Source organism: Klebsiella pneumoniae complex sp. WS1778, assembly GCF_049472055.1.
GTDB lineage: Bacteria > Pseudomonadota > Gammaproteobacteria > Enterobacterales > Enterobacteriaceae > Klebsiella > Klebsiella quasipneumoniae.
The window spans coordinates 334,821-556,534 of sequence record NZ_JBKGTJ010000001.1; the positions used below are offsets into that span (position 1 = coordinate 334,821).

Here is a 221,714-nt window from a genome sequence, read left to right on the forward strand (position 1 = left end):
ATCCGCTATGCCCTGGCTAACAGATTGCCTGCATGGCTGACGTACCGGAGTTATATCTCTACGGATTTAGCAGCGCCTGCGGCAGTGCCGTATACGCTGAAAATCAAGTCGGGCTCCTGGACGGCGACAGAGGTTCAGATCACTGCGGGCTACATGAATATCCTCGATACCGCCTGGCCGCGTTACCGCTACACGCTCCCTGTCTTCCCAGGACTGCGTTATATCAGCTAAGGAATCCATCATGTTTGCACCTGATAAATACCGTTCAGTCACCTGGCTGAAGGGCGGGCGAGTATACCCGCAGCTCGACTGCTTCGGCATTGTGAACGAGATACGCCGCGATCTGAATTTACCCGTCTGGCCCGATTTTGCAGGGGTAACCAAAGACGACGGCGGCCTCGACCGGGAAGCACGCCGGATGATGCTTACCCTTGAGCGCTGCGAACCCTGCGAAGGGGCCGGGGTGGCCTGTTATTCCGGGTCGACTGTCACCCACGTAGGGATCGTGGTCAGTATCGATGGTCTGTTGCATGTGGCGGAATGCAACCCGGGTACGAACGTAACCTTTCTGCCGTTGCCGCGGTTTAAGCGGCGATTTGTCAAAGTGGAGTTCTGGCAATGACCATTCGTTTTTACCCGTCCCGGCTTCCCGGTGAACCACTCGAAACGCATGAGCATGGTGTAACCAGTATTCGCAGCTGGCTGGTGGCAAATGTTGAAGGCTACGAGGATCGGGATGTCCCACCGCTAACCGTTGAGGTTGAGGGGCTGTTAATTCCGCCAGGCGAGTGGGCTAAGTGTGTGATTCGCCCTGATAGTGATGTCAGGCTTTATCCGGTTCCCTTCGGGCTGGAGGCCGCCACAATCGCGTGGATCGGCGTCGGTATCTCCGTTGCCGCTGCAGCCTATTCGCTTTTTATGATGAGCACCATCGATACGGGCGGCTATACCTCATCCACAGGGCGCAGTCTCGACCTGAACCCGGCGCGGGCCAACACCGCAAAACTCGGTGATGCCATTCGTGAGGTGTTTGGCCGGGTGCGTATCTACCCGGATTATGTGGTCCAGCCCGTTACCAGGTTCGATGCCGCCGATCCTACGAAAATGCGCGTCCAGATGCTGCTGTGTCTCGGTGTCGGTGAACTGATTTATACCACTGGCGATATCCGGGTAGGCAGCACTCCTGCATCGACGCTGCCTGGTTTCAGCAGCACCCATTACCCGCCAGGCGCGGACGTTTCCGGTGATGAGCGCAGTGAAAACTGGGTCAACAGTACGGAGGTCGGAGGGACATCATCCGGCACCGGGCTGGATATGGCCCAGACGTCGCCGGACGCAGATGACATTATCGCAGACAGCATGACCGTATCCGGTTCGAGCGTAACGTTTACCGGGCTGGACACGGATGACGGCGATGACGACGACGAGAACGAAAACGCGCTACCGCCCAGCTGGGTCGCTGGCGCAGTGGTCGAACTGAAAGCCCCGGCGAACTACCAGATCACCACGGCGGCCGGATACAGCGTTATCGCCAGCCCGCTGCTGACGGAGATCGCGCCGGTAGTAGGTATGCCGGTGACGCTGGGGTTTAACTCTGTCGAATACGATCTGTTTATCGCGTCATATACCCCCGGTCAGGCTGCAGTGCCCGGCACCGGGGGGCGTGCGGCAAAAGTCCAGGCCAGTGCGGCCCCGACCACCTACGATTTTTCGACCAGCTCCAGCACGTTCACGATCACCTGGCAGGGGGTTACCTACCCGGTGTCGCTGGTGGCTAACTACGTCTCGATGTCGGGACTGCTGGCGGCCATCACCGAGGGACTCACCGGCTCCGGCCTGGTTGCGCAGGACAACGGCGGAACTGTACTGATAACCGAGTCGGCCAGTCCGTTCGCGGGTGGGGCGATCACCTCCTCTTCACTGCCAGCAGCTGTTTTCGGTGATGCCCCGGTTTACACCTCCGGCACGGCATCAACCGGCGGCAGCCCGGCGGTAACGGCGAATGTGACACTCGCCTATAACTCTGCCACGGGAACGGCCTTTTCCGGCATGCCGGAGGGGGTACAACGGCTTTCACTTGCTCACCGCGGGAATGAGTACCGCATTGTCTCTGCCGACGGCACGACGGCGACGGTGGCGCGCCTGGTTTCCGGTGCCGTTGATGAGTCATGGCCGGGATTCTCCGCCCGGACGATGATCGACTATGAGGCCACTGGCCTTAACGACACGCTGAGCTGGCTGGGGCCGTTCCTGGTTTGCCCTGAAAATGAGACCGTCGATATGTTCGAGGTGAATTTCTCTTTCCCGAACGGTATTTGCGGCTTTGACAGTAAGGGCAAAAAACGGATCCGCCACGTTGAGTGGGAGATACAGTATCGCGTCTACGGTTCCGGATCGGGGTGGGTGAGTCACCCGGGAGAGTATGCGCTTAAAAACGTCAACGGGCTGGGATTCACTGAGCGGATCACCCTCAGCTCACCAGGGCTGGTAGAGGTTCGCTGTCGCCGGCGAAATGAGCAGGGCTCAAACAACGCCAGGGATTCGATGTACTGGCAGGCACTGCGCGGGCGACTACTGACGCGCCCTTCATCCTATCCCGGCGTGTCGCTGATGGCGGTGACCGTTGAGACGGGGGGCAAATTGGCGGCGCAGTCGGACCGCCGCGTAAACGTTGTGGCCACGCGGGCCTACGACTCAGGAACCGCCAGAACCATTTCGGGAGCGCTGCTGCATGTCGGGAACTCGCTGGGGCTGGAGATGGATGTCGACACCATCAACGCGCTGGAGTCCGCGTACTGGACGCCACGGGGCGAGTATTTCGATTACGCTACCGGCGACAGTATCTCAGCGCTGGAAATGCTGCAGAAGATTACCACAGCGGGGAAATCGTATTTTCTGCTGAGTGATGGGCTCGCATCCGTAGGCAGGGAAGGGGTTAAAAACTGGTCGGGGATCATCAGCCCGCATGAAATGACCGAAGAACTGCAGACTAGTTTTACGGCACCGTCTGCTGATGATTACGATGGCGTTGATGTGACATATATCAACGGCATCACCTGGGCAGAGGAGACTGTGAAATGCCGAACACCCGACAATCCCACGCCGGTGAAAATCGAGAACTACAAACTCGATGGGGTACTCAATCAGGACCACGCTTACCAGATAGGTATGCGGCGTCTGATGAAATATTTGCATCAGCGGCTGGGCCATAATACGACGACTGAGCTGGATGCACTGGTATATGAGTACGGTGATCGCATCCTGCTGACAGATGATATTCCGGGGAATAAAACCGTTAGTTGTCTGGTCGTGGATATGGCCACAACGGGTATCGAAACGGTATTTACCGTTTCCGAACAGCTGGACTGGACCTTTGAAAACCCGCGCGCAATTTTGCGCTACCAGGATGGCTCTGCCTCGGGGCTGCTGGAGGCCACTTTCGTCGGGGATTATCAGTTGTCTGTTCCATGGCAAGCCGCTTTCGATGAAATCATGCTGAACGATCCGAGCATTGAACCGCCGCGACTGGTGTTCTGTAGCTCAACGCGGGGTATCTATGACGCCATATTTGAGGAAATAGCGCCGCAGGCAGACGGAACCTGCCAGGTGACTGCAAGACAGTACAGCGACATTTTCTACCAGTACGACGACGCTACATACCCCGGCGACGTCGCTTAATACCCCATAACAACCCCTAATTAACTCTTTTCGCTCAAACCCTCGTTTGCGCGAAGCCTCTTTTTTGGAGCAAAAAACATGGCCTTTGATCCGCCACTTGGGAGCACGTCGCCCGCGGTGCTGCTCGATAACGCCACTCGCCTGGATAATTTGCTGAATGGCCTGGCACTGGTCTTCCCTGACCGCTCCGGGGCTGATCTGGATACCTGGCGAGGTATCATGTCGCGAATTTCGAATACGCTGGACGATATCCGGCGCAACCTGGTTCCGTTGAGCCGTCAGTATATGACCCTCCCGGAAGCGCAGGCGGATATCGCGAACATTCCGCCCGGCTCTGCGACGTTCGTTCGTAGCACAGCCGACGATGCTCTCGCAGATGAATACATCAATATCAGCGGCACACTCACCGCGACCGTCAGGCGTATGCCCTCCGATATTGTGGTCAGTAAATTGATCCCCCTGGTTGCGCTGTCTGAAACCACGACGTTCAGGACGATGACAGAATTAAACGATGAATACGATTCTGTTGTGGTGGACAGCGAATACAACATTCTGATCGCGCTGAAAAACGGCTTATTTGATTTCTGTGGCCTGTCAGTTAACGGGAAGAGTATTAATCCTGCTGGTATCCTGGGAACGATGGATAAAACAAACCTCGAAGTGCTCAGCGGCACAACGGAATTCAGCTCCGCATCGGGTGAGTATGAGCTGAACCCCGCGAGATATGTCATCCTGGACGAAGATAAAAACATTCAGTTTGATCTGGATGAGTACATACAGCGATCCATCGGATGGCAACAGGCTTATCTGTTTTCTTTACAACCGCCAAAAGTTAACCCCTACGCACCATTCACGCAGATCGACGCCAGCGGGAAATCACAGGTTCGCGTTTATGATACTGAGAATAAGAAAGAAATCGCCGTAACGTCAGGGAGCAGCAACGAAACGAATCCCAGGCCGGATATTCTGGACCGGATCGTATGGACGTCAGACAGAGCCGACAATGCCCCCGGCGGGTTGTTTTATGCCGAGGGCCCAGGCTTTAAAGAATATCCCTATATCGCCAGGCCAAAACTGGTTGGATGGGGTCACAGCTTCATGGAGAACGGCCGCTTTCTTTCACGGCTCGCCCAACTGACAAGCCTTTATACCTACAACTTTGGCAAGTCCGGTCTGACATCTGAAGGTATCGCCAGCCGCCAGGGAGCTGCCCGAACGTTTTACACTCCTGCTGGCGGTGTCATCCCCGCATCTGGTGCAGTGACGTTAAGCCCCGCCAAACCCGGCCCAAATCGCATTTTTGGTAATGCTGCCGCCACCAGTATTGCCTGCTCCTTTGCGGGTATTGACGGGATGTTTGGCTGGGACGGGACGAATGCGACGTTTACCAGGACTGCTGCTGGCGCTGCGGTGACAGTCAGTGTGCCCACTCCGGTGATCGTTTATCCGATAACAGGGTTTTCAGTAACAAACGGCGCGCCGGGCGGAACCCGGTACGATCAGCATGATGAGTGTATTAATATTTTCTGGCTGGGTCGAAATAATATTTCTGAGATTGATTTGATAATCAGTAATGCGCAAGCGATGGTGTCATGGCTTAAATCGGTAGGAAAACGCTTTGTGATATTGCCTGATTTTCCAGGTGGGACTGAGCCAACGGGTTCAACCAATAATAATTACGTGCGTATTTTAAATAACTTATATAAGCAGAATTTTCCAGACAATTATTGCCAGATTAATGGTATCGATCTGCTGCAAAACTTTATGAATCATTATAATCCGACGTCACCAGGAGATGTCGAAGATATCAATAATGGCGTAACACCGAGATCGTTACGTTACGACAATTTGCACCCCAGCCAGAGTATATCTGGTTCAGTCACACCAGAATATGCGCTGTATGCCGGAGCAGATGTTAATGCCGAGTTCGTTTACAACTTTATGAAATTAAAAGGGTGGGTATTGTAATGAGCGGAAGAATTGAGGTGTTAAAGGGAGTAGTTAACGATACCGGGAAGAAATTTTATCGCGATAAAAGCATTAACAAAGGTACCCGTAGCGTATTTGATATGGCTGTCGATGCAATGGGAGGAGGTAAAGATTTAGCTGCTGGAGCGATAATCCACGATCTAACCTATAACGATCACACGGGGGCGTTTTCCCTGGCTAAAACCTACAGCGCAGCAAACAAAGGCATGGTGTTTGCTGGCGTAAAAAACGACGGGTTTGATCTGGATGCCGCCAGCTGCATGAAAGTCAGCGATACGCACTGGCTGTTTATGGCCTGGGTAAAAGTTACGAAAGCCGGGTCCCTGTCCACTTTCAACAACCAGCTCCTGCATTTTTCCACGACCGAGACAAACGGCTATGCGAATGCGCTTTTATCAGTTGTGCCGACGACCGATGCAACCGGACAACCGACTAAAATAGAGCTGGCCGTACGTGGTAAAAACTACGTAGTGACCAGCAATCTGCTCCCCCTGTTTGATGGAGGACGGCATCAGTTCGCCGTTGAATGTGAGTTCAGCGCGGATGGCACGCAGCATACTGTTCGCGCCTATATCGATAAGGTGGTGGTGTTCACCTCAACATCTGCGCTGGCGGCGACACCACCGGGAGAGCCCACGACGCGACGGGTTGGAACGAGCAATCCGTTTCCGTTGTCCTGGACTGGTATGATGTATCGCGCACGGGTTGATGATGTCGGTACATCCGGCCTGACGGCCACCGATATACTGACTGCCGATTACAACCTGTGCGCCTCCAGATTCAGTTAATTACGGCGGGCTGTTCAATTTCCCCCGGTATTCACCGGGGATCATCGCCCTGGCTGGCCTTCATGGTTCTCTTCGAGAGTCCAGATTTACGCTATAGATAAAATCCCTTCATAGCTCTGAGTAACGAGGTCTACCATATCCATTTTTTCGGCCAGAGAGAGTATTCCGCCCGCCCACACCCCTGTCATTGCAATATCCACGGCGCCTAAAAAATCTGACGTGATATAGGAGTAGCCAGCATAAATCGACTTATTCGGAACAGGGATTGCGCGGGCGGTAACAGCGACCTGTTCAGTCGATAACAGCTCACTGTTCGTCATTTTATGAAGCTGAACCATAGAGTTATTCACATCGAGGAAAACCAGATGGAATTTACTGGTGTCCAGTGGAGTCGCGAGGGTGGCGGTTGCTGTCCCGCTTGACCGCCCCACAATCCCCCTGATTTGAGGAATGGCCGGTTCAAAAACAAACGTATCCCCCTGCGGTTGTACAGCAGAGCCGAGATAGTTACCCATGCCCAGCGCTCTGGTAGTGCTTTTAGGCCGGAGTAACACCATCATGGTTTTAACCGGGTTATCCGTGACTTTCAGATCATACCCCCCCGCACCAACACCACCCGTAAACCAGTGCGTGTTGATGACAGGTGCCCCCACTATGGTTGGCTCTTCCCCAAAAATAGCCCCAAAGTTCTGACTGCCAAATGTGGCAATGCTCGCGATAGATGGCTGCGGATAACTCGATCCGATAATGCAGTCATCATCCCAGACAGCATCAACATTAATAGATAAACCCTGATTAGACATAATTACCTCACAACGTGATTTCAAACATGACGCAATAGTTATCCATGCGGATAACCTCGCCATTAAGGGTAAAACTGATGATGTCGCCCTGGCTGTCACGCAGACAGCCGCGCGGCCCGGTCAGGCGGCCAGGTGACTGGCCGGTGGTGCTGCCGTGAAAGGCATACTGAAGAATGGCCCCGGCAGGGATATCCGCTGCCGTTGAGACAGTCACCGCGTCATAACGGATATTGAGGCTGGTCAGCGGGATTATCGCACGTGTGTCAGGGTGCAGCAGCCGGAAACCATAATTACCCGGATCAGAAACAATGCTGGTATCAAAGCTCAGCCGACCCACCGGATTCAGCCACACAGTAGCGGCGCGGCCCTGGCGTTGATGACTAACCGGCATCAGAGGTTTTGCCGCTTTGCCGTCAATCAGCGCCCGCTTTTCCATCACTGAAATATACAGCCCCTGAATATAGGAGCTGCGGGCGGTGAGATGAGCCCCATCCGTGTAGTCGTGAATGTACATCGGGTTAGTGAGGTACACATTTTCGCGTGTCTGCGCCAGCTCCAGCAGCGCCATCGGAATGGTGGGATAGGCTGTGTTCGGCGTCCGGTTTATCCAGCTGCTGAACTGATAGACAAAAATAGGTACATGGACTTCTTCGCCGCAAACAGCCGAGGCGTGGGAATCGATCCGCTGTTGCATGGTGTCGAAAATAGCCTGATAGTCTGCTTTGGTGGTGCCTTTCGTCTGGTCTGCTTCGCCCTGCATCCAGTACATCGCCACAGGCCGGTAGGTTTTCCCGAGCTCCTGAGCGCGGGCGTAACCATAACTGATATCATCGAAAACTCGCTGCATGTACTTTCCGGGATACGCCGCCAGCACATCAATGGGTTGACCGCCCTCCGCCGGAACAGAACCCAGAATGATCAGATCATCCGGGTTAAAGCCATAGTTCTCGGCAATCATCAGTTCGTACCAGCCGCGAATGCTGGCCCCCATTGGGGTTTCCCATGCCTGGCCGTTATCGGTGTTTTTATACGTCTCGACGTAGGGAACCAGCTGAGCATGGTTTTCTGCCGAAGTGCCGGAGCCATCCTGCGCCCGTGCCCCACCGATAAAACGCAATGCGGTATACAGCGCGGCTATCGTAATCAGGGCCTGAGTATTTACGCCAGCGGCAAGCGATTGTCCGTAACCGATTTTATGGGCAATATCCGGCAGGCGTGAGTAAATGGACTGATTAAAATAGCGCAGAAATTCAGGGGAAATAATCGCTTTAACTTCCAGAGTTTCGGCTTTCAGCGATTTTACCTCTCCATGATTCGCTTCAATTTTCCCCGCAGCAAATGCCCCGTTTTTTTTGATACCCACAGCCGGACGATTTAACGTATCACGCCACGCCATAACGAAATCGCGGAATGTCGCAGTAGAAATGCTGGCGTTGGCTGGTAACCCTAAGATACTGGCAATCGTAAGATTGTTGATCTCAGCCTTCCCTGATTTCAGTACCCCTTTTTTATTAATGGCAAAACAAAGCCGTTTAAGGGTGTCATAAACTGAAACAGCGTTACCGTCAGCCACTACTGATAAAGCAGAATTCCCGATATTCAGACGTGATGACGAGATGATCGACGAAATAAATTCATCCGCTGAGAGCTTTTTTAATTCTGCTTTATTCGCCTTAATCCACCCGGCAAGCAACCGGCCCGCCTCATCCAGCCCTACCGAATAATTTTTCCGTTCATCCATAAAGGCAAGAGACATACCCGCTGGCGCATTCTGGCTGAACGTTGCTCTGATCAAATCAGTCATGATATTGACCAGCTCCTGAGATGGCATTTTTCGCCCGGTAGGTTGCAGCGTCCCGCCGTTATTCATGTACTCGTCCGCCAGCGCCCAGACGTCCTGGCTGCGAACATAGGTCGTGGAGCCAACGGGGATATTCGCGATATCTGCCTGCGCTGCCGCCTCATTCATATACTGCTTGCTGAGTGGGATCAGGTTCTGCCTGACCTCATCGTTTTTCGCCATCATCTGGCGCCAGGTATCGAGCGGTTCACCTGCGCGGTCGTTAATCGTTCCGGCCGGACCGTTCACCAGTTCGTCAGCGCGCTTGACGTTATCCAGGAAGATTTCAGGCGTCGTCGTTCCCAACGGCGGGTTAAGTTCGGCCATGTTTTTGCTCCAAAAAAGGTGTTCGCCCAAACGAGGGTTTGAGCGAAAGAGCGGAGCTTTTTACAATCAGCTATTTCAACGGGTTACAACATGCTGATTGGCTATGCACGGGTCTCTACAGGGGATCAAAACCTCGATTTGCAGAAAACAGCACTGTTTCGCGCAGAATGTGAACAGATATTTGAAGACACCGCGAGCGGGAAAAATGCTCGGCGGCCAGGGTTAAAGCGCGCCTTACGCAGGCTTAAGCCCGGCGATGTGCTGGTGGTCTGGAAACTGGACCGACTTGGCCGCAGCGTGCGCGATCTGATTACGCTCGTGTCGGAGCTGCAGGCTCGCGGGGTAAATTTCCGCAGTCTGACCGACAGCATCGATACCAGTACGCCAGCAGGCCGCTTTTTCTTCCACGTCATGAGCGCCCTGGCAGAAATGGAGCGCGAGCTGATCGTCGAGCGTACCCGAGCCGGGTTAGCCGCAGCGAGGGAGCAGGGGAGAGTCGGCGGCCGCCGCCGGGTAATGACTGAAGATGTGGTGGAACGGTGCCGCAGAATGCTGGAGAACGGCGCTACCCGGCACCAGATCGCAGATGTGATAGGGGTGGGAGTGAAGACGATTTACAAATATTTGCCAGTACAATATGGCGATAAAAAATCCCCTTGAGCAGGCACACTCAAGGGGAAAATACTACATAACATCATTGCTGTGTGCGTCTTCGCACACGCCTATCTTCTAAGAAGGCTCCAAAAGCTTCCAGATATTTCTGGTCTGAGTTGTTTCATCATGGAGGCGGTGTCGATGTGATAGGTTAAGAGCGAAGACGGTCTGTAAGTACCTTCCGAAGTCGAGGAACAAGGACCATGAATTTGGGTCTATACCATCCCAATTCATACATTCTTTGTAAGCCTATGAAATATTGAGCAGAGTATTCTGTGCGAAATGAACCATATGGAATAGCCAAAGGCTAAAATGCCCAGCGTAAAAACAACAATCAGCAAGTCCGTCTGTGACATCTTATATCCATTTCGCAGTAGCAGGTTTCGAGAAAAGATAGTTCAAAGCGGGCATAAAGACAACATAATCACTAAGTGAAACCAATATCAGGGGCTCAAAGGTGACTGGTTTTCCCCTCTGTGTTCCTGATTGATAGTTGAAACCTCTATTGATCAGATTAGCGAATAAAACTACTGTATATAAAAACAGTATTTTGTGAGCGAGTTTATTATGCAGTTCTACACGCCCGTTGAGTTACGCCAGATCATGCTGCTCCCGTTGTTCAGTGACCTTGTGCAGTGCGGCTTTCCTAGTCCTGCACAGGATTACGTTGAGCAACGTATCGATCTGAACGAGTTGCTCGTTAACCACCCCAGTGCGACGTATTTTGTCAAAGCCGCCGGCGACAGCATGAAAGACGCCGGCATAGGGGAAGGGGATCTTCTGGTTGTGGATAGCTCAAGGACAGCAGTTCATGGCGACATCGTTATTGCTGCTGTGGATGGGGAATTCACCGTTAAGAAGCTGCAGCTGCATCCGCGGGTTCAGCTTAACCCAATGAACCCTGCATATTCGCCAATAGTCGTCGGTAGTGAGGACACTCTCGACGTGTTCGGGGTGGTTACGTACATCATTAAATCAGCTGGCTAAGATGTTTGCGCTTTGTGATGTGAATTCATTTTATGCATCGTGCGAGACCGTATTTCGTCCTGACCTCAAAGGGCGTCCGGTGGTCGTCCTGTCAAACAACGACGGCTGTGTGATCGCTCGCTCGCCAGAGGCCAAGCCCTTCGTCAAAATGGGAGAGCCATATTTCAAGCAAAAAGATATATTCCGCCGGCACGGCATTATCGCGTTTAGCAGCAACTATGAGCTTTATGCCGATATGTCCAATCGAGTCATGACAACGCTGGAGGAACTCTCTCCACGCTGCGAAATTTACAGTATTGATGAGGCATTTTGCGATCTTACTGGTGTGCGTAACTGTCGCGATCTTACCGAATTTGGCAGGGAAATTCGCGAGACGGTTCTGCGCAGGACGCACCTCACGGTCGGCGTCGGCATAGCCCAGACCAAAACCCTGGCAAAGCTGGCCAATCACGCTGCGAAACAGTGGCAGCGACAGACCGGAGGAGTGGTGGATCTGTCTAATCTTGAAAGGCAGAGGAAGTTGATGGCTTTGCTTCCAGTGGATGAGGTCTGGGGCGTCGGGCGCCGCATCAGTAAAAAACTGGAGGCCATGGGGATTAAAACGGTTCTTCAACTGGCGGATACCGATATCCGTTTTATCCGGAAGCATTTTAATGTTGTTCTGGAGCGAACCGTGCGGGAGCTGCGTGGCGAACCATGCCTCGGGCTGGAGGAGTTCGCGCCAGTAAAGCAGGAAATCGTGTGCAGCCGATCGTTCGGTGGCCGTATCACTGAATACCATGAGATGAGGCAGGCGATCTGCAGCTACGCCTCACGTGCAGCGGAGAAACTCCGTGGTGAGCACCAATATTGCCGATTTATCTCCGCATTTGTCAAAACGAGTCCTTTCGCGCTGAACGAGCCGTATTACGGAAACAGTGCATCAGTAAAGCTTCTTACACCGACCCAGGACAGCAGGGACATCATCACCGCGGCGACAAAATGTCTCGATGTAATCTGGCGAGACGGGCATCGTTACCAGAAAGCAGGAGTAATGCTGGGAGATTTCTACAGCCAGGGCGTAGCGCAGCTCAACCTGTTTGATGACAACTCGCCACGGAAGAACAGTGAAAAGCTTATGGAAGTTCTCGACCATCTCAACGCGAAGGACGGAAGGGGAACGCTGTATTTTGCAGGGCAGGGGATCCAGACTGCCTGGCAGATGAAGAGAGAAATGCTTTCACCTCGCTATACAACCAGATATAGTGACTTATTGCATGTGAGATGATTAATTCAAAATGATTATTATTTTCAATTTCAATAAATTAAAGAAAGTGGCAGGAAATGGAACTAAGAATTTATAATCGTATTATTTTGATGGTTTCTTTGGTTCTGTTATTTTTGTCTGTGTTTGTTATTTGTTATGCAATAAAGTTCAATGGTGTAAAAATCGAACTTGGCAGTTTTTCTGATTGGGTAAGCTCTCTAAGCACTTTTGGAACTCTAATAGTTGCTTTCATGGCTTATAAGAAAGCTCCAGAGTGGATAAATCAAAAAATGAACGAGGATGCATTTTCAATCGCAAAAAGAATAATGCTTGATGATTATCTATTGCTTAAGCGAAAGATAGATCGGGCAGGCGCATGGGTTGGTTATAATTATGCACAGTTAGAGATGATTGGTGATGAATTTAAATTTTTTATTAGCGTTGATGATTGCAAGAAGGCATTGTCTGTCTTTCATGAATTACAACATACACCATCAGAAATTAAGAATAATCTAGAGTCTCTGTCTAAGCTTGGATGGAGCATTAAGCCTGAAGTTTTAACCATACATGAACAACTGGATGTTCATTATAAGGCGATGCAGAAAAATTACGTTATGGCTTATACCGCCATAAACACAATTATTGCAAATCCAGATCGAGCTTTCGCGGTGGAGTATTCTAAAGCTGTAGAAAGGAATTTTAAAAATTTCGTTAGGCATGAAGAGCAGTTTGATATTCACTATGAAAAGCTAAGAGGCATGCATAGAAGTATACTTGAATACTTCTATGTGAAAAGGCAGTGAATATAATAGTTCATCCATTTGGGAGCATTTTTGTCTTATTACATTGGGATTGTAAAGTGGGTATGAGCGTGGAATTAAGGTATTACTTGGTTACTTTTTCTATCAGTTCAGCCCCTTGATTTTTGACATTACCCACGGCACGCCTCACGGCGTGCCAGATAAACTTGTCGGCGGGCACTGCTCCGTCGGCTGCTATCCCTTCCACTTATTTCCCGACTATATCCTGACGCATCCATCCGCGTGCTGCTACGGTCTTAGAACTCGCGGCATAGGTGGTCAAAGTCAATCAGGCGTTTATTGGTCTTAAACTCAACGTCCGTTAAACGCCTTAAAATTCATCACCACTTTCTAATATTCCTAAGTCTCCACAGGGTCCGGCCAACTTACAAATGGTAAGCCATCATTTGAGTAGCCTGAAAAAAGGGGACCCTGGAAGTAAGCGATACCTGCTGACTCCAGCCACATCCATTCTTCAGCTTTCTCGATTCCTGTAGCGCATATTCTGATCTCAAGCATATCACAGCAATTGATTATACTTTGAACTACAGCTTGTTTCGCGCCATCCCTGTGAATATTTCTTATTAGCTCACTATGAATTTTAATTTTTTCCGGCTGGAATTTTGTTAAGAGGAGTAGGCCTGCATGTCCAGACCCAAATTCATTTATAGCAACGCTTATTCCAGCACTTTTAAGTGATCGTAGCGCATGTAAAAATTCATCAATATTGGCGAACAGATCTTTTTCTAAAAATTCGATGATAATTTGTTCAGGGATAAGACCGCTTTGCTCAATATACTTAAGCAGCGTACAAGGGGCATCACTAATCTTGATTATAGTCAATGGTAATAGGCTAATTGAAACCCTTTGTCCAGATTGAAGGAAACTACCAGCTTCAAGAAGAGCAACACGTTTTGATTCCAGATCATGCTGTAACAAGCCCATTCCATACAAACCAGTCGTTACGGGATTACTGAACTGGATCGAATGGACCTTTCTCGCGAGAGGGTCTACCACTGGATTTATAATTAAGGAGCTAGAAAAATAAGGGTTTTCAGGGATTAAAGACTCCCTGGAAAACTGCCATTCAGTAGCGGGCGGCAATTCATAGTATTTTTCTTGTTGTATGGACTCTATGAACGTTCTAAAAAAACGCAATGCTCTATCATTATAAAGAAGTTGGTGTTTTGCTGTTCCACGGTTCAGAATTGTTCTTAAGCAGTCTTCATGACTGTGTAAATCTATATCAATTAGTTCCATCCCGGCATTACCAAATCGTCGGAAAGGTGCAACGTCATTTAAGAGTTCAACAATATTAAAGTGACGAGTATCACTACAGATCCTGGTGTAAATTTCGTTAACCTGAGCCTCAGGGCCTTCCAGCAGTTGTAGAAAGTGAGTTCCATTAAAAATCAATATTCCAGTGACATCACTTTTAACATTACGTGCATTTGCGAGCTCAATCATTTCAATGATTGAGGATCTTGAAATGCTACTATGGGCATGACTACGGTAAATGATAGTTGTAAGCATCTCAGTTCTCGCTATGGTGTTTAAACGAGATTAGCAGACTTATGATCTAAAATTCGAGGAAATTTTCAAAATTCTTGAGCTTGTTACTAATCATAAGATGTCTGAAGGTTTCACGTAGGATTTGGTGGCAAGTCATCAGCACAGACTGATTATTTTACATCACAAGGAAATAATTTCTTGACATTTTAAAATGGAATGAGTGGGGCTAACGTTTAGTTTTGCTCACTTACACCATTCATCAGTGCAGCAAGCCATGTTGCCATAAAGGTCTATACATCCGACTTGTCGCGGAGGTTTCAACATGGGCTTATATGAGCACCGGTTTTTCTCTTAACCCCTGCACATAGTGTCGTGAACGACGTTGGATGTGGCTCTTCATTACGTGCGCTCAGGAGCAAAACTTTAGTCCCTGGCGCCACGTTGTATTGGCCGATTGGTTCTGGATCATAGGCGATATCCCGCTCAGCTTCTTCGGCAAGATAAGCCGGGTATTCTTCGCATGTCTGTGATTGGGCAAATCGTCCGCACATGGTTACCTCCAGTCTTCAGACTGAAAGTATTGAAGTTGTGGAGGAAACGTAGGAAGAGAACTCCGACAGCCATCTAACTGATGACTGTCGGAGATGACGTCAAAAACAATGTGTACAAAATTGTGTATTAAAATCAGAAAAATCGCACAATTTGAAAATCTAACTCATTGTTTTTAATTGACAAAAATATTTATTTTGTAGGTGCTATCGTAGGGCATACCATTCCTTATGTTTCAGTGGGTTAGCCATGGCACCGAGAATATCGGAAATCACGTTGACAATAATCACCAGCGCGCCAATCACCATTACTCCGGCGGAGATCGCCGCGTAGTCCTGCTGACGAATGGCGTTGATCAGCCAGCGGCCCAGTCCGGGCCAGCTGAACACCATCTCGGTGATCATCGCCAGGGTGAGCATGGTGGAAAACTGCAGGCCGAGGCGCGGGATCACCGGCGGCAGGGCGTTGTGCAGCACGTGGCGCAGTAGAATTTTGCGTCGCGACACGCCGCGGGTGGCGGCCGCCTTGACGTAGTTGGTGTCATAGACCTCGCTGGTGCTAATGCGCATCAGGCGGATCACTTCGGTAGTAGGGGCTACCGCCAGGGTCAGCACCGGCAGTACCATATGCCGGGCGGCGCTGACGATCATCTCATGGCGCCACGGCGAGTCCGAAAGCCAGGCGTCGATCAGCGCGAAACCGGTGACGTTTTTCACCTCATACAGCAGGTCGAAGCGGCCGGAGACCGGAAGCCAGCCGAGGGTCAGGGAGAAGAAGAGGGTCAGGAGCAGCGCGAGCCAGAAGACCGGGATCGAAAAACCGACCAGCGCAACGGCGCTGATCAGGGTATCGGGCCATTTGTTGCGCATCACACCGGCAATCATCCCCACCGGAATGCCAATCAGCAGGGCAAAGCCGAAGGCGAGGATGCACAGCTCCATGGTCGCCGGGAACACTTCGCGCAACTGCTCGGAAATCAGCTGGCCGTTGATGCTGGAGACGCCAAAATCCCAGTGTAGTACCCCTTCAAACCAGAACAGCCACGCATTCCACAGGGTCGCGCCCTGCAGCGGGGCATGTGGGGTGAAGTAGCTCAGGCTGAAGCCGACAAAGGTCAGAAAAAAGAGGGTGACCAACAGCAGCAGCAGACGGCGCAGGGTAAAAATAATCATGGTTTTTTCACCTCTTCGTTTTTCTCCCGCGATACGCCAGCAAAGGAAGCGTTACCGAAGGGGCTAAGCACCAGGCCTTTCATATCATAGCGATAGGCCTGCAACCGCAGCGACGAGGCCAGCGGCAGGACCGGCAGTTCACGGGCGAGGATGCGCTGGGCCTCTTTGTAAGCGTCCATCCGCGAGGAGAGCTGTTGCGAGAGCAGCGCTTTTTGCAGCACGTCATCAAATTCCCGGTTACACCAGTGGGCAAAGTTGGTTTGCGAGGCAATCGCCGCGCAGCTCAGCAGCGGCCGGAAGAAGCTGTCCGGATCGTTACTGTCCGTCGCCCAGCCGGAGAGCGTCAGGTCATGGTTCATGTCCATCAGCCGCGCCTCCTGGAAGCGCCCCTCCACCGGCATGATGATTACTTTGACGCCAATCTGCGCCATATCTGCCTGGATAAGCTCGGCTGTTTTCAACGGGCTGGGGTTCCACGCCTGCGAGCTGGTGGGAACCCACAGCTTGAGGGTGAGATTTTCCAGCCCCAGCGCCTTCAGACGAGCACGGGCCTCCTGGGGATTATATTCGGTAATCTTAGCGTCGTTATCGTAGGCCCAGGAGGCGCGCGGCAGCATCGACGCCGCCGTCTCCGCGGTGCCGTAGTAGATGGATTGCATCAGGCGCTGGTTGTTGATGGCCAGCGCCAGCGCGTGGCGTACCTCCGGGTTGTCCAGCGGCGGCTTGGCGGTGTTGAAGGCCAGCCAGGCAATGTTCATCCCCGGACGCAGCGTCAGGCGCAGGCGCGGGTCGTCACGCAGGATCGTCAACTGGCTGGCGGCCGGCCAGGCCAGCACGTCGCATTCGCCGGTCAGCAGTTTTGACAGGCGGCCGGTACCGCCGGAGCCGAGGTCGACCACCACCTGCGGCATCAACGGTTTGCCGCGCCAGTACCCGGGGTGGCGCTGAAGGCGAACATACTGTCCGGAGCGGTACTCGGACAACTGGAACGGGCCGGTGCCCACCGGCTGGCGATCGAGCTGTTCCTGACGATCGTCCTGCGTTAAGCGGGCGGCATATTCGGCGGAGGTAATCGACGCATAGTGGGTGGCAAGATGCCAGAGGAATGAGGCGTCCGGCCGCTTGAGGCGAAATTCCACGGTCTGATTATCGAGCTTGCGGACGCTTTCCACGCTGTCGGCAAACTGCAGGCTGTCGAAGTAGGGGAAGCTGCTGCCGTTGACGTTGTGCCAAGGGTGATCGCGGTTAAAGATGCGGCCAAAGGTAAAGATCACGTCATCGGCGTTGAAATCCCGCGTCGGGGAGAACCATGCCGTGCGTTGAAACGGGACGTGGCGACGCAGGTGAAAACGGTAGGTGGCGCCGTTATCAAGGACTTCCCAGCTCTCCGCCAGCTCGGGGACCAGCCGATAGGTATAAGGGTCGACGTCAAGCAGGCGATCGTAGATCTGCGCAGCCAGCGTATCGACGATCAGTCCGCTGCTCACTTTCTGCGGATTAAAGGTATTCACCTGGCCGCTGACGCAATAGACGAAACCGCTGTCGCGAATATCGGCGCGGTCGGGGAGCGCAGGGGCGGCAAAAGCCTGCCCACACAGCAGGGAAACCGCTGCCAGGAGAGATGACAATTTCAGGCGCATATTTTCTGTTTGATTATAGAGTTGAACTCTATCTTATTAAGATTCATAGACATTCACCACCGCCTTCAACAAGCCTGAGGGATAATGCGGTTACCGGGGGCGTATAGTATTCAGTCAATTGATTAAAATAGTCGCGGAACCGAGTCTGTATAATGAAACATGGTAACTTTTTATCGCCGATATCGCCAGTCAGCTCTGTTTGGCCGCGGTTGACCGGACGGTGGAAGCGACGCTAACGCCGAGGATAAATTCAGTATAGCGGGGAGAAAGCAGATGGTCCGACGGGCGGCTAACCCTACCCGTCGGATGTAATAAAGGAGCGGAACGTCTTTGCTTATTGTGACAACGTCACTTTTTGGTAATCCATATTCCGTAAGTCCTCCAGCAGCCCGGGGCCGACCGGCTGCCACTGCAATCGCTCGCGGGTCCATGCCGAGCTGGCGCGCAGCTCAAGGGCGGTAAAGGGGGCAAACCAGCCGAACCAGGCGTCGGCCTGCGTCTCATCCAACTGGGTCAGCGGCAGATTTAAACCCCGGGCGATGACTGCGGCGATCTCTCGTAACGCGATCCCCTCTTCAGCCACCGCATGGTAGCGTTCGCCCGCAGCGCCCTGCAGCAGGGCGCTGACGTACAGGCGCGCGACGTCATCGACATGGGCGGCGGACCAGCGGTTGTTCCCCTCGCCGCGCAAGGCCACCGCGCCGCTGGTGACCGCGCGCTCGATATAGCAGGTCAGCAGCCCCTGGCGCACGGTGTCATGCACCTGCGGCAGGCGAACCACCCGGACGTCCACTCCCGCCTCCAGCAGCTGCTGGCCGGCGAGCTCTGAAGCGGTGCGCGGGCTGGGGTGCGCTGCGTTAAAGCACGACTCGCGGGCCGGGGCGCCGCTCCCGTCGTCGCCCATCAGCGTGCCGGAGGTGATGACCAGCGGCCGCTCGCTGCCGCGCAGCGCCTGGCCCATGGTCAGGATCGCCTGGCGGTCTTTCTCGCAGTTGGCGGCAAAGCGGCTGAAGTCGTGGTCGAAAGCGGTATGGATCACCGCGTCGGCGCGCTCGACGCCCGCCAGCAGCGAATCGGGGGCATCCAGCGTGCCGCGATGCACCTCGACGCCTGCCGCTTCCAGGGCCTGCGCCGTAGCGTCGCTGCGCGCGAGGCCGATAACCTGATGACCCGACGCCTGCAGCGCCGGAAGAATACGCGAGCCGATAAATCCGCTCGCGCCGGTAAGAAATATACGCATCATGAACCTCCTGAACGGGTTTTCAGGCGTATCCTACCCACGATGTCATACTATAAAAGTAGAGACATTATCGGGGTATAAATTCTAACATGCAGACTCACAGGCAGATGATGAACACTTTTGACAATCATGCTTTAGGTGATTTTCTCCGCGCCAGGCGTCAGCGTCTCGACCCGGCGACGTTTGGCTTCCCGGCGGGACGCCGGCGCACGCCGGGCCTGCGTCGTGAAGAGGTCGCCCAGCTGGCCAGCATCAGCCCGACCTGGTATACCTGGCTTGAACAGGGCCGCGGCGGGGCGCCTTCCCGCGAGGTGCTGGAGCGGATCGCCCGCGGTCTGCGGCTGACCACCCCGGAGCGCGAACATCTGTTTATTCTCGCCTTCGGCCATCCGCCGCAGACCCGTTTGACGGTCACGGATGATATGACGCCGCGGCTGCAGCGGGTGCTTGACGCCTTCACCATTCCGGCGATTATCCGTACCGCCAGCTGGGACGTGATCGCCTGGAACACGGCGGCGGCCAGGGTGCTGACCGACTACGGCCAGCTGCCGCTGGCGGAGCGCAACGTGCTGCGCCGCCTGTTTACCCGGCCTGAGGCCCGCTGCACCCTGGAGGACTGGCAGACGGTTGGGCAGCTTATCGTTAACGCCTTTCGCGCCGACGTCACGCGAATGGGCGCCACGAAAGAAACTGACCAACTGATCGCGGAGCTCAGCCAGCAAAGCGTCGAGTTCGCCCGTTTCTGGCAAAGCCATGACGTCGCCGGCCACGGCGAAGGCTATAAGCGCATTAACCACCCGCAGATGGGCCCGCTCGATCTGGAGTTCACCTCTTTTGCCGTGGAAGGCCGTCCCGATCTGTCGCTGCTGGTTTTCAATTCGGCGACGACGGAGAGCCAGCGCAAAATTCACGGTTTGCTTCAGGCGTCAGGATCCTCGCCGGGGGAGAGCTGAGGGGTAAATTCGTACAGCGCCAGTGCGTTGCTCTCCAGCGAGTCGACCCGCAGCCAGTGGCCATCGAGCCGGGCCTCCTCCACGCTGAGCGCCGGACGAGCCTGATGCATCAGCCACTGATAATCTTCGGCGTCGGGGCCGCTGCGGCTGCGAAAGGCGTCCACCAGCGGGAACAGCGCGCCGTGGTGCTGATCGAACAGGTGCTGTTTGACGCGCCAGCGGCCCTTGAGCCCCTGCAGCCGCACACTGTACGGCTGGCTGAAGCGTTGAATAAAAGCCGCTTCGCTGGAGAGCCATGGGTTGTAGACCACCGTATTGCGCAGCAGTAGCTGGTAGTGCCCCTGATGATGGAGCAGCAGCAGGTTTTTGTCGTGGAACAGGATCTCGCCGCGCAGCCGTCGCCAGAGCCACAGCACCCAGTAAACCGGGCGCGGCAGCCCGTGCAGATAGTGCAGCGCCAGGCTTGAGGTATCCAGCTTGCCGTTGGCGCGGGCTTCGCCCTGAAGGCCGGAATTTAACCAGAAGCCCGCCAGCCAGACCTGGTCAGCGACCCCCAGCAGATTATCCATCAACAGCGCGCCGCGAAAAAAGCGCCCGTTAGTGTCCCGCGTATCGCCGGTCAGCGTATTCCACGAGAGCAGCCATAGCGGCAGGTTGAGCTGCCGTTGACGCAGGGCGCTGTGGATCTGCCGCAGCTTATGCGCCGGATAGTGCTCGCTGGAGGCCAGACTGCTGCTGTCCGCCTGGGCCAGATCGAGCTGTTCGTTGGCATCCGCCTGGCAGGCGAGAAAATCGGCTTCCGCCAGCAGCGGCGAGTGGAACAGGGGATCGTCCCCGGGCGCGCTGGCGGCAAAGCGGTGCCAGATCCCCAGCTGCGGCTGGGGCAGAAGACGGTGAAGAACCTCGCGCTGCTGCCGCCAGGCGGCCTGGCGGGCCGCTTCGCTCGCCTGCGGCGACCAGTGCCAGACAAAGCGCCAACTGCTGAGCGTCGCCGGCGGAAAATGGTTGGCAGCGAGTTGCAGGAAGCGCTGCAGCAGGTCGCTGCGAGTGGTGACCCCGGTATGCAGGATCACCTGCCAGCCCATCACCGCCAGCCAGCTGAAGATCTGCTGCAGGTTGTACCAGCAGGCGTAGCCAGCCATCTGCGGATCGTCCCAGCCGGTGCCGAACAGGCGGCTGCTGAGAAAGGCGTCGTTGATATCGATGGCATACACAGGCAGGACGCGGTGCAACTGCTCCAGCTCGCGGCGCACGTCCTCCCGCAGCAGATCGTCCAGCTCGCGCACGGTCACCACCATCCGGGTATGGCGCAGCACTGCGGCGCGTGCCGGTCGCTGGTGCAGGTTGATCTCCCGGGTTTGCGGCGGATTGATCAGCAGCGGCTGGCTCTCCCTGTCGGGTGGTTCGGGCTCATTAAGGCGGGCGTAGAGCCGGTCCACGGCCACCGGCTGCCAGCGATCGTCCTGCGAGGGGCGCGGTCGGCCAGGCTCCCGGGGGGACTGCTCGCGATACTGGCGCGGCGTCACGCCATGGTGGCGCTTAAACAGATCGCTCATCATTCGCGTGCTGGCGAACCCCTGTTCGCGGGCAATTTGCTGAACGGGTTTGCGGGTGGTTAACAGCTGGTCGGCGGCGTGGCGCAGGCGCAGCGCGGTGAGGTACTGAACAAAACTGACCCCAACCTCCTTGTGAAACAGGCGTGACAGCCAGGCCTCGGAGACAAACTCTGCGGCCGCCACCTCCTGTAAAGAGAGACGGCGCTGATAGTTGGCGTCGATCCGCGCCACCACGCTGGCTATCCTCCGGCTCCATTTTTCTGAATCGCGCCGCGGCGTGGAGACGATGGGCTGGCTGAAGCGCGTGGCCAGCAGCAGCGCTATCTCGCTCAACCAGCGGTTGGCCTCCAGCCGGTAATGGCCGGGATGATTGACCAGACCGCTCACCAGCAGCTGGCGCATCAGGCGGCGCAGGCCGTCATCGGCATCCCGGGTGCGCGGCGATATCTGGTAGTCGACGGCAAAAAAAGTGGTGTCGAGGCGGGCCAGCCAGCTGGCGGCGAGGGTCAGGATCATCACCGCGTTGCCCCCGGCGCTGCGCAGGCTCCAGCGACGGTTGCGGTTAACGATCGCCAGCTCGTCGACGGCAAGCTGCTGCGGCGCACCTTCCGCCTCCGTTAGATTTACGCTCCCTTCCAGCACCCACAGCAGCGTCAGCAGATCGCTTTCCGGCTGGCTCAGCTGACGCACATCGCGCACGGTGACGCTAAAGTCGCCTGAATGCTGCTCCACATGGCTCTCCTCTGTCGACAAAAAGCAACCGGTTGTTTTTTGTCATAACCGATATGTATGAAAAACACTCATTGATTTCTCGTCAATATAAAACAAAAAACCGCGCCTGAAAGCTGTTTCACCCGCATAAACTCGAAAGTGTCGTGCAAACACAACACAGGAATAAAAAAAATGACACATCCGTTGCTTGAAGCCTTGCAGGTCAACGAGGCGCAATTTATTGCCTTACGTCGCCGGTTCCACCAGCAGCCGGAGATCGGCTTTGAAGAGCATCAGACCAGCAGCGAGGTCGCCCGACTGCTTGGCGAGTGGGGATACGAGGTTCACCGCGGCCTGGCGGGCACCGGAGTGGTGGGCACGCTGCGCGTCGGCCACGGAAAAAAACGCCTCGGCCTGCGGGCCGATATGGATGCGCTGCCGATGCAGGAGCGGAGCGGGAAGCCGTGGGCAAGCCAGGTCGAAGGGCGCTTTCACGGCTGCGGCCATGACGGGCACACCACTACGCTGCTCTACGCGGCTGAATATCTGGCGCGCACACGCCAGTTTAACGGGACGCTGCAGCTGATTTTCCAGCCCGCGGAAGAGTTACTGTACGGTGGGCGGGTAATGGTCGAGGACGGTCTGTTTGACCAGTTTCCCTGCGACGCCATCTTCGGCCTGCACAATATGCCGGGTCAGCCGCTGGGTAAAATCGGCCTGCGCGACGGGGCGATGATGGCCTCCTCCGATACGCTGCATATTGAAGTGAAGGGCGTTGGCGGCCACGGCGCGGTGCCGGAGCATACGGTGGATGCCACGCTGGTGGCCTGCCATATTACCCTCGCGCTGCAGTCCATCGTCTCGCGCAATATCACCCCGTTTGAGCCGGCGGTGGTGACCGTCGGCAGCATCCAGGCCGGACATGCGCCCAATATCATTAACGATCACGTGCTGATGAAGCTCACGGTGCGCACCCTCAATGAGCAGGTACGTGAAACCGTGCTGCAGCGGATCCATGACATTGCCGTGGCCCAGGCGGAGAGCTTCAACGCCACGGCCACGCTGACCCACGTCAACGGCAGCCCGGTATTGCGTAACGATCCGGCGGCAAACGCTATGGTGCGGGAGGTGGCGACAGCGCTGTTTGGCGCAGAGCAGGTGGGCGAGGTGAAGCCGTTTATGGGCAGTGAAGATTTCGCTTTCATGCTGGAGCAGCACCCCCACGGCAGTTATTTCACTATCGGCGCTGGCGACGAGCCGGATCGCTGCATGGTGCATAACCCGGGCTATGACTTCAACGACGCGCTGTTGCTGACCGGCGCGGCGCTGTGGTGCGGCCTGACGGAACACTATCTGCGTTAATCACCGGAAACGGGAGGGCCATGCAATGAGCACTGTCACCGTAAGCGACACCCCCTTTGTCGGCAGCGATCGTTTGCTGGTAGGGATTGTGCTGAGCGTTTTAACCTTCTGGCTGTTTGCCCAGTCGGTGATTAACGTCGTGCCGGCGATGAAAAGCAGTCTTGATATTTCCCTTGAGACCCTAACCCTGGCCGTCAGCCTCAGCGCGCTGTTCAGCGGCTGTTTCGTGGTGGCCAGCGGCGGTCTGGCGGACAAGTTTGGCCGCATGCGGATGACCACCCTCGGACTGGGGCTGAGCATCATCGGCAGCGCCATGCTGGTACTGGCCCAGGGGCCGGGGCTGTTCCTCGCCGGCCGGGTGCTGCAGGGACTGTCGGCGGCGTGCATTATGCCGGCGACGCTGGCGCTGATTAAAACCTGGTACCAGGGACGCGCGCGTCAGCGGGCGGTCAGCTTCTGGGTCATCGGCTCGTGGGGCGGCAGCGGCCTGTGCTCTTTCGTTGGCGGAGCTATCGCCACCGGCCTGGGCTGGCGCTGGATCTTCGTCTTCTCCATTGCCGTCGCTCTGCTGGCGCTGTTTTTGCTGCGCGGCACGCCGGAGAGCCGCAGCGCCAGCGCCAGCCAGCATAAGCTGGACGTCGGTGGCCTGCTGAGCCTGATCGTCGGGCTGGTGCTGGTGAACCTGTTTATCAGCAAAGGCCACGGCTGGGGTTGGGCCAGTCCGCTGTCGTTGAGCATGCTGGCGGGGGCGCTGATCGCTGGCGCGGTGTTTATTCGCAGCGGGCTGCGCAAAGGCGAGGCGGCGCTGATCGATTTTGCGCTGTTTCGCAACCGGGCCTACGGTGCGGCGGTACTATCGAACTTTCTGCTCAACGGGGCGATTGGCACCATGATGATCGCCAGCATCTGGCTACAGCAAGGGCACCACCTGACGCCGCTGGAGAGCGGAATGATGACCCTCGGCTATCTGGTCACCGTCCTGGCGATGATCCGGGTCGGCGAGAAGCTGCTGCAGCGCTATGGCGCCCGGCTGCCGATGATGGCCGGCCCGGTGCTGACCGCCATCGCTATCGGCCTGATATCCTGCACCTTCCTCGATAAGGCGCTGTATATCGGCGTGGTATTCGCCAGCAACGTGCTGTTCGGCCTCGGCCTGGGCTGCTACGCCACGCCGTCAACGGATACGGCGGTGGCCAACGCGCCGGAGAACAAAATTGGCGTCGCCTCGGGGATCTACAAGATGGGCAGCTCGCTGGGCGGGGCGATGGGCATTGCCGTGACGGCGTCACTTTTCGCGCTGTTTTTGCCGCTGGGCATGGCCCATGCCGCCCAGTATGCCCTGTGGTTCAACGCCGCCTTATGCCTGGGGGCGATGGCGGTGAGCGCGCTGCTGCTGCCGCGCACTTCTCACAGCTGATGCTTTTTCAGCAGCGCGCGGAGCTGGTGATAGGTTAACCCCAGCAGCTCCGCCGCCTGCTTCTGATGATACTTCGCCTGCTGCAGACTCCGCTGCAGCAGGCGTTTTTCCTGCTGTAGCTGAAAATCGCGCAGATCCAGCGGCAGGGCGGGCAGCTCGTCCCCGGACACGGTCTCCGGCTCGGAGGCGGCGGTCTGACGGAAAGGGTTGAGGATAATGGCGTCCAGCTCGTGCTCGCTGTCGCCGTGGCGATAGACCGAGCGCTCGACGACGTTCTTCAGTTCACGAATATTCCCCGGCCAGCGGTAGCCGAGCAGCGTGGCGGTGGCACGTTCGCTGAAGCCGGGAAACAGCGGCAGGCCGAGCTCGCGGCACATCTGAATGGCAAACTGGTTGGCGAGCAGCATGATATCGCTCTGCCGTTCGCGCAGCGGCGGGAGCTGCACCACGTCGAAGGCGAGACGGTCGAGCAGGTCGGCGCGGAAATGGCCTTCCTCCACCATCCGCGGCAGGTCAGCGTTGGTGGCGCACACCAACCGGACGTTAACCTGCAGCGGCTGGCTGCCGCCCACGCGCTCCAGCTCGCCATATTCAATCACTCTTAACAGCTTCTCCTGCACCAGCATCGGGGCTGTCGCCAGCTCATCGAGAAACAGCGTCCCGCCGTCGGCGCGCTCGAAGCGCCCGGGATGGCGCTTGCTGGCGCCGGTGAAGGCCCCGGCTTCGTGGCCAAACAGCTCCGAATCGAGCAGGTTATCATTCAGCGCCGCGCAGTTCAGCGAGATAAACGGCCCCTGCCAGCGGGCGGAGAGGTAGTGCAGACGGTTGGCGATAAGCTCTTTCCCGGTACCGCGCTCGCCGATGACCAGCACCGGCTTATCCAGCGGAGCCAGTCGGGAAACCTGTTCCAGCACCTCGAGAAAGCTGTTGGCCTCGCCCAGCAGATTATCCTTGTACTGCGCCATGATGAATTTCGCCATTAAATAGTGGGATTAACCAGGTGACTGTAGCAATGCCCTGCGCAATTCGCAACCACTCTGTTTAAAATCAATAAGATAAAAAGTTGGCACGCCATTTGTATTAGCTAACCCACAGGTGAATGCCTGCAACCAGAACTATGAGGACTGAAATTATGGGTATTTTTTCTCGTTTTGCCGACATCGTGAACGCCAACATCAACTCCCTGCTGGAGAAAGCGGAGGACCCGCAAAAGCTGGTGCGTCTGATGATCCAGGAGATGGAAGACACGCTGGTTGAGGTACGTTCCACGTCGGCCCGCGCGCTGGCCGAAAAGAAACAGCTGACCCGTCGTATTGAGCAGGCGGTCGCCCAGCAGGCGGAATGGCAGGAAAAGGCCGAGCTGGCCCTGCGCAAAGAGAAAGAGGATCTGGCCCGGGCGGCGCTGATCGAAAAACAGAAGCTGACCGACCTTATTGCTCAGCTGGACCACGAAGTGCAGCTGGTGGATGAAACGCTGGCGCGGATGAAGAAAGAGATTGGCGAGCTGGAGAACAAACTCAGCGAAACCCGCGCTCGTCAGCAGGCGCTGGCGCTGCGTCATCAGGCGGCGAGTTCGTCGCGCGATGTGCGTCGCCAGCTGGACAGCGGTAAACTGGATGAGGCGATGGCCCGCTTTGAATCCTTTGAGCGTCGCATCGATCAGATGGAAGCGGAAGCGGAGAGCCACCGCTTTGGCAAGCAGCAGACGCTGGATCAGCAGTTTGCCGAACTGAAAGCGGACGATGAAATCAGCGAGCAGCTGGCGGCGTTGAAAGCCAAAATGAATCAGTCCAACCAGTAAGTACGATTGCGCGGCGCGGCGTTGCGCCGCGGCTCACCCCCTGTAAGGAGTACACATGAGCATGCTTTTTCTCGCCATTCCGCTGACGCTGTTTGTGCTGTTTGTTCTGCCGGTCTGGCTGTGGCTGCACTACAACAATCGCGGCGCCAACGGCAGTCTGACGCAAAATGAGCAGCAACGGCTGCTGCAGTTGACCGATGACGCGAAGCGGATGCGCGAGCGCATTCAGGCGCTGGAAGCGATCCTGGATGCCGAACATCCGAACTGGAGAGACAAATAATGGCTGGACTGGATCTGAATAAAAAACTGTGGCGTATTCCGCAGCGCGGGATGGTGAAGGGCGTCTGCGCGGGCATTGCTCAGCATCTTGACGTCCCGGTGAAGCTGGTGCGCCTGATTACCGTGCTGGCGATGATTTTTGGCCTCTTTTTCTTCGTCCTGGTGGCCTACATCATTCTGACCTTCGCCCTGGACCCGATGCCGGACAGTGAGCTGTACGGCCATAAAGCGCCGAGCAATGGCGATCTGTTGGCCGCCGTGGATGCCGAACTGGCCTCCGGCGAACAGCGTCTGCGTGAGATGGAACGGTACGTCACCTCCGACACCTTTACGCTGCGCAGCCGCTTTCGTCAGCTGTAAACCCTGTTGTTAACGAGTGAGGCAACGCATGAATAGCAAATGGCAACGCGCCGGGCAGCAGGTGAAGCCCGGTCTGAAAATCGTCGGTAAGCTGGCGCTGCTGACCGCGCTGCGTTATGGCCCGGCGGGCGTTGCCGGCTGGGCGGTCAAATCGGTCGCGCGGCGGCCGCTGAAAATGCTGCTGGCGGTGGCGCTGGAGCCGCTGCTCAGCCGGCTGGCCAACCGCGTCACGCGCGGGATGAAATAACGCCGCCGTGGGGAAGGCGCAAAAGGATTAACGTTGTCCTGCTTATTCCCGGCGGATAGCTTATGATGACGAGACACACCTTCAGGGCATAACGGACTGGCGATGAAGCGACTGAAAACTGAACTGAATGCGCTGGTCAACCGCGGGGTTGACCGGCATTTACGCCTGGCGGTGACCGGCCTGAGCCGCAGCGGCAAAACGGCGTTTATCACCGCGCTGGTCAACCAACTGCTAAATATTCACACCGGCGCCCGCCTGCCGCTGCTGAGCGCCGCGCGCGAAGAGCGACTGCTTGGGGTCAAGCGCGTGCCGCAGCGGGACTTCGGCATTCCGCGATTCACCTACGATGAAGGGCTGGCCCAGCTGTACGGCCAGCCGCCCATGTGGCCAACCCCGACGCGCGGCGTGAGCGAGATCCGTCTCGCGCTGCGCTACCGTTCCAATGACTCCCTGCTGCGCCACTTTAAAGACACCTCCACGCTGTATCTGGAGATTGTCGACTATCCGGGGGAGTGGCTGCTCGATTTACCGATGCTGGCGCAGGATTATCTGAGCTGGTCGCGGCAGATGACCGGACTCCTGCAGGGACAGCGTGCAGAGTGGTCGGCCCGCTGGCGGCAGCTATGCGCCGGGCTGGATCCGCTGGCTCCTGCCGACGAGGCCCGTCTGGCCGACATCGCCGCCGCCTGGACGGACTATCTGCACGCCTGTAAGCGCGAAGGGTTGCACTTTATCCAGCCCGGGCGCTTTGTCCTGCCCGGCGAAATGGCCGGCGCGCCGGCGCTACAGTTCTTCCCATGGCCAGACGTCGACGCCGTCGGCGAAGCCAAGCTGGCGCAAGCTGATAAACACAGCAACGCCGGCATGCTGCGCGAACGCTATAAGTACTACTGCGAAAAGGTAGTGAAGGGGTTCTACAAAGAGCACTTCCTGCGCTTCGACCGGCAGATTGTGCTGGTGGACTGCCTGCAGCCGCTCAACAGCGGGCCGCAGGCGTTTAACGATATGCGCCTGGCGCTGACCCAGCTGATGCAAAGTTTCCATTACGGGCAGCGCACCTTATTTCGCCGGCTGTTTTCGCCGGTCATCGACAAGCTGCTGTTCGCTGCCACCAAAGCCGACCACGTCACGGTGGATCAGCACAGCAATATGGTGTCGCTCCTGCAGCAGTTGATCCAGGATGCGTGGCAGAATGCCGCCTTCGAGGGGATCAGTATGGATTGCCTGGGGCTGGCGTCCATTCAGGCGACCCAGAGCGGGCTGATTGAGCTGAACGGCGAGAAAATTCCCGCCCTGCGCGGCAATCGGCTGAGCGACGGCCAGCCGTTGACCATCTATCCCGGCGAGGTGCCGGCGCGCCTGCCGGGCCAGGCCTTCTGGCAGCAGCAGGGCTTTCAGTTTGAAAACTTTCGTCCGCAGGTCATGGATGTCGATCGGCCCTTGCCGCACATTCGCCTCGACGCGGCGCTGGAATTTTTGATTGGAGATAAACTGCGATGAGCGAACCGTTAAAACCGCGGATTGATTTTGATGGCCCGCTGCAGGCGGAAAAAACGCCGCCGCTGAAAAGCGCTCGCGCCTTCGACCGACTGGAAGCCGATAACTTCGCGCCGGCGCGTCTGGTGACCGGCGAAGAGGAAGAGGGGGCGGCAGAGGCGGTGGTGGAGTCAGTGCTGCGGCCGAAACGCAGTCTGTGGCGGCGGATGGTCAGCGCTGGCCTGGCGATCTTCGGCGTCAGCGTCGTGGCGCAAGGGGTGCAGTGGACCGCCAACGCCTGGCAGACCCAGGACTGGATTGCGCTGGGCGGCTGCGTCGCCGGGGCGCTGATCGTCGGCGCCGGCGTCGGATCGGTGGCCACCGAGTGGCGCCGCCTGTGGCGACTGCGCCAGCGCGCCCACGAACGCGATGAAGCCCGCGATATGCTGCACAGTCACGCGGTCGGTAAAGCGAAAGCCTTTTGTGAGAAGCTGGCGCAGCAGGCCGGGCTGGATCAGTCGCATCCGGCGCTGCAGCGCTGGTATGCCGCCATCCACGAAACGCAAAGCGACCGGGAAGTGGTCAGCCTCTATGCCCAACTGGTGCAGCCGGTGCTTGATGCTCAGGCGCGGCGGGAAATCAGCCGTTCGGCGGCGGAGTCGACGCTGATGATCGCCGTCAGCCCGCTGGCGCTGGTGGATATGGCGTTTATCGCCTGGCGCAATCTGCGGTTGATCAACCGGATTGCCACCCTGTACGGCATTGAGCTCGGGTATTACAGCCGCCTGCGCCTGTTTCGCCTGGTGCTGCTGAATATCGCTTTCGCCGGCGCCAGCGAACTGGTGCGCGAGGTGGGCATGGACTGGATGTCGCAGGATCTGGCGGCCCGGTTGTCGGCGCGCGCTGCGCAGGGCATCGGCGCCGGCCTGCTCACCGCCCGCCTCGGGATCAAGGCGATGGAGCTGTGCCGCCCACTGCCGTGGCTCGCCGATGATAAACCGCGGCTCGGCGATTTTCGTCGCGAGCTGATTGGCCAGCTGAAAGAAACCCTGCAGAAAAGCAAAACCAGTCCGGAGAAGTAACCTCCGCTCAGAGACATTGCCGGGCGGCGGCTTCGCCTTGCCCGGCCTTGAGGTTATGTTGAATCCCGACTCGCCCTGGCGTCAATTTCACCACTGACCGCCTGACTTTACGGCGCAACGCCCATTTTTCCGCCATGCTGTCAATAATTGTTGACAGTTAGCTTCCCGAAAGTCCATTCCTGGCCTATTATTCTCCGGTCATTGGCACTTTTAGGGTGAACACTCCCATGCGTCTTGAAGTCTTTTGTGAAGACCGCCTCGGTCTGACTCGTGAATTGCTCGATTTGCTGGTGCTGCGCGGCATTGATCTGCGTGGTATCGATATTGACCCTATTGGCCGTATCTACCTCAATTTTGCCGAACTGGAGTTCGCCACCTTCAGCAGCCTGATGGCGGAGATCCGCCGTATCGCCGGCGTGACAGACGTGCGCACCGTGCCGTGGATGCCATCTGAGCGTGAACATCTTGCGCTCAGCGCGCTGTTGGTGGCGATGCCGGAGCCGGTGCTGTCGCTGGATACCAAAGGCAGGGTCGAACTGGCCAACCCCGCCAGCTGCCTGCTGTTTGGCCAAAGCCAGGCGAAGCTGCGCAACCATCCGGTGGCCCAGCTGATCGCCGATTTCAACGTCCAGCGCTGGCTGGAAAGTAGCCCGCAGGAGACGCATGCGGAGCATGTGGTGGTGAACGGGCAGAACTACCTGCTGGAAGTGACCCCGGTCTATCTTGAAGGGGAGCATAACGAGCGAGTGCTGACCGGCGCCGTGGCGATGCTGCGCTCAACCGTGCGCATGGGACGCCAACTGCAGACCATGACCAGCCAGGACACCAGCGCCTTCAGTCAGATCCTCGCGGTGGGGCCGAAAATGCGCCACGTGGTGGAGCAAGCGCGCAAGCTGGCGATGCTCAGCGCGCCGCTGTTGATTGTCGGCGATACGGGCACCGGCAAAGATCTGCTGGCGCATGCCTGCCATCTGGCCAGCCCGCGGGCGGGCAAACCCTATCTGGCGCTTAACTGTGGCTCCATTCCCGAGGACGCGGTCGAGAGCGAACTGTTCGGCGACGCCCTGCAGGGCAAAAAAGGCTTCTTCGAGCAGGCCAACGGCGGTTCGGTGCTGCTGGATGAAATTGGCGAGATGTCGCCGCGAATGCAGACCAAGCTGCTGCGCTTTCTCAACGACGGCACCTTCCGCCGCGTCGGCGAGGATCATGAAGTACACGTCGATGTGCGGGTGATCTGCGCGACGCAGAAAAACCTGGTCGAGCTGGTGCAGAAAGGGCTGTTCCGCGAAGATCTCTACTATCGCCTCAACGTCCTGACCCTGTATCTGCCGCCGCTGCGCGACTGCCCGCAGGACATTATGCCGCTGACGGAGCTGTTTGTTGCCCGCTTTGCTGATGAGCAGGGGATCCCGCGGCCGAAGCTCTCCGCCGACCTGAGTACGGTGCTTACCCGCTACAGCTGGCCCGGCAACGTTCGTCAGCTGAAAAATGCTGTCTATCGCGCGCTAACCCAGCTGGAAGGATTCGAACTGCGTCCGCAGGACATTCTGCTGCCGGACCACGACGTCGCCTCGCTGCCGGTGGGCGAGGAGGTCATGGAAGGGTCGCTGGACGACATTACCCGCCGTTTTGAGCGCTCGGTGCTAACCCAGCTCTATCGCAGCTACCCCAGCACCCGTAAGCTGGCGAAGCGGCTGGGGGTGTCGCATACCGCCATCGCTAATAAGCTGCGTGAATATGGTCTGAGTCAGAAAAAGGGCGACGAATAATCCCGCCAGGCCGGCGACCTATGTCGCCGGCATTCGGCCTGCAAAGCGGGCCAAACCTGTATATACTGGTTTTTTAATTCTTTTTCCGGGGTGGTGCATCTTGGCGTCGCGTCGCGCGATCGGGCAGTGGCTGATATTGCTGCTGCTCTCCGTTCTCTTTTCCTCGCTGCTGTTACGCCTTCATTTGCCGGCAGCGCTGCTGCTGGGGCCGCTGATCGCCGGTCTCATTTTGAGCCTGCGCGGGGTGAAGCTGAGCATCCCTCGCCCCTGTTATCTGGCGGCGCAGGCCATTGTTGGCTGCATGATCGCCAGGGCGATTAATCCCTCTGTTTTTGGCGTACTGTTCGCTAACTGGGCGCTGGTGCTGGCGATCCTGTTGACCACCCTGGCGATCAGTGGTCTCACCGGCTGGCTGTTGGTTCGCTATAGCGCGCTGCCGGGCGCCACCGGCGCCTGGGGAAGCTCTCCCGGCGGGGCGTCGGCAATGGTAGTGATGGCCCAGGAGTACGGGGCAGATGTGCGGCTGGTGGCGCTGATGCAGTATCTACGGGTGCTGTTTGTCGTCGGCGCTGCGGCGCTGGTGGTGCGCTATGCCCTGGGCAACGAGGCGCAGGCAATGAGCCAGGCCATCGTCTGGTTTGCGCCGTTGACCCTCAATTTTCCTATCACGCTGTTGCTGACGGCGGCGGCCTGTTGGCTGGGCGCCCGGCTGCGTATCCCTTCCGGAGCCATGCTGCTGCCGATGCTGTTCGGCGCGCTGGTCCAGGGCGGCGGCTGGGTGATGCTGGAGCTGCCGGAGTGGTTGCTGGCGATGGCCTACGCGGTGCTGGGCTGGACGGTGGGCCTGCAGTTTAACAAAGCGGTTTTTCTACTGGCCCTGAAGACGCTGCCGCAGATTATCGCCTCCATCCTCGGGCTGATCCTGATGTGCGCCCTGATGGCCCTTGCCCTGACTCATATTTTGCCGATGGACTTTATGACCGCCTATCTGGCCACCAGCCCCGGCGGGCTGGACACCGTGGCGATTATCGCCGCCGGTACCCGGGCGGATATGTCGTTCATCATGGCGCTGCAGACGCTGCGGCTGTTTACCATTTTGCTGACCGGTCCGGCGATGGCGCGGACGATTTCCCGCTATGCGCCGCGGCAATAAAAAGCCCCCGCAGAGCGGGGGCTGAGCAAAGCGAATGTCCGCAGGCGCGATGCGCCAGGGCAGTCTGTTATCAGGCTTTCAGGGCGGCCAGCGCGGCGTCGTAGTCTGGCTCTTCGGTGATTTCGTTCACCAGCTGGCTGTAGACGACCTGATCGTTTTCATCGATAACGACCACGGCGCGAGCGGCCAGGCCAGCCAGCGGACCGGCAGAGATGGCGACGCCGTAGTCAGCGAGGAACGATGCGCCGCGCAGCGTGGAAAGGGTCACCACGTTGCTCAGGCCTTCGGCGCCGCAGAAGCGAGACTGGGCGAACGGCAGGTCAGCGGAAATGCACAGCACCACGGTGTTGTCCAGTTCAGCGGCCAGCTGGTTGAATTTACGCACTGATGCGGCGCACACGCCGGTATCAATGCTCGGGAAAATATTCAGTACTTTACGTTTGCCGGCGTACTGGCTCAGCGCGACGTCAGAGAGATCTTTGGCGACCAGCGTAAACGGCTGCGCTTTAGCGCCTGCCTGCGGAATGGTGCCCTGAACAGAAACGGGGTTGCCCTGGAAATGCACGGTTTGTGACATGGTTATCTTCCTGTTTACATATAGTTAACGTCGCGAGTAGTGTATGACATCCGCCAGCTACACGGCAAACCCTATTTAACATTGACCAGAGAGGACAAGGGAATGCGTAACGTGCGAGTGTATGAGGAAGCCTGGCCGCTCCACACCCCCTTTGTGATCGCCCGCGGCAGCCGCAGCGAAGCAAAAGTGGTGGTGGTGGAACTGGAAGAGGACGGTGTGAAAGGCGTGGGCGAATGCACGCCTTATCCACGCTATGGCGAAAGCATCGCGTCGGTCATGGCCCAGGTAATGGCTATCGGCGAGCAGCTGGAGGCGGGACTTACCCGCGAACAGCTGCAGCGGCTGCTGCCTGCAGGCGCCGCGCGCAATGCCATTGACTGCGCCCTGTGGGATCTGCAGGCGCGGCGCGAAGGCAAAACCTTGCCCCAACTGCTGGGAGTGACGTTGCCCGAGCGGGTGATCACCGCCCAGACGGTGGTCATTGGCACGGCGGATCAGATGGCGGCCAGCGCCGCGGCGCTGTGGCAGAAGGGTGCTCAACTGTTGAAGGTGAAGCTCGACGACCGGCTTATCAGCGAGCGGTTAATCGCTATTCGCCAGGCGGCGCCGCAGGCCACGTTGATTGTCGATGCCAATGAATCCTGGCACAGCGAGGGGCTGGCGGCGCGCTGCCAGCTGCTGGCGGACCTCGGCGTGGCGATGCTTGAGCAGCCGCTCCCCGCCGACGCCGATGCGGCGCTGGAAAACTTCGTTCATCCGTTACCGATTTGCGCCGACGAGAGCTGCCATACCCGGGAGAGCCTGCCGAGGCTGCGCGGGCGCTATGAGATGATCAATATCAAACTGGACAAAACCGGCGGCCTGACCGAAGCGCTGGCCCTGGCCGGGGAGGCGGAACGGCAGGGCTTTGAACGGATGCTGGGCTGTATGCTCTGCACCTCGCGCGGGATCGCCGCCGCGCTCCCCCTGGCGCCGCTGGCGCGCTTCGCCGACCTCGACGGCCCGACATGGCTGGCGGTGGACGTTGAGCCGGCGCTGCGGTTCAGCACCGGCGTGCTTCATCTTTAAGTTTAAGCCTGCCAGCGCAGCAGGTCGGTCATCGCCGGCAGGTAACGCTCCGTTGCCTCGTCGGCGGAGACCGGCGGAAACTCGGCGGTGATGCAGGGGAGCCCGATATCGGCGCACCAGCTGCCAAAGGAACCTGGGGTGTCGTAGCCCACGCTGCCCACCAGCGGCAGTGAGAAGGCGTCCGCCAGCCAGTGTCCCAGCGGGCTGTGTCCCGGGTCTTCGATGCAGGCCAGCGGATCGTGAAAGGAGACCACCCACGCCGGATGGATCTGATGGATCAACTGACACAGGGCCTGGGTCTCCCGCTCCGAACCAGGCTGCTCGCCGGTCAACAGCACCACGTCTCGTTCCGCCGCCGCGCTGTTCCAGCGGTACACTGTTTCCCCTTGTCTCCAGTTAGCGGCCGGAAAGTTACGGTTGAGGTCCACGCCGCGGGCGTTGGCGCGCAGCCCGAGCTGACAGCCGTCAGGATTGACCGTCAGGACCACGTGGTGGCGGCGTAGCTCCGCCTTCAGGGTGCGCAGGGCGCAGGAGAGGGTCACAATCGACGAATTCTCATCGCCGTGGGTGCCGGCAATAATCAGGCCGCTGCGGCTGTCGGCCATCGGCGCAGGAAACCACAGCAGCGGCGCGCCCAGTTCCGAGCTGCCGTACTGCCGGGTTCCCGGCGGAAAGTCGCCGCGCTGCGGGCGAGGACGTGAAATAGACATAGGGCTTCCTGTGTGTCGTTATTATTCAGTGTTGGCGAAAAGCGTGTTGGAATCAAACCCATTCCCGGAGGCGTGAAATCCGACGGCACATCAATTTTCTATCATATGTTGTTTGCAATTTCAGGTGATGAAACAAATAATTATCGCTCTGTTGGCGGTGTTTTTTCTCATTTTAAAGGGGATCTTATGAAGTATCCTGTCGCTTTGACATGCGGCGCGCTGTGGTTAGCCAGCGTATCTTCTCTGGCCTGGGCGGCGGACGTACCGCCGGGCACGGTACTGGCGGAAAAACAGCAGTTGGTGCGCCATATCAAAGATGAACCCGCCTCGTTAGATCCCGCCAAAGCGGTGGGCCTGCCGGAAATCCAGGTGATCCGCGATCTGTTTGAAGGTTTAGTCAATCAGGATGCGAAAGGCAACCTGGTGCCGGGGGTGGCGACCCGCTGGCAGAGCAATGATAACCGCGTCTGGACCTTTACCCTGCGCGATAACGCCCGCTGGTCCGACGGTACGCCGGTCACCGCCGAGGATTTCGTCTATAGCTGGCGGCGTCTGGTGGATCCGAAAACCACTTCGCCGTTCGCCTGGTTCGCGGCGCTGGCGGGGATCGCCAACGCGCAGAACATCATCGACGGCAAAGCCGCGCCGGAGACCCTGGGGGTCACCGCCGTCGACGCCCACACCCTGCGGGTGCAGCTGGATAAGCCGCTGCCATGGTTCAGCAACCTGACCGCCAGCTTTGCCTTCTATCCGGTGCAAAAAGCCAATGTCGACAGCGGCGCGAACTGGACGCGGCCCGGCAGCCTGGTGGGCAACGGCGCCTATGTTCTGAAAGATCGCGTCGTGAATGAAAAGCTGGTGCTGGTGCCGAACAACCACTACTGGGATAACGCCAAAACGGTGATCCAGCAGGTCACCTTTGTGCCGATCAACCAGGAGTCCGCCGCCACCAAGCGCTATCTGGCCGGCGATATCGATATCACCGAATCTTTCCCGAAAAATATGTACCAGAAGCTGCTGAAGGATATTCCTGGACAGGTGTATACCCCGCCGCAGCTGGGCACCTACTATTACGCCTTTAATACCCAAAAAGGGCCGACAGCGGACGAGCGGGTGCGACTGGCGCTGAGTATGACCATCGATCGCCGGGTGATGGCGGAGAAAGTGCTAGGGACCGGGGAAAAACCGGCCTGGCGTTTCACACCGGACGTAACGGCGGGCTTCACGCCGCAGCCGTCGCAGTTTGAGAGCATGAGTCAGGCCGAGCTTAACGCCCAGGCGAAAGCCCTGCTGGCCGCCGCCGGCTATGGCCCGAATCGCCCGCTGAAGCTGACGCTGCTGTATAATACCTCTGAGAACCATCAGAAGATTGCCATCGCAGTGGCGTCGATGTGGAAAAAGAACCTCGGCGTGGATGTGAAACTGCAGAATCAGGAGTGGAAAACCTATATCGACAGCCGCAACACCGGCAATTTCGATGTGATCCGCGCCTCCTGGGTAGGGGATTACAACGAGCCGTCCACTTTCCTGTCGCTACTGACTTCCACCCACAGCGGAAATATTTCCCGCTTTAACGATCCGGCGTACGACAAAATCCTCGCCCAGGCGGCGGTGGAGAATTCGGCCAAAGCGCGTAACGACGATTACAACGCGGCGGAGAAGATCATTATGGCCAAAGCGCCAATTGCGCCGATCTACCAGTACACCAACGGTCGGCTGATTAAGCCGTGGCTGAAAGGCTACCCGATCACCAACCCGGAAGATGTGGCCTACAGCCGTACCATGTACATTGTGAAGCACTAATCGGTACTGGTTTCCTGATTACGCCACGTAACCACGTATAAACCCAGAACTGGCGCGGCTTGCGGCGCCAGTTATTTATTAATAAGTAAATCAGCCAATTGAGAATTTGGTGCTTTAAGCTTTGCCAGATCTTAAAAATTAATATCGTCACTTCCTATAATGATGAATCAGAACTAAATAATATTCCATGTTCGAAATATATAAAAAAGCTGTCCTTTGCATATTAACTGTTTAGTAACTGGTCGCACCGAAGAACGACTTAAGTGAAAATACCAGTTTTCTGTAATCCTGAATTACTAACAATGTACATTGATTTCATATGTCCGGTATGTTCGGTAGCACCATAGAATAGACGAGGGGAAACTATTTCTGTTATAACTGTCTGCAATATTATTTGTTAAAGAAGGAAATTAATGATGGCAAATATACTTCGCTCAATACCTATGCTATTAGTGATTGGTTTTAATCTATTGCTGGCCATCCTGTTTAGTTTGATCTATGCCAGGAAGCATCCGGAAACTGATCTATTCATCATCATAATATTTACTGGTATGTTATTAATTTCTACATATATTATAAATTTCTACTCTGTTCCGACCTTTGCAACTAGTGAGAAAAAGAAAATAAAAGGTGTCTTTCCCGGACGAAGAGGTAAGCTAAAAAGAATTATTACAGACTCGATGGTACTAATCCTGGTTTTTTTTGTATCAGGCTCAATAGTATTTTCAGGGAGTGATTTGAATTATGGTCTTACTCTCGTAGCCATTTCAACAGGCTATTTTACTTTCTTGTTTGTTAATTATTATTTTCTGTGTATGTCAAGAGTAAAAGAAAAGATAGTCAAAATAATAAATAAAATCCTTTTTATTGTGTTCTCGATTATATTGTTTTTTTCTAAGATGATTGCAAATGGTTTTGTTAAAGAGTTTTTTGATGTTGATATCGCTAAAGTTCCTTATATTAGTTGGTCATTCTCGATTCTGTTTGCCATTCCATTTTTTTTGATTACTTCCCACGTGGGGGGGATGATTTTAGAAGGTACAACAGATTTATTCCGGATAAGAAAAATTAAAGTGCCTTCGATGATCCATTATTCGATATTATGTTTATCTTGCGTTTTTTTTAGCATTAGTTATATTTCTTATTTGGGTAGCGCAGGTTGGTTATTTAATGCTGTGACGAAAAAGGTTTATTCTTATGATACCAGGAGCTCTTTTCAATGCAATAATAAGTACTGGACGATTCCAGAGTTAGGGAAGGATGCGAGGTATCTCGCTGAAACATCTGATAGTTACCGTGTTATCTATATTAGAGGAAATAAAATTAATGTGGAAGTTGTAAAATGTGAAAAAAAAGAAGGATATATCCGTTTTCCCATTGAAAATGCTAACGATATATTAAAAAAGCCGGTTCCACAGGGAGGCTGACTCACGTAAGGCTGCGAATATTGAGTCTTGATTTAGTGCGGATAGAGGTACATTTTGCCACAGTTCTAAACACGATCCAGGCATCCTCTACTACATTCGCAATGTATCAATGACCGCTCTCAGCGCGGGCGATACATTGCGGTGCGGGTAATAGAGAAATGAACCTTCCAGACGCTGGCTATAACGCTGGAGCACCCGGATAAGCGTGCCCTGCGCTAGATCGTCGGTAATCAGTTCTTCCGGGACATAGGCCAGCCCCAGACCGAGCCTGGCCGCTTTGGCTTCCATATAGCTATCGGCGAAAGCCCACTGTCCCTGCGGCGGATGAGTGATTTTTTTGCCATCCACGTTAAGTTCCCAGGCGTAAAGGCTGCCGTCGCCGAACTGATAGGCGATGCAGGGATGACCGGTTAAATCGGCAGGGGTTTGCGGAAAGCCGTAGCGACGAAAATGCTCCGGGGTTCCGACAACCGCCATCTCCATATCGGGCGAAATACGTACCGCAATCATGCCACTCCCCACTTCCGGGCCCAGACGCACGCCCGCATCGAAACGCTCCGCAATAATATCGACGAACCGGCTTTCGGTGATCAGTTCCAGGCGGATATCGGGATAGCGTTGTTTAAATATCGCCAGCTTAGGCAGCAGAACTTTATCAATAGCGTGCTGGCTGGCATTGATGCGAACCGTACCGGACGGTGTTTGCCGATAATGGGCCAGCGTGGCGAGTCCCATATCTAAGGCGTCGAAACCGGATTCGACATTGTGATAGAGCTGCTCACCCGCCTGAGTGAGCGACAACCGGCGGGTGGTGCGCACCAGAAGCTGAACGCCCAGCCGCTCTTCGAGTTCGCGAACCGCACGGCTGATCCCGGACTGCGCCAGACCCAGTCGTTGCGCTGCGGCGGTAAAACTGCCTTCCCGCACCACCTGCATAAACAGGTAGAGGTCATTATAGTTTTCCCGTTTCGCCATCTTCCGCCTCGTAACAATCGCGCTATTTAGAACTAAATGGTATTAATCTTAGCATTTTTTAGCCTCTAATAAGCACTTTTATTGCTAGCTACAATAAGCGCATGACAACAAAGTCCAGCAGCGTTGTCCTCTGGAGACTGGTTTTTACACGTTTACTTAGGGGGATTTAATGACGGTTTTCAGCAAAAAAATGACAGCCACGATACCCGCCATGCTGCTATGCGCCTTATTAAGTGGAGCCACAACGATGAGTTATGCTGATACAACTAACCCGAACGCACCTGTTTCATTGATTGAACAATGGGATAAAACATTCCCGGAGAGCGCAAAAGTGGATCACCGTAAGGTGACCTTTCAGAACCGCTACGGGATTACCTTAGTTGGAGATCTCTACCTGCCGAAGGATCGCGGTGAACGCAAACTGGCAGCTATTGCCGTGAGCGGTCCCTTCGGCGCGGTAAAAGAGCAGTCCAGCGGCCTGTATGCCCAGACGCTGGCCGAACAGGGGTTTGTCACCCTGGCGTTTGACCCATCCTATACGGGCGAAAGCGGTGGCTACCCACGCAACGTGGCCTCACCGGATATCAATACCGAGGATTTCAGTGCCGCGGTGGACTTTCTGGGCCTGCAAAAAGAGGTGGATCGCAACCGTATCGGTTTGCTCGGCATTTGCGGCTGGGGGGGTATGGCCCTAAACGACGCGGCGATGGATACACGCGTCAAAGCGGTGGCGACCAGCGTCATGTATGACATGAGCCGCGCGATGGGTCATGGGGTAGGCGATGGCAAAGACCGCTACACGACAGCCGACCGCCGAGCGGTACTGCAGTACTTGAACGCGCAGCGCTGGAAGGATGCGGCAAACGGCACTTTCGCCCCAGGTGGGCATGACATATATGTTGATGATAAAGGCAACGTCAGCGCTGCCGCTCGTATTTTGCCGGAAACCTTGCCCGCCAACCCCAACCCGGTGCTGAAAGAGTTCTTCGATTATTACCGTATGCCGCGAGGTTTCCATGCGCGTTCGGTTAATTCAACCGGGGCATGGAATGCGACGATGCCGCTGTCGTTTATGAATATGCCGCTGCTGAGTTACGCCAGCGAAGTGACTATTCCGACGCTTATTGTGACCGGCGAACAAGCCCATTCACGCTATTTTGCCGAAGATGCTTTCAAGGCGATCGGCAGCAAAGAGAAAACGCTGGTGATTGTCCCTGGGGCAAACCATGTCGATCTCTATGACAACGCCGCGGGCAAAATTCCCTTTGCGACGTTCGCGCAGTTTTTCGAAACCAACCTGTAATCGCTCTCCTGTGCCGGAGACATCCCCAAAGCCGCCTGCTGGCGGCTTTGTTTTGTCGGAGATAAATAATGTCTGGATTACATAACACCCGCGCATACTGGAGCGGCGTCCTGGCGATGACGCTCTGCGTATTTGTGCTCATTGCCTCAGAGTTTATGCCGGTCAGTCTGTTGACACCCATCGCGGGTGATTTACACATTACCGAGGGATTAGCAGGCCAGGGGATCGCGCTTTCTGGCGCGCTGGCGGTACTGACCAGCCTGACGATTTCCCCTCTTACCGGGTCGCTGGACCGTAAATGGCTGCTGCTGGGGCTCACGGCGCTGATGGCGGCCTCAGGATTGATGATTGCCCAGGCGTCCAGTTTTCCGGTTTATATGCTGGGCAGGGCGCTCATCGGGATCGTCATCGGCGGATTCTGGTCATTGTCGGCAGCAACGGCCATTCGGCTGGTGCCGCAACGCCAGGTTCCCCGCGCGCTGGCCATTTTTAACGGTGGTAACGCATTGGCCACGGTCGTCGCGGCCCCGCTGGGCAGCTACCTGGGGGCCACCGTCGGCTGGCGCGGCGCCTTTTTATGTCTCGTCCCGCTGGCGATGGTAGCCTTCATCTGGCAATGCGTTAGCCTGCCATCGATGAAAAGTCAGCGCGCACCAGAGCGGCAGGGAACCGTGCTGCGTCTGTTCCGTCGCTCGACGGTATCCCTTGGATTGCTGGCCTGCGGGCTGTTCTTTATGGGGCAGTTTACCTTATTTACCTATGTGCGACCGTTTCTGGAGATAGTGACTCGAGTCAAGCCTTCTGGCCTCTCCCTGATATTACTGGCGATTGGCGCCGCCGGTTTTGTCGGCACGCTGCTTATTACGACCGTTCTGAACGCCCGGTTTTATCCGACACTGGTGGCTATCCCTTTGTTAATGGCCGCGATTGCCGGAACGCTTCTGCTGGCCGGGCACCACACAGGTTCAGTCGCCGTACTGTTAAGCCTGTGGGGCCTGCTGGCGACGGCAGCGCCCACCGGCTGGTGGACATGGATTGCGCGGACGCTGCCCGAGGATGCGGAGGCGGGCGGCGGTCTGATGGTCGCCGTGATCCAACTATCGATTGCCCTCGGGTCAACGGCAGGAGGCCTGGTGTTTGATAGTCTGGGATGGCGCAGCACTTTTGCTCTGAGCGGTCTGTTACTTTTGGGCGCGGCAGGGGGGAGCTTCCTGCTTTCTGTCAAACACAGGAGATATCAGCGCACTGCGATTAATGAGCTGGATGCATAAGTCAAATCACAAATGACGGGGTAATCGCGGCGATGTTTCTGGTCTATCATGAAATTTTTAACAAACTGAGACTGCACCGTGGAATATTGTGTATTAAGTAACAACCGTAAAATGCCGATGCTGGGTTTTGGCGTTTTTAAGGTGACCGATAAAGCAGAGTGTAAGCGGGCGGTACTGAACGCTATTCGTGCCGGCTATCGCCTTATCGATACCGCTGCCGTCTACGATAATGAAGATGCGGTGGGGGAGGCCGTTCGCGAAGCCATCGCCGAAGGTCTGTGTACCCGCGAGGCGCTATTTATCACCTCCAAACTGTGGGTTCAGGACATGGCCAACGCCGGGATGGCGAAAGCCGGTATCGCCGCGTCCTTAAAAAAATCCGGGCTGGAATACTTCGATCTTTATCTGTTGCATCAGGCGATGGGCGATTATTTCAGCGCCTGGCGCGCGCTGGAGGAGGCTTATGAGGCCGGTATCCTGAAAGCGATTGGCGTGTCCAATTTCTACGCCCATGTGTTAGCGAACTTCTGCGAAACCGTCAGAATTAAGCCGATGGTGAACCAGGTCGAACTGCATCCTTATTTCGCCCAGCCCGCGGCGCTGGAAACCATGAAGCACTATCACGTTCAGCCGGAGGCCTGGGCGCCGTTAGGCGGCGGCAGACATAACCCGTATGAAGAGGCAACGCTGCAGGAGATTGCCGATGCCCATCATAAAACCATTGCGCAGGTTATCCTGCGCTGGAACGTGCAGCGTGGCGTCACGGTCATTCCAAAATCCACCCGCCAGGAGCGTATTGAAGAGAACTTTGCCATCTGGGATTTCTCGCTCACCGTGCGCGAAATGGCGCAAATCAGCGCTCTGGATTTAGGCTATGTCGGCGAAGCGGTAAAACACTTTAACCCTGAATTCGTTCGCGGTTGTCTGGGGGTGAAAATCCACGACTGATCGCGGCTCAGCGGGAAGCCTCCTTCATTTCGCTGCCTGAGCCGCGGCGACGGGTTCGCTATGTTGGTTAGCCCCCACGCGTTTGCCGCGACGGTTGTCAATACGGTAGACGATCGTCACGGGCTGCTGGCCGGCGGGGGTGACGGTCAGCTCCCTGACCATCTGGCCGGCGTCGGGCGGCAGGGTCCGCGTGGTTTCCCCCTGGGTCAGTATCCGACCATTTTGCCTGACCTGCCAGGTCAGGCGGCAATCCTCGCAGGCCGTCCAGGTATCGTTAATCGCCCACAGGCGCACCGTCGCCGGGCTACCCTGACGCCAGCTGGCGGTCACCGGCTCGATGGACGGCAGGATCGGCTGATAGGCGCGCTGCAGGGCATAGTAACCCGCCTTTGGCTGGCGCAGATAATCCACCACCCCCCAGTTGATGGAGGGCCATGTCTCGACAAACATAAACTGGAACAGGGCGGTCACCGGCTGATAACGCTGGCGACGATAGCTCTCCGCCGCCAGGGCCACCAGCCTGGCCTGATACGCCTGGGTGTTTTCAATCATCTCCTGAATATTGTTGCCTCGCGGAATCCCGGCGAATTTAAAGGTCTGGAAAGGCTGAAAATTATGGTACTTCCATCGCACCCAGCCGGGATCGTCGGCGGCGGTGGTTTTCGGCCACAGCAGACGGGCCGGGATAATGGTCTTCAGGGTGGAGAGGCGGGGCAGCGCCTGGGCGCCAAACTCGGTAATAATCCCGGTTTTCGCCGGGGCGAGCAGGTCGCGCAGGGTGCCGAAATACCACCCTGCCCAGTAGTGCTCTTCGACAGCGGAAAAGCGATGCACGATGCGGGAGGTGTCTTCCGCCAGCGCATCGCCCACCCGCTGCGTCAGGGTCTGGTTTAAGGTTTTACGCCAGTCGGGGAAGCGTTTCTCCATCCACGGCGAGTTCCACGGCGGCTCGTTGTGACCGCCCCAGACAATAATCGCCGGCGAATTGCCGAACTGGTCCATCATCGCCCGGGTCTGGCGCACGGCGTTATCGGCGAAGGCGGCGCTATCATCATAACCCCACTGCAGCGGGACATCCTGCCAAATCATGAGTCCCATCTCATCGGCCACCTCATACAGCGCGCGGCCCGCCACGTGGCCGTGTACACGGATGGCGTTGGCGTTCATCGCCGTGACCAGTCTGAAATCCCGACGATACTTTTTCCGCGTCATGGTGCTCAGCCACGGCGAGCCAATATAGTTGCTGCCCTTGATGAACAGCCGTCTGTCATTGATGCGCCAGCCCTGATTATCCGCCAGCGCTTCCACCTTACGTAATCCGGTGCGGGTGACGGCGGTATCCATGATCCCCCGCTTATCCACGAGGGTGGCGCGCACGCGGTACAGGTTCGGTTTACCTGTGCCCACCGGCCACCAGAGCTTTGCCGAGGGCATGGGCAGCGAGACGCGCAGAGTGCCTGCGGTATTCTCCAGGGTGACCGCAAAGGCCTGCTGAAAAGGCGGGCCGGAAAAATTGTCCGGGGTGGCCGTCAGGCGCAGCGTGACGGGGCCGGGCGTCACGGCCCGATAGCGGATTTCGGCACGCAGCATGGGCTTCTCCAGCCCCTGTCGCCAGTCCGGGCGCAGGATCACCTCGTCGATAGTGACGCCGCGGCTCAGATGGAGCTTCACCGGCGCCCAGATCCCCCCGGAGTTGGCATCCTGCCCCTGAACCGACCAGGCGCCGCCCGGACGGGTATCGTGCTGATTGAGGATCCCTTTCATCAGCGTCTTGTGCAGTGGCCAGATCTTTTGCGGGTCTTCATAGGGGCTGTCGACCCGCACGGCGAGCTGATTATGGCGGCGAACGGCCCCGGTGATGTCTACCGGGAAGCGCTGAAAATAGCCTTCGTGCCGGGTCAGCGTCTTGCCGTTGAGCGCCACCTCGGCAAAGTAATCGACGCCGTCAAACACCAGCGTAGCCATGGCGTCCGGCGTCAGGCCATGCAGGGTAAATTGATGGCGATACCACAGGGCGCCCTGATGATCGTATCCGGCGCTGTACCAGTTTGCCGGTACCCGCAGCGTGCGCCAGTCGCCGTCCGAAGCCTGCGTGCCGGCGAAGGCGCTGTCGTTGGCGTCATGCACCCGCCATTGTCCGGCCAGTGACCAGGTCACCGGCGCAGAACCGGCGTGCGCCAGCGGCAGGCAAATGACCAGCAGCAGAAGACGTCTAGCGATCACGGGGAACCTCCTGCGTTCTGCGGCGCAGCCACATGTGGCAGCCCGCGATCGCCTCGGTCAGCGCGTCGCGCAGGTCGCCCGGCACGCTTTGGTCTGGCGAGGCCGCCTGGCTCTCCAGCCGCTGGAGCACACTGGCAAGGCGTTGAAAACCTAGGGTGGCCGCCTCGCCGCGCAGTTTGTGGGCGGCGCGGCGCCATGTCTCCCGGTCATTGGCGTCAATGGCGTGGTTGAGGGCGGCGGCCGCAGCATTAAGTCCTGCAGCGAAGAGTCCCAGCAACTCCTCGACAAGCTCAGGATCGTCGGCGCACTGTTTCAGCAGGCGGGCTTCGTCCGGCAGGCCTTCCTCTTCCTCCGGCGCGCTATCTTCCGCCGCGCCGACGCGGGCGATGGCTTCCCGTAGCGCCTCCTGGCTCACCGGCTTGGCGATATAGCCGTCAAAACCCATCGCCAGACAGCGTTCTCTATCGCCCTGCATAGCGTGGGCGGTCATGGCAATCGTGGGCTGATGTTGTCTGCCCTGCGCCTGGGTCTCTTCCCGCAGCAGGCGGATGGCGGTTTCACCGTCCATCTCCGGCATTTGCAGATCGATCAGCAGAAGATCCCAGCAGGCTGCGCGCCAGCGCTCCAGCGCTTCCCGACCGTTGTTCACCACCTCGCAGCGGTGACCCAACTGCTCCAGCAGCCGTCTGGCGACCTTCTGGTTTACCAGGTTGTCCTCGGCGAGCAGGATATTTAGCCCGGTCTGGTCCCTGACCGGTTGCGCAACGGGGGCAGGCGTTGTCGTCACCACCGGCGTGGGCACCAGAATGCCGGCGATAACCTGATGCAGTTCGCGCTGTGCCACCGGTTTATGCAGATAGTGGGCAATGCCGATGCGCTTAAGCATATTGGCGTCAAAATGACGGCTCATGGAGCTGAGCATAATAATCTGGCTTTGCCGGGCTTCAGGCAAAGCGGAGAGCTCCAGCGCCAGGGATACGCCGTCCATATCCGGCATCTGCGCGTCCAGCAGGATCAGCGGCCATGGCGGGCCTTCGGCGGCCCGGCGTAGCGCCTCGCCAGCGTTGTTCACGCAGGTTGGCATCAGTCCCATCTGGCGAAGCATGGCGTCAAGCAGGCGCAGGTTGGTGCTGTTGTCGTCAACCACCAGCACCCGCTGGTGATTGAAGCGGCTCAGCGGGGCGCTACCGGAGGCCGCGGCGTTCAGGCCTTCCAGCGGCAGGGTGAAGGCAAATTCGCTGCCTGCCCCAGGCTGGCTCTCCACCGTCAGCTCACCGCCCATCAGGCTGACCAGGCGGGCCGAAATGGTTAACCCCAGTCCGGTGCCGCCGTAGCGACGGGTGGTAGAGCTATCGGCCTGGCTGAAGGCCTCGAAGATCGCCTTTTGCTTCTCCGGGGCAATGCCGATGCCGGTATCGCGAATGCGAAAGCACCAGCGGTTGTCGTCCTCGGCCGGCGCTATCGCCAGCAGGACCTCCCCCTGATGAGTGAACTTCAGGGCATTACCCAGCAGGTTGGTCAGGATTTGCCGCAGCCGGGGGCCATCGACGATCAGCACCTCAGGCACCGCAGGGGAGATATCCACCAGCAGCTCAATGCCCTTTTCGCTGGCGGCAGGCATATGCGGGCGGATCAGCGACTGAACAAAAGGGCGGATCTCCAGCGGCTCTACGTCCACCTGCATCTTGCCCGACTCAATGCGTGAAAAATCAAGAATGTCATTGATAATGTGCAGCAGCGACTGGGCTGAGCTCATCACCAGCGAAAGGTACTCCCGCTGCTCCGCGGTCAGCGGCGTGTCGAGGCAGAGCTGCGTCATGCCGAGAATGCCGTTCATCGGGGTGCGGATTTCGTGGCTCATATTGGCGAGGAAAGCGCTTTTCGCTTCGTTCGCCTCACGGGCCTCCTTCGCCGCCTCAATGGCCAGCAGCTCTGCGGCTTTGCGCCGGGTAATATCCTGCAAGGTGCCGATCACCCGCTCTGCCTGCTGCTGCATGTTGAGGGTGACGATCTGCCCCGAGAGCAGCATCCAGCGCCAGCCCTGCGTCGGGTGCTGGACGCGAAGCTCACATTCAAAAACCGGCATGTGCTCGTTTTGCGAGGCGATCATCGCCTGCTGCAGAGTGGCGCGATCGTCCTCGTGGACCAGGTTGAGCATAAAGCGCAGCGGAAAGCGCCACTGCGCCCGCGACTGGCCGACCATCGCCAGCAGGGTGTCATTCACCTGCAGGCTGTCGCCGGAGACCTGCCAGTCCCAGATGCCGATCTGGATCGACTCCGCGGTGAATAAAAAGTCATCATGCAGTTGATGACGCGAACGCCGGGCCTCGTCAAGCTCGGTGATGTCGGTATGCAGGCTGACAATCCCGCCATCCGCCAGCCGCTGATGCTGAACGTAAATCCGGCGGTTGCCCGACTGGCGGACCTCGCAGTGGTTCGTCTGGCGGCAGTTGCGGATAATCGCCTCGCGCAGCGTCTGTTGCCGGCCTGGGTCGATGTTATATCCGGCATCGATAAACTTCTCCGCCAGGCTCTCAAGAGAGGCGCCGACGGCGAGCCAGGGCGCGATCGTTGGATAAAACAGCGCCACCTTATCATTCCAGGCCTGCAGTCGTTCGCGCTCATCGTAGATCATCACCGCCGAGGGCAGGAGGTTAAGGTCGTTACGGTTAGCGGCATGCATGATTACTGGCCAACAGTTTGATAGTGCAGCTCCGCCTGGCGGCGCAGATACTCGAGCCCAGGGGCGATGGCCATTGCCCATGCGGTGAGGATCTCCTCATCGCACAGCGGATCGCAGGCGCGGACGGTTTTGAGCATCGCTTCCCGCCAGAGGGCAAAAAACCGCGGCGGTAGACGCAGGCCTTCCTCGCTCTGCGCTCGCGCCAGCCGTTCCAGAAAATCGGGTACAAAGAGGTCGCCGTTGACCGCCAGCATGGCGAAAAAGCTCTTAAAGATCATCTGCTGGCCTTCCTCACCGGAGCGTTGGGAGAAGTGTTGCTCGGTTTCCGGTGACATATGGATAAAGGTGCTGTAGAAGGCCTGGAAGAAGCGCTGTTTGTCGTGCTCTGGTACGACGCGATTCAGGCTGGCTTCAAAGAGATCGCGATAAAACTTCATGGTGCGCTCCTCATGACCCGTTCGCCCGGCAGGCAGCGGCGGGGCGGGTTAAATTCGTCCGTCGCGCGGTGGGCAAAGTAGCTGTTGTCATCCGCGAGGCCGTTTTTGAACAACGGCCCGGCGTTGTGTTTGTAAAACAGCGCCTCCAGCACCATGGCGTTGGTGGAGAGGGTGAGGGTGGCATTGACGTCGCCGGTGGCCTCGACCCGTCCTTCAAACCAGCCGCGCTGCGGGTCGTTAAGATGGGTAGTGACCGCCATCAGCGCATCGGTATACTCGGTTTCCCACAGCGTCCACAGGACAAAGACCGCTTTGGTGGTCACCTGCGCCAGCCGGGGGTAGTACTTCCCGTCGTCCCCGAGCGTATTCCAGGCGTAGCCATTCCCCCAGACGGTGTCTTCCACGTGCCAGGGCGCCTGGGTAAGCGAAAAATCGGCCCGGGCGGTAAGCACCTTATCCTGCGTCCAGCGCGTTTTCTGGCTGAGCCATATCCCTTCCGCCCGCTCGCGCATGGCTTTTTGCGCCATCTCCGGCACGCCGGGCGGCCGCCAGCCGAACTCCAGTCCAGGCAGCATGGCGGGCAGTGTAGAGAGCACCACGGGTTGCCAGGTGGTTCGCGGGTCGCGGTCGTCAACGGCGAGGCGGCGCTGATAAATAATCACATGGCGCGCCGGGGGGGAGAGGGCCTTGCCGGCCGGAAATCCCCACAGGCGAAACGCGCTGGCGGCGTATTCACTGTCTCCCAGCCGGAGCTCCTCGCGGATCGTCCGCTGACCGTTCTGCAGTGAGGCGGACCACAGCTCCCCGTCTTTATCGATAACCGGACAGAAGTTCCAGCGCAGGACAATTTTATCAATGTATTCACCATACTGCGGCGCGCGTTCGGCGGTGAGCCGCAGGGCGAGCATCAGTCGGGCCATATCTTTTGCTGACCAGCCGCTGGCCGCCGGTTTGCCGCTGAAGTCGACAGGGGTCGCCGTCTGAGTGGAGTATAGCCTGCCCGGCGAACCGCCGTCGGTCAGCGTCAGGCGATTGAGGGTGCCGAGCAGGGGCGTCAGGCGGGCGTCGAATTCCGCTTCCTTTACCAACCCCAGCTCTCTGGCGGCGAGCAGGGCGATAAGGGTGTCGCCCATCTGCCATAGCGTTGCGCGGGGCTGTTTGTCGCTGCCGTTGACCAGGCCGGTTTGCGGCTGGGTATTGTTCTCGACGTACCGCCAGGCGATCTGCGCCCACGTGCGCTCCTGCGGCGTCAGGCTGCTGATACGGGCAGTGGTGTGCCAGCCGCCTTTGGTCAGCCAGCGCCACCCCGCGCCTTCGTGACCAAACAGCGCCAGGGCGATAAGAAAAAGGACGACGGCGATGGCCAGCCAGCGGGCTATGGTTTTAAGCATTGCGCGGTCACCGGCGGAAGTTTAACGGGCTCGTCAGCCTTGCAGGCGGCACACTGGCAGGCCTGGCAGGCGGGTTTGGTGCGCTGCGTGGTCCCGGTCTGCTCGCACCATGTTTTGACGGCGGGGGTGTTGCTCAGGAACGGGCGATTGCGCGGGCCGTTATTGGGTTCAAAGAGATCCACCAGCTTCTTGTCCCACAGCGACGGGGCGAAATCGCGGTTTTTCGGATTGTCGCTGGAAAACTGCAGCAGTTTTCCCTCCTTTTTAAATAGCAGTGCTTCCAGCATGATGCCGTTGTTGTTGGCGGTAAACTCATTGATTGGCCCGTCGCCGTTCTCATACAACCCCTCGTAATAGCCTTTTCCCGCTTCGTTCGCGTTTTCAATGGCGTCCAGCAGACGATCGGTATAGGGCGAGTTCCACAGCACCCACATCCCCATCGCCGCTTTGAGCGACACGGCGGCGCTATTCGGTACGAACTGGCCTTTGTCGGTTATGGTGTTCCAGTTAAACCCGTCGCTGAACACGGTGTCATAGACAAAGTACGGGGATTTATCGAGCTGATGCTCGGAGCGGGCGGTGAGGATCCCGGTGATGGCGTAGCGATTCTCCTGGGCCTGGTAGACCCGGTCAGCGAAGTTTTTCATCCAGGGATGGGAGTACTCGCGCGGGCTGTTGTTCCGGTCACCAGGGTTATCAAAGCCAAACTCCATGCCATACAGCACGTAGGATTCACTGACCACATAGTTATGCTGGCTGGTTTGCCGTGGGTCGCGCGAATCATAGGGGACCAGCACGCAGTAAATCTCCGCCAGCTCGTAGGGCTGCGGCCGGCTGGCCTGACAGGTGTTAAATCCCCACAGCTGAAAGCCTGCCGCGCCGTACTCCTCGTATCCCAGACGGCCTTCCTGAACGTATTTGGGCTGGCCGTTTTCCAGATACGCCCCGTACAGCGTGCCGCAGGGATCGACCACATGGCTAAAATCCCACCCCAGCACCACATTATCGATGCTGTTGCTGTATTCCGGATAGCGCTCCTTGATCACCTTCAGCCAGATCAGCATTCTGCCGATATCCAGCGCCGAAAAGCCGATTTCACCCGGCTTGTTCTGGTAGTTAACCTTTTGTCCGCTTATCGTGTTATAGGCTTTGTTGGGTAGTTCGTTACGGAATAAATCGAGCTTATTCAACGTGGCGAGAAACTTCAGCATCCGACGGTCAAACTCCGCCTTATCAATAATCCCCAACTCACGGGCTGCGGTCATCGCGGCCAGATAGGAGGCGCTGTCCCACATGGTGGTGGAGGGGTATTTGTTTACCGCATTCACCAGCCCGGTGGTGGGCTGAAAGTTGGCGACGAAGTATTGCCAGGCGTTTCTGGCGATAGTCATCTCCCTCGGCGTCAGCTCCCCGCTGCGCGGGGCGTATTCCGCAGCCGGCAGACCGGTCGCGGCCTGCGCGCCGGAGAGCGAGAGCCACAGCGCCATGAGTCCGGCCAGCAGGGGAAAACGGGAAAAATAGGTCAGCTTCATGGCGTTGCTCCTGCTGAGGACGAGGATAGAGGGGCAGGGCTCAGGCAGGCCAGACACAGCATCTGCCCCCGGGAAATGTAGGCCAGGCTTTCCAGCACGATCGCGTTGGTATCGCCGTCAATAACGTCGTTGACGCTGCGGTTGAGATTTAACCCTCGCTGCCAGCCCTTGCCCGGGACCTGCAGCGTCTGCACCTGCTGGCGCAGCGCCTCGCTCCAGCTATTACGGAACAGGGCGTACCAGGCAAAGGCGGTGCGGGTGGAGGTGATCGCCGTTTGCTCCGGGGCGGCGCTGCGTGGGGCGAAGGCGCTCTGCGGCTGCCGGTCCGCCAGCGCGCTGGCATAATCCGGCGCGGGCTCGGCGTAGTCAGTGCTGATCGGCGGCTTGCTGACCCTCAGGCTATGACGGCGCTGCTGGATTTGCATGATGCGCCAGGCGATCTCCGCACTCTGCGCGTCAAAGCCCAGCTCAAGTCCGGTGAGCAGGTACGGCAGGCTGATCAGCGAAGGCTGCCGACCCCAGGGCGTGCGCAGCCCCTCATCGGGCACCATGATGCCGTCGATATCGATCATCTGCTGCCCCTGCGGCGGGTTGGTCACCGCCAGCCCCGCCGCGCTGTCGATCAACCGCAGCGTATGGCTGGCGTACAGCCGGTAGCCAAAGCTGTCCCGCGGTTCATCCGCCGCCAGCGCCCAGTGGTGCAGCGGCGCCGCGGCCTGGCTGGCGGGGCTGTTGCTGATGAGCGCGCCGACCCGCCACTGATTAAACAGATCCCGCACCGCGGCGGCGTGCTGAGGATAGCGCCAGAGCAGGGTTTGCAGGGCGGTGAGCAGGCGTCCCATACCGATGGCGGAGGAGTCCGGGTTGCCGAGGATCTGCAGCGTGTCGGCATGGTACTGAGCGGCGGGCAATCCCTGGGCGTTGAGGGGCAGTTGACCGAGGGTAAACAGGGCGGCGGCAATGCGCTCATCACCTTCGGCGGCGGTCACAATATGCAGCTGCTCTGCGGCGACCACGGCGAAAAGATAGCTGCCGACGCTCCACAGGCTGAGCCAGGGGTCGCCATCGTGCGCGTTGGCCAGGCCGTTTGGCTGGGTATTGTTGACATAATACTGCCAGGCCACCCGCGCCCAGATCGCCTCGTCAAAGGTCAGCTCGCGCGGGGGAGGGAGCGGCGGAAAATCCTGGCTCAACGTCATCCCGCCGCTGCTCTCGACGCGCGCGGGCATTTGTTTTTCCACCCACACGACAATCGCAAAACCCAGCAGGAAGCCAATGAGGATAGTGAGATAGCTGCGCGCGGATAGCAGGGCGTCGCGGATCCTCATCGGCTCGCCTCCTGCTCTTCGGGGGGCGTCCACATGGCGGCGAAGATCAGTGGCAGCATGGCGGCAATATTCACCGCGCCCCAGAAAATGTTGATGACGTACCCGGAGGGGTCGTCAACCTGACCGCGCGCCACCTGAATACCGCCCCATATCAGCCCCGTCAGGGTGAGCAAAACGATGGCAATTTGCGGCTTGACGAGATAGAGAAAACGGCCCGTCTGTCGCTCTTTCGGCGTAACGTGAAATTTGATCTGCTCCCCGCGCAAAACGGTGTCCAGCGCCCGCAGATTCATCGAGAAAAAGGAGAGGTAAGAGGCCCGGCCGTCCCAGGCAGAAATGCCCCAGGTGCCGAACATAAAGGCCAGTTCGGAGACAATAAAAAAGGGTAAAAAGTGCAGATAGAAAGGGGTAGACCACGCCGACACCGGCGGAATGCCGGTGAAGAGATAGATAACAGGCGAGATCAGGAACACGGTGTTCCACACGCAGGCCAGATACGACCAGAAGGTGGTCGCGTACATCAGCGTTTGCGGCAGCGAGAGTTTAAAGCGGCGTCGGTTGAAGATGTTGTCATGGAACAGGATATCCAGCGATCCGGCGGCGTACTTAAAGCGCTGGATCATCCACGTCAGCATATCCTGCGGAGAGAGCATTTTCGACTCGATCCGCGGGTGCATTACCGAGCGCCAGCGGCGGGCAGCGTCGCCGTGCAGCAGGATGGAGGTGTAAATATCTTCCGAGACGTGGAACTTATAGGGCGTCAGTTCAGTATCGAAGGCAACGTGGGGGCGCATGGCGTCCTGCAGCGCTTCCCGCGTTGCCGGGTCGCGAATATCCCGCGTATGACGCGCGATTTCGGCGTCAACGCTCCAGACGTAGCTGCGCAGCGCCGCCTGCATCACCGCTTCCCGTCGGTGAACGGAGGCGGCGCCACAGCAGAACGCGGCGTTAGCCCAGTTGCGGCGCCGTAAAATCACGTCGTAAAACATGCGCGGATCGTTGAAAAAAGGATCGCGACCAATAGTCACCGGACCGACGATTTTCTGCGCCAGCCAGCCCACGCCATAGCCTGCACCGCCTGCTTTACGCCGCAGCCAGCTCGCCAGATCCTCTCCTTCCGGGAGATCGAAAAACCATTGTGGGGTCTGCACCCAGGCGACGTCCGGATCGCGAAAATAGCCGAGCGTGTGGCTCAGCAGGGTCGGGAAAACGCGGGTATCGGCATCACAGATGATGAGAAAGTCGCCATCGGTATGTTCCAGCCCGTTGCGCAGGTTACCGGCCTTGTAGCCGATATTGCTCTGACGGGTGATATAGTTCGCCCCCTCCTGCTCGCAGACCGCCTTCATCTCCGGGCGACGCCCGTCGTCAAGGACATGCACTTTATAATCGAGCGGACCAGGATAGGTCATCTGCATGGCGTCACGGATCGACAGCCTGACCAGCTCCACGTCTTCGGAATAGGTGGCGATAAACAGATCGACTTTAATCGGCCTCGACTCCACCGCTTCATCCGCGCGCAGACAGTCGTTGATCTCCGTCGGGGGGACCCCTGGCGGAGGATCTTTTTCCTGCCATAAATTAATGGTGAACAGAACTGTGCCAATCCACGCCAGGGTTTCCGCCAGCACCAGAGGGATCGCATACCACAGGGCGTCCGTGTTTAAGGACGCGGTCCAGCGCCAGTAAATATAATTAGCGCCAAGCACCAGGGCGGCCACAGCTAATACCTGCCAAATCATTCTCACCCAGCGCGGGGTGCTGAGCGGTTCAGGCGGTCGGCGATGTTCAAAACGGGAAAAATAAAAATCCATAGCAAGGATATCCTGATTCCGCGCTGGGTTTGAATGACAGGTCTGTTATCGATTGGGGGCGTTCTGCAAAACGCACAGGGGCTTATAAATAACAGTAAAGTGAGTGTAGATGGTGGCGCAAAAATTTCAACAGCGCGAACTGATAGTCACCGGGATGACTTAACATAGTGTGATGCACGCCGGCGGAATTTATAAAACGAGCATTGCAAGATAGCCCATTCTACACTATCTAAATAATTTGTAATAAATGTTGCAGGGTAGACGGCAGGATCCCTAATGAGCCAGGTTGCTTCAGCGATTTCGCAAAAAGAAACTCATAAATCAATGCCCTGGCGTTACTCTCTGACCGGGGATCGCGACCTGCGTATCGACTTTATGCGCGGTATTGCTCTTGTGATGATGGTGGTGGCGCATACCGAAGTGATGTCGATATTTAATATTTTCAGCTGGGAACGATTTGGTTTGACCACCGGTGCCGAGGGCTTTGTGATCCTGTCCGGCTTCATGTTAGGGATGCTAAATCGTGTCAGATTACAAAAGGCAGTATTACTGACGGTGAGCTGGGGGCTTTATCTTCGCGCATGGAAAATATATCAGGTTAATATTATTATTATTGTCTCTTTTCTTTTGCTGAGATATTTGCCTTATATTAATGTCTATGAAGTCACTCATTTTACCGACCGCTTTTCCGGGACCAGTTGGTCGCTCTATCCGCTCACCCCGCAAATAAAAGAGACGTGGTTTAACATTATCCTTTATCTGCAGATTGGCCCGCATCAGACGCAGATCCTCGGACTCTATATTTTTTTGTTATTGCTCAGCCCGCTGTTTCTGGGAATGTTGCAAAAGGGTCACGTCTACCCATTACTGGGCGCCTCGCTGCTGATCTACGGCTGCTGGCAACGCTGGCCGGTACGGGTCACGCCCTGCGAATTTGAATTCGCCTTTCCCCTGCTGGCCTGGCAATTTATCTTTGTGCTGGGCATGTGCTGCGGCTGGTACAAAGCGGAACTGATCTCTTTCGCCCGCACGCCGCCCGGCAAAGTTGCCGTGGCGGCGCTGGTGTTCATCGCGCTTATCCTTGCGTTTGTCGCCCAGAACCATACCAATCCTTTTATGCCGCCCGCGCTGCTGATGCACGTAATCCCGCCGGCGGATTTTAACGCCTTTTACCATACCTGGGCGGCGAAAAACGGCCTCGGTCCGGTACGGATCCTCAATGATATCAGTCTGATGGTCACCATTTATCTGCTATTGACCTGGTGCTGGCGCCCCCTTAACCGGCTGGCAGGCTGGTTCCTGATCCCGCTCGGGCAGCGTTCGCTCTACACCTTTATTTTGCATGTTTACATCGTGCTCGCCGTAAGCCAGCTGGTCACCTTCGATCTGTGGCGCCAGGCGTGGATAGTGAACACCTTGATCCATGCCGCTGCGCTGGGCGTTCTGTGGCTGATGGCCAAATACCGCGTCGCCGCACGCTGGATACCTAACTAAGGAAGGGCAAATGCGGGAGAAATATATGCTGGCCTGCGCGCTATGGTGCGCCATCGCAGGTGCGGAAGGCGCAGAGAAGAACGACGCACAACCGCTGCGTGATAAAAATGGTGAACCGGTGCAGGCCGGCGTGTTTACCAGCCGCTGGGGACGGCTTTTTTCCGGGAATGACAAGGTGTTTTCGGGAGCGCTGAGCTTTAGTTCGGGTTTAAAAGAGCAGTGGATGACCGTCCCCAACAGCTCAGACAGCGCAGAACAGAAGAAAAAATATAATCAGACTCTGAATCTTAGCCTGCAATACTCGCCCTACAGCTTCTGGTTCGCCAACGTGACATCCCGTTTACCGGTGACTGACACCAGCCGCTATACCGCCGATTTTCGCTATAGTTTTGGCTACGACGACTGGCATGCCAACACCTTCAGCCTGGTTTACAGTAACTATGGCGATAACCACTTCTGGACCTCGGGCAGCAAGCGTCACACCTATTTTGAGCAGGGGGCGATTACCCTGGCGTATAAATTTTCGCTGCCGAAGCCCATGGAGCATGCGCTGTTGATTAACAAAGGCGACGCCATTATCTGCCAGGCAGGCTACAGCTGGGTGCCGCGTTATTACGATCTGGAGAGTAACGATATCCGCAAAAACAAAAATGTGCTGCTTGGGGGGTGTGGATATACCTTTAAACAGCATTTTTTTGTGCGCGCCACCGCGTTCTGGTATCCGGACAGTAGTCAGCAGCAGCCGTGGAATGGCGATTATAGTTACAGTTTTGGCTACGCGGGCTATACGCCGGGATCGTTCTCTGTGCAGTATGCCAACTATGCCGGTACCCGCTACCCGGGGCATGACAGCGGCAGCGGCAAGTTTCGTGAAGGCACGATCAGCCTTATCTGGTTCTTGCCGATTTAGGAGGCGCGATGTCGGCACAGCACGTCCTGATTGTTGAAGATTCGCTGGTTTATCGTCGGCTGCTAAGCCGGATGTTGACGCAGTGGGGCTATATCGTCAGTGAGGCGGAAAACGGCGTCGACGCGCTGGCGATCCTCGAAAACCAGCCTGTCAGCCTGGTGATAAGCGACTGGGAGATGCCGGAGATGAATGGCCTGACGCTATGCCGGGAAATTCGCCGTCGCCAGTTTGGTCGCTATGTTTATCTGATATTGCTCACCGCCCGCGAAGACCCTGGCGATTTAACGCAGGGGTTTGAGGCCGGGGCCGATGATTTTCTCAGCAAACCGGTAGAGCAGAGCGAGCTGCGGGCGCGGCTGCACGCCGGGGCGCGGATCCTCTCCCTCGAGGCTGACCTCGCCGCGCGCAATGCGCGGCTGAGCGAAGCGCTGCGACAGATTGAACAGGATCTGGAGCTGGCGGCGCGCATTCAACAGTCGGTTCTCCCGGCTCATCAGCTGCGCCATCAGGGATTTTTCTCCGACTGGATTTTCCTGCCCTCGGCCTGGGTGTCGGGGGATATTTTTAACGTCTTCCCGCTGGGCGATCGTCTCGGATTTTACTGCGTGGATGTCTCCGGACACGGCGTGGGGGCGGCGATGATGTCGCTCGCCGTCGCCCGCCAGTTTTTGCATGGCAGGGCCGTTGAGCGCTTTCTTTTTACGGCAGACAACCAGCCGGCGTCGCCGGCCGAGGTAGTGGCGATCCTCAATGGTCGTTTTTGCAGTGACGAAACAGAGATCGTCAGCTATTTCACGTTGATCTATGGCGTGATCGACCTGCAGACCGGTGCGGGCAAACTCTGTCAGGCCGGGCATCCCACGCCTTTTATCGTTAGCCCGGACGCTACCGTCCGCCCGGTCGGCAGCGGCGGGGCGCCGGTGGGGTTGATAGACCATCTCTCGTGGGCAGATGTCAGTTTTTCGCTGGCGCCGGGAGAGCGGCTGTGCCTGTTCAGCGACGGTATCACCGAATGTGAAAACCGGAGCGGTGAACAGTTTGGCGAGGCGCGCTTGCAAGCGTGGCTGCAGGACAGCGTGACGCAGCCGCTGCCCGCGCTGCTGCCGCGTTTTGCCCGGCACCTGATCCGCTGGCGCAGCGGCGACGCGCAGGAGACCCAGGCGATGGCCGATGATGTTTCACTCTTGATTATTGAACGTACAGGGGACAGTGATGAAAATTGAAACTGAACGGCAGGCCTCGGTGACGATCCTGACGCCGGCGGTGCGTCGGCTGGATGCTTCCGTCGCGGTAGCCTTTAAGGCGGCAATCGCCCAGGAGATAGGCGAAGATAGCACCGATCTGATTGTTGATTTCAGTAAAATCGATTTTATCGACAGCAGCGGTTTGGGAACGCTGGTTTCCCTGATGAAAATGATGAACGGTAAAGGAGAAATGACACTGTGCGCGCTGAACCCCGGCATTCGCAATATGTTTACCCTGACCAGGATGGATCGTATTTTTCGTATTTGCGAGGATCGCACTTCAGCCCTTGCGCAGTTCAATCCGTGACGCGCCCGTGAATAACGTCATGAATTTTCCTGCCCAACTCAGCTCGCTATCACCGCTGGCGGCGTGGCTGGCTCAACAAATGGCGCCGCTGTCCGTCGGGGAGGAGTGGCGCTTCGCGCTCGATCTTGCCGTCTGTGAGACGGCCACCAATATCATTCGCTATGCGTTGCATGAGGATCGGCAACGTGTTTTTCGTGTCGAATTTATCGCAACGGAAGACCGGGTGACGCTGCGCTTTATTGATGCGGGAGAGGTCTTTCCGGCCGAGCGCCTGGCGCTGGCGCGTGGCGATGAGCGCTTCGATGTCGATCCGTTAGCGGAAAGCGGCAGAGGTTTGCGGCTTATTCTGCGCGCGGTGGACTATTTTAATGTGGAAACCCGCGCCGGGGAGAATGTGACGACCCTGATAAAAGCGTTGCCGGATGCCGTTCTTCGCCATTCCACCGACGATCGCGTCAGGTGAAGGAACAGAGCTTGCCCCCAGGTGAATCCCCGGGGGAATTTTCCCGCCCGCGTTCACCGTCTTCATCCGTCTTATGGCTGTGCCTGAGCGGTGGACAGCGCGCCCAGGTGATAAGGGCGAAGAGTATCTAACGTCATCATGGCCGATTTGCAGAAAATGCATTTCGCACCAAAGGGATTTTTTTCCGTCACGTCAAACTGGGACGTTCTGTACTGGGAGCCATGGCAGCATGGGCATCTAAAATGGATATGTTCAATCATAATGTAAACCTTGTATGGGTAATGTTCTGTTGAAAAGACAATGGTCGTTTTCAGGGAAATTAACGCGGCTGATTTTTGTTAGGAGTAAGCCGGGTATTGGGTCAGTCGGAGGGCTTGTTTAACGAGCCAACAGGGGGCTGACAGGGCCTGTTTACAGAAAAAGCAAAATACTAACGGGACTGCTCAAAGGAAGGTGGTATCAGGGATAACGCCTGGAGATGAGAACACGTACTTAGATAATAACTTTTCGTCTGGTAAATCGACTTAACGATTAACGCACGAGCCGCAAATAATAGCAAACATTATTTTAGCCTTGCGGATGCCTGCTGCGCCAGGGGGCCTTCATCAGCGCCGTCACCCAGTCGATAAATACCTGTACCCGGGCAGAGAGCTGCCGGCTGCTGGGATAGAGCAGGGAGAGCGGCAGGGGGCAGGGCGAAAATCAGCCAGCACCTCCGTTAACACACCGGATGCCAGATCGCGCGGGTTAAAGCTCAGGGCTCGCGGGCGATCGCGCTGCCCTTCAGCGCCGGCGAAACCGACACCTTTGACGGGTTTGTCAGCGCCTTTCAGGAGGCGCTGACGGCGCTGGGGGCCGATCGGTTTCATTACCTGGTTAATAATGCCGGCAATGCCAGCGGCATGGGGTTTCTGAATGCTACCGAAGCGGAGTTCGATGCGCTTTATCGCATCCATGTGAAGGGGGTTTTTTTCCTCAGCCAAAAATTATTGCCGCTGCTGGCGGATGGCGGGCGAATTGTGAATATCTCGTCCGGACTGACCCGTATCGTGATGGCGAACCGGGCGCCCTATGCGATCATGAAATCTGCGGTGGAAACCCTGACCCGTTATATGGCGTTTGAGCTGGGCGGCCGCGGGATCACGGTGAACTGCGTAGCGCCGGGCGCCATCGCCACGGATTTCAGCGGCGGGGTGGTGCGGGATAACCCGCAGGTCGCTCAGGCGGTGGCGAACATGACGGCGCTTGGCCGACCGGGGGTGCCAGAAGATATCGGGCCGATGATCGCCTCGCTGTTATCCGATGATCATCGCTGGGTTAATGCTCAGCGCATTGAAGTTTCCGGGGGAATGCGCATCTAAGCCGAGGAGATAACCCGGCCAGCGTATCGCTGAGCTGGTCAGGTTTGACTGTAGCGGAAACGGCCGCTCGAAAACCGCCGGCCGGTAAGCAAGAGAGCACCTGCGCGGCGATAGTCTATTTGTCTGGTCAGAGAAAATGCGTTACTCCGCCAGCAGGGCGGCGAATTTCGCCAGCCACTGCGGGTGGGCCGGCCAGGCGGGAGCAGTGACCAGATTGCCGTCAACATGCGCCTGATCGATACCGATATCGGCATAATGCCCGCCGCTCAGACGCACCTCCGGGGCGCAGGCCGGATAGGCGCTGCAGGTCCGCCCCTGCAGAATACCGGCGGCGGCCAGCAGCTGTGGTCCATGGCAGACGGCGGCGATAGGTTTACGCGCGGCGTCGAACGCCTGTACCAGTTCAATCACCTGCTCGTTCAGACGCAGATACTCCGGCGCCCGGCCGCCGGGGATCACTAGCGCGTCGTAATCCTCGGCCTTCACCGCGGCAAAATCGGCGTTCAGGGTGAAGCGGTGCCCCGGCTTTTCGCTGTAGGTTTGGGCTCCGTCAAAATCATGGATCGCCGTCATCACATAGTCGCCGGTGGCTTTATCCGGACAGACCGCATCAACCTGGTGGCCAATCATCTGCAGAGCCTGAAAAGGGACCATCGTTTCGTAATCTTCGGCGTAATCGCCGACCAGCATCAGGATCTTCTTGCTCATTATTTTTACTCGTTGTGGGAGAAAGGTGTCATAGATATAGCCTGGCGATCCGCAGAATGCGACCTCCTCAGGATACTGAAGACGGTGGCGTGCGCATCTTGTAACCGGGTTCATGTTTTTTTGGTAACGGCAACTTTTTCGCCAATGCTGATGTCTGTTACCACAGAAAAGCGTCCTGTTCAGGGGCAAACCACGCTGCAGGAAAAACGGCGAGCGCCGCGGCAATATCGTGCCGCAGCAGCTGTGGGATGGCGTGGAAAAGGGGTTTTAATTCTGATCCTTGAGGCACCCGGCGGCGCGGTGGCGCGAGAGGTTTGTTATCTAAGTCTGGCGCTGGGGACGGATCCGCAAAGCGCACCAGTCCCCCGAGGCGAGACTGATCCTCACCGAAGATCGTATTTTATGGCGATCGACAGCCTGGCCTGATGAATCCAGTGGCCATGACGTCAGGACAGCGGCGTGGCAGCGCGCGCGCCGCCGCCGCGGATCATCAGGCGCCAAACGCTCCGTCGATGGTGTGCATGGCGCCTGTGACAAACGACGCCTCCGGACCGGCCAGCCAGGCTACCATGCCCGCCACCTCTTCCGGTCGGCCATGGCGCTTAATGGCCATAAAGCTGTGCATCAGCTCTTTCATCGGGCCGTTCTCCGGGTTGGCGTCGGTATCAATTGGGCCGGGCTGGACGACGTTGACCGTGATGCCGCGCGGGCCAAAATCCCGTGCCAGACCGCGCGCCAGCCCCTGCAGGGCTGACTTGCTGAGCGCATAGGCCGCCATTCCCGGCACCGGCATGCGATCGCCATTGACCGAACCGATGACAATAATGCGCCCGCCTTCCGGCATCCGGCGCGCTGCTTCCACGGAGGCATGGTAGGGGGCATGAATATTGATGCGGAACAGGCGATCGATGGCATCGCTGTCCTGCTCCAGGGCATCGCCAAAAATGGCGATCCCGGCATTGACCACTAACACGTCCAGCGGGCCGCTGTCTCGGACCAGGCTTATCACCGCATCGCGATCGGCGCTGTCCGCCTGCACCGCCGTGCTGCCGGTCTCCGCCGCCAGCCGCTCGGCCGCCTCCGGCGAACCGGAATAGCTGAACCTGACCGACGCGCCGTCGGCGACAAAGCGCCTGACGATCGCCGCGCCAATTCCCCGACTTCCACCTAAAACCAGCACTGATTTGTTGTGAAACGCTGTCATATCCCGCACCTCATGATATTGTAGTGATGATTACAATATGCTGCGGCAAAACAGGCTGTCAAGGATTAATATAGTGACCACTACAAAACAAGGGCGTACCCCGGGGCGCCCCCGTCAGTTCAATGCGGAACAGGCTATTGAAACGGCTCAGCGCCTCTTTCACGCGCGAGGCTACGACGCGGTGAGCGTGGCCGATCTGACCCAGGCTTTCGGCATTAACCCCCCAAGCTTTTATGCCGCTTTCGGCAGCAAGCTCGGCCTGTATACCCGCGTCCTGCAGCGCTACAGCCAGACCGGGGCCATCCCCATAGAGACGCTGTTGCAGGACGACCAGCCGGTGGCGGCGTCGCTCATCGCCGTGCTGCAGGAGGCGGCTCGACGCTATGTAGCCGATCCGGCCGCCGCCGGCTGCCTGGTGCTGGAGGGGGGACATTGTCAGGATGCCGACGCTCGGGTGGCGGCAGGCGAATGGCATGCTGCGGCGAGGGCCAAAATCCAGCAGTATATCGCCCGCCATCACCCGCAGGATGCGCTGCGGGTGACTGACTATATGGATACGCTGATGCTTGGTCTGTCGGCGAAAGCGCGGGAGGGGGATAGCCTCCCGCGTCTTCTGGAGACCGTGCGGCTGGCAGGCGTGGCGCTGGAGCGTATCCTGCCGGCCTGAGTGGTCAGATAGTCTGTCCGCCCGAGACTTCGATCCGCTGGGCGGTTACCCAGCGGTTATCGTCACGCAGCAGGCTGGCGATCATCGGCCCAATATCCTCGGGAACGCCCACCCGTCCCAGCGCCGTCATCGCGGCAAACTGCGCGTTAACCCCCGCGTCGTCCCGCACCAGCCCGCCGCCAAAATCGGTGGCGATAGCCCCGGGGGCGATGGTATTGACGGTGATGCCGCGCCCGCCCAGCTCGCGGGCCATGTACACGCTCAGCATCTCCACGGCCGCTTTGGCCACAGCGTAGGCGGAGAAGCCAGGATATGAGACGCGAGTCAGTCCGGAAGAGAAGTTAACGATCCGTCCACCGTCAGCCAGCAGCGGTAGCAGGGTTTGAACGAGGAAAAACACCCCCTTGACGTGGACGTTAAACAGCCCGTCGAACTGGGCCTCGCGCGTTTCGGCCAGCGGGGCAAATTCGCCGTGTCCCGCGTTATTGATCAGATGATCGAAGGTGTTCCGTCCCCAGACGCTGGCCAGCGCAGCGCTCAGGCTGTCGGCGAAGGCCGGAAAGCGGGTGGTCTGCGCCATATCCAGCGGCAGGGCGATGGCCTTGCGGCCGAGAGCGTGAATGTCGGCCACCACCGCTTCCGCCTGTTCAATATTGCCGCGGTAGGTGACGATGACGTCCCCGCCCTGGCGGGCGATATCCAGTGCGGTCTGACGGCCAAGGCCGCGGTTGGCGCCGGTGATAAGTGCAATCTTAGTCATGTTCGATCCTCTCTGGTATGTGGAGTCCTTACAATAGGGGGGGCCTACCAGACCGGGTTGCCCAATCCTTGTTATTTTTTGCCCATTCCTCTCCATACACTCCCCTCTGGCGGGAAATAGCGCATACTCAGGCTTTAAAACTTGCCTGAAAGGATCTTATGCGCGACGAACTCTTCGCTCTCTGCCGCCGGTATGCCGATGCTCATGTCGATAGCAGCGGGGTGTCGGTCACCCCGGTTCCCGGCATCACCCTGGTGCGGGCCCTGCACCCCGGCGATCTGCAGGCGGCCATCGCCAGGCCGTTGGTGGCTATGCTGCTGCAGGGGCGCAAAAGCGTGACCACCGGCCTGGCAAGCTTTGACTACGGTCCGGGGGAGGCGATGGTGATCGCCGCCGATGTCCCCACCACCAGCCAGATCACCGAGGCCAGTCAGCGCTTTCCCTATTACGCGCTGGTGCTGGAGCTGGACCTGGCTATCCTGCGCGAGCTGCAGGAGGCCGGCCCATCTGGTCCGGATGAGGCGCCCCGCGTCGGTATCGAACCGATGAATGCTGACGTGACGGACGCCGCTTATCGGCTGGCAAGGCTGTTTGATCAACCGGGGGCGCTGGCGGTGTTAGGCGAAGGGCTGCGGCGGGAGCTGCATTACTGGCTGTTGCAGAGTGTTCACGGGCCAGCCATCCGGGCGCTGGGCGCTGTAGACAGCCATTCGGCGCGGATCCGCCGGGCGGTGGCGATGCTGCGCCGGGATTTTATGCAGCCAGTCAGCGTCGACGCGCTGGCCGACGCCGCCGGCATGAGCGTCTCTGTCTTTCACCGTCATTTCCGCGCCATGACCACCTTGTCGCCCCTGCAGTTTCAGAAGCAGTTGCGCCTGATCCACGCCCGCCGCCTGATGCTGGCGGAAGGGATGAGCATTGCCCAGGCGGCCGGCGAGGTGGGCTATATCAGCGTGTCGCAGTTCACCCGGGAATACGCTCGCCTGTACGGTGCGCCGCCGGGCCGCGATCGCCGACGGGAAAAAATGAGCGCCTGACCTGGCGCGCGGGATGGCGGCGGCTCCTCCCTGAGCCGGGTAGCGGTGGTTCAGTTGTCGAGTGTCGCCGTAATATGCACTTTGTTGCCCATTCGCGCCTCAATGATCCGATAGGCGGTTGCGCCCTCGCGGGCGGCCTGCTGGCGAATTTTGCTCTCCGCGTTGTCCAGGGTATCGCCGGTGACGGTGATGGTTCTGGCGTTGACCGCCAGCGGCAGCAGACAACTCAATACGATCAGTGGAAGCAACTTGTTCATCGTCATTCTGTCCTGTGAGAGAAAATCAGCGCGCGGCCTGCAGCCAGCCGGCAATGTCCTGGGTCGGTAGCGCGTGGCGGGCATTCCAGGTGTCGCCCATCGGCCACCACACGCCATCCCCCCGGGCGAAGGCAGCGCGATAGCGCAGCATGGCGTTATCCGGGTCCGTCCGCAGCTGGTCCAGCAGGGCGGGCAGGGTGTGAACGGCTTTGCTGAACGTCTGCTGCGTCACGCGCTCCACGGTTTCCGCCAGCTGGCGATAAGAGGTCGTTTCGCCGGCAACAAACACCACCTCGTTGACGATCCGCGGCTGATGCAGATAAATCGCGGTGGTCAGGCGGCCGATATCCGCCGGCGAGGTGACGGTCACCTGGGTGTCCCAGCCGCCAAGGGCGTGAAGGGTTCGGGTGGATAAATTCACCACATCGAAGTCTGGCTCGAAGAGAAAGCTGGTAAACATGCCGGTGGAGACAATGACCCACTCCGTGGCCTGCTGCGCGCGCAGCAGGGTCCGGACATCATACTGCTCGTCCCACACCGGCTGGCCGCTGCCTTTGCCGACCACATCGTAATTGACGCCAAACTGCCAGGGAAAATAGCGGGGCACTCCGGCGGCCAGCACCGCGCGGGTAATTTTTAGCTGCGTCCCCGGACCGGCGACAAACCCCATGCAGTTAATCACGGTGGTGAATCCGCTAAACTGACCAGCCAGCGTCTCCATGTCGCTACCGGCAATGTCGACGGCGAGAAAGGTGGCCCCGGCGTCGGCCAGCGCCCGGTGGTTTGCCGACCGCAGCTGGCCGGCTTCATCCCAGGCCGCCGGCGAGACGATAACCGAGACCGCGCCCTGGCGCTGGATCACCGCAGGTACCAGCGCATCCAGTACGGCGGCGCCCAGTTGTCCCGCTCCCAGCACCAATACCTTTTCCTCGTGGTTAAGATTATCAGATTTCATTTTAACTCCTTACTCAGTTAAGCCTTGTATTGACTGGCTACAGGCTCAGTGTAGGGGGGTGGGCATCATTCGATAAGAACAGGATTTCGGATTAGACTGTTCGTCTTAATGGGATAATAACCGCCAGTGGAGAACGAAATGGACAGACTGGATGCCATGCAGTTGTATGTTGCGGTTGTGGATGCCCACAGCTTCGCCCGGGCGGCGGAGGTGCTGGGGCAGCCGCGCTCAACGGTGTCGCGGGTAGTGAAGGAGCTGGAGGCCTGGCTGGGGGCGCAGCTTCTTCAGCGCACCACCCGCAAGCTCAGCGTGACGGCCGAGGGACGCCGGTATTACGCGGAGTGTAAACGGCTGCTGGCCGAGATGGCGGCGATGGAAGCCTCCTTTCCCGGCCGCTCGGCCCAGCCCGTCGGGCGGTTCAAGGTGGGGATGCCGCAATCTCTTGCCCGGCACTGCGTATTGCCAAGGATCGGCGAGTTTCTGCAGCAGTATCCTGACCTGGAGATGATCCTCTGCTCAAGCGACAACGTGGAAGATATTATCCAGGAGGGATTCGACTGCGTGATCCGTAGCGGACAAATCGAAGATTCCACCACCCTGGTGGCGCGTCCTCTGGCCCGCTACCGCTGGATGGTCCTCGCCTCGCCGGCCTGGCTCGCGGCCCACGGCCGGCCGCAGAGCATCGACGATCTGCACCAGCACCGGGCGGTGGGCTACCTGAACCACCGTACCGGGCGGACCATCGACTGGCTTTTCTCCCTCGATGACGGCGATTGCGCGATCCGCATGCAGGAGACGCTGGTGGTCGACGATACCGATGCCTATATCCAGGCCGGCGTTCAGGGACTGGGCCTGATCCGCGTCGCCAGCTATCTGGCGCAACCTTATCTGCAGAGCGGCGCGCTGGTCGCCTGTCTGGAGCAGGCCGCTTCTGATCTTCCCCTGTCGCTGGTCTATCCGCAAAACCGCTATCTGCCGCCGGCGGTACGCGCATTTTATGACTGGAGCAGACGTGTTCTGCAACCCCCGCTCAGCGAGGCCTGATGTCGGTGGTATTCGCTCCCGCTATGGTCCGCGCATGGCCTGTTTTATCCTCGTTATCAGCCAGTTCAGCGCCGGATCCTGCGCCCGGCGTTTGTGACGCAGTATACACAGGGTAAATTCCGGGTAGGCCACCGGCGGGGCGTCCGTGCGCAGGGCATACTGCGCCTGCCAGCGCTGCGCCAGACCCTGGGGGACGGTGGCGAAGAGCGGCAGGGTGGTCAGCAGCAGGGGAAAGGTGGAGAAATTCTGCGTGGCAAAGCGCACGCGCCGCGCGAGTCCCTGACTGGCGAGCTGGCGGTCTATTTCCCCGTGGCCGGTTTCGCGATAGGCCACCATCACATGTTCCCAGGCGACGAAATCGCCCACCGACAACGGCCCGCGGCAGGGGATCTGCTGCGGCGACCAGAGAGTGGTCACCCCCATGGTCATCACCGGTTCACTGACGATCTCCCCGCGGCTCTGTTTGTTGAGGGATACCGCGACATCAATGCGATCCTCCTCCAACAGCTGGCGTACCTGGAAGGGGTCGGCGGCTAGTGTCTGGAGCGACACTCCGGGCGCCTCCTGCATCAGTCCGGGTAACAGCTGGGGCATCAGCCAGTGTTCGCTCCAGTCGCTGAGGCCGACGCGGAAAAGCTGCTGGGCGCTGGCGGGGGAAAACTCCCCGGCGCCAAACATTGCCGAATGCAGGTGTTCCATCAGCGGCTGCAGCTCGGTCATCAGCGCTTGCGCCCGCGGCGTCGGCAGCATGCCTCTGGCGCTGCGCACGAACAGTGGATCGTCAAACATCTCGCGCAGCCGTTTCAGCGCCCCGCTGATGGCCGGCTGGCCAAGATGCAGCGCCTCTGCGGTGCGGGTGACGCTGGCTTCGCGGTACAGCACCATCAAGACCGTCAACAGATTCAGATCGATACGACTAAAATCATTTTCAATGATTTTCTTCATTATGATAATCAATTTGAATGTGGGTTATCCCGGCAGCATAGTGAATATCACCCCGATAAATCAACCAGCGCAATGCGCGCGGAGGGAGTGATGCAAACTTACCAGACAGGCGACAGCCTGATATTCAAAGTTCCGGAGCGCGAGATTAGCCTGCAGCCGGCGGCGCTCTATCCCGCAGCGTTCCCTGCGACGGAGGCGGACGCCGATAATCAGCCAATCGCGCTGTCGATCCACAGCTGGGTGGTACAGACTCCCCACGATCTGATTGTTATCGATACCGCCACCGGCAACGGTCGGGAGCGCGGCGGCAATCCGCTCTATCATCAACTTAACACGCCCTATCTGGAGAATCTCCGCGCCGCAGGAGTGAACCCGGAGGAGGTGACCCTGGTACTACTGACTCACCTGCATACTGACCATGTCGGATGGAATACCGTCTGGCAGGACGATCGCTGGGCGCCGCTGTTTCCCAACGCGCGCTATCTGTGTTCGGCAAAAGAGCTGACGCGGGTGAAGAACAGCGAACGCTACCGGGCGCTGTGGCTCGACAGCCTGCTGCCGGTGATCGAGGCCGGCCAGCTGGAGACCGTGGATGTGGCGGCCAGGCCGCAGGTCGGCGGGCGGATCGCCTTTGTGCCCACCCCCGGCCACAGTCCGGACCATGCCGCGCTGATCCTCGCCGCCGGAGATGATTACGCCTGTTTCTCCGGCGATCTTCTTCATTCCCCGCGCCAGTTTACCCATCCGCACTGGAACTCGGCGTTCTGCGGCGATCCCCGGCAGGCGGAAGCCTCCCGACGGGAGATGATGGCGTGGGGAGCCAGCCATCATGCTCAATGGTTCACCGGGCATTTTGCCGGGTCTTCCTGCGGCTGGCTGGAGGAGGATAAGCAAGGTGACTATCGCTGGCGAGAGGCCGGGCAACAAGCTGCAGATAAGGGGAAACAGTGATGAATAATACGCAAAGCGTGTTGGTTTTTGGCGCCACCGGTCAGCAGGGCGGCTCGGTGGCGGGGGCGCTGCTGCACCGCGGCTGGCGGGTACGAGCGCTGGTCAGGGATCCTTTCTCCGCCGGGGCCGTCGCGCTGGCGGCGCGGGGAGCCGAGCTGGTCGTGGGCACCTTTGAAGACCGGGCGACAATGCGGGCGGCGATGGCCGGGGTCGACGGCGTCTTCAGCGTCCAGCCCAGTTCGCCGGGAGGGACGGTGACCGATGAGCAGGAGGTACGCTACGGGATAACCATCGCCGACCTCGCCGTCGAGTGCGGGGTGAAGCATCTGGTGTACAGCTCCGGCAGCGCGGCGGGGGAGACGCCCACCGGCGTAGCGCATTATGACACCAAAGCGGAAATTGAACGGCATATCCGCCGCCTGCCGCTGGCGGCGACCATCGTGCGTCCCGCCACCTTTATGGAGCTGTTGGTGATGCCCGGTTTTGGCCTTGATGAAGGTCATTTTCACTTTTTTATGCTGCCAGAGGGGAGGATGCAGGTGCTGGCGGTGGAGGATATCGGCCATCTAGTCGCGGCAGTTTTTGCCGCGCCAGCGCGGTTTGCCGGCAAGACGTTCGAGATCGCCAGCGACAGCGTGACCGGCCGTCAACTGGAGGCGTTATTCTCCGCGGCGGCGGGACGGCCGATCCCCTATTCGCGATTTTCCGATGAGGTGCTGGCCGCCAGCCCTTTTCTGCACAAGCTGACCGGGCTGGTGGACGACGGGCGGCTGGCCGGGCACGCCGACCTCGACGCCATGCGCCAGCTGCATCCGCAGCTGCACACCTTCGCCGGCTGGCTGGCGGGCCCCGGCCGTCCCGCCTTTGAGCGGGCGCTGACCAGCGGGGCCAGCTGGGCGTTTAATCGTTAAAGGCGATACCTCCTCTGCGCCGGCGTCTCGGTGTTTGGCCCGGCGTGACGACCTGCGCAGGGAGGGCCTACAGGTCGTTAAGACAACTCACGAGGAGTCCGAGTGGAAAATTTTAAGCGGTTTTCACGCACAACGATAGGTAAAAGCGAACATCCGGAATTTTCAGCCGCTTACAATGGAGGAAACACTCTGGGATCGCCTGAATAATGACAATTTACCGATGGGCTTCGGCCTGCCTGTTAAGCATGACCTGCGCCGCTACGGCGGCGGAATTTAAAACCATCGAGGCCGATCTGCTGGCCTCCAACCGGCTGTTCTGTATGACCGGCTATGATCATAAGCCGATCGGCGTGGCGTGGGAGAGCGTCAAATATAGCCGCTATCAGCCGCAGTCGGATGGCGACCGTATTTTCAGCGACACCGTCTCCCGGCGCTTTCTGGAAGAGGAGAATAAGACCGCCTTTTACAATGGCGCCAAATATCGCGTACTGGGTAAACCCGCCAGCGCCTGCTATGACTATTCCGCCGCGCGTATTCAACGCATGGCGGGCTACCTGAAGGTGTAACGGCCCCGCGAGGCGGGCGCTAAAACAGCGCCAGCCGGGCGAGACGGTCCAGCGCGTTGCTCAGCGCGTCGTCCCCAGCCGTCAGACTGATGCGGATAAACCCTTCGCCCCCTTCGCCAAAACCAGTGCCTGGCGCCACCAGAATATGCGCCTCCTGCAGCAGCAGGCGGGCAAACTCTTGTGAACGGTACCCGGGCGGCACGCTCAGCCAGAGGAAGAACGTGCCTTGTGCGGTACGAACCGGCCAGCGCAGCGCGGCCAGTCGACGCAGAACCCACTCCCGGCGCTGATGATACGCCGCCGTCAGCTGCGCAATCCGTTCTGCCGGCAGGCTGAGCGCGGCGATCGCCGCATCCTGAATCGCGCCAAACACCGTGCTGTAGCTGTGGGTGTGCAGCTTTTTAAATGCCCGAATAATCGAGGCGTTGCCGACCGCGAAGCCGAAGCGCCAGCCGGCCATATTAAAGGTCTTGGAGAAGGTGTAGGTTTCCACTCCCCACGCCTTCGCGCCGGGCTGAGAGAAAAGGCTCAGCGGCGCGTCACTGGCCGCGCTGCCGATGGCCGCATAGGCAAAATCGTGCAGGATCGGCACCTGGTGACGGTGGGCAAACTGCAGGGCGCTGGCGAACAGCGCCGGCGTGGCGAGGGCGCCGGTGGGGTTATGCGGATAGTTAAGCACCACCAGCCCGGCCTTGTCAGCCACCTCCCGGGGAAGGTCGTTAAAATCCGGCAGGAAATGGTTCTCAGCCCTGAGCGGCAGGCCATAAAACGTCGCCTGGGACTGCAGCGCCGCTGAGCGATAAATGGGATAGCAGGGATCGGTGGAGATGAGGTATTGCCCGGGACGGAGCAGCGCCCGCGGGATGCCGCCAATACCGATATGCGAGCCCTGAAATACCGCGACTTCGCTGTGCGGATCGAATTCCACATCATACTGGCGACGATAAAAATGGGCGATCGCTTCGCGGACCTGCGGCTTGCCCCAGAATGAGGGGTAGCCATGGTTTTCACGACGATGAATGGCGCTCTGCAGCGCGTCAATCACTTCCGGCGGGGTGGGTTGATCCGGACTGCCGCTGGAGAGGTCGATCAACGGCAGCATGTCGGTGTTGACCTCCGCGGCCAGGTTTTCCAGCAGGCTGAACAGATTCTCTTCCAGGGCGTCCACCAGCGGTGAAGCAGCAAAATCAGGCATAATTTTCCCGGTTTACGTCATCAATAATCTGCCATCTTTAAGGGATTTATGGCGCCTGGTTAAATAACAATATCTGCAAAGGATGATTATTTTTAGGATATGTCGGGATGGCAAAAGGTTATGAGGAATAAGCAAAAGGAAATCCGGCGTTCTGGCTTACAACCCTCTTGCGGCTGTGATTTAATCGCTCAATATCGCCAACCTTCCAGGAAAATACCTTATGAACAAGTCAGTTGCGCTCGGGATGACGCTTGCCCTGTTATCCGCTACCTCTTTTTACGCCACCGCAGATCAAATTATTCGTATCGGCTTCAATCCCGGGCCGTATAAAGAGCAATTTGAAAAAGGGGTCGCCCCCTATTTATTGAGTAAAGGGTATAAAATCGAATATAAAGATTTTAGCGACGGTATTCAGGTCAATGACGCGGTAGCCCGCGGCGATATCGAAGCGAATATTATGCAGCATCCGGTATACCTGAAAGCGATCAATGAGCGGCTGGGGACCGATAACGTGGGCATTGTGCAGGTACCCACACCGCCGATGGGCCTGTATGGCGGCAAACTGACCACCCTGGGCACCCCGGCAGCCGGCACGGTGGTGTCGGTGCCAAACCAGCCGTCGAACGAATATCGCGCGGTGCTGGTGCTGGAAAGTCTGGGCTGGGTGAAGATTAAACCGGACAGCGATCCCGCCACCTTTTCCCAGCGCAATATCGTTGCTAACCCCTATAAAATCGTGCTTAAGGAGATGGACAATGCCCAGCAGGTTCGCGCGCTGCCGGACGTCGACTATGGCCTGATTCAGGGCAATTTCGCCGTCTCCAGCGGCATGGCGCTCACCTCGGCATTAAAGCTGGAGGCCGCCACCAGCCATTTTATTAACGTCGTAACCGTTGCCGGTAAAAATCAGAAGGCGCAGTTTGCCAAAGATATTATCGACGGCTATCACTCTGCCGATTTCAAAAAATATATTCTCAGCCATCCGCAGTATGATGGTTACCTGCTGCCTGATTATTTAAAATGAATAACGCGATGATAGAATTTCGCCATGTCAGTAAAACCTTTTCCAGAAAAGGGCATCCGGTTCTGGCCCTGCAGGATATTAATCTCAGTATCGACCGGGGCGATATTTTCGGCATTATTGGCTACAGCGGCGCAGGAAAAAGCACCTTATTGCGGCTGATTAATCGGCTGGAAACGCCGGGCGAGGGCGAGGTGGTGTTGAATGGTGAGCCGCTACAGGACTGCAGCGGCCAGCGACTGCAGGCGATCAAAAAAGATATCGGCATGATCTTTCAGAATTTTAATCTGCTGAATTCGAAAACGGTATTTCATAACATCGCTATCCCGCTTATTTTGCAGGGCCGCGACAAGGCCTTTATCCAGGCGCGGGTTGCGGAGCTGCTGGCGTTTGTCGACCTGAGCGACAAAATGCACAGCTACCCTAATGAGCTGTCGGGAGGGCAAAAGCAGCGGGTCGGTATCGCCCGGGCGTTGGCCACCAACCCGTCGGTGCTGCTGTGCGATGAAGCCACCTCGGCGCTCGACCCCCACACCACGGTACAGATCTTACTGCTGCTGCAGGAGATTAATCGCCGCTATGGCATCACCATTGTACTGATTACTCATGAAATGTCAGTGATCCAGAAAATCTGTCACAAGGTGGCGGTGATGCAGGCCGGGCGCATTGTTGAGCAGGGGACGGTGTTCGATCTCTTTGCCCAGCCGCAGCATCCGGTCACCGCCAGTTTCGTGCAGTCGGTGGTGCACGATCGCCTGCCGCAGCGGGTGGCGTCGCTCCTGCAGCGCGATAACGGCGCCCGGGCTTTACGCCTCGAATTTATCGGCGCGACGGCCCGGCAGCCGATCATTAACCACCTGATCCGCGAGTATGCTGTCGAGGTGAATATCCTGTTTGCCAGCATGTCCGAAGTTCAGGGCCGGATACTGGGATTTATGATTGTGCAACTCCTCGGCGAGCCTGACGAAACCGAACGCGCTATCACCCATCTGGCCGACGCAGGAGTGAAAATCACCCATGTTTGATCTGATTGATACCGCCATTACCGGCGAGCAGTTTCTGCTGGCGCTGCATGATACCCTGATTATGGTCGCCATCTCACTGGGCTTTGGCGCGCTGATCGGCGTCCCGCTGGGAATTGTGCTGGTGGTTTGTCGTCCCGGCGGCATCGTGGCCAACCCGGTGGTGCATCAGGCGCTGAATCCGCTGATTAACGTGCTGCGCTCGCTGCCGTTTATCATTTTGCTGATTGTGATCCTGCCCTTCACCAGGCTGCTGGTGGGCACGACTATCGGCACCGCGGGGGCCATCGTGCCGCTGATCGTTTTTGTCGCCCCCTATATTGCCCGGCTGGTGGAGAGCTCGCTGCTGGATGTGGATGAGGGGATCCTTGAGGCCGCAGACGCCATGGGCGCTACCCCTCTGCAGACCGTCTGGCACTTTATGCTGCCGGAGGCGGCGGCGTCGCTGATTCTGGCCCTTACCACCGCGACCATCGGTCTGCTTGGCGCGACCGCCATGGCGGGAACGGTGGGCGGCGGCGGGATCGGCGATCTGGCGATCACCTACGGCTATCAGCGCTTCGACGCCTTTGCCACCCTCACCACCGCCCTGGTGCTGATTGTTATTGTCCAGCTTATTCAGACGCTGGGTACCCGCCTGGCTCGCCGGCTGCGTCGCGAATAACCGCTAATCCGCGCCGGGGTTGCCCCGGCTAGCGTGCGCAGACCGCGGCGAAGGCGCTGGCTACCCGCGCAATATTGCCGTGGTTGAGCCCGGCCACACAGACCCGACCGCTGGCGATCAGATAGATGCCGTGCACTTCGCGCAGAACGTCTACCTGATCGGCGCTAAAGCCGGTGTAACTGAACATGCCGCGCTGGGTCAGCAGATAGGAAAAATCCTCCGCCGGCAGGGCTGTCTGCAGGGATTTCACCAGCGCGACGCGCATGGCGCTGATGCGGGTGCGCATGGCCTCCACTTCTTCCTGCCACAGGGCATTCAGCTCGGGATCGTTGAGCACCTGCGACACCACCTGGGCGCCAAACCCCGGCGGGCTGGAGTAGTTGCGGCGCACGGTGGCTTTCAACTGGCCCAGCACGCGCCCGGCGGCATCGGCATTGTCACAGACCACCGACAGGCCGCCGACACGCTCGCCGTACAGCGAAAAAATCTTCGAGAACGAGTTACTAACCAGCGCCGTCAGCCCGGCGCTGGCGATGGCGCGGATGGCATAGGCATCTTCATCCAGCCCACGGCCAAAGCCCTGGTAGGCAATATCGAGGAACGGGATCAGCTCCCGGGCGATCAACACTTCAATCACCCGATCCCACTGCTCGGGGGTGAGATCGGCCCCCGTCGGATTATGGCAGCAAGGATGGAGCAGCACGATGCTGCGCGACGGGAGCTGCTGGAGGGCGGCAAGCATGGCGGGGAAATTGACCCCGCGAGTGGCGCTGTCGAACCAGGGATAGGTATGCACCTCGAAGCCCGCCCCGGCAAAGATGGCCACATGGTTCTCCCAGGTCGGATCGCTGACCCAGACCGCGGAGTCGGGGAAGTAGCGCTTGAGAAAATCCGCGCCCACCTTCAGCGCGCCGGAGCCGCCCAGCGTCTGGATGGTGGCGATGCGTCCGGCACGCAACGCCGGATGATGTTCGCCAAACAGCAGCGTCTGGACCGCGCGGCGATAGGGCGCCAGTCCCTCCATCGGCAGATAGAGGCTGGCCTTTTGCAACTGGCTCTGTAGCCGGTCAGCGGCCTGGCGGACCGCCTCCAGCTGAGGGATGATGGCCTGCTCGTTATAGTACAGCCCGATGCTGAGGTTAACTTTGTCTGCCCGGGGATCCTGTTGAAAGGCTTCCATCAGCGACAGGATAGGATCGCCCGCGTAGGCGTCGACGTTCTGGAACACAGTGGTTACTCCTGAAATGACCGTTAAAGGTGAAGCCATTACACCGCATAGCGTCCGGGGCGGTGGTTCATGGCGATAATCGAATTCAAAATCACGGCGCCGAGGACAGAGACCAGCAGCATCGGCAGGCTAACCACCCACAGGGAGGCGGTGACGATGCAGGCGTCCACTACCATCTGGAATTTACCGGCGCGGATGCCGCTTTTATCCTGCAGATAGAGGGCCAGAATATTGACGCCGCCGAGGCTCGCTTTATGGCGGAACAGCACCACAAAGCCGATACCGACCATGATGTTGCCGAAGAGGGTGGCGTAATAGGGGTTCAGGCGATCGACATGGATAAAGTAGCCGTGCAGGTCGGAGAACAGCGACACCAGTCCGACCGCGCAGAAGGTTTTCAGCGTGAAGGCGGCGCCCATCCGCCGGACGGAGAGCCAGTAGAAGGGCAGATTAATGGCGAAGAAAACCACGCCGAACGGCAGGTGGGTGGCGTAGTGGATCAGAAAGGCCATGCCTGCCGTCCCGCCGGTCAGGGCACCGGCCTGACGAAACAGGATAATACCAAAGGAGATCATTAGCGTGCCGAACAGCAGCGCCAGGGCATCCTCCAGCCAGGTGTGGGTCAGTTTTTCAGGGGAAAGGACGTTATCCATAAATAAGCACTATCTTTTCGTTAACAAGGATAAGCGCTTGTTTGCAAAAATCGCACCAGCGGAGAGTGCCCGGGCGATCGTTTGCGGAAAAAACAGCCGTGGTAAAGCCTAACCTGTTGTTCTGACAGGAAGAGAAGATTGCACGTATCGTGCGTTTTATGGTTGCCTAATGCGTGAATTGTGCGAATTTGCCGCTTGTCGCGCATTGTCTGGCCCCGCGTCTGCACCAGCGCAGGGCACTGTGCCCCGGTTCAGCGCAGCGGGGGCGTGCCCGGCATCAGCTGGCCGTTCTCTTTCAGGCGGTTGAGCACAACGGCAGTTTTCAGATGGGCCACCCCTTTGTTTTGCGCCAGAATATGGCTGATCAAATGGCTCAGACCGGGCAGGTCCGGGACCGTTACCCGCAGCAGATAATCGGCGTCGCCGGTGGTTTTCCAGGCGTCCAGAATGGCGTCCACTTCACTGAGCATCTGATGAAAGCTCTCCACGCATTGCGGGGTGTGATTCAGCAGACGCACCTCAATCAGGCCAAGCATCTCCTGCCCGGCGGCATCCGGCGCCAGACGCGCATGGTAGCCGAGGATAAGCTGCGCCTGTTCAAGGGCGATACGCCGGCGCGAACACTGGGAAGCGGACAGTCCGATAAGCTCGCTCAGTTCCTGATTGGTTAAACGGCCATTGGCCTGCAGCAGGGTAAGAATTTTCAGATCATAGTCGTCGATGTTGTACATAGTGGCCACTAGCGGAACGTAAAAGTGGCTAACAGCCTAACAGTTTTTTGCCTGGCGTGAAGCCTGGGCGGACGGCGGCAAAGCGGATGCACCAAAACGGGTCAGGTTCATGCATTAAGTCGCTCTTTTTCTCATGATCTGTGCGTAATCTGGCCAGTTTTCGCGTGTGATGCGCCAGGTCAGCGCCGCGATGAGCAGCTACCGGAACTGATGTGAAAACAATAATTCAATATAATTCAATGAATTAATTTTTGTCTGCCGCTGCGCGGCGATCCGCTGGCCTGAAAGTTGCTACCGGCGAAAGTGACTTTTTACAGACAGGGGCAGGTCAGAGATGACAACGCAGCAAGAGCATCAGTTAAAACGCGGGTTAAAAAACCGCCACATCCAGTTGATTGCCCTCGGGGGGGCGGTCGGCACTGGACTGTTTTTAGGTATTGCGCAAACGATCCGTATGGCAGGCCCTTCGGTCCTGCTGGGGTACGCCATCGCCGGGGTTATCGCCTTCTTTATCATGCGTCAGCTAGGCGAAATGGTGGTAGAGGAGCCAGTGGCGGGTTCGTTCAGCCATTTCGCCAACCGCTACTGGGGGCCCTTCGCCGGGTTTATGTCAGGCTGGAATTACTGGGTGTTGTACGTGCTGGTAAGCATGGCGGAGCTGACGGCGGTGGGGATCTATATTCAGTACTGGTGGCCGGAGGTACCCACCTGGCTGTCGGCGGCGATCTTCTTCGTGGCGATCAATGCCATCAACCTGACGCACGTCAAAGTGTATGGCGAGCTGGAGTTCTGGTTCTCGATTGTCAAAGTGGCCGCCATCATCAGCATGATCGCCTTTGGCTGCTATCTGTTATTTAGCGGTCACGGCGGCCCGGCGGCGACGGTGGCCAACCTATGGCAGGACGGGGGATTTTTCCCTAACGGCATCACGGGCTTGGTGATGGCTATGGCGGTGATCATGTTCTCCTTCGGCGGGCTTGAGCTGGTGGGGATCACCGCGGCGGAAGCCGATGAGCCGCATAAAACCATTCCCAAAGCCACCAACCAGGTGATCTACCGGATTCTGCTGTTTTACGTGGGGTCGCTGGCGGTCCTGCTGTCACTCTACCCGTGGCGGAACGTCGTGGAAGGGGGAAGCCCTTTTGTGCTGATCTTTCACGCCATTGACAGCAATATTGTGGCCAACGCCCTCAATCTGGTGGTGCTCACCGCCGCGCTGTCGGTCTACAACAGCTGCGTCTACTGCAACAGCCGGATGCTGTTCGGCCTGGCTCAGCAGGGCAACGCCCCGCGTGCGCTGCTGCGAGTGAACCACCGCGGGATCCCATTGACCGCCCTGGCGGTATCCGCCGTCGCCACGGCGCTTTGCGTGGTGATTAACTATGTGATGCCCGGGAAAGCCTTTGCCCTGCTGATGGCCCTGGTGGTGGCCGCCCTGGTCATCAACTGGGCGATGATCTGCATCACTCATCTTAAGTTCCGCCGCGCGATGCAGCGGGCCGGGAAGGTAACGGCTTTCCAGAGTTTCGCCTATCCCCTGACAAACTGGCTGTGTCTGCTGTTTCTCGCCGGGATCCTCGGAGTGATGTATCTGACCCCGGACATCCGCATCTCCGTCTGCCTGATCCCGGTATGGCTGCTGATCCTTGCCGCAGGCTATCTGCTGCGCAGGAAAAGCGCGCTGGAGCCGGTGGCGGCGCTGGAGGAGCGTTAATCTGCGATGCCCTGCGTGGCGGCAGGGCGATATTGTTGCGCTGAAAACATATAGCGCCAATATATAGGATGGTTTATATAATTACGATAAATGATAACTAACAATATCACGCTGAATATAAATGAGAATGTGAGGTGACCGCGCGCTTTTTATTGATCTTGCGTACCGCTTTGCTACTATCCAGCCGGCATTGAGTCTTTATTTTATAATGCCTGGAAATGGAATGGTAAAATACATAATGGAGTAGGGTATGAAGCATGTGCACAAGCTGGCCTGGATTGGCCTGTTCGTCAATATTATTATCTGTTTTGTCGCGCGTAATTTATTACTCGATGAAGGACAACTGAATTTCCATAGTCGGGTGGACAGCATGTGGTCCTGGCTGGTTCTTGCCCTGTTTATCGCCGTGGTGGTTCAGGCGCTCAGCATTATGCTGTCTGGCCGCTATCCTTATATGGCCATTGTGCTAGCCTTTATTGGCGGTATCGTGATGATACCCATCAGCATGATCTTTCTGGTCGGCAGCCTGTTCAGCTTTCAAACGCGGATTAACGCCGGTTTTACCCCGTGGCGGTCAACAACCGGGGCGATGAGCCGCGACGATAATCACCAGCTATTAACCTTTAATGCATCCGCTTTTTATCCGCAGGGAGCGCTGGCGCTCATCGCCGGGATAATTATCTTAATGATTGGCATGGGTATTGGCGGCGTATTTATTGCCGCCGGTATTCTGGCGTTGTGCAACGGCTATCGTCTGCAGAATCGGGTGGTGATTGGCGTCAGCGGCGAGTCGATGATATTTACGCCGGGTCTCTATGCCGACACCTACATTATTCCTTTGCGCGAGGTAGTTCTCGCTGAGCGCGGCAGTCATGATGCGAAAGTCCGGCTGCTCATCCCGTCGACAGGCAGAAGTATCACCTTGCGCAAAAAAATGCTCGCCGGCGATAACGTCAGCGACACCTTCGCCGCGATCCTTGCAAAACTGACCACCGTTTAGCGCCGGCAGGAAGAAAAGCCGCCAGCGACAACGAGGGCCCTGGCGGCGGAAGGGGAAACATCAACGGCAGGCGCGTCGGCCTGGCCTTTGGTATACAGCAACAGGCTGCCTGTTAATCCACGTTAGTAAAATAATCGCGCGCGGCGGTCTCGACGCGCTTCGCGTCCAGCCCGGTCTTCTCAGTGATCTGCTCGATAAACGGTTTAAATTTTTCGTCCATCACGTTCCCTCCTTCCCAGTGGGCGACGTAAAATTTGCACTGATAGCGATAAAAATGGAGAGTGGTATCTCCTAACGTGTAGTACATGAGCTTCTCCTGTCCGGTATTGCGGTCACCGCGTCCACAGCGTCAGCAACCTTTTTCTCATCACGATCGATCTGTTCTCTATCCTCCTCCCAATTGGCTGAAATTTCCAGCGGTGCTTTACGCAAAAAGGCAGGATAAAGAAAGGATAATCTGCTGACAGGCAGTGATTATTTCTGGAGTCAGGGCGGTGACCCGGTTACCTGCGGGCCGCGCAGATAACCGGAGTAGCGACAGGCTTAGCGCAGCGCGTTGCGCTCGTCGGCGGTCAGGTCGAGGGTTTGCGCCACGCCGCTTTCCGCGGAACGCACCGCCGCTTCCAGAACGGCCATTACCGCCAGCGCTTCAACCGGCGGCACCGGATTGGCGATCTGGCCCTTCAGCGCGTCGCGGATCTGCATATAGTACTGGCGCTGATCGCCCGACGGGGTAGGCTGAGTTTGGGTCTGCAGCGAGGCGTCATAGATCACCAGCTTGTCATCATCCTGACCCCAGCCGGCGCTCCCCGGTACCACACCCGCCAGCAGCTGGCTCTCCTGCTGGTCGGCCCGCGCTTTGACAACGCTGCCTTTATCGCCATGCACCGTGAAGCGCGAGGAGCCCCCCGCGACCAGCATGCTGCAGTGGAGGATCGCTTTATGCGCCGGGTAGTTTAACACCACGTGCGCCCAGTCGTTGATCTCCGCGCCGTCGCGCAGGGTGGCAATGTTGCCCTGTACCGACTGCGGCAGACCAAACAGCTGCAGCGCCTGATCGATCAGGTGCGGGCCCAAATCGAACCATAAGCCGCTGCCGGGAACGTTCTGCTCGCGCCAGCGGACGCGGACTTCCGGGCGGAAACGGTCGAAATGGGACTCAAAATGTTTCACCGTGCCGATGGCGCCCTGCTCAATAACCTGACGGATCCCGAGATAGTCGCTGTCCCAGCGGCGGTTATGGAAGACGGAGAGCAGGCGCTGTTTCTCCTGCGCCAGGGCGATCAGCTCCCGGGCCTCCTGCATATCAAGGGTAAAGGGTTTGTCCACCACCACATGCTTGCCGGCGTTCAGCGCCAGGCGGGCCAGCGGCGCGTGCGTGGCGTTGGGGGAGGCGATGACCACCAGATCGACATCCGGATGCTGGACCGCCGCTTCCGGGGAGGCGATCACCGTGACGTCCGGCAGGTCGCGTTTGACTTTTTCTTCATCACGCGAGGCGACGAAGGCTAGGTTCAGGCCCGGCACCGAACGGATAAGCGGCGCGTGGAAGGTCTTACCGACGAAGCCATAGCCAATCAGGGCGATATTTATCGTGTTGTTACTCATCAGGTTCTCCGCGTTGTTAAGCGTCAGCAATATGTACAGAGAGGGCAGGGTCATCCCCCAGCTCAGGCCAGGGACGATCGAGGAAAAGATGGTGAATGTCGCTGAGACCGGCCACCAGCCAGGGTTCGCAATGGTTGACTTTGGTATGGTCCGCCACCAGCCAGTGTTCCGCGCTGGCGGCGAGCATGGCGCGTTTTACGTCGGCATCGGCCTCCTGGCTGGCGCTCAGGCCCAGTTCGGCATGCAACGCGCAGGCGCCGAGAATCGCGATATCGGCGCGGTAGCGCGACACCAGCGACAGCGTGGCGCTGCCGGCGAACAGCCGCTGCTCACTGTCCCACTGGCCGCCAAGCAGGATGAGCTGGATATCGGCGCGGTCGCTAAACAGCTGGGCGATATCCAGCGACGCGGTGATCACGGTCATGGGGCCTTTCAACTGGGTAGCGACGGCCAGCAGGGTACTCCCGGCGTCAAGAAACAGCGTCGAGCCGGAGGGGATGCGCGCGGCGACCTGCTGGCCGAGACGCTGCTTGGTTCCGGGGAGCAGGGCGTTTCTTCCCTTGCGCGTCATCGCCGGGACGTTAAGCGCGATGGCGCCGCCGTGGCTTTTCTGCAGTACGCCCTGGTTTTCCAGCTCGCTGAGATCCCGGCGTATGGTATCGGCCGACACCTGCAGCGCATCAACCAGTTCGCTGATGCTCAGCTGACCGGTTTCACTCAGCCGGTCGAGGATGTGTTTTTGTCGGGCGAGCTTATGCATGACGAGAGACTCCGCAAGTTGACGCAATAAGCGGCATAATACAGCATAAAGTCGCAAAATAAACCGCAAAAAGTCGCACTGAGGCGCGCAAAACCTGAAGAACTTGATTTCACTACACTTTAACGTTAAATGAGGAAGGTGGGCGCGGCCCGGGGGAAAGCGCTTTTTAATGAAGCGATTAGCCCCTTTCACCGGGCAATAAACAGCGAAAAAGCGCGCTTTCGCGTACCTTATACAGAGTGCGTGAAATGTGACAGGCATGGATTAACGGAGGTTGAGTGGACGCGATTAAAGGCTCGGAGTTGCAGATACCGGACGCGATCTTCGCGTGGGTGCTCGACGGGCAGGGGGGCGTGAAGCCGCTCGCCGATAACGATATTATCGACAAAGAGAAGCCCTGCTGGCTGCATCTCAACTATACCCATAGCGACAGCGCCGACTGGCTGGCGGCCACCCCGCTACTGCCCAATAACGTGCGCGATGCCCTGGCAGGCGAGAGCACCCGACCACGGGTAACGCGGATCGGCGACGGGGCGCTGATCACCCTGCGCTGCATCAACGGCAGCACCGATGAACGCCCAGACCAGCTGGTGGCGATGCGTCTCTATATGGATGAGCGGCTGATCGTCTCCACTCGTCAGCGCAAAGTGCTGGCGCTCGACGATGTGCTGGGTGACCTGAAGGAGGGCAATGGGCCGACGGACTGCGGCAGCTGGCTGGTGGAAGTCTGCGACGCGCTGACCGATCATGCCAGTGAGTTTATTGAACAACTGCACGACCGAATAATCGACCTCGAAGACGACCTGCTCGATCAGCAGGTGCCGCCGCGCGGTTTCCTTGCCCTGCTGCGTAAACAGCTGATCGTGATGCGCCGGTATATGGCGCCGCAGCGCGATGTTTACGCCCGGCTGGCCAGCGAGCGCCTGCCGTGGATGAGCGACGATCAGCGGCGGCGGATGCAGGATATCGCCGAGCGGCTGGGGCGCGGGCTGGATGAGATCGACAGCTGCATCGCCCGCACGGCGATCATGAGCGATGAGATCGCCCAGATTATGCAGGAGTCGCTGGCGCGGCGGACCTATACGATGTCCTTGATGGCGATGGTGTTTCTGCCCAGCACCTTTTTAACTGGCCTGTTCGGCGTCAACCTCGGCGGGATCCCTGGCAACAGCTGGCATCTGGGGTTTAGCCTCTTCTGCCTGATGTTAGTCGTTGTCATCGGTGGTGTTGCATGGTGGTTACATCGCAGTAAATGGTTGTAAAGAATCGCCTTTTAGCAGCGACGATGCCGGGAAAACCCGGCAATGTTTGAGCGAAATCAATAAACCCTCTACCCATTCAGGGCAATATCTCTCTCGCAGGTGAATGCAACGTCAAGCGATGGGCGTTGCGCTCCATATTGTCTTACTTCCTTTTTTGAATTACTGCATAGCACAATTGATTCGTACGACGCCGACTTTGTTGAGTCGGCTTTTTTTTGCGCTCTCCTGACCAGCTTCTACGCTTACTAAGACACCCGACGGTCTTCAGGCCGTTTACGCCTGCGGGTACGCCCGTATCACTTTCCGGGAGGCCACTATGCATTACGCTTCAGGGCTGACAGCCCAGTCTATCCCCATCTCGCCCGAGCCGAACGATCCGGTTCCTTTACCCGATCCACGACCGCGTCCGCAGCCGCAGCCCGATCCGCCGCCTGATGAAGAGCCGATTAAATTGTCGCATCAGGCGCGGAGATCTGCGAGGATACGCGCCTGCAGATCGTCTGTCCTTTAATACGAGAATACATTGTGACCGCTTTTTCTACCCTGACTGTTTTACCTGCCGCCCAATTAGCCAACCTTAACGAGCTGGGTTATCTGTCGATGACGCCGGTTCAGGCCGCCGCCCTGCCGGCGATCCTCGCGGGGAAAGATGTGCGCGTGCAGGCAAAAACCGGCAGCGGAAAAACGGCCGCCTTCGGGCTGGGTCTGCTGCAGCATATCGATCCGTCGCGCTTTGAGACCCAGTCGCTGGTGCTGTGTCCGACCCGCGAACTGGCCGATCAGGTTGCCGGCGAGCTGCGCCGTCTGGCGCGCTGCCTGCCGAACATCAAGATTTTGATGCTCTGCGGCGGGCAGCCGTTTGGCGCCCAGCGCGATTCACTGCAGCACGCCCCGCATATTATCGTCGCCACTCCGGGCCGTCTGCTCGATCATCTGCAGAAGGGGACGGTCTCTCTCGACGTGCTGCAGACCCTGGTGATGGATGAAGCGGACCGCATGCTCGACATGGGCTTCAGCGACGCCATCGACGAGGTGATCCGCTTCGCGCCGGCTGACCGGCAGACGCTGCTGTTTTCCGCCACCTGGCCTGCGGCAATCGCGGCGATCAGCGGCCGGGTGCAGCGTCATCCGGAAACGATTGAGATTGACAGCGTCGATGCGTTACCGGCTATCGAACAGCAGTTCTTTGAAGTTTCCCGCCACGGCAAGATTGCGCTGCTCCAGCGTCTGCTCAGCCAGCATCAGCCGGCGTCCTGCGTGGTGTTCTGCAATACCAAGCGCGATTGCCAGGCGGTCTGCGATGCGCTCAACGCCGCCGGGCAGAGCGCATTATCGCTGCACGGTGACCTCGAGCAGCGCGACCGCGATCAAACGCTGGTGCGCTTCGCGAACGGCAGCGTCCGGGTTCTGGTGGCGACCGATGTCGCTGCCCGCGGCCTGGACATCAAATCTCTCGCGCTGGTGGTGAACTTCGAGCTGGCCTGGGATCCGGAAGTGCATGTGCACCGCATCGGCCGTACCGCCCGCGCCGGCGAACAAGGCCTGGCTATCAGCTTCTGCGCGCCGGAAGAGGCGCAGCGCGCCACCATTCTGGCCGACATGCTGCAGTTATCCCTCAACTGGCTGCCGGCGCCGGCGGGCAACGCTATCACGCCGCTGACGGCGGAGATGGCGACGCTGTGCATCGACGGTGGAAAAAAGGCGAAAATGCGCCCGGGGGATGTGCTGGGGGCGTTGACCGGTGATATGGGATTTGATGGCGCCGATATCGGCAAAATTACCGTCCACCCGGCCCACGTCTATGTGGCGATCCGCCAGAATATGGCGCAGAAGGCGTATAAGCAGTTACAAAACGGCAAGATCAAAGGCAAAGCCTGCCGCGTACGACTGCTGAAGTAAGGGCAGAATAGCGCGTCTCAGGCGGCGGCCTGAGACGCTTGCGGGTTACTTCACTTCCACTACGTTCAGACGCAGCTCATCCAACCGGGCGTCCTCTTCCTCCGGCTGCCAGCCGGCGGGCTGCAGGGGAATCTCTTCCCTGTCAAACGCTAAATCGCCGCCGTCCACCACCTCGGAGCCGTGGGTGATGCCTTTAAAATCAAACAGATTAACGTCGCTCAAGTGCGAAGGCACCACGTTCTGCATTGCGCTAAACATGGTTTCAATGCGTCCCGGATAACGCTTATCCCAGTCGCGAAGCATATCGGCGATCACCTGGCGCTGCAGGTTAGGCTGCGAACCGCACAGGTTGCAAGGAATGATCGGGAAGCCCTTGGCCTGGGAGAAGCGCTCGATGTCCTTTTCGCGGCAGTAGGCCAGCGGGCGGATGACGATGTGTTTGCCGTCATCGCTCATCAGCTTCGGCGGCATCCCTTTCATTTTGCCGCCGTAGAACATATTCAGGAACAGCGTCTGCAGGATGTCGTCGCGATGATGGCCGAGGGCAATCTTGGTGGCGCCGAGTTCGCTGGCGGTACGGTAGAGAATGCCGCGACGCAGGCGAGAGCAGAGCGAGCAGGTGGTTTTTCCTTCCGGGATCTTCTCTTTGACGATGCCGTAGGTATTCTCTTCGACAATCTTGTATTCAACGCCCAGCTGCTCAAGATACGCCGGCAGAATATGCTCCGGGAACCCGGGCTGTTTCTGGTCGAGGTTCACCGCCACCAGCGAGAAGGAGATGGGCGCGCTTTTCTGCAGGTTACGCAGGATCTCCAGCATGGTATAGCTGTCCTTGCCGCCTGACAGACAAACCATAATGCGGTCGCCCTCTTCAATCATATTGAAGTCGGCGATCGCCTCACCGACGTTGCGGCGCAGACGTTTCTGCAGCTTATCGATGTTGTATTTCTCTTTCTTTGTAAGTTCTTGATTTTCTTGCATTGTTAACATTCTCAAAATCTAAAAGGGGCATATAGGGGGCAAAACGTGTTAAAGCCCAAGCCGGGAATTCAACATAGAAACCTGGTCGCCGTTCATTTCTTCTATCCATGTACTATAAACGTCGTACACCATTTGCGCGTTTTCATGCCCCATCTGATTGGCTATAAAAGACGGGTTTGCGCCAGCCGTCAGGAGCCAGCAGGCAAAAGTATGCCGCGTATGGTACGGATTCCTGCGGCGAATGCCAGCGCGTTTTACTGCAGCTTCCCATCTGCTGCCTATGCTGCTGTGCGAGTAGCAGGGTTTTTGCTCGCCTTTCCGTCTCCGCGGCATGAAAACAAGTCGCAAATTCTGTTCCTCGCTTGAGCCGTATTCCCTGTGGTGAAACGTGATAGTGGCGACCGGATGTCCAGCTGTCAGTTCATGCTGCGCTTTGAGCGCGTCCAGGGCAGGGCCGAGCAATTGTATCGTCCGGTTTCCTGCTGCTAATGCCATACCGAGGCCTTTTGCTGAGGCGCTGGTGAGAGGTAACTCGCCGGAGATGTGCCGGGCGTGAGAAACCGTAAAAGCACCTGGGAAGCAATAAAATACCCGGCAATCAGTGCCGGGTTTTGGGTCTCACATAAGATTGGAAATCTGGCTGTAAGAGAGGTGTTTACTTAACTTGACCCTAAATGATAAGTCGAAACTCCTCATTTTTTAATGGAATATAGGTGAATGGAAGCGTTATAGGGAAGGAGTAGCCCTGCGGAAGAATGGCGATGCCTCAATCCCCCGCAGAACGCAAAGCGCGCAGCTAACCCGGCTGTGATATATAATCCCCTCCATACCAGCGGGGATGTAGAAGTGGAGCCGCATTCTCCGGCGTTGCATGAAAAAGGCGTATTAGAGATCTATAGACATAAGGAAAACAACAATTGGTATCCGTTATGAAAAAAACATTACTTCTGGTTTGCGCTGTTCTTATATCAAACTTGGCACTTGCTGCAGAAAATAAAGAAGAAGTGGTGCCTGTGCGGATAAGTTGCCCTAATCCTTATTATCCAGTTTCTGCCATGGCTAATCGGATTAGTGGCACTGTAAATTACGCTGCCTCAGTAAATGAAAAAGGGGAAGTAACTTCTGTTGAGACAACTGGTGCTGAGATCTTTTTTAGAGAAACAAGATCAGCAATGAGAAAATGCAAGTATGAGCCCGGAAAGCCAGGCATTGCGCGTGGAACAATAAGATTTCGTCCATCTCAACCGTAAATACTGCTAGCCTACCTGGATTTTGTGTACTGAGAGATCTAGCAGCCTGATGCTCTTGCAATGGGAGTCGAGCCAAGTGATGTTATGTTGGCAAGCTCTAGAGATTTACCTGGCAAAATCACTGGTTAAGGGGAGCAGGTTAGTCATGGTTGGCTGAAAAAAAACTGGAGACGAGTTAGGCTCTCCTGTTCCCAGTGTGATTGCTGAAAAATTTCGTGGCTGTGAGTTTTCGAACTTTCATTCATTCGGAGAGCTTTCAGGAAGGCGGTTTCTGATACCACTGAGCTAACTGAGCGGTTTGACAAGCTAGCTTAGGGGGTATCAAGTAAGAAACATGGTCGTTCATTCGTAAAATGAGCATGTCGGGGGAAGGCTTAAACATGAATTAGAACACGCAAAAGCTATTAAAATACCGGTGATGTGTATGGTATTGAGAACTGGCGAGTTATGATGCACAAAAAGCCATGTCGAAGTTCACTAAGCAATGGTGGTAAATGATGGACAATAAAAAAAGCATTTCTGATTACACTGAATCTGAGTTTTTAGCTTTTGTGAAAAAGATATTTAATCCGGATAATACAACCGAAGATGAAGATGTGCAAAATGTTTTAGAGTTTGAACGTATCACTGAACACCCTGATGGTTCTGATGTAATTTTCTATCCTCCAAAGGGCCGAGAGGATAGTCCGGAAAGGGTTGTTAAGGAAGTGAAAGAATGGCGGGCCAGGAATGGCAAGCCTGGTTTCAAAGAGTAGCTGATCGGTACAGTTGCGTTATCTTAACTATCTTAACGTGATAATAGATGACTTCTGATTGAAACTCGCGCCGGCGGTTTTTTATTACGTTGAATTTATTATCGATGAAAGTAGCTCACAATTTTGATTTTTTATCAACCAGCCCTAAAGATGTCCTCGGAGCCTGAGCAACTTCCTTAACTTATGCGCTTTGAGGGCATTCCCGAAGCAAAAGGCAAGCAGAACACCAAGGTCTGCTTTCAGCATAGTGCGGGTATTATCAGGTTATTGGATTTTAATAGCCTCAATCAATTACGCCCCCTGATTCCTAACGTTGTCCACCGCTCGGAAAACGGGGTGCCATGTGAAATGATCAGCAGGTACCGCACCATCTGCAATTATCTCATTCACCTCTTTTCCTCGAATAGCCTGCCTCATTCATTCCCGGGTGGATTCAGGTACCAGGACCAGCGGCCGGCGCTGTGGGGGCTGGCTGTATGTAAATATAAAATAAATTCAGTTGGTTGGAGGGGGCACAACTTATTGGTGTTGTACATTTTTACTGATTTCTTGATTTTGCAGCATGTAATAGTGGCTCAATTCATAGTGTGGCATCAGAAGAGCACGCGTTCTGCCAGCCGCTGGACAACGTGGCGCTGGCGCGTAGCAATTAATGAGGTCTGACAGACAACCGTGGCGTGTATGGTACGGATTCAGGGGCGGAATGTCAGCATCTTTCCGGCACTTTCCGCTGCGGGCAGGGGCAGAAGTAAAAATAAAAAGCCCGCCGGGCGGCGGGCTGAGGCGTTAGCGAACGACCAGCACCGAGCACTCGGCGTGGCGGACCACCGCGGCGGCGTTGGAGCCCAGCAGATAGGTGGTAATATCCGGCCGGTGCGAAGCAATGATCACCAGGTCGGCGGGTAGCGACTTGGCGAGGGCCAGGATCTTATCTTTTGGCGATCCTTCGGCAACGTGAAAATGTTTCCGATCTTCCGGGATAGAGAACTGTTTCGCGAGTTCTTTAAGCTGCGTTTCCGTTCCTTCACGCAGCTCATCCATACCAGGCAGTTCGGCGGTATAGGCCATTCCCAGTGAGGCATAATAAGGCAGGGAAGGGATAACGGAGAGGAAATGGACCTCAGCGTCGTCAATCCGCGCTTCCGATTCAACGTGACTGATAATGCGTTCAGTAAATTCTTTATCAGAGATATCGATGGGGACAAGAATCATTCTGCTCATAAAACCTCCTGTTTAAGTATCCCCTCATATTGTACGGCATTATGGCACGTTTTGTATCATGACCGCAGTCACACTTTGACATTAACGTGACTTGTGTTCGGGAAATTTTCCCTTTATCACGCCGTCATAAAAGCGACCCTTTGACACCACCTGTAAAAAGTCACGAAAAATACGCGGTGGAACGCCGGTATATTGCAACGGCGGCTGGTGATAAAAACAAATTTCCAGCGTGGCGGAAGCGTCATCATAGGCGACAGAGATAATTCGGGAAGATTTTACCGGGTGATGATGCATGATGGACGTCCTCGGGCAGGCACTGACTGAGCACGACTATATCACTAAATGGACGGCTATTTTAAGCGGTGGGATATATTGTTTTGTTTTAGCTGGTGCGATGCAAAGAGAGAGAAAGCCCGCCGGAACCGGCGGGCTGGCGCATCAGAACTGGTAAACCAGGCCCAACGCGACGATGTTGTCGGTAGAGATACCGTTGTCTTTGTAGAAGCTGTCGTTGTCATCCAGCAGATTGATTTTGTAATCAACGTAGGTGGACATATTACGGTTGAAGTAATAGGTGGCGCCGACGTCCATATATTTGACCAGATCTTTATCGGCGTAGCTGCCGGTGTTATAGAAATCTTTGCCTTTGGACTGCAGATAGGAGATAGCCGGACGCAGACCAAAGTCGAACTGATACTGAGCGGTGACTTCGAAGTTTTGCGTTTTGTTGGCCACGCCGTCGTTGCCGTAAGGGGTCATGTTGCGGGTTTCAGAGTACATGGTCGCCAGGTAGATATTGTTGGCGTCGTACTTCAGGCCAGCGGTCCAGGCTTCAGCTTTATCGCCACGGGCGTTGGTCTGGGTCATCTGGTCGTTGGTACGGTCAGATGAGGTGTAGGCCGCTGCCGCGCTGATGCCCATGCCGAAGTTATAGGAGGTAGAGAGACCGAAACCGTCGCCGTTGTCAAAGCGAACATCGCTGTCGCTGCTGCGGTTGTTGGTGCCGACGTTGATGTCCTGGGCGTTCTGGCCTTCGTTTTTACCCTGATACTGCAGGGCGAAGTTCAGACCGTCTACCAGACCGAAGAAGTCGCTGTTACGGTAGGTCGCGACGCCGTTGGCGCGGCCTGCCATAAAGTTATCCGCATAGGTGTAAGAGTCGCCGCCGAACTCCGGCAGCATATCGGTCCAGCCTTCGACGTCGTACAGCACGCCGTAGTTACGACCGTAGTCGAAGGAACCGTAATCGCCCACTTTGATACCGGCGAAGGCCAGACGGGTCCACGCCTGATCGCCGGCGCTTTCGGTATTGTTGGCCTGAACGTTGTATTCCCACTGGCCGTAACCGGTGAGCATATCGTTGATCTGGGTTTCGCCTTTAAAGCCAAAGCGAACGTAAGTTTGGTCGCCGTCTTTTTTCGAGTCGCTGGAGAAATAGTGCAGACCGTCTACCTTGCCATAGACATCTAATTTATTTCCGTCTTTATTATAAATTTCCGCCGCATGTGCGGCGCCAGCGGCTAATAAAGCCGGAATAACGAGGGCCAGTACTTTTCTTTTCATGAAGAAATTCCTTTAACTGTTTTTATGTTTTAGCTTCCGGGAAGGAAGTGAACTCATGCTAAAGGAGCGGTCTGAGATATGGTAAGACTCAATTGTTACGATATAAGTAAATTCTAAATAAAATAATACTGAAGTAATGGTGATAATTATGATGAATACATCTTCAACTAATATACAAAATAAAAATTATACATGGTCAGTTTGATCGCGTATTATTCGAGCGTTATATGCCTTTATTGTCATGCCAAGCATTTTTATTTGCCGTCTCATTCTGCGGAATGATTTTGTTATCGGTAAAACGACAAGCCCGAACTTCATGTTCGGGCTTTTTTTATGGCTGCGGGATGGAAAATAACCTTAGCTCTCGCTCGTTGATTTCTCCGCTTTGCCAGCCAGCTGGGCGAGGAAGTCGTAGCGCTTCTGCAGGTCGGCGGCAGCATCTTTCCACAGCTGCTCCGCCACTTCCGGCTGCTGCGCATTCAGGCGACGGAAGCGTTGCTCATTGAGCAGCGTCTCAGCCAGGGCGTCTGACGGTGGGCGAGAGTCCAGCGCCAGCGGGATCTTGCCTTCTTCCGCCCGACGTGGGTCGAAGCGGTAGAGCGGCCAGAAGCCGGTGGCGGTCAGCTGACGCATTTGATCGTGGCTGAGCGCCAGATCGTAGCCATGCTCTTCGCAAGGACTGTAGGCGATGATCAGCGACGGCCCCGGATAGGCTTCCGCTTCCTGAATCGCTTTCACCGTCTGGTTCAGCTGCGCGCCCAGCGAAATCTGCGCCACATAGACATGACCATACATCATCATGCTGACGCCAAGATCTTTGCGTGCCTTGCGTTTACCGTGCTCGCCAAACTTAGTGACCGCCCCCAGCGGGGTGGCTTTTGACGCCTGGCCGCCGGTGTTGGAGTAACACTGGGTATCCAGCACCAGAATGTTGACGTTTTCCGTCAGGCTCAGCACATGATCCAGGCCGCCGAAGCCGATATCGTAGGCCCAGCCGTCGCCGCCGATCAGCCAGACGGATTTCTCCACCAGCGCGTCGGCATCGGTCAGCAGCTCTTCAGCGCCTTGCACGCCGGTCAGCGCCTGGCGCAGGGCCGCCACCTGTTCACGGCGCGCTTCCGGCGTCGCCTCGGCATGCAGCGCCGCGTTCAGCTCTGCCGGCAGCTGGTCGGCGAATTCGCTCAGCAGGCGCATCACGCGCTGACGATGTTGATCGACGGTTAAGCGGAAGCCGAGCCCGAATTCAGCGTTATCCTCAAACAGCGAGTTGGCCCACGCCGGGCCGCGGCCGTTGGCGTCGGTCGTGTACGGGGTCGAGGGCAGGTTGCCGCCGTAAATGGATGAGCAGCCGGTGGCATTGGCAATCAGCATCCGGTCGCCATACAACTGGGTCAGCAGTTTGATATACGGCGTTTCGCCACAGCCGGAGCAGGCGCCGGAGTATTCAAACAGCGGGCTGATCAGCTGCGAAGTGCGGATATCAATACGCTCCAGTTTGCTGCGGTCGATTTCCGGCAGGTTGAGGAAGTAATCGTAATTCACTTTCTCCTCTTCCACATGCTCCAGGCGGGACATCATATTGATGGCCTTGATCTCCGGATTCTGGCGATCTTTTGCCGGGCACACTTCCACGCACAGGTTGCAGCCGGTGCAGTCTTCCGGGGCGACCTGCAGTACGTATTTCTGCCCGCGCATATCGCGGGACTTGACGTCCAGCGAGTGCAGACTGGCAGGGGCGTTCTCCATCTCTTCCGGTGCGACCACTTTGGCGCGGATCGCCGAGTGCGGGCAGGCGGCGACGCAGTGGTTGCACTGGGTACATAGCGCTTCCTTCCAGATGGGGATCTCTTCGGCGATGTTGCGTTTCTCCCAGCGCGTGGTGCCCATGGGCCAGGTGCCGTCCGGCGGCAGGGCGGAGACCGGCAGCGCATCGCCGAGACCGGCCAGCATCGCGGCGGTGACCGTTTTGACGAAATCCGGCGCGGCGTCGGAGACCACCGGCGGGCGGTTCGGACTGTTGGCATTCACCGGCTGCAGCGGCACTTCCGCCAGCGATTCGCGGGCCAGGGCCAGCGCCTGCCAGTTGCGTTCCACCAGCTCCTGGCCTTTGCTGCTGTAGCTTTTGGCGATGGCCGCCTGCAGTTCCGCCAGCGCGCTGTCGCCAGGCAGGATGTGAGTCAGATGGAAGAACGCCATCTGCATCACGGTATTAATGCGCGCCCCGAGGCTACATTCGCGGGCGATCTTCGCCGCGTTGACCACGTAAAAACGCGCTTTTTTCTGATTCAGGGTGGCCTGCACTTCCTGCGGCAGGCGGGACCAGACTTCATCGGCGCTGTACGGCGTGTTGAGCAGGAAAATGCCGCCGGGCTTCAGCCGCTCGGCCATCTGGTATTTATCGATAAACTGCAGCTGGTGGCAGCCAACGAAATCGGCCTGCGAAATCAGATACGAAGAACGAATCGGCTTTTCGCTGACCCGCAGATGGGAGACGGTCAGGCCGCCCGCCTTCTTCGAGTCATAGACAAAGTACCCCTGGGAGAACCACGGGGTGGAATTGCCGATGATTTTGATATTGTTTTTGGTGGCCGACACGCTGCCGTCGCTGCCGAGGCCGTAGAACAGCGCTTCGAGCTTGGCCTCTGATGGCAGAGTATTTTCGCCCAGCGGCAGCGACAGGTTGGTCACGTCGTCATAGATGCCGACGGTAAAGCGCGGCTTCGGCTGGGCGGCCTGCAGCTCATGGAATATCGCCAGCACGCATTCCGGACCGAACTCCTTGGAAGAGAGACCGTAGCGGCCGCCGATGGTCCGCGGCAGCGTCTCGCGCTCGCCGCGGTTAAAGGCTTCCGCCAGGGCGGTCATCACGTCGAGATACAGTGGCTCCGCGTGCGCGCCAGGTTCTTTGGTGCGATCCAGCACCGCCACCGCCCGGGCGCTCTCCGGCAGCGCTGCCAGCAGGTGGGCGGCGGAGAATGGGCGATAGAGGCGCACTTTCAGGACGCCGACTTTCTCGCCGCGGCTCAGCAGTTCATCGACCACCTCTTCGCAGGTGCCGATGGCCGAGCCCATAATGACGATCACGCGTTCCGCCTGCGGATGGCCGTAAAACTCAAACGGTTTGTACTGGCGGCCGGTGGCGGCGGCGAAGTCATCCATCGCTTTCTCGACATGATCATAAACCGCGTCGTACCACGGGTTGGTGGCCTCCCGCGACTGGAAGTAGGTGTCAGGGTTAGCGGAGGTCCCGCGGATCACCGGGTGTTCCGGATTGAGCGCGCGCTGGCGATGCTCAGCGATTTTCTCCTGCGGCAGCAGGGCGCGAATCGTGTCATCCGCCAGCGGGGCGATTTTGTTGATTTCGTGCGAAGTGCGGAAACCATCAAAGAAATGAATAAACGGCACCCGGCTTTGCAGGGTGGCGATATGTGAGATCAGCGCGAAATCCTGCGCTTCCTGAACGCTGCTGGCGCACAGCATTGCGCACCCGGTCTGACGGACCGCCATCACATCGGAATGGTCGCCGAAGATCGACAGCGCGTGGGTGGCGACAGTGCGGGCGGCGACGTGCAGGACAAACGGCATCAGCTGGCCGGCCAGTTTGTACAGCGTGGGGATCATCAGCAGCAGGCCCTGCGATGAGGTAAAGGACGTGGAGAGGGCGCCAGTCTGCAGCGCGCCATGTACGGCGCCAATGGCGCCTGCCTCCGACTGCATTTCGACCACGCGGGGCACATCGCCCCAGACGTTTTTCAGCCCATTGCCGGCCCAGGCGTCAGCCTGTTCCGCCATCGTTGAACTGGGCGTGATCGGGTAGATGGCGATAACTTCACTGGTGCGAAACGCGACGGAAGCGACCGCGCCATTACCATCAATCGTAATCATATGAAGACACCCTTACATTGCGCAAAAGAATGGACGCGTGAAACCGCGACGCGCCCTGTAATTATATAAGAGCTAGTTTAGCAAACCGTTGGCGCCGCCATTTTTGCATTTGTGTCCTCAATACGACGGCTACCCGTGACCAGATCAATATTTTGCGCGGTTCGCGGAGAAAGTAGCTTTTCTGGACGTGAAGGCGAGCCATCGCCCGGTGAGTATCCCTGTGCAGATCAACCTTTACGCAGAAATTTGCTAGAAAATGTTAATGAGACGCATAAATACGTACTTCCCCTCTCGACGCCGCGCGCCACGCTGCCTATTATTCTTGGGTTTGCTATTTAAGACGTTTCCGAGGGGAGAGAAAATGCGAGCTGCGATGTTAGTGGGATGTGCGGCGCTGTTGCTGTCGGCGTGCAGTAGTGAACCCGTTCAGCAGGCCACGGCGGCGCACGTCACGCCAGGAATGCGGGCGGCGATGAGCGACGCCGGTCAGGCCAACTGCGCCATGATAGGCGGCTCGTTATCGGTGGCTCGTCAGCTCGATGGTTCAGCGATTGGCATGTGCGCGCTGCCGAACGGTAAACGCTGCAGCGAGCAGGCGCTGGCGGGCGGAAGCTGCGGCTATTAATGGCAGCCCCGCAGCGGGCTCAAAACGCCGGCTAGTGCATCAGGTCGGCGAGCTTATAGACCAGCGTCTGGTCGGCGGTCGCCAGCGTCAACTGGTTTTCCGTCAGATCGACCTGCGCGCCCTCGCGCAGCATCTTACCAATGGTCGCATCAAGGGTATTAAGCTGGGCATCGTGGCACAGCATCCGGGTCATCGCCAGCGATTTGACCTTCAGCTCGCCGTCCGACACCTTACCTTCCCCGCTGAAGCCGTTGCACATATTGCCCGAAACATACATATTGCCGGTAATAGCCATCTTCTCGCCGAAGCTCAGCTCCAGCGGCCGGTCGCCAGCGTTTACCGCCTGGCCGTTGACGCTGGTCAGCACGAAACGATGATGCTGTAGCTGTTCCGCGCCGGTGGACACCTTACTGTTATAGACACAGCCGGACAGCAGCAACCCTGCCGCCAGTAATGCCGCAAATTTGTTCATTTTCACTCCAAAACATTCACATTACTAATAAAACAAAGCCAGTGTAACGGTATCGCAGCGGGGATCTGTGGGGATTATCTGAATGTGCTCCCCCCGGGGAGAGGAGCACAAAAGGGAAAGGAATCAGACGATAGCGTTTGGGCAGGTTTCACCGTTGGCGACCTGCTGCAGATTGCCCAGGGTGGTCTCCGAAATGCTGATCAGCGCCTCGGCGGTGAGGAACGCCTGATGGCCGGTGAACAGCACGTTGTGGCAGGCGGAGAGGCGACGGAAGACGTCATCCTGGATCACGTCGTTGGATTTGTCTTCGAAGAACAGATCGCGTTCGTTCTCATAAACGTCCAGCCCCAGCGCGCCAATTTTTTGGTGCTTCAGGGCATCGATGGCCGCCTGGGAGTCGATCAGCGCGCCGCGGCTGGTGTTAATCACCATCACTCCGTCCTTCATCTGATCGAAAGCCCCGCGATTGAGCAGATGGTAGTTTTCGTCGGTCAGCGGGCAGTGCAGGGAGATCACGTCCGACTCCTTGTACAGCGTGGCGAGGTCGACATATTCCACCCCCAACTCCAGCGCGGCGGCGCTTGGGTACGGGTCGAACGCCAGCAGACGCATGCCAAAACCTTTGAGGATCCGCAGCATCGCCACGCCAATTTTCCCGGTGCCAATCACCCCGGCGGTTTTGCCATACATGGTGAAACCGGTGAGTCCTTCCAGGGAGAAATTAGCATCACGGGTACGCTGGTAGGCGCGGTGGATGCGGCGGTTAAGCGACATCATCATGCCGATCGCATGCTCAGCCACCGCTTCCGGCGAGTAGGCTGGGACGCGCACGACGCGCAGGCCAAGCTCTTTCGCCGCCTCGAGGTCGACGTTGTTAAACCCGGCGCAGCGCAGGGCGATATACTTCACGCCGTGGGCCTTCAGCTCCTCCAGCACCGGACGGCTGCCGTCGTCATTGACGAAGATGCATACCGCTTCGCAACCGTTGGCGGTTTTGGCGGTTTTCTCTGTCAGCAGGAAGTCGAAGAATTCCAGTTCAAAGCCGTAGGTATCATTCACGTGCTGCAGGTACTTTTTATCGTACTGCTTCGTACTGTAAACCGCGATTTTCATAAGACTTTTCTCCAGTGATTATAACGTCACGGTAGCATATTTAAAATAATCGTACAATTATTAAAAAATAGTTTAAATGGCAGGTGCTTATCCTAATTCTAGAGCATATCGCGGATTTGAGGAATCTCTTTGAAAGACAAAGTTTTTTTTACCACAAACTCAGGCTTAAAGCGCCGGGGGAGAGCAGCAGAAACGGCCACAGCAGACCGGAGCTGACGTTAGCCAGCTGAAACGACCACAGCGGCAGGCCGCTGGCGCCGCTGACCAGGGGCAGGGTGGCGCGCAGGGGAGAGAGAAAGCGGCTGAAAAAGACCGCCCACAGCCCGCGGCGCTGAAAAAAGAGTCGGCTGCGGGCCAGCCGCTCGGCGGTCAGCCAGCGTAACTGCGTAAGGCGGTGACGATAGCGAACGCCCAACCACCACGAGAGCCAGAATCCGCCGATGGCGCCGAGGCTGGCGCTGGACCACATTAGCAGGAAATGACCGAGGCTGGCGGAAGCGAATGTCCCAAGCAGCAGCAGGCCGGAGGTGCCCGGGATGGCCAGCGACACCAGCGCGCAGGATTTAGTGAAAGTGAGCAAGAAAACCATCAGTAATACCAATGGATAGTGGCCCTGTGCGCTCTCAATGAGCGAGATAATTAACGACACCGTCTCTCCCGCAAGCAATACCTATCTTTCTGGAGTGTGGCAGGGGGTGCTTAAACAAAAGTTAAATGGTGACGGCCGATCGCCGCGCCGCGATACCGGCTGGCAACTATGCTTTAACAGGTCGCAAACTTTCACTCACTGGTCGAACGTGTCACAATGGGCGCCTTTCGGCTTTTACTTATGTTGAATCAGGATATTAACTGCCCATGAAGGGTAAATATAAAGCCGCCATCGCGCTGGTGTTAGCGCTGGTGTTACTGCCGCTAACCCTGCTGTTGACGCTGACCCACTGGGTGCCGACGCTGGCGGGCATCTGGCTGCCCGTGGGCACTCATATCGCTATGCAGGAGAGCCCGCGTCTTACGCGTTCCGCCCTGCTGATCCCCGATCTGCGCTATCTGGTGGGCGAGTGTGAACTCGCCAGGGTGACCGATGCCCGTCTCTCGCGCCCCAGCCGCTGGCGGCTGCATATTGGCCAACTTGACATCAACAGCGCCTGCCTGAGCAAACTGCCGGCCAGCGATCCCACGCCCGGATCGCCGCGCACCCTTGCCGAATGGCAATCGATGCTGCCCTACAGCTGGTTAACTATTGATAACCTGCGGCTGTCGCCGTGGGAAAAATGGCAGGGGCGGCTGGTGATGTCACTGACCCCTGCGCAGCAGGATATCGGCTTTGCCGGTAACGATTTGAGCCTGCAGGCGCGCTTGCGCGGCCAGGCGCTTACCGTCAGCCAGTTCAGCGCCCGGCTGGCTGACGATCAGCCGCCGGTGAAGCTGGTGGGGACCTTCCATCTGCCGCTGGTGCCGGATGGCCTGCCGGTCGATGGCCAGATGCAGGGCACCTTCGAATTCCCGCAGACTGCGGAATGGATCGATGCCGAGCTGACGTGGCAGCATAATCGCGGCCAGCTGCTGGTCACCCCACGCGGCGAGGTGGAGCCCATTCTCGACCTGCCGTGGGAGATCACTCCGGAGCGGATCACCATCAGCGACGGCCGCTGGCGCACCCGCTACGAGGCGTATCCGCTGAGCGGCCGCGTGGCGCTGTCGGTGGGTAACTGGCAGCAGGGCACGGAACAGATGATCGTCAGCGGTCGCTTGAATGTTCTCACCGAGGGGCATGCCGGAAAAGGCAACGCGGTGCTGAATATCGGCCCGGGCAAGCTGAGCATGGATAACAGCGACCTGCCGCTGCGACTCACCGGCGAGGCCAAGCTGGGGGAGATGATCTTTTACGCCGCGCTGCCGGCCCAGCTCAGCGGGTCGCTGGTCAGCCCGCAGCTGGCGTTTCACCCCGGGGCGCTGCTGCGGTCGCGCGGGCGGGTGATCGACGCGCTGAACATTGACGAAATTCGCTGGCCGCTGGCCGGGGTAAAGGTCACGCAGCAGGGCGTCGATGGCCGCCTGCAGGCGATCCTCCGCGCCCATGAGCAGCAGATGGGCGATTTTACGTTGCATCTGGACGGTCTGGCGAACGATTTTCTGCCCGACAGCGGCCGCTGGCAGTGGCGCTACTGGGGCGAGGGGCATTTCACGCCTATGCAGGCGCGCTGGGATGTGAAGGGCAGCGGTGAGTGGCGGGACAATGCCATTACGCTGAGCAGCCTCTCCACGGGTTTCGACAAGCTCGAGTACGGCACGATGCGGGTCAGCACGCCGCGTCTGACCCTCGAGCAGCCGATCCGCTGGCTGCGCGATGCTGAGCATCCGCGGCTGACCGGCGCGCTGTCGCTGGATGCGGCAAAAACTACCTTCACCGGCGGCAGCTATCTTCCGGCATCGACGCTGAAATTCGCCCTCGACGGCCGGGACCCGACGTGGTTCCAGTTCACCGGCGCGCTGCACGCCGATACCATTGGCCCGGTGCGGTTGACCGGGCGCTGGGATGGCGAACGGCTGCGCGGCCAGGCGTGGTGGCCAAAACAGTCGCTGACGGTATTCCAGCCGCTGGTGCCGCCGGACTGGAAGATGAACCTGCGCGAAGGCAGTCTTTATGCGCAGGTGGCCTTCTCGGCGGCAGCCGGGCAGGGATTTGAGGCAGGCGGCCATGGCGTCCTGAAGGGCGGCAGCGCCTGGATGCCGGATAACCAGATCAACGGCGTCGACTTCGTCCTGCCGTTCCGCTTCAGCGACGGCCACTGGCAGCTGGGCACCCGCCGTCCGGTCTCCTTACGCATTGGCGAAATCGTCAACCAGGTCACCGCGCGCAACCTGACGGCGGACCTGCAGGGCACCTGGCCGTGGAGCGAGGCCAATCCACTGCAGCTTAGCGACGTCAGCGTCGACCTGTTAGGCGGCAAGCTGACCCTGCTGCAGCTGCGCATGCCGCAGCGCGACCCGGCGCTGATCCGTCTGCAGCACATCTCCAGCAGCGAACTGACCAGCGCGGTCAAGGTGAAGCAGTTCGCCATGTCCGGGGCGGTGAGCGGCGCGCTGCCGCTGTGGCTGGAGAACAATCAATGGATTATCCACGACGGCTGGCTGCGCAATGACGGACCGATGACCCTGCGGCTGGATAAAGACACCGCCGATGCGCTGGTGGCGGACAACGTCTCCGCCGGGGCGGCGATCAACTGGCTGCGCTATATGGAGATCTCCCGTTCATCGACGCAGATTAACCTGAACAATCTGGGCGTGCTGACGCTTAAAGCCGCCATCAACGGCACCAGCCGGGTGGACGGGAAAAGCAGTACCGTGCATTTAAACTACGCTCATGAGGAGAATATTTTCGATCTGTGGCGCAGTTTACGCTTCGGCGACAATTTACAGGCGTGGCTTGAGCAAAATGCCACGCTGCCCGTGCGGCGCTGTACGGACGGTAAGACATGTAAGGAACCTAAATGAAGAAGCTGTTACTGGCCATAGTGGCGTCGATGCTGCTCGCCGGCTGTACGCCGCGTATCGAAATTGCGGCGTCGAAAGAGCCCATCACCATCAATATGAATGTCAAAATTGAGCATGAGATCCATATCAAGGTCGATAAGGATGTGGAAAACCTGCTGAAATCCCGCAGCGATTTGTTCTGAGGCGACGATGAGAAAACGACTGTTAACCGCGGCGCTGGCGCTGACTCTGCTCAGCGCGCCCGCGCTGGCGTTAACCCTGAGCGAAGCGCGCCAGCAGGGGCGGGTGGGGGAGACGCTGAACGGCTATCTGGCGCCGCTGCGTCAGGATAAAGAGACGCTGGCGCTGGTGAAACAGATCAACGCCGCGCGCAGTGAAAGCTACCAGCAGCTGGCGGATGACAACAATCTGCCGGTGGATGAGGTAGCGAAAATGGCCGGACAGAAGCTGGTTGCCCGCGCTCAACCCGGCGAGTACGTTCAGGGGCTAAACGGCCAGTGGCTGCGCAAATAATTAGCGGCAGCGCTTGCGGTATTCGCCCGGCGAGACGCCAAAGCGCTGCTTAAAGGCGGTGGAGAAATGGCTATGGTCGCTGAAGCCCCAGCGGTAGCCGATCCCCGCCAGCTTTTCGTCATCGTGGACGTCCTGTAACGCCCGGGCGCACAGATCCAGCCGCCGGTTCTTAATATACTGCGCCACCACCAGCCCTTTGTCGGCAAACAGCCGATAGAGGCTGCGCACCGACATTCCCATCTCGCTGGCCAGCCACTCCGGCCGCAGATGCTCCGACTGAATGGATGCGTCGATTAACGCTATTATCTTCTGAAACTGCTTGTCCCGCCGGGACGGGGTCGGCTCACGCTGGCGCAGCACCGGGCGCAACAGGCAGGCGATCGCCTCCAGCGCCGCTTCACTTTCGCTGGCGGAGAGCGCCGTGCCGCCCATACTCTCCAGCAGCAGTCGCTGGCTGAGCTGCACCATCGGCAGAGACTTATCCAGCCGGCAGGCGGTAACTATCTCGCCCGTCGGCGCCACCCGCTGGCGCGGCAGCAGCAGCGAAGCCTGACGCGAGGTCTGCTGCCAGACGATAGAGCACGGGCGGGCGGCATCGATCAACGTGATATCCCCCGCCGCCAGGGTCACCTGGCGATCGTCCTGTTCGATCACCGCTTCGCCGGCGAGCTGAAACACGGTATAGAACCAGGCGTCGTTATCGCGTTTTATCTCATTGCGCGTGCGGTAGAGATTGACGCCGGCGGCGGTGACCGTGCTGACCTTGAGGCTGCCGGCGTAGCGGGCGTCAATCTCGCCGTGAAAGCGGCCCTCCAGCGGCCGGGCGGCGAAATGGCCGCAGACCTGATTGATCGTCGCCAGCCAGCGCTGGTACGCCAGCCCCCCCTCAGCCGTGGTCATCATTCGCCGTTCTCCTGTAATAATAATGTTTCTGCATTGTTGCATTTATGCCGCCTCAGGCAAGGGCGCGATGGCGGGTATATGAAAGAACTATTACCTGCGGCACATTTCTGTCAGGGCAGGCGACGGAATTGCGGCGACTGTCACAGCGGCGCAAACGAATGTCACAGAGAAAAAAGCGCCAGCCGCCAACCGGACATAGACTGAAAGCACTATCCGCGAAGAATAAGGAAAGGGTATGTCCACCTCTCAGATAGCGCTGCTTGCCAGCGTCCAGCAGTTTTTAGACCGTCAGCATGGCCTGTATATCGACGGCACCCCCTGCGCCGCGCAGAGCGAAAACCGGTTAACCGTCTGGGATCCGGCCACCGGGCAGGCAATCGCCACCACCGCCGACGCCAGCCCGGCGGATGTTGACCGGGCGGTGATGTCCGCCTGGCGTGCCTTCGTCGACCGCCGCTGGGCCGGGCGCACCCCGGCCGACCGCGAGCGCATCCTGCTGCGCTTTGCCGATCTGGTGGAGCAGCACGGCGAGGAGCTGGCGCAGCTGGAAACCCTCGAGCAGGGTAAATCCATCGCCATCTCCCGCGCCTTCGAGGTCGGCTGCACCCTGAACTGGATGCGCTACACCGCCGGGCTGACCACCAAAATCAGCGGCCGGACGCTGGACGTCTCGATCCCGTTCCCGCAAGGGGCGCGTTATCAGGCGTGGACCAAAAAAGAGCCGGTGGGGGTAGTGGCGGGCATCGTTCCGTGGAATTTCCCGCTGATGATCGGTATGTGGAAGGTGATGCCGGCGCTGGCGGCGGGTTGTTCGATCGTCATTAAACCCTCAGAAACCACCCCGCTGACCCTGCTGCGGGTGGCGGAGCTGGCGACCCAGGCGGGCATTCCTGACGGGGTGTTCAACGTGGTCACCGGCAGCGGCGCCGGCTGCGGCGCGGCGCTGACCGCCCATCCGCAGGTGGCGAAGGTGAGCTTTACCGGCTCGACGGCCACCGGGAAACAGATTGCGCGGGTGGCCGCCGACCGCCTGACCCGCGTGACGCTGGAGCTGGGCGGCAAGAACCCGGCGATTGTGCTTAAAGACGCCGATCCCCAGTGGGTCATTGAGGGGCTGATGACCGGCAGCTTCCTTAACCAGGGGCAGGTCTGCGCCGCCAGCTCGCGGATCTACATTGAAGCGCCGCTGTTTGACACCCTGGTCAGCGGCTTCGAGCAGGCGGTGAAATCACTGCAGGTGGGGCCGGGGATGCTGGAGACGGCGCAGATCAACCCGGTGGTCTCCCGGGCCCACTGCGACAAGGTGGCGGCCTACCTTGAAGAGGCCCGACAGCAGAAGGCGGAGCTTATCAGCGGCAGCGCCGGGCCGGATGCCGGGGGGTACTATATTCCGCCGACGCTGGTGGTCAACCCGGACGCCGGGCTGCGCCTTACCCGCGAGGAGGTGTTTGGCCCGGTGGTGAACCTGGTGCGGGTGGCCGACGGCGAGGAGGCGCTGCGCCTGGCCAATGACAGCGATTTTGGCCTGACCGCCAGCGTCTGGACCCGCGACCTGACCCAGGCTCTCAATTATACCGACCGCCTGCAGGCCGGGACGGTATGGGTCAACAGTCATACCCTGATTGACGCCAACCTGCCGTTCGGCGGCATGAAGCAGTCCGGCACCGGTCGCGATTTCGGCCCGGACTGGCTCGACGGCTGGTGCGAAACCAAATCCGTCTGCGTGCGTTACTAGCCCTCCGTCGGGGAAGGCGCATCGCTTTTCCCGACGTCCCGCTTGCCGACCTCCGCTCTTTCTCGCTACTGTGAAGGGCAATCTTTGCCCGCGCAGGGCGGAGAATGATGAGGAGGACTTCGGCATGACTGCATTTCCTGAAGTTGCACTAATTGGTCCCGGCGCCATCGGCACCACGATCGCCGCCGCCCTGTTTGCGGTGGGGAGGGCGCCGGTGGTCTGCGGGCGCACTGCCCATTCGTCGCTGGTGCTGCGCACTGATGAGGGTGAGATCGTGGTGCCCGGCCCGGTGCTCACCGACCCGACGGCGATAGCCGCCCCCTTCGACCTGGTGTTTGTCGCGGTGAAGGCCACCCAGACGGAGGCCATCGCCCCGTGGCTGGCGGCCCTGTGTTCGCCAGACACCGTGGTGTGCGTGCTGCAAAACGGCGTCGAGCAGCGCCAGCAGTTTGCCCCTTTGACCGGCGGCGCGACGGTGCTGCCGTCGGTGGTCTGGTTTCCGGCGCAGCGCGACGCCGATGCTTCGGTCTGGCTGCGCGCCGCGCCGCGACTAACGCTGCCGGATCTGCCGGGGGCGGAGCGGGTGCAGCAGGCGCTGGCGGGAACCCACTGCGCGGTGGAGCTGGCGGCGGATTTTACCAGCGTCGCCTGGCGTAAACTGCTGCAGAACGCCGTCGCCGGACTGATGGTGCTGACCGGACGACGCGCCGGGATGTTCGCCCGGGAGGAGATCACCGCCCTCGGACTGGCCTATCTGCGCGAATGCCTGCAGGTGGCGCGGGCGGAAGGGGCCGTCCTGGGCGACAGCGTGCCGGAGGAGATCATCGCCGGCTTTCATCGGGCGCCTGCCGACTTAAGCACCTCTATTATGATCGATCGCCTGCATGGCCGACCGCTGGAGTGGGATATTCGTAACGGGGTGGTACAGCGTCGCGGGCGTCAACACGGCATACCGACGCCGCTCAGCGATATCATCGTGCCGCTGCTGGCGGCGGCCAGCGACGGCCCGGGCTGACCCCGGGCTGGCGCGGGGTTAATCCACCAGGGAGGGATCGAGGTCGATCATCAACTGCTTCATCTCGGCAAAGTGCTGCCGGGAGAAATCGGCAATTTTCTCCCAGTCCTGGGCGGTTTTTTCCGCCACCGCGTCCGACAGCACCTTCAGCGGCTGGCCGGTTGACCAGGCGGTGATCAGGATCTGACAGGCGCGCTCCAGGGTCCAGATATCGTCGAACGCTTCGCCGATAGTCGGGGCGGTCACCAGCACCCCATGGTTGCCCATCAGCAGACGGCGATTATCCGCCAGCAGCCCCGCCAGCCGGGCGCCTTCTGCCGCGGTGTCCGCCATCCCGCCGTACAGGGTATCGACGGCGACCCGGTTAAAATAGCGGGCCGTGTTCTGGTCAATGGGCAGGATCTGCGGCGTCGCCAGACAGGCGAGGCTGGTGGTGTACACCGGGTGCAGATGCAGCACCACCCGCACGTCGGGTAGTCGCTGATGGATCTGCCCGTGAATGGCCCACGCGGTGGCATCGACGTCAGGTCGCGCGGCGCAACGTTCATCATCGGCGTGCAGCACCAGCAGATCGCTGGCGCGGATGCGCGAAAAGTGTTTCCACTTCGGGTTGAGTAAAAACGTTTTCCCGTCAGCGGAGAGCGCGGCGCTGAAATGGTTGGCCACCGCCTCATGCATGCCGAGATGGGCAATGATGCGAAAGGTGGCCGCCAGGTCGATGCGGATCTGCTCTTCATCGGAATCGCGCATGGGCATTACTCCGCTTTCGGCATCAGGGTCTGCAGATCCTCTGCCGTCGGCGCCTGGAAGTGATATTTCTTCAGCAAGGCGGCATATTCCGGCGTCGCGCTGTATTTTTTCAGCGCCTGTTCGAGGGCGGTTTTCACCTCCGTGTTGCCTTTTTTAACGCCAAAGCCGTTCAGCACCGGATAGATCAGGGTGTCAGAGGAGATCGCCACCCGGTCGCCCAGCTTTTCCACCACCCCGCGCGCCACGGCGGCGTCGGTGATCTGCGCATCCACTGCGCGGGACAGCAGCGCCTGGGTGGTCTGCGGGTCGGTGGTATAGACGCTCAGCGCAATTGGCTTCAGCCCTTTCTTCACGCAGTAGTCGGCGGAAAGCTTCTGCAACTGCGCCAGCCACGAGGTGGCGCCCATCGAGCCGATTTTATGCCCGCAGAAGTCTTCCGGCGTCTTGGGCTGGTAGTCGCTCCCTTTGCGGGCGAGGATCGCTTCCCCGCTTTTCAGGTACGGCACCATGTCGATCACCTTCAGGCGCTCGGCGGTAATGTACATCGACGAGTTGGTGATATCGAAGCGCCCGCCCTGCAGTCCGGGGATCAGGTTGGGGAAGCGGGTGTCGATATTCACCGCCTCGCGGCCCATGCTCTTCGCCAGACCGTCGAGCAGTTCAATATCAAACCCCGCCGGTTTGTTGTTCTCCATGTACTCGTAAGGGAAAAAGGTCATGTCCGAACCGGCGGTGATCTTGCCGCTTTGCTGGAAGGCCAGCGCGTTCAGGGATGTCAGAGCCCCCGCTGCGCAGAGCAGCAGAGCCAGCGGGCGTGGTGCGAAAAAGCGTGTCATAAAACCTCCGGAGTGTGGGCGAATTACATGCTGGCGCGATCGGCACCGGCCTGCTGAACAAAAAACGAAGCGCCGCGCGGCTTCTGCGGCAGGCGAAGCTGGTTATTGGTGCTGCGCACCAGACCGCTCTCTTCCCCGGCCACCAGCTGGCCGGCATGGCGGCTCGGCAGCGGGTTTTCGCCGAAGGGCAGCGCATCCTCAGCGGCGTAGACGCTGATGAACAGGGTGCGCGGCAGGGCGGTTTCGTTGGGGCTGGAGGCGTGCAGCAGGCGGGTATGCATAAAGCAGACTGAGCCCGCCGGGCCAAAACAGGCCTGCGGCTGCTGGCACTGAGCCGTCACCACCTCGTCATCCACCGCCCCGGTGAAGCGACCCTCCTGCCAGTGGGACCACAGCGGCCCCTGATGGCTGCCCGGCACCACATTGAGCGGGCCATTTTCCGGCGTCACCTCGCTGACCATCAGCAGGGCGGTGATAATGTCGTCATTGCTGTGCGGGGTGAAGAGGAAATCCTGATGCCATTTCACCTCGGTGGCGGTGTGCGGCAGCTTGGAGTTAATTTTGCTGTGGTGAAAACGGGTGCCGTTGCCGCCGATCAGCTGCCCGGCGATGGCCGCCATCCGCGAATTCAGCGCAGTATGGCGATAGGCCTCGGAGATCTCCGTCGGGGAGGCGACCCGGCGCAGCGACGGATGGTCGGGAGCATGGTCGCGTTCGATATCGAAACGCGGCCGCCCGTCGAGGGTTTCTCCCCACGCCGTCGCGTGACGGCGGCTCTCCTCGACCCAGCCGTCGAAATCGCTCTGCAGCGTGGCGATGTCGGCGGCGGAAAGCACCCCTTCGACCACCAGATAACCCTGCTGATGAAACTGCTCAATTTGCCACTGCGCAATCATAGTTTTTCCTCTTCACGTCCCGATAATTAAGCCAGAGAAACATCTTTCAGAAAGGCCTCGACCCGCGGGTGTTGCCCGCTGCGCATCGCCTGCGGCGTGTCATCGCACACCACCCGGCCTTTCTCCATAAACACGATCCGGTCAGACACTTTGAAGGCGAAGTTCATCTCGTGGGTGACGATCACCATCGTGATGCCTTCGTGGGCCAGGGATTCGATAACCTGCAGCACCTCATTCACTTTTTCCGGATCCAGCGCCGAGGTGGGCTCATCGAACAGCATGATCTGCGGACGCATCATCAGGGCGCGGGCGATCGCCACCCGCTGCTGCTGACCGCCGGAGAGCTGGTGCGGATACTTCCAGGCGTGTTCCAGCATGCCCACCTTGTGCAGCAGCTCGCAGGCATGCTGGCGCAGCTCCGTGTCGCTCGCCAGATGGTGATAGCGCGGGGCCAGCAGCAGATTGCCGAACACGGTCAGATGCGGGAACAGGTTAAAGCTCTGGAACACCATGCCGATATTCAGACGGTGTTCGGCATTCTCCATAAAGCGCGGCTTCTGCTGCCCCTGACGGTCGAGATGAATAAAGGGCTGGCCGTTAATCTGAATTTCGCCGTTATCGATCTGCTCAAGACCGTTTAGCAGGCGAATGAGGGTGGTTTTCCCCGAGCCCGACGGGCCGATAACCGAGACCACTTCGCCGGGCTGGATCTGCAGGCTCACCGCCCCCAGCACTTCGACATTGTTGTAGGCCTTATGCAGCTTAGAGGCCTGCAGCGCCGGCTCCTGGCCCTGGGAGACGCTGCGCGCCATCGCCGGGCGCCGGGCGGTCGCCAACTGCTGCATCTCGGCATCCACCGGCCGGGCGGTGTCGCGTCGGGTGACATCGAGGTAGTTCTCCAGCCGTTTCAGCAGAAAATCGAACACCGTGACGATAAAGATGTAATAAAACGCCACGGCGGTCATGGTCTCCATGACCAGAAAGTTCTGCGAGTAGAGCTGCTGGCCGACCATCAATATTTCGGTCAGGGAGATCACCGACACCAGCGAACTGAGCTTCACAATGGCGATATACTCATTGGCCAGCGCCGGTAGGGCGACGCGCAGCGCCTGGGGAATGATCACCCGCCACTGGATCCCGGCGTAGCGTAAACCCAGGGCCCGCGCGGCTTCACTCTGCCCGCGGGGGATGGAGAGCAGCCCGCCGCGATGGATCTCGGCAATATAGGCCGCTTCGCTGAGGACCATCGCCAGCAGGCCGGCCCAGAAGGGATCGTTCAGCACCGGCGCGAAGGAGGGCAGCGCCTGCGGCATGTTGTAGACAAAAATCAGCAGGACCAGCAGCGGCATACTGCGAAATAACCAGATATACAGCCGGGCAGGGGTGGATAACCAGCCGCGCGGCGACTGTTTAGCCAGCGCCAGAATAAAGCCGAGCACAATACTGCAGCCCCAGGTCAGCAAACTTAATTTAATGACGGTCCAGGTGGCCCACCAAAAATCGGCATCGCTGAGCAGGCTTAACATGTAGTTCCAGTTAAACGTCATGGGCTATTTCACTCGTCATAATTAACCTAAATGAAAGCGGCTCGGCTGTGCATTAATGGGGAGCCGCCGGTGTTCATCGTGCGAATACACTATGCTGGCGGGATGCTTTCAGAGGCAATTAGTAAATTTTTGGTCTCTAAGTTTAAAAAAACTATACAGCGTTATTAACGATATGGAATTTAAAGTGATTATCAGGATACTTTGCGTAAACAATTTAAAAACAATAGCTGCAATTGAATAACGATATTTTATGCAGACAGGTTATTTTGCGCGAAACTGGGGCGACCGCTGCCTGCTCAATGTGCAGCGTGTTGCATGATGGTGCAAAAGCGGAAATAAACCGTGCCGGCGCGGGAGGAGAATAAATAATATCGCCCCCTGGCGGGCAATGCGCCGCCATTTTTCGCGGGTGGCACGCGGATTGCTTGGGACTTAGAGGAAAACTATTTCCTGCGTGCGCCGGACCATATTTTATCAATGGTGATGCTATGAACCGATTTACCCTGAAGCAGCTCAAATATTTCGTCACCGTGGTGGAGACGGAGAGTATCGCCGAGGCCTCCCGCCAGCTGCACATTGCGCAGCCGTCGATTTCCATTGCCATTAAGAATCTGGAGAGCACCTTCGACCAGCAGCTGTTTATTCGCCACCACGCGCAGGGCGTCTCGCTCACCTCCAGCGGTCGGCGGATCTACGATAAAGCGAAGGAGCTGCTGCGCCTGTCGTGGGAATTTGAGCAGAATTCGCGGGCGGATAAAGAGCTGGTTTCTGGCATGATCTCCATCGGTTGCTTTGAATCGGTAGCTCCGCTGTATATGCCGAAGCTGGTGGCTGGATTTAAGAAATGCTATCCGGAAATTACGCTGCATCTGTATGACGGCGAACAGCATGAGCTGATGCATGGCCTGCACCGCGGCCGCTTTGACCTGGCGCTGGTCTACGATCTGGAGCTTGGCCACTCGATCAATAAAGAACGGCTTAACGCCCCGCATAAACCCTACGCGCTGCTGCCCGCCGCGCATCCGCTGGCGCAAAAGGCGCAGGTGACGCTGCAGGAGCTGAGCCGCGAGCCGATGATCCTCCTTGATGCGGTCCCGAGCAAAAATTATTTCATCTCCATCTTTAAGGAAAAAGGCTATCACCCGGAAGTAGCTTACAGCTCACCCTCTATCGAAATGGTGCGCTGTATGGTCGGTCAGGGGCTCGGTTTTTCGGTGCTGGTCACCCGGCCTTGTTGCGATATGACCTACGATGGTGAAAGGGTGGTGCAGCGGGATATTGCCGACGATATGCCCGCCTCAACCTTAATTATGGCGCATCTCGCGAATAATGAGCCGACGCGGCCAACGCAACTGTTTATGGATTATTGCCGCAGTATCGAATTAACCCCCTCTCACGGCTGAAATAACGCCTGTCGATCCGGCAGGCGTTATTTTTTTGTCGTCAATCAGCCTCGTAAAATTCTATTCAGTCGATCGTTTTATAATATTTTACCAATTCGTCACAGTTAAATAACCTGAAAGCCGTCAATTCCGGCGACCTCGTCGGCAACTGTGCTTGAAGGATAGAGAAATGACTGAACAGATAACCGAGATCGATACCCTGGTGGTCGGCGCGGGGCAGGCGGGCGTCGCCATGAGCGAGCATCTGACCCGGCTGGATATCCCCCACCTGGTGCTGGAGAAACAGGGTATTGCCCAGGCCTGGCGCAGCGGGCGCTGGGATTCGCTGGTGGCCAACGGCCCGGCCTGGCACGATCGGTTTCCGGGGATGGTGTTCCCGGACTGCCCGCCGGATAGCTTTGTCGGCAAAGAGCAGGTTGCGGACTATTTTGCCGCCTATGCCCGCAGCTTCAATGCGCCGATCCGTACCGGGGTGGAGGTGTACAGCGCCGAACGCCTCGCCGGGCGACCGGGCTTTCGTGTTGACACCTCCCAGGGGGTGATTGAGGCGCAGCGGATCGTAGCGGCCACCGGACCCTTTCAGCGCCCGGCGATCCCGGCTATCGCCCCGCAGAGTCCGGCTATTCAGCAGCTCCACTCGGCGCACTATCTTAATCCGCAGCAGCTGCCGGAGGGCGGCGTGCTGGTAGTGGGGGCCGGATCCTCCGGCGTCCAGATTGCCGATGAGCTGCAGCGGGCCGGACGCGCGGTGTGGCTGTCGGTGGGGGCGCACGACCGGCCGCCGCGTCGCTATCGCCAGCGCGATTTTTGCTGGTGGCTCGGGGTGCTGGGAATGTGGGACGCCGCGGCCAATGCGCCGGGGAAAGAGCATGTCACTATCGCGGTGAGCGGCGCGCGCGGCGGCCATACCGTCGATTTTCGCCAACTGGCGCATCAGGGGGTCACCCTGGTGGGGCAGACCCGCGGCTTTGACGGCGCCAGGGCGTTGTTCCACCCCGACCTGGCGGAGAATATCCGCCGCGGCGATGCCTCTTATCTTGCGTTGCTCGACGCCGCCGACGACTGGGTAGCGCGCAACGGTTCTGATCTGCCTGAAGAGCCCTTCGCCCGTGAGTTTCTGCCCGATCCGGCCTGCGTCAGCGACCCGCTGCTTAGCCTCGACCTGGCCGAGGCCGGGATCGGCGCCATCATCTGGGCGACCGGATATACCACCGACTATCGCTGGCTGAAGGTCAACGCCTTCGATGACGCGCAGCGGCCGCAGCATCACCGCGGCGTGTCGACGGAGCCGGGGGTCTATTTTCTCGGCCTGCCGTGGCTGTCGCGGCGCGGGTCCACCTTTATCTGGGGCGTCTGGCACGATGCCAAATATATTGCCGACCAGATCGCCATTCAGCGCCAGTATCAGCGTTACCAGCCGTCCTGATAACCGTTTCCTGAAGGAGTGCTTTGATGCCAACCCATACCCGTATTCGCATGTTTAACACCAAAGAGACCTACCCGAACCAGGCGCTGAACAACGATCTGTGCCAGGCGGTGCGGGCCGGGAATACCGTCTACGTTCGCGGCCAGGTCGGCACCGATTTCGCCGGCAACCTGATCGGCCTCGGCGACCCGCGAGCCCAGGCGGAACAGGCGATGAAGAATGTCGAGCAGCTGCTGAAAGAGGCCGGCAGCGACCTCTCGCATATCGTCAAGACCACCACTTATCTGATCGACCCCCGCTATCGCGAGCCGGTCTATCAGGAGGTGGGAAAATGGTTGAAAGGGGTCTTTCCCATCTCCACCGGGGTGGTGGTGTCGGCCCTGGCGCAGCCGCAGTGGCTGATGGAGATTGACGTCACGGCGGTGATCCCTGACGACTGGCAGGGGGAGGCGGCAGAATGACCCTTTCCCTTACCGCCCGTTGCCCGGAAACGGGTCAGTTGGGCATCGCCATTAGTTCATCGAGCATGGCCGTCGGGTCGCGCTGTCCGTGGCTGCTGCCCGGCGTGGGGGCGGTTTCCAGCCAGAACATTACCCTGCCGTCGCTGGGGCCGCAGATCCTCAGCGCGCTCGAAGCGGGAGCCAGCGTTGAGCAGGCCCTGAAGCAGGCGCTGGCGGAGGATCGCTTCCGCGAATATCGCCAGGTCGCGGCGATTGACGCCAACGGCGACACGGCGGTGTTCAGCGGGGAATTCACCCTCGGGATCGGCGGCGCCCTGGCGGGGGATAACTGCGTGGCGGCGGGCAACATGCTGGCCAGTGAGGGGGTGATCGCTGCGATGGTGGGCGCCTTTGAGGCCGCCACTGGTGAGCTGACCAGCCGGCTGCTGGCCGGACTGCGCGCCGGGATCGTCGCCGGGGGCGAGGCCGGGCCGGTCCACTCGGCGGCGGTGAAGGTGGTGGACGATTACCCGTGGCCGGTGGTCGACCTGCGCATTGACTGGGCGGAAGCGGATCCGCTGGCGGCCCTTGAGCAGCTGTGGCTGGCGTGGGAGCCGCAAATGGAGGCCTATATTACCCGGGCGCTCGACCCGCGTGAGGCGCCGGCCTATGGCGTGCCTGGCGATGAATAACACGCCGGGAGCGATCCTTGCCGCGCTGCTGGCCTTTGATACCACCAGCCGCCATTCAAACCTGGCGATGATCGACTGGATCGCCGATTTTCTCGCCGCCCGCGGCGTGGCGTCCCGCCGCTTTTATGACCCGTCCGGGGGAAAGGCCAATCTCTACGCCCGGCTGGGGCCGTCCGGCGGCGGCGGGGTGATGCTCTCGGGCCATACCGACGTGGTCCCGGTGGACGGGCAGGACTGGAGCGTGCCGCCGTTCAGCCTGACCGAGCGCGATGGCCGCTACTACGGCCGCGGCAGCGCCGATATGAAGGGCTTTCTCGCCTGCGTGCTGGCGGCGGTGGATGACTTTCTGGCGGCGCCGCTGCGGATGCCGCTGCATCTGGCCTTCTCCTATGACGAAGAGGTCGGCTGCCTCGGCGTGCGCAGCCTGGTGGATTTTCTGCAGGCCTCGCCGGAGAAACCGGCGCTGTGCCTCATCGGCGAGCCGACAGAGATGCAGCCGGTGTTCGGTCATAAAGGCAAACTGGCCATGCGCTGCTGCATTGAGGGCCAGGCCTGCCATTCGGCCTATGCCCCGCAGGGGGTGAACGCAATCCGCTACGCGGCCAGGCTGATCAACCGCCTGGATCGGCTGGGCGAGCGTCTGGCCCGGCAGCTGGACAGCCGCTTTTCGCCGCCTTTCAGCACCCTGCAGGTGGGCACCATTCAGGGCGGCGCCGCGCTGAACATCGTTCCGCAGTCCTGTCGCTTTGATTTTGAAATCCGCTACCTGCCGGGGATGCGTCCCGAAGCGGTTACCGAAGCGCTGGCGGCCTACGCCCGCCGCCGGCTGCTGCCGGAGATGCGCCGGGTCGGCGGCGGAAGCGACATCCAGTTTCAGCTGTTGAGCCACTACCCGCCGCTGCTCAGCGATCCACAGTCCGACTTCGCCCGCTGGCTGGCGCAGTGGTGCGGCAGCGATCGGTTTTCCACCGTGGCGTTCGGCACCGAAGGGGGACTGTTCGACGAGATGGGCGTTGCGACCCTGGTCTGCGGGCCGGGCAGCATGGCCCAGGGCCATAAGGCCGATGAGTACATCAGCATCGACCAGACCGAACGCTGCATGGCGATGCTGGGCCAGCTTTGCGCGTGGATGCGCGCCGAGCCCGCAGAACCGCTTACCTGATCCACCCACACAGGAACCCAAGCGATGCACAACCAACACTCTCACCATATCGATCAAGCGACAGTCGACCGCTGGCAGGCGGATGGCGTGGTATTACTGAAGGGCGTTTTTACCCCCTGGGTTGAGCGCCTCGCCGAGGGGGTCACGGCGCTGATGACCAGCCCCAGCGAATATGGTCATGCGCGCACGGTGATCCCCAAAGATGGTTCGCCGCCTTTTTTTCAGGATTACTGCAACTGGGCGCGGATCCCGGCGTTTAGCGAGTTTGTCTTTCAGTCGGCCGCCGCCGAAATCGCCGCGGCGCTGATGCAGTCGCAGACGGCGAAATTTTTCCATGAGCATACGCTGGTCAAACCCGCCGGGGGCAGCACGGTCACCCCCTGGCATCATGACCAGCCTTACTATTGCGTCTCCGGCCGACAGAACGTCAGCTTCTGGATCCCGCTGGACCCGGTAGCAGAGGCCACCTCGCTGCGCTGCATTCGCGGGTCGCATCGCTGGGAGGCGGAGTACAGTCCCACCCGCTTCAATGGCACCAGGCTCTACGAGCACACCCGGTTCAGCGCGCTGCCGGATATCGACGCCCATGAGGACGAGTACGATATCGTCAGCTGGGCGCTGGAGCCGGGGGATGCGGTGGCCTTCCATTTTCGCACCGTCCATGGCGCCCGCGGCAACCCCGGAGCGCGGGCGCGACGGGTCTTCTCCGCCCGCTGGGTGGGGGATGACGCCGCCTTTGCCGACCGCGGCGGCGTAACGTCGCCGCCGTTCCCCGAGCTGGCCCTGCGGGACGGCGACCCGCTGGATTCTCCACTGTTCCCCCAGGTCTGGCCACCAGCGTAAGCGGCTTCGGACGGGATCTGCTATGATCCCGTCTTTCGTTGTCTGGAGCCAGTCGATGTTCAACGACGCCATTGTTTATGACCGCTACGGGCCGCCGGCCGCGGTGCTAACGCTGAAACGCGCCCCGCTGGCGCCGCTGGCCGGTGGACGGGTGCGGGTCAGGATGCGCTATGCCCCGGTGAATCCTTCAGATCTGATCCCCATCACCGGCGCCTATCGCCACCGTACCCGACTGCCGGCCGTCCCCGGCTACGAAGGCCTTGGCGAGGTGGTCGCCGCGCCATTCGGCAGCCGGCTGACCGCGGGCCAGCGGGTGCTGCCCCTGCGCGGGGGCGGCACCTGGCAACGGTTTATCGATCTCGATGAGACCTGGCTGGTGCAGGTTCCCCCGGCGGTGGACGATCTGCTGGCCGCCCGCGGGTATATCAATCCGCTGACTGCGATGCTGATGCTCAGTCGCTGGCCGGTTGCCGGGAAACAGATCGTGCTGACCGCCGCCGCCTCCTCCTGCGCCAGCCTGCTGGGGCAGTGGGCGCTGGCCATGGGCGCCCGTTCGGTAAGCGGGATTATTCGCTCGCCGCAGCATCGGGCGCGTCTGGAGCAGGCCGGGATCTATCCGATTCTCGACGCCGACCGGGCGCTGGTGGAGAAGGTCAGCCAGCACAGCGATCTGGTGTTTGACGCGGTGGGCGGGGAGCTGGGGAACACGCTGTTGTCGGTGCTGCCCGCGTCGTCGACCCTGGTCTCCTACGGCTTATTATCCGGGCGGCCGTTGATCCAGACGCGCGCCAGCGCGGCGGTGCGCAAGTTTCATCTGCGGGAGGCGCTGCCTGGCCTCAGCGTGGCGGCATGGCGGGCGGCGTTCGATGAGATCTGGCAGCTGCTACCGACGACTACGCAACCGCCGGCCCAGCGGGTGGCGTTGAACGACTGGCGCGAGGCGATTGCCGCCGCCGGCCAGCCGGGAAGAGGCGGTAAAATCCTGCTCGATTTCACCGTGGGTTAAGATTACTGTTTCTTCTCGCCGAGGGTCGGCGTTTCGTCAAAGAAGTTCCATGGCTTCAGCAGGGCGTGCGCCCACTCGGTCGGCATGATCGGCCACTCTTCGGCGCGCGCCACGTGGGTGGTGCCGGTGGTGATCCACACGACGTCGTCGTGGTTTGTCAGCGACTCATCGTCCTTCGCGTACTGGCCCAGGCCGGTATCGTGGGCGGAACGGTTAGGGTATTTGCCTTCCGGATAACGCTCTGTCGGGTGGTAACGCGTCACCCACAGCTGTTTATCCATAAAGCTCAGACGATGGTAGATCCACTCGTCGGGGGCGAACTTAGCGCCGGTCGCCGCCGGATGGGTGCCCCCAGCGTAAGGGATGATCTGGTAAGAGACGGGGTTACCCATGCGGTTCTCTTTGCTGGTGTTGCTCAGCAGGCGAATCGTACCCGGGTCGAATTTCTGCGCCGCTTTCTGTTCGCTGTCAATCGTGTACTGATTCACCTGCATGGTGCTGGTGCGCGGGCCGCCGGCGGTGTTGGGCTTCACCTCCGGGTCCATCGCCACCAGAGTGTTGTTTTCGCCGTCCACGTCGAGGTCGAGGCGGAAGTTATAGATATGCTGGTGGGTGGTGCCGACAATATTATGGTCGATCAGCGTTCCGTAGCGGGTATCTTCTTTGGCGCTCGGGTCGTGCATGGTTTTCGCCAGCACGCCTTTCACCGCCTCAATCCCGGTGGCGCCGGCATCGATGCCGATGGTGCCGTTGTCGTGGAATACCCAGTCAAAGATATAGTCGTAGTTGCCGACGGTGCTGATCCAGCGCACCACCAGCTCCCGGCGCTCGGTACTGACGTTGGGCTTGCCCATCTCCAGGTGCTTATATTCCGGCCCGGCGTAGCGCTCGAATATGGCGACGGCGTGCGGGATGGTGGTCGGCGCGCCGGTGTAGTCGGCGATGGTTTCATCCAGCAGCACCGCATTCGACGGCGCGTCTTTGCCGCGTACAATCGGCGAGGTCAGGGTGCCCATGCCGTAATCGCCGGAGTCCAGATAGGCTTTGAAATACCAGCCGACGTCCGGGTCGCCGTAGGGGACGATCATCCCGCCGAGCGAACCTTCATACATCACCTGGCGTTTTTTGCCGTTATCGTTGTAGGTCACCGTCGAGAGGATTGGCCCGACGCGCGAGTTAAGACGCAGATGGAAATCCCAGTTCCGCCAGTGAATGGTATCCCCGGTAATGGTATAGTTTTTGCCTTCCGGTTCAGTAATATCCAGCGGTTTCACCGCCGGGGCGTTGCGGTCGCGGCCATCATACGGACGCGGTTCCATCGGCACCGGAATCACCGGGCCTTCCTCGATTTTGATGATTTTCTTTGCTTCCAGGTCGACCACCGCCACCAGGTTTTCAATCGGGTGCGCCCAGTAGTTGCCGTCGCCGGTATCGAGATAGCTGACCACCTTCAGCAGACGCGCATCCTGCTGCAGGCCATCTTTGCCATCGAAGTAGCCGACGGTGAGCGGGGTGGTGACCACCTTGCCAGGATCGGTAATACCGTGTTTTTTCAGCACCGCCGCGAATTCGCTGCTGGCGTTGATGATGTTCTGCACGCTGGCGAAATCATCGAGCAGCACCATGCCGTGCGCGCCTTTGATCGGCGTCCATGAGAGGATTTTTTTGTTTTGCAGATCGACGACGGCTTCAATGACATGTTTGCCATCGAGCATCACCACATCGGCAGTGCGGGGGGCATCAACGGGCGTTCCCTGCAGGGCAAAGGCCCATACCGCCGCTTTATCCGGCTCGTGCAGGGAAATCTCAGTAAAGCGGGTATTCGGCTGGAACTCCGGCGCGGTTTTGACAATGGTCACCGCTTCGCTGATTTCCGCCGCCGAGAGCGAGTTTAACGGGTGAGGGCGTTTTTCCACCTGGAAGGTCTGGTCGAGACCGGACTGGAACACGTCGTTGATAAAGGTATCGGAGACCCAGGCTTTACCTTCCTTCATCACCACCGGCACCGGTAGGTCAAGGGATTTACCGTTGACGATCGCCGTTTTGGCGCCGGGCTTCACTTTGACGTAAGCGCCATCTTTTATCAGGGTAAACATTTGCGCATAGTCATCCCACTGCACGTCAGCGCCGAACGCCTGCAGCGTTTTATCCAGCGGTACCATGTGGGCTTCGCTACCGTGAGCGAAGACCGGTGATTGCCAGGCGCAAACCACCGCGACAGCGAGAGCCAGTGCGGTTTTACGAGGAGAAAATTTCAAGCCGTTTGCCATTGTGACCTCATCTTATTGTTGTGTTGTCTTATGCCGCTGCGAATGTCGGCTTTGTCACCCTTAAGCTACCAGCCCGCGGCGCCGTAGCGTTTGTTTGCTCTTGCCAGGTTATTTGTCAGTTTTGCCAGAGGGACGTAAAAAATGCCTCCGCAGAGGCATTGAGCACGAGCGCCGATTTTTTTGCCGGGTGGCGGCTAACGCCTTACCCGGCCTACAGTCCCAAATCACTGCTGGCGCTAGCGCTGGGGCCGCTGAAACTGTCGGTGCTGGCGGCCTCAAAATCGCTGAGACGTTCCCGGCAGGCCGGGGCAGCCCGCATGGATGCGGGCTGAGGGCCGTGTTTTGCATGGACGCTACCTCGGCCCGACCCGAAGCCTGCAGGGATAAGTCGAAGGGACCGCGCAGCGGCGATTTTGCTGGCCGGAGCCCGGGGGTACAGGGGGCGGCGGCGACTGGCCGCCCCCTGTGCGCTCCCTGCGCCACGGAAAACAGAATGAAGAAAAATTAACCGGGAGCGCAATGTGCGCTGAAGCCACAGATAACATAAAGAACCACACTTCAGTACTTCCCCTCACCCTGACCCTCTACCGGAGGGAGAAGGAACTGTCCGGTAGCTGTTTTCGCCCCCTGCGCCTTGAGATAAATCACACAGAACAAACGTTTTCCCGGGGCGAAACCGTTGCAAACCATAGCTCAAGGACCGGCCAACAGCGCGCCAGCGGTCTATTTTCCGCCATTACGCCGGGAAATCCCCCTGCTGGCGCGCCACCAGGGTGAGAATGGAATACAGCGCCACCGCCTGCTGGTGCTGGTTGAAAATCTCTACCGCCCATTCCACCACGCCGGTGGCTTTCTCCTCAGCGCTGCGCTGCCGCTTGACCGTTTTCCGCTTACAGGTCAGACGCACCTGGATGGTGTCTCCCGGCTTGACCGGTTCAATAAAGCGCAGGTTTTCCATCCCGTAGTTGGCGATAACTGGCCCGACGCCGGCATCGACGAACAGACCGGCCGCCGCGGAGATCAGGAAATAACCGTGAACCACCCGCTCGCCGAAAATCGACTCGGCGGCGGCGATTTTGTCCATGTGGGCGTAGAAATGGTCGCCGCTCAGGCAGGCGAAGTTAACGATATCCGCTTCGGTCAGTGTCCGGCGCGGGGTCAGCAAACTGTCGCCGGGCTGGATCTCTTCGAAATATTTGCGAAACGGGTGAATGCGATCTTCGCTCACCTGGGCGCCGCGTACCCACTGCTGGCCGATGGTCGCCAGCATCGTTGGGCTGCCCTGGACGGCGGTGCGCTGCATATAGTGTTTCACCGAACGCAGTCCGCCGAGCTCCTCTCCGCCGCCTGCGCGGCCGGGGCCGCCATGCACCAGCTGCGGCAGCGGCGAACCGTGGCCGGTTGATTCTGCGGAGGATGCTTCGTTCAGGATCTGAATACGGCCATGCGCGCGGGCGGCGCCGAGGATAAACTCCCGCGCCAGTTCGCCGCTGGCGGTAACCAGCGTCCCCGCCAGGCTGCCGCCGCCGGCGCGTGCCAGCGTCAGCGCATGCTGGCGGTCCTGGTAGGGCATCAGGGTCGCCACCGGGCCAAAGGCTTCAATGGTGTGAACCGCCGGGGTTTCATCCGGCTGCGCGCAGTAGAGCAGCGTCGGCGGGAAAAAGGCTCCGGCCGCGCTGAGGTCTGCCTGTCCGCCAAGCAGCGCTTCGCAGCCGGCGGCAATCAGTTTATTGACGCTCTCCTGTACGTCCCGACGCTGCTCGTGATTAACCAGCGCCCCCATCTTAATCCCTTCCTGCGCCGGGTCGCCGACGGTCACTTTATGCAGGCGGGCGATCAGCGCATCGCTAACCGCATTGATCTGCGCCAGCGGAACGATGATGCGGCGGATAGCGGTACATTTTTGCCCGGCTTTCGCCGTCATTTCGCGAACCACTTCCCGGATAAACAGCGCGAACTCCGGTTGCTCCGGCGTGACGTCTTCGCCTAGCACACAGCAGTTGAGCGAATCCGCTTCCATGGTAAAGGGAATCGATTTGGCCACCAGGTTGGGGTGCGACCGCAGCTGCTGGCCGGTGGCGGCAGAGCCGGTAAAGGTCACCACGTCCTGGCTGTCGAGATGGTCGAGAAGATCGCCCGCGCCGCCGCAAATCAGGTTGATGGCGCCCTCCGGCACCAGGCCGCTGTCGACAATGGCTTTCACCATTGCCTGGGTGAGCTGGGCGGTAGCGGTGGCCGGTTTAACGATCGCCGGCATACCGGCAAGCCACGTGGGGGCCAGTTTTTCCAGCATTCCCCAGCAGGGAAAGTTGAAGGCGTTGATATGGACGGCGACGCCTGATTTTGAGGTCAGCACGTGACGGGCGGCAAAACCGCCCTGTTTTGAGAGCGGGATCAGCTCGTCTTCCGGCCACAGGATATCGTCCGGCAGTTCGCGACTGCCCAGCCCGGCATAGGTGAAAAGGGTACCGATACCGCCTTCAATATCCACCCAACTGTCGGCGCGGGTGGCGCCGGTTTGCGCCGAGATGGCGTAGAACTGGTCTTTCTGCTCCAACAGATGTTTCGCCACCGCTTTTAACATCGCGCTGCGTTCAATAAAGGTCATGGCTTGCAGCGCCTTCCCGCCGCGCTCAATCGCGAAGCGGCGCGCCTGCGCCATATCCAGACCTTCACTGGTCACCTCCCACAGCGCCGCGCCGGTGATGGCGTGATGAATAGTACGGGCGCGGCCCCGGCCGGTCTGCCAGGCGCCGGATAAGTAGCTGGCTAACTGCTGCATCGCAAATCTCCAAATGTGTTACGTGTGATATCTATAAATAGTTCTTTTATGAATCATAAAATGCAAGCCCGTATTTAATAAATTATTAACATTGTGATCGCGATGGTGTTACGCTTTATGCTTAACTTACTGTATTTATTGTGGTTTACAAAAGGTTTTGCGGAGATTATCACAAAAAGAGCAAACAAATTTGTGGTTTTATTTAACCAATATGTAACCTTCAATAAACAAAGTGATTCACATAAATGTTTTTGTTGTGAATATCGGAATCATAAAGGTGATGACGTGACAGAAGAACAACGCTTTGACCAGCGCATCGCGCAGGAAACGGCCATCGAACCGCAGGACTGGATGCCGGATGCCTACCGTAAGACCTTGATTCGGCAGATAGGCCAGCACGCGCACTCGGAGATCGTCGGCATGCTGCCGGAAGGCAACTGGATCACCCGCGCGCCGACGCTGCGCCGCAAAGCGATCCTGTTGGCTAAGGTACAGGATGAGGCTGGACACGGGCTGTATCTCTATAGCGCCGCGGAAACCCTTGGCTGCGCCCGGGAAGATCTGTATCAGAAGATGCTCGACGGGCAGATGAAATACTCCTCCATTTTTAACTACCCGACGCTGAGCTGGGCGGATATCGGCGTGATCGGCTGGCTGGTGGATGGCGCGGCTATCGTCAACCAGGTGGCGCTGTGCCGGACCTCCTACGGGCCCTATGCCCGGGCGATGGTCAAAATCTGCAAAGAAGAGAGCTTTCACCAGCGCCAGGGATTCGAAGCCTGCATGGCGCTGGCGCAGGGCAATGACGCGCAGCGGCAAATGCTGCAGGACGCCATTAACCGCTTCTGGTGGCCAGCGCTGATGATGTTTGGCCCCAACGACGACAACTCGCCAAACAGCGCCCGCAGCATGGCGTGGAAAATCAAACTGCACTCCAACGACGAGCTGCGTCAACGCTTCGTCGACAACACCGTGCCGCAGGTGGAGATCCTCGGCATGACCGTCCCGGACCCGGATTTGCAGTTTGATGCAGCCAGCGGGCACTACCGCTTCGGCGAAATCGACTGGCAGGAATTTAACGAGGTGATTAGCGGCCGTGGCATTTGCAATCACGAGCGGTTGGCCGCCAAGCGTAAGGCCTGGGAAGAGGGCGAATGGGTGCGCGAAGCCGCGCTGGCCCATGCGCAAAAACAGCAGGCCCGCAGCGCGGCATAAGGAGAGACAACATGAGCAAAGTTTACTGGCCGTTATATGAAGTGTTCGTTCGCAGCAAACAGGGGCTTTCCCATCGTCACGTCGGCAGCCTGCATGCCGCCGACGATCAAATGGCGCTGGAAAACGCCCGCGACGCCTACACCCGCCGCAGCGAAGGCTGCTCAATTTGGGTGGTGAAGGCCAGCGAAATCGTTGCCTCGCAGCCGGAAGAGCGCGGCGAATTCTTCGACCCGGCGGAAAGCAAAGTCTACCGCCATCCGACTTTCTATACCGTGCCGGACGGCATGGAACATATGTGAGGCGGCGATGAATAACCCGAATCCCATCGCCACCTATGCCCTGCGGCTTGGCGACAATGGTCTGGTGCTGGCCCAGCGTTTAGGCGCCTGGTGCGGCCATGCCCCGGAGCTGGAGATCGATCTTGCGCTGGCCAACATCGGCCTCGACCTGCTCGGCCAGGCGCGCAACTTTTTAAGCTATGCCGCCGAGCTTAACGGCTGCGGCGACGAAGATACCCTGGCCTTCGGCCGCGATGAGCGCCAGTTCAGCAACCTGCTGCTGGTGGAGCAGCCCAACGGCAATTTTGCCGACACCATCGCCCGCCAGTTCTTTATCGACGTCTGGCACGTCGCCCTGTACCGCCGGCTGGTGAACAGCCGCGATGCGCAGCTGGCGGCCATTGCCGCTAAAGGGCTGAAAGAAGTGCGTTACCACCAGCGCTTCAGCCGTGGCTGGCTGGAGCGTCTTGGCAACGGCACCGAATTATCAAATCGCAAAATGCAGCAGGCGGTCGACAATCTGTGGCGCTTCACCGGCGAACTGTTCCTTGCCGATGATCTGGAGCTCAGCCTGGCCGGGCAGGGCATTGCGGTTGATCCGCGCGAGCTTCAGGCCGAATGGCAAAGCACCGTGCATACCGCGCTGCTTGACTCAGGCTTATCGATCCCGCAGGAAGCGGCCTTCCGCAGCGGCGGCAAACAGGGGCTGCACAGTGAACATCTCGGCCCGCTACTGGCGGAGATGCAATATCTGCAGCGTTCGCATCCCGGCCTGCAGTGGTAAGGGAGGAGAAGATGCAACGTTTAGATGACATCGCTCCCGCCGAGGTGCGTGCTATCTGGGGATTGTTAAGCGCGATCCCGGACCCGGAAGTACCGGTGCTGACCATCACCGATCTCGGCATGGTGCGCAGCGTCGCGCGCCACGGCGACGGCTGGGTGATTGGCTTTACCCCGACTTATTCGGGCTGTCCGGCGACGGAGCATCTGCTGGGGGAGATCCGCGCAGTGATGAGCGAGCATGGTTATCTGCCGGTCCACATCGTCCTGCAGCTGGATCCGCCGTGGACCACCGACTGGATGAGTCAGGATGCCCGCGAGCGCCTGCGCCAGTACGGCATCAGCCCGCCCCAGGGGCACGCCTGCCATGCGGATATGCCCGCCGAGGTGAGTTGTCCGCGCTGCGGCAGCACCCATACCTCGCTGCTTAGCGAATTCGGTTCCACGGCCTGCAAAGCGCTCTATCGCTGCGACAGCTGCCGGGAACCTTTTGATTACTTTAAATGTATTTGAGGTTGCCATGACGACGTTCCATTCGCTTAAGGTGGCGAGAGTCGAGCCGGAAACCCGCGATGCGGTGACCATCACTTTTGCGATCCCGCAAGCCCTGCAGGCGGAATACTGTTTTCGCCCGGGCCAGCATCTGACGCTAAAAGCCCGTCTGGGCGGTGAAGAGCTGCGCCGCTGTTACTCCATCTGCCGCAGCCGCACGCCGGGAGAGATCAGCGTCGCGATCAAAGCCATCGACGGCGGGCGCTTCTCGCGCTACGCCCAGCACGATATCCAGCAGGGGATGGAGCTGGAGGTGATGGTGCCGCAGGGGCATTTCGGCTATCAGCCTCAGGCCGAACGGCAGGGCGACTATCTCGCGATTGCCGCCGGCTCCGGGATCACGCCGATGATGGCGATCGTTAGCGCCACCCTGGCCACCGAGCCGTACAGTCGCTTCACGCTGATCTACGGTAACCGCAACAGCCACAGCATGATGTTCCGCCAGGCGCTAGCCGATTTAAAAGACCGCTATCCGCAGCGCCTGCAGGTGATACATCTGTTCAGCCAGGAGTCGATGGACAGCGATCTTTTACAGGGGCGCATTGACGGCGACAAACTGCGCCAGCTCGCTGACCATCTGCTGGATTTCAGCCGTTACGACGAGGCCTTTATCTGCGGTCCGGCGACGATGATGGACGAGGCGGAAGCAACGTTACGTGAACTTGGCGTAGCGGAGAAATCGATTCATCTCGAACGCTTCAATACGCCGGGCGGCAGCGTTAAGCGCGCCGCCGGGGTGCAGGCGGAGGGACGCACGGTCACCATCCGCCAGGACGGGCGCGATCGGCTGATCGCCCTCAGCGCCGAAGACGACAGCATCCTGGATGCCGCATTGCGTCAGGGGGCAGACCTGCCGTTTGCCTGCAAGGGCGGGGTGTGCGCCACCTGTAAATGCAAAGTGCTGCGCGGCGAAGTGGCGATGGCCGCCAACTATAGCCTCGAAGCGGATGAGCTGGCGGCGGGTTATGTACTGAGCTGCCAGGCGCTGCCCACCAGCGGCGACGTAGTTGTCGACTTTGACGCGCGGGGGATGGCATGAGCGAGCTGCTGATCCACCGCCATGGCCGGGTGCTGCAGCTGACGCTCAACCGTCCGCAGGCCCGCAATGCACTGAACAATGCCTTATTAACCCAGATTGCCGAGGCGCTGGAGGTCGCGGCCGCTGATAACCGCGTCAGCGTCTGCGTCATCAGCGGTAACCCGCGCTTCTTTGCCGCCGGGGCCGACCTGAATGAGATGGCGGAGAAAGATCTCCCGGCGACCCTGGACGATATCCGCCCGCGGCTGTGGGCGCGTATCGATGCCTTCCCCAAACCGCTGATCGCCTCGGTCAACGGCTACGCCCTCGGCGCCGGCTGCGAGCTGGCCCTGCTGTGCGATCTGATTGTCGCCGGGGACAACGCCCGCTTTGGCCTGCCGGAAATTACCCTCGGCATAATGCCGGGCGCTGGCGGCACCCAGCGGCTGATCCGCAGCGTTGGCAAGGCGCTGGCCAGCCGGATGGTGCTGAGCGGCGAGAGTATTGACGCCCGTCAGGCGCAGCAGGCCGGGCTGGTGAGCGATGTCCATCCGGCGGCGTTAACCGATGAGTATGCCCTGCAACTGGCGACCACCATCGCCCGCCATGCGCCGCTGGCGCTGCGGGCGGCGAAACAGTCGCTGCGCCTGTCGCAGGAAGTGAGCCTGCAGGCCGGTCTCCAGCAGGAGCGCCAGCTGTTCAGCCTGCTGAGCGCCACCGAAGACCGCCGCGAAGGCATCGACGCCTTCTTACAAAAACGTAACCCGGACTTTAAAGGACGCTAATCGTGGAAGCTTTCATTCTCAGCGCAGTGGAACAGGGCGTCATGACCATCACTCTCAATCGCCCGGACCGCCTCAACAGTTTTAACGATCGGATGCATCAGCAGCTGGCGGAATGTCTGAAGCAGGCCGAGCGCGACGACGGCGTGCGTTGCCTGCTGATCACCGGCGCCGGCCGCGGATTTTGCGCCGGCCAGGATCTGAATGACCGCAACGTCGACCCCAGTGGGCCGCCGCCGGATCTCGGCCTGTCGGTGGAACGCTTTTACAACCCGTTAGTGCGCCGTCTGGCGGCGCTGCCGAAACCGGTTATCTGCGCGGTCAACGGCGTAGCCGCTGGCGCAGGCGCCACCCTGGCGCTGGGCTGCGATATCGTGCTGGCCGCGCGTTCGGCCAAGTTTGTGATGGCGTTCAGCAAGCTCGGGCTGGTGCCGGACTGCGGCGGCAGCTGGTTCCTGCCGCGGGTGGCCGGCCGCGCGCGCGCGATGGGGCTGGCGCTGCTGGGCGACAGCCTCAGCGCGGAACAGGCCGCGCAGTGGGGGATTATCTGGCAACTGGTGGACGATGCCGAACTGGCGGATACCAGTCTGCAGCTGGCGCGCCATCTGGCGGCCCAGCCGACGTTTGGTCTTGGGCTGATTAAAAAGGCGCTGCTGGCGGCGGAAACCAACAGTCTCGACGCGCAGCTGGATCTGGAGCGCGATTATCAGCGCCTCGCCGGGCGCAGCGATGATTACCGCGAAGGGGTCAGCGCGTTTCTGGCCAAACGGCCACCACAGTTCAGCGGGAAATAGATGATGACGACATCCTTAGCCAACGTGGCGGTGATCGGCAGCGGCACCATGGGGGCCGGCATCGCCGAAGTGGCTGCTGCCGCAGGACATCCGGTGCGTATTTTTGATATTAACCCTAAGGCTGTAGGCCAGGCGATTGAGGGCATCGCCGGGCGTCTGGCGTCGCGCGTTGCGCGCGGCAAACTGGTCCCTGAGCAAGCTGATGCGCTGCTGGCGCGGCTGCATCCGGCCCACGATTTAGCCGCGCTGGCCGACGCAGATTTAGTGATCGAAGCGGCCTCTGAACGGCTGGAGGTGAAAGCGGCGCTGTTCGCGCAGCTGGCGGCGATCTGCTCGCCGTCAACATTGCTGACCAGCAACACTTCGTCGATTTCGATTACCGCCATCGCCGCCGGGGTCAAAAACCCGGAGCGGGTGGCCGGGCTGCACTTTTTTAATCCGGCGCCGGTGATGCAGCTGGTCGAGGTGGTGAGCGGCCTGGCGACGTCTGCGGAAGTGGTGGAGCAGCTGTGCCAGTGCGTGAGCGGCTGGGGGAAACGGCCGGTTCGCTGCCGCTCGACGCCCGGCTTTATCGTTAATCGCGTGGCGCGTCCGTTCTATGCTGAAGCCTGGCGGGCGCTGGAGGAGCAGGTGGCCGCCCCGGAGGTTATCGATGCCGCTTTGCGTGACGGCGGCGGTTTTCCGATGGGACCCCTGGCGTTGACTGACCTGATTGGCCAGGACGTCAACTTCGCCGTGACCTGTTCAGTGTTTAACGCCTTCTGGCAGGACCGGCGTTACCTGCCATCGCTCCTGCAGCAGGAGCTGGCGCTGGCCGGGCGATTGGGGAAAAAGAGCGGTCACGGCGTCTATCGCTGGCCTGCGGAGACGCAGCCGGAGGTGACGCTGCCGCCGGTTGCCACTGGCGCGCAATCCGTGATGACGGTAAGTGACAGTGTCACCGAGCTGGACGAGCTTCTGTTGCTGGAGACCGAAGGCGAAACCGCCCTGGCGCTGAGCGTTAAGCATCGCCGTCCGGTGGTGGTGTATGACCTGTGCGCCAGCGATACGGTGGTGCTGGCCGCCGCGGCGACCAACGCGCCGGCGGCGACGGACAAAGCGGTGCACTATTTCCAGCAGCAGGGCAAGAAAGTGCTGCGCATCGCCGATTATCCCGGCCTGCTGGTGTGGCGCACGGTGGCGATGCTGGTTAACGAAGCGCTGGACGCACTGCAGAAAGGGGTGGCCAGCGCGCAGGATATCGATACCGCCATGCGTCTTGGCGTCAACTACCCGCAGGGCCCGCTGGCGTGGGGGGAAAGCCTCGGCTGGCGCCGCGTGCTGCGCCTGCTGGAGAACCTGCACCACCATTATGGCGAGGAGCGCTATCGCCCCGGTTCCCTGTTGCGCCAGAAGGCGCTGATGGAGAAGCACCATGAGCAATAACGCCTGGCGCAACGCGCGCGCGATGTACGAAAAAGATACCTGCGCCAGAACGATGGGGATCGAACTTATCGAAATGGACGACGGTTTTGCGCAGATGACCATGACCGTCTCGCCGGACATGCTTAACGGCCATCAAACCTGTCACGGCGGTCAGCTATTTACCCTTGCCGATACCGCTTTCGCCTACGCCTGTAACAGCCAGGGGCTGGCGGCGGTGGCTTCGGCGGCCAGCATTGATTTCCTTCGCCCGGCGTTTGCCGGGGACCGGCTGGTCGCCACTGCCCGAGTCAAACAGCAGGGCAAGCTGACCGGGGTCTACGACATTGAAATTGTTAATCAACAGCAAAAAATTGTGGCCCTGTTTCGCGGCAAATCGCACCGCATCGGCGGCACAATCACAGGAGAAGTCTAATGCGCGAGGCCTTTATTTGTGACGGGATCCGCACGCCGATTGGCCGCTACGGCGGCGCGCTGGCCAGCGTGCGCGCCGACGACCTGGCGGCGATCCCGCTGCGGGCGCTGCTGAGCCGCAACCCCAGGCTTGACCCGACCGCGATCGATGACGTGATTTACGGCTGCGCGAATCAGGCGGGCGAAGATAACCGCAATGTGGCGCATATGGCGACGCTGTTGGCCGGTTTCCCGCATACCGTACCGGGCACCACGATTAACCGTTTATGTGGGTCTGGTCTGGATGCGATCGGCTTTGCCGCCAGAGCGATCAAAGCCGGCGATGCCGATCTGCTGATTGCCGGCGGCGTAGAGTCGATGTCGCGCGCGCCGTTTGTGATGGGGAAGGCCAGCGCGCCGTATCAGCGTCAGGCGGAGCTGTTTGACACCACCATTGGCTGGCGTTTTGTGAACCCGCTCATGGCGCAACACTTCGGAACTGACAGCATGCCGGAAACGGCCGAGAATGTAGCTGAATTGTTAAATATTAGCCGCGCCGATCAGGATGCTTTCGCCTGGCGCAGCCAGCAGCGCACGGCGCAGGCCCAGCGCGATGGCATTCTGGCGCAGGAGATCGTGCCGGTGCAGATTGTCGGCCGGAAAGGGGCGGTCAGCGACGTGCGCGAGGACGAGCATCCGCGCCCGGAAACCACGCTTGAGCAGCTGGCGCAACTGAAAGCGCCGTTCCGCCAGGGCGGCGTCATTACCGCGGGCAATGCTTCCGGCGTCAACGATGGCGCCGCGGCGCTGATCGTCGCCAGCGAACAGCAGGCCGCTATCCAGGGGCTCACGCCGCGCGCGCGTATCGTGGCGATGGCGACGGCAGGGGTCGAACCGCGGCTGATGGGGCTGGGGCCGGTACCGGCGGTGCGTAAAGTGCTGGAGCGGGCGGGACTCAATATCCACGATATGGATCTGATTGAGCTGAATGAGGCCTTCGCCGCCCAGGCCCTGGGCGTGCTCAGACAGCTTGGCGTGCCGGACGATGCGGCGCATGTGAATCCCAACGGCGGCGCCATCGCGTTAGGCCATCCGCTGGGCATGAGCGGCGCGCGTCTGGCGCTGAGCGCCAGCCTTGAGCTGCAGCGCCGCGGCGGGCGCTATGCGTTGTGTACGATGTGTATTGGCGTGGGTCAGGGCATCGCCATGATCCTCGAGCGAGTGTGAGCTAATTTACCTGCGAGTACCCTACAATGATAACTACTACAAAATTAGATCCGATTGAAACCGCCTCGCGTGATGAGCTGCAGGCCCTGCAAACCCAACGGCTGAAGTGGACCCTGAATCATGCGTATAACAATGTGCCGATGTATCGTCGCAAATTCGACGCCGCCGGCGTGCACCCTGACGACTTTCGCGAACTGAGCGACCTGACCAAATTCCCGTGCACCACCAAACAGGATCTGCGCGACAACTATCCCTTCGATACCTTCGCGGTGCCGATGGAGCAGGTGGTGCGCATTCACGCCTCTTCCGGGACCACCGGCAAACCGACGGTGGTGGGCTACACGCAGAACGATATTGATAACTGGGCCAATATCGTCGCCCGTTCGCTGCGCGCCGCCGGCGGCACGGCGAAAGATAAAATTCACGTCGCCTACGGCTATGGCCTGTTCACCGGCGGCCTTGGCGCGCACTACGGCGCGGAACGCTTAGGCGCGACGGTGATCCCGATGTCCGGCGGACAGACCGAAAAACAGGCGCAGCTGATCCGTGATTTCAAGCCGGATATGATCATGGTGACGCCGTCCTACTGTCTGAATCTGATTGAAGAGCTGGAGCGCCAGATGGACGGCGATGCCCGCGGCTGTTCATTACGCGTCGGCGTCTTTGGCGCCGAGCCGTGGACCCTGGCGATGCGCGCGGAGATCGAGCGCCGGCTGGGGATCACCGCCCTGGACATATACGGTCTGTCGGAGGTGATGGGCCCGGGGGTGGCGATGGAGTGTCTGGAGACTGTTGACGGCCCGACCATCTGGGAAGACCACTTCTTCCCGGAAATCGTTAACCCGGACGACGGCACGCCGCTGGCCGATGGCGAACACGGCGAACTGCTGTTCACCACGTTGACCAAAGAGGCGCTGCCGGTGATCCGCTATCGTACCCGCGATCTGACGCGCCTGCTGCCGGGCACCGCCCGCACCATGCGCCGTATGGACCGCATCAGCGGACGCAGCGACGATATGCTGATCATCCGCGGGGTTAACGTCTTCCCGTCGCAGCTGGAAGAGGAGATCCTTAAGTTTGAACATCTGGCGCCGCACTACCAGCTGGAGGTCAATCGCCGCGGCCATCTTGATTCGCTGGCGGTGCGCGTGGAGCTGAAAGAGAGCGGGCTGGCGCTGAGTCACGAGCAGCGCTGCCAGATTTGTCACCAGTTGCGCCACCGCATCAAGTCGATGGTCGGGATCTCCACCGATATCACTATCGTCAACTGCGGCAGCATTCCGCGCTCTGAAGGCAAAGCCTGTCGGGTATTTGATCTGCGTAAAGCGGTGGTCAGCGGTTAAACCTCTCCCCGGTGGCGCTGCGCTGACCGGGGCTACGCGGTTAGCCCGGCTGAGGCCTTTACGCCCTCAGCCGGGGGAATTCCTGTGCTATGATTCATAAAGGAAAAATATAACAACAGCATGAATCAGATGAGTAAACTCGACGCCTTTATTCAACAAGCCGTGACGGCGACGCCGATCAGCGGCACGTCATTGATCGCCTCGCTGTATGGCGACGCCTTATTACAACGCGGTGGGGAAGTGTGGCTGGGCAGCGTCGCGGCGCTGCTGGAAGGATTAGGCTTCGGCGAGCGCTTCGTCCGCACCGCGCTGTTTCGCCTCAATAAAGAAGAGTGGCTTGATGTCGTCCGTATCGGCCGCCGCAGCTTCTATCGTCTGAGTGACAAAGGGCTGCGCCTGACCCGTCGTGCGGAACATAAAATTTATCGGGCGAACGCCCCGGAATGGGATGGTACCTGGCTGCTGTTGCTTTCAGAAGGCCTGGAAAAAAATGTGCTGGCCGACGTCAAAAAGCAGCTGCTGTGGCAGGGATTTGGCGCGCTGGCCCCGAGCCTGTTAGCCTCGCCGTCGCAAAAGCTGGCGGATGTCCAGTCGCTGCTTCACGAAGCAGGCGTCGCCGAAAACGTCATCTGTTTTGAAGCCCACTCGCCGCTGGCGCTCTCCCGGGCGGCGCTGCGCAGCCGGGTAGAGGAGTGCTGGCATCTCACCGAACAAAACGAGATGTATGAATCGTTCATCTCGCTATTCCGGCCGATACTGCCGCTGCTCCGTGACTGCGACCCCGCGGAGTTAACGCCGGAGCGCAGCTTTCAGATCCAGCTCCTGCTGATTCATTTCTATCGCCGGGTGGTGCTCAAAGATCCGCTGCTGCCGGAAGAGCTGCTGCCGGCGCACTGGGCGGGGCAAACCGCCCGCCAGCTGTGTATCAATATTTACCAACGGGTGAGTCCCGGCGCGCTGGCGTTCGTCAGCGAGAAAGGTGAAAGCTCGGTCGGCGAGCTTCCCGCGCCGGGCCCGCTCTATTATCAGCGCTTTGGCGGTTTGCCGGGCGCATAAGGAGGTTGCATGCCGATTTATCAGATTGATGGACTGACCCCGGTGGTGCCGGAGGAGAGTTACGTCCACCCGACCGCGGTGTTGATTGGCGACGTGATCCTCGGCAAAGGGGTCTATGTTGGGCCCAACGCCAGCCTGCGCGGCGATTTTGGCCGCATCGTGGTCAAAGACGGGGCCAATATACAGGACAACTGCGTGATGCACGGCTTCCCAGGCCAGGATACGGTGGTGGAAGAGGAGGGCCATATCGGCCACGGCGCTATTCTGCACGGCTGCGTAATTGGCCGCAATGCGCTGGTGGGGATGAGCGCGGTGATTATCGACGGGGCGACTATCGGCGAAAACAGCATTGTCGGCGCCTCGGCCTTCGTCAAAGCCAACGCCGAGATGCCCGCCAACCATCTGATTATCGGCAGCCCGGCAAAAGCGATTCGCGTCCTGAGCGAACAGGAGCTGGCGTGGAAAAAGCACGGTACCCGTGAATACCAGGTGCTGGTGGAACGCTGTAAGCAGACGCTCCACCAGGTTGAGCCATTACGGGAAGTGGAGGACGGGCGTAAGCGGCTGGAGTTTGATGAAAACCTGTGGCCAAAATCCTCCACCTGAGGGGTAAATATAATGGCAGAGAAATTATCCGCTCACTGTCACTGCGGTGCGGTGGCCTTTACCGTTGAGCTCAGCGACGGCTTCAACACCGTTCGGCGCTGTAACTGTTCATATTGTCGAATGCGTGGGGCGGTCGCGGTCTCTTCGCCGCGTTCAGGAATCGATGTGGTACGCGGCAGGGATAAGCTCACAGAGTATCGCTTTAATACAGGGGAAGCCGTGCACTTTTTCTGCTCGGTATGCGGGATCTACACCTTTCATCAACGGCGATCAAACCCACAGCAGTATGGGGTGAATGTGGCCTGCATTGACGGCGTTTCACCTTTCGATTTTCCTTGCGTGGAAGTCAACGACGGCGTGAATCATCCAAAAGATGGCGGCGGAGGCGTGGTGGGGTATTTGCGCTACGAGAAAAAACAAAAAAAATCTCCTCCCGCCGGCAGCGAGAGGAGTTAACTATTAGGCTGCAACCACGCTGTCGATGGCCGCTTTCGCGTCAGACTGCGCTTTGGCCGCGACTTCCGGGCCGTAAGCGATACCTTCGGCGAACACGAAGTTCACGTCGGTGATGCCGATGAAGCCGAGGAAGGTGGACAGGTACGGGGTGACCAGGTCGGTCGGGGTATCTTTATGGATACCGCCGCGGCTGGTCACAACGACCGCGCGTTTACCGGTCACCAGACCTTCCGGCCCTTTTTCGGTGTAGCGGAAGGTCACGCCGGCGCGAGCCACCAGGTCGAAATAGTTTTTCAACTGCGTCGGGATGTTGAAGTTGTACATCGGCGCAGCGATAACAATCACATCGTTGCCTTTCAGTTCAGCGATCAGCTCGTCGGAAAGGGCCAGCGCTTCCTGCTGACGCGGAGTCAGCGGCGCGTCGCTCGGACGCAGGGCGCCAACCAGTTCACCATCCAGAACCGGGATCGGATTAGCGGCCAGGTCACGCACGGTGATCTCGTCGCCCGGGTGTTTTTCCTGCCATTGTTCAACAAAATAGTCGGAAAGCTGACCAGATTGTGAGTACCCTGCCAGAATACTGGATTTCAGAACTAATATTTTGCTCATGGGTGTTTCCTTTTTTAATGTGATTGACGGGTCAGTGCCCTGGTGCTTGATGACACTGTATTCACAATCGCGCCACAGAGATAGCGCAATATATCGAATCCTATGTTCAGATTTTTTGAAAAAGGCATGAGTGGCGCAGATGTGGTACTCTAAGGCAATACTTCAAAAGAGATTTTCCCGGCAGAGCTCTGCCCGATAACGCTATGACAGAACAACAAAAAATCACCTTCCCCCAGCTTTATCAACAGCTCGACGGCCTGATGCTGCGCGACAAAACGCGCTTTGCCCGCCGTCTGCACGGCGTGAAGAAGGTTAAAAATCCTGAATCGCAACAGGCCATCCTTCAGGAGATGGCGCAGGAGATAAGCCAGGCAGCCAGTAAAGTCCTGCTGCGCGAAGCGGCGCGTCCGGCCATCACCTATCCGGAAAATCTGCCGGTTAGCCAGAAAAAACAAGAAATTCTCGAGGCGGTACGCGATCACCAGGTGGTGATTGTCGCCGGGGAGACCGGTTCGGGTAAAACCACCCAGCTGCCAAAAATCTGCATGGAGCTGGGCCGCGGGCTGAAAGGGCTAATCGGCCATACCCAGCCGCGCCGTCTGGCCGCGCGAACCGTGGCCAACCGTATCGCCGAGGAGCTGCAAACGGAGCCGGGCGGCTGTATCGGCTATAAGGTCCGCTTTAGCGATCACGTCAGCGACAACACCATGGTCAAGCTGATGACCGACGGTATTCTGCTGGCGGAGATCCAGCAGGATCGCCTGCTGATGCAGTACGACACCATCATTATCGATGAAGCGCACGAGCGCAGCCTGAACATTGACTTCCTGCTCGGCTATCTGAAAGAGCTGCTGCCGCGCCGTCCTGACCTGAAAATCATCATCACCTCGGCGACCATCGACCCGGAACGTTTCTCAAAGCATTTCAATAATGCGCCGATTATCGAAGTCTCCGGGCGGACTTACCCGGTGGAAGTGCGCTATCGGCCGATAGTGGAAGAGGCGGACGATACCGAGCGCGATCAGCTGCAGGCGATCTTTGATGCCGTCGATGAGCTCGGGCGCGAAGGGCCCGGCGATATTCTGATCTTTATGAGCGGCGAGCGGGAGATTCGCGATACCGCCGATGCGCTGAATAAGCTGGATCTGCGCCATACCGAAGTGCTGCCGCTGTACGCTCGCTTGTCCAACAGCGAGCAGAACCGCGTCTTCCAGCCGCACAGTGGACGACGCATCGTGCTGGCGACCAACGTGGCGGAAACCTCGCTGACCGTACCGGGCATTAAGTACGTTATCGATCCCGGTACCGCGCGTATCAGCCGCTACAGCTACCGCACCAAGGTGCAGCGCCTGCCGATCGAGCCAGTTTCCCAGGCGTCCGCCAACCAGCGTAAAGGCCGCTGCGGTCGCGTCTCGGAAGGGATCTGTATTCGTCTTTATTCAGAAGACGATTTCCTGTCGCGACCGGAATTTACCGATCCGGAAATTCTGCGCACCAACCTGGCGTCGGTCATCCTGCAGATGACCGCCCTGGGCTTAGGCGATATCGCCGCCTTCCCGTTCGTTGAAGCGCCGGATAAGCGCAACATTCAGGACGGCGTGCGCCTGCTGGAAGAGCTGGGCGCCATCACCACCGATGAGCAGGCCACCGCCTACAAGCTGACCCCGATGGGCCGTCAGCTTAGCCAGTTGCCGGTAGACCCGCGTCTGGCGCGGATGGTGCTGGAGGCGCAGAAGCACGGCTGCGTGCGAGAAGCGATGATCATCACCTCCGCGCTGTCGATTCAGGATCCGCGCGAGCGGCCGATGGACAAACAGCAGGCCTCTGACGAAAAACACCGCCGCTTTCACGATAAAGAGTCTGACTTCCTCGCCTTTGTGAACCTGTGGAACTATCTCGGCGAACAGCAGAAAGCCCTGTCGTCGAATCAGTTCCGCCGTCAGTGCCGGGTCGATTTTCTGAACTATCTGCGCGTGCGCGAGTGGCAGGATATCTATACCCAGCTGCGCCAGGTGGTGAAGGAGCTTGGCCTGCCGATCAACAGCGAGCCAGCGGAATATCGCGAGATCCATACCGCGCTGCTGACCGGTCTGCTGTCGCACATCGGCATGAAGGATGCCGATAAACAGGAGTTTACCGGGGCGCGCAACGCCCGCTTTTCCATTTTCCCGGGGTCCGGTCTGTTTAAAAAGCCGCCGAAGTGGACGATGGTGGCGGAACTGGTGGAGACCAGCCGGCTGTGGGGCCGCATTGCCGCCCGCATTGAGCCGGAGTGGGTGGAGCCGGTAGCGCAGCACCTGATCAAACGCTCATACAGCGAGCCGCACTGGGAGCGGGCGCAGGGCGCGGTGATGGCGACGGAAAAGGTCACCGTCTACGGCCTGCCGATCGTGGGCGCGCGTAAGGTCAACTACAGCCAGATCGATCCGGCGCTGTGCCGCGAGCTGTTTATCCGCCACGCGCTGGTGGAGGGCGACTGGCAAACGCGCCACGCCTTCTTCCGGGAGAACCTGAAGCTGCGGGCGGAAATCGAAGAGCTGGAGCATAAGTCGCGCCGCCGCGACATTCTGGTGGACGACGAGACCCTGTTCGAATTCTACGACCAGCGCATCAGCCACGACGTCATCTCCGCCCGCCACTTCGACAGCTGGTGGAAGCAGGCCAGCAAAGAGACGCCGGATCTGCTCAACTTTGAGAAGAGCATGCTGATTAAGGAAGGGGCGGAGCAGGTTAGCAAGCTGGACTATCCGAACTTCTGGCATCAGGGCAACCTTAAGCTGCGGCTTAGCTATCAGTTTGAGCCGGGCGCCGACGCCGACGGCGTGACGGTGCATATTCCGCTGCCGCTGCTGAACCAGGTGGAGGAGGCCGGGTTTGAATGGCAGATCCCCGGCCTGCGTCGTGAGCTGATTATCGCGCTGATAAAATCGCTGCCGAAGCCGGTGCGGCGCAATTTTGTCCCGGCTCCCAACTATGCGGAAGCGTTTCTTGGCCGGGCGACGCCGCTTGAGCTGCCGCTGCTCGATTCCCTGGAGCGCGAGCTGCGTAAGATGACCGGCGTGACCATCGACCGCGAAGCCTGGCAGTGGGATCAGGTGCCCGATCACCTGAAAATCACTTTCCGGGTGGTGGATGATAAAAACAAGAAGCTGCAGGAAGGGCGCTCGCTGCAGGCGCTGAAAGAGGCGCTGAAGGGCAAAGTTCAGGAGACGCTGTCGGCGGTCGCTGATGATGGCATCGAGCAGAGCGGGCTGCATATCTGGAGCTTTGGCACCCTGGCGGAAAGCTATGAACAGAAGCGCGGCAACTATAAGGTGAAAGCCTGGCCGGCGCTGGTGGACGAGCGCGACAGCGTGGCCATCAAGCTGTTTGATAATCCACAGGAACAGCAGCAGGCCATGTGGCGCGGTCTGCGTCGCCTGCTGCTGCTTAACATTCCGTCGCCCATTAAGTATCTGCACGAGAAACTGCCGAACAAAGCCAAGCTCGGGCTCTATTTCAACCCGTACGGCAAAGTGCTGGATCTGATTGACGACTGCATCTCCTGCGGCGTTGATAAGCTTATCGACGAGGCGGGCGGTCCGGTATGGACGGAAGAGGGCTTCAACCAGCTGCACGATAAAGTTCGCGCCGAGCTCAACGAGACGGTGGTGGAGATCGCCAAACAGGTCGAGCAGATCCTCACCGCGGTGTTCAATATCAACAAACGGCTGAAAGGCCGGGTGGATATGACCATGGCGCTGGGGCTGTCGGACATCAAAGCGCAGATGGCGGGGCTGGTTTACCGCGGCTTTGTCACCAGCAACGGCTTCCGTCGTCTTGGCGATACGCTGCGCTACCTGCAGGCGATTGAAAAGCGCCTGGAGAAGATGGCTATCGATCCGCACCGCGACCGCGCGCAGATGCTGAAAATTGAGAGCGTGCAGCAGGCGTGGCAGCAGTGGCTGAATAAGCTACCGCCGAACCGCCGTGAGGACGACGATGTCCGGGAGATCCGCTGGATGATCGAGGAGCTGCGGGTGAGCTTCTTCGCCCAGCAGCTGGGGACCCCGTACCCCATCTCGGACAAGCGTGTCTTGCAGGCGATGGAGCAGGTGACGCCGTAATCCCACCCTTTTCCCTGCCCGGCGGCGCAGTGCTTGCCGGGCAGGGGAAACCCGGGAGCGGTCGCGAAGCCGTACGCCGTACCCGGTTATCTCCCCGCCCTGATGCTTCCCCGCCGAATGAAAAATGAACGGAATCTGAAAATCGACCTGCCGGCTTGGGTCATCGGCCGTCTTCGCGTATTTTTAGCCTTGTTTCGCAGGAAAACCAGAACACGGAGTCTATTTTTACCCTTCTTGATATGGACAAATTCCTCATGCTGGCGCTGGCTATCCTTGTGATGCCCGCGTGTAAACCCTTCGTTGACGCTTCCTCCTGCGATGAAACACAGCGGGCGATCAACGATGCGAACTTTTTTATTTTGACCTCCCTTCCGCCGCTGAACGGCGAAGTGCAGAGCGTGCAAATCGTCGGCAGCCAGAATAACGAATATGGCGCCCTTCGTTTCGCGCGATGCCGCCGGCTGGCAAGCTATGAGCGGGCAAAAACCCTTAACACCGCACATGGCTCAACGATCGTCAGAGATAATGTTCGCTGGCGAAATGATAAAGGATGGATGCGGGAATATATCCGGCAGACCCGGAGCGCGACGGGAAATATCAGCAAGATGGTGATGCGCGAACAGTTTTATACCGATTCTCTCGGGCGGATTGTGCGCGCCGAAAATGTGTCCGCGACGCAGCAACCGCCCAAAGTCCTGCATACGACCACCTATCAGTATGACGACCGGCACCGCCTGGTCCGTAAAACGGTCAACGGCGGTATGATGGTCATGCTTGCTGTCGATTACCGCTATACGGATGGGCGCCTTAGCCGCATGGCTGACTCGGACTCCACCTCGACGCTGCGTTGGGATGAAAAAGGGCGCTGGATATCCCGGGAAACGACCTCAACGTATAGTGGACCACGCCAGGCCCGTTGTTTAGGGTGGGATCCCGAGGGGAACTGTACTGCGGAGTATGGCGAGCAGCCTGCTGCAGGGGCAATGAAAGATCAGTCTCTGCACTACCAGTATACCTATTATCCTCGATGATCCTCCGCGGCAGAAAGCCCCGCGGGCCCGGCAGCATAGGTTCATGCAGGCTGGTGCTGCCGGGCAGGAGAGCGGGGTTTCTCCGTCTCTCTGGGGGAGAGGGCCGGGGTGAGGGCATCAGGCCGCCCGGATCTCAGCCATTCACCAGCGCCAGCGTAAAGCCATCCCATCCCTTAATGCCCACCGTCTGCAGCGCGGTGGCGGTGAGCCGCGGGTTATCGCCGATCATCTCGATAAACCGACGCACGCCCTGCACACGCGCGTCATCGCTTTGCCCATTAATCACCTCGCCATCGCGCACCACGTTATCGCCCACGATCAGCGTCCCGGGGCGGGAATAGTGCAGCGCCCACTCCAGATAGTGAGGATTATTAGGTTTATCGGCATCAATAAAGATCAGGTCGAATGGCGGCGTGTTCGCCAAATTTTCCAGCGTGTTCAGCGCGGGTCCTTCAATAAGCTCAATGCGCTCGTTTAGCCCGGCGAGGCGGATATTCTGGCGCGCCACCCCCGCATGCGTCGGGTCGGCCTCGAGGGTAATCAGCTTTCCGTCGGCGGGCAGCGCACGCGCCATCCAGATGGCGCTATAGGCGCCGAGCGTGCCAATTTCAAGGATCCGCCGCGCCTGGGTCATGCGCACCAACAGCGCCAGAAATTGCCCCTGATTGGCCGCAACATCATGTTCAGGTAGCCCGGCGCGTTTGTTGTTTTCCAGAACCTGTCTCAGCACGTCATCATCAGGAATAAGCGAAGAAATCATGTAATTATCGACAGCAGACCACTGTTGTTGCATAGATTAACTCCCTGGTGGTAGTAGTGGACGGGTGGCGCAACGCTATCCCGGCCTGAATACTGGCTTCCGCGCTCCGGACGGTGGCGGACCGACGCGCGCAGGCTTTCACGCGTTCATCCAGCCGCCTCCCAGCGCCCGGTACAGATCGATCTGCGCCAGCAGCAGGTTATTCTTCACCTGGACCACGCTAAGCTGGGTGGAGAACAGCGTGCGCTGGGCATCAAGCACATCCAGATACGAAGAGTAGCCGTTACGGTAGCGATTCTGCGCAATGCGCAATGTTTCCTCCGCTACCGCCACCTGTCCCTGCAGCTCGGTCAACTGTTCGCCGTAGCGGCTAATGGCGTCAAGGCTGTCATTGACCTCTTTGAACGCGCCGCGCACCGTTTTCTCATAGCTGTACAGCGCCTGGTTGCGCTGGGCCATGGAGACATCCACCTGGGCGTTTAACGCCTGGCGGTTAAGCAGCGGCGCCAGGATGCTACCGCCAATGCTCCACAGTCGCAGCGGATCGTCGAGCAGATCCGGCAGCGTCCGGTCCTGCAGGCTGCCGGTGGCGGTCAGGTTGATAGACGGCAGCAGCTGCGCCTGCGACGAGGCCAGGGTGGCATCGGCGGCTACCAGCTGACGCTGGGCCTGTACGATATCCGGGCGGCGGTTGAGTAGGGTGGACGGCAACTGCGAGGGCAGACGCAGCGGGGTGAGCCCGGCGAATTCGCCGCGTTTTACCGCGCCGGGGTTATCCCCCAGCAGCACGCTGAGGGCGTTTTCCTGCTGCGCAATCTGGTGCTGCAGCGGCGGGATCTGCGCCCGCGTTGAGCGCAGCTCCGAATCCGCCTGCATCAGCTCAAGGCGCGAGGTATACCCGGTTTCAAACTGACGTTTGGCCAGCCGCCAGGCGTCTTCCCGTGATTGGAGCGTCTGCTGCGTGACCCGCAGCTGCTCATCCAGCGACAGCAGCGTCACGTAGCCCACGGCCACCGAGGCGGCGACGCTCAAATTGGCCGCGGCGGCAGCGGCTTTCTGCGCCTCGAGGCTGGCCCCGGCGGCGCTGGCCGCGCTGCGGTTCGCGCCCCAGATATCGACATCATAGCTGGCGGTCAGGCCGCCTTTGTACAGCGTGCTGTGGATCGGCAGGCCGGTGGCGGCGGACTGCGCGCGGGCGCGGGTGCCGGTCAGGCTGGCATCCAGCGAGGGAAAAAGGCTGCTGTCGGCGGCATACGCCCGCGCCTGATACTCATTGACCCGCTCGCGGGCGATCAGCACATCGCTGTTATAGCGCAGCGCCCGGTCGACATACTGATTCAGCGCACTGTCATGAAAATTGCGCCACCATACGCCTTCCACCGGGCTGGCAGGGCCAACGTCGGCCCGCCAGGCGGCAGGGATGGTCAGGGTCGGCTGCGCGCGCTGGACATCGGCGGACTGACAGCCGACCAGCGCCAGGACGATGACAAGGGTGACCGGGCGGATCATGGCTGCTTCTCCGCGCGGGTATCAATGGTCACCTGCACCGACATGCCGGGGCGCAGGCGCTCGCTGTTGCGCTGCCCCTCGTTAACCGTGATGCGCACCGGGATGCGCTGGGCGATCTTGACGAAGTTGCCGGTAGCGTTGTCCGGCGAAATAGCGCTGAACTCCACCCCGGTCGCCGGGGAGATACTCTGCACCTTGCCGTGGAAGGTCTCGCCGTTGAGCGCGTCAACGGTGAAGGTAACCGGCTGGCCGATACGCACATCGGCCAGCTGGGTCTCTTTCAGGTTGGCGATCACCCAGTGCTGCGGCGGGACCAGCGAAGTCAGATGGGTTCCGGCGCTGACGTAAGCGCCAAGACGCACCGATATCTGCCCCAGCTGGCCGCCGGTGGGGGCGATGATCTGCGTATTCTGCAGGTCAATCTGCGCCAGTTCGAGGGCGGCTTTGGCGCTGGCCACGTCGGCCTCCAGCGAATCGCGATTGACGATGGTCGATTCGAGATCCTGGCGCGACATCTCCAGCGCCGCTTTCGCCTGTTCAATATCCGCTGCCCCCTGGGCGGCGCTGGCGCGGGCGGAATCACGCTCGCGGATCGACAGCGAGCCATCGGCGGTCAGTTCCTGCACCCTTTTTAAATCGGCCTGGATTTTCAGATTCTGCGCGCGGGCGTTTTGCAGCGCGGCTTCGTTTTTGGCGATCGTCGCCTCGGCGCTTTTGCGCTGCTGCAGGTTGTTGCGCAGCGCCGCCTCCTTCATCGCCAGGGTGGCCTGGGCCTGGTGCACCCGCTGCTTATAGATGCGATCGTCTATCTGGAACAGTACCTCGCCCGGCTGAACGATGGCGAAATCCTTGACGTTGACGGCAGTGATGTAGCCGTTGACCTGTGGGCTGATAAAGGTGGTCTGCCCGCGCACGTAGGCGTTGTCGGTAAACTGGCTATGCCGGGTGAACGGCGGTAGCTGCCAGGCATAGAGGATCACCAGTACGCCGACGAGGCCTATCGCCGCGGCGGTAAAAATGGAGACCACGCGAATGTTGTTTCGGGTATTGGCCTGTTGTTTGGCCGCATCCTGCTGACTCATAACGACTCCAGAGATGAAATGATGATAATTATTTGCTGCCAGTGGCGCGTTTTAATGCGATACGGGCGGTTAGTCGTAAGCGAATTAAGCGCCAGAAAACCCACACTAACGTCCCGGCGGAGATCGCCGCCGTCAGCAGATAGGTATCATTCCAGGCGAGAATATTGGCCTGCAGCGTCGCGGCGTTTTGCAGGAGCGTCGTGGCCTGGACGTTAAGCAGCGTGCTGTCGCCGATCTGGCTCTGGTACATCTGACTGTACTGCTGCAGACGCTCGACGATCAGCGGGTTGAGGGTGGTGATCTGATCCGCCAGCTGACTGGAGTGAAATTTCTCCCGCCAGGTCTGGAAAGTACCGAGGATCGCCGATCCCAGCAGGCCGCCGATGTTCTGGCTCATGCCGAACAGCACCGAGAAGCTGACCAGGTTGCGCGGATCGGCGAACACCCCGCCAATACCGGCGAGCATCGCCGGCGCCAGAAAGAAGGCGCTGCCGAAGCCAAGCAAAAACTGGCTGAACATCAGTTGTTCCGGGCGGGTGAGGGCGTTGGACTGACTGTCGAGCAGCGAGGCCACCATGATCAGCGCCAGGGCGGTGGCGGTCGGCCAGTAGAGCTTCTGCGGGTTAAGCGTCAGGCAGCTGGCAATGATCCCGCACAGAATGCCGGCGAAAATTGACCACGCAAGGTTGGTCATCTGTTCGTTTTGCAGGCCAACGTACTGCAGCCAGCCGATCACCCCGGTATTCTGCTCCGCCAGCACGATGCGGATCAGCAGCATAATCAGACCGAGGCGCAGGATACTGCCGCTGGAGAGCCATTTGGTATTGAGCAGGGGATTGCTGCGGTTATGCTCGAAGGCGATGGCAGCGACGATCAGCACCACCGCCGCCGCCAGCGACCAGCCGATCCACGGCGCTTCGAACCACCACTCGAGCCGCCCCAGCGAAAGCACCGCGCACACCAGCGCCATGCCGGGGGCCAGCAGGAAGAAGGTGATAAAATCCTTCTTCTCGAACACCTTTTTACGATCGCTCGGCGGCAGCTTCAGCGCGATGACGCAGGCCAGCGACACCAGCGCCAGCCCCAGTTCAAAGAAGTAGAGCCCGCGCCATTCGTCGCTCTGCAGCAGCTCGGTGGAAAAGAGGCGCGCCAGCGGAATGGCCAGCGACGAGCCAGTGATACCGATGGTCAGCCCTTTAAGGCGGTGGCGTGCGGGCCAGGCCTGCACCTGATAGTAGATCCCCAGCGAGCTGAGCGCCGCGGCCACCATGCCGTGGGCGGCGCGGACCATCATCGCCGAGCTGAGATCGTTGACGAACAGGTGGAAGAAGGTGACCAGCACATAGAGCACCAGAAAGCCTTCGGTAAAGGCGCGCAGCCCGAACTGCTGACGAAATTTCACCAGCAGCAGGTTGATGGAGACGTTGGTCATGACATACACCGCCGGCAGCCAGGCGATCTCCGTCGACCAGGCGGCGAAGGTGCCCTGCAGCAGCTGCAGATTGGCGGTGACTACCGCGTTGCCCAGCGCGCCGGTGAGGCACACCAGCAGCCCGACCACCCCGTAGGCCAGGCGCTTCGCCGGGCTGTGCAGCGGCGTCGATGGCGAGCCGAGCAGGGCCGGTTTTTCATGCGGCGCCCAGTCATGGGGGGCGTAAGGGTTACTCTGACGACGGGGCATTATTTCTTCTCCACTTCACGCAACAGCTTTTCCAGCACCCGCTGAGTTTGTTCCCGCTCCTGCGGAGTAATCGCCGTCAGGATCTCTTCACGCAGATCGTCCGCCACCGTTTTGACCTGCTCGAAGAGGGCCTGCCCCTGGTCGGTGACCACCAGCAGCCGCTTGCGTTTATCGCGGTCGGTGGTGACGCGCTCCACCAGGCCGAGGGTCACCAGGCGGTTGATCAGCGGCACAATTGTCGCGCTCTCAACTCCCAGCTCCTGCGCCAGTTCGCTTTGCGACAGCGGCTGGTGATGGCGGGCGATAGCGGCGACCGCTACCCAGCTGGCCTGGCTGAGGCCGAGGTTTTTCAGCCGACGATTAACCGCCAGCCGCCAGTGATGGGCGGTCAGATATAAAAGATGGGAGAAGTTAAGCTGTCGATGGTCCATAGGTCGTCTGCCAAAATCGTTAGAGCTCTAACGAGTTTATGCCTGACGACCGACGAAATTCAAGGGAAAGGATAAATAAGGGTTAACGGTGTGTGCGTTTATTGTAGCGAACAGGAGGATACCCCCTCAGGCCATTTACTCATGGAGGATGCTCTTATTCTGCGCCATCACCCAGGTGATAAAAGCGCGCAGGGGCGCGGGAATATGTTTGCGACTCGGATAGTAGACGCAGAAATGATCCGCCGGGTAGCGGTAGCTGGGCAATAAGCGGATCAGGCTGCCGGCGTTCAGTTGCGCGGAGACCAGCGACTGATAGACAAAGGCGATCCCCAGTCCGCTCTCCGCCGCCTGGATCATCGCCGTATCGGAATCGACGACCAGATCGCCTTTGACTGCGACTTCGCCTGGCTCGCCGTCGGGGCTGATAAACTCCCACCGATACTTTTCGCCGCTGGGAAAACATCGGTTGATACAGCGAAAATTGATCAGCGACTGCGGGGTGTCGGGCGCTCCGGCCTGGCGGAGATAGTCCGGGCTGGCTACCGGGATCAGCGACAGTTTCTCGCCAAAGGGGATGGCAATCATATCTTTGGGCACATCCCGGGAATAACGAATGCCAGCGTCAAAACCGGACTCGATAATATTCACTTTCCGATCGGTGGTAAACAGCTCCAGCGTCACGTCAGGATAGGCGGTTTTAAAAGCAATAAAATAGCGCTGAAAGAAAAGGTCGAGAACAATGCGCGGTAAATTGACTTTCACCACCCCTTCCGGGGTCAGACGGTGATAATTCAGACTGTCGACTACCCGGCGATAATCATTAACCACCGGCGTCATATTATTAAGAAATTCCTCACCCACGGCGGTTAAAGACAAACTGCGCGTCGAGCGATTGAGCAGGCGCACGCCTAATTTTTCTTCCAGATGATTAATAGCGCTGGTGAGGGCCGGCGGTGAAAGATTTAATGCTCTGGCAGCTTGTCGAAAACTACCATGTTTCACTATGAGTATTAATATTTCAATTTGTTGCAAATCAGGCAACGTTTTCATTGTTAATTTCCAGCTAACACCGCGTTCGGAATAGATTAATTGTTATCAATGTAAAAGGGAAGTATATATTTAATAACATTCAGCACGTAAGGAAAATAAGGTGAAAACACGTTATCTCGGAAAAGAGAAGTTCCAGGTTTCCGCATTGGGTCTCGGGTGTATGGGAATGAGTTTTGCCTATGGCGGCGCTGAGGAGTCGCAGGCGATAAATACCATCCATGCCGCAGTGGACATGGGCGTGACCTTCCTCGATTCCGCCGAAGTGTATGGGCCATTTGACAATGAAGTCCTTGTCGGGAAAGCGATTAAAGGCATCCGCGATAAGGTGCAGATTGCCACCAAATTTGGCTTTCGTATTCTGCCGACCGGCCAGGGGCTGGAGCGGATGGCCGGCGTCGACAGCCGTCCGGAACATATTCGTGAGGCGGTGGAAGGGTCGCTGAAGCGGCTGAATATCGAGACCATCGATCTGCTCTATCAGCACCGCGTCGATCCCGCGGTGCCGGTGGAAGAGGTGGTGGGCACCATGGCCGACCTGGTTAAAGAGGGTAAAATTCGCCACATCGGGCTGTCGGAAGTGTCAGCCCAGACGCTGCGCCGGGCCTGCAAGGTGCATCCGATTACCGCGGTGCAGACGGAATACTCGCTGTGGACCCGTGAGCCGGAGGGCGGCATCCTCAAGGCCTGCCGCGAGCTGGGGGTGGGCTTTGTCCCTTACAGCCCGCTGGGGCGCGGCTTCCTGACAGGCAAAATCACCGACCCCAGCCTCTTCGCTGCCGATGATTTTCGTCGCAATCTGCCGCGCTTCCAGGCCGAAACCATGCGCAAAAACCAGCAGTTGCTCGACCGTCTGCAGCAGGTCGCCGGCCGCTACGATGCCACCCTGGCGCAGATGGCTCTCGCCTGGGTGATGAGCAAAGGCGAAGATATCGTGCCGATCCCCGGGGCACGAAAAATCAATCACCTGCGCGATAATGCCGCTGCGGCCGATATTATGCTCTCGCCTGAAGATATTCTCACCATCGATCATATTTTCGCTGCCGAAAACGTCGCCGGCTTACGCTATAACCAGGGCGACTTTAATTTAATCGATAAATAATCTCCTGAATACGTTCCTCCCGCCGTTCTGGCGGGAGATAAGGTAACTTATGACTATTGCTATTTCCCGTCCGGCGGGATTGCCTGCGGCGGTGTATGCGCTTTCCGTGGGTTCATTTGGTATTGGCACCACCGAATTTGTGATTATGGGTTTATTACTCGATGTGGCCCATGATTTTCATATATCCATTACCCTTGCCGCCTGGTCTATTACCGCTTATGCCTGTGGGGTGGTGATTGGCGCGCCGCTGCTTACGCCGCTATTAAGCCGTTATCGCAAAAAACCGGCGCTGTTATTTTTGATGATCTTATTTTCCATTGGAAATTTAGGCTGCGCGATCGCCGGTAATATGACCATGCTAATTATTGCCCGGGTAATAACCGCTTTCGCTCACGCTTCGTTTTTCGGAATAAGCTCAGTCTATGCCGCGGAGCTGGCGCCGGTAGATAAACGAGCTTCGGCGGTCTCCGCCGTGTTTCTCGGCGCCACCCTGGCCAATATTCTGGGCGTGCCGCTCGGCGCCTGGGTGGGGCAGTACCTTGGCTGGCGCTATACCTTCTATATGGTCACGCTGATCGGCGTTCTCTCCGCCCTGGCTGTCATTGCCCTGGTGCCTGGCCGTCAGGCGCAACCGTCGGCCCAGAGCCGGATCCGTGATGAGCTAAAGGTGCTCCGCCATCCCGCGGTGCTGCGCAGCCTGCTGATCACTGCCCTCGGGTTCTCCGGCGTCTTCGCCGCCTTCACCTACATCGCGCCGATGCTGAAAACCGTCACCGGGATGAGCGAACACCTTATTCCGCCGGTGCTGATGCTGTTCGGCGTTGGGATGGTCGCCGGGAATCATCTTGGCGGCCGACTGACCGACGGCGGCGTCCGCCGGGCGCTGCTGCTGACTCTCGCTTTGCTGAGCGTCGTCCTGTGCCTTTTCCCGTTGGCTATTCAGACGCTGCCTGGTGCCTGCGCGGCGGTGTTTTTGCTGGGGGCGGCGATGTTCTCCACCATTCCGCCGCTGCAGATGCAGGCGCTGGACAGCAGTGAGAGCGGTAAAAGCATGGTCTCCTCGTGCAATATCGCCGCCTTTAACCTCGGCAATGCCGGCGGCGCCTGGTTTGGCGGGCTGCTGCTCGCCTCCGGCGTCTCTCTATCTCACATTCCTCTGGCCGGTGCTTGCCTGACCGCCAGCGGATTGGTTATCGCTAGTGTGACGTTGTCACCTTTAAAAGGAAGTCAAGCATGAAGTATCGGTATTTAGGTTCCACCGGGCTGTCGGTTTCGGAGCTCTGTTTCGGCGCCATGACGTTTGGTGAGAAAGGGGCCTTTCTCGGCGCGCCGGGGCGCAACTGGTCGGAATTCGGCGTGGTGCCTGAGCAGACGGCCTACGATCTGGTGTACAAAGCGCTGGACGCCGGGATTAACTTTTTTGATACCGCGGACTGTTATAAGAACGGCCAGGGCGAAGAGCTGCTCGGCAACGCGCTGAAGGGAAAACGCCAGCAGGTGATTATCGGCACGAAAGGGCGCTGGCAAACCGACCCCAACCCGAATGCGCTGGGGGCGTCGCGCTACCATATCATCAATGCCGTCGAGGCCAGCCTGCAGCGGCTGAAGACCGATTATATCGATATCTATCACCTTCACGGGTTCGATCCGCGCACCGCACTGGAGGATACCCTGCGCACGCTGGATACCCTGATCCGCGCCGGGAAAATTCGCTATATCGGGGTCTCCAACTACGCGGCCTGGCAGCTGGCGAAGGCGCTGGGGATCTCGGAGCGCCTTGGGCTGGAGAAATTCTGCGTCTATCAGGGCTATTACAATATCGCCGCGCGTGAACTGGAGCATGAGATTATCCCCCTCAGCGTCGATCAGAACGTCGGCATCACCGTCTGGAGCCCGCTGGCCGGGGGCTTTCTCACCGGCAAATACCCGCGCAATCAGGCGTTTCCCGAAGGTAGTCGCCTGGCGAACGCCACGCCGTTCGAATCCGCGCCGATCGCCAACCGCGAGCAGGCCTGGCAGACCCTGGAGGTGATGCAGGAGATTGCCCGCCAGCGCAACGCCAGCGTCGCGCAGGTGGCGCTCAACTGGCTGCGTACCCGTCCGGGCATCGCTTCGCTGGTGATCGGCGCGACCAAACTGGCCCAACTGGAAGATAACCTGGCGGCGCTGAACTGGACGCTGAGCGACGAGGAGACGGCGATCCTCAACAGCGTGAGCGAGAAAGAGAAACCATACCCCTACTGGCATATCTGCAATGTCGCCGGCGATCGTCGTCTGGCCGATGATATCTATCCCTAATCACCCTGCACCCAGGCAACACGCGTATGCCCCACATGGGGCATACAGAGAGGCTCGATCGTGAAAAAAGTACTCATTGTTGGCGCCGGCCCGGTAGGGTTAATCATTGGCTGCTATCTGAATAAGTATGGAATTGATTTTGATATCATTGATAAAAATACCCACAGCACCACCTGGTCCAAAGCGCTGAGCGTCAGTCCGGCGACCATTAAAGCCTTCCACGGCTTAGGCCTTGCCGGGGAACTGATCGCCCAGGGAAAACAGGTGCAGTCAGTCTACGCTTACTATAAAAACCGCAAATTTCTGCATATTGATAACCGCCGACTCGCCACCTGCTATCCCTTCCATGTCAGTATCCCGCAGCCGCGGACGGAGAAGATCCTCGAAACGGCATTAGCCGCCGCCGGGCGGCAGGTGAGACGCGGGCACCAGCTGGTCTCCTGGCGCCGGGAGGGGGAGCGCTATCACGTCTCCCTGCTCGACGATGCCCGTCGGGCCTGTTCCGCCGCTTATGACTATATTATTGGCGCCGACGGCGCGGCCAGCACCGTCCGGGAGCTGGCCGGGATCGGCTTTAGCGGTCATGACTATCCGCTGCATTTTGTGATGGCGGATGTGCAGTTCGACCCCGCGGCGGCGCTCCCGGGGACCTCCTACCATATTGATGAGCAAGGCTTTCTGATTTTCCTGCCCATGCCGGACAATCAGGTCAGGATTGTGATTAAAAAAGCCGGGCGCTTGCCGTCGCCGCGTCCGGTGCCGGACCTGCAGGAGATTAACGCCGCGCTGGCGCGCTACTGCCCTCAGGTGCCGCCGGCGCAGAGGCTCACCTGGTCCTCCAGCGCCAATTTCTATAACCGCATCGCCGATGACAATCTGCAGCACCATATTATGCTGGCGGGAGATGCCTTCCACCTGTTCAGTCCCATTGGCGGGCAGGGGATGAACACCGGCGTCCAGGATGCGGTGAACCTCGCCTGGAAGCTGGCTTTCTGTCTGCACGGCGTGGCCACTGACCGACTGCCGGCGTCCTATCGCACCCAGCGCTTCGCCGCGGTGAGCGGTGTGCTGCGCTCCACCGACCATGATACTGGCCTGATCGCCGGTCTGGTGCCGAGAAATCATATCGATGGGGTCTACTTTCCGGAGTTTTGCAACCGTCACTACTATCGTCACCAGCTGCCGCTGCAGTACGCCGGTTTCACCGCGACGCAGGCGCAGGAGCCGGACGGCCTCGCAGGACACCATGTTCCCTGGTACGTTTTTGCCTCGCCGCAGGCGACGTTTCGCAACAGCTATGACGCCTTCGCCAGCGGTAAGGTGGTGATCTTTTCCGCCCGCGCCGCCTGTCCTCCTTTGTCCCGCCTGAAGCAGGCCGGCTGGTTTATGTTCTGCTCCCTCGAACCGGCGGACAAGGCGTTTCTTGAGGCGCTACAGATCGGTCCCGATGACTACGCGGTGGTTAATCCCGATGGCTATGTGGGCTTTACCGGCAGCGAAGCCGGGACGCGGCAGTATCTTTCCTCGCTCTACGTAATGGAATAATCATGAACAAAGTCTATATCGTCGCGGCCTGCCGTACGCCGGTGGGGCGCTTTCTTGGTGCCCTGAAAACGGTCTCCGCGGTGGAGCTGGCAGCGCTCACCGTCAGGCACAACCTGCAGCAGGCCGGCATTGACCCGGCGTGGATCGATGAGGTGATCTGCGGCTGCGTCCTCGCCGCCGGGCAGGGAATGGGACCGGCGCGTCAGGTTGCGCTGCGGGCAGGGATCCCGGTGCAAACGCCGGCTTACACCCTGAATATGATCTGCGGTAGCGGCATGAAAAGCATGACCGAAGGGGCGATCCATATCCAGAGCGGTTATGCCGACCTGGTGGTCGCCGGCGGAATGGAAAATATGAGTCAGGCGCCGTTTTTGCTGCAGGGAGAGATAAGGGGCGGGATGAAATTCGGCGCATTCAGCAGTGAGGATGTGATCCAGCGCGACGGGTTAACCGATCCGCTGCTGCAGATTCCGATGGGGGAAACGGCGGAGGCCATCGCCGCGCAGGAGCAGATCTCGCGCGCGGCGCAGGACCGGTATGCGCTGGAGAGCCATCAAAAAGCCTCCGCCGCCAGCCGTGCCGGCTATTTTGCCGATGAGATTGTGCCGGTGACGGTCAGCGCGAAGCGGGGCGTCAGCACGGTCCGCGAGGATGAGCCGATCCGCCATGATCTTAGCGCCGGGCAGCTGGCGGCGCTGAAACCTGCTTTTCGCGCTGACGGCAGCGTCACGGCGGGCAACGCCTCCGGGCTGAACGATGGCGCCGCGTCGGTGATCCTCGCTTCGGCGCGCGCCGTTGCCCGCTATGGCCTGCAGCCGCTGGCGGAGATCGTCTCCTTTGGCGAAGGCGGCGTCGATCCGTCCATGATGGGGCTCGGCCCACTGCCGGCGATAGCGTGCGCCCTGCGCCGCGGTGGTTTTCAGCTCAGCGATATGGCCCGGCTGGAGATTAACGAAGCCTTTGCCGCGCAGGTATTGGGGGTGGTCAGGGGACTGGCCAGAGAGCATCAGATGACGGAGGAGGAGATTGCTTCCCGCCTGAACGTCCACGGCGGCGCGATCGCCCTCGGTCACCCGCTGGGCAGTTCCGGGACGCGGATCGTGGTCAGCCTGGTGCACGCGCTGCGCCGGGAGAATCAACCGACCGGCCTGGCGTCGCTGTGCATCGGCGGCGGGATGGGGATTGCGTTACTGGTGAAAACGATCTGAGGAGACAAGCGCCATGGAAAAATTAATTGTGGTGGGTGAGAAATTTACCGATTTTGCCCGGCGGCATGAGAATGTGCTGACGGTTAATGAGTTTGAGCGGTTTGTCTGGAGCGGCGAGCTGGCCGGCGTCGATAAAATCGTTATTGGTCAGGGGGTACAGCTCGACGACATCTCCCGCACCATCTGCATTATTCGTCAGCACTATCCGGATAAAATCCGCCAGATCGTCAATCTGCAGGATCTCTATTATCAAAACAACCGCGATCATCAGCGGCTGGTACATAAACGTAAAAAAGCGAATATCCTCATCACCTCGCCGGAACAACGCGATGAGGATAGCTATTGCGCGCGCCTGATCCTGCAGGATGCCTCGGAGTTACTCTGCGACCACCAGACCGGGCAACATATTCAGGGGATGGTGCTGATCGAGGCGGCGCGGCAGACCATCATCGCCACCTCGGAAAAATTCCTGCTGGCGGAGGCCGGCGTGGCAATGGCGGAGAAGTACTTTACCCTGAGCTCGCTGCAGGTGGCCTTTTCCTGCTTTGTTTTTCCGCTGCCGGTGACCATCGTCCTCAATGTGGTGTCACGCAAAAGTTCAGCCCATGGCCGCTTCACCTGCGAATGCTCGGTGGGGTTTGACCAGACCGGCACCCGCAAAGCGGAAGTTGGCTTTAGCTTCAGCGTCTATGACCTTAACTACATCACTCGCAAAGAGTGCGAGCAGGCGGCGCAGTGCCATCAACATTATCTGGTCAGTATTGAGCAGGGGGACGGGGATGAGCATCGCCTTTTTTGATGTGGATGAAACGCTGATTACCGGCAAAAGTATGTTCCTGTTTCTGCACCGCTATGCCGAGGAATATCCGCTGCAGTGCGGTTTGACGGCCGCGGCGATTGTCCGCCAGCTTCAGGCGCTTAGCGAAGCGGGTCAACCGCGGGAAGCGATCAACCGCTACTATTACTCGCTGTTTCGCCACGAGTCGCGCCCCCGGGTGCGGGCGGTCGCCGAGCGTCTGTATCGCGAAGGCGGATATGGTTTTCACCACGAGGTGGTGGCGCGCCTCAGGCAGCATCAGGCGCGGGGGGATGACGTGGTGTTTGTCTCCGGGTCGATGACCGACATTCTCTGGCCGGCGATGGCGGCGCTGGGGGTGGAACATGCCCTGTGCTCGGAGCCGGTGGTGGTGGATGACCGCTATACCGGCGAGCTCTGGCGGACCGCCATCGGCGAACACAAGGCGACGCATGCCCAGTGCTATGCGCAGAAACAGGGCCAGCCGCTGGCGGCGTGCTACGCCTTTGGCGATCATATCTCGGATCTGCCGCTGCTCACCGTGGTTGGTCACCCCTGCGCGGTGAATCCCTGTCCGGGTCTGCTGGCGGAGGCGCAGCGTCGGGGATGGCCAGTGCTGTGGTCCACCGTCGGCTGACGGCGCGACGGCAAAAAAAAAGGGGCGGCGCAATGCCACCCCTGGTGCACTTTCTGACGGGGATCAGCCCGGGTAGATGCCGCGGTCTTTACGCGCCATCAGGATGCGCTCGCAGGCTACGATATAGGCGGCGGTACGCAGCGTACATTCTTTCTCGGCCGCTTTATCGCAGACGTGAATGATGGCGTCGGTCATGATGCGGTCCATCTTGGCGTTGATCTCCTCTTCGCTCCAGAAGAAGCTGGCCATGTCCTGCACCCACTCAAAGTAGCTGACGGTCACCCCGCCGGCGTTACAGATAACGTCCGGCACCACGATCACCCCGCGCTCGGCCAGCACATCGTCCGCTTCCGGATAGGTTGGGCCGTTGGCCCCTTCCAGCACCAGTTTGCAGGTCAGCTTCTCAGCGCGCTCGCGGGTGATTTGCCCTTCCAGCGCCGCCGGGATCAGGATGTCCATTGGGGTGGTCCAGAAAGCCTCTTTATCAATCTCCTGGGCGCCCGGGAAACCCGCGATCTGCTTTTTCTCCGCCTGCCAGGCGGTGAGGGCGGCCATATCAATTCCGCCTTCGTTGTACAGGGTGGCGGTGTGATCCTGAATAACCACGATACGGGCGCCGACGCCGGCGAACAGGCGCGCCGCTTCGCTACCGACGTTACCAAAGCCCTGCAGCGCCACTTTAGCGCCTTCAATTTCGATGCCGGCGCGACGGGCCACTTCCCGGCCGGTAACGAACACGCCGCGTCCGGTGGCTTTTTCACGACCGAGGGAGCCGCCGAGGTGGATCGGTTTGCCGGTGACCACGCCGGTGATGGTGGTGCCATGGTTCATGGAGTAGGTGTCCATCATCCACGCCATCACTTTGCCGTTGGTGCCAACGTCCGGCGCCGGAATATCTTTCTGCGGCCCGATGATAATGCCGATTTCGCTGGTGTAGCGGCGAGTCAGGCGTTCCAGTTCACCTTCCGACAGCGAGAAGGGGTCGACGCGGATGCCGCCTTTGGCTCCGCCGTAAGGAATATTGACCGCGGCGCACTTAATGGTCATCCAGGCAGAAAGTGCCATGACTTCGTTAAGATCGACATCCGGATGGTAGCGAACACCACCTTTACCCGGTCCACGCGAAAGATTGTGCTGAACGCGATAGCCCTCGAAGTGGCGAATGGTGCCGTCGTCCATCTGCACAGGGATGTCGACGATCAGCGCACGCTTCGGATGGCGCAGGGTTTCCACCCAGTAGGCAAGATCGCCGAGATAAGGCGCGACACGGTCGATCTGGCGCAGGTAGGTGGTCCATGGAGATGTACTACTTTCAGATGCGTAAGATAACTTTTCCATAAGAGTCCTGTTTCTCAGTGTTATTTATGTCGTGTAAAACCGTGGAATAGCTACAGCAGTAAACTCTGTGCAATGAATGGTATCACCAATTTTATAAAGCGGTATTTGACGGCAATTCCGATTTTTAAATTTTTGTTAGATTTTTTATTTTTTAAGTGAATAACTACGCACAAGAACCACCCGCAAGCTGTGCATTTTAATTCACTTTTTATTCACTTAAGTGAATGGGAAAATATTTTTTCTATGTTTTTCATTATCTTGATGATCTTCAAAAAGTGAATAAATTGCGTTTCCCCGTATTGACAATCTTATTGTTCACAGGCCAGCATTAGCCCACACAACAACATGGCATTAACCATGAATTAACAATTACACGCACAAAGAATAGGGCTTAACTTTTCTGTGGTGAATATTTTTACCATCGCAGCGGGCGCGCTCGTGCCCAAAATAAGCCGAGGGTCAGGGTTAATGTCGATTGTCCAACGCGACGGGAGGGTTTTCCGTCGCCTTACGTTCCGGAGATAAATTATGTCAGGCAGCATGACTCGCGAAGATTTTGACGCTTACCTGGTTCCCTGTTTTGCCCCCGCGCCGTTTATTCCGGTGAGGGCGGCGGGCTCCCGCGTCTGGGACCAGCAGGGGAAAGAGTATATTGATATGGCGGGCGGCATCGCAGTGAACGCCCTGGGCCATGCTCACCCGGCGCTGGCAGAGGCCCTGCAGGGGCAACTGGCGAAACTGTGGCATATCGGCAATGGCTATACCAACGAACCGGTGCTGCAGCTGGCGAAAACCCTCGTGCAGTCCACCTTTGCCGACAAGGTGTTCTTCTGCAACTCCGGCGCCGAAGCGAACGAGGCGGCCCTTAAGCTGGCGCGGAAATATGCCCACGATAAGTTCGGCGGTGAAAAAAGCGAAATCATCGCCTTCAACCACGCCTTCCATGGCCGGACGCTGTTCACCGTCTCCGTCGGCGGCCAGCCGAAATATTCCAGCGATTATGCGCCGCTGCCGCAGGGCATTACCCATCTGCCCTATAACGATATCGAGGCGGTGACTGCGGCGATCTCCTCGCGCACCTGCGCGGTGATTGTCGAGCCGATTATCGGCGAAGGCGGGGTGATCCCGGCGGACCCGGCGTTCCTCCAGGCGCTGCGCGCCCTTTGCGATCGCCATCATGCCACCCTGATATTTGATGAGGTACAGACCGGCGCCGGGCGTACCGGCCATCTCTACGCCTACCAGCATTACAACGTCGTCCCGGACATCCTCACCAGCGCCAAAGGGCTGGGGGGCGGCTTCCCGATCGGCGCGATGCTGGCGAAAGAGGCCTGGGCGCAGGTCTTCCAGCCAGGCACCCATGGCACCACCTTCGGCGGCAACCCGCTGGCGGCGACCGTCGCCAACGCCGTGCTGGCCCATCTGGATGCGCCGCTGCTGGCGGGCGTCGGCGAGCGCCATGCGCTGATCGTCGACCAGCTGAATGCCCTCTCTGCCCGTTACGATGCGTTTAGCGCCGTGCGCGGCGCCGGTCTGCTGATCGGCGCCGAGCTGGCGGGACCGCTGCGCGGGAAGGCCAAAACCCTGACCAACCTGGCGGCGGAAGAGGGTGTGATCGCCCTGATTGCCGGTCCGGACGTGCTGCGCTTCGCGCCGGCGCTCAATATCCCGCTGGCAGATATTGCGGAAGCCTTCGTGCGCCTCGATCGCGCCGTTGCCCGCTTAACCCGCTAACCGGGAGGACGGCCTGTGATGCTATTTCGTCCCGTACGGGAAAACGATCTTGACGACATCGTCCGCCTTGCCGCGCGGGCGGGGGTCGGCATGACCTCCTTACCCCATGATGCCGGGCGCCTGGCCGCCCGGATCCGCCGCAGCATTGATACTTTCGCCGGCGCGCTGCCGCGCGGCCAGCAAGGCTTTCTGTTTGTGCTGGAAGACACCGCGCTGTCGCGGGTGGTGGGGGTCAGCGCCATTGAGGTAGCGGTAGGCCTGGACGAGCCGTTTTACAATTTTCGCATTCAGAAAACGGTCCGCGCCTCGAAAGCGCTGGGGGTCTACAAGCCCCAGGAGCTGCTCAATCTGAGCTATGACCACACCGGCCACAGCGAGCTGTGTACGCTGTTTCTCGACCCCGAGTATCAGCGCAACCGCAACGGTCTGCTGCTCTCCAAAGCGCGGTTTTTGTTTATCGCCGCCTTCCGCGAGTGGTTTTCGCCGCACCTGTTTGCCGAACTGCGCGGCTGCAGCGATGAGCAAGGGCAGTCGCCGTTCTGGGATGCGCTAGGCCATCACTTCTTCGAGATCCCGTTCGCCGATGCCGACCGGCTGACCGGCACCGGCATGAAAACCTTTATTGCCGAGCTGATGCCGGCGTACCCGATCTATATCTCGCTGCTGCCGGAGAATGCCCGTCAGGTTATCGGCCAGGTGCACCCCAACACCGCCCCCGCGCGGGCGATCCTCGAGAAAGAGGGGTTCAGCTGGCGCGGCTCGGTGGATATTTTCGATGCCGGTCCGGTGCTGGAGGCGGAGACCGATCAGATCCGCGCCGTGCGCGACTGCCAGTGCCTGCCGGCTCAGCAGTTGGCGGGCACGCTGTCGGTGCCGACGCTCGTCGCCAACGGTCAGTTCGACAATTTTCGGGCGCTGCTGGTGGCCCACGAAGAGCAGGTCTCACTGGACGCCGCCGCGCTGGATGCGCTGCAGGTCACTGAAACCGACCGCGTTTATACGGTAACCCTGAACCCAGAGGAAAACAGATCATGGCGGTAAAAGCACAGTTCATAGCCGGGCAGTGGCAGCCGGGCAGCGGCGCAACGATGAGTAAACTGGCCCCGGAGGATCAGTCTCTGCTGTGGCAGGCGGCCAGCGCGGGGGGCGACGACGTCCAGGCGGCCTGCGCCGCGGCGCGCGCCGCGTTTTATCCCTGGTCGCACCGCCCGCTGGCCGAGCGTATTGACGTCGTACAGCGTTTCGCCGCGCTGCTGGAGACGCATAAAGAGGCGCTGGCGACCCTGATTTCCCGGGAGACCAGCAAGCCGCTGTGGGAGACCCGCACCGAAGTGCAGGCGATGATCGGCAAAGCCGCCATCTCCATCGAGGCCTATCACCAGCGGACGGGCTTTCATGAGTCGACGCTGCCGGACGGTAAAGCGCTGCTGCGCCACAAGCCGCACGGCGTGATGGCGGTCTTCGGCCCTTACAACTTCCCGGGCCACCTGCCCAACGGGCATATCATTCCGGCGCTGATCGCCGGGAATACTATCGTATTTAAACCCAGCGAGCTGACGCCGGCCACTGCGGAACTGACGGTCCAGCTGTGGCAGCAGGCGGGCGTCCCCGACGGGGTGATTAACCTGCTGCAGGGCGGGAAAGCCACCGGCCAGGCGCTGCTGGAAAACCGCGATATCGACGGCGTGCTGTTCACCGGCAGCGCAGCGGCGGGTTTCCACTTCCATCGCTACTTCGGCGGCCAGCCGGAGAAGATGCTGGCCCTCGAAATGGGCGGCAACAACGCGCTGATCGTGGCTGATGTGGCCGATGTCGATGCGGCGCTGCATGTGATTATCCAGTCGGCGTTTATCTCCGCCGGACAGCGCTGCACCTGCGCGCGCCGGCTGATTGTTCAGCGCGGCGAGCAGGGGGATGCGCTGCTGCGGCGGCTGGTGGAGGCCAGCGCGCAGATCCGCGCCGGGAAATGGGATGACCAGCCGGCGCCGTTTATGGGTGGAGTGATTTCCCTTGAGGCGGCGCAGAACATGCTGGCGGCGCAGCAGAAACTGGAGGGACTTGGCGGCAAGGTGCTGCTGCGCCTGCGCCAGCCCGACCCGCACTCCACGGTGCTGACCCCGGGGATCGTCGACGTCACCGGTATCGAGGTGCCGGATGAAGAGTACTTTGGCCCGCTGCTGACGGTTATCCGTTACGACGACTTCCCGGAGGCGATTCGCCACGCCAACCAGACCCGCTATGGCCTGGCCGTGGGGCTGATCTCCAGCGATGCGGCACAGTTTGACCAGCTGGCGGACGAGGCGCGCGCCGGGATCGTCAACTGGAACAAGCCGCTGACCGGCGCTTCCAGTAAAGCGCCGTTTGGCGGGGTGGGCGCCTCCGGTAACCACCGCGCGGCAGCGTGGTACGCCGCCGATTACTGTGCCTGGCCGATGGCCTCTCTGGTCAGCGACACGCTGACGCTTCCGGCGAACGTATCGCCGGGCCTGCCATTCTGATAACGGATCCTGTGAGGACATATGTCTGGTTTTGAAGCTAACTTTGATGGCCTGGTCGGCCCGACGCACCACTATGCCGGACTCTCCGTCGGCAATGAAGCCTCGCAAAATAACCGCGATGGTCTCTCTAACCCTAAAAAGGCGGCGCTGCAGGGGCTGTATAAAATGAAAGCCCTTGCCGATCGCGGATTCGTGCAGGGGATTCTGCCGCCGCAGCCGCGGCCGAACCTGCGTCTGCTGCGCGACCTGGGATTCGAGGGCAGCGATGAGCAGGTCATCCGCCAGGCGGCCCAGGCGGCGCCGCAGCTGCTCTCCGCCTTCAGCTCCGCCTCGTCGATGTGGACTGCCAACGCGGCGACCGTTTCGCCGTCGGCGGATAGCGCCGATGGCAAAGTTCATTTCACCGTCGCCAACCTGAACAATAAACTGCACCGCATGCAGGAGGCGCCCACCACCTCGGCGATCCTGCGCGCCACCTTCGCCGATCCGCGCTACTTCGCCCACCACGCGGCGCTGCCGCAGCATGGCGACCTCGGCGACGAAGGCGCGGCCAACCATAACCGCTTCTGCCGGGAGTACGATCGTCAGGGCGTGCAGCTGTTTGTCTACGGTCGACGCGCCAGCGGCGGGATCGCCCCGGTGAAGTATCCGGCGCGGCAGACCCTCGAGGCCAGCGAAGCGGTGGCCCGTCTGCACCAGCTGGATCCGCGCTATACGGTGTTTGCCCAGCAGGCGCCGCAGGCTATCGATCGCGGCGTGTTTCATAACGACGTTATCGCGGTCAGCAATCGCCATGTGCTGTTCCACCATCAGCAGGCGTTTGTCGATCAGTCGACAGTATTGGCGACGCTGCGGGCAAAAAGCGACAGTCTCAATATTCCGTTTACCAGCGTGGAAGTGCCGGACGAGCGGGTGTCGCTCGATGACGCGGTGGCCTCCTATCTGTTCAACAGCCAGCTGCTGAGCAAACCCGACGGCAAGATGCTGATTGTGGTGCCAGAGGAGTGCCGCCAGCGGGAAAACGTCTGGCGTTACCTGAGCGATCTCGCGGCCGACAGCGCGTCGCCGATCGATGAAGTGGCGGTTTTTGACCTGCGGGAAAGCATGCGCAACGGCGGCGGCCCGGCCTGCCTGCGGCTGCGGGTGGTGCTCAACGAGTCTGAACGTAAGGCGGTCAACGCCCACAGCCTGATGAACGACGAACGTTACCAGCAGCTGACGGCGTGGGTGGAAAAACATTACCGTGACCGGCTGCACGCCCGCGATCTGGCAGACCCGCAGCTGCTGCGCGAGGTTTATCAGGCGCTGGATGAGCTGACGCAGATCCTGCGTCTGGGCGCTGTCTATGATTTTCAGCGTTAAGGAGCGGCAGATGGAGCATCTGGTTAACGATTTACTGCACTGCCGCCTGCAGGCGTGGACCTTTCCGGCGGACATCGAGGCCCGCTGGCTGGGCGAGGGCATCCTGCAGTTGCTGCCGGCCACGCCGTGGCGTCAGGCGACGATCCTCTCCGCTGGCGTCCATGGCAATGAGACCGCGCCGACCGAGCTGCTGCTGCAGCTGACTCACGATCTGAGCCAGGGGCGGCAGCCGCTCACCCAGGCGCTGCTGATCGTTTTTGGTAACCTGCCGGCGATCCGCGCCGCGCGTCGCTATCTGCACAACGACCTCAATCGCCTGTTCGGCGGCCGCCATCTGGCGGTCACCCCGGGCAATGAGTCGCGGCGGGCTTTTGCTCTCGAGCAGGCGGTGCAGGCCTTCTATCGCGCCGCCGATGCGGCGGGGCCGGTCAGCCGTAGTCATCTCGATATGCATACCGCCATTCGCGGGTCGCTGTATCGCCAGTTTGCGCTGCTCCCGGCCCACGAGGAGGATTTTTCGCCCGGTTTCTATCAGCTGCTGCAGGCCAGCGGGATGGACGCCATCGTGCGCCATACCGAAGCGGGCGGGACCTTCACCCACTTCACCTGCGAAAAGTTCGCCGCGCAAAGCGCCACCCTTGAGCTGGGAAAAGTGATGCCGTTCGGCGCCAACGATCTTAGCCTGTTCGCCGCCGCCGACGCGGCGATCCGGGCCTGGATTTCTGACGCGCCGCTGCCGGCGCGCGATAAAGCGCCGGTGGATTACTTCCTGGTCGAGGAGAGCATCATCAAGCGCGAAGGGGAATTTACGCTCAATCTGGCGGCCAACGTCGAGAACTTCACCGCGCTCCCGGCAGGGTATGAGATCGCCCGCCAGGCAGAGAAACGGTGGGTGGTGCAGGCCCGTGCCCCCTATATCCTCTTTCCCAATGCCGGGGTCGCTACCGGCCAGCGCGCCGGGCTGCTGCTCCGCGCCGCGGCGCTTCACCTCCCGCAACCAGCCTGAGGAAACACCATGACTGAACATCAACATCAGGCGCCATCTGCCGCCGGAGGTGAAGGCGCGTCACAGCTTAAGCGCGGGCTTGGCGCCCGCCATATCCAGATGATTGCCCTCGGCGGCGCCATCGGCACCGGGCTGTTTATGGGGGCGGGGCGCAACATCGCCGTCGCCGGCACCTCGATCCTGGTTATCTATGTACTGGTCGGGTTCTTTACCTATATGGTGATGCGGGCGATGGGGGAGCTGCTGCTCACTCGCCATGACTACCGCTCGTTTGCCGACTTTGTCGGCGAGTATCTCGGACCGCAGGCCAGCTTTTATCTCGGCTGGACCTACTGGCTGAGCTGGGTGGTGACCTGCATCGCCGACGTGGTGGTGTGCGGGAGCTATATGCAGTACTGGTTCCCCGAGCTGTCGGCGTGGATGCCGGCCCTCAGCATGCTGGCTATCCTGTTCCTGCTCAACCTGCTGTCGGTGAAGATGTTTGGCGAGGCGGAGTTCTGGTTCGCCCTGATCAAGGTGATCACCATTATCGCCCTGATCGTCACCGGCGGCTGGATGATTGCCACCGGCTGGACCTCTCCGGACGGCGTGACGGCTTCCCTGAGCCATCTCACCGACCCGACGGCCTTTATGCCTCACGGTATCACCGGCTTTTTCGCTGGCTTCCAGATAGCGATCTTCTCTTTTACCGGTATCGAACTGCTGGGGACGATGACGGCGGAGACCCGCGATCCGCAGCGCATTTTGCCCAAGGCGATCAATGCGCTGCCGCTGCGGATTATCATCTTCTATCTGCTGTCGATGGTGGTGATCATCGCTGTCGCCTCCTGGCCGGGGGTGTCGGCGGAGACCAGCCCCTTCGTAACGCTGTTTGCCAAAGCCGGGCTGCCCGCGGCGGCGGCGGTGATTAACTTCGTGGCGCTGACCTCGGCGATGTCCTCGGCCAACAGCGGGGTCTTCTCCAGCACCCGCATGCTGTACGGCCTGTCGGTGGAGAAGCATGCGCACTGGCAGTTCCGCATTCTGTCGCGCAGCACCCGCATTCCGGTGCGCAGCCTGCTGTTCTCCTGCTTCTGCATGCTGATCGGTACGCTGCTGCTGTTCCTGGTGCCGAATGTGATGACCCTGTTCACCATCGTCTCGACCCTGGCGGCGATTATGGTGGTGTTCAGCTGGGGGATGATCCTCGCGGCCTATCTGGTTTATCGCCGTCAGCGTCCGGACCTGCATGCCGGTTCGATCTTTAAGATGCCCTTTGGCGTGGCGATGAGCTGGGTGAGCCTGCTGTTCTTCGCCTTCGCCATCTTCATCATGATCTTTGACCCGGACACGCTGCTGGCGCTGCTGGCTTCTCCGCTGTGGTTTATCGCGCTGTGGGCCTTCTGGAAGCTGAAGCAGCGGCGCGAGGGGCAGCTTCAGCTGGACAATCAGAGCGCCTGACACCCGCCGGCCCTGGCGGCCGGCTAAAGGGGGTGGCCAGGGCGTCTTAGCCGTTGTTCCCGTTCGTCTGCCCGGTGGCGGCTGGCGCCTTACCGGGCCTACTGTCTTACTGAGCCTGGGATGAGCGGTTTCCCCCGCGGCGTGATCCCCCTGTAGGCCCGCGCAAGCGCAGCACCCGGGCAGGATGGTCGGCGCCGAGGTAGCCCGGACCGGCTGCGGTTAGGCGCTTTCCGCCCGGGAGCGCGCCGCGCCAGGGACGGATTTCATCCGGCTGGCGCAGAATATCGCCAGCAGCGAAATCGCCACCGTCACGCCCAGGTAGACGGCCACCGGTCGCCAGTCACCATCGTATTTCGCCAGCAGACCGGTGGCGATAAGCGGCGCGGTGCCCCCGGCCAGCGCGGCGCCCAGCTGGTAGCCGAGGGTGATCCCGGTATAGCGCACATTGGCGCTGAATATCTCTGAGCACAGGGTGCCCAGCACCGCGGTCACCGGCGCCCACAGGATGCCGAAGGCAACGATCGTCGCCAGCATAATGCCCCAGCTGGTGCCGGTGTCGAGCAGCAGGAACCACGGGACGATAAACAGCCCCAGCAGCACCACGCTCAGGGTGTACATTTTTTGCCGACCCACCTTGTCGGACAGCAGCCCCATCAGCGGGATCATCACGGTGGCCACCAGCGCGCCCAGGGTGACGGATTCCAGCGCCTGCGACTTCTGATAGCTCAGGGTGGTGGTGGCGTAGCTGACCACAAAGGTGGAGAAGATATAGAAGGGGGCGGTCTCCACCACTTTCAGACCCGCGGCGATCAGCACTTCCCGCCAGTGGTGTTTGAGCGTCTCGCGCAGCGGAGCCTTCGCCACCTGGCCAGACTGTTTCACCTGCTTAAAGGCGGGCGTTTCGTCGATGTCTTTGCGGATCCACAGGCCGAGGAAAACGAGGACGGAGCTGAGCAGGAACGGAATGCGCCAGCCCCAGGCGAGAAACTGCGCCTCATCGAACAGGGTCATCAGCGAGACGATGAAGGTTGCCATCAGCATGCCGATGGTCACGCCGGCCTGGGGAATACTGCCGAAAAAGCCTTTCCGCTTTTCCGGGGCGTATTCGTAGGCCAGCAGCAGCGCGCCGCCCCATTCGCCGCCGATACCCATGCCCTGAATAATGCGCAGGGTAATCAGCAGGGCCGGCGCCCACAGGCCCACCATCTCGTAGGTGGGCAGCAGGCCAATGGCCACCGTGGCGCTGCCCATCAGCGACAGGGTGAGCACCAGCGTCTTCTTGCGACCGATGCGATCGCCGATATGGGCGAAAATGACTCCGCCGATGGGGCGGATAAAAAAGGTGAGCGAAAAGGAGAGCCAGGAGAGGATCAGACCAATGACCGGGTCGACCATCGGAAAGAAGATTTTGTTAAACACCAGCGCGGCGGCGGTGCCATAGAGAAAATAATCGAACCATTCGATGGCGCTGCCGGTCAGGCTCGCGATCAGTACCTTCTTGTTTTTCTGCAGAATGGATGCAGTGTTGCTTGCTGGATTGCTCATTACGAAACGTTCTCCCGCCACGGTAAAAGGTCAGGTGTCACTCTGTGCGTGCAGGGTGCAACCTGATGTGAAAAAGGTTGTGTAATTGTTAAGCAACTTAGAGTTGATGGTTACAATTGGCAAGTTATCCCTCGGCAATGCGGGCAAGAAAACGCGCTTTTATCTGGTGTAACCGCGAGGTAAATTTTTATTTTCCACCTGTTTTTGCTGTTTTTTGTTATTTTCATGGTCAGTTATTCAGGTGCAACCTGCGTGTTTTTAGATGTTTCTTGTTATTTCAAAATAGTTACAAATCAGCGTCGCTTTGCGCCCCGGCAGGCGGCGTTTATGATGGCCAGACTATTCTCTCTGCGCGGCTGAGAGGTGATTAAGGAGATCAGAATGGCAGAACACTTTCCCCCGCTGTCGGCGACGACGCTGGCGGCGGCAAACCTGACCGGCGGCTGGCTGGCGCAAAACGATCTGGCGACGCTGACCGCGCCGCCGGCGGTGGATGTGGTGGTGCTGGCTGGCAACGCCGTGATCCCTACCATCGACGCCGCCTGCCGACTGGCGGTGGAGCAGGAGGTTCCGCTGCTGATCAGCGGCGGCGTAGGGCACTCTACCGGTTTTCTGTATGAGGCGGTGCGCGAAGATCCGCGCTACCGTTCGCTCGCGGTGGAGGGGCGTCCGGAAGCGCATATTCTGGCTGATATTGCGCATGACTTCTGGCACATTCCTCGCCCGCGGCTGGTGGTGGAGGATCGGTCGACCAACTGCGGCGAAAACGCGCGCTTTACTCGCACAATGCTGGAGAGTCGGGGGATCCCCCATCGTCGCGGGATCGTCATTCAGGACCCCACCATGCAGCGGCGGACGATGGCCACCTTCGCCCGCGTCTGGCAGGGGGCGACGACGCCGCCGCAGTGGCTGAGCTTTCCCGGCTGCACGCCGGTGCTGCAACAGACCGACGGCCAGCTGGGGTTCGTGGGCGGCGGGGCGGGGCTGTGGCCGGTGACCCGCTACCTGGCGCTGCTGCTCGGCGAACTGCCGCGTCTGCAGGATTCCCCTGAAGGGTACGGTCCACGGGGGAAAGACTTTATCAGCCACGTGACTTTCCCGCCGGAGATCCTCGACGCCTGGCGACAGCTGCGGGAGGATGACCGGCTCGCCGGGGCGCTGCAGGCCCGCATCCTCGGCTGATAAATGCCCGTTTGCGGCAGATTTATCGCAAACGGGCAATTTGTGTTATTGAAATGTAACCTCAACCGGGTATTTTTGGCCCGGTTTTATGAATCAGCTCACAAAACTGCGCCAACGTGCTGCGAAGCCACGGCTTATCCGCCCGATATTTAACAAAAAAATCACTTGTTAAATACAAATGCACCACAGGAGCAGCCATGACAGCACCCGTTCAACACCAGATGTATATTGATGGCCAGTTCGTTTCCGGTCACGGCGACGGCTGGATCGACGTGCTTAACCCGGCGACCGAAGCGCTGCTGTCGCGGATCCCGGACGGGACCGCGGAAGAGGCGCGGCTGGCGATTGACGCGGCGGAGCGCGCCCAGCCGGCCTGGGAGGCGCTGCCGGCCATTGAGCGCGCGGGCTGGCTGCGCAAAATTGCCGCCGGCATCCGTCAGCGTGCCGATGACATCGCCGGGCTGATCGTCGCTGAAGGCGGCAAGATCCAGCAGCTGGCGGCGGTGGAGGTGGCGTTCACCGCCGACTATCTCGACTACATGGCCGAATGGGCGCGGCGTTATGAAGGGGAGATCGTGCAGAGCGACCGTCCCGGGGAAAATATCCTTGTCTTCAAACGCGCGCTGGGGGTGACCACCGGGATCCTGCCGTGGAACTTCCCGTTTTTTCTTATCGCCCGCAAGCTGGCGCCGGCGCTGATCACCGGAAATACCATCGTCATTAAGCCCAGCGAATTCACGCCCAATAACGCCATCGCTTTCGCCGAGATCGTCCACCAGGTTGGGCTGCCGAAAGGGGTCTTTAACCTGGTGCTCGGCCGTGGGGAAACCGTCGGCCAGGAGCTGGCCGGCAATCCGAAGGTGGCGATGGTCAGCATGACCGGCAGCGTGGCGGCGGGGGAGAAAATCATGGCCGCCGCGGCGAAAAATATCACCAAAGTGTGCCTTGAGCTTGGCGGCAAAGCGCCGGCCATCGTCATGGACGATGCGGATGTGGAGCTGGCGGTGAAGGCGGTGGTGGACTCGCGGGTGATCAACACCGGGCAGGTGTGCAACTGCGTCGAGCGGGTCTATGTTCAGCAGGGGATTTACGACCGCTTCGTCAACCGCCTCGGCGAGGCGATGAAGGCCGTGCAGTTTGGCGACCCGGCGGCGCGGGATGACATCGCGATGGGGCCGCTGATCAACGCTGCCGCGCGGGATCAGGTGGCGCGCAAAGTGGCGAAGGCGGTGGCGCAGGGGGCGCGGGTAGCGCTGGGCGGTCAGCCGCAGGAGGGGAAAGGCTATTTTTATCCGCCGACCCTGCTGCTGGATGTGCGTCAGGAGATGGATATTATCCATGAGGAAACCTTCGGGCCGGTGCTGCCGGTGGTGGCGTTTTCGACGCTCGATGAAGCGCTGGCGATGGCCAATGACAGCGATTATGGCCTGACCTCCTCGATCTATACCCGCGATCTTAATGTGGCGATGAAGGCGATTAAGGGGCTGAAGTTCGGCGAAACCTATATCAACCGCGAGAACTTTGAGGCGATGCAGGGATTCCACGCCGGCTGGCGTAAATCGGGGATCGGCGGCGCAGATGGCCGCCATGGCCTGAATGAGTACCTGCAGACCCAGGTGGTCTATCTGCAGGCCTGAGGCGCTCAATGCAGAATCGGCGGGCAGCGCAGGCTGTCCGCCGTTCACTTAGCGGGCAAATTTCTCCAGCACGCGGATCAGCTGGGTGACAAAGCCGTATTCGTTATCGTACCAGGCGACGGTTTTCACCAGCTGTACGCCGCCGGCCTCCACAATCTCCAGCTGGGTGGCATCGTAGATTGAACCGAAATGGCTGCCGATGATATCGGAAGAGACAATCTCTTCTTCGGTGTAGCCAAAGGATTCATTGCCATCGGCAGCCTGCTTCATCGCTTGATTGACCTCATCCGCAGTTACCTTTTTCTCCAGCACCGACACCAGCTCTGTCACTGAGCCGGTTTTGGTCGGTACGCGCTGGGCATGGCCTTTCAGCTTCCCGCTCAGGGCGGGGATCACCAGGCCGATAGCCTTGGCCGCGCCGGTAGTGTGCGGGATGACGTTTTCCGCCGCCGCCCTGGAGGCGCGCAGATCTTTACCGCGCGGCCCGTCCACCAGCGACTGGGTGCCGGTATAGGCGTGGATGGTGGTCATGGTGCCTACGGTGATGCCGAAGGCGTCCTGCAGCACTTTGGCCATTGGCGCCAGGCAGTTGGTGGTGCAGGAGGCGACGGAGATGATGGTGTCATCCGCCGTCAGGGTGTCATCGTTGACGTTATAGACGATGGTTTTCATCTCGCCGGCGGGGGCCGAAATCAGTACCTTGCGTGCGCCGGCCTGAAGATGGGCCTGCGATTTCTCTGCCGAGGTGTAGAACCCGGTACACTCCACAATCACTTCCGCGCCCGCCGCCTGCCACGGAATATGCTGCGCCTCTTTTTCGGCATACACGGTGATGGTCTTGCCGTTGACGATCAGCGCATCTTCCGTGAAGTCGACGCTCCACGGGAAGGGGCCGTAGTTTGAATCATGCTTTAACAGGTAGGCCAGCACTTTTGGCGAGGTGAGGTCGTTGATGGCCACCACCTCGAGGCTGCTGTCGACTTCTAATAAACGGCGTAACACCAGACGTCCGATACGACCAAATCCATTAATCCCAAGTTTACTCATGGACATTCTCCGGTTGGTAAAACGACTCGATGTGATAAAACTCCTCCAGGCTTAGTCCTGACTGGCAGCCAGGTCAACTGACAATCTGTGCGGTTCGCTGTCAGGCTCGCAGCATGAGGCAAAAAAGTGGATGTTTTGGCGGACTTTTTTATCCGTGACGGCAGAAAATAATTTTTGTTACCGGAGATGAGGGCGCTGCCTGCTGGCGAAGCGGTGAAAAGCGTCTATGCTTAACTATTGAATAGCTTAGTAAAATGTTGACATTAGATGAAGGGAGAACTTATGGGATTCTGGAGAATCGTTTTTACTATCATTCTGCCGCCGCTGGGGGTTCTGCTGGGGAAAGGTTTCGGCTGGGCGTTTATTCTCAACATTATTTTGACCCTACTGGGCTATATTCCAGGCCTGATCCACGCCTTTTGGGTCCAGACCCGCGATTAAGGGCTGGCCCCGCAAACCAGACTTCCCCCCGGGACCCGCTCAGGGGGGAATCAGGCTCTCTTTATACAGCAGCCGGTTATCCTTCGACCAGTAGTGGCGAGTCTCCTCGTCCAGGTCGACGCTCCACTTAAACACCCCGGCGCTGGCGAGATCCTTACAGTATTGTTCAAAGTTGATGGCGCCGGCAAAATGGCGGATGACCGCAGCCGAGGTCAGCTGCTGGTTGGGGGCGCTGCGCACGCGCAGCAGGCTGCGGGCGCTTTTTATCGTGATCACCTTGTCGTTTGCCATCACGAAATTCATATTGCCGGTGGAGACAAAGTAGATGTAACACGAGACCTGGTGCCGACGTAGTTCATTGGCGAAGGTGGCAAAATCGGCATCTGCACGCACTTGCTCAAAAAAATAACCCAGCCTGGCCAGCAGTTCCATTTCTATCCTTATTGTATTGCTGTGTGCGGCTTTGGCCGGTAGCGGCAGAAACCATTCACGAAGTTACTTATTCGTATTTTAATAATATAGCCGCGTTATATTAATGGTTATTTGATAACTGGAACACCGTTTCAAGTGTTACAATCTATTGCAATCGTTTGCCTGCACGGCCCATCTGATGGTGAGGACATGGCGAGACGGGGAAATCCATGCCGGCGATGAAGGTCGCCGGCGGGAAAACGGGATTACTTCTGGATCAGATAGCGAATGGTCGGGCCATCCTGCTGAATATCCAGCACCGTATAGCCATGGTTCCTGGCATCGAGCGGAATGTTATTGATCGACTGCGGACAGTCGCTGATCACTTCGAGGATCTCGCCTTTTTGCAGGGAGGGCATCGCCTCCAGGGTGGCGACCGCCGGATAGGGGCAGGGCTCGCCGACCATGTCCAGGCGATAATCAGGGATGATGTTTTTCATGCACTCTCCTTCACGGTCCGGACCGCTGCCGACTGGCGGCGGAAAAAATGTCTCTCCCAGGCGATCACCAGCAGCAGGGCGATCAGCAGCAGCAGATAGGTCGCCAGCAGTCCGCCGAAGGGACCAAAAGCGTTCAGCAGGTTGACCTTTTGCCAGTGGGTGGCGAGCGGGGCGGCGATATCGTCCCAGCACCAGGCGAGCAGCGTGGAGCCGATGACGTTGCCCAGCCCCACCCACCAGTAGTGAACCTGACCTTCCACCGCCCGGTACATCCAGCCGGTTTCACAGCCGCCGGCCAGCACGATGCCAAAGCCGAACAGTAGCCCGCCGATCGCCGCGTTGGGACCGGCCCACATGATTTTCGGCGCCATCCCCAGTTGCACATAGCTGAAGATGCCGATGGCGCTCGCCGCCATGCCGAAGATTATCGCCTTCGCCATCACCGTCCGGCCGGTGATCCACATATCGCGAAAGGCGGAGGTAAAGCAGATCTGCGCCCGCTCGATAAGCAGACCGAAGCCGATGCCGAACAGCATCGCCAGGCCGAGCGCAGGGTGGTCTGCGGCGGTGAGCAGGCCCCAGCCGATCATGGCGAAAAAGACCACCATGCCCAGGCGGAAACGGCGGCGTGCCTGCAGCGGTTTTTGGGTTAACGGCGAAGCGGCGGATACCTTTTGCATTTTTACCGGGATGCGAAATAGAGGCAGCAGGGTGAAGCGAGCGCCAAACCAGGAGCCGATGGCGGTGGCGATGGCAAACAGCCAGGCGTGCAGGGAGAACTGCGGAATGCCGGTGAAAAACGCCGCCAGGTTGCAGCCCATCGCCAGCCGCGCGCCGAACCCGGCGATGATGCCCCCGGCCACGGCCTGCACTATGCGGATCCGGCTGCGTGGCAAGCGCAGTTTGACGTTATTGGCCCACAATGCCGCGGCCAGGCAGCCGCCGAACATGCCGATGATCATCCTGCCGTCGATGCGGGTCAGCGGCGTCCCGTCGAGATGGATCAGCTGATAATAGCCCCACTGTTCGCTGTGGACCCCCAGCAGCTGCAGCAGCTGGCCACCCCAGCGGGTAAATTCGCCGGTCACCGCCCAGAAGGTGCCGGTGATGCCAAAATAGTAGGTTGAGAGAATGCCCGCGGCGATGACCGCCGGGACGGGAGACCAGAACCGGATAAGCCAGGCCTGTTTGAAGGATTGCCATGTCATAAAAATGCCTCTGAACTCAGAAGGTATTAACGGTCGATGACCGACCGAAGGGGGCACATAGTATCCGCCTTAGCGCCTGCTTTCTCTGTTTTGGATCAAGACCCTACGCCTGCGCCAGCACCGCAAGCAGCGCCAGCAGCGCGGGCAGCGCCTGAATATAGAGAATTTTGCGGCTGGCGGTCAGCGCGCCGAATATCCCGGCGGCCAGCACGCAGGCGAGGAAAAAGATCACCACCTGCACGCCCGATGCCCCCAGCCACAGCCCCCATGCCAGGCCGGCGGCCAGGAAACCGTTATACAACCCCTGGTTGGCCGCCAGCACCCGGCTTTCCCGGGCGAAATCGGCGCTGAGGTTAAAGGCCCGGCGCCCGGCGGGCGCTTCCCAGAAAAACATCTCCAGCACCAGGATGGCGAGATGAATAATAGCGACCAGCGCAACGAGGAGAGTGGCTAACACAGCAGTCCTTAATCAATAAGATGAATGTGTCAGCAGTATAGCCGCTGGCGCTCACCAGGCGAGAGGGCGACTGCTATAGTGCTTATAGCATCATGTTTGCCTGCCGCGAAAAGCGTCGGTGTATCTGATTGCCCTTTGGTTTAGCTTCGCGGTGATAGTATGCCGGGTTCTTTTTTTACAGGTGTGGCGTAGATTACTGAATGTTAAATAAATTATGGATTTTGTTATCCGGGCTATTGTTGGTTGCCATGCCGTCGGCGCAGGCCGGGGAATTCAATCTTTATTCGATGAATACCGGCTCCTATGTTTATCACATGACCGGTAACCACGGACAATATAACGAGCATTTCAACAACAACTTTTTCTCGGTGGAGCGCAAGTTTTCAGCGGATTCAAAATACAGCGCGCTGGTCGGCACCATGAAAAACAGCTTCGACGATCGCTGTCTGACCCTCGGCGTGCGCCGCGACTGGCTGAAAAACGACACCGGCTGGCTGCTGAAAGGGGTGTATGCCTATACCGGGGAATTTTTCTTTGACGCTTTCAGCCACTGCGGCGACTCAGGCACCTACCGTACCGCTAAAAAAATCACCGGCGTCGGTTTTTCGCCCTATATTTATCATGGTCTGCAATACAACTTTACCGATTACTTCGGCGTCGAGGGCGGGATTATTATACCGGCGATCTTCGTGATGAGTATTCAGTGGAGCTTTCGCTAAACTCCTGTATCAGCCTGAAAAAGAAGAGGCCACGCTGGGTGGCCTGCTCATGGTGCCTTGACGGCAGGGATTAATGGAAACCGAGACGGATCAGATCTAACGGGCAGAAGCGTCCCTCGCAGCCGTCGATTTCCACGCAGTCCGCCCGACGCAGCTGCTCGGCGGTTTTCCCCTCGCCATGGATCGCTTTAATCACGCCCGTCGTACCGTTACCAGCGATCATGACCATACTGCCGGTAGCAATAGCGTTACGATTACGGTCATAGGTTTTCATGGTCTCCTCCTCAATAAACCAGTGTAAGCAATGATTAAGCGGCCAAATTAATACCGCTTCCCGCCTAAAAAAGTTTTGAGGAATATCAAAATTATTTTAATAGTGACAATAAAAGCACAGCGAGAAGGCCAGATCGTCGCGCGATGCGCTTGGTCAGCACGCCGGGTATGACTCAGGCATGCTGCCCGAAATATGTCCGTCAGATGACGGTTTTGCGGCAGGATTATTAACCTTGCCAGTCCGCGAAAAATAGCGAAATATGGCGCTAACTGGGCATCAACGGTGCCAGTGCCTGTCCTGAGGGAGCCATGAGTCAAGACGTCACCGCGAAGATGTTAAAGCCCGATTTTGATATGGAAGTGTCCGGCCTGGTGTATGGCTATCTGTTTCATGAAGATCACCCCCCACAGCCTATTGCCTCTGCTGAGGTATGCGCCAGCTATCAGGCGCTGGCTGACGATAAGGCCTTTATCTGGCTGCATCTTAATCTCAATCACGCCACCGCCGAAAAATGGCTAATCAGTCACTTTCCCGTGGCGGACTTTTTCTTTGAGGAGATCCGCAGCGGTTCGCATACCACCCGTATTGAACGGCAAGGGGAGAATCTGTTCGCCGTGCTTAACGACGTGCTGTTTCGTCCGCAAGACACCAGCGCGGAAACCGCCACGCTGTGGCTCTACTGTAGCCCGAAGCTGGTGGTGACAGCGCGTTTCAAACCATTGCGGTTTATCGAATGGATGCTGCCGCGTCTGCATACGCTTAAGGTGCATACCTCCGCTGAACTGCTGGCCTTTTTGCTGGAGGAGCAGGAGGAGGTGCTGGAGCAGGTGGTGCGCCAGGCCAGCCGCCACGTCGACCTGATTGAAGAGCGGCTCCTGAGCAATCACGTGCAGCGTAATCGGGCCGATCTGGCGCGGCTGCGGCGGATGCTGCTGCGTTTTCAACGGCTGCTGGCGCCGGAACCGGCGGCAATGTTCCGGCTGCTTAACCGGCCGCCAGCGTGGATGGATCGCGCGGTGGTGCAGGCATTTCGTCAGTTCACCGAAGAGTTTAGCGTGGTGCTTAATGACCTGTCCGGCCTGATCGAGCGCATCAGCCTGCTGCAGGAGGAGATCGGCGCCCGCCAGCTGGAGCAGAGCAACCGCACCCTCTACACCCTGACGGTGATCACGGTCCTCGCGCTACCGATTAACATTGTGGCCGGTTTCTTCGGCATGAACGTCGGCGGGATCCCGCTGGCGAGCAATCACCACGGGTTTATCCTGCTGGTGGTGATTGTCGGCATCTTTACCCTCGGCGCCGGCTACCTGGCGTTCCGCCGGCGTGACGATCTGTAGTCAGTGCCGCGCGTCAACTGAGGCTGCGCAGGGCGGCTATCAGCCCTGCGACACCGCGCTCCAGCTTCTCGCGTGGACAGCCGACGTTGAGGCGCAGAAAGCCATTGCCTTCGTGACCATAGGTATATCCCGGCATAATCGCCACCTTCTGCCCGGCGATCAGCGCCTGCTGCAGTGCGCGGTCGTCAATGTTGAGGGGGCGCAGGTCGATCCACGCCAGGTAGGTGGCCTCCGGCGGCTGCCAGCGCAGCGCAGGAAAGGCTCGATTGAGCGTATCAGCCACAAAGCGCAGGTTCTCCTGCAGGTAGTCGCGCAGGGCGTCGAGCCAGGGCGCCCCATCGCGGTAGGCGGCGATATGAGCCACCAGCGCCGGCACCGAGGGCGACGAGAGTCCGTCCCGCGCTTTCAGCGCCTGCAGATAGCTGTCGCGGCAGTTTGCCTCGGGGATAAAGCCATAGGCCCCGGTAAAGGCCGGAATATTGAAGCTCTTTGATCCGGAGGTGAACAGCGCCCACGGCCCCTGAGCCACCTCGCTCCACGGGATATGACGGTGGTCGCCCCAGGTCATGTCCATATGAATTTCGTCGCTAATCACCCTGACGCCATGCTTTTGGCACAGCGCCGCCATGGTCTGGAGCTCCTCGCGGCGCCAGACTTTGCCCGTTGGGTTGTGCGGGCTGCAGAGCAGCAGCAGGGTATTCTTCGGCTCCGCCAGCGCCGCTTCCAGGCGCGCCATATCGCAGTGCCATTGATTGTTCGTCAGGGTCAGTGGCACCGGGGCGATCTGTCGGCGGTTAGCGGTGATAGTGTTATAGAACGCATCGTAGGCGGGAGTATGGACGACGACGCCGTCGCCTTCTTGCGACCACTGGCGGATGGTTTCCGCCACCATATAAATAACCGACGGTCCGTAAACCACCGTTTGCGGATCGATGACGCTGTGAAAGCGGCTGGCGTACCAGTGGGCAATCGCCCCGAGAAACGCCTCGTTCTGCCAGCGGCTGTAGCCGAACACGCCGTGGGCCAGCCGCCGGCTGACGGCGTCGAGGATGCAGGGCGCGGTGGCGAAATCCATATCGGAGATGGTGAACGGCAGCAGGTCGGGGACGCCAAAGCGGTCTGCGACATAGTCCCACTGCGTGCACCAGGTGCCGTGGCGGTCGATGGGTATGGAAAAATCAAACATCGGAACTTCCTTAGCAAGGGTCCCCTTCCGTGCCGGAAGGGGACCGGTGGGATCAGGCCTGAACGGTATTCATCAGCGTGGCCATTTCATCTTTTACCGACTGCACCTGCGGGCCAATCACCACCTGCAGATTATGCTGGTTGAGCTGAACCACCCCGATGGCGCGGTGGGCTTTCAGCGCGGCAGCGTCCACTTTGCTCATATCTTGTACCGACAGACGCAGACGGGTAATGCAGTTATCCAGCGAGACAATGTTGTCGGCGCCGCCGAGGGCCGCCAGAATCGCCGGCACGTTATACCCGGATTTACCAATGGTGCCAGCGACCGCTTTCTCCACGCTGGCGGCGGTGTCGATATCGCGGCCCGGCGTTTTCAGATTGAAGCGGGTGATGGCGAAGCGGAAGATGGCATAGTAGGCCGCAAACCAGATTGCCGCCACCACCGGCACCAGATACCACTTGGTCGCCAGACCATGCAGGATGCCAAACACCACGAAGTCGATAATATTGCCGTCGGTGTTGCCGATGGTGACGCCGAGCACCGCCATGATGGTAAAGCCGAGACCGGTCAGCAGGGCGTGGATGACATACAGGACCGGCGCCACGAACAGGAACAGGAACTCCAGCGGCTCGGTGGTGCCGCCCACCACGCAGGCGATCACCCCGGAGATCAGCAGGCCTTTAATTTTATGCCGGTTTTCCGGACGGGCGCAGTGGTACATCGCCAGCGCGGCGCCCGGCAGACCGCCGAGGAAGGCTGGCATCTTACCCTGCGACAGGAAGCGGGTGGCGCTTTCGGCGAAGCCGTGGGTGGTCGGGCAGCTCAGCTGCGCCTGGAAGATGGTCAGCGCGCCGCTGACGCTGTGGCCGCAGACGTCGAGGGTGCCGCCGGCTTCCGTGAAGCGGATCAGCGCCACCAGGATGTGGTGCAGGCCAAACGGCAGCAGCAGTCGCTCGCCGGTGCCGAAGATCATCGGCCCAAAATCGCCGGCGCTATTGATCATCTTCCCGAGGGCGTTGATCCCCATGGCGAAGACCGGCCACACCAGCGGGATCGCCAGCCCGACCAGACCCAGCACCACAGTGGTGACGATCGGCACGAAGCGGGTGCCGCCGAAGAAGGCCAGGGCGTCCGGCAGGCGAATGTTGTGAAAGCGCTCATGCAGCAGCCAGACGATAATCCCGGCGATAACCGCCCCGAGGATCCCGGTATCGATCGATGGAATACCGATGATGTTCTGGATATTGTTGGCCTTAAGGATCGCGGCGTCGGTGGTGGGCAGAATGCCTTTCGCCGTCAGCCAGAAGTTGACCGCCAGGTTCATGACCGCGTAGCCGACAAAACCGGCGAAGGCGGCGACGCCTTTGTTCTCCCGCGCCAGCCCCAACGGGATGGCGATACAGAACATCACCGGCAGGAAGCTGAAGGCAAAGGAGCCGACTTTGCTCATCCAGATAAAGATGGCCTGCAGCAGCGGCATATCCAGCCACGGCAGCAGGGTCAAAACATCGTGACTGCTTAACGAGCTGCCGATCCCCAGCATGATCCCGCAAAACGAGAGCAACGCCACGGGCAGCATAAAGGTTTTTCCCAGCTGCTGGAAAAATTCCCACAAGGTGATTTTTGGTGCGGTTTTCGCCGTCATAGCACGGTTCCTGATTCTCAAGTGGTCGGGAAGAACTAACGCCACGGCAAGATAAAACGTTTTACCACTTTTTAGTGCGATAAAAATCACATATTCAAGCGATAATAAGGTTTATAAAGATCGCACAATGATAAAACGTTTTATCGACAGGCAAGGGAGTCAGCCAGCAGGTTATGGCAATCGCAAAAAAGATCACCATCAATGATGTAGCGCTGGCCGCCGGCGTCTCCGTGAGCACCGTTTCGCTGGTGCTGAGCGGCAAAGGGCGCATCTCCAGCGCCACCGGCGAGCGGGTTAATCAGGCCATCGAGCAGCTGGGATTTGTGCGCAACCGTCAGGCCGCCTCGCTGCGCGGCGGACAGAGCGGGGTGATTGGCCTTATCGTCAGCGATCTCTCTAAACCGTTCTATGCCGAGTTAACCGCCGGCCTCACCGATGCCCTGGAGAGGCAGGGGAAAATGGTGTTTCTCACCCAGGGGGGACGCAGCGGCGAGAAGATGGCACAGCGGTTTGATACGCTGGCGGCGCAGGGGGTGGACGGGGTGATCATCGCCGGGGCCATCGACCGGGGCAGCGAGCTGCGCGAGCGGGCGGCGGAGGCGAGGGTGCCGCTGGTGTTCGCTTCCCGCGCCAGCTACCTCGACGATGTCGACCTGATCCGCCCGGACAACATGCAGGCGGCGCAGCTGGTGACCGAGCATCTGATCCGCCGCGGCCATCAGCGGATCGCCTGGCTTGGCGGCCAGAGCTCGTCGCTGACCCGCGCCGAGCGGGTCGGCGGCTATTGCGCCACCTTGCTGAAATACGGTCTGCCGTTTCACAGCGAATGGGTGCTGGAGTGCGAGTCGAGCCAGAAGCAGGCGGCGGAGGCGATGACCGCGCTGCTGGGGCAAAATCCGACCATCACCGCGGTGGTGTGCTACAACAACGTGGTGGCGACCGGCGCGTGGTTCGGTCTGCTGCGGGCTGGAAGGCAGAGCGGGGAAGATGGCGTCGACAGCTACTTCGAGCAGCGGGTGGCGCTGGCGGCGTTCGCCGATGTGCCCGAGGCCGCGCTTGACGACCTGCCGCTCACCTGGGTCACTACCCCGGCGCGCGAGATGGGCAAAACGCTGGCGGAGTCGATGCTGCGGCGGCTGGAGGAGGGCGCGGGCGAGACGCGAAACCAGATCATGCCCCCGCGGCTGGTGACGAGAAAATGACGGAGACGGCGCGCGGTGGCCGTCTCCTGAGCCGATACGTTACGGCTGCGGGGCGGCGTCGTCCTGCTGAGGCGCGGCGTCATCCTGCTGCGGCTGGCCGTCCTGCGGCGCGCCGTCCGGTAGCGAAGGCGCTTCCAGACCAAACATCGCGGCAAAATCCTCCAGCGGCATTTTCTGGCCGTTCAGCGTCACCTGGCCGTTCGCGTACTGCAGGCTGCTGCTGATGGCATTATCTTCCATGGTGGTGATGCGGAACATCTGGCCCATCGCCGCCAGGCCTTTGACCTGCTGATCGGCGAGTTTGGCGGCGTCGGCTGGCTGGTAGCCTTCCAGACCGGCGATCTTAGTCATAAACTCCGTCGCCATATCCACCGGGATCACCACTTTGCCGTCAAGGGACTGCACCACGCGATCCAGGCTGTCCGCCAGCGTCTGCGGCGGAGCGGTCACCTGGGCCGGATCTTTCAGCAGAACCGAGAGGTTGAGGGTGCTTTCGCCTTTGGCATTGCGCCAGCTCAGCGGGGAGATGGTCACCGACGGATTGCCCTTAAGCAGGATCGGCAGCGCATTGAACAGGGTTTCGGTAAGCGCCTGCTGGTACAGCTCCGGGTTCTGCGCCAGCTCTGGCTTCGCCAGCAGCGCCTGAGACTGCGCGCTGTACTGCTGGCTGAACTGGTGCCACGCCTGACCGTCGACGTTATCCACTTTCAGCGTCAGTTTGCCGCTGCCCATATCCTGACCCTGCAGCTTAAGGCTGTTGACGGTGTAGTTCACCTGGCTGTTCACGCCTTTGCCGTCCTTGGTCAACGTCGAGCCGCCGTCCAGCGCCATGCCGTCAACCAGCGCCAGCTCTTTGCCTTCGACGCTGATGGCCAGCTTATCGAGGGTCATTTTTTGCTGGCCGATACGCTCGTTGAAGCTGGCCAGCTCGGTGGCGCCGTCGGTGGTCAGGTTGACGAAGCGCAGTTGCACCTTCTGGTTATATTCGTTGAGGGCATCGATCTGACCGCTGCCGGCCTGGCCCTTCAGGCTGATGTTTTTGCCGTCGCGGTCGGCGTCGAGCTGGAACTGGCCGCCGCTGAAGGTGACTTTCTCATCCCCTTTGGCGTAGTCGAGGGCATTGAGAACGATCGCCGACTGGCTGTCGCCGCTGTAGGCGATGCGCGTATCAACGGTGAAGGGGGTAGTGCCTTTGGCTATCTCGAACAATGCCTGGCTGGCGTCGTTTTTCACCAGCGTGGTGTGGACCGAAGCCATCGCCGGAGCCAGATTAAAGGTTTTTAACGAGGCCAGCGGGAAGGGGCCGTGATCGACCACCTCGTCAAGCACCACGCTCTGTCCGGCGGCCAGCCAGCCGTTAGCCTGACCGGCGATGGGCTTCACCACCAGCTGCAGATGGCTGCTGAACAGCCCGCGCTGGTAGTCCTGATAGCTCAGCTCCAGACCTGACTCCGGCGCGCTGCTGCGTAGCTGTGCGTTAGCCTGCTGCACCATATCGGCAATTCGGCCTTCCAGCTGTTTACCGGTGTACCAGGCGCCGCCTGTCCATACCACGCCCAGCGCCACGATGATTCCTGCTGCGACCAGCGATTTTTTCATAGCATTTGTCCATAAATGAAGCCAGGCGGAGAGACCGCCTGGCTGAGTTGTCATAATCAGTAAGCGCGACCTGAAAGGTCAGTCGTTTACTGGAGCTTATTGAACACGCGCGCCACGCGGCCATGGCCGCTGACCTGCACCGGCGATTCATTGGCGGCCACAAAGGCCGATTCGCCCGGCTTGAGGGTCAGGCTCAGGTCGCCTTTGCGCAGCACGGCTTCGCCGTCGACGCAGAAAACGATCGCCGCGCTCGCCTGGGCCAGATCGCTGGCCTCGGTGGAGAGATCGTGCAGCGAGAAGGCAAAATCTTCCACCGGGATCGGGAAGTCCAGTTCCGCGCCGTGGCGCTGCGGCTGGGTCAGCAGCTCACCCGCCGGTTTAGCCTCGAACTTAACGTTGGCCACCAGCTCAGGGATATCAATGTACTTCGGCGTCAGGCCGGCGCGGAGCACGTTATCCGAGTTGGCCATCACCTCCAGCGCTACCCCTTGCAGATAAGCGTGCGGCGTTTCGGCAAACAGGAACATCGCTTCGCCAGGATTCAGCTTCACCACGTTCAGCAGCAGTGGGGAGAAGAGGCCGCTGTCGTCGGGATAGAATTCCGCGATCAGGCGGATGGTCTGCCACGGTTCGCCCTGCTCACGGTCCAGCACCTCGCGCAGCGCCTGCAGCGCCTGGGCTTTTTCCTCGCCCTGCATATTCAGCAGGCTGGCAAACAGCTGGCTCAGGCGAGTCGCGTCCGGCTGCTGCAGGAAGGCGCCGATCGCCGGGTGTGCGTTGGCCACCGGCTGCAGCAGGCTGACAATTTCGCTGAACTCGCGAAAAGCGTTCATCGCCAGGAACGGGGTCAGGGCGAAAACCAGCTCCGGCTTGTGGTTCGGATCTTTGTAGTTACGTTCGGCGGCGGAGAGGGGGATGCCGGCGGCGTTCTCGCGGGCGAAACCCTCTTCGGAGGCCTGCTTGTTAGGATGGACCTGAATGGAGAGAGGCTGCGCGGCGCACAGCACTTTAAACAGGAACGGCAGCTCACCGAAGCGTTGCGCCACTTTGTCGCCGAGCAGGGCGGCTTTATCCGCGTCAATCACCTCGCGCAGCGAACGCGGCTGGCCATCGGCCGTCAGGACCTGCGAGCTGCTCTTCGGATGCGCCCCCATCCACAGCTCTGCCATCGGCTGGTTGTCCGGGTTGGCGATGCCATACAGTTCAGTTAAGGCGGTGTGGCTTCCCCAGGCATAGTTCTGTACGGCGTTGATCAGCTTTTGCATTCTCATTCCCTGTATCAATCAAATTAAAATTATCACCCTATTAAACCAGCAAACGCTGGAGAAGCAACTGCTGAAAGAAAAAGTCGTCCCTGTCTCAGTTTTTGTTAAAAAATTGTGTAAGATTGATCGACTCGCTTTTCTACAGGCACATGGAGTCCCTGCCTGAAACATAATCAGCCAAAGCAGTAAGTGAGAGTACAATGTCGAATAAACCGTTTGTTTACCAGGATCCTTTTCCCCTCAAAAAGGATGACACCGAGTATTATCTCCTCAGCAGTGATTACGTCTCCGTCGCCGAATTTGCCGGCCAGGAAGTGCTAAAAGTTGACCCTCAGGCGCTGACCCTTCTGGCGCAACATGCCTTCCACGACGCCTCCTTTATGCTTCGCCCGGCGCATCAGCAGCAGGTGGCGGATATCCTGAACGACCCGGAAGCCAGCGAAAACGACAAATACGTCGCCCTGCAGTTCCTGCGCAACTCCGATATCGCCGCCAAAGGCATTCTGCCCACCTGTCAGGACACCGGCACCGCGATCATCATGGGTAAAAAAGGCCAGCGCGTCTGGACCGGCGGAGGCGATGAGGCCGCCCTGGCGCAGGGGGTGTACAACACCTATATCCAGGACAACCTGCGCTATTCGCAGAACGCCCCGCTGGATATGTATAAAGAGGTTAACACCGGCACCAACCTGCCGGCGCAGATTGACCTCTATGCTACCGATGGCGATGAGTATAAATTCCTCTGCATCGCCAAGGGCGGCGGCTCGGCTAACAAAACCTATCTGTACCAGGAAACCAAAGCGCTGATCACCCCGGCGAAGCTGAAAAACTATCTGGTCGAGAAGATGCGCACCCTGGGGACCGCCGCTTGTCCGCCGTACCATATCGCCTTTGTCATCGGCGGGACTTCGGCGGAAGCGACGCTGAAAACCGTCAAGCTGGCCTCCACCAAATACTACGATGGCCTGCCGACCGAAGGTAACGAACATGGGCAGGCTTTCCGCGACGTGCAACTGGAGCAAGAACTGCTGCTGGAAGCGCAGAACCTCGGCCTCGGCGCGCAGTTCGGCGGCAAATATTTCGCCCACGATATCCGCGTGATCCGTCTGCCGCGTCACGGCGCTTCCTGCCCGGTAGGGATGGGCGTCTCCTGTTCCGCCGACCGCAACATCAAAGCCAAAATCAACCGCGACGGCATCTGGATTGAGAAGCTGGAGAGCAATCCGGGGAAATATATCCCTGAGCATCTGCGCCAGGCTGGGGAAGGCGAAGCGGTGAAAGTGAATCTTAACCAGCCGATGAGCGAGATCCTGGCGCTGCTGTCGCAGTACCCGGTGTCCACGCGTCTGTCGCTGAGCGGCACTATTATCGTGGCCCGCGATATCGCCCACGCCAAGCTGAAAGAGCTTATTGATAATGGCGAAGCCCTGCCGCAGTACGTCAAAGATCACCCGATCTACTACGCCGGCCCGGCCAAGACGCCGGACGGTTACGCCTCCGGCTCCCTCGGCCCGACTACCGCAGGGCGCATGGACTCTTACGTCGATCTGCTGCAGTCGCACGGCGCGAGCAAGATCATGCTGGCGAAAGGCAACCGCAGCCAGCAGGTCACCGACGCCTGCCACAAGCACGGCGGCTTCTACCTCGGCAGCATCGGCGGCCCGGCGGCGGTACTGGCTCAGCAGAGCATCCGCAGCCTTGAGTGCGTGGCGTATCCGGAACTGGGGATGGAGGCTATCTGGAAAATCGACGTGGAAGACTTCCCGGCGTTTATTCTCGTCGATGATAAAGGCAACGACTTCTTCCAGCAAATCCAGACGTCGCAGTGCGCCCGCTGCGTGAAGTAAACCTGGCCGCCCTTCGGGGCGGCTATGGCCGATGACAAACCGGTTTTCGTTATTGTGATCGCCTTTCTGCCGGGTGGCGGCTTCCGCCTTACCCGGCCTACGAAAAACAGCAATATTAAACAGTTAGGCAATTCTCTGTAGGCCCGTGCAAGCGCAGCGCCGCCGGGCAATCCCGACGATTGCATTTTGTCAGCGGTCTGGGCCGCCCTTCGGGGCGGTTTTTTTATGCCGCTCCGCGGCACGAACCACCAAAACAACTTTTCAATCTGGCCAATACTTACTCTTTTAAGCAGGTGAGCTTTGTCGCTATGACGCACTTTTCATCCAAGGAGAAAGTAATGACAACGCATCGCAGTGAAAAAGACTCGATGGGCGCCATCGACGTCCCGGCCGATAAACTCTGGGGCGCCCAGACCCAGCGTTCTCTGGAGCATTTCCGCATCTCGACCGAAAAAATGCCCGGGGAACTGATATATGCCCTCGCGCTGACCAAGCGGGCGGCGGCGAAGGTCAATCAGGATCTTGGCCTGCTGACGCCGGAGAAAGCCGGGGCGATCGTCGCCGCCGCTGACGAAGTGCTGGCCGGAAAACACCCCCAGGAGTTTCCGCTGGCTATCTGGCAGACCGGTTCCGGCACCCAGAGCAATATGAATATGAACGAGGTGCTGGCCAACCGCGCCAGTGAACTGCTCGGCGGTGAGCGGGGGATGGCGCGAAAAATCCACCCCAATGACGATGTCAATAAAAGCCAAAGCTCGAATGATGTGTTCCCCACCGCCATGCACGTCGCGGCGCTGATTGCCCTGCGGGAAAAATTGCTCCCGCCGCTGCAGGCGCTGCGGGCCACGCTCAACGAAAAAGCGGTGGCCTTCAGGGATATCGTTAAGATCGGTCGCACCCATCTGCAGGACGCCACGCCGCTCACCTTAGGCCAGGAAATCTCCGGTTGGGTGGCGATGCTGGACCATAACCTGAAGCATCTTGACGCCAGCCAGCCGCATCTCGCCGAGCTGGCGCTGGGCGGGACGGCGGTGGGTACCGGGCTGAATACCCATCCGGAATATGCCGTGCGGGTGGCGGCCGAACTGGCCTCGCTCAGCGGACAGCCGTTTGTCACCGCGCCGAACAAATTCGAAGCGCTGGCCACCGTCGATGCCCTGGTCCATGCCCACGGCGCGCTGAAAGGTCTGGCGGCCTCGCTGATGAAAATCGCTAACGATGTCCGCTGGCTGGCCTCCGGGCCGCGCTGCGGGATAGGGGAAATCGCCATCCCGGAAAACGAGCCCGGGTCATCGATTATGCCCGGCAAGGTCAACCCGACGCAGTGCGAAGCCCTGACCATGGTCTGCTGCCAGGTGATGGGTAACGACGTGGCAGTGAATATCGGCGGCGCCTCGGGTAACTTCGAGCTCAACGTCTATCGGCCGATGGTCATTCACAACTTCCTGCAGTCGGTGCGTCTGCTGGCGGACGGCATGGCGAGCTTTAACGAGCACTGTGCGGTGGGGATTGAGCCGAATCGCGAGCGGATCAACCAGCTGCTCAACGAGTCGCTGATGCTGGTGACCGCGCTGAATACCCATATCGGCTATGATAAAGCGGCGGAGATCGCCAAAAAAGCGCACCATGAGGGGCTGACCCTGAAGGCCTCGGCGCTGGCGCTGGGCTACCTGACGGAAGCCGAATTCGACAGCTGGGTGCGCCCGGAGCTGATGGTCGGCAGCCTGGCTACTCGCTAGCCAGCCAGAGGTGCAGGCGAGGGATCAGTAATCTCAGCGACTGCGCCTCCGGTTTGTAGCGGTATTGCACGTTGTCGGCATCGTAGTTGAGCAATTTGCCAATATCCGGCACGCTGACCCCCTGGCTGCCGGATATCAGGGCGATCAGCGGGCTGGGGCAGGCGTACTGCACCTGTTTCTGCTCGCTGGCATACCAGACGCGGGCAATCGGCTGCACTTTCACCGGCCGTTTAATTTTCAGCCGCGCCCGCTGCGGCAGGGCGGCGATATCCTGATACTCCCTCTCCAGTTTGCTCTGCCACTGCTCGCGGGTCCAGGGCGGCACCGCCCGCGGCGATTGCAGGCTTTTCTCCAGCATCATCAACACCTGGTCGCGGGTCAGGTTTTTGATCACGTGCTTATTGGCCCAACCGAAGCGGATAGTGCTCGGGTCGAGAAGGGGCGTTAGCGTGCGATAGGCGCTGAGGGTAATTAATCCAGGCAGATGGCGATGCACCCACTCAAAGCGGGCGGTGGGGGGCAGGCCAGAGTCGACGGTGACGATTTTCTCGAAGGTGGCCTTAAGGGTGTTGATCTGCTGAATGCGCGCCAGCAGCGCCTGCTGTTCCGCGGCGGTGACCTGCAGGCAGATAGCACCCGGCAGGCGGACGGCGGCTTTGCTGCTGCGGGTTTCCGATTGCTGCTGGATAAACAGATGGCCATAGTGTCGCAGGGCGAGATCCAGCGCCGCCTCGCCGGTGTGCTGGACGACAGTAATGTTCGCCAGCGGGTCATGCTCGGCATCTTTACTGATTGCCGGCAGCTCAAACACCCGGCCCGCCAGCAGTCGACAGGTCGTTAACGCCTGGCGCAGCGCCTGCAGCTCCAGCTCGATCTGGCGAAAGGTATCATTCAGACGTTCAACGAGGTCGTAGCTGGCCATCGCATTCACCTTAGTTACAACATACTATTCGATTTTTACAGCATACCCAGTCCGCGGCCGCTGTGCAACTTTTATTCAGGCAGAGGTAAAATCGGGCAACTGATGATAGACCGGCCAGCTAAAGCAGAAGCGGGCGCCGCCGAGAGGACTGGCCTCGCAGCGAACCTCGCCTCCCATCGCCTGGGCGATACTGTGGACGATGGCCAGGCCGAGGCCGCAGCCTCCGGTCGCCCGATCGCGGCTGGGGTCAAGACGAACAAAAGGCTCGAACACCCGCTCGCGCTCCTCGGGGGCAATGCCCGGGCCGTCATCATCGACCTGCAACGACGCGCGGGAACCCTGCAGGGTCAGGCTGACCGCCACCCGCTGACTGCTGTAGCGCAGGGCGTTATTCACCAGATTATCCAGCACCCGCTCCATCAACCGCATATCCAGCGCGCCATAGTTGCCGCGGGTCAGCGTCGCCAGGCCGACCTCGCGCTGCGGGTTGACCATCTGGATATCCTCGACGTGGTCGCTGATCCAGGCGGGAAAATCGGGGGTGGTCAGGCTGAGCTCCGTCTGCGGGCGGTCGAGACGGGCGTAGGTCAGGAGCTCTTCAATGAGCGCCTCCAGTTGGCCGATATCACGGTTCAGCGCCTGCGATTCCGCCTCGGTGAGGTTTTCGCTCATCTCCAGACGGTAGCGCAGGCGCACCAGAGGCGTCCTGAGCTCATGGGCGATGCCGTCAATCAGCTGCTTTTTGCTGGCAATGAGGGCGTTAATGTTGTCGGCCATCTGGTTAAAGGCCACCCCGAGCCGCTCAAAGCTGGACATGCTGTCAAAATGAATACGCTCGCTGAGGTGGCCTTCGCCAAAGCGCTGGGCGGCGGTCTCAATGCGCAGCATGTCCTGCCAGTGCGGACGCATCCAGATAAACACCGGGAAGGCCAGCGAGATAGCGATAAACGCCATCAGCGCCACGTCCAGCAGGCGCATTTCATGCAGAAAATAGAGATAGGGTACCGGGCCCACGGATAACACATAGTGGCTGCGGGGGATGCGCTGGATAAAGGTGTACTGGTCGTCGAGCGCAACAATATCCCCAGCGCGCAGGTGCTGCATCGAGCTTTCCGACAATTTAAATTTGCTCATCGGCTCGATGTGCAGGTCGAACGACAGATTAAGGTCCAGCTCTTTAAGCGTCTTGCTCCAGTCGCGAGGCGGAATTTCCCGCAGCTCGCTGCGCATCAGATACAGTGAGCTTTTCATCAGATCGTCAAGCGACTGCCTTCCGGCGCGTTCAGCGGTAAATTTATAGACCAGGCCCACCAGCATGGTCATCACCAGAAAGCAGACGAAGAGCAGAAGATAGAACTGCACGAACAGCTTTTTCATTACATTACCGCATATTCAAAAAGAGAAACCTGCCGGCGCCCCGGACCATCTGCAGGGCAGGGCGAAAACGTCACGGATTTACCGGGGCGAGCCGAAGCCCGCGCGGGCATAACCGATACGCTATCAAAGCAGGGTTTATGCCCCCTGACAATAGCCAGCCGGGGGGAGCGACGTCGTTAAAAATGTGACAGTGTCACTCATTGCGGGCTTACGTCTGCATGAGGCCAGGATTGTGGCCAGCGTATTCTGCGCGCCGCTGGGCGCTACTCGCGATAGTAGGGTATATCCACCGGATAGAGGGTGGCCAGGCTCAGCAGCCGACAGCGCACCAGCTGTTCTGCTTCGGCATACCAGTAAGCAAATTCGCCGGTGGTCTGGTGGTAAATCATCTGATCAAGATTAGCAAACGGGATCACCAGCAGCGGCCCCTGGCGCACGTATCCGCCGCCGGTTTCGAAATGGTGATCTCCCCAGGATTGCTGGGTATGTTGATAGCGGTGAAGAAGCACCTTAATCTGCCCGCGCTGTGGACAGAGGAGCCGGATATCGGCGTTGTCGAGAGAAAAAGCCCAGCCAGAGAGTGACGTGAAGAGAGTAAGTGCCAAAAGTACAACGTATTTCATCATGCAAAAGTCCTGTGTTTTCAGGCTTTATGCCACTCTGACAACGCTAAGTCCTTGAGCACAATCATATTGAGGGGTTATGTGATGGGCTTCTGTACGGCGAAACATATTGATTTACTCAATATGACAAATGGGCGGCGGTCAGCCAGCGCGAAGGTGGCGAAAAAATGCGATGCGCTTGCCGCCGGGGAACAGGCGGTGAAACGGGCCCCTTTCAGGGCCGCAGACTGACCGCTCAGTTATCCCAGGCGTGGGGGGCGAAGAGGTAGCCTTTGTTGCGTACCGTCTTAATCCGGTAGGGTTCGGTGGCGTTGTCGAGCAGTTTTTTGCGCAGGCGCGAGATAGCGACGTCAACGCTGCGATCCATCCCGTCGTAGGTGACGCCGCGTAAATTTTTCAGCAAGGCGTCGCGGTCCATAATCTGCCCGGCGTGGGTGGCCAGTTCCCACAGCAGGTCGAAATCGGCGGTGGACAGGGCGATGCTTTCTCCGCCGAGCAGCACCTGGCGGTTGACCGGGTCAATGGTCAGTGAGCCAAAGGAGATGGTCTTGTGCGGGGTCAGCGTCGAAGGCGCGCCTGTACCCGCCGGGGCGATATGCTGGCGCAAATGCAGACGCAGTCGCGCCAGCAGCACCGCCGGCGGTGTGGTCTTCAGGATATAATCGCTGGCACCCATCTCCAGGGAGAGGATATGGTTCATATCGCTGTCGAGCGAGGTCAGCAGAACAATCGGCCCTTGCCATTGCCCACGCAGATCGCGACAGAGGGTCATTCCGTCCTTGCCGGGCAGCATAATGTCCAGCAGCACGAGGTCCGGTTTCTCCCGCGCGATCACTTCCTCTGCGCGGTCGCCGCGAGGCTCGACCACCACCTCCATATCATGCTTGCCGAGATAGGCGGCGATCAGCGCTCCTACCTCAGGATCATCCTCAACAAAAACGATTTTATTCATGTCTATTGCACATCAGTAAAAGAAGTAACATACACCGCGGCTATTTTACCCGCCATTCCTGTTTTATAAACAGCGCTAATTCCGCTATGCTGCGCTAACTTGTTGATTCATTGTTAAGGCATATGGACATGGGGCTGTTACTCAAAGGGCTGCTGGGCGCGCTGGTGGTGGTGCTGATTGGCGTGCTGGCGAAAACCAAAAACTACGCCATCGCCGGGCTTATTCCGCTGTTTCCCACCTTTGCGCTCATCGCCCACTATATTGTTGCCAGCGAGCGTGGTATTGAAGCCCTGCGCGCCACTATCGTGTTCGGCATGTGGTCGATCGTTCCCTATTTTATCTATCTGCTGTCGCTGTGGTACTTCACCGGCATCATGCGCCTGCCGTTAGCGCTGGCAGGCGCAGTGGGGTGCTGGGGGCTGTGCGCCTGGCTGTTGATTGTTGGCTGGAGCCGCTTCCACTAACGCAGAGGGCGACCGCCGTCGACGGCGTATGACCGGCCGGTCACGTAGCGGCTGGTAAACAGATAGTCGATAAGGTCGCTGATCTCTTTCTCGCCCGGGGCGATTTTCATCAGCGATTTATCCAGCGCCTGCTGACGATAGGCCTCGTCGTCACCTTCATTGAACATGATCAGCGACGGGGCTATAGCGTTGACTTTGATCTCCGGCGCCAGCTTGCGGGCGAAGGAGCGGGTCATGTTGTCCAGCGCGGCCTTGCTGGCGGCGTAGGCGATATGTTTATCGCTCCCGCGCTCCACCACGTAATCGGTGATATGGATAATGTCGCTGGCGGCATGGCCGTGGCCGCGCAGGAGTTCTTCCAGCGCGTGGTTGAGCAGATAGGGGGCATGGACGTGGATCTGCATCATGCGGTTGATCACCGTGCTGAGCGGTACTCCCGGCTTCTCCGCCATCCAGTCGCTGGCGTTGTGGATGATGGCCCGCAGGCCGCTGGTATGCGATTTAACCGCTTCGGCAAAGGTCAGAATGCCGTCATCGCTGCTGAAGTCGGCCTGCAGACAGAGAGCGCCTGCCTGGCGCAGGTCATCGATCGCCGGATAGGGCGTGCGATAGCTGACGATGACCGGCTGATGTTGCTGCAGAAAATGGTGCGCCAGCGCGAGGCCGATGCGGCGGCCTCCTCCTGTGATCAGAACCGGGCGGGGCTGTATTTCAGCCATGGGTATCTCCTTTGATTTAGGCGGCAGGGCGACCGCTTACCCCACCAGCATCCACGTTGCCGGCACAGCGGCAACCAGCAATAAACCAATTAGCGCCAATTCGCGGCGTTTGAGCGAACGATCGTGCTGGTGCGTACGCCGCGCGTACAAAAAGACCAGAAGACCCGGAGCGTAAAGTACCACTGACAACAGCAAATGCACAGGTCCCGACGCGTATAATAACCATAAGCCATAAATGCAGGCGCCGATACCCACCGCTTGATGCAGCGGACGGGTGGCGATTTTCAGCAAAAAGGCGCCGACCAGCAGATAGGGCACGAGGATCATCTCTGACGCAATAGTCAGCAGGGTGCCGTAGTCCGAACCGGTCAGCCAGATCAAAACCAGCGACGCCTGAACGCTGATATTGGTCAGCCACAGCGAGGCGGAGGGGGCGTTGTTGCGGTTCTGACGGGCGAACAAGCGCGGGAAGGCTTTGTGGGTGGCCGCGAGGTAAGGCACTTCGGCGGCCATGATGGTCCAGCTGAGATAGGCGCCGCACACCGACACGATAAGCCCGGCGGCAATCACAATTTCACCCCACGAGCCCATCAGTCTGACCATCAGTCCCGCCATCGACGGGTTGCGCATTTCGGCCAGTTCGCTACGCGGCACCACACCCAGCGACAGCAGGGTGACCAGCAGATACACCGCGAGGGCCGAAAGCACCGCTAGCAGCGTCGCGCGCCCAACGTCGCGCTTGTGACGCGCGCGTGCGGAGACCACGACCGCGCCTTCGACGCCGATGAACACCCACAGAGTGATCAGCATCGTGTTTTTAACCTGCTCCCACACCGGTACGTCCAGCGCCAGGCCGCTGAAATCGAGGCGGAACGTATCCAGCTGAAAGGCCAGGGCGGCGAGGGCGACAAACGCCCCCAGCGGCAACAGCTTGGCGAGGGTCGCGACCAGGTTAATCCCCGCCGCCGTCTGCACCCCACGCAGGACCAGAAAGTGGACTACCCACAGCAGAACTGAAGCGCCGACGATCGACTGCCAGGTGTTGCCATCGCCAAACAGGCGCAGCTCAGGGGTATCGGTGAAGAAACTGAGCGCCGAAAAGACGATCACCAGATAAGAGACATTGGCAATCACCGCGCACAGCCAGTAGCCCCACGCGGAACAGAAGCCGATCAGCTCGCCGAACCCTTCACGGGCGTAGGTGAAGATCCCGCCGTCGAGGTCGGGGCGAATACGGGTCAACAGCAGCATCGCGAAGGCGAGGAACAGGATCCCGACGCCGGTGATCGCCCAGCCGATGAGCAGAGCGGAAGGGCTGGCCACGGCCGCCATATTTTGCGGCAAACTGAATACGCCAGCGCCGAGCATTGAGCTAAGGACCAGGGCGGTCAGGGCGCTCAGGCCCAGTTTCTTTTCCATTGCATTCCCGAGGTGAAAATGGCTGTTCCAGAATATTTATTTTGCGAAATCGCATAAAAATGGAGGATTGCGCTAAGGCGCGGGATTTTACGGAGTGTCCGGGGGCCATGCAATGGCGGGGGATGAAAAAAAATGAAAAGGCGGCGATGCGCCGCCTTTTTAGCCAGTCAGCAGCGATTATTTGTACAAATCGGCGCTGATGGTGATGTTGCCGCCGCGTTCCTGCCACTGGCGGGTAATGTGGTAGTACTTCGCCCCTTTCTTCGCCGCGCGTTTCGCCGTCTGATAAGAGATTTCCGTCATGTTGCCATAGTTGCCGGTGAACTTGATGTTATCGAACGGCACCATTTGCGCCGCGGTCACTTTGTTCACTTCTTCAACTTTGGTGCCGTCCGGCAGCGTGACAGTGTAACGTCCGCCTTTCGACGACTGGGTCTCGAAGAAACGACCTACACCGGTGCCGGAGCCAACCGCCGCGGTGGTGGCGACGCCCGGGATTTCGACGTTTTTCGCCGCTTCGCCGCCTTTGGCCAACGCCGCGCGGCCGGCTTCAGAATCAGCCGGGATAGCGTCCGGGCTCTGCAGAACGCGTTTCTCCGCATCTTTTTTATAGATATACGCGGTAATGCGCTGGTTGCCGCCCTGGTTGGCGTCCACCTGGCGGACGATGAAGAACGCATAGGCGCCTTTCGCTTTCGCCGCTTTGGTGATGGCGTCGTTCACTTCCGGCTGACTGCGATAGAAGCCCTGGACGGTGACGGTGTCGTAAGGCATCAGCTCAACGGCCTGATCTTTCGGCAGCTCCATCACGCCATTGATGATGCGATTTTTCGGCGCATCCGCTTTCGGCGCGTCGTCTTTATAGAGGTCAGCCGTGACGCGCCAGTTGCCGCCATTGCCGTAATCCGACGTGTCGACAACATAGAATGAGGCCGCGCCGTCTTTGTCAGCTTTGCGCGATACCGCTTGCACCGCGTCGCCAATGGCATTAAACCGGCCGGTGACGACAACGCGATCGTAGGGCTTCAGCGCAGCCGCCTGCTCCGGGGTCAACTCGGTCGCTGCGTGGGCAGACAACGTGGCGGTTGTCAGGAAAGCAGACGCCAGGAGGGTGTTTTTAAGCTTCATAAAAATAATCCTTTGCCTTGCGCAAACCATATACTGGTGTTGTTGTTGACTGAAAACGTTTGATTATTGCATTTAATCGCTGTGACTGTCTGCGTCATTTTTTGCTTGCCGCCCGAATCGTATACCACGGAAAGATAACATTTTTCGATATGTTGAAAAAACAGCCGCTTGACCAGCAAAAACGATAATCGATACCACTTTTATTAGTTAATGTAATGTTAATACAATGATCTCAATGGCGATAAATGGCGTTTTATACCACTGGATAAGCGGATTATCAGGCCTGAAAGGCAAATTCAGGTAAATATTGCTGCCCGGAACCATCTGTGCTGACAATAAGCAATAAAATCAAAATTTCTGTTTTATCGCTGTAGATCACAATCGCTATTTTCAGTAGGTTATAAAAAGTTTGTTACTGTTTCATTTTGCAGACAGCGAAAGACGGCGAGGACGATTTTGCCGTCCTGTCGTTGTTGGTCAGAAAAGTAAACCATCATCAAAAACCGATGGAAGGGAAAACTATGCGTATTGGTGTACCACAAGAAAGGCTAGCCCAGGAGACCCGGGTCGCCGCCACGCCGAAGACCGTTGAGCAGTTGCTCAAACTCGGCTTTAGCGTCGCGGTAGAAAGCGGCGCCGGGAAGCTGGCCAGCTTTGACGATGAGGCCTTCGCCCAGGCGGGGGCTGAGATCGTGACCGGCGACGAGGTGTGGCAGTCTGATGTCATTCTCAAGGTCAATGCCCCGAATGACGATGAAATTGCCCTGTTGAATCCAGGAACCACGCTGATTAGTTTTATCTGGCCGGCGCAAAATCCGCAGCTGATGGAAAAACTGGCGGCCCGCAATATCAACGTGATGGCGATGGATTCGGTGCCGCGTATCTCCCGCGCCCAGTCGCTGGATGCGCTCAGCTCAATGGCCAATATCGCCGGGTACCGCGCTATCGTTGAAGCGGCCCATGAATTCGGCCGTTTCTTTACCGGGCAGATTACCGCGGCAGGCAAAGTTCCGCCCGCCAAGGTGATGGTTATCGGTGCCGGGGTGGCCGGTCTGGCGGCGATTGGCGCCGCCAACAGCCTGGGGGCGATTGTTCGCGCCTTCGATACCCGTCCGGAAGTGAAGGAGCAGGTGCAGAGTATGGGCGCCGAATTCCTCGAACTGGATTTTAAAGAGGAAGCGGGCAGCGGCGACGGCTATGCCAAGGTGATGTCCGAGGCCTTTATTCAGGCCGAAATGGCGCTGTTCGCCGCCCAGGCGAAAGAGGTCGATATTATCGTCACCACGGCGTTAATTCCGGGCAAGCCGGCGCCGAAGCTGATCACCCGGGAAATGGTTGACGCCATGAAGTCGGGCAGCGTGGTGGTCGATCTCGCCTCGCAAAACGGCGGCAACTGCGAGTACACCGTGCCGGGCGAAGTGGTGACCACCGCCAACGGCGTGAAAATTATCGGTTATACCGACCTGCCAGGCCGTCTGCCGACCCAGTCCTCCCAGCTCTACGGCACCAACCTGGTGAACCTGCTGAAGCTGCTGTGCAAAGAGAAAGACGGCAATATCGTCATCGATTTCGATGACGTGGTGGTGCGCGGCGTGACCGTGGTGCGTGAAGGCGAAATCACCTGGCCGGCGCCGCCGATTCAGGTCTCCGCTCAGCCGCAGGCCGCGGCGAAAAAAGTGGAAGCGCCGAAAGAAGAGGTGAAACCGGCGTCGCCGTGGCGCAAATATGCGCTGATAGCGCTGGCGATTATTCTCTTCGGCTGGCTGGCCAACGTGGCGCCTAAAGAGTTCCTCGGCCATTTCACCGTCTTCGCGCTGGCCTGCGTGGTGGGTTACTACGTGGTATGGAATGTCTCCCATGCGCTGCATACGCCGCTGATGTCGGTGACGAACGCCATTTCGGGCATTATCGTGGTTGGCGCGTTGCTGCAGATAGGCCACGGCGGCTGGGTCAGCTTCCTGAGCTTTATCGCGGTACTGATCGCCAGCATTAATATTTTCGGTGGTTTTACCGTGACTCAGCGCATGCTGAAAATGTTTCGCAAAGGATAAGGGGTAGCACATGTCTGGTGGATTAGTTACAGCTGCATACATTGTTGCTGCAATCCTGTTTATTTTCAGCCTGGCGGGTCTGTCGAAACACGAAACCTCGCAGCAGGGCAACTATTTCGGCATCGCCGGGATGGCCATCGCCCTGATCGCCACTATTCTGGGTCCGGACGCCGGCAACGTCGGCTGGATTATCCTCGCGATGGTGATCGGTGGGGCAATCGGTATTCGTCTGGCGAAGAAGGTCGAAATGACCGAGATGCCGGAGCTGGTGGCCATCCTGCACAGCTTCGTGGGCCTGGCGGCGGTGCTGGTAGGGTTTAACAGCTACCTGCAGCATGAAACCGGCATGGAGCAGATTCTGGTCAATATCCATTTGACCGAAGTGTTCCTCGGCATCTTCATCGGCGCGGTGACCTTCACCGGTTCGGTAGTGGCGTTTGGTAAACTGCGCGGCAAGATCTCCTCCAAACCGCTGATGCTGCCTAATCGCCATAAGCTTAACCTGGCGGCGCTGGTGGTTTCCTTCATCCTGATGGTGATTTTTGTGCGCTCCGATAGCACCGGCACCCAGGTCCTGTGCCTGCTGGTGATGACCGCGATCGCGCTGGCCTTCGGCTGGCACCTGGTGGCCTCCATCGGCGGCGCGGACATGCCGGTGGTGGTCTCGATGCTCAACTCCTACTCGGGCTGGGCGGCGGCGGCGGCGGGCTTTATGCTGAGCAATGACCTGCTGATCGTCACCGGCGCGCTGGTGGGCTCTTCCGGCGCCATTCTCTCTTACATTATGTGTAAGGCGATGAACCGCTCCTTTATCAGCGTGATCGCCGGCGGCTTCGGCACCGATGGTTCCTCCAGCGGCGGCGATGAAGAAGTGGGCGAGCACCGTGAAATTAGCGCCGAAGAGACGGCGGAGATGCTGAAAAATTCGCACTCGGTCATCATCACCCCGGGCTATGGTATGGCGGTGGCCCAGGCGCAGTATCCGGTGGCAGAAATTACCGAGAAGCTGCGGGCGCGCGGCATTAAGGTGCGCTTTGGCATTCACCCGGTCGCCGGCCGTCTACCGGGACATATGAACGTCCTGCTGGCGGAGGCTAAAGTGCCTTACGACATCGTGCTGGAGATGGATGAGATCAACGATGATTTCAGCGATACCGACACCGTGCTGGTCATCGGCGCTAACGATACCGTCAACCCGGCGGCGCAGGACGATCCGAAGAGCCCGATCGCCGGCATGCCGGTGCTTGAGGTGTGGAAAGCGCAGAACGTGGTGGTCTTTAAGCGTTCGATGAACACCGGTTACGCCGGCGTACAGAACCCGCTGTTCTTTAAAGAGAACACCCATATGCTGTTCGGTGATGCCAAAGCCAGCGTCGATGCGATCCTGAAAGCGCTGTAATGTAACATTATTGTTTTACAACGTTTGTTTATAAGCCGTCTCCTGTGAGACGGCTTTTTTATATGCACTGGGATACCAGGGATTGTTCATAAAATAAGCGGTAAAAGGTGATATAATGTTCCGGTTATTACATCAGACAGAGGATATTATGGATACCGAGTTAACCCCAACGCAGATGGCCATCGAATTCTTACGCCGCGATACCACCGTCATGACTCCAGCGCAGTATCTGAAAAAACTTAAACTGCTGGAACTGGAGTTTGCTGACCTGATGGCGCTCTCCTCGCTGGAGCTGAAAGAAGAGATCGATCTGGCCTGGCGTCTGGGTATCCACTGAGTCGTTCAGGGTCGCCATGCCATGACGGGGCCGCAAGCGGCCCTTTTTTGTGCCTGAGGGAAAGCGGGCAAAAAAATCCCCCGCGAGGCGGGGGATGATGAACGTTCCGGGAGGGAAGATTAATCGTCGTCGTCGTCCAGTTCCACCGGCGTCTGATAGGCCTCTGGTTTAAGCACCAGCAGATCGCAGCGCAGGTGGTCGACAACCTGCTCCGCGGTATTGCCAAGGAACGCCGCGGAGAGGCCGGTTCGTCCGACCGTACCCAGCACCACGATCCCCGCCTGCAGATGCTCGGCGAGATCCGGGATCACCTCCTCAGGCAACCCTTTTTCCACGTGGGTGAATTTCTCGTCAATGCCAAACTTCTGCCGCAGGGCTTTCATCGCCAGCAGATGCTGGCCGCGGATGGCGTCGTTGTAGACGCTGGGATCGAAATCCGGCAGCTCAATCGCGATATTGATCGGGGTGACCGGATAGGCGCCGATAAGGTGCACTTCAGTGTGGTTGACTTCTTCCGCCAGCGACAGGGTCTCGCGCACCAGCTTCTCGTTGAGGGTGTTGTGATAATTTTCTTCACTGGCCAGATTGACGGCGACCAGCGCTTTACCGCCTTCTGGCCATGGCTGGTCTTTCACCATCCAGACCGGGCAAGGGCACTTACGCAGCAGATGCCAGTCGGTCGGGGTGAAGATCACCGCTTCCAGCTTGTCGTGTTGGTGGGCCATCTTCAGCAGCAGGTCGTGTTTCTCACTGATCACTTCCTGAATAATGGCTTCGAAGGGGCGGTTGTGCCACACCACCTTCACGTCAATCGGCACACCGGATTCAAGATAGAATTTCGCCTGCTCGCGGATCCAGGCCGTTCGTTGGGCAATGACGCCCTGACGCATCGCCGTCCGTTCATCCGGCGACAACAGGGTGGTCATTTCATAAGAAAAATCATAGATCGGCAAAAAGGCTTTGATGCGTCCACCAATCCGTTGGTGCAGGTACACCGCTCGCCTTAGCGCCGGCTGGTCGTCCTGGTTAGGATCGATTACTACCAGCATGCTCTGATACTTCGCCATACAGGGTCTCCTTACAACTGCAGCTACCGTCAGTTATTAAAAAGATAACCTATATGGATGAATTGAAACAGGGGAGGAGCCTGGTCAGATCAACAAATCTGAAAAAATTGCCGATCCTGACCAGGTGTTGCGCGGAGATTAAGCGACGTTACGCGCCTGACCGGCCAGCTGGGCCAGCAGGTCGCCGTTTTCAATGGTGATGTATTTGCCTTTCACCGCCAGCATGCCGCTCTTCTGGAAACGCCCCAGCAGACGGCTGATGGTTTCGACGGTGAGGCCGAGATAGTTGCCAATGTCGCCGCGGGTCATGGTCAGACGGAACTCACGGGGAGAGAAACCGCGCTGCGCGAAACGGCGGGACAGGTTATAGATAAACGCGGCCAGGCGCTCTTCGGCGTTCTTTTTGGAAAGCAGCAGGATCATATCCTGGTCGCCTTTGATCTCACCGCTCATCAGACGCATCATCTGCTGACGCAGATTCGGCATTTTTCCGGAAAGATCGTCGAGGGTTTCAAAGGGGATCTCGCATACCATCGACGTTTCCAGCGCCTGGGCGAAGCTCGGGTGCAGGCCGGTGCCGATGGCGTCAAAGCCCACCAGATCGCCCGCCAGGTGGAAGCCGGTAATCTGCTCATCGCCTTGCTCGGTGATGGTGTAGCTTTTGATGGTCCCGGAGCGAATGGCATACAACGATTTCAGCTCATCACCGGCTTTGAACAAGGTTTGACCTTTCTGGATGGGCTTTTTCCGCTCGATAATATTATCCAGCTGATCAAGCTCGTGCTCGTTCAGAGTAAAGGGGATGCAGAGCTGGCTGATACTGCAATCCTGACAATGGATAGCACAACCGCCAGACTGAATGCGTCGAATAATTCGCTTCTCAGGGATCATATGTCTGCTCAGGCCTTAATTGATATTGGTCAATTTTAACATCTTTTTGATGAGCAGGTAAGTCTTCAGGCTCTGAAACACGTAATATCAGCAGGGGAAATCAAAACAGGCTGATATCTGCTTGATTAAAAATAGATTATTCAGCCACATTTGATTGTAAAATTACCTGAAAATTCCAGAAAAGGCATTTTCAGTCAAAGCAACAGATAGCCCTCGTGGCGCAGAAGCCACTCTTTACGCTGCACGCCGCCGGCATAGCCGGTCATCGTACCGTTACGTCCGATGACCCGATGGCAAGGCACCACAATACTCACCGGGTTGGCGCCATTGGCGGCCCCCACCGCGCGTGCCGCGCCGGGACGACCGAGCGCTTCGGCCAGCTGACCGTAGTGCATCACCTGGCCGCAGGGGATATCGCGCAACGCCTGCCAGACCTGGCGCTGGAAAGGGGTGCCGGCGGTGGCGGTAGGCAGGGTCTCGATAACGGCCAGGTCGCCGGCAAAATAGTCGTTCAGCTTACTGCTGAGACCGCCCGGATTGCGGCAGTCGACGCGCTGATAGCCTTCCCGGCGATAGTGTACGTCGAGCAGGGTTTCCATCCGATCGCGGTGCTCGTCCCACTCGACGGCGCGTAAATTAAACTGTTCGTCGCAGAGTACCCACAGCGCCCCCAGCGGGGTATCCATTTTATCCTGCAGCAAGGTCAACATCGTTTCAGTCATCCACCATCGTACACGAGGGCCACACGATACCACGCACCGGCGGCGGTCAACTATACTCCCAAAAGATAAACCCGTATCCCCGGCCGGCTTCCTGCGGCCTGTACGTTGATTTATTTTTGGATCGATCCTGGCGGGTTATCGGGCATGGTTTTTGCTACTTTTAAGCTGACGACGCCGGTCCTCCGCGCCGCTTTGCGCGCCCGGGAAGGTGCCACCGCGTCGTCGCGGCGCGGTTAATAACTCAGAGGTGGGGCTATGCAATATATACTGACTGGTGTAATCGTATTGATCTTCAGCGGCCTCGTTATCCACGGCCTCACGCTGTTGCTCGAACGCGGGTATCGCGCGCTTTTCGGCTTCTTCGCCGGAGCCGCAGATGTCCCCCGTAAGGTCAAAATGAAGGTGCCGCGTTAAGAGTAAGCAGCCGTCCCTGGCGCTTCAGCGGCTTAAGGGAGCCGCGGATAAATGCCAGGGCCGATGGGCAGTCCTGCCAGATACCAGCCCACCAGCAACAGCAGCCAGACGGCGAGAAAAATCAGCGGGTAAGGGAGCACCAGCGAGTAGTAAGTCCCGAGGCGGGCGTCGGGTCGGTAGCGCTGTAAAAAACCGAGAAACAGCGGTACAAACGGTGAAACCGGCGCCAGCGGCAGCACCGATGAATCGGCGATGCGAAACAGGATCTGCGCAAACGCCGGGTGGAAGCCCAGCAGCATAAACATCGGCACGAAGATCGGCGCCAGAATCGACCAGATGGCCGAACCGCTGGCGATAAACATGCACAGAAAAGCCGACAGCAGCGCCAGACCGACAAACGCCGGGACGCCGTTCATGCCGGCGCTCTCCAGCAGGTCCGTCAGGCCAACGGCCATAAACTTGCCCATATTGCTCCAGTTGAACATGGTTTATATAAGTAGCATAATCATATGCTTATATCATTATGGGGTTCTATTGGGGTGCTTGGTGATGCAAAAATAAAACCGGATACTGCATAATGGGCGGTATCCGGAAATTGAGTTACAGTATAACTAACTGCCACTTTTCATCTGTTCCAGGAGGTCGCGGCCTTTCTTCAACTGCGCATCTATGTGATTAGCAAGGTCCTGAATATGGATCATGCGTGGTGCTTTTTGGCTTTCTGCCGCCCGGAAGGTTGGAATGGGAATCTCGCCCATAGCCGCGCGCTTTTCTGCGGTTGCCGGTTTCAGCCCAAAATACTTTTCGCACACCTGGCTGAGTGGAACCGTAGCAGACCCATATTCGGCCATTAACAAAAACATTGTGTTCATTTTCACCTCACACCACTTTCAGGCCACGATAGTGGCACCAAGTCTCATACATCCGCTTAAGCTCTTCCCTGCATTGTTAGCCGCGACTGTCGGACGGTTAATGATGGCAATCCCTACGCTCATGCTGCACCGCCTGTTTTTAAGGTCTCAACGAAACCTTTGGTCTTTATGTCTTGAAGGATTACGTCAACACACAGAGCCACGCAGTCATTGCAAATCGCTGCCACATCGGAATGGGAGGTAAACATCTTGGCCACCTTGTCCTGGTGTTTTCCGCAGAAGTCACAAACAAACTCCCCGGTCTCTTGGTTTTTCATGCTGCACCGCCTTCAACGCGCTTAAACGAAATAACCCAAACCCAACTGTTAGCTTTCCAGCTTTCCTCGCCGTAGATGGATTCCCACAGACGCTGGAATGCAACCTTGGCCGTTGCAAAATCACCCTTCGGAGTCAGGAATGTTCCCGGGTAATCAGGAAGCAAACTCCCTGCAGGCGGAACGCCTTCGGCAGTGGCATCTTCCTCGCTGATAGCGTTCAGCCGCTCAACCCGCACGTCGGTTATTTCCAGCAGAATGCGGCTGGCCCAGCGCGGCATGTGGATTGATGGCGTCCAGCGTTCATAGTTATAAATAGTTGGGTTGTACTCCGCAGGAGCAAGCTTATCCATTTGCACGCCATCACGATAAGCTATATTCCACATAGTTTTTCGTGGCGGCGCGGACTGCATTTCCAGCGGAGCCGGGAAAAAAGCTTCTCTTACCCAAATGCGATCTCCTACAGCGCCGAACGGGCATAAAAAGAACTTTGAACGCACGTGGTTACCAGTAGCGTTAGATTCTGCCCAGTGGTATTTGCCAATGTCACTGTGCTTGGTTGAGTCAGTGATAAGCAGTAATCCAAGCCGGTTGGATTCCGGCTGTACTTTCATAATCCGCCGTGTCTGCGTTTTCCGACCTTCGAGGATGGCCCGCACCATCTCAGCGTTAAAAATCATTCCGCGTTCTTTCATGCTGTACGCTCCGCCGTGATGTCAGCATTCTGCTCATCGGTGAGAATGTCATCTGATACGATGGCCGCTCGCTCGCCGCCGATCCACGATATTGGCCCGCTTTCTTTGATGGCCTTATTCAGCGCTTCAGCCGCATCACGTATTGCCTGTGGCAGGCAGAAGTAATCATCACCTTCCGGCATAATTTCTTCGCAGTGTTGCGCCAGATCGAATTCTGGAGGGTAGTTTGGTTCGCAGATGAGTAATTGCAGCTCGCTCGGAAACACCGAGTTTTCCCAGCAGTAATCAACCAGCGATTCCACGTCAAAAAAATAGGTATCGTCGTCAAAGATAACGAGGGGCTCGCCAGCCCACACGGCGCGCTCAAGTGCAGCGAACTTGGCCTGACGACTTTCTCGATGGCACTCTTCGCAATAGCTATGAGTTCTATGAATAGGATGATCGTCGGGTTTATTTTTGCACTTACGGTGCGTCGCACCACTCCAACGAGCCATGCTCTCGTCATCACCCCAAAATCTACCATCACGCGAAACCCAGCCAGTTAAGGTCTGGATGCTGGCCGCTTCATCACTGTCCATCATCACGATTTTTTCAGTTTGCTTAGTCATTCCAGGCCTCCAGTTCGTTCTCGATCTCTTCGTCGATTTCGTCGTTGGTAGCGTCTTCGTCCAGGTAGTCACGCGCTTCTTTCAGGTACTGCTCATGGCGTTCCCGATACCATGCCGAAAATTCTGGCGTCCATCCGTTCGGCTCACCGTCATAGTCAACCTTGGCGTTACGTTCAGCCATGCTCTCGACCATGCTGTAAGCAGTGGTAAGCGCCGCTTCGCGGATATACCCGCGCAGGTCACTTTTGCGCCAGTAGGGGTTAACTTTTGAATCGCAGACAGATTTAAATTTCACTTTCCAGCGGCGGATACAACGCGCATTTAAGGATTTGCTCATCGTGATGCCTCCGCTTTAATCGCTTTATACGCACGCAGTACGTGAGAGGTTTTACCGGTAATAACCGTTTTTAAAACAAAAAAACCGCTACGCTTAGCACGAACCGAAGGAGCAAGAAATAGCGCCGTATCAACAGCGCGGTTGTGAAGGCGAAATTCAAAAACCGTGCTGGTAATCGTAGTGATGGCATTGAATCCATCATCATAAAATTCTATTTTCATGATTGTGATTTCCTGTCTTTGAGTTGATTGTATTTTTCATGGCTCATAACTTCCCAGCATGTTCCGTTATTGCGGGATAATAAGCGCCATTTTCTGCCAATCTTTAAACTTAAATTCCCGCATTTGATTCGGCATGGTTTTAAATCTCCCTTGCTGTACAGGCTCAGAACATGCGATGCCTTTTCATTTACATGCGATGGAATACGGTTGGATGTGATTATCATCCGTCACCTACCAGCGCTTGTGGGCAAGGTGTCCGGGGCGTGATGGTAAGGTTTTACGAAACGAGGAAGCAGCAGCGGAGAGAGCGATTTTCTGCTTTTCTTTCTCATTGCATACCGGGCAGAAATAAAAGTTTCTCCGATAAGCACCCCTGCCAGATGGACGATATTGCAGCTCATCGCGAGCAAAAGAACCGCCGCAGCCATGACAGTGCAACTTTAATTCTTCCATTTATCTATCTCCGGTTAAATTTAATGTGTGTTTATTCCTGCCAGTTAAGGCATTAAATAAAAAGTGATGGTATTAGTAAGAAACTTCTGTGTTTATTTTGTAACGTGCATTGCCAGAATCTGCGTTAACAGAAATCAAATCGCCATACATGTCATAATTCAAAATAACGTCATTGAATTTCAGGGTTGAGAGAGATTCTTCGCGACCGCAAAACATAAAATCTTCTGCGTGCTTAGTTTCCTCATAAACATCTTTCATTGAGGAAAAAGCCTCTGACCACATTTCATTATTACCAATAAATTGCGCAATAGCCAGCTTGCTTTGTGCCGCTTTAAAAGCCGGGTTGCCATGCAGTAAATTAGCCATTGAGTACCCCCGCAGCGTGCAGAATTTTGATAACCACCGCTGTCCAGATAACGCCGCAGATCAGCAGGCAGTAAATCAGTGAACGAATGCCATTTTTGCTCATGAGGCACCCCAGCAAAATTCAAAGCTTACCCATGCGACTGCAACCACAAGCAGAGCAACCTTTATGCAGAACCGGTGCCACGCAGGTACTTCATGTTCGCGGATCATTTGCTACCCCTCACTGTCATGTGAATTTGAGTACCAACAGACCTTGCAATGCAGTGCCGGGTGCCTCCCGGTGATACCAGCCAGTTAACAACTGGTATCGGCAGCTTTCTTTCCACCCCACTTTAGGAAACAAGTGGTACTGCTTTAACTGAACCGCGTGCGCATAGCCGCATTCACTGCATTGCAAGGTCTGTAGCTTTTAGCCTTCAGGCGGCCAACCGAACGTTTTTGCTTATCAACCACTGTGCGGTGATTGGTGTTGCTTGGATGGATTGATAATAGCAATGGGTATTAGCCATAGCAATACGTATTGATATTGATTAATAGCTATAGGAATTAAATTGCTGATAGCTAAACGAATTTATTTTTTATGCACGTGCTGTTATGCTTAAAAAAACATCAATAGGGGGCGGCTATGTTGAATGAGGATGAATTTTTCGCAGAGATGCACCCGCAGATAGCGCAGGTTATCGGGATAGCGGTTATGCAGCTTCTGGTTGAGAAGCGCGAGCCATCAAGAGAGGCGCTGATAGAGATGATTCAGGTGTTGTGGCAGGGTGACCAGGTAGATCTGGCTGTGGAGTTGGCAGTGGACGTGCTGATGCTGAGGGAAGAGTAGGGCAGTAAAAACCCGGCGCGGTGGCCGGGGTTGTTTTTTTTGCTTAATGCTTAAAGATGGTTTGCTAAGCCACGAAAAATAATTAGTGGTGTTATACCAAAGGATCCTACAGGTCTCCCCATTATATTTCTCATCATGATTAACATGCTATTCATGGCATCTTTTAAATCATTGGATACTGTAGGGTATGGTGCGGTTGGATTATCCAGTTTTGTATCATCAGCATAAGCATCAACAATACATAGTATATGCCACTCACCGGGAATGAAGGGACCGTACTTTAAAGAAACATCGCTCAAGGTAGTTGTCAGGTTGGATGGTTCAACCGACATCCAACTGTAGTTTCCATAACTATCAGCAAAGTCAATGTGCGTAGTTGGAGGAAGCATCTTTACTAACTCCTCCGCATTTTCAAATTCTGAGATGCTTTCCTTCAGCAGGCCCTTAGCTTTAGGATTTTTCTCATTCTTCATCTCGTTGATTTTTATCTTTTTAACTATTGGCATGCACAAGTGAACCATTTGTGCATCGAATATTTTCATCATGCCTTTTATTAGGACTATGTCGCCTAGTCTAGCATCATTTAAGCTCGCTTTTATCCTTCCTGATTCAGAAAGTTTATCTAAAAGATTCAGCGGGATGCTCCATGATGAGTCAAATAATCTTTCTTGACTGCGATTCCAAGATTCAGAGGCGTTAGTTTTAACGCCTATCAATGACAGCCCAGCCTTAAGCTCTTTAAGGTCTTTTTCAGACTCTCCAGACGTCTGCTTAATACTATTAAGAACTCCAGAAGGGAAAAGCTGCGCAGTTATAGCATTTACACGCTCTTTATCCACATAAAAATAATCAAATAGTGAATCTGTGCTTTGTGAGTCTTGATCCATCACTACGTTCCTCTTGTATCTTTTCTTTTTCCCGAGCTATATTCTTCTGGGTTTCTTCAATTTCGTCATTGATGATCTGCAGCTCATCAATGCCTGCTTTCGGTTTGGCATTTTTGAGGTGTTTCAGCATTTTACGTATCATGACGATTCTCCAAGGGAACATATGATTAAATTATGTTCTCTTTAAGCCATTAAATCAATTGATGCGGCCTTATATAGCGTACTTCAACGCCTGCTCACCCTCCCGGTGTCACATAGCCACCAAAGACAAACCAAGTCAAAAACGCCACCGCTACGATGAATACGACCACGGGGAAAACTATCCCAATTTTCATAATCAATCTCTCATTTACCCATGCTTTCTGTACGTCTGCGGCATGCTGCCTATCACCTTACCGAACACGAACACCCGATTCATCTCGTCTTTCTCGATCGGGTCCCATGCTGCATAGCTCTTGTTGTCTGAGATAACCAGCAGCTTGTCCTTCATCTTCTGAAGGCGCTTGACGTGAGCAGTGTCGTCGTACAGGAACGCGTATATCCCGTCGCCGTCGAAGCTCTTAACGCTGATGTCGACGAACAGCAGATCACCCGGCTCAATCGTCCCAGACATGCTGTCGCCCCTGACGTTGATGATCCTGATGTTCTCAGCCTTACGCCCATCGAACATGTGGCGGGCTTCCGCTGGCGCATATTCAACGGAGTGGAGAATCTCCACGAACTCCTGATTAACAATGCCCGGTCCTGCGCTGACCATAAGATCCAGCACATCAATCCTGAATGCATCAGCCACCTGACTTTTAACCTCGGTAGTTCGAAGCAGTCGGCCATCATCACGCATCGGGCCATTACCGGTTGACAGCCATTCAGACCTGACACCCAAAGCATTAGCTATCTCGACGATCTTTGTTGACCCTCTGGCGTTTCCACTAACCAGACGCCAAATGGTCGGCTGAGCAATACCTGAGGCTTTCGCAAGTGCCCCTTGGGACATTCCAGCCAAAGACATGGCTTCGTTTAAACGATCTGCAAGAGTTTCTTTTTTCATAGTTTCAAATTTATACGCTTGCGTATTGATGGTCAAAACACGTTTTGCTATTGCTATAATCAATACGCATTGCTATTATCTCGATGAACCAATACTTATAGGAATTGGAATATGACAAATAAAACCATCCAGAAGGCAATTGATATCGCTGGCAGTCAGAAAAAATTGGCCGATCTGTGTGGCGTAGCGCAGCCGACAGTTTGGCGTTGGCTGCATGGCGGCGGAATTGATGCCCGCTATGTGATGAAAATCGTGTCTGCGACTAACGGCAAAATTAAGGCGGCAGAGATTCGGCCTGACCTTGCACAGTTGCTGAGTGCAAATTCACCGGCCGCCTAACCAGCGGCCTTTCAATCAACACCAGAGGAAGTATCACAGATGGAGAACGCAATAGCCCGAAAGTTAGAGCCGCCGATCCTCAACCCGATTGAGATAGAGGGCATTTTGTTAAACCGCCTTTTGTCCATTAGCCAGAAGACTTTTGCAGAAATGCGAGGGGTCAGCGAATCAACGATTAGTCGCCGTAAGAGCGAAGGGTACTACGCCGAGATGGCGAAAGAGATTGCTGCGTTAGGCCTGCAGGTTGTTCCGCCTGAGGCGGTTGTAGTTTCTCGTCACTACCTGCAATCGGTAGAGACGCTGGCAGATATCGGTTTACGTGCGGAGCGGTGCCGTCCTGGTCCGCTTGGGTGGGACTGATGAAGAGTAAAAAAGGCGAAAGCCGCGGTGGGGGAACACCAACGGCTTTCGGGTGCAAAAACGAAGAGGTAATTGCGAGGTAATTATGCCTGACCACAAACAAAAATCAAATACACCCCGATGCTCTGCATACCGCAGGGCTAATCAATCCGTTGCTGTTAAAGCGCCGTAACTCCACTAACTCTGGAGGTGACTATGTGTAACCACTCTGCTGCTGAACTGATTGCGCGTCTGAAACGTGCTTATCCGGCATATGAGCCGTCCGAAATGGGTAATGCCTGTGATGGTATCCCTAAGGCCGGATCTCGCTTCCAGCACAGGCACAAGAGCCACATGGTGACGGTAATTAGTGCAACTGACAAAGATGTGTCCTATCGCAAAGCTTGCGGGAAAGTTGGCTGGATGGGGTTACGTGAGTTTTTACGGCTACACAATGAGGTTTTGGTATGAGCAATCAGGTATTTGAAATTGTTCAGGCCATGTCAGGGCAGGGGAACTGCATAACGATTCCCGGCCCGTATCTGGATTTCTTTGCAGGAGACAGGCAGCAGCATTTGCTGGCAGCGATTCTCAATCAGCTGGTGTTCTGGTCGGGTAAGTCGAGTCTGGATGATGGCTGGTTTTACAAGGAGCATGCGGCGCTCGCGAAAGAGGTTCGTGTTCTTGAAGGTGATGTTGTTAGAAGGGCTATTTACAAAATCACTGAGCAATATTTGCCTGGTGTTATCCAGGAAGATACCCGTCAGGTGAACGGCACACCGAAGAAGCACTACCGCATCGATCAGGAAGAACTGATGCACAAGATTTTCCCGGCAATACTGGATTCGGCACAAACGCCGAATCGGAATAAGCCATTGAAAGAATTGGAAACGGCACAAACGCCGAATGCAAACGGCACAAACGCCGAATGCATTCGGCATAAACGCCATATCCAGGATTCGGCACAAACGCCGAATGGAAACGGCACAAACGCCGAATCCTATCTCTATACAGATCTTAAAAATACAGATCTTAAAACAGATCTCAAAAACCACTCGGGAGAGATTTCTCCTGTGGATAACTTTTCTGAATCGACTCAGAAAACTGTCATCCCGGAAGCAGTCATTCCTGACGCTACCGATGACGATTTCGATCTCGCTACGTGGTTCTGGTCGACCATCATCGAGCTGTATGAACGCGCAGCAGAGTTCGACGGCACTCTGGCAAAACCGAGAGAGCCGAACTTCGCAGCCTGGGCGCAAGAAATTTGCATGCTGCGCCAGGAGCACGGCTGCAGCCATGACCAAATCCGCACCATGATTGAGCGCATTCAGCGCGATCAGTTCTGGTGCTCCCGAGTTCAATCCGTGAAAACCCTACGCAGCAAATGGCAGGAGCTGGCTCTGAAGTTATGCCCGGCAAACCTGGCAACCGGCAGCTCGTTCGGTGTGAGCAGCAAACTGGATACCGACATCCCGAAAGGTTTCCGGGGCTAACAAATTTAACCGTGAGGATATCTCTGATGGAAAAAATTACTGACGTGCTGAAAGAGCAGGAGAAAGTCACCTGCCGTGAGCTGGCGGTCTATTTCGACCTGACAGCACCTGAAATGCTGGCCCGCCTGATGGTGCTGGAGCGCGAAGGCAAAGCGCAAAACCTGAATGGCTACTGGATGCCGGGTGGAAGCACCGAGCCCGCAGCGATAACCAGCAAGCTCACAGAGCTGGATATCAAGTTGCTCCAGTCGGTGCCGGTTGGCGTCTGGTTTGAGTGGCAGTCCCTGGCTGGTTTCGTTGATCGCCCTCGCTACCGCTGTGAACGTCTGGTGGCCGCCGGGTTTATGAATTCAAAGGTTACTAATCCTGGCAATCCGCACCACGGCATTAAATTCCAGAAAATCCGCGAGGTGACCCGGTGATGCGAGAGATACCTGATTGCCCGGTCTGTGGTTCCGCTGCTGAGTTTTATTTTCGGGATTACCCAGCTGGCGCCTGTTCCGGGGCCCTGAAATGCCCTTACGGACATATCCGCGTACAGGATAGTTACTGGGCTGGTGGCATGAGCAAATCGAAAATCCGGCTGATTGAAAAATGGTCTCAGCAGGTCGAACAGAAAAAAGGTGAAGTGAAAAATGGCTAAAAACTCGATCGACGCGTATGGCGCCAGCGGCAAAACCAACGTTCTGATGTTCGAACCGGAAAACCTGCACCTGGTTACCGACAAAACGCACCCGCTTTACGATGAGCGTATCCACCTGCCTATCAGCGAGGCAATGGTGCTGAACATCATGGACCAGGGCGTTCTTGAGCCGATTATCGTCTGGAAAGACCCCGAAAGCGGTCTGGCCTGTGTGGTGGATGGTCGTCAGCGCGTGCGCCATACACTGGAAGCCAACAAGCGTCTGTCCAAAGAGGGTAAAGAGCCGTTACTGGTTCCGGCAGTCACTAAACGTGGCTCCGCCATTCGCATGGCGCAGGCGATGGTAAGTGCTAACGAAATCCGCCAGGCAGATACGCCACTGGGCCGAGCAAAGAAAATGGCTGATGCGCTGGAACGCGGGCACGACGAGGACGATTTAGCGCTGATGTTTGGCGTGAGTGTCCAGACCGTACGCGCAACTCTGTCACTGCTGGATGCCACCCAGGCTGTTCGCGATGCAGTGGAGTCCGGAACGGTCACCGTTACCCAGGCGCGTCAGCTGGCATCGCTTAAACCCGAAGAGCAGCGGGAGAAGGTCTCTGAAATCGAAGCGGCAACTGCTGGCACAACCGGTCATGAAAAAGCCCGGCGTCAGCGTCAGATCCTCGGTGATGCAAAGCCACGCCTGAAAACCCGCAAAGAAATCACAAAAGCCCTGGAATCAGCCGAGGGTGAGTATGCAAGCGCACTTCGTTGGGTGCTTGGGGAGGAATCATTATGAGCAAAATAGGCGATCATTTCTTTGAATTTCCGGCGTCGCGTGGAACTCAGGGGGATTCAATTGTCCTTATGCTGACAGTACCTGCACGGACACTAACGCGAGTCCTCGCCAGCGATAATTACGGGGACACCCTTGATCGATCTCAGCGAGAACTGAACCCCACCAGGGCGAAAAAGTTTTATCAGTATCTCCTTGAAGCATACGAGAACAAGGAGCCGTTCATTATTCCGCCACTTGTGGGTAACTGCGACTCGTATGTTGAATTCGAAGAGTTCGGAAACACTAATGTCGGGGTGGCCCGTTTCCCGATGGATGCCGAGATTAAATTGTTTGATGGTCAGCATCGTGCAGCCGGTATTGCGGAATATTGCCGCACCATTGATGAACCTATCCATGTTCCGATGATGCTTACTCTGCAGTTGCCACTGAAGACGCGGCAGCAGTTTTTCTCGGACATTAACAACAATGTTTCTAAGCCATCTGCGGCTATCAACATGGCCTATAACGGGCGCGATAAGAACGCGCAGGAGATGGTCAGCTTTATCAGTTCACACGACGTCTTTTCTGAAGTCACCGATTTTGAGCATAACGTCGTTCCCGCTAAAAGCGATAAGTGGGTGAGCTTCAAGGCCCTTAGTGATGCCACGGCAAAATTTTCAGATTCCTGCTCGCAGGATGATCTTGAAGGATTATGGAATGCGTGGCTTATGCTGACAGGTTTAGATGATATTCGCCGCGGCACGAATCAGGCCGAATATAAACGCGAGTATATCCAGTTCCATGCTGTGATGATCAACGCCTTCGGCTACGCAGTGCAGCGGTTAAGCGAAGGGCGGGGAATTCGCGGTGTCACGCTGATGATTGAGGACTTGGTAATGAATACCGGCATTGCCGAGCGTGAAGATTTTTTCCTCATTTCATCATGGGACGGGATTTGCGCCAGCTGTGAGAAAGCCAGGCCAACGGTCATTGCGAATGTATCTGCTCAAAAGGCGGCTGCAGCACGTCTGATGGATGCCATCGTGAATAAAAACTTGTCTGTTAGCCGCGGTAAGGAGGCCAGCCATGACTGATATCACCGAACTGGCGCAGCGTATGAAGACTGCTGCAGAGAAAGCGACGCCGGGCGAATGGTGGGCCGACGAAGTTAAAAACGAAGGATGCTACGGGTCTGGCGATGGCTGCGTGGAGGGATTCACCTCATACGCAATTTATGGCTCTGACGGGCAAACCCTCTTTGATTCGCTCAACAGTGACGCCGCCTGCATCTGTGAGGAATACGACGGCGAGGGGCATGTGGCATGGGATGAGGCGGCGCAGCGTAATGCCGAATTCATCGCCCTGGCTAACCCTGCCAACGTCCTCGCGCTGGTAGAGGCGCTGGAGCGTAAGGAAGAGCAGCGCGCTAACTGGTTCCAGATGGCGCAGAAATTAGGGGAAAACTTGGATACGGCAGAGAAGCGCATCGCCGAGCTGGAGTCCCGCTCCGTGAAGCTGTCCCCTGAGCTTTACACAATCGGTGATCTTATCAGGACGCAGGACAACCGCATTACCGATCAGCCCATGTTCGTCGTTTTCCAGAAGCGTGAAATTATCGGAAGCGACGAGCACTCGCCTAGCCGAATTTGCTGGGTATGGGATGGTGAAGAGGTCAGCGAACTGAGAGCCAAGCGGCTGGAAGCGCTTTATCAGGATGGTCGCGACACTCGCGGATATGACCGATACGCGATGCAGGAAGTAGATGAGTTTGTTACTGCCTGCTTTACCGAGCATGGATGCAAAGACTACCTGCGCCAGAACGGCCATAACCTGCGGTTGCCGTACATTTACGCCTGCGGTTCTTTCCGAAATAACGAATATCAGCTGGTTAGAAATTGGCTCGCTGGCATCAAGGTGGAGGCTGAGTGATGGCTATAGAAAACCCGAGTTCATGCCCGCACTGCGGCGGTGAGAATGGATTCCACACGAAAGAGGTTGTGGATTTCAAGCAGTTTTATGCTTGGGATGGTTCATTCCTTGAGGGGCAGCACACCAGCGGCATTCGCGGCGGGAAAGCATTCTACTGCTGCGACTGCGGTCGGAATATAACATCGCGCATCAATAAGCCAGGAGCCAACCAATGACCAGCAAATTAACCAGAGAGCGCCTGCAGGAAATCGCTGAAGATGGATTCCTGAAGCATGGTGAAAGCAAAGAACTTGCCCGCATGGTTCTGGCTGCAATGGACAGCGAGCCGGTGGCGTGGACATGGCACTATCGTGAGCAATGGCATGTCACAAACGATAAACGCCGCGCAGAATTTGTCGCAAAAGATGGTGATGTGTCTGTGCTGCCACTCTATCGCCACGCGCAGCCGGTGCCGGTAGTCAGCGCGGACCTGCTTCATACCGCAGCCTCAGCGATAGAGGACCTGTTGGAGCATACCGACCCTAACACTAGTTATTATTCTGGCGTGTGGGCTGATGTACCTGGTAAGTTGCGCGCCGCCATGCTCGCAGCCGCCCCGCAGGAGGTGAAGTGATGGTTTACTCATTAAATATAAAGAAATATCATCACTTGCCAATATTAATGGTTCAAAATTAAAAAAGAGGTAATCATGCAAGTAGATATTTATAATAGTAATATCAAGAAGTTGAAATTTTTAGTTGTACCAAATGGTGCCACTGTTTCTGGCGCTGCGTTGAACTTGACGGATACAGACTTCTCGAGCGTATCATTGTTTAAATCTAATGTTACGTTGCAACAGGGCTTGGTGGGGCTTAACTTTGCCAAAGCTACATCTGATCTTGCAAGTCAGGGCTATCATATTGTTGAAATTTCGGTAAATATAGAAGTCAGTTAATTGCTTTGATTTTCTACAATCAACCAGCCATAATTACCTCGTCAGCCTGAGCAACTGACGACTTACTTCCGGCGCCAAGTGGGGACACATGGCGCAAAAAGTTAAAAACACTCGGATCAAAGATTTGTATGCAATAACGTTGCTGATTTTAATAATTGTGCAAGTTGTTGTAGTGAATGCGGTATTTATCTGTGTGGGGCTTGGGTTTCTGGGACTATCTGATGAGGTTCTGAAGATTTTCGCTGGATGCTCGATGCCCCATATCTGTGGTCTTGTCTACTGCGTCGTCAATTCTGTTTTCCGAGCAAAAAAATGAAAAGCCTTCTCTTCGGAGAGGGCTTTTTTATTGAGTGAACCTGACCTATAATCTCTGTGGGCCTGAACAACCCAGCTTATCGACTACTGTGCCACGGAGAAAAACCGATGGCGCAGAAGAAACACCCTCAAAAGATTTACACCCTGACACCGGCTATCACTAACGCTGGTGTTTCTGCTTGTCTGTCGCACCAGGGCGGTGCGATATGAGCAAATCCAAAACCAAGGCTGAAAAACTCCATCTGAGCCGCGTAGCTGCGCTGGGTTGCATCGTATGCCGGAACCTTAATTACGGCGAATCGCCTGCTGAAATCCATCACTGCAGCTCTGGTACTGGCTTATCTGTCCGCGCTGATAACTTCCATGTCATTCCGCTATGCCATGCCCATCACCGTACTGGTGGCTACGGCGTTGCTATTCATGCTGGCCGTAAGTCATGGGAAGAAAAGTTCGGTACTGAGGCTGAGTTACTGAGTCAGGTACTCCTGGAGTTAGGGGAGACCGTGAATGACTAATTTTTACTGTGAAGCCCTTACGGCGCTGCGTTCAGCACCCCATCACTATTTAAAAGAAGTCGGCGATCAGTGGCGAACTCCGGATCCGCTGTTCTGGGGTATTAACGCGATGTTTGGCCCGCTGATGCTGGACCTGTTCGCAGACGACAGCAATGCAAAATGTCCTGTCTGGTACACCGCGGAAGATAACGCACTGACGCAGGACTGGTCGGAAATGCTTTCCTCAATCGGCGGCGCAGCCTACGGAAACCCGCCTTACAGCCGCTCTCAGTACCACGAAAAGCAAGCTATCACTGGTATGACGCACATCATGAACTATGCAGCTGCGCAACGAGAGAAGGGCGGTCGCTATGTCTTCCTGGTGAAGTCAGCAACAAGCGAAACGTGGTGGCCGGAAGATGCGGATCACGTCTGCTTTATTCGTGGGCGAATTGGTTTCGATCTGCCCGAGTGGTTTAAGCCAGCTGACGACAAACAAAGGCCGACCAGTGCGTTTTTCGCTGGCGCCATTGTCGTGTTTGATAAGTCATGGGCTGGAGAGCGGTTTAGTTACATCAGTCGAGCGGTGCTTGAAGCAAAGGGCCGCGCATTTATGTCACTGGCGCAGTTTGCTGCTGGTAAGGGAGATATTGCATGACACCACTTCAACGCCGCAGACAAAACACCGCTATGTCAGAGGTCGCGATCGCCACGCACAAACGATACCTTGGGCGCCCTGAGTTATTGACTGGCATCCAGTCAGCCTGGATTAAGTCACTTCTTACTGTATGGGGGGAAAGCCAGAGAGGGGAGGTATACCCGCGTAAGCCCACAGTGCACTCTTGCTGGTGGTCAGTTAAGGGGGAAAGATGGTCAGATAAAGCGTTAGAGCGCTTTACCGCGGCAATTGAGCAGGCAAGGGCAGAGGGCTTTCGTGGGCCCAATGCTCTGAAGCGTGCGCAGGTAATTCTCTGGCCGAAGCAGGAGAGCAGCGTGATAGATACCGCCATCAGTAACGATGACGCTGACTTTATGGAGAAGTGCGTACTGGATGCTTTTGAGGTTACCGACCCGATTTACATCGTCGGAATGAATTACTACACAACCAGAAAAAAAATATCGGACATAACCAGAGAGCTTCAGAAGCTGGCGCCCTGGCTGACGGCGGACCAGTCGAGAGAGCGTGTGAAATGGTGCCTCAAGATATTTCAGGGTAAGGCATTTTTAGCCGCCCGCAAAAACCTGAGAAGTTAGCTGTTTTAGCTTTTTGTGCTCTTTATTGAAATTGACATTGATTTTCACCCAGAAGTTTAGATAATTCATTCATGCTTGGCAGAGCTGCGCCGCGATGGCAGCGATGAGAAGCGACAATTTGAACATGACGAAAGCCCCGCCCTTGCGGGGTTTTTGCTTTCCGGCGATACGACAGGGGTATTCGCGAGATGCATTGCATCAGTACCCCTGTCACATCGTCGTAGAGCAATACCCACAACTCCTAAGCCTCGGTACTCGCCGGGGCTTTTCTATTTTGGAGTATCTATGAAATTTAAAGAACTCAGCCCAGCGACGGCTGATGCTGCCAGAAACGCTCTGACAGCAGCGATTGTTAATGCTTCCCCGACAACTAAAGAGAAGCTTGAAATGATCGCTGAGGGAATTGCTGCGGCATTTATTAAACTGGAGCACTTTGATGGTGCTCCGGATGAGTGTGATGATGGTATTCGATAGACCCTATACTATCTTCAACCCTCTGATCGCCCTGCCAGCAGATTTAGTTACAAGTACCCGGGAGTAATTTTTTACAGAATCAGCTATTGCTTTGACCTCATCTGCCACCTGAGCCTCATTTTTGGTTGAGTTTGTGTAGGTATATTCAGCATCAGGTAATTGATAAGTTGTCCCCGAGCTTGCTGTAACTTCACGAGAGTAACCTTTCGCAGCCATCTTTTTGTGCAAGGTGTCGTAATCATCCCTGTCAGCATTTTGCATTTCGACACGAACAGTAAAAACGGACATAGAATCCTCCATACTCGATGTTTTATTTCTGTACAACTGAGATTATTTTGAAATTTGGAGCACTATAGAACTTAGATTTAATTTGCTCCTTTGCTTGTGCGGCGCTGCTTGCAGTGACGGTAACGGTGGCAACACCGCTACCATTTTGAAATTTAACTTCGAATCGTTTATCGCTCATTTAAATTAACCTCTCACCCATGATTAATGTGTTGATCTTCGCAAATCAACGATATCAGACTGGTGAAAAAGTCGCCATACGGCGACAGCCAATAAAGGCTCGCATTCGCGGGCCTTTTTCATATCCGCACCTGTGCCGGTGCATATCATCCTCAGAGCCTTAACAGGGTTGAGCCACAGATGGGTCGCGTGACTTCTCTGAGGGCGATCACCTCTGGGCACTGGCTCACCCCTGTAAAGGAAAGTCACATGAAAAAGTTAGTCATGGCCGCCATTGCGGTCGCTTCGTTGTGCCTGAGTAATGCCGCTTCGGCTGCTGAAGTCGTCATTACTACCGGCCAGCAGGGTCTTACCTACAATGCGGTGTACGGCGTGAACCTCGCCAGCGCCATGAGTGAGTATGGTTATAGTTCGACGGTGATCCCCAGCAAAGGCTCTCTGGACAACCTCGACAAGGTGGCCAGCGGTACCGCCCAAATCGGTTTCACCCAGGCTGATGCTTTCCAGTTCTGGCGCAGTCGGCACAGCAACGAAGCGCAGAAGGTGGACATCATCGGCGAACTGGCTGATGAATGCGTTTTTGTCGCGGTGAAGAAGGGCGGCAAGATCAGCGATGAAGGGGATTTAAAGGCTGGTGTGAAAATCGCAGTTGGTGAGCCAACCAGCGGTTCTTATGCCTCCTGGCAATATCTGCAGGGGCTGGAAAAAGACTACGCAAAAGTCGAGACCTACGCCAAAGGCGGTGTGCGCTCTCTGGCGAAAGTCACCACTGGCGAGTATGACGCCTTCCTCTGGGTATCAGCGCCGGACCGGTCGAATAAGTTTCTGGAGGCGGTTAATCAGGAAGGCAGCGGCCTGACGATGATCGACATAAACGGCTGGCACGTAGACGATAAGTTGCCTAACGGGAAGCCGGTGTACGAACTGAAAAAGGCGGTGACCGAATCCGGTTGGCTGAGCGATTCGAAGGTGAAGGTTCCCTGCACTAAGACGCTGGTGGTCGCCAATAACGATGCGGGTGATGACATGCTGGAAACGGCCTCGACTGTCCTGTTGAAAAACCTAAGCCGGGTGCTCGGCACCAACGGTAAATAACCATGCTGCGCAGGCTGTGTTTCTGGGTGTTGTTCACTATCGCGTTACTTGTTGCCTGGCGACTGGCGGGGCTGCTGCTAGATCTGGTGCTATTAGTCGTCATTGTTGTGGCGCTGATACTCAGATGAGATTCGTAGGGTGCGCGGTAGATCCCTCAACCCAATGACTGTTTGTTCTAGGGCTGTTTTGGCTCTCATATTCCACTCGAAAGGTTTTGCTGCATACCCTATAATCCGCCTCAGTAATCGTAGGGGAACGCAATGAAAAGCATTCGACTGTTTATAGGTGTTGTGATTATAGGTGCTCTGTCGGGGTGCGCAGCAGTCCAGTATAATGATGGTGAAAAGGTCAGTATTCAGTCCGATGCTTGGTACGGACTGGATAGTTTGCATAACACAGCTGTTAAGGCGTGCCAGCAATATGGCAAATCGAAAGCAGTTTATCTCCATAGCGCTAATATGAACCCGAACTTACCGAAAGGTAGTGGGGTGCAAAATACTATCTGGAAATGTGAGCCATAAGCATGTCTAATTTTAATATCGCATCTAAATCGAAAGATGAGCAAGACAAGGTTAACGTCGACCTATATCGAGATGGCAAAGCATAACACCAAAAAAAGGTAGTAGACCAGCCCTGCTTATTGGTTTTTCAAATCCCAATGTTCCGTCGCTGAATATTTCTAAATCAATTTAGGGCTTGCCATCGTGCAGGCTTTTTTTATTCCCCTCGCTTATGAGAGGACTCACAGCAATAGAGGGGGCTAAATGTCCGATCCTGTCTCTGGTACTTCAGTTGCGGCCGGCGGCCTGATGGGGGCCAGCATGTTCGGCCTGGCTACCGGAATAGATTACGGCGTTGTATTTGGTGCGTTCGCCGGGGCGGTTTTTTACGTGGCCACGGCAGCTAACATATCCCGCGGAAAGCTGGTGGCTTACTTCATGACGTCATTCATTGTTGGCGTTCTCGGCGCCGGACTGGTGGGCTCAAAGCTATCAAGCTGGACCGGCTACAGCGATCGCCCGCTTGACGCACTGGGCGCCGTGTTGCTTTCGGCGATGATCATTAAAGTGCTGACGTTCCTTAACAGCCAGGACCTGAATAGCTTGTTCAATATGCTTACCCGGTTCCGGGGAGGAGGTTCAAGTGGTAAATGATCCTTCAGCGCTGGCGAATGTAGTCATTTGCGCAGTAATTGTTCTGGCCCTGATGTTCTACCAGCGTGGTGGCTCCCGGCACAGACCGGGAATATCTGTTCTGGCTTATCTCATGGTGCTGGTTTATGCCAGTATCCCGTTCCGCTTCCTGTTTGGTCTATATGAGTCATCCCACTGGCTGGTGGTGCTGGCAAACATTCTTATCTGCGGTGCCGTTCTCTGGTTCAGAGGGAACGTCGCACGTCTGGTTGATGCACTGAGGCACTGATGAACCAATCACAATTTCAAAAGGCGGCTGGTATAAGCGCCGAGTTAGCTGCGCGCTGGTATCCGCATATTACAGCCGCGATGAAAGAATCCGGTATTACCACTCCCCTGGCTCAGGCGATGTTTATTGCTCAGTGCGGGCATGAAAGCACCGGGTTCAGCCGTCTGGTCGAGAGTTTTAACTACAGCATTGCAGGTCTGGCTAATTTTGTTAAAGCCAAACGCCTTACGCAGGATCAGGCCAATTCACTTGGGCGCCGGCAGAGCGAACCTTCACTCCCATTACAGCGTCAGCGTGCAATTGCCAATCTGGTGTACAGCAAGCGGATGGGTAACAACGCCGCCGGTGATGGTTGGCTCTATCGTGGTCGCGGAATTATCCAGGTCACGGGGCTGAACAATTACCGAACCTGCGGTGACGCCTTAACGGTCGATTTAGTTGCTCAGCCAGAACTACTGGCTCAGGACAATTATGCCGCTCGCAGCGCAGCATGGTTCTTTGTGACGAATGGTTGCCTCAAATGGGGCGGAGACCTTGAGCGAGTGACCCAGATTATCAACGGTGGGCAGAATGGTATTGATGACCGTCGCGCTCGCTTCCTCAAAGCTAAATCAGTTCTGGTGTGGGGTTCTGATGGGGATTGAAATGATTATGGGTCTGGTCGCCGCCTTGCTGGCCATTATCGCTGGTGCATTTGGGTTAGGACATTCACGCGGAACCAGTAAAGCAGAAGCTAAAGCAGAGCTGCAGCGCACCGAAGAGAACGCAGCTGCCAGCGTCGCAGCGGCAGAACGCAAAGCGGAAGTCACGAAAGGGGCCAGCAATGTACAGCAGACTGTTAGCCATATGCCTGATGACGATGTTGATCGGGAGCTGCGCGAAATCTTTACCCGCAAAACCTGAAGTCATCGACACCGCCTGCGACTGGGTGCGGATCATCTACCTGACCGACCACGATATCGACGTGCTGGACAAGCAGACCAAGCGCGACATTCTGGCGCACAACAAATCAGTGCTGGTGAACTGCCCGCAACAAACCGACAAGGCTACTAATAGCTAATAAAAACTGTTGCATCAACACAGCATGAGCATTATATCAGGGAAGACGACACAGTAAGGAGTGCTGCAAGATGAACTTAATGATGGGTGTATTCGGTTCCAGCAACAGGGGAAAAAGTGAAACGCTAATATTTCTGATAAAACTGTTTGAGCAAAGTGATCGCTATGCATCCTTTATGGCAGCAAAACCCCACCCTGGTGGAGAAAAGGATCTTATAGCTGTATTTGAGCGTGATGGACTTAAGATTGGGATATCCACTTTGGGGGATTTGGGCTCTCAGGTTGAAAAATCTACCAAAGAGTTAGCTGAGATGGGATGCAACGTGATCATCACTGCTACACGAACTCAGAAGAAAACAGTTGTTGCTTTTGAAAAGGTTGCTGAAGAGTTCAGTTTCAAAAAACTGTGGTTTGAAAAAAACAACAATATGAATGATTGTTGCAATAATTGGCCTAGTAAGCAGGAAGGGTTTGAGGCAATAAAAAGAAGCCGCTTTAATCAAAGTAATATGATGGATGCCAGTTTTATATTTAGCTACATCGACGGATTACCAGGTTGATTCGTTGGCAATAAATATCAAATACAAGTAAATACGATGCCTCGCAATAGCGGGGCTTTTTATTACCAGAAGCAGGAGAAGAAAATGTTTACCGTTAAGCAGATTATTAACAACGCCACCTCATTGTATGAGGCAAAAGAAATCACCGTTGCTCGCCCTGGCTCTGAGCAATGGCGTCAGGCTTTTGCTCTTGCTGATGAACTGGATGTTATGACGCCTGACATCATTGAGCATATCCCGATGTCCTATGAGGACCAAGATATGACGAAACCAGTTGGCGATGAGCATCAATTAACGGTCGAGCGTACTGGAGCAAACCGGGCTGATTGCATTGCCATTATTTGTTCAGGGATTCCTTCGCCAGCTTTCCCGGACATCCCTGAGCTTGGTGGTGTTGGATACCAATTCCTGTACAAGGGCGATCAGATTTACATCACCAACAGCCACGGTTCGACCATTGAAACCGTGAAGTAAGGCATTACAGAGCCACTTCCAGAGGTGGCTCGATAATATCTCCCTTCCTTGTGTTAATATTAATCAACACATTAAGACATAGGTGCGGATATGGAATGGATTAACATTGAAGATCAGGTCCCTGGGCCATTTGAAATGGTCATATTTGATACGGATAAAGGAATTGCCATTGGTTGCTTTGATGTTTTTGGGAAGCCAAAAGAAGCTATTTTCGGATTCACTGGCACCATAGCTCATTCTCAGTTCGAAGTGTTACGATGGATGCCATTGCCTACAAAGTGACGCATATAGCCATCACAAAGGCCACCTCTAACCAGGTGGCTTTTTTGATGGCATTACAGAAGACACTTCGAATAGTGGCTTCGATAATGCTCCCCACATCGCACAGAGGTAAGACATGTCAGAGATCACACCAGCAGAACAGATCCGACAGAATCTGTTTTCCACCCTGAACTACGACACAGCAGCCGCAAAAGAGGCGATTGCGTTCGTTCAGGATAGCCAGCTCAAATATCAGCTGTTCATCCAGCAGTACAGTCGCGTGACAACTGAATCCGAAGTGGTGGCGCGGACCATCAAAGCAGTTCAGGAATCGACCGAGGCGCTGGCGTTGTTTGATACCAGCACAGAAGCGAGCGGCTAAGGCTCAGGCTATTTTATAAAGCTCTGCAAATGGTGTCGGTAAAGCGCCATTGACAGAGTTTTATATAAGTTTTAAGGGGTGTTGTTTTCCGGGTTCTCGGGAATGTATCAGAGGAATCCAGCGGATTATTCTTTTTTGACAATCAATAGGCCGGAAGCATGAACAAAGAGCCCCGCATCTACGGCAGCAAGTGGGACCGTGAGCGTCTTATCTTCCTTCGTGCACACCCCTTATGCGTCATGTGCCAGGAGCAAGGCAGGGTGACAGCAGCTACGGTGGTTGATCACATCACCCCTCACAAACTGAAAGAGGCCCTGCGTTCTGGTGACAGCCAGGAAATAGCGAAAGCGCAAAAGCTTTTCTGGAGCCGGAAGAACTGGCAAGGGCTGTGTAAGCAGCACCATGACTCCACGAAGCAAAGAATGGAGAAGCGCGGCACCGTCATCGGCTGTGATGAAAATGGGATGCCACTGGACCCGGCTTCTCATTGGTTTAAGTGATAACCATTATCAATACACTTCAAAAGTGATTGTCATTTGAAATCATTAGCATTCAAATGATATCGATTCTCATCTGAGCGGGGCGGGGCAAAAGTTCAGAACCTCGAACCCAAATGACCGCCGCCAGTCCTTTTTGTGCACAACCGCGAAATGAAAAGTTTTTTTCCGGGAGGTTCCGATGGCAGGACGACGCCCGAAACCGACCCACCTCAAAGTGGTTACCGGCAACCCGGGCAAACGAAAACTCAACGATAAAGAACCCACGCCAGCTAAAGAAATTCCAGGCCCCCCAGCTCATCTTACCGACTGGGGTAAAGTGGCATGGGGTCGGCTGACTGTGCTTCTCGATGGTATGGGTGTTCTCACCGTTGCAGATACTTTGGCGCTTGAAAGGCTTTGCGATATTTATGCCGATATCCTGCAACTGCGCGACACCATCGCTGTAGAGGGCAGAACTTATACCGTCCAGACCGAGGGTGGTTTTCTGATAAAGGCCAACCCGGCAGTTTCAATGCTGGCTGATGCTGACCGTCGTTTTAAAAGTTACCTGGTTGAATTCGGTCTGACACCAGCGGCAAGGACGAAGGTGAAAGTGAATGGCGAAACCCCCGAAGAAGACACGCTCGACAAGTTCTTCGGTTGATCCGGCAACGCAGTATGCAAAGGATGTAACCTCTGGAAAAGAACTGGCCGGTCCTGACATTCGAAATGCCTGCCAGAGACACCTCAGGGATCTTGAATCTTGCCATGCACGAGGGCTCCATTGGGATGTTGAGGCAGCACAGCGCTCCATTGATTATTTTGCGAAAGTCCTCAAGCTTAACGGGGGCGATTTTGAAGGTGCGCCTTTTGTTCTGCTTCCATGGCAGTGTTTCATCGTCGGTTCGATTTTTGGCTGGAAAAATGCCAGAGGTTTTCGCCGGTTCCGAATGGTTTACGTGGAATCAGGAAAAGGATCTGGCAAATCCCCCCTTTCTGCCGGGATAGGTCTTTACTGTCTTACTGCAGATAAAGAACCTCGTGCTGAAGTTTATGCTGCTGCAACGAAAAAAGACCAGGCAATGGTCCTCTTTCGTGATGCGGTGGCTATGGTCGATCAGTCTCCGGCTCTTTCCGCACGCATACAGAAATCTGGCGGCGCCGGAAAAGAGTGGAACCTGGCTTTTCTTCAGGCTGGTTCATTCTTTCGCCCAATTAGTTCAGATGACGGACAGTCGGGTCCACGACCACATTGCGCTCTTATTGATGAAGTTCACGAGCATAAAAGCAATCAGGTTGTTGAAATGATGCGCGCCGGCACTAAAGGTCGCCGGCAGGCACTCATTTTTATGATCACCAACAGTGGACACGATAAAACCAGCGTCTGCTATGACTATCACGAATACGGTAGAAAGGTATCTGCCGGTTCGATAGAAGATGACAGTTTTTTCGCCTTTATTTGTTCACTGGATGAAGGTGACGATCCTTTCAAGGATGAGTCCTGCTGGAAAAAGGCTAACCCCTCGCTGGGTCACACGTTTGAAGAAAGCTATCTTCGTGAGCAGGTGACTCAGGCCCGGGGGATGCCTTCGAAAGAGAGTATTGTCAGGCGTCTCAACTTCTGTCAGTGGGTTGACGCGGCTAACCCGTGGATGAGCAGTGATGTCTGGATGGGATGTGAGGAAAACTTTGATCCAGATGAGCTGGAGGGTGAGGAATGCTACGGTGGCCTGGACTTGTCCGGATCCCGTGATTTGACTGCCCTGGCGCTGTTTTTTCCAAAACAACGCAAGTTGCTGGTGGAGTTCTGGACACCCAAAGATACCTTGCTCGAACGGGCTAAAACGGACCGGGTGCCTTATGACGCCTGGGAGCGCGATGGTCACATCCACACTACGCCAGGCAAAGCGGTGAAATACGGCTTTGTTGCCCAGCGTATTGCCGATCTGACGGAGAAGTTCGATATCAAGGCCATCGCCTTCGACCAGTATCGCATTAAATATCTTGAGCCGGAGCTTGAGGAAGCATCTGTTTCTGTTCC

General features: G+C 58.0%; 224 protein-coding genes and 12 pseudogenes (2 of these 236 cut by a window edge). 136 read left to right on the forward strand and 100 right to left on the reverse strand.

Annotated elements, in window-relative coordinates:
- From ACLEXF_RS01760 to ACLEXF_RS01780, 5 genes are all read left to right on the forward strand, one after another.
- Positions 1-231, forward strand: partial view of a DUF1833 family protein gene (locus tag ACLEXF_RS01760; RefSeq protein ID WP_135686844.1) — the 3' portion only. It extends 252 nt beyond the left edge of the window; only the last 231 of its 483 coding nucleotides appear in the window; its start codon lies beyond the left edge, outside the window; the stop codon is at positions 229-231.
- A gap of 10 nt (positions 232-241) precedes the next feature.
- The gene (locus ACLEXF_RS01765; RefSeq protein ID WP_255073265.1) at positions 242-622 is read left to right on the forward strand and encodes a nitrite transporter; all 381 of its coding nucleotides are present in this window, start codon (positions 242-244) and stop codon (positions 620-622) included.
- Positions 619-3,678 (forward strand): host specificity factor TipJ family phage tail protein, encoded by a 3,060-nt coding sequence (locus ACLEXF_RS01770; RefSeq protein WP_423265713.1) that lies wholly within the window; start codon positions 619-621, stop codon positions 3,676-3,678. Before ACLEXF_RS01765 ends, ACLEXF_RS01770 begins: the two co-directional genes overlap by 4 nt.
- 78 nt (positions 3,679-3,756) lie before the next feature.
- The gene (locus ACLEXF_RS01775; RefSeq protein WP_423265714.1) at positions 3,757-5,646 is read left to right on the forward strand and encodes a hypothetical protein; all 1,890 of its coding nucleotides are present in this window, start codon (positions 3,757-3,759) and stop codon (positions 5,644-5,646) included.
- A complete protein-coding gene (locus tag ACLEXF_RS01780) occupies positions 5,646-6,455 on the forward strand; it encodes a hypothetical protein (RefSeq protein ID WP_423265715.1) in 810 nt (269 codons plus the stop codon). Before ACLEXF_RS01775 ends, ACLEXF_RS01780 begins: the two co-directional genes overlap by 1 nt.
- Positions 6,456-6,541: 86 nt before the next feature.
- Here the strand turns inward: ACLEXF_RS01780 and ACLEXF_RS01785 are convergent, their stop codons facing one another.
- Both ACLEXF_RS01785 and ACLEXF_RS01790 read right to left on the reverse strand, forming a co-directional pair.
- Positions 6,542-7,258, reverse strand: a complete 717-nt coding sequence (locus ACLEXF_RS01785) for a hypothetical protein (protein WP_136084802.1) — start codon at positions 7,256-7,258, stop codon at positions 6,542-6,544.
- A 7-nt stretch (positions 7,259-7,265) separates the two neighbouring features.
- Positions 7,266-9,425 carry a hypothetical protein gene (locus ACLEXF_RS01790; RefSeq protein WP_226648903.1) on the reverse strand — a complete coding sequence of 720 codons (2,160 nt, stop codon included), beginning with the start codon at positions 9,423-9,425 and terminating at the stop codon, positions 7,266-7,268.
- 90 nt (positions 9,426-9,515) lie between these two features.
- Here ACLEXF_RS01790 and ACLEXF_RS01795 point away from each other — a divergent pair, with 90 nt between their 5' ends.
- From ACLEXF_RS01795 to ACLEXF_RS01810, 4 genes are all read left to right on the forward strand, one after another.
- Positions 9,516-10,085: a recombinase family protein gene (locus ACLEXF_RS01795; RefSeq protein ID WP_371333892.1), complete on the forward strand. Its 570-nt coding sequence runs from the start codon at positions 9,516-9,518 to the stop codon at positions 10,083-10,085.
- Between the two features lie 561 nt (positions 10,086-10,646).
- Entirely contained in the window at positions 10,647-11,066 is a 420-nt protein-coding gene (locus tag ACLEXF_RS01800) for a translesion error-prone DNA polymerase V autoproteolytic subunit (RefSeq protein ID WP_053810467.1), read from the forward strand.
- Position 11,067: 1 nt separating this feature from the next.
- The gene (locus tag ACLEXF_RS01805; RefSeq protein ID WP_423265716.1) at positions 11,068-12,333 is read left to right on the forward strand and encodes a Y-family DNA polymerase; all 1,266 of its coding nucleotides are present in this window, start codon (positions 11,068-11,070) and stop codon (positions 12,331-12,333) included.
- A gap of 56 nt (positions 12,334-12,389) precedes the next feature.
- Complete coding sequence (locus tag ACLEXF_RS01810) at positions 12,390-13,115, forward strand: hypothetical protein (protein ID WP_371333894.1); 726 nt, start codon at positions 12,390-12,392, stop codon at positions 13,113-13,115.
- An 82-nt stretch (positions 13,116-13,197) separates the two neighbouring features.
- On the opposite strand, the pseudogene ACLEXF_RS01815 reads toward ACLEXF_RS01810, so the two are convergent.
- The 6 genes and pseudogenes from ACLEXF_RS01815 to ACLEXF_RS01840 all read right to left on the reverse strand — a co-directional run.
- Positions 13,198-13,362, reverse strand: a pseudogene (locus ACLEXF_RS01815) (SOS response-associated peptidase); the annotation flags it as partial.
- Positions 13,363-13,472: 110 nt separating this feature from the next.
- Entirely contained in the window at positions 13,473-14,645 is a 1,173-nt protein-coding gene (locus tag ACLEXF_RS01820) for a diguanylate phosphodiesterase (protein ID WP_371333895.1), read from the reverse strand.
- 310 nt (positions 14,646-14,955) lie between these two features.
- Positions 14,956-15,175 (reverse strand): annotated as a pseudogene (locus ACLEXF_RS01825) (SOS response-associated peptidase); the annotation flags it as partial.
- A 204-nt stretch (positions 15,176-15,379) separates the two neighbouring features.
- Positions 15,380-16,345: a putrescine export ABC transporter permease SapB gene (gene sapB / locus ACLEXF_RS01830; RefSeq protein ID WP_017900865.1), complete on the reverse strand. Its 966-nt coding sequence runs from the start codon at positions 16,343-16,345 to the stop codon at positions 15,380-15,382.
- The gene (gene sapA, locus ACLEXF_RS01835; RefSeq protein ID WP_023318043.1) at positions 16,342-17,985 is read right to left on the reverse strand and encodes an ABC transporter substrate-binding protein SapA; all 1,644 of its coding nucleotides are present in this window, start codon (positions 17,983-17,985) and stop codon (positions 16,342-16,344) included. Before sapA ends, sapB begins: the two co-directional genes overlap by 4 nt.
- Before the next feature lie 334 nt (positions 17,986-18,319).
- The gene (locus tag ACLEXF_RS01840; RefSeq protein WP_074384446.1) at positions 18,320-19,228 is read right to left on the reverse strand and encodes an SDR family oxidoreductase; all 909 of its coding nucleotides are present in this window, start codon (positions 19,226-19,228) and stop codon (positions 18,320-18,322) included.
- Between the two features lie 107 nt (positions 19,229-19,335).
- On the opposite strand from ACLEXF_RS01840, the gene ACLEXF_RS01845 reads away from it, so the two are divergent.
- Positions 19,336-20,178, forward strand: coding sequence for a helix-turn-helix transcriptional regulator (locus ACLEXF_RS01845; RefSeq protein ID WP_135715851.1), 843 nt, complete (start codon positions 19,336-19,338; stop codon positions 20,176-20,178).
- Here ACLEXF_RS01845 and ACLEXF_RS01850 read toward each other — a convergent pair.
- On the reverse strand, positions 20,145-22,466 hold the full coding sequence (locus ACLEXF_RS01850; RefSeq protein ID WP_407259835.1) for a helix-turn-helix domain-containing protein: 2,322 nt from the start codon (positions 22,464-22,466) through the stop codon (positions 20,145-20,147). The genes ACLEXF_RS01845 and ACLEXF_RS01850 overlap by 34 nt on opposite strands.
- A 171-nt stretch (positions 22,467-22,637) precedes the next feature.
- On the opposite strand from ACLEXF_RS01850, the gene ACLEXF_RS01855 reads away from it, so the two are divergent.
- A complete protein-coding gene (locus ACLEXF_RS01855; protein WP_060656242.1) occupies positions 22,638-23,807 on the forward strand; it encodes a M20 aminoacylase family protein in 1,170 nt (389 codons plus the stop codon).
- A gap of 25 nt (positions 23,808-23,832) precedes the next feature.
- On the forward strand, positions 23,833-25,224 hold the full coding sequence (locus ACLEXF_RS01860; protein WP_064177923.1) for an MFS transporter: 1,392 nt from the start codon (positions 23,833-23,835) through the stop codon (positions 25,222-25,224).
- On the opposite strand, the gene pspF is transcribed toward ACLEXF_RS01860, so the two are convergent.
- Positions 25,215-26,204, reverse strand: a complete 990-nt coding sequence (gene pspF, locus ACLEXF_RS01865; RefSeq protein WP_074195238.1) for a phage shock protein operon transcriptional activator — start codon at positions 26,202-26,204, stop codon at positions 25,215-25,217. The genes ACLEXF_RS01860 and pspF overlap by 10 nt on opposite strands.
- 152 nt (positions 26,205-26,356) lie before the next feature.
- Between pspF and pspA the strand changes: the two genes are divergently transcribed.
- The 8 genes from pspA to ACLEXF_RS01905 all read left to right on the forward strand — a co-directional run bounded on the left by pspA (position 26,357) and on the right by ACLEXF_RS01905 (position 33,391).
- The gene (pspA, locus tag ACLEXF_RS01870) at positions 26,357-27,025 is read left to right on the forward strand and encodes a phage shock protein PspA (protein ID WP_004203910.1); all 669 of its coding nucleotides are present in this window, start codon (positions 26,357-26,359) and stop codon (positions 27,023-27,025) included.
- 55 nt (positions 27,026-27,080) lie between these two features.
- Positions 27,081-27,305: an envelope stress response membrane protein PspB gene (pspB, locus tag ACLEXF_RS01875; RefSeq protein ID WP_002901911.1), complete on the forward strand. Its 225-nt coding sequence runs from the start codon at positions 27,081-27,083 to the stop codon at positions 27,303-27,305.
- Complete coding sequence (gene pspC, locus ACLEXF_RS01880) at positions 27,305-27,664, forward strand: envelope stress response membrane protein PspC (protein WP_004203911.1); 360 nt, start codon at positions 27,305-27,307, stop codon at positions 27,662-27,664. The genes pspB and pspC overlap by 1 nt, the downstream gene beginning before the upstream one ends.
- Positions 27,665-27,692: 28 nt before the next feature.
- On the forward strand, positions 27,693-27,911 hold the full coding sequence (gene pspD / locus ACLEXF_RS01885; protein WP_002901915.1) for a phage shock protein PspD: 219 nt from the start codon (positions 27,693-27,695) through the stop codon (positions 27,909-27,911).
- A 102-nt stretch (positions 27,912-28,013) separates the two neighbouring features.
- On the forward strand, positions 28,014-29,411 hold the full coding sequence (locus tag ACLEXF_RS01890) for a YcjX family protein (protein ID WP_017900791.1): 1,398 nt from the start codon (positions 28,014-28,016) through the stop codon (positions 29,409-29,411).
- A complete protein-coding gene (locus tag ACLEXF_RS01895; RefSeq protein ID WP_053810517.1) occupies positions 29,408-30,469 on the forward strand; it encodes a YcjF family protein in 1,062 nt (353 codons plus the stop codon). Before ACLEXF_RS01890 ends, ACLEXF_RS01895 begins: the two co-directional genes overlap by 4 nt.
- A gap of 227 nt (positions 30,470-30,696) precedes the next feature.
- Positions 30,697-32,238, forward strand: a complete 1,542-nt coding sequence (gene tyrR, locus ACLEXF_RS01900; protein ID WP_423265717.1) for a transcriptional regulator TyrR — start codon at positions 30,697-30,699, stop codon at positions 32,236-32,238.
- Between the two features lie 100 nt (positions 32,239-32,338).
- On the forward strand, positions 32,339-33,391 hold the full coding sequence (locus ACLEXF_RS01905) for an AbrB family transcriptional regulator (protein ID WP_023318052.1): 1,053 nt from the start codon (positions 32,339-32,341) through the stop codon (positions 33,389-33,391).
- Positions 33,392-33,461: 70 nt separating this feature from the next.
- On the opposite strand, the gene tpx is transcribed toward ACLEXF_RS01905, so the two are convergent.
- Positions 33,462-33,968 (reverse strand): thiol peroxidase, encoded by a 507-nt coding sequence (tpx, locus tag ACLEXF_RS01910; protein ID WP_004203917.1) that lies wholly within the window; start codon positions 33,966-33,968, stop codon positions 33,462-33,464.
- A 102-nt stretch (positions 33,969-34,070) separates the two neighbouring features.
- Between tpx and ycjG the strand changes: the two genes are divergently transcribed.
- On the forward strand, positions 34,071-35,036 hold the full coding sequence (ycjG, locus tag ACLEXF_RS01915) for an L-Ala-D/L-Glu epimerase (protein WP_043521190.1): 966 nt from the start codon (positions 34,071-34,073) through the stop codon (positions 35,034-35,036).
- Between the two features lie 2 nt (positions 35,037-35,038).
- Here ycjG and mpaA read toward each other — a convergent pair whose 3' ends face one another.
- Positions 35,039-35,746 carry a murein tripeptide amidase MpaA gene (gene mpaA, locus ACLEXF_RS01920; protein WP_004203919.1) on the reverse strand — a complete coding sequence of 236 codons (708 nt, stop codon included), beginning with the start codon at positions 35,744-35,746 and terminating at the stop codon, positions 35,039-35,041.
- A 72-nt stretch (positions 35,747-35,818) separates the two neighbouring features.
- On the opposite strand from mpaA, the pseudogene ACLEXF_RS01925 reads away from it, so the two are divergent.
- From ACLEXF_RS01925 to ACLEXF_RS01935, 3 genes and pseudogenes are all read left to right on the forward strand, one after another.
- A pseudogene (locus ACLEXF_RS01925) lies at positions 35,819-35,932 on the forward strand (hypothetical protein); the annotation flags it as partial.
- On the forward strand, positions 35,933-37,549 hold the full coding sequence (locus ACLEXF_RS01930) for a peptide ABC transporter substrate-binding protein (protein ID WP_032455964.1): 1,617 nt from the start codon (positions 35,933-35,935) through the stop codon (positions 37,547-37,549).
- 413 nt (positions 37,550-37,962) lie between these two features.
- Positions 37,963-38,976: a hypothetical protein gene (locus tag ACLEXF_RS01935; protein ID WP_407259834.1), complete on the forward strand. Its 1,014-nt coding sequence runs from the start codon at positions 37,963-37,965 to the stop codon at positions 38,974-38,976.
- A 90-nt stretch (positions 38,977-39,066) separates the two neighbouring features.
- Here ACLEXF_RS01935 and ACLEXF_RS01940 read toward each other — a convergent pair whose 3' ends face one another.
- On the reverse strand, positions 39,067-39,951 hold the full coding sequence (locus tag ACLEXF_RS01940) for a LysR family transcriptional regulator (protein ID WP_094311602.1): 885 nt from the start codon (positions 39,949-39,951) through the stop codon (positions 39,067-39,069).
- A 169-nt stretch (positions 39,952-40,120) separates the two neighbouring features.
- Between ACLEXF_RS01940 and ACLEXF_RS01945 the strand changes: the two genes are divergently transcribed.
- The 3 genes from ACLEXF_RS01945 (at position 40,121) to ACLEXF_RS01955 (ending at position 43,473) form a co-directional block, all read left to right on the forward strand.
- Positions 40,121-41,254, forward strand: coding sequence for an alpha/beta hydrolase (locus ACLEXF_RS01945; RefSeq protein WP_182937154.1), 1,134 nt, complete (start codon positions 40,121-40,123; stop codon positions 41,252-41,254).
- 68 nt (positions 41,255-41,322) lie between these two features.
- On the forward strand, positions 41,323-42,525 hold the full coding sequence (locus ACLEXF_RS01950; RefSeq protein WP_017898782.1) for an MFS transporter: 1,203 nt from the start codon (positions 41,323-41,325) through the stop codon (positions 42,523-42,525).
- Positions 42,526-42,603: 78 nt separating this feature from the next.
- A complete protein-coding gene (locus ACLEXF_RS01955) occupies positions 42,604-43,473 on the forward strand; it encodes an aldo/keto reductase (RefSeq protein ID WP_023318057.1) in 870 nt (289 codons plus the stop codon).
- 24 nt (positions 43,474-43,497) lie between these two features.
- Here the strand turns inward: ACLEXF_RS01955 and ACLEXF_RS01960 are convergent, their stop codons facing one another.
- The 7 genes from ACLEXF_RS01960 to ACLEXF_RS01990 are packed head-to-tail and all read right to left on the reverse strand — an operon-like array spanning position 43,498 to position 54,881.
- Positions 43,498-45,696, reverse strand: a complete 2,199-nt coding sequence (locus ACLEXF_RS01960; protein ID WP_407259832.1) for a glycoside hydrolase family 2 protein — start codon at positions 45,694-45,696, stop codon at positions 43,498-43,500.
- The gene (locus tag ACLEXF_RS01965) at positions 45,686-48,379 is read right to left on the reverse strand and encodes a hybrid sensor histidine kinase/response regulator (protein WP_407259831.1); all 2,694 of its coding nucleotides are present in this window, start codon (positions 48,377-48,379) and stop codon (positions 45,686-45,688) included. Before ACLEXF_RS01965 ends, ACLEXF_RS01960 begins: the two co-directional genes overlap by 11 nt.
- 2 nt (positions 48,380-48,381) lie before the next feature.
- Positions 48,382-48,816, reverse strand: coding sequence for a globin (locus tag ACLEXF_RS01970; protein WP_004179506.1), 435 nt, complete (start codon positions 48,814-48,816; stop codon positions 48,382-48,384).
- A complete protein-coding gene (locus ACLEXF_RS01975) occupies positions 48,813-50,207 on the reverse strand; it encodes a DUF3131 domain-containing protein (RefSeq protein ID WP_049092475.1) in 1,395 nt (464 codons plus the stop codon). The genes ACLEXF_RS01970 and ACLEXF_RS01975 overlap by 4 nt, the downstream gene beginning before the upstream one ends.
- The gene (locus ACLEXF_RS01980; RefSeq protein ID WP_004203929.1) at positions 50,192-51,739 is read right to left on the reverse strand and encodes a DUF3131 domain-containing protein; all 1,548 of its coding nucleotides are present in this window, start codon (positions 51,737-51,739) and stop codon (positions 50,192-50,194) included. The genes ACLEXF_RS01975 and ACLEXF_RS01980 overlap by 16 nt, the downstream gene beginning before the upstream one ends.
- Positions 51,736-53,067 carry a DUF3131 domain-containing protein gene (locus ACLEXF_RS01985; protein ID WP_136073504.1) on the reverse strand — a complete coding sequence of 444 codons (1,332 nt, stop codon included), beginning with the start codon at positions 53,065-53,067 and terminating at the stop codon, positions 51,736-51,738. The genes ACLEXF_RS01980 and ACLEXF_RS01985 overlap by 4 nt, the downstream gene beginning before the upstream one ends.
- The gene (locus ACLEXF_RS01990; protein WP_019704221.1) at positions 53,064-54,881 is read right to left on the reverse strand and encodes a glycosyltransferase family 2 protein; all 1,818 of its coding nucleotides are present in this window, start codon (positions 54,879-54,881) and stop codon (positions 53,064-53,066) included. The genes ACLEXF_RS01985 and ACLEXF_RS01990 overlap by 4 nt, the downstream gene beginning before the upstream one ends.
- A 276-nt stretch (positions 54,882-55,157) precedes the next feature.
- Between ACLEXF_RS01990 and opgC the strand changes: the two genes are divergently transcribed.
- Genes opgC through ACLEXF_RS02015 form a run of 5 tightly spaced genes read left to right on the forward strand, consistent with a single transcriptional unit; the run spans position 55,158 to position 59,299 of the window.
- Positions 55,158-56,375, forward strand: a complete 1,218-nt coding sequence (gene opgC / locus ACLEXF_RS01995) for an OpgC domain-containing protein (RefSeq protein ID WP_115385066.1) — start codon at positions 55,158-55,160, stop codon at positions 56,373-56,375.
- Positions 56,376-56,385: 10 nt separating this feature from the next.
- On the forward strand, positions 56,386-57,285 hold the full coding sequence (locus ACLEXF_RS02000) for a hypothetical protein (RefSeq protein ID WP_004203934.1): 900 nt from the start codon (positions 56,386-56,388) through the stop codon (positions 57,283-57,285).
- An 8-nt stretch (positions 57,286-57,293) separates the two neighbouring features.
- The gene (locus ACLEXF_RS02005; RefSeq protein WP_004183769.1) at positions 57,294-58,508 is read left to right on the forward strand and encodes a PP2C family protein-serine/threonine phosphatase; all 1,215 of its coding nucleotides are present in this window, start codon (positions 57,294-57,296) and stop codon (positions 58,506-58,508) included.
- Positions 58,498-58,836, forward strand: coding sequence for an STAS domain-containing protein (locus ACLEXF_RS02010; RefSeq protein ID WP_004183770.1), 339 nt, complete (start codon positions 58,498-58,500; stop codon positions 58,834-58,836). Before ACLEXF_RS02005 ends, ACLEXF_RS02010 begins: the two co-directional genes overlap by 11 nt.
- 19 nt (positions 58,837-58,855) lie before the next feature.
- On the forward strand, positions 58,856-59,299 hold the full coding sequence (locus ACLEXF_RS02015; protein ID WP_074194085.1) for an ATP-binding protein: 444 nt from the start codon (positions 58,856-58,858) through the stop codon (positions 59,297-59,299).
- Between the two features lie 71 nt (positions 59,300-59,370).
- Here the strand turns inward: ACLEXF_RS02015 and ACLEXF_RS02020 are convergent, their stop codons facing one another.
- The gene (locus ACLEXF_RS02020; protein WP_004183775.1) at positions 59,371-59,559 is read right to left on the reverse strand and encodes a hypothetical protein; all 189 of its coding nucleotides are present in this window, start codon (positions 59,557-59,559) and stop codon (positions 59,371-59,373) included.
- 302 nt (positions 59,560-59,861) lie between these two features.
- Positions 59,862-60,039, reverse strand: a pseudogene (locus ACLEXF_RS02025) (LysR family transcriptional regulator); the annotation flags it as partial.
- On the opposite strand from ACLEXF_RS02025, the pseudogene ACLEXF_RS02030 reads away from it, so the two are divergent.
- Positions 60,037-60,660 (forward strand): annotated as a pseudogene (locus tag ACLEXF_RS02030) (SDR family NAD(P)-dependent oxidoreductase); the annotation flags it as partial. The pseudogenes ACLEXF_RS02025 and ACLEXF_RS02030 overlap by 3 nt on opposite strands.
- A gap of 141 nt (positions 60,661-60,801) precedes the next feature.
- Here the strand turns inward: ACLEXF_RS02030 and ACLEXF_RS02035 are convergent.
- Both ACLEXF_RS02035 and bdcA read right to left on the reverse strand, forming a co-directional pair.
- Complete coding sequence (locus tag ACLEXF_RS02035) at positions 60,802-61,368, reverse strand: DJ-1/PfpI family protein (RefSeq protein WP_023318068.1); 567 nt, start codon at positions 61,366-61,368, stop codon at positions 60,802-60,804.
- 490 nt (positions 61,369-61,858) lie between these two features.
- The gene (bdcA, locus tag ACLEXF_RS02040; RefSeq protein WP_004203956.1) at positions 61,859-62,572 is read right to left on the reverse strand and encodes an SDR family oxidoreductase; all 714 of its coding nucleotides are present in this window, start codon (positions 62,570-62,572) and stop codon (positions 61,859-61,861) included.
- A 73-nt stretch (positions 62,573-62,645) separates the two neighbouring features.
- Here bdcA and ACLEXF_RS02045 point away from each other — a divergent pair, with 73 nt between their 5' ends.
- Positions 62,646-63,239, forward strand: a complete 594-nt coding sequence (locus ACLEXF_RS02045) for a TetR/AcrR family transcriptional regulator (protein WP_004203957.1) — start codon at positions 62,646-62,648, stop codon at positions 63,237-63,239.
- A 4-nt stretch (positions 63,240-63,243) separates the two neighbouring features.
- Here ACLEXF_RS02045 and ACLEXF_RS02050 read toward each other — a convergent pair whose 3' ends face one another.
- On the reverse strand, positions 63,244-63,999 hold the full coding sequence (locus ACLEXF_RS02050; protein ID WP_407259830.1) for an SDR family NAD(P)-dependent oxidoreductase: 756 nt from the start codon (positions 63,997-63,999) through the stop codon (positions 63,244-63,246).
- Between the two features lie 158 nt (positions 64,000-64,157).
- Between ACLEXF_RS02050 and ACLEXF_RS02055 the strand changes: the two genes are divergently transcribed.
- A complete protein-coding gene (locus ACLEXF_RS02055) occupies positions 64,158-65,036 on the forward strand; it encodes an AraC family transcriptional regulator (RefSeq protein ID WP_064794797.1) in 879 nt (292 codons plus the stop codon).
- 50 nt (positions 65,037-65,086) lie between these two features.
- Here the strand turns inward: ACLEXF_RS02055 and ACLEXF_RS02060 are convergent, their stop codons facing one another.
- Positions 65,087-65,293 (reverse strand): DUF1471 domain-containing protein, encoded by a 207-nt coding sequence (locus tag ACLEXF_RS02060; RefSeq protein WP_048294621.1) that lies wholly within the window; start codon positions 65,291-65,293, stop codon positions 65,087-65,089.
- Positions 65,294-65,318: 25 nt separating this feature from the next.
- Positions 65,319-66,248, reverse strand: coding sequence for an aromatic alcohol reductase (locus ACLEXF_RS02065; protein ID WP_065877758.1), 930 nt, complete (start codon positions 66,246-66,248; stop codon positions 65,319-65,321).
- A 138-nt stretch (positions 66,249-66,386) separates the two neighbouring features.
- Between ACLEXF_RS02065 and ACLEXF_RS02070 the strand changes: the two genes are divergently transcribed.
- Positions 66,387-67,292, forward strand: a complete 906-nt coding sequence (locus ACLEXF_RS02070; protein WP_407259829.1) for a LysR family transcriptional regulator — start codon at positions 66,387-66,389, stop codon at positions 67,290-67,292.
- A 21-nt stretch (positions 67,293-67,313) separates the two neighbouring features.
- Here ACLEXF_RS02070 and ACLEXF_RS02075 read toward each other — a convergent pair whose 3' ends face one another.
- Entirely contained in the window at positions 67,314-68,237 is a 924-nt protein-coding gene (locus tag ACLEXF_RS02075) for a LysR family transcriptional regulator (RefSeq protein WP_109882683.1), read from the reverse strand.
- A gap of 87 nt (positions 68,238-68,324) precedes the next feature.
- On the opposite strand from ACLEXF_RS02075, the pseudogene ACLEXF_RS02080 reads away from it, so the two are divergent.
- From ACLEXF_RS02080 to ACLEXF_RS02090, 3 genes and pseudogenes are all read left to right on the forward strand, one after another.
- Positions 68,325-69,195: pseudogene (locus tag ACLEXF_RS02080) on the forward strand (MBL fold metallo-hydrolase).
- Entirely contained in the window at positions 69,188-70,099 is a 912-nt protein-coding gene (locus ACLEXF_RS02085; RefSeq protein ID WP_211773547.1) for an NmrA/HSCARG family protein, read from the forward strand. Before ACLEXF_RS02080 ends, ACLEXF_RS02085 begins: the two are co-directional and overlap by 8 nt.
- 206 nt (positions 70,100-70,305) lie before the next feature.
- On the forward strand, positions 70,306-70,665 hold the full coding sequence (locus tag ACLEXF_RS02090; RefSeq protein WP_048294633.1) for a hypothetical protein: 360 nt from the start codon (positions 70,306-70,308) through the stop codon (positions 70,663-70,665).
- A gap of 19 nt (positions 70,666-70,684) precedes the next feature.
- Here the strand turns inward: ACLEXF_RS02090 and ACLEXF_RS02095 are convergent, their stop codons facing one another.
- Positions 70,685-71,860: an aminotransferase class I/II-fold pyridoxal phosphate-dependent enzyme gene (locus tag ACLEXF_RS02095; RefSeq protein ID WP_069734195.1), complete on the reverse strand. Its 1,176-nt coding sequence runs from the start codon at positions 71,858-71,860 to the stop codon at positions 70,685-70,687.
- A gap of 220 nt (positions 71,861-72,080) precedes the next feature.
- Here ACLEXF_RS02095 and ACLEXF_RS02100 point away from each other — a divergent pair, with 220 nt between their 5' ends.
- From ACLEXF_RS02100 to ACLEXF_RS02110, 3 genes are read left to right on the forward strand one after another with little or no spacing between them, the layout of a single operon-like run.
- On the forward strand, positions 72,081-72,884 hold the full coding sequence (locus tag ACLEXF_RS02100; protein ID WP_004203972.1) for a MetQ/NlpA family ABC transporter substrate-binding protein: 804 nt from the start codon (positions 72,081-72,083) through the stop codon (positions 72,882-72,884).
- 8 nt (positions 72,885-72,892) lie between these two features.
- Positions 72,893-73,906, forward strand: a complete 1,014-nt coding sequence (locus ACLEXF_RS02105; RefSeq protein ID WP_004203973.1) for a methionine ABC transporter ATP-binding protein — start codon at positions 72,893-72,895, stop codon at positions 73,904-73,906.
- Positions 73,899-74,567 (forward strand): methionine ABC transporter permease, encoded by a 669-nt coding sequence (locus tag ACLEXF_RS02110; RefSeq protein WP_049093712.1) that lies wholly within the window; start codon positions 73,899-73,901, stop codon positions 74,565-74,567. Before ACLEXF_RS02105 ends, ACLEXF_RS02110 begins: the two co-directional genes overlap by 8 nt.
- A 28-nt stretch (positions 74,568-74,595) precedes the next feature.
- Here the strand turns inward: ACLEXF_RS02110 and ACLEXF_RS02115 are convergent, their stop codons facing one another.
- The 3 genes from ACLEXF_RS02115 to ACLEXF_RS02125 form a co-directional block, all read right to left on the reverse strand.
- Positions 74,596-75,795 carry an amino acid aminotransferase gene (locus ACLEXF_RS02115; protein WP_064183121.1) on the reverse strand — a complete coding sequence of 400 codons (1,200 nt, stop codon included), beginning with the start codon at positions 75,793-75,795 and terminating at the stop codon, positions 74,596-74,598.
- A 38-nt stretch (positions 75,796-75,833) separates the two neighbouring features.
- A complete protein-coding gene (locus tag ACLEXF_RS02120) occupies positions 75,834-76,448 on the reverse strand; it encodes a YitT family protein (protein WP_004176405.1) in 615 nt (204 codons plus the stop codon).
- 251 nt (positions 76,449-76,699) lie between these two features.
- The gene (locus tag ACLEXF_RS02125) at positions 76,700-77,179 is read right to left on the reverse strand and encodes an Lrp/AsnC family transcriptional regulator (protein WP_023318081.1); all 480 of its coding nucleotides are present in this window, start codon (positions 77,177-77,179) and stop codon (positions 76,700-76,702) included.
- A 334-nt stretch (positions 77,180-77,513) separates the two neighbouring features.
- On the opposite strand from ACLEXF_RS02125, the gene ACLEXF_RS02130 reads away from it, so the two are divergent.
- Both ACLEXF_RS02130 and ACLEXF_RS02135 read left to right on the forward strand, forming a co-directional pair.
- Positions 77,514-78,893, forward strand: coding sequence for an amino acid permease (locus tag ACLEXF_RS02130; RefSeq protein WP_004203977.1), 1,380 nt, complete (start codon positions 77,514-77,516; stop codon positions 78,891-78,893).
- A 250-nt stretch (positions 78,894-79,143) separates the two neighbouring features.
- Complete coding sequence (locus tag ACLEXF_RS02135; protein WP_064177904.1) at positions 79,144-79,893, forward strand: hypothetical protein; 750 nt, start codon at positions 79,144-79,146, stop codon at positions 79,891-79,893.
- Positions 79,894-80,005: 112 nt separating this feature from the next.
- Here the strand turns inward: ACLEXF_RS02135 and ACLEXF_RS02140 are convergent, their stop codons facing one another.
- The 3 genes from ACLEXF_RS02140 to ACLEXF_RS02150 all read right to left on the reverse strand — a co-directional run bounded on the left by ACLEXF_RS02140 (position 80,006) and on the right by ACLEXF_RS02150 (position 82,261).
- Complete coding sequence (locus tag ACLEXF_RS02140) at positions 80,006-80,200, reverse strand: hypothetical protein (RefSeq protein ID WP_004203980.1); 195 nt, start codon at positions 80,198-80,200, stop codon at positions 80,006-80,008.
- A 236-nt stretch (positions 80,201-80,436) separates the two neighbouring features.
- Positions 80,437-81,555: an oxidoreductase gene (locus ACLEXF_RS02145; RefSeq protein ID WP_050558923.1), complete on the reverse strand. Its 1,119-nt coding sequence runs from the start codon at positions 81,553-81,555 to the stop codon at positions 80,437-80,439.
- Positions 81,518-82,261 carry a DeoR/GlpR family DNA-binding transcription regulator gene (locus ACLEXF_RS02150; protein WP_203558911.1) on the reverse strand — a complete coding sequence of 248 codons (744 nt, stop codon included), beginning with the start codon at positions 82,259-82,261 and terminating at the stop codon, positions 81,518-81,520. The genes ACLEXF_RS02145 and ACLEXF_RS02150 overlap by 38 nt, the downstream gene beginning before the upstream one ends.
- A 278-nt stretch (positions 82,262-82,539) precedes the next feature.
- Between ACLEXF_RS02150 and zntB the strand changes: the two genes are divergently transcribed.
- The 3 genes from zntB to dbpA all read left to right on the forward strand — a co-directional run bounded on the left by zntB (position 82,540) and on the right by dbpA (position 85,422).
- Positions 82,540-83,523 (forward strand): zinc transporter ZntB, encoded by a 984-nt coding sequence (zntB, locus tag ACLEXF_RS02155; RefSeq protein ID WP_004203984.1) that lies wholly within the window; start codon positions 82,540-82,542, stop codon positions 83,521-83,523.
- Positions 83,524-83,857: 334 nt separating this feature from the next.
- Positions 83,858-84,034 carry a hypothetical protein gene (locus ACLEXF_RS02160; RefSeq protein ID WP_369707506.1) on the forward strand — a complete coding sequence of 59 codons (177 nt, stop codon included), beginning with the start codon at positions 83,858-83,860 and terminating at the stop codon, positions 84,032-84,034.
- Between the two features lie 14 nt (positions 84,035-84,048).
- Positions 84,049-85,422, forward strand: a complete 1,374-nt coding sequence (gene dbpA / locus ACLEXF_RS02165) for an ATP-dependent RNA helicase DbpA (RefSeq protein ID WP_203558910.1) — start codon at positions 84,049-84,051, stop codon at positions 85,420-85,422.
- Positions 85,423-85,467: 45 nt separating this feature from the next.
- Here the strand turns inward: dbpA and ttcA are convergent, their stop codons facing one another.
- Positions 85,468-86,403 (reverse strand): tRNA 2-thiocytidine(32) synthetase TtcA, encoded by a 936-nt coding sequence (ttcA, locus tag ACLEXF_RS02170; RefSeq protein WP_023289425.1) that lies wholly within the window; start codon positions 86,401-86,403, stop codon positions 85,468-85,470.
- Between the two features lie 48 nt (positions 86,404-86,451).
- Positions 86,452-86,886: pseudogene (locus tag ACLEXF_RS02175) on the reverse strand (tyrosine-type recombinase/integrase); the annotation flags it as partial.
- Between the two features lie 446 nt (positions 86,887-87,332).
- On the opposite strand from ACLEXF_RS02175, the gene ACLEXF_RS02180 reads away from it, so the two are divergent.
- The 3 genes and pseudogenes from ACLEXF_RS02180 to ACLEXF_RS02190 all read left to right on the forward strand — a co-directional run bounded on the left by ACLEXF_RS02180 (position 87,333) and on the right by ACLEXF_RS02190 (position 88,408).
- Complete coding sequence (locus ACLEXF_RS02180) at positions 87,333-87,653, forward strand: TonB family protein (protein ID WP_071996700.1); 321 nt, start codon at positions 87,333-87,335, stop codon at positions 87,651-87,653.
- A 172-nt stretch (positions 87,654-87,825) separates the two neighbouring features.
- Positions 87,826-87,942, forward strand: a pseudogene (locus ACLEXF_RS02185) (hypothetical protein); the annotation flags it as partial.
- A gap of 205 nt (positions 87,943-88,147) precedes the next feature.
- The gene (locus ACLEXF_RS02190; RefSeq protein WP_004203992.1) at positions 88,148-88,408 is read left to right on the forward strand and encodes a bacteriocin immunity protein; all 261 of its coding nucleotides are present in this window, start codon (positions 88,148-88,150) and stop codon (positions 88,406-88,408) included.
- 291 nt (positions 88,409-88,699) lie between these two features.
- On the opposite strand, the pseudogene ACLEXF_RS02195 reads toward ACLEXF_RS02190, so the two are convergent.
- The 3 genes and pseudogenes from ACLEXF_RS02195 to ACLEXF_RS02205 all read right to left on the reverse strand — a co-directional run.
- A pseudogene (locus tag ACLEXF_RS02195) lies at positions 88,700-88,867 on the reverse strand (SOS response-associated peptidase); the annotation flags it as partial.
- A 327-nt stretch (positions 88,868-89,194) separates the two neighbouring features.
- The gene (uspF, locus tag ACLEXF_RS02200) at positions 89,195-89,629 is read right to left on the reverse strand and encodes a universal stress protein UspF (RefSeq protein WP_017898748.1); all 435 of its coding nucleotides are present in this window, start codon (positions 89,627-89,629) and stop codon (positions 89,195-89,197) included.
- Positions 89,630-89,710: 81 nt separating this feature from the next.
- On the reverse strand, positions 89,711-89,923 hold the full coding sequence (locus ACLEXF_RS02205; protein ID WP_004203998.1) for a KTSC domain-containing protein: 213 nt from the start codon (positions 89,921-89,923) through the stop codon (positions 89,711-89,713).
- Here ACLEXF_RS02205 and ACLEXF_RS02210 point away from each other — a divergent pair.
- Complete coding sequence (locus ACLEXF_RS02210; RefSeq protein WP_153245201.1) at positions 89,922-90,080, forward strand: hypothetical protein; 159 nt, start codon at positions 89,922-89,924, stop codon at positions 90,078-90,080. The genes ACLEXF_RS02205 and ACLEXF_RS02210 overlap by 2 nt on opposite strands.
- Here the strand turns inward: ACLEXF_RS02210 and ompK37 are convergent.
- Together ompK37 and nifJ are read right to left on the reverse strand one after the other, a co-directional pair.
- Positions 90,068-91,192, reverse strand: coding sequence for a porin OmpK37 (ompK37, locus tag ACLEXF_RS02215; protein ID WP_407259828.1), 1,125 nt, complete (start codon positions 91,190-91,192; stop codon positions 90,068-90,070). The genes ACLEXF_RS02210 and ompK37 overlap by 13 nt on opposite strands.
- Positions 91,193-91,549: 357 nt before the next feature.
- Positions 91,550-95,077 carry a pyruvate:ferredoxin (flavodoxin) oxidoreductase gene (gene nifJ / locus ACLEXF_RS02220; RefSeq protein WP_203558909.1) on the reverse strand — a complete coding sequence of 1,176 codons (3,528 nt, stop codon included), beginning with the start codon at positions 95,075-95,077 and terminating at the stop codon, positions 91,550-91,552.
- Positions 95,078-95,438: 361 nt separating this feature from the next.
- On the opposite strand from nifJ, the gene ACLEXF_RS02225 reads away from it, so the two are divergent.
- Entirely contained in the window at positions 95,439-95,702 is a 264-nt protein-coding gene (locus ACLEXF_RS02225) for a putative hemolysin (protein ID WP_004140155.1), read from the forward strand.
- Between the two features lie 31 nt (positions 95,703-95,733).
- Here the strand turns inward: ACLEXF_RS02225 and hslJ are convergent, their stop codons facing one another.
- The 3 genes from hslJ to ACLEXF_RS02240 form a co-directional block, all read right to left on the reverse strand.
- Positions 95,734-96,174, reverse strand: a complete 441-nt coding sequence (hslJ, locus tag ACLEXF_RS02230) for a heat shock protein HslJ (protein WP_004204013.1) — start codon at positions 96,172-96,174, stop codon at positions 95,734-95,736.
- A gap of 123 nt (positions 96,175-96,297) precedes the next feature.
- Complete coding sequence (locus tag ACLEXF_RS02235) at positions 96,298-97,287, reverse strand: 2-hydroxyacid dehydrogenase (protein ID WP_004204014.1); 990 nt, start codon at positions 97,285-97,287, stop codon at positions 96,298-96,300.
- Positions 97,288-97,435: 148 nt separating this feature from the next.
- On the reverse strand, positions 97,436-97,936 hold the full coding sequence (locus tag ACLEXF_RS02240; protein WP_004204015.1) for a DedA family protein: 501 nt from the start codon (positions 97,934-97,936) through the stop codon (positions 97,436-97,438).
- Positions 97,937-98,142: 206 nt separating this feature from the next.
- On the opposite strand from ACLEXF_RS02240, the gene ACLEXF_RS02245 reads away from it, so the two are divergent.
- The 3 genes from ACLEXF_RS02245 to ACLEXF_RS02255 are packed head-to-tail and all read left to right on the forward strand — an operon-like array spanning position 98,143 to position 101,295.
- Complete coding sequence (locus ACLEXF_RS02245) at positions 98,143-100,782, forward strand: YdbH family protein (protein ID WP_004204016.1); 2,640 nt, start codon at positions 98,143-98,145, stop codon at positions 100,780-100,782.
- Positions 100,779-100,964, forward strand: a complete 186-nt coding sequence (locus ACLEXF_RS02250) for a YnbE family lipoprotein (protein ID WP_004204017.1) — start codon at positions 100,779-100,781, stop codon at positions 100,962-100,964. Before ACLEXF_RS02245 ends, ACLEXF_RS02250 begins: the two co-directional genes overlap by 4 nt.
- Before the next feature lie 7 nt (positions 100,965-100,971).
- Positions 100,972-101,295, forward strand: coding sequence for a YdbL family protein (locus ACLEXF_RS02255; protein ID WP_004204018.1), 324 nt, complete (start codon positions 100,972-100,974; stop codon positions 101,293-101,295).
- Here the strand turns inward: ACLEXF_RS02255 and feaR are convergent, their stop codons facing one another.
- Entirely contained in the window at positions 101,296-102,198 is a 903-nt protein-coding gene (feaR, locus tag ACLEXF_RS02260; protein WP_032455921.1) for a transcriptional regulator FeaR, read from the reverse strand. It abuts the gene before it with no gap.
- A 235-nt stretch (positions 102,199-102,433) separates the two neighbouring features.
- Here feaR and ACLEXF_RS02265 point away from each other — a divergent pair, with 235 nt between their 5' ends.
- Together ACLEXF_RS02265 and ACLEXF_RS02270 are read left to right on the forward strand one after the other, a co-directional pair.
- Positions 102,434-103,933, forward strand: a complete 1,500-nt coding sequence (locus tag ACLEXF_RS02265; RefSeq protein WP_065697073.1) for an aldehyde dehydrogenase family protein — start codon at positions 102,434-102,436, stop codon at positions 103,931-103,933.
- Between the two features lie 124 nt (positions 103,934-104,057).
- Positions 104,058-104,948, forward strand: a complete 891-nt coding sequence (locus ACLEXF_RS02270; protein WP_407259827.1) for an oxidoreductase — start codon at positions 104,058-104,060, stop codon at positions 104,946-104,948.
- Between the two features lie 18 nt (positions 104,949-104,966).
- Here the strand turns inward: ACLEXF_RS02270 and ACLEXF_RS02275 are convergent, their stop codons facing one another.
- The 4 genes from ACLEXF_RS02275 to ACLEXF_RS02290 are packed head-to-tail and all read right to left on the reverse strand — an operon-like array spanning position 104,967 to position 108,977.
- Positions 104,967-105,698 (reverse strand): class II aldolase and adducin N-terminal domain-containing protein, encoded by a 732-nt coding sequence (locus tag ACLEXF_RS02275; protein WP_126066024.1) that lies wholly within the window; start codon positions 105,696-105,698, stop codon positions 104,967-104,969.
- Positions 105,699-105,703: 5 nt separating this feature from the next.
- On the reverse strand, positions 105,704-106,534 hold the full coding sequence (locus ACLEXF_RS02280) for an ABC transporter substrate-binding protein (RefSeq protein WP_004204023.1): 831 nt from the start codon (positions 106,532-106,534) through the stop codon (positions 105,704-105,706).
- A 23-nt stretch (positions 106,535-106,557) separates the two neighbouring features.
- Positions 106,558-107,430: a phytanoyl-CoA dioxygenase family protein gene (locus ACLEXF_RS02285; protein ID WP_043522035.1), complete on the reverse strand. Its 873-nt coding sequence runs from the start codon at positions 107,428-107,430 to the stop codon at positions 106,558-106,560.
- A 26-nt stretch (positions 107,431-107,456) separates the two neighbouring features.
- On the reverse strand, positions 107,457-108,977 hold the full coding sequence (locus tag ACLEXF_RS02290; RefSeq protein WP_032455927.1) for an amino acid ABC transporter permease/ATP-binding protein: 1,521 nt from the start codon (positions 108,975-108,977) through the stop codon (positions 107,457-107,459).
- Positions 108,978-109,465: 488 nt separating this feature from the next.
- On the opposite strand from ACLEXF_RS02290, the gene ACLEXF_RS02295 reads away from it, so the two are divergent.
- From ACLEXF_RS02295 to ACLEXF_RS02325, 7 genes are all read left to right on the forward strand, one after another.
- A complete protein-coding gene (locus tag ACLEXF_RS02295; RefSeq protein WP_004204026.1) occupies positions 109,466-110,380 on the forward strand; it encodes a LysR substrate-binding domain-containing protein in 915 nt (304 codons plus the stop codon).
- Positions 110,381-110,549: 169 nt separating this feature from the next.
- A complete protein-coding gene (locus ACLEXF_RS02300; RefSeq protein ID WP_407259825.1) occupies positions 110,550-111,806 on the forward strand; it encodes a flavin-containing monooxygenase in 1,257 nt (418 codons plus the stop codon).
- A 26-nt stretch (positions 111,807-111,832) separates the two neighbouring features.
- Entirely contained in the window at positions 111,833-112,267 is a 435-nt protein-coding gene (locus ACLEXF_RS02305) for a RidA family protein (protein WP_004190423.1), read from the forward strand.
- Positions 112,264-112,938, forward strand: coding sequence for a DUF1028 domain-containing protein (locus tag ACLEXF_RS02310; RefSeq protein WP_032455929.1), 675 nt, complete (start codon positions 112,264-112,266; stop codon positions 112,936-112,938). The genes ACLEXF_RS02305 and ACLEXF_RS02310 overlap by 4 nt, the downstream gene beginning before the upstream one ends.
- Positions 112,931-114,100, forward strand: a complete 1,170-nt coding sequence (argE, locus tag ACLEXF_RS02315) for an acetylornithine deacetylase (protein WP_004204029.1) — start codon at positions 112,931-112,933, stop codon at positions 114,098-114,100. The genes ACLEXF_RS02310 and argE overlap by 8 nt, the downstream gene beginning before the upstream one ends.
- A 24-nt stretch (positions 114,101-114,124) precedes the next feature.
- Entirely contained in the window at positions 114,125-114,943 is an 819-nt protein-coding gene (locus ACLEXF_RS02320) for a phytanoyl-CoA dioxygenase family protein (RefSeq protein WP_017898737.1), read from the forward strand.
- 22 nt (positions 114,944-114,965) lie between these two features.
- A complete protein-coding gene (locus tag ACLEXF_RS02325; RefSeq protein ID WP_208527128.1) occupies positions 114,966-115,949 on the forward strand; it encodes a zinc-dependent alcohol dehydrogenase family protein in 984 nt (327 codons plus the stop codon).
- A gap of 2 nt (positions 115,950-115,951) precedes the next feature.
- On the opposite strand, the gene tynA is transcribed toward ACLEXF_RS02325, so the two are convergent.
- Entirely contained in the window at positions 115,952-118,219 is a 2,268-nt protein-coding gene (gene tynA, locus ACLEXF_RS02330) for a primary-amine oxidase (protein ID WP_407259824.1), read from the reverse strand.
- A gap of 158 nt (positions 118,220-118,377) precedes the next feature.
- Between tynA and ACLEXF_RS02335 the strand changes: the two genes are divergently transcribed.
- On the forward strand, positions 118,378-118,551 hold the full coding sequence (locus ACLEXF_RS02335) for a hypothetical protein (RefSeq protein WP_407259823.1): 174 nt from the start codon (positions 118,378-118,380) through the stop codon (positions 118,549-118,551).
- Positions 118,552-118,955: 404 nt separating this feature from the next.
- Here ACLEXF_RS02335 and paaZ read toward each other — a convergent pair whose 3' ends face one another.
- Positions 118,956-121,001, reverse strand: coding sequence for a phenylacetic acid degradation bifunctional protein PaaZ (paaZ, locus tag ACLEXF_RS02340; protein WP_407259822.1), 2,046 nt, complete (start codon positions 120,999-121,001; stop codon positions 118,956-118,958).
- Positions 121,002-121,286: 285 nt separating this feature from the next.
- Between paaZ and paaA the strand changes: the two genes are divergently transcribed.
- From paaA to ACLEXF_RS02410, 14 genes are all read left to right on the forward strand, one after another.
- On the forward strand, positions 121,287-122,216 hold the full coding sequence (gene paaA / locus ACLEXF_RS02345; protein WP_017898733.1) for a 1,2-phenylacetyl-CoA epoxidase subunit PaaA: 930 nt from the start codon (positions 121,287-121,289) through the stop codon (positions 122,214-122,216).
- Positions 122,217-122,227: 11 nt separating this feature from the next.
- Positions 122,228-122,515 (forward strand): 1,2-phenylacetyl-CoA epoxidase subunit PaaB, encoded by a 288-nt coding sequence (gene paaB / locus ACLEXF_RS02350; protein ID WP_004224492.1) that lies wholly within the window; start codon positions 122,228-122,230, stop codon positions 122,513-122,515.
- A gap of 7 nt (positions 122,516-122,522) precedes the next feature.
- Positions 122,523-123,278 carry a 1,2-phenylacetyl-CoA epoxidase subunit PaaC gene (gene paaC, locus ACLEXF_RS02355; protein WP_064183623.1) on the forward strand — a complete coding sequence of 252 codons (756 nt, stop codon included), beginning with the start codon at positions 122,523-122,525 and terminating at the stop codon, positions 123,276-123,278.
- Between the two features lie 11 nt (positions 123,279-123,289).
- Positions 123,290-123,787: a 1,2-phenylacetyl-CoA epoxidase subunit PaaD gene (gene paaD / locus ACLEXF_RS02360; protein ID WP_004204037.1), complete on the forward strand. Its 498-nt coding sequence runs from the start codon at positions 123,290-123,292 to the stop codon at positions 123,785-123,787.
- A 7-nt stretch (positions 123,788-123,794) separates the two neighbouring features.
- Entirely contained in the window at positions 123,795-124,865 is a 1,071-nt protein-coding gene (paaE, locus tag ACLEXF_RS02365) for a 1,2-phenylacetyl-CoA epoxidase subunit PaaE (RefSeq protein WP_153668931.1), read from the forward strand.
- Positions 124,862-125,629 (forward strand): 2,3-dehydroadipyl-CoA hydratase PaaF, encoded by a 768-nt coding sequence (gene paaF / locus ACLEXF_RS02370; protein ID WP_017898730.1) that lies wholly within the window; start codon positions 124,862-124,864, stop codon positions 125,627-125,629. Before paaE ends, paaF begins: the two co-directional genes overlap by 4 nt.
- 2 nt (positions 125,630-125,631) lie before the next feature.
- A complete protein-coding gene (gene paaG, locus ACLEXF_RS02375) occupies positions 125,632-126,420 on the forward strand; it encodes a 2-(1,2-epoxy-1,2-dihydrophenyl)acetyl-CoA isomerase PaaG (protein WP_004204040.1) in 789 nt (262 codons plus the stop codon).
- Positions 126,421-127,845 carry a 3-hydroxyacyl-CoA dehydrogenase gene (locus tag ACLEXF_RS02380; protein WP_075201724.1) on the forward strand — a complete coding sequence of 475 codons (1,425 nt, stop codon included), beginning with the start codon at positions 126,421-126,423 and terminating at the stop codon, positions 127,843-127,845.
- Positions 127,835-128,257 (forward strand): hydroxyphenylacetyl-CoA thioesterase PaaI, encoded by a 423-nt coding sequence (gene paaI, locus ACLEXF_RS02385; protein ID WP_049115188.1) that lies wholly within the window; start codon positions 127,835-127,837, stop codon positions 128,255-128,257. Before ACLEXF_RS02380 ends, paaI begins: the two co-directional genes overlap by 11 nt.
- On the forward strand, positions 128,257-129,462 hold the full coding sequence (gene pcaF / locus ACLEXF_RS02390; protein WP_017898728.1) for a 3-oxoadipyl-CoA thiolase: 1,206 nt from the start codon (positions 128,257-128,259) through the stop codon (positions 129,460-129,462). Before paaI ends, pcaF begins: the two co-directional genes overlap by 1 nt.
- A 26-nt stretch (positions 129,463-129,488) precedes the next feature.
- Complete coding sequence (paaK, locus tag ACLEXF_RS02395) at positions 129,489-130,805, forward strand: phenylacetate--CoA ligase PaaK (RefSeq protein WP_004204046.1); 1,317 nt, start codon at positions 129,489-129,491, stop codon at positions 130,803-130,805.
- 129 nt (positions 130,806-130,934) lie between these two features.
- Complete coding sequence (gene paaX, locus ACLEXF_RS02400; RefSeq protein ID WP_025999095.1) at positions 130,935-131,861, forward strand: phenylacetic acid degradation operon negative regulatory protein PaaX; 927 nt, start codon at positions 130,935-130,937, stop codon at positions 131,859-131,861.
- A 9-nt stretch (positions 131,862-131,870) separates the two neighbouring features.
- On the forward strand, positions 131,871-132,467 hold the full coding sequence (gene paaY / locus ACLEXF_RS02405) for a phenylacetic acid degradation protein PaaY (protein ID WP_407259821.1): 597 nt from the start codon (positions 131,871-131,873) through the stop codon (positions 132,465-132,467).
- A gap of 9 nt (positions 132,468-132,476) precedes the next feature.
- Positions 132,477-132,923, forward strand: a complete 447-nt coding sequence (locus tag ACLEXF_RS02410; RefSeq protein ID WP_086424422.1) for a GFA family protein — start codon at positions 132,477-132,479, stop codon at positions 132,921-132,923.
- A gap of 3 nt (positions 132,924-132,926) precedes the next feature.
- Here the strand turns inward: ACLEXF_RS02410 and azoR are convergent, their stop codons facing one another.
- Positions 132,927-133,532: an FMN-dependent NADH-azoreductase gene (azoR, locus tag ACLEXF_RS02415; protein WP_118213791.1), complete on the reverse strand. Its 606-nt coding sequence runs from the start codon at positions 133,530-133,532 to the stop codon at positions 132,927-132,929.
- A 203-nt stretch (positions 133,533-133,735) separates the two neighbouring features.
- On the opposite strand from azoR, the gene hrpA reads away from it, so the two are divergent.
- Positions 133,736-137,638: an ATP-dependent RNA helicase HrpA gene (gene hrpA, locus ACLEXF_RS02420; protein ID WP_043522974.1), complete on the forward strand. Its 3,903-nt coding sequence runs from the start codon at positions 133,736-133,738 to the stop codon at positions 137,636-137,638.
- A 254-nt stretch (positions 137,639-137,892) separates the two neighbouring features.
- Positions 137,893-138,669, forward strand: coding sequence for a hypothetical protein (locus ACLEXF_RS02425; protein ID WP_240708489.1), 777 nt, complete (start codon positions 137,893-137,895; stop codon positions 138,667-138,669).
- A 133-nt stretch (positions 138,670-138,802) separates the two neighbouring features.
- Here ACLEXF_RS02425 and ACLEXF_RS02430 read toward each other — a convergent pair whose 3' ends face one another.
- The 6 genes from ACLEXF_RS02430 to ACLEXF_RS02455 form a co-directional block, all read right to left on the reverse strand.
- Positions 138,803-139,462, reverse strand: a complete 660-nt coding sequence (locus ACLEXF_RS02430; protein ID WP_017898725.1) for an O-methyltransferase — start codon at positions 139,460-139,462, stop codon at positions 138,803-138,805.
- A gap of 105 nt (positions 139,463-139,567) precedes the next feature.
- Positions 139,568-140,938 (reverse strand): efflux transporter outer membrane subunit, encoded by a 1,371-nt coding sequence (locus ACLEXF_RS02435; RefSeq protein WP_004204058.1) that lies wholly within the window; start codon positions 140,936-140,938, stop codon positions 139,568-139,570.
- Positions 140,935-142,020: an HlyD family secretion protein gene (locus ACLEXF_RS02440; protein ID WP_004204059.1), complete on the reverse strand. Its 1,086-nt coding sequence runs from the start codon at positions 142,018-142,020 to the stop codon at positions 140,935-140,937. The genes ACLEXF_RS02435 and ACLEXF_RS02440 overlap by 4 nt, the downstream gene beginning before the upstream one ends.
- Before the next feature lie 28 nt (positions 142,021-142,048).
- Complete coding sequence (locus tag ACLEXF_RS02445; protein WP_048324020.1) at positions 142,049-143,701, reverse strand: MFS transporter; 1,653 nt, start codon at positions 143,699-143,701, stop codon at positions 142,049-142,051.
- Positions 143,701-144,132, reverse strand: a complete 432-nt coding sequence (locus tag ACLEXF_RS02450; protein ID WP_004204063.1) for a MarR family winged helix-turn-helix transcriptional regulator — start codon at positions 144,130-144,132, stop codon at positions 143,701-143,703. Before ACLEXF_RS02450 ends, ACLEXF_RS02445 begins: the two co-directional genes overlap by 1 nt.
- Positions 144,133-144,267: 135 nt before the next feature.
- Positions 144,268-145,182, reverse strand: a complete 915-nt coding sequence (locus ACLEXF_RS02455) for a LysR family transcriptional regulator (protein WP_017898723.1) — start codon at positions 145,180-145,182, stop codon at positions 144,268-144,270.
- A gap of 100 nt (positions 145,183-145,282) precedes the next feature.
- Here ACLEXF_RS02455 and ACLEXF_RS02460 point away from each other — a divergent pair, with 100 nt between their 5' ends.
- Genes ACLEXF_RS02460 through ACLEXF_RS02490 form a run of 7 tightly spaced genes read left to right on the forward strand, consistent with a single transcriptional unit; the run spans position 145,283 to position 152,765 of the window.
- The gene (locus ACLEXF_RS02460; protein ID WP_048294689.1) at positions 145,283-146,281 is read left to right on the forward strand and encodes an aldo/keto reductase; all 999 of its coding nucleotides are present in this window, start codon (positions 145,283-145,285) and stop codon (positions 146,279-146,281) included.
- Between the two features lie 49 nt (positions 146,282-146,330).
- On the forward strand, positions 146,331-147,518 hold the full coding sequence (locus ACLEXF_RS02465; RefSeq protein ID WP_264974479.1) for an MFS transporter: 1,188 nt from the start codon (positions 146,331-146,333) through the stop codon (positions 147,516-147,518).
- The gene (locus ACLEXF_RS02470) at positions 147,515-148,579 is read left to right on the forward strand and encodes an aldo/keto reductase (protein WP_023289473.1); all 1,065 of its coding nucleotides are present in this window, start codon (positions 147,515-147,517) and stop codon (positions 148,577-148,579) included. The genes ACLEXF_RS02465 and ACLEXF_RS02470 overlap by 4 nt, the downstream gene beginning before the upstream one ends.
- Positions 148,580-148,639: 60 nt before the next feature.
- Positions 148,640-150,124 (forward strand): FAD-dependent oxidoreductase, encoded by a 1,485-nt coding sequence (locus ACLEXF_RS02475; protein ID WP_065697084.1) that lies wholly within the window; start codon positions 148,640-148,642, stop codon positions 150,122-150,124.
- 2 nt (positions 150,125-150,126) lie between these two features.
- Positions 150,127-151,332 carry an acetyl-CoA C-acyltransferase gene (locus ACLEXF_RS02480; RefSeq protein ID WP_064150150.1) on the forward strand — a complete coding sequence of 402 codons (1,206 nt, stop codon included), beginning with the start codon at positions 150,127-150,129 and terminating at the stop codon, positions 151,330-151,332.
- 13 nt (positions 151,333-151,345) lie between these two features.
- Positions 151,346-152,131 (forward strand): AfsA-related hotdog domain-containing protein, encoded by a 786-nt coding sequence (locus ACLEXF_RS02485; protein ID WP_064150148.1) that lies wholly within the window; start codon positions 151,346-151,348, stop codon positions 152,129-152,131.
- Positions 152,112-152,765: an HAD family hydrolase gene (locus ACLEXF_RS02490; protein ID WP_017898717.1), complete on the forward strand. Its 654-nt coding sequence runs from the start codon at positions 152,112-152,114 to the stop codon at positions 152,763-152,765. The genes ACLEXF_RS02485 and ACLEXF_RS02490 overlap by 20 nt, the downstream gene beginning before the upstream one ends.
- A 63-nt stretch (positions 152,766-152,828) precedes the next feature.
- Here the strand turns inward: ACLEXF_RS02490 and ACLEXF_RS02495 are convergent, their stop codons facing one another.
- Together ACLEXF_RS02495 and ACLEXF_RS02500 are read right to left on the reverse strand one after the other, a co-directional pair.
- The gene (locus ACLEXF_RS02495; RefSeq protein WP_004204074.1) at positions 152,829-154,103 is read right to left on the reverse strand and encodes a Glu/Leu/Phe/Val family dehydrogenase; all 1,275 of its coding nucleotides are present in this window, start codon (positions 154,101-154,103) and stop codon (positions 152,829-152,831) included.
- Between the two features lie 212 nt (positions 154,104-154,315).
- A pseudogene (locus tag ACLEXF_RS02500) lies at positions 154,316-154,462 on the reverse strand (hypothetical protein).
- Positions 154,463-154,631: 169 nt separating this feature from the next.
- Between ACLEXF_RS02500 and ACLEXF_RS02505 the strand changes: the two are divergent.
- From ACLEXF_RS02505 to ACLEXF_RS02530, 6 genes are read left to right on the forward strand one after another with little or no spacing between them, the layout of a single operon-like run.
- Positions 154,632-155,837: a bifunctional succinylornithine transaminase/acetylornithine transaminase gene (locus tag ACLEXF_RS02505; RefSeq protein ID WP_004204075.1), complete on the forward strand. Its 1,206-nt coding sequence runs from the start codon at positions 154,632-154,634 to the stop codon at positions 155,835-155,837.
- Between the two features lie 18 nt (positions 155,838-155,855).
- On the forward strand, positions 155,856-156,878 hold the full coding sequence (astA, locus tag ACLEXF_RS02510) for an arginine N-succinyltransferase (protein WP_017898716.1): 1,023 nt from the start codon (positions 155,856-155,858) through the stop codon (positions 156,876-156,878).
- Positions 156,869-158,335 (forward strand): succinylglutamate-semialdehyde dehydrogenase, encoded by a 1,467-nt coding sequence (gene astD / locus ACLEXF_RS02515; protein ID WP_004204079.1) that lies wholly within the window; start codon positions 156,869-156,871, stop codon positions 158,333-158,335. The genes astA and astD overlap by 10 nt, the downstream gene beginning before the upstream one ends.
- A 21-nt stretch (positions 158,336-158,356) precedes the next feature.
- Positions 158,357-159,697 carry an N-succinylarginine dihydrolase gene (gene astB, locus ACLEXF_RS02520; RefSeq protein WP_064187288.1) on the forward strand — a complete coding sequence of 447 codons (1,341 nt, stop codon included), beginning with the start codon at positions 158,357-158,359 and terminating at the stop codon, positions 159,695-159,697.
- A 10-nt stretch (positions 159,698-159,707) separates the two neighbouring features.
- A complete protein-coding gene (astE, locus tag ACLEXF_RS02525) occupies positions 159,708-160,703 on the forward strand; it encodes a succinylglutamate desuccinylase (RefSeq protein ID WP_004204082.1) in 996 nt (331 codons plus the stop codon).
- Positions 160,704-160,712: 9 nt separating this feature from the next.
- Positions 160,713-162,143 (forward strand): amino acid permease, encoded by a 1,431-nt coding sequence (locus ACLEXF_RS02530; RefSeq protein WP_017898712.1) that lies wholly within the window; start codon positions 160,713-160,715, stop codon positions 162,141-162,143.
- Between the two features lie 219 nt (positions 162,144-162,362).
- Here ACLEXF_RS02530 and ACLEXF_RS02535 read toward each other — a convergent pair whose 3' ends face one another.
- The gene (locus tag ACLEXF_RS02535; RefSeq protein WP_004204084.1) at positions 162,363-163,688 is read right to left on the reverse strand and encodes an MFS transporter; all 1,326 of its coding nucleotides are present in this window, start codon (positions 163,686-163,688) and stop codon (positions 162,363-162,365) included.
- Between the two features lie 381 nt (positions 163,689-164,069).
- On the opposite strand from ACLEXF_RS02535, the gene ACLEXF_RS02540 reads away from it, so the two are divergent.
- On the forward strand, positions 164,070-164,870 hold the full coding sequence (locus tag ACLEXF_RS02540) for a YdcF family protein (protein ID WP_004204086.1): 801 nt from the start codon (positions 164,070-164,072) through the stop codon (positions 164,868-164,870).
- Positions 164,871-164,931: 61 nt separating this feature from the next.
- On the opposite strand, the gene ACLEXF_RS02545 is transcribed toward ACLEXF_RS02540, so the two are convergent.
- A complete protein-coding gene (locus ACLEXF_RS02545; protein ID WP_032425978.1) occupies positions 164,932-165,069 on the reverse strand; it encodes a hypothetical protein in 138 nt (45 codons plus the stop codon).
- On the opposite strand from ACLEXF_RS02545, the gene aldA reads away from it, so the two are divergent.
- Entirely contained in the window at positions 165,068-166,507 is a 1,440-nt protein-coding gene (gene aldA, locus ACLEXF_RS02550; RefSeq protein ID WP_064187287.1) for an aldehyde dehydrogenase, read from the forward strand. The two genes, ACLEXF_RS02545 and aldA, sit on opposite strands and share 2 nt — an antisense overlap.
- 48 nt (positions 166,508-166,555) lie before the next feature.
- On the opposite strand, the gene gap is transcribed toward aldA, so the two are convergent.
- Complete coding sequence (gene gap / locus ACLEXF_RS02555; protein WP_004204090.1) at positions 166,556-167,554, reverse strand: type I glyceraldehyde-3-phosphate dehydrogenase; 999 nt, start codon at positions 167,552-167,554, stop codon at positions 166,556-166,558.
- A 282-nt stretch (positions 167,555-167,836) separates the two neighbouring features.
- On the opposite strand from gap, the gene ACLEXF_RS02560 reads away from it, so the two are divergent.
- Positions 167,837-167,995: a YqaE/Pmp3 family membrane protein gene (locus ACLEXF_RS02560; RefSeq protein ID WP_002903230.1), complete on the forward strand. Its 159-nt coding sequence runs from the start codon at positions 167,837-167,839 to the stop codon at positions 167,993-167,995.
- A 39-nt stretch (positions 167,996-168,034) separates the two neighbouring features.
- Here the strand turns inward: ACLEXF_RS02560 and ACLEXF_RS02565 are convergent, their stop codons facing one another.
- From ACLEXF_RS02565 to ACLEXF_RS02580, 4 genes are all read right to left on the reverse strand, one after another.
- On the reverse strand, positions 168,035-168,427 hold the full coding sequence (locus tag ACLEXF_RS02565) for a DUF1398 domain-containing protein (protein WP_004204091.1): 393 nt from the start codon (positions 168,425-168,427) through the stop codon (positions 168,035-168,037).
- A gap of 245 nt (positions 168,428-168,672) precedes the next feature.
- A complete protein-coding gene (gene yedF / locus ACLEXF_RS02570; RefSeq protein ID WP_004204092.1) occupies positions 168,673-168,906 on the reverse strand; it encodes a sulfurtransferase-like selenium metabolism protein YedF in 234 nt (77 codons plus the stop codon).
- Entirely contained in the window at positions 168,903-170,114 is a 1,212-nt protein-coding gene (gene yedE, locus ACLEXF_RS02575; RefSeq protein ID WP_004204094.1) for a selenium metabolism membrane protein YedE/FdhT, read from the reverse strand. Before yedE ends, yedF begins: the two co-directional genes overlap by 4 nt.
- 103 nt (positions 170,115-170,217) lie before the next feature.
- Positions 170,218-170,571 carry a DUF1304 domain-containing protein gene (locus ACLEXF_RS02580; RefSeq protein WP_017898710.1) on the reverse strand — a complete coding sequence of 118 codons (354 nt, stop codon included), beginning with the start codon at positions 170,569-170,571 and terminating at the stop codon, positions 170,218-170,220.
- A gap of 239 nt (positions 170,572-170,810) precedes the next feature.
- Between ACLEXF_RS02580 and ACLEXF_RS02585 the strand changes: the two genes are divergently transcribed.
- Positions 170,811-171,290, forward strand: coding sequence for a hypothetical protein (locus ACLEXF_RS02585; RefSeq protein WP_075201775.1), 480 nt, complete (start codon positions 170,811-170,813; stop codon positions 171,288-171,290).
- A 70-nt stretch (positions 171,291-171,360) separates the two neighbouring features.
- Here ACLEXF_RS02585 and ydfZ read toward each other — a convergent pair whose 3' ends face one another.
- Positions 171,361-171,564, reverse strand: coding sequence for a putative selenium delivery protein YdfZ (gene ydfZ / locus ACLEXF_RS02590; protein ID WP_004151566.1), 204 nt, complete (start codon positions 171,562-171,564; stop codon positions 171,361-171,363).
- A 308-nt stretch (positions 171,565-171,872) separates the two neighbouring features.
- Here ydfZ and ACLEXF_RS02595 point away from each other — a divergent pair, with 308 nt between their 5' ends.
- A complete protein-coding gene (locus tag ACLEXF_RS02595) occupies positions 171,873-172,901 on the forward strand; it encodes a CorA family divalent cation transporter (protein ID WP_032455948.1) in 1,029 nt (342 codons plus the stop codon).
- A 13-nt stretch (positions 172,902-172,914) separates the two neighbouring features.
- Here the strand turns inward: ACLEXF_RS02595 and ACLEXF_RS02600 are convergent, their stop codons facing one another.
- Positions 172,915-174,087 (reverse strand): MalY/PatB family protein, encoded by a 1,173-nt coding sequence (locus ACLEXF_RS02600; protein WP_064187285.1) that lies wholly within the window; start codon positions 174,085-174,087, stop codon positions 172,915-172,917.
- A gap of 52 nt (positions 174,088-174,139) precedes the next feature.
- Positions 174,140-175,732, reverse strand: coding sequence for a maltose/glucose-specific PTS transporter subunit IIBC (malX, locus tag ACLEXF_RS02605; protein WP_004204102.1), 1,593 nt, complete (start codon positions 175,730-175,732; stop codon positions 174,140-174,142).
- A 173-nt stretch (positions 175,733-175,905) separates the two neighbouring features.
- Here malX and ACLEXF_RS02610 point away from each other — a divergent pair, with 173 nt between their 5' ends.
- Positions 175,906-176,934: a Mal regulon transcriptional regulator MalI gene (locus ACLEXF_RS02610; protein WP_032455951.1), complete on the forward strand. Its 1,029-nt coding sequence runs from the start codon at positions 175,906-175,908 to the stop codon at positions 176,932-176,934.
- A 39-nt stretch (positions 176,935-176,973) separates the two neighbouring features.
- Here the strand turns inward: ACLEXF_RS02610 and ACLEXF_RS02615 are convergent, their stop codons facing one another.
- Positions 176,974-178,533 (reverse strand): YdgA family protein, encoded by a 1,560-nt coding sequence (locus ACLEXF_RS02615; protein WP_032455952.1) that lies wholly within the window; start codon positions 178,531-178,533, stop codon positions 176,974-176,976.
- An 86-nt stretch (positions 178,534-178,619) separates the two neighbouring features.
- Complete coding sequence (gene manA / locus ACLEXF_RS02620) at positions 178,620-179,798, reverse strand: mannose-6-phosphate isomerase (protein ID WP_048294709.1); 1,179 nt, start codon at positions 179,796-179,798, stop codon at positions 178,620-178,622.
- A gap of 200 nt (positions 179,799-179,998) precedes the next feature.
- Here manA and fumA point away from each other — a divergent pair, with 200 nt between their 5' ends.
- Positions 179,999-181,645, forward strand: a complete 1,647-nt coding sequence (gene fumA / locus ACLEXF_RS02625) for a class I fumarate hydratase FumA (RefSeq protein ID WP_023318141.1) — start codon at positions 179,999-180,001, stop codon at positions 181,643-181,645.
- A gap of 338 nt (positions 181,646-181,983) precedes the next feature.
- Positions 181,984-183,384, forward strand: coding sequence for a class II fumarate hydratase (gene fumC, locus ACLEXF_RS02630; RefSeq protein WP_004887066.1), 1,401 nt, complete (start codon positions 181,984-181,986; stop codon positions 183,382-183,384).
- On the opposite strand, the gene tus is transcribed toward fumC, so the two are convergent.
- From tus to rstA, 4 genes are all read right to left on the reverse strand, one after another.
- Positions 183,374-184,306: a DNA replication terminus site-binding protein gene (gene tus, locus ACLEXF_RS02635; protein WP_064150122.1), complete on the reverse strand. Its 933-nt coding sequence runs from the start codon at positions 184,304-184,306 to the stop codon at positions 183,374-183,376. The two genes, fumC and tus, sit on opposite strands and share 11 nt — an antisense overlap.
- Before the next feature lie 75 nt (positions 184,307-184,381).
- Positions 184,382-185,683 (reverse strand): two-component system sensor histidine kinase RstB, encoded by a 1,302-nt coding sequence (gene rstB / locus ACLEXF_RS02640; protein ID WP_017898701.1) that lies wholly within the window; start codon positions 185,681-185,683, stop codon positions 184,382-184,384.
- A 263-nt stretch (positions 185,684-185,946) separates the two neighbouring features.
- Positions 185,947-186,309 (reverse strand): hypothetical protein, encoded by a 363-nt coding sequence (locus ACLEXF_RS02645; RefSeq protein WP_004887058.1) that lies wholly within the window; start codon positions 186,307-186,309, stop codon positions 185,947-185,949.
- Between the two features lie 232 nt (positions 186,310-186,541).
- Entirely contained in the window at positions 186,542-187,258 is a 717-nt protein-coding gene (rstA, locus tag ACLEXF_RS02650; protein ID WP_004887056.1) for a two-component system response regulator RstA, read from the reverse strand.
- Between the two features lie 128 nt (positions 187,259-187,386).
- On the opposite strand from rstA, the gene ACLEXF_RS02655 reads away from it, so the two are divergent.
- Entirely contained in the window at positions 187,387-187,722 is a 336-nt protein-coding gene (locus ACLEXF_RS02655) for a GlpM family protein (RefSeq protein ID WP_043523134.1), read from the forward strand.
- Here ACLEXF_RS02655 and folM read toward each other — a convergent pair.
- The 3 genes from folM to ydgH form a co-directional block, all read right to left on the reverse strand.
- A complete protein-coding gene (gene folM, locus ACLEXF_RS02660) occupies positions 187,719-188,441 on the reverse strand; it encodes a dihydromonapterin reductase (RefSeq protein ID WP_043523132.1) in 723 nt (240 codons plus the stop codon). The two genes, ACLEXF_RS02655 and folM, sit on opposite strands and share 4 nt — an antisense overlap.
- A 36-nt stretch (positions 188,442-188,477) precedes the next feature.
- Positions 188,478-189,860, reverse strand: coding sequence for an amino acid permease (locus ACLEXF_RS02665; protein WP_108450472.1), 1,383 nt, complete (start codon positions 189,858-189,860; stop codon positions 188,478-188,480).
- A 177-nt stretch (positions 189,861-190,037) separates the two neighbouring features.
- Positions 190,038-190,988 (reverse strand): DUF1471 family protein YdgH, encoded by a 951-nt coding sequence (gene ydgH, locus ACLEXF_RS02670; protein WP_407259820.1) that lies wholly within the window; start codon positions 190,986-190,988, stop codon positions 190,038-190,040.
- Positions 190,989-191,509: 521 nt separating this feature from the next.
- Here ydgH and pntA point away from each other — a divergent pair.
- The 3 genes from pntA (at position 191,510) to ACLEXF_RS02685 (ending at position 194,775) form a co-directional block, all read left to right on the forward strand.
- Complete coding sequence (gene pntA / locus ACLEXF_RS02675; RefSeq protein ID WP_017898698.1) at positions 191,510-193,039, forward strand: Re/Si-specific NAD(P)(+) transhydrogenase subunit alpha; 1,530 nt, start codon at positions 191,510-191,512, stop codon at positions 193,037-193,039.
- A 10-nt stretch (positions 193,040-193,049) separates the two neighbouring features.
- On the forward strand, positions 193,050-194,438 hold the full coding sequence (gene pntB, locus ACLEXF_RS02680) for a Re/Si-specific NAD(P)(+) transhydrogenase subunit beta (protein WP_004887040.1): 1,389 nt from the start codon (positions 193,050-193,052) through the stop codon (positions 194,436-194,438).
- Positions 194,439-194,586: 148 nt separating this feature from the next.
- Entirely contained in the window at positions 194,587-194,775 is a 189-nt protein-coding gene (locus ACLEXF_RS02685; protein ID WP_004887037.1) for a YdiH family protein, read from the forward strand.
- A gap of 119 nt (positions 194,776-194,894) precedes the next feature.
- Here ACLEXF_RS02685 and uspE read toward each other — a convergent pair whose 3' ends face one another.
- The 3 genes from uspE to ogt form a co-directional block, all read right to left on the reverse strand.
- Complete coding sequence (uspE, locus tag ACLEXF_RS02690; protein ID WP_064187281.1) at positions 194,895-195,842, reverse strand: universal stress protein UspE; 948 nt, start codon at positions 195,840-195,842, stop codon at positions 194,895-194,897.
- 138 nt (positions 195,843-195,980) lie between these two features.
- Positions 195,981-196,733 (reverse strand): fumarate/nitrate reduction transcriptional regulator Fnr, encoded by a 753-nt coding sequence (gene fnr / locus ACLEXF_RS02695; protein WP_004887031.1) that lies wholly within the window; start codon positions 196,731-196,733, stop codon positions 195,981-195,983.
- A 194-nt stretch (positions 196,734-196,927) separates the two neighbouring features.
- Entirely contained in the window at positions 196,928-197,443 is a 516-nt protein-coding gene (gene ogt / locus ACLEXF_RS02700) for a methylated-DNA--[protein]-cysteine S-methyltransferase (protein ID WP_004887029.1), read from the reverse strand.
- A 267-nt stretch (positions 197,444-197,710) separates the two neighbouring features.
- Between ogt and ACLEXF_RS02705 the strand changes: the two genes are divergently transcribed.
- Positions 197,711-197,869 (forward strand): hypothetical protein, encoded by a 159-nt coding sequence (locus tag ACLEXF_RS02705; RefSeq protein WP_004887027.1) that lies wholly within the window; start codon positions 197,711-197,713, stop codon positions 197,867-197,869.
- Between the two features lie 32 nt (positions 197,870-197,901).
- Here the strand turns inward: ACLEXF_RS02705 and ACLEXF_RS02710 are convergent.
- From ACLEXF_RS02710 to ACLEXF_RS02760, 11 genes and pseudogenes are all read right to left on the reverse strand, one after another.
- Positions 197,902-198,354, reverse strand: a pseudogene (locus ACLEXF_RS02710) (AbgT family transporter); the annotation flags it as partial.
- A gap of 126 nt (positions 198,355-198,480) precedes the next feature.
- A complete protein-coding gene (locus tag ACLEXF_RS02715) occupies positions 198,481-198,741 on the reverse strand; it encodes a pyocin activator PrtN family protein (protein ID WP_016530209.1) in 261 nt (86 codons plus the stop codon).
- 119 nt (positions 198,742-198,860) lie between these two features.
- Positions 198,861-199,058 carry a ClpX C4-type zinc finger protein gene (locus tag ACLEXF_RS02720; protein ID WP_047666489.1) on the reverse strand — a complete coding sequence of 66 codons (198 nt, stop codon included), beginning with the start codon at positions 199,056-199,058 and terminating at the stop codon, positions 198,861-198,863.
- Positions 199,055-199,750 (reverse strand): morphogenetic protein, encoded by a 696-nt coding sequence (locus ACLEXF_RS02725; RefSeq protein WP_102035562.1) that lies wholly within the window; start codon positions 199,748-199,750, stop codon positions 199,055-199,057. Before ACLEXF_RS02725 ends, ACLEXF_RS02720 begins: the two co-directional genes overlap by 4 nt.
- Positions 199,747-200,358, reverse strand: coding sequence for a hypothetical protein (locus ACLEXF_RS02730; RefSeq protein ID WP_047666491.1), 612 nt, complete (start codon positions 200,356-200,358; stop codon positions 199,747-199,749). The genes ACLEXF_RS02725 and ACLEXF_RS02730 overlap by 4 nt, the downstream gene beginning before the upstream one ends.
- A complete protein-coding gene (locus ACLEXF_RS02735) occupies positions 200,351-200,695 on the reverse strand; it encodes a hypothetical protein (protein ID WP_040217347.1) in 345 nt (114 codons plus the stop codon). Before ACLEXF_RS02735 ends, ACLEXF_RS02730 begins: the two co-directional genes overlap by 8 nt.
- Positions 200,692-200,916 (reverse strand): hypothetical protein, encoded by a 225-nt coding sequence (locus tag ACLEXF_RS02740; protein ID WP_047666492.1) that lies wholly within the window; start codon positions 200,914-200,916, stop codon positions 200,692-200,694. The genes ACLEXF_RS02735 and ACLEXF_RS02740 overlap by 4 nt, the downstream gene beginning before the upstream one ends.
- Positions 200,913-201,140, reverse strand: a complete 228-nt coding sequence (locus ACLEXF_RS02745) for a hypothetical protein (RefSeq protein WP_074416352.1) — start codon at positions 201,138-201,140, stop codon at positions 200,913-200,915. Before ACLEXF_RS02745 ends, ACLEXF_RS02740 begins: the two co-directional genes overlap by 4 nt.
- 7 nt (positions 201,141-201,147) lie before the next feature.
- Positions 201,148-201,369 (reverse strand): hypothetical protein, encoded by a 222-nt coding sequence (locus ACLEXF_RS02750; RefSeq protein ID WP_131799168.1) that lies wholly within the window; start codon positions 201,367-201,369, stop codon positions 201,148-201,150.
- A gap of 72 nt (positions 201,370-201,441) precedes the next feature.
- Positions 201,442-201,735, reverse strand: a complete 294-nt coding sequence (locus ACLEXF_RS02755; protein ID WP_047666493.1) for a host cell division inhibitory peptide Kil — start codon at positions 201,733-201,735, stop codon at positions 201,442-201,444.
- Complete coding sequence (locus ACLEXF_RS02760; protein ID WP_021441327.1) at positions 201,728-201,853, reverse strand: hypothetical protein; 126 nt, start codon at positions 201,851-201,853, stop codon at positions 201,728-201,730. The genes ACLEXF_RS02755 and ACLEXF_RS02760 overlap by 8 nt, the downstream gene beginning before the upstream one ends.
- Before the next feature lie 507 nt (positions 201,854-202,360).
- Here ACLEXF_RS02760 and ACLEXF_RS02765 point away from each other — a divergent pair.
- Positions 202,361-202,564, forward strand: a complete 204-nt coding sequence (locus tag ACLEXF_RS02765; RefSeq protein WP_046619459.1) for a hypothetical protein — start codon at positions 202,361-202,363, stop codon at positions 202,562-202,564.
- Between the two features lie 50 nt (positions 202,565-202,614).
- Here ACLEXF_RS02765 and ACLEXF_RS02770 read toward each other — a convergent pair whose 3' ends face one another.
- The 4 genes from ACLEXF_RS02770 to ACLEXF_RS02785 all read right to left on the reverse strand — a co-directional run bounded on the left by ACLEXF_RS02770 (position 202,615) and on the right by ACLEXF_RS02785 (position 204,499).
- Positions 202,615-203,451, reverse strand: coding sequence for a hypothetical protein (locus ACLEXF_RS02770; protein WP_023339684.1), 837 nt, complete (start codon positions 203,449-203,451; stop codon positions 202,615-202,617).
- Entirely contained in the window at positions 203,414-203,593 is a 180-nt protein-coding gene (locus ACLEXF_RS02775; protein ID WP_023339685.1) for a hypothetical protein, read from the reverse strand. Before ACLEXF_RS02775 ends, ACLEXF_RS02770 begins: the two co-directional genes overlap by 38 nt.
- A 94-nt stretch (positions 203,594-203,687) precedes the next feature.
- On the reverse strand, positions 203,688-203,786 hold the full coding sequence (locus ACLEXF_RS02780) for a YoaK family small membrane protein (RefSeq protein ID WP_139041349.1): 99 nt from the start codon (positions 203,784-203,786) through the stop codon (positions 203,688-203,690).
- Positions 203,787-203,800: 14 nt separating this feature from the next.
- Positions 203,801-204,499, reverse strand: a complete 699-nt coding sequence (locus tag ACLEXF_RS02785) for an XRE family transcriptional regulator (protein WP_047667478.1) — start codon at positions 204,497-204,499, stop codon at positions 203,801-203,803.
- A 111-nt stretch (positions 204,500-204,610) separates the two neighbouring features.
- Between ACLEXF_RS02785 and ACLEXF_RS02790 the strand changes: the two genes are divergently transcribed.
- From ACLEXF_RS02790 to ACLEXF_RS02860, 15 genes and pseudogenes are all read left to right on the forward strand, one after another.
- Positions 204,611-204,838, forward strand: a complete 228-nt coding sequence (locus tag ACLEXF_RS02790) for a helix-turn-helix domain-containing protein (RefSeq protein ID WP_032443511.1) — start codon at positions 204,611-204,613, stop codon at positions 204,836-204,838.
- A 39-nt stretch (positions 204,839-204,877) separates the two neighbouring features.
- The gene (locus ACLEXF_RS02795; protein WP_004196543.1) at positions 204,878-205,198 is read left to right on the forward strand and encodes a CII family transcriptional regulator; all 321 of its coding nucleotides are present in this window, start codon (positions 204,878-204,880) and stop codon (positions 205,196-205,198) included.
- Between the two features lie 195 nt (positions 205,199-205,393).
- Positions 205,394-205,648: a hypothetical protein gene (locus ACLEXF_RS02800; RefSeq protein WP_047666494.1), complete on the forward strand. Its 255-nt coding sequence runs from the start codon at positions 205,394-205,396 to the stop codon at positions 205,646-205,648.
- Positions 205,645-206,673, forward strand: a complete 1,029-nt coding sequence (locus tag ACLEXF_RS02805) for a hypothetical protein (RefSeq protein WP_117084502.1) — start codon at positions 205,645-205,647, stop codon at positions 206,671-206,673. The genes ACLEXF_RS02800 and ACLEXF_RS02805 overlap by 4 nt, the downstream gene beginning before the upstream one ends.
- A gap of 26 nt (positions 206,674-206,699) precedes the next feature.
- Positions 206,700-207,095 (forward strand): hypothetical protein, encoded by a 396-nt coding sequence (locus tag ACLEXF_RS02810; protein WP_047666496.1) that lies wholly within the window; start codon positions 206,700-206,702, stop codon positions 207,093-207,095.
- On the forward strand, positions 207,095-207,316 hold the full coding sequence (locus ACLEXF_RS02815) for a hypothetical protein (protein WP_046619476.1): 222 nt from the start codon (positions 207,095-207,097) through the stop codon (positions 207,314-207,316). Before ACLEXF_RS02810 ends, ACLEXF_RS02815 begins: the two co-directional genes overlap by 1 nt.
- On the forward strand, positions 207,309-208,097 hold the full coding sequence (locus tag ACLEXF_RS02820; RefSeq protein ID WP_048964775.1) for a ParB/RepB/Spo0J family partition protein: 789 nt from the start codon (positions 207,309-207,311) through the stop codon (positions 208,095-208,097). Before ACLEXF_RS02815 ends, ACLEXF_RS02820 begins: the two co-directional genes overlap by 8 nt.
- Positions 208,094-209,170: a DGQHR domain-containing protein gene (locus ACLEXF_RS02825; RefSeq protein WP_046619482.1), complete on the forward strand. Its 1,077-nt coding sequence runs from the start codon at positions 208,094-208,096 to the stop codon at positions 209,168-209,170. The genes ACLEXF_RS02820 and ACLEXF_RS02825 overlap by 4 nt, the downstream gene beginning before the upstream one ends.
- Positions 209,163-210,005: an ead/Ea22-like family protein gene (locus tag ACLEXF_RS02830; protein WP_200790852.1), complete on the forward strand. Its 843-nt coding sequence runs from the start codon at positions 209,163-209,165 to the stop codon at positions 210,003-210,005. The genes ACLEXF_RS02825 and ACLEXF_RS02830 overlap by 8 nt, the downstream gene beginning before the upstream one ends.
- Positions 210,006-210,216: 211 nt before the next feature.
- Complete coding sequence (locus ACLEXF_RS02835; RefSeq protein WP_047666499.1) at positions 210,217-210,618, forward strand: hypothetical protein; 402 nt, start codon at positions 210,217-210,219, stop codon at positions 210,616-210,618.
- A gap of 75 nt (positions 210,619-210,693) precedes the next feature.
- Positions 210,694-210,939 carry a hypothetical protein gene (locus ACLEXF_RS02840; RefSeq protein WP_046619486.1) on the forward strand — a complete coding sequence of 82 codons (246 nt, stop codon included), beginning with the start codon at positions 210,694-210,696 and terminating at the stop codon, positions 210,937-210,939.
- A gap of 521 nt (positions 210,940-211,460) precedes the next feature.
- Entirely contained in the window at positions 211,461-211,769 is a 309-nt protein-coding gene (locus ACLEXF_RS02845) for a Ref family recombination enhancement nuclease (protein WP_023312768.1), read from the forward strand.
- Positions 211,762-212,391, forward strand: a pseudogene (locus ACLEXF_RS02850) (phage N-6-adenine-methyltransferase); the annotation flags it as partial. The gene ACLEXF_RS02845 and the pseudogene ACLEXF_RS02850, both read left to right, overlap by 8 nt.
- An 11-nt stretch (positions 212,392-212,402) precedes the next feature.
- The gene (locus tag ACLEXF_RS02855) at positions 212,403-213,002 is read left to right on the forward strand and encodes a hypothetical protein (protein WP_102035568.1); all 600 of its coding nucleotides are present in this window, start codon (positions 212,403-212,405) and stop codon (positions 213,000-213,002) included.
- Positions 213,003-213,287: 285 nt separating this feature from the next.
- Positions 213,288-213,476 carry a hypothetical protein gene (locus ACLEXF_RS02860; protein ID WP_047666500.1) on the forward strand — a complete coding sequence of 63 codons (189 nt, stop codon included), beginning with the start codon at positions 213,288-213,290 and terminating at the stop codon, positions 213,474-213,476.
- Positions 213,477-213,479: 3 nt separating this feature from the next.
- Here the strand turns inward: ACLEXF_RS02860 and ACLEXF_RS02865 are convergent, their stop codons facing one another.
- Both ACLEXF_RS02865 and ACLEXF_RS02870 read right to left on the reverse strand, forming a co-directional pair.
- Positions 213,480-213,764, reverse strand: coding sequence for a DUF2622 domain-containing protein (locus tag ACLEXF_RS02865; RefSeq protein WP_234978210.1), 285 nt, complete (start codon positions 213,762-213,764; stop codon positions 213,480-213,482).
- A 22-nt stretch (positions 213,765-213,786) separates the two neighbouring features.
- Complete coding sequence (locus ACLEXF_RS02870) at positions 213,787-213,942, reverse strand: hypothetical protein (protein ID WP_174140822.1); 156 nt, start codon at positions 213,940-213,942, stop codon at positions 213,787-213,789.
- A 248-nt stretch (positions 213,943-214,190) separates the two neighbouring features.
- On the opposite strand from ACLEXF_RS02870, the gene ACLEXF_RS02875 reads away from it, so the two are divergent.
- The 13 genes from ACLEXF_RS02875 to ACLEXF_RS02935 all read left to right on the forward strand — a co-directional run.
- Entirely contained in the window at positions 214,191-215,036 is an 846-nt protein-coding gene (locus ACLEXF_RS02875) for a TAXI family TRAP transporter solute-binding subunit (RefSeq protein ID WP_181937532.1), read from the forward strand.
- Positions 215,037-215,800: 764 nt separating this feature from the next.
- On the forward strand, positions 215,801-216,190 hold the full coding sequence (locus ACLEXF_RS02880) for a phage holin family protein (protein WP_047666502.1): 390 nt from the start codon (positions 215,801-215,803) through the stop codon (positions 216,188-216,190).
- Entirely contained in the window at positions 216,180-216,458 is a 279-nt protein-coding gene (locus ACLEXF_RS02885; RefSeq protein WP_047666503.1) for a phage holin family protein, read from the forward strand. The genes ACLEXF_RS02880 and ACLEXF_RS02885 overlap by 11 nt, the downstream gene beginning before the upstream one ends.
- A complete protein-coding gene (locus ACLEXF_RS02890; protein WP_047666504.1) occupies positions 216,458-217,102 on the forward strand; it encodes a glycoside hydrolase family 19 protein in 645 nt (214 codons plus the stop codon). Before ACLEXF_RS02885 ends, ACLEXF_RS02890 begins: the two co-directional genes overlap by 1 nt.
- Complete coding sequence (locus ACLEXF_RS02895) at positions 217,092-217,361, forward strand: hypothetical protein (RefSeq protein WP_234978275.1); 270 nt, start codon at positions 217,092-217,094, stop codon at positions 217,359-217,361. Before ACLEXF_RS02890 ends, ACLEXF_RS02895 begins: the two co-directional genes overlap by 11 nt.
- Entirely contained in the window at positions 217,318-217,518 is a 201-nt protein-coding gene (locus ACLEXF_RS02900; protein ID WP_234978279.1) for a hypothetical protein, read from the forward strand. The genes ACLEXF_RS02895 and ACLEXF_RS02900 overlap by 44 nt, the downstream gene beginning before the upstream one ends.
- Before the next feature lie 70 nt (positions 217,519-217,588).
- The gene (locus ACLEXF_RS02905; protein ID WP_031592522.1) at positions 217,589-218,077 is read left to right on the forward strand and encodes a hypothetical protein; all 489 of its coding nucleotides are present in this window, start codon (positions 217,589-217,591) and stop codon (positions 218,075-218,077) included.
- A gap of 84 nt (positions 218,078-218,161) precedes the next feature.
- Positions 218,162-218,551, forward strand: a complete 390-nt coding sequence (locus ACLEXF_RS02910) for a hypothetical protein (RefSeq protein WP_234978276.1) — start codon at positions 218,162-218,164, stop codon at positions 218,549-218,551.
- A 90-nt stretch (positions 218,552-218,641) separates the two neighbouring features.
- Positions 218,642-218,833, forward strand: coding sequence for a hypothetical protein (locus tag ACLEXF_RS02915; protein WP_104458559.1), 192 nt, complete (start codon positions 218,642-218,644; stop codon positions 218,831-218,833).
- Positions 218,834-218,948: 115 nt separating this feature from the next.
- Positions 218,949-219,194 (forward strand): DUF2560 family protein, encoded by a 246-nt coding sequence (locus ACLEXF_RS02920; protein WP_234978277.1) that lies wholly within the window; start codon positions 218,949-218,951, stop codon positions 219,192-219,194.
- Positions 219,195-219,352: 158 nt separating this feature from the next.
- On the forward strand, positions 219,353-219,694 hold the full coding sequence (locus tag ACLEXF_RS02925) for an HNH endonuclease signature motif containing protein (RefSeq protein WP_047666509.1): 342 nt from the start codon (positions 219,353-219,355) through the stop codon (positions 219,692-219,694).
- 178 nt (positions 219,695-219,872) lie between these two features.
- Entirely contained in the window at positions 219,873-220,337 is a 465-nt protein-coding gene (locus ACLEXF_RS02930; protein ID WP_038808146.1) for a phage terminase small subunit P27 family, read from the forward strand.
- A protein-coding gene (locus ACLEXF_RS02935) for a terminase large subunit (RefSeq protein ID WP_025713389.1) crosses the window boundary here: on the forward strand, positions 220,291-221,714 show its 5' portion. 313 nt of this gene lie beyond the right edge of the window; only the first 1,424 of its 1,737 coding nucleotides appear in the window; the start codon lies at positions 220,291-220,293; its stop codon lies off the right edge, out of view. Before ACLEXF_RS02930 ends, ACLEXF_RS02935 begins: the two co-directional genes overlap by 47 nt.

Coding starts and splice junctions, on each gene's coding strand:
- ACLEXF_RS01805 (WP_423265716.1), top strand. CDS start 11,068: ATGTTTGCGCTTTGTGATGTGAATTCATTTTATGCATCGTGCGAGACC.
- ACLEXF_RS01950 (WP_017898782.1), top strand. CDS start 41,323: ATGTCTGGATTACATAACACCCGCGCATACTGGAGCGGCGTCCTGGCG.
- ACLEXF_RS02835 (WP_047666499.1), top strand. CDS start 210,217: ATGACCAGCAAATTAACCAGAGAGCGCCTGCAGGAAATCGCTGAAGAT.
- ogt (WP_004887029.1), bottom strand. CDS start 197,443: ATGTTGACCTTGCTGCAGGATAAAATGGATACCCCGCTGGGGGCGCTG.
- ACLEXF_RS02795 (WP_004196543.1), top strand. CDS start 204,878: ATGGAGAACGCAATAGCCCGAAAGTTAGAGCCGCCGATCCTCAACCCG.
- ACLEXF_RS01930 (WP_032455964.1), top strand. CDS start 35,933: ATGAAGTATCCTGTCGCTTTGACATGCGGCGCGCTGTGGTTAGCCAGC.
- ACLEXF_RS02310 (WP_032455929.1), top strand. CDS start 112,264: ATGACCCTTTCCCTTACCGCCCGTTGCCCGGAAACGGGTCAGTTGGGC.
- ACLEXF_RS02735 (WP_040217347.1), bottom strand. CDS start 200,695: ATGAGCAAATCCTTAAATGCGCGTTGTATCCGCCGCTGGAAAGTGAAA.
- ACLEXF_RS02845 (WP_023312768.1), top strand. CDS start 211,461: ATGAGCAAATCCAAAACCAAGGCTGAAAAACTCCATCTGAGCCGCGTA.
- ACLEXF_RS02055 (WP_064794797.1), top strand. CDS start 64,158: ATGCGCGACGAACTCTTCGCTCTCTGCCGCCGGTATGCCGATGCTCAT.
- ACLEXF_RS02765 (WP_046619459.1), top strand. CDS start 202,361: ATGTTGAATGAGGATGAATTTTTCGCAGAGATGCACCCGCAGATAGCG.
- ACLEXF_RS02455 (WP_017898723.1), bottom strand. CDS start 145,182: ATGAAAACGTTGCCTGATTTGCAACAAATTGAAATATTAATACTCATA.
- ACLEXF_RS01890 (WP_017900791.1), top strand. CDS start 28,014: ATGAAGCGACTGAAAACTGAACTGAATGCGCTGGTCAACCGCGGGGTT.
- ACLEXF_RS02870 (WP_174140822.1), bottom strand. CDS start 213,942: ATGAGCGATAAACGATTCGAAGTTAAATTTCAAAATGGTAGCGGTGTT.
- ydgH (WP_407259820.1), bottom strand. CDS start 190,988: ATGAAGCTTAAAAACACCCTCCTGGCGTCTGCTTTCCTGACAACCGCC.
- yedE (WP_004204094.1), bottom strand. CDS start 170,114: ATGACATGGCAATCCTTCAAACAGGCCTGGCTTATCCGGTTCTGGTCT.
- mpaA (WP_004203919.1), bottom strand. CDS start 35,746: ATGTCTATTTCACGTCCTCGCCCGCAGCGCGGCGACTTTCCGCCGGGA.
- uspE (WP_064187281.1), bottom strand. CDS start 195,842: ATGGCGAAGTATCAGAGCATGCTGGTAGTAATCGATCCTAACCAGGAC.
- ACLEXF_RS02140 (WP_004203980.1), bottom strand. CDS start 80,200: ATGTACTACACGTTAGGAGATACCACTCTCCATTTTTATCGCTATCAG.
- ACLEXF_RS02000 (WP_004203934.1), top strand. CDS start 56,386: ATGCGGGAGAAATATATGCTGGCCTGCGCGCTATGGTGCGCCATCGCA.
- ACLEXF_RS02655 (WP_043523134.1), top strand. CDS start 187,387: ATGGGGCTGTTACTCAAAGGGCTGCTGGGCGCGCTGGTGGTGGTGCTG.
- ttcA (WP_023289425.1), bottom strand. CDS start 86,403: ATGCAAGAAAATCAAGAACTTACAAAGAAAGAGAAATACAACATCGAT.
- ACLEXF_RS02145 (WP_050558923.1), bottom strand. CDS start 81,555: ATGACCCTGCCCTCTCTGTACATATTGCTGACGCTTAACAACGCGGAG.
- ACLEXF_RS02880 (WP_047666502.1), top strand. CDS start 215,801: ATGTCCGATCCTGTCTCTGGTACTTCAGTTGCGGCCGGCGGCCTGATG.
- ACLEXF_RS02305 (WP_004190423.1), top strand. CDS start 111,833: ATGCCAACCCATACCCGTATTCGCATGTTTAACACCAAAGAGACCTAC.
- pspA (WP_004203910.1), top strand. CDS start 26,357: ATGGGTATTTTTTCTCGTTTTGCCGACATCGTGAACGCCAACATCAAC.
- ACLEXF_RS02180 (WP_071996700.1), top strand. CDS start 87,333: ATGAAAAAAACATTACTTCTGGTTTGCGCTGTTCTTATATCAAACTTG.
- ACLEXF_RS02925 (WP_047666509.1), top strand. CDS start 219,353: ATGAACAAAGAGCCCCGCATCTACGGCAGCAAGTGGGACCGTGAGCGT.
- ACLEXF_RS01935 (WP_407259834.1), top strand. CDS start 37,963: ATGATGGCAAATATACTTCGCTCAATACCTATGCTATTAGTGATTGGT.
- ACLEXF_RS02250 (WP_004204017.1), top strand. CDS start 100,779: ATGAAGAAGCTGTTACTGGCCATAGTGGCGTCGATGCTGCTCGCCGGC.
- ACLEXF_RS02255 (WP_004204018.1), top strand. CDS start 100,972: ATGAGAAAACGACTGTTAACCGCGGCGCTGGCGCTGACTCTGCTCAGC.
- feaR (WP_032455921.1), bottom strand. CDS start 102,198: ATGATGACCACGGCTGAGGGGGGGCTGGCGTACCAGCGCTGGCTGGCG.
- pspD (WP_002901915.1), top strand. CDS start 27,693: ATGAATAGCAAATGGCAACGCGCCGGGCAGCAGGTGAAGCCCGGTCTG.
- ACLEXF_RS02225 (WP_004140155.1), top strand. CDS start 95,439: ATGCGAGCTGCGATGTTAGTGGGATGTGCGGCGCTGTTGCTGTCGGCG.
- ACLEXF_RS01785 (WP_136084802.1), bottom strand. CDS start 7,258: ATGTCTAATCAGGGTTTATCTATTAATGTTGATGCTGTCTGGGATGAT.
- ACLEXF_RS02565 (WP_004204091.1), bottom strand. CDS start 168,427: ATGGAACTGCTGGCCAGGCTGGGTTATTTTTTTGAGCAAGTGCGTGCA.
- ACLEXF_RS02785 (WP_047667478.1), bottom strand. CDS start 204,499: ATGAAAAAAGAAACTCTTGCAGATCGTTTAAACGAAGCCATGTCTTTG.
- ACLEXF_RS02705 (WP_004887027.1), top strand. CDS start 197,711: ATGCAATATATACTGACTGGTGTAATCGTATTGATCTTCAGCGGCCTC.
- ACLEXF_RS01970 (WP_004179506.1), bottom strand. CDS start 48,816: ATGAAGTTTTATCGCGATCTCTTTGAAGCCAGCCTGAATCGCGTCGTA.
- ACLEXF_RS02090 (WP_048294633.1), top strand. CDS start 70,306: ATGACAATTTACCGATGGGCTTCGGCCTGCCTGTTAAGCATGACCTGC.
- tynA (WP_407259824.1), bottom strand. CDS start 118,219: ATGGCAAACGGCTTGAAATTTTCTCCTCGTAAAACCGCACTGGCTCTC.
- ACLEXF_RS01775 (WP_423265714.1), top strand. CDS start 3,757: ATGGCCTTTGATCCGCCACTTGGGAGCACGTCGCCCGCGGTGCTGCTC.
- ACLEXF_RS02430 (WP_017898725.1), bottom strand. CDS start 139,462: ATGCAACAACAGTGGTCTGCTGTCGATAATTACATGATTTCTTCGCTT.
- paaZ (WP_407259822.1), bottom strand. CDS start 121,001: ATGCAGCAGTTAGCCAGCTACTTATCCGGCGCCTGGCAGACCGGCCGG.
- pspB (WP_002901911.1), top strand. CDS start 27,081: ATGAGCATGCTTTTTCTCGCCATTCCGCTGACGCTGTTTGTGCTGTTT.
- ACLEXF_RS02050 (WP_407259830.1), bottom strand. CDS start 63,999: ATGACTAAGATTGCACTTATCACCGGCGCCAACCGCGGCCTTGGCCGT.
- ACLEXF_RS02470 (WP_023289473.1), top strand. CDS start 147,515: ATGAAGTATCGGTATTTAGGTTCCACCGGGCTGTCGGTTTCGGAGCTC.
- ACLEXF_RS02120 (WP_004176405.1), bottom strand. CDS start 76,448: ATGGATAACGTCCTTTCCCCTGAAAAACTGACCCACACCTGGCTGGAG.
- ACLEXF_RS02780 (WP_139041349.1), bottom strand. CDS start 203,786: ATGAAAATTGGGATAGTTTTCCCCGTGGTCGTATTCATCGTAGCGGTG.
- ACLEXF_RS02285 (WP_043522035.1), bottom strand. CDS start 107,430: ATGATTGCGCAGTGGCAAATTGAGCAGTTTCATCAGCAGGGTTATCTG.
- ACLEXF_RS02860 (WP_047666500.1), top strand. CDS start 213,288: ATGAAATTTAAAGAACTCAGCCCAGCGACGGCTGATGCTGCCAGAAAC.
- sapA (WP_023318043.1), bottom strand. CDS start 17,985: ATGCGCCTGAAATTGTCATCTCTCCTGGCAGCGGTTTCCCTGCTGTGT.
- ACLEXF_RS01765 (WP_255073265.1), top strand. CDS start 242: ATGTTTGCACCTGATAAATACCGTTCAGTCACCTGGCTGAAGGGCGGG.
- ACLEXF_RS02015 (WP_074194085.1), top strand. CDS start 58,856: ATGAATTTTCCTGCCCAACTCAGCTCGCTATCACCGCTGGCGGCGTGG.
- malX (WP_004204102.1), bottom strand. CDS start 175,732: ATGACGGCGAAAACCGCACCAAAAATCACCTTGTGGGAATTTTTCCAG.
- ACLEXF_RS02770 (WP_023339684.1), bottom strand. CDS start 203,451: ATGGATCAAGACTCACAAAGCACAGATTCACTATTTGATTATTTTTAT.
- hrpA (WP_043522974.1), top strand. CDS start 133,736: ATGACAGAACAACAAAAAATCACCTTCCCCCAGCTTTATCAACAGCTC.
- tus (WP_064150122.1), bottom strand. CDS start 184,306: ATGGCCAGCTACGACCTCGTTGAACGTCTGAATGATACCTTTCGCCAG.
- ACLEXF_RS01965 (WP_407259831.1), bottom strand. CDS start 48,379: ATGCATGCCGCTAACCGTAACGACCTTAACCTCCTGCCCTCGGCGGTG.
- ACLEXF_RS02245 (WP_004204016.1), top strand. CDS start 98,143: ATGAAGGGTAAATATAAAGCCGCCATCGCGCTGGTGTTAGCGCTGGTG.
- ACLEXF_RS02805 (WP_117084502.1), top strand. CDS start 205,645: ATGAGCAATCAGGTATTTGAAATTGTTCAGGCCATGTCAGGGCAGGGG.
- ACLEXF_RS02830 (WP_200790852.1), top strand. CDS start 209,163: ATGACTGATATCACCGAACTGGCGCAGCGTATGAAGACTGCTGCAGAG.
- opgC (WP_115385066.1), top strand. CDS start 55,158: ATGAGCCAGGTTGCTTCAGCGATTTCGCAAAAAGAAACTCATAAATCA.
- nifJ (WP_203558909.1), bottom strand. CDS start 95,077: ATGATTACGATTGATGGTAATGGCGCGGTCGCTTCCGTCGCGTTTCGC.
- paaC (WP_064183623.1), top strand. CDS start 122,523: ATGAATAACCCGAATCCCATCGCCACCTATGCCCTGCGGCTTGGCGAC.
- ACLEXF_RS02790 (WP_032443511.1), top strand. CDS start 204,611: ATGACAAATAAAACCATCCAGAAGGCAATTGATATCGCTGGCAGTCAG.
- ACLEXF_RS02820 (WP_048964775.1), top strand. CDS start 207,309: ATGGCTAAAAACTCGATCGACGCGTATGGCGCCAGCGGCAAAACCAAC.
- ACLEXF_RS02900 (WP_234978279.1), top strand. CDS start 217,318: ATGTTGATCGGGAGCTGCGCGAAATCTTTACCCGCAAAACCTGAAGTC.
- ACLEXF_RS02085 (WP_211773547.1), top strand. CDS start 69,188: ATGAATAATACGCAAAGCGTGTTGGTTTTTGGCGCCACCGGTCAGCAG.
- pspC (WP_004203911.1), top strand. CDS start 27,305: ATGGCTGGACTGGATCTGAATAAAAAACTGTGGCGTATTCCGCAGCGC.
- paaY (WP_407259821.1), top strand. CDS start 131,871: ATGCCGATTTATCAGATTGATGGACTGACCCCGGTGGTGCCGGAGGAG.
- astE (WP_004204082.1), top strand. CDS start 159,708: ATGGAGCATCTGGTTAACGATTTACTGCACTGCCGCCTGCAGGCGTGG.
- ACLEXF_RS02560 (WP_002903230.1), top strand. CDS start 167,837: ATGGGATTCTGGAGAATCGTTTTTACTATCATTCTGCCGCCGCTGGGG.
- ACLEXF_RS02535 (WP_004204084.1), bottom strand. CDS start 163,688: ATGAGCAATCCAGCAAGCAACACTGCATCCATTCTGCAGAAAAACAAG.
- ACLEXF_RS01975 (WP_049092475.1), bottom strand. CDS start 50,207: ATGCTTAAAACCATAGCCCGCTGGCTGGCCATCGCCGTCGTCCTTTTT.
- sapB (WP_017900865.1), bottom strand. CDS start 16,345: ATGATTATTTTTACCCTGCGCCGTCTGCTGCTGCTGTTGGTCACCCTC.
- ACLEXF_RS01810 (WP_371333894.1), top strand. CDS start 12,390: ATGGAACTAAGAATTTATAATCGTATTATTTTGATGGTTTCTTTGGTT.
- hslJ (WP_004204013.1), bottom strand. CDS start 96,174: ATGAACAAATTTGCGGCATTACTGGCGGCAGGGTTGCTGCTGTCCGGC.
- ACLEXF_RS01945 (WP_182937154.1), top strand. CDS start 40,121: ATGACGGTTTTCAGCAAAAAAATGACAGCCACGATACCCGCCATGCTG.
- ACLEXF_RS02800 (WP_047666494.1), top strand. CDS start 205,394: ATGTGTAACCACTCTGCTGCTGAACTGATTGCGCGTCTGAAACGTGCT.
- azoR (WP_118213791.1), bottom strand. CDS start 133,532: ATGAGCAAAATATTAGTTCTGAAATCCAGTATTCTGGCAGGGTACTCA.
- ACLEXF_RS02205 (WP_004203998.1), bottom strand. CDS start 89,923: ATGCATCATCACCCGGTAAAATCTTCCCGAATTATCTCTGTCGCCTAT.
- aldA (WP_064187287.1), top strand. CDS start 165,068: ATGACAGCACCCGTTCAACACCAGATGTATATTGATGGCCAGTTCGTT.
- ACLEXF_RS02865 (WP_234978210.1), bottom strand. CDS start 213,764: ATGTCCGTTTTTACTGTTCGTGTCGAAATGCAAAATGCTGACAGGGAT.
- ACLEXF_RS02905 (WP_031592522.1), top strand. CDS start 217,589: ATGAACTTAATGATGGGTGTATTCGGTTCCAGCAACAGGGGAAAAAGT.
- ACLEXF_RS01800 (WP_053810467.1), top strand. CDS start 10,647: ATGCAGTTCTACACGCCCGTTGAGTTACGCCAGATCATGCTGCTCCCG.
- ACLEXF_RS02910 (WP_234978276.1), top strand. CDS start 218,162: ATGTTTACCGTTAAGCAGATTATTAACAACGCCACCTCATTGTATGAG.
- ACLEXF_RS02445 (WP_048324020.1), bottom strand. CDS start 143,701: ATGCCCCGTCGTCAGAGTAACCCTTACGCCCCCCATGACTGGGCGCCG.
- ACLEXF_RS02100 (WP_004203972.1), top strand. CDS start 72,081: ATGAACAAGTCAGTTGCGCTCGGGATGACGCTTGCCCTGTTATCCGCT.
- ACLEXF_RS02010 (WP_004183770.1), top strand. CDS start 58,498: ATGAAAATTGAAACTGAACGGCAGGCCTCGGTGACGATCCTGACGCCG.
- ACLEXF_RS02750 (WP_131799168.1), bottom strand. CDS start 201,369: ATGGAAGAATTAAAGTTGCACTGTCATGGCTGCGGCGGTTCTTTTGCT.
- bdcA (WP_004203956.1), bottom strand. CDS start 62,572: ATGACAGCGTTTCACAACAAATCAGTGCTGGTTTTAGGTGGAAGTCGG.
- paaK (WP_004204046.1), top strand. CDS start 129,489: ATGATAACTACTACAAAATTAGATCCGATTGAAACCGCCTCGCGTGAT.
- ACLEXF_RS02915 (WP_104458559.1), top strand. CDS start 218,642: ATGGAATGGATTAACATTGAAGATCAGGTCCCTGGGCCATTTGAAATG.
- paaX (WP_025999095.1), top strand. CDS start 130,935: ATGAGTAAACTCGACGCCTTTATTCAACAAGCCGTGACGGCGACGCCG.
- ACLEXF_RS01855 (WP_060656242.1), top strand. CDS start 22,638: ATGACACATCCGTTGCTTGAAGCCTTGCAGGTCAACGAGGCGCAATTT.
- ACLEXF_RS02130 (WP_004203977.1), top strand. CDS start 77,514: ATGACAACGCAGCAAGAGCATCAGTTAAAACGCGGGTTAAAAAACCGC.
- ACLEXF_RS02815 (WP_046619476.1), top strand. CDS start 207,095: ATGCGAGAGATACCTGATTGCCCGGTCTGTGGTTCCGCTGCTGAGTTT.
- ACLEXF_RS02855 (WP_102035568.1), top strand. CDS start 212,403: ATGACACCACTTCAACGCCGCAGACAAAACACCGCTATGTCAGAGGTC.
- paaE (WP_153668931.1), top strand. CDS start 123,795: ATGACGACGTTCCATTCGCTTAAGGTGGCGAGAGTCGAGCCGGAAACC.
- ydfZ (WP_004151566.1), bottom strand. CDS start 171,564: ATGAAAACCTATGACCGTAATCGTAACGCTATTGCTACCGGCAGTATG.
- ACLEXF_RS01840 (WP_074384446.1), bottom strand. CDS start 19,228: ATGATGCGTATATTTCTTACCGGCGCGAGCGGATTTATCGGCTCGCGT.
- ACLEXF_RS02270 (WP_407259827.1), top strand. CDS start 104,058: ATGACTGCATTTCCTGAAGTTGCACTAATTGGTCCCGGCGCCATCGGC.
- ACLEXF_RS02615 (WP_032455952.1), bottom strand. CDS start 178,533: ATGAAAAAATCGCTGGTCGCAGCAGGAATCATCGTGGCGCTGGGCGTG.
- ACLEXF_RS02530 (WP_017898712.1), top strand. CDS start 160,713: ATGACTGAACATCAACATCAGGCGCCATCTGCCGCCGGAGGTGAAGGC.
- ACLEXF_RS02610 (WP_032455951.1), top strand. CDS start 175,906: ATGGCAATCGCAAAAAAGATCACCATCAATGATGTAGCGCTGGCCGCC.
- ACLEXF_RS01940 (WP_094311602.1), bottom strand. CDS start 39,951: ATGGCGAAACGGGAAAACTATAATGACCTCTACCTGTTTATGCAGGTG.
- ACLEXF_RS02715 (WP_016530209.1), bottom strand. CDS start 198,741: ATGAACACAATGTTTTTGTTAATGGCCGAATATGGGTCTGCTACGGTT.
- ACLEXF_RS02540 (WP_004204086.1), top strand. CDS start 164,070: ATGGCAGAACACTTTCCCCCGCTGTCGGCGACGACGCTGGCGGCGGCA.
- ompK37 (WP_407259828.1), bottom strand. CDS start 91,192: ATGAAAAGAAAAGTACTGGCCCTCGTTATTCCGGCTTTATTAGCCGCT.
- fnr (WP_004887031.1), bottom strand. CDS start 196,733: ATGATCCCTGAGAAGCGAATTATTCGACGCATTCAGTCTGGCGGTTGT.
- ACLEXF_RS02505 (WP_004204075.1), top strand. CDS start 154,632: ATGTCAGGCAGCATGACTCGCGAAGATTTTGACGCTTACCTGGTTCCC.
- ACLEXF_RS02890 (WP_047666504.1), top strand. CDS start 216,458: ATGAACCAATCACAATTTCAAAAGGCGGCTGGTATAAGCGCCGAGTTA.
- ACLEXF_RS02720 (WP_047666489.1), bottom strand. CDS start 199,058: ATGAAAAACCAAGAGACCGGGGAGTTTGTTTGTGACTTCTGCGGAAAA.
- uspF (WP_017898748.1), bottom strand. CDS start 89,629: ATGAGCAGAATGATTCTTGTCCCCATCGATATCTCTGATAAAGAATTT.
- folM (WP_043523132.1), bottom strand. CDS start 188,441: ATGGCTGAAATACAGCCCCGCCCGGTTCTGATCACAGGAGGAGGCCGC.
- ACLEXF_RS01790 (WP_226648903.1), bottom strand. CDS start 9,425: ATGGCCGAACTTAACCCGCCGTTGGGAACGACGACGCCTGAAATCTTC.
- ACLEXF_RS02425 (WP_240708489.1), top strand. CDS start 137,893: ATGCTGGCGCTGGCTATCCTTGTGATGCCCGCGTGTAAACCCTTCGTT.
- ACLEXF_RS02930 (WP_038808146.1), top strand. CDS start 219,873: ATGGCAGGACGACGCCCGAAACCGACCCACCTCAAAGTGGTTACCGGC.
- ACLEXF_RS02875 (WP_181937532.1), top strand. CDS start 214,191: ATGAAAAAGTTAGTCATGGCCGCCATTGCGGTCGCTTCGTTGTGCCTG.
- yedF (WP_004204092.1), bottom strand. CDS start 168,906: ATGAAAAACATCATCCCTGATTATCGCCTGGACATGGTCGGCGAGCCC.
- ACLEXF_RS02290 (WP_032455927.1), bottom strand. CDS start 108,977: ATGACGTTTAACTGGAACTACATGTTAAGCCTGCTCAGCGATGCCGAT.
- gap (WP_004204090.1), bottom strand. CDS start 167,554: ATGAGTAAACTTGGGATTAATGGATTTGGTCGTATCGGACGTCTGGTG.
- ACLEXF_RS02275 (WP_126066024.1), bottom strand. CDS start 105,698: ATGCGCGATTCCGATGAAGAGCAGATCCGCATCGACCTGGCGGCCACC.
- ACLEXF_RS02300 (WP_407259825.1), top strand. CDS start 110,550: ATGACTGAACAGATAACCGAGATCGATACCCTGGTGGTCGGCGCGGGG.
- ACLEXF_RS02825 (WP_046619482.1), top strand. CDS start 208,094: ATGAGCAAAATAGGCGATCATTTCTTTGAATTTCCGGCGTCGCGTGGA.
- ACLEXF_RS02485 (WP_064150148.1), top strand. CDS start 151,346: ATGGAAAAATTAATTGTGGTGGGTGAGAAATTTACCGATTTTGCCCGG.
- ACLEXF_RS02435 (WP_004204058.1), bottom strand. CDS start 140,938: ATGATCCGCCCGGTCACCCTTGTCATCGTCCTGGCGCTGGTCGGCTGT.
- ACLEXF_RS02745 (WP_074416352.1), bottom strand. CDS start 201,140: ATGATAATCACATCCAACCGTATTCCATCGCATGTAAATGAAAAGGCA.
- pntB (WP_004887040.1), top strand. CDS start 193,050: ATGTCTGGTGGATTAGTTACAGCTGCATACATTGTTGCTGCAATCCTG.
- fumA (WP_023318141.1), top strand. CDS start 179,999: ATGTCGAATAAACCGTTTGTTTACCAGGATCCTTTTCCCCTCAAAAAG.
- ACLEXF_RS01820 (WP_371333895.1), bottom strand. CDS start 14,645: ATGCTTACAACTATCATTTACCGTAGTCATGCCCATAGTAGCATTTCA.
- ACLEXF_RS02480 (WP_064150150.1), top strand. CDS start 150,127: ATGAACAAAGTCTATATCGTCGCGGCCTGCCGTACGCCGGTGGGGCGC.
- astD (WP_004204079.1), top strand. CDS start 156,869: ATGGCGGTAAAAGCACAGTTCATAGCCGGGCAGTGGCAGCCGGGCAGC.
- ACLEXF_RS02060 (WP_048294621.1), bottom strand. CDS start 65,293: ATGAACAAGTTGCTTCCACTGATCGTATTGAGTTGTCTGCTGCCGCTG.
- tpx (WP_004203917.1), bottom strand. CDS start 33,968: ATGTCACAAACCGTGCATTTCCAGGGCAACCCCGTTTCTGTTCAGGGC.
- ACLEXF_RS02775 (WP_023339685.1), bottom strand. CDS start 203,593: ATGATACGTAAAATGCTGAAACACCTCAAAAATGCCAAACCGAAAGCA.
- paaD (WP_004204037.1), top strand. CDS start 123,290: ATGCAACGTTTAGATGACATCGCTCCCGCCGAGGTGCGTGCTATCTGG.
- ACLEXF_RS02740 (WP_047666492.1), bottom strand. CDS start 200,916: ATGAAAATAGAATTTTATGATGATGGATTCAATGCCATCACTACGATT.
- ACLEXF_RS02065 (WP_065877758.1), bottom strand. CDS start 66,248: ATGAAATCTGATAATCTTAACCACGAGGAAAAGGTATTGGTGCTGGGA.
- pntA (WP_017898698.1), top strand. CDS start 191,510: ATGCGTATTGGTGTACCACAAGAAAGGCTAGCCCAGGAGACCCGGGTC.
- ACLEXF_RS02595 (WP_032455948.1), top strand. CDS start 171,873: ATGAGTCAAGACGTCACCGCGAAGATGTTAAAGCCCGATTTTGATATG.
- ACLEXF_RS01795 (WP_371333892.1), top strand. CDS start 9,516: ATGCTGATTGGCTATGCACGGGTCTCTACAGGGGATCAAAACCTCGAT.
- ACLEXF_RS02685 (WP_004887037.1), top strand. CDS start 194,587: ATGGATACCGAGTTAACCCCAACGCAGATGGCCATCGAATTCTTACGC.
- ACLEXF_RS02150 (WP_203558911.1), bottom strand. CDS start 82,261: ATGCATAAGCTCGCCCGACAAAAACACATCCTCGACCGGCTGAGTGAA.
- pcaF (WP_017898728.1), top strand. CDS start 128,257: ATGCGCGAGGCCTTTATTTGTGACGGGATCCGCACGCCGATTGGCCGC.
- ACLEXF_RS02840 (WP_046619486.1), top strand. CDS start 210,694: ATGCAAGTAGATATTTATAATAGTAATATCAAGAAGTTGAAATTTTTA.
- ACLEXF_RS02465 (WP_264974479.1), top strand. CDS start 146,331: ATGACTATTGCTATTTCCCGTCCGGCGGGATTGCCTGCGGCGGTGTAT.
- ACLEXF_RS02450 (WP_004204063.1), bottom strand. CDS start 144,132: ATGGACCATCGACAGCTTAACTTCTCCCATCTTTTATATCTGACCGCC.
- ACLEXF_RS02070 (WP_407259829.1), top strand. CDS start 66,387: ATGGACAGACTGGATGCCATGCAGTTGTATGTTGCGGTTGTGGATGCC.
- astA (WP_017898716.1), top strand. CDS start 155,856: ATGCTATTTCGTCCCGTACGGGAAAACGATCTTGACGACATCGTCCGC.
- ACLEXF_RS02380 (WP_075201724.1), top strand. CDS start 126,421: ATGATGACGACATCCTTAGCCAACGTGGCGGTGATCGGCAGCGGCACC.
- ACLEXF_RS02665 (WP_108450472.1), bottom strand. CDS start 189,860: ATGGAAAAGAAACTGGGCCTGAGCGCCCTGACCGCCCTGGTCCTTAGC.
- ACLEXF_RS02135 (WP_064177904.1), top strand. CDS start 79,144: ATGAAGCATGTGCACAAGCTGGCCTGGATTGGCCTGTTCGTCAATATT.
- ACLEXF_RS02075 (WP_109882683.1), bottom strand. CDS start 68,237: ATGAAGAAAATCATTGAAAATGATTTTAGTCGTATCGATCTGAATCTG.
- paaF (WP_017898730.1), top strand. CDS start 124,862: ATGAGCGAGCTGCTGATCCACCGCCATGGCCGGGTGCTGCAGCTGACG.
- rstB (WP_017898701.1), bottom strand. CDS start 185,683: ATGAAAAAGCTGTTCGTGCAGTTCTATCTTCTGCTCTTCGTCTGCTTT.
- ACLEXF_RS01985 (WP_136073504.1), bottom strand. CDS start 53,067: ATGAGGATCCGCGACGCCCTGCTATCCGCGCGCAGCTATCTCACTATC.
- ACLEXF_RS01780 (WP_423265715.1), top strand. CDS start 5,646: ATGAGCGGAAGAATTGAGGTGTTAAAGGGAGTAGTTAACGATACCGGG.
- ACLEXF_RS02755 (WP_047666493.1), bottom strand. CDS start 201,735: ATGGCTAATTTACTGCATGGCAACCCGGCTTTTAAAGCGGCACAAAGC.
- ACLEXF_RS01895 (WP_053810517.1), top strand. CDS start 29,408: ATGAGCGAACCGTTAAAACCGCGGATTGATTTTGATGGCCCGCTGCAG.
- ACLEXF_RS02490 (WP_017898717.1), top strand. CDS start 152,112: ATGAGCATCGCCTTTTTTGATGTGGATGAAACGCTGATTACCGGCAAA.
- argE (WP_004204029.1), top strand. CDS start 112,931: ATGAATAACACGCCGGGAGCGATCCTTGCCGCGCTGCTGGCCTTTGAT.
- ACLEXF_RS01980 (WP_004203929.1), bottom strand. CDS start 51,739: ATGAAGCTGACCTATTTTTCCCGTTTTCCCCTGCTGGCCGGACTCATG.
- rstA (WP_004887056.1), bottom strand. CDS start 187,258: ATGAATAAAATCGTTTTTGTTGAGGATGATCCTGAGGTAGGAGCGCTG.
- ACLEXF_RS02235 (WP_004204014.1), bottom strand. CDS start 97,287: ATGAAAATCGCGGTTTACAGTACGAAGCAGTACGATAAAAAGTACCTG.
- ACLEXF_RS02295 (WP_004204026.1), top strand. CDS start 109,466: ATGAACCGATTTACCCTGAAGCAGCTCAAATATTTCGTCACCGTGGTG.
- ACLEXF_RS02895 (WP_234978275.1), top strand. CDS start 217,092: ATGGGGATTGAAATGATTATGGGTCTGGTCGCCGCCTTGCTGGCCATT.
- ACLEXF_RS01845 (WP_135715851.1), top strand. CDS start 19,336: ATGAACACTTTTGACAATCATGCTTTAGGTGATTTTCTCCGCGCCAGG.
- pspF (WP_074195238.1), bottom strand. CDS start 26,204: ATGGCGAAATTCATCATGGCGCAGTACAAGGATAATCTGCTGGGCGAG.
- ACLEXF_RS02280 (WP_004204023.1), bottom strand. CDS start 106,534: ATGACACGCTTTTTCGCACCACGCCCGCTGGCTCTGCTGCTCTGCGCA.
- ACLEXF_RS02320 (WP_017898737.1), top strand. CDS start 114,125: ATGCACAACCAACACTCTCACCATATCGATCAAGCGACAGTCGACCGC.
- ACLEXF_RS02210 (WP_153245201.1), top strand. CDS start 89,922: ATGATGGACGTCCTCGGGCAGGCACTGACTGAGCACGACTATATCACT.
- ACLEXF_RS02110 (WP_049093712.1), top strand. CDS start 73,899: ATGTTTGATCTGATTGATACCGCCATTACCGGCGAGCAGTTTCTGCTG.
- ACLEXF_RS02810 (WP_047666496.1), top strand. CDS start 206,700: ATGGAAAAAATTACTGACGTGCTGAAAGAGCAGGAGAAAGTCACCTGC.
- ACLEXF_RS02005 (WP_004183769.1), top strand. CDS start 57,294: ATGTCGGCACAGCACGTCCTGATTGTTGAAGATTCGCTGGTTTATCGT.
- astB (WP_064187288.1), top strand. CDS start 158,357: ATGTCTGGTTTTGAAGCTAACTTTGATGGCCTGGTCGGCCCGACGCAC.
- ACLEXF_RS02035 (WP_023318068.1), bottom strand. CDS start 61,368: ATGAGCAAGAAGATCCTGATGCTGGTCGGCGATTACGCCGAAGATTAC.
- ACLEXF_RS02265 (WP_065697073.1), top strand. CDS start 102,434: ATGTCCACCTCTCAGATAGCGCTGCTTGCCAGCGTCCAGCAGTTTTTA.
- paaI (WP_049115188.1), top strand. CDS start 127,835: ATGAGCAATAACGCCTGGCGCAACGCGCGCGCGATGTACGAAAAAGAT.
- ACLEXF_RS02095 (WP_069734195.1), bottom strand. CDS start 71,860: ATGCCTGATTTTGCTGCTTCACCGCTGGTGGACGCCCTGGAAGAGAAT.
- manA (WP_048294709.1), bottom strand. CDS start 179,798: ATGCAAAAGCTGATCAACGCCGTACAGAACTATGCCTGGGGAAGCCAC.
- ACLEXF_RS02105 (WP_004203973.1), top strand. CDS start 72,893: ATGATAGAATTTCGCCATGTCAGTAAAACCTTTTCCAGAAAAGGGCAT.
- ACLEXF_RS02600 (WP_064187285.1), bottom strand. CDS start 174,087: ATGTTTGATTTTTCCATACCCATCGACCGCCACGGCACCTGGTGCACG.
- ACLEXF_RS02190 (WP_004203992.1), top strand. CDS start 88,148: ATGATGGACAATAAAAAAAGCATTTCTGATTACACTGAATCTGAGTTT.
- paaB (WP_004224492.1), top strand. CDS start 122,228: ATGAGCAAAGTTTACTGGCCGTTATATGAAGTGTTCGTTCGCAGCAAA.
- ACLEXF_RS01770 (WP_423265713.1), top strand. CDS start 619: ATGACCATTCGTTTTTACCCGTCCCGGCTTCCCGGTGAACCACTCGAA.
- fumC (WP_004887066.1), top strand. CDS start 181,984: ATGACAACGCATCGCAGTGAAAAAGACTCGATGGGCGCCATCGACGTC.
- ACLEXF_RS02495 (WP_004204074.1), bottom strand. CDS start 154,103: ATGGAAAAGTTATCTTACGCATCTGAAAGTAGTACATCTCCATGGACC.
- ACLEXF_RS02125 (WP_023318081.1), bottom strand. CDS start 77,179: ATGTACAACATCGACGACTATGATCTGAAAATTCTTACCCTGCTGCAG.
- ACLEXF_RS02730 (WP_047666491.1), bottom strand. CDS start 200,358: ATGACTAAGCAAACTGAAAAAATCGTGATGATGGACAGTGATGAAGCG.
- ACLEXF_RS02020 (WP_004183775.1), bottom strand. CDS start 59,559: ATGATTGAACATATCCATTTTAGATGCCCATGCTGCCATGGCTCCCAG.
- ACLEXF_RS02725 (WP_102035562.1), bottom strand. CDS start 199,750: ATGAAAGAACGCGGAATGATTTTTAACGCTGAGATGGTGCGGGCCATC.
- ACLEXF_RS01860 (WP_064177923.1), top strand. CDS start 23,833: ATGAGCACTGTCACCGTAAGCGACACCCCCTTTGTCGGCAGCGATCGT.
- ACLEXF_RS02545 (WP_032425978.1), bottom strand. CDS start 165,069: ATGGCTGCTCCTGTGGTGCATTTGTATTTAACAAGTGATTTTTTTGTT.
- ACLEXF_RS02325 (WP_208527128.1), top strand. CDS start 114,966: ATGATCCCGTCTTTCGTTGTCTGGAGCCAGTCGATGTTCAACGACGCC.
- ACLEXF_RS02920 (WP_234978277.1), top strand. CDS start 218,949: ATGTCAGAGATCACACCAGCAGAACAGATCCGACAGAATCTGTTTTCC.
- tyrR (WP_423265717.1), top strand. CDS start 30,697: ATGCGTCTTGAAGTCTTTTGTGAAGACCGCCTCGGTCTGACTCGTGAA.
- ACLEXF_RS02440 (WP_004204059.1), bottom strand. CDS start 142,020: ATGAGTCAGCAGGATGCGGCCAAACAACAGGCCAATACCCGAAACAAC.
- ACLEXF_RS01990 (WP_019704221.1), bottom strand. CDS start 54,881: ATGGATTTTTATTTTTCCCGTTTTGAACATCGCCGACCGCCTGAACCG.
- ACLEXF_RS02645 (WP_004887058.1), bottom strand. CDS start 186,309: ATGATGAAATACGTTGTACTTTTGGCACTTACTCTCTTCACGTCACTC.
- ycjG (WP_043521190.1), top strand. CDS start 34,071: ATGCGTAACGTGCGAGTGTATGAGGAAGCCTGGCCGCTCCACACCCCC.